The 225,694-nt window shown below is 62.0% G+C and carries 215 protein-coding genes, 1 tRNA gene, 1 other RNA gene and 3 pseudogenes (2 of these 220 only partly in view); 88 read left to right on the plus strand and 132 right to left on the minus strand.

Annotated elements, in window-relative coordinates; genetic code table 11:
• The 3 genes in view from ACOZJV_RS23775 to ACOZJV_RS23785 are tightly spaced (each overlapping or abutting the next) and all read left to right on the plus strand, a layout consistent with a single transcriptional unit that may run on beyond the window.
• Window positions 1-933, plus strand: the 3' portion of a protein-coding gene (locus ACOZJV_RS23775; protein WP_078471946.1) for a GNAT family N-acetyltransferase. It extends 195 nt beyond the left edge of the window; 933 of the gene's 1,128 nt are visible here — the last part of the coding sequence; the start codon falls outside the window, past its left edge; its stop codon occupies window positions 931-933.
• Window positions 930-2,702, plus strand: a complete 1,773-nt coding sequence (locus ACOZJV_RS23780) for a sensor histidine kinase (RefSeq protein WP_078471947.1) — start codon at window positions 930-932, stop codon at window positions 2,700-2,702. Before ACOZJV_RS23775 ends, ACOZJV_RS23780 begins: the two co-directional genes overlap by 4 nt.
• On the plus strand, window positions 2,692-4,089 hold the full coding sequence (locus ACOZJV_RS23785) for a sigma-54-dependent transcriptional regulator (protein ID WP_201127661.1): 1,398 nt from the start codon (window positions 2,692-2,694) through the stop codon (window positions 4,087-4,089). The genes ACOZJV_RS23780 and ACOZJV_RS23785 overlap by 11 nt, the downstream gene beginning before the upstream one ends.
• A 24-nt stretch (window positions 4,090-4,113) precedes the next feature.
• Here ACOZJV_RS23785 and ACOZJV_RS23790 read toward each other — a convergent pair whose 3' ends face one another.
• Window positions 4,114-5,127 (minus strand): alpha/beta fold hydrolase, encoded by a 1,014-nt coding sequence (locus ACOZJV_RS23790; protein ID WP_178102976.1) that lies wholly within the window; start codon window positions 5,125-5,127, stop codon window positions 4,114-4,116.
• Between the two features lie 220 nt (window positions 5,128-5,347).
• A complete protein-coding gene (metE, locus tag ACOZJV_RS23795; RefSeq protein ID WP_421548645.1) occupies window positions 5,348-7,660 on the minus strand; it encodes a 5-methyltetrahydropteroyltriglutamate--homocysteine S-methyltransferase in 2,313 nt (770 codons plus the stop codon).
• 107 nt (window positions 7,661-7,767) lie between these two features.
• Here metE and metR point away from each other — a divergent pair, with 107 nt between their 5' ends.
• Window positions 7,768-8,685, plus strand: a complete 918-nt coding sequence (metR, locus tag ACOZJV_RS23800; protein WP_078472054.1) for a transcriptional regulator MetR — start codon at window positions 7,768-7,770, stop codon at window positions 8,683-8,685.
• A 39-nt stretch (window positions 8,686-8,724) separates the two neighbouring features.
• Here the strand turns inward: metR and ACOZJV_RS23805 are convergent, their stop codons facing one another.
• The 4 genes from ACOZJV_RS23805 to ACOZJV_RS23820 form a co-directional block, all read right to left on the minus strand.
• A complete protein-coding gene (locus tag ACOZJV_RS23805) occupies window positions 8,725-9,231 on the minus strand; it encodes a GNAT family N-acetyltransferase (RefSeq protein ID WP_201132059.1) in 507 nt (168 codons plus the stop codon).
• 145 nt (window positions 9,232-9,376) lie between these two features.
• On the minus strand, window positions 9,377-9,811 hold the full coding sequence (locus ACOZJV_RS23810; RefSeq protein WP_201127664.1) for an NUDIX hydrolase: 435 nt from the start codon (window positions 9,809-9,811) through the stop codon (window positions 9,377-9,379).
• 57 nt (window positions 9,812-9,868) lie between these two features.
• The gene (locus ACOZJV_RS23815; protein ID WP_421548803.1) at window positions 9,869-11,233 is read right to left on the minus strand and encodes an HD domain-containing phosphohydrolase; all 1,365 of its coding nucleotides are present in this window, start codon (window positions 11,231-11,233) and stop codon (window positions 9,869-9,871) included.
• Window positions 11,234-11,407: 174 nt separating this feature from the next.
• Window positions 11,408-11,674 (minus strand): type B 50S ribosomal protein L31, encoded by a 267-nt coding sequence (locus ACOZJV_RS23820; RefSeq protein ID WP_201127672.1) that lies wholly within the window; start codon window positions 11,672-11,674, stop codon window positions 11,408-11,410.
• Window positions 11,675-11,987: 313 nt separating this feature from the next.
• Here ACOZJV_RS23820 and ACOZJV_RS23825 point away from each other — a divergent pair, with 313 nt between their 5' ends.
• From ACOZJV_RS23825 to ACOZJV_RS23835, 3 genes are all read left to right on the plus strand, one after another.
• The gene (locus tag ACOZJV_RS23825) at window positions 11,988-13,607 is read left to right on the plus strand and encodes an FMN-binding glutamate synthase family protein (protein ID WP_078471952.1); all 1,620 of its coding nucleotides are present in this window, start codon (window positions 11,988-11,990) and stop codon (window positions 13,605-13,607) included.
• A 57-nt stretch (window positions 13,608-13,664) separates the two neighbouring features.
• The gene (locus ACOZJV_RS23830; protein ID WP_078471953.1) at window positions 13,665-13,949 is read left to right on the plus strand and encodes a putative quinol monooxygenase; all 285 of its coding nucleotides are present in this window, start codon (window positions 13,665-13,667) and stop codon (window positions 13,947-13,949) included.
• Window positions 13,950-14,015: 66 nt separating this feature from the next.
• Window positions 14,016-14,312 carry a cupin domain-containing protein gene (locus ACOZJV_RS23835; protein ID WP_078471954.1) on the plus strand — a complete coding sequence of 99 codons (297 nt, stop codon included), beginning with the start codon at window positions 14,016-14,018 and terminating at the stop codon, window positions 14,310-14,312.
• Between the two features lie 16 nt (window positions 14,313-14,328).
• Here the strand turns inward: ACOZJV_RS23835 and iaaH are convergent, their stop codons facing one another.
• Entirely contained in the window at window positions 14,329-15,834 is a 1,506-nt protein-coding gene (iaaH, locus tag ACOZJV_RS23840) for an indoleacetamide hydrolase (RefSeq protein ID WP_421548646.1), read from the minus strand.
• Window positions 15,835-15,916: 82 nt separating this feature from the next.
• Complete coding sequence (locus ACOZJV_RS23845) at window positions 15,917-16,648, minus strand: response regulator transcription factor (RefSeq protein ID WP_421548647.1); 732 nt, start codon at window positions 16,646-16,648, stop codon at window positions 15,917-15,919.
• Between the two features lie 208 nt (window positions 16,649-16,856).
• Here ACOZJV_RS23845 and ACOZJV_RS23850 point away from each other — a divergent pair, with 208 nt between their 5' ends.
• Window positions 16,857-17,981 carry an OpgC family protein gene (locus ACOZJV_RS23850; RefSeq protein WP_421548648.1) on the plus strand — a complete coding sequence of 375 codons (1,125 nt, stop codon included), beginning with the start codon at window positions 16,857-16,859 and terminating at the stop codon, window positions 17,979-17,981.
• Window positions 17,982-18,082: 101 nt separating this feature from the next.
• On the opposite strand, the gene ACOZJV_RS23855 is transcribed toward ACOZJV_RS23850, so the two are convergent.
• Window positions 18,083-19,504 (minus strand): amino acid permease, encoded by a 1,422-nt coding sequence (locus tag ACOZJV_RS23855; protein WP_078471958.1) that lies wholly within the window; start codon window positions 19,502-19,504, stop codon window positions 18,083-18,085.
• Window positions 19,505-20,142: 638 nt separating this feature from the next.
• Between ACOZJV_RS23855 and ACOZJV_RS23860 the strand changes: the two genes are divergently transcribed.
• From ACOZJV_RS23860 to ACOZJV_RS23875, 4 genes are all read left to right on the plus strand, one after another.
• A complete protein-coding gene (locus ACOZJV_RS23860; protein ID WP_421548649.1) occupies window positions 20,143-20,601 on the plus strand; it encodes an REP-associated tyrosine transposase in 459 nt (152 codons plus the stop codon).
• 242 nt (window positions 20,602-20,843) lie between these two features.
• Window positions 20,844-23,951 carry a transglycosylase domain-containing protein gene (locus ACOZJV_RS23865; protein ID WP_421548650.1) on the plus strand — a complete coding sequence of 1,036 codons (3,108 nt, stop codon included), beginning with the start codon at window positions 20,844-20,846 and terminating at the stop codon, window positions 23,949-23,951.
• Between the two features lie 232 nt (window positions 23,952-24,183).
• Window positions 24,184-24,759 (plus strand): PadR family transcriptional regulator, encoded by a 576-nt coding sequence (locus ACOZJV_RS23870; protein ID WP_421548651.1) that lies wholly within the window; start codon window positions 24,184-24,186, stop codon window positions 24,757-24,759.
• Window positions 24,756-25,541: a siderophore-interacting protein gene (locus tag ACOZJV_RS23875; protein WP_421548652.1), complete on the plus strand. Its 786-nt coding sequence runs from the start codon at window positions 24,756-24,758 to the stop codon at window positions 25,539-25,541. Before ACOZJV_RS23870 ends, ACOZJV_RS23875 begins: the two co-directional genes overlap by 4 nt.
• Window positions 25,542-25,546: 5 nt before the next feature.
• On the opposite strand, the gene ACOZJV_RS23880 is transcribed toward ACOZJV_RS23875, so the two are convergent.
• Both ACOZJV_RS23880 and ACOZJV_RS23885 read right to left on the minus strand, forming a co-directional pair.
• Window positions 25,547-26,212 (minus strand): Pr6Pr family membrane protein, encoded by a 666-nt coding sequence (locus ACOZJV_RS23880; protein ID WP_078471962.1) that lies wholly within the window; start codon window positions 26,210-26,212, stop codon window positions 25,547-25,549.
• 10 nt (window positions 26,213-26,222) lie between these two features.
• Window positions 26,223-26,453 (minus strand): VF530 family DNA-binding protein, encoded by a 231-nt coding sequence (locus ACOZJV_RS23885; protein WP_020298531.1) that lies wholly within the window; start codon window positions 26,451-26,453, stop codon window positions 26,223-26,225.
• A 329-nt stretch (window positions 26,454-26,782) separates the two neighbouring features.
• Between ACOZJV_RS23885 and ACOZJV_RS23890 the strand changes: the two genes are divergently transcribed.
• Entirely contained in the window at window positions 26,783-28,822 is a 2,040-nt protein-coding gene (locus ACOZJV_RS23890) for a TonB-dependent receptor (RefSeq protein ID WP_421548653.1), read from the plus strand.
• A 114-nt stretch (window positions 28,823-28,936) separates the two neighbouring features.
• On the opposite strand, the gene ACOZJV_RS23895 is transcribed toward ACOZJV_RS23890, so the two are convergent.
• Window positions 28,937-30,337, minus strand: a complete 1,401-nt coding sequence (locus tag ACOZJV_RS23895; protein WP_078471964.1) for a PLP-dependent aminotransferase family protein — start codon at window positions 30,335-30,337, stop codon at window positions 28,937-28,939.
• A gap of 332 nt (window positions 30,338-30,669) precedes the next feature.
• Between ACOZJV_RS23895 and ACOZJV_RS23900 the strand changes: the two genes are divergently transcribed.
• The 6 genes from ACOZJV_RS23900 to ACOZJV_RS23925 all read left to right on the plus strand — a co-directional run bounded on the left by ACOZJV_RS23900 (window position 30,670) and on the right by ACOZJV_RS23925 (window position 38,156).
• Window positions 30,670-31,875 carry a benzoate/H(+) symporter BenE family transporter gene (locus tag ACOZJV_RS23900; protein WP_078471965.1) on the plus strand — a complete coding sequence of 402 codons (1,206 nt, stop codon included), beginning with the start codon at window positions 30,670-30,672 and terminating at the stop codon, window positions 31,873-31,875.
• Between the two features lie 243 nt (window positions 31,876-32,118).
• Window positions 32,119-33,492, plus strand: a complete 1,374-nt coding sequence (locus ACOZJV_RS23905) for a carbohydrate porin (RefSeq protein ID WP_421548654.1) — start codon at window positions 32,119-32,121, stop codon at window positions 33,490-33,492.
• Between the two features lie 129 nt (window positions 33,493-33,621).
• Window positions 33,622-36,042: a glucose/quinate/shikimate family membrane-bound PQQ-dependent dehydrogenase gene (locus ACOZJV_RS23910; RefSeq protein WP_421548655.1), complete on the plus strand. Its 2,421-nt coding sequence runs from the start codon at window positions 33,622-33,624 to the stop codon at window positions 36,040-36,042.
• Window positions 36,043-36,569: 527 nt separating this feature from the next.
• Window positions 36,570-36,884: a hypothetical protein gene (locus ACOZJV_RS23915; RefSeq protein WP_421548656.1), complete on the plus strand. Its 315-nt coding sequence runs from the start codon at window positions 36,570-36,572 to the stop codon at window positions 36,882-36,884.
• A 225-nt stretch (window positions 36,885-37,109) separates the two neighbouring features.
• Complete coding sequence (locus ACOZJV_RS23920) at window positions 37,110-37,403, plus strand: hypothetical protein (protein ID WP_078471969.1); 294 nt, start codon at window positions 37,110-37,112, stop codon at window positions 37,401-37,403.
• A gap of 105 nt (window positions 37,404-37,508) precedes the next feature.
• Window positions 37,509-38,156 carry a carboxypeptidase regulatory-like domain-containing protein gene (locus ACOZJV_RS23925; RefSeq protein ID WP_201127688.1) on the plus strand — a complete coding sequence of 216 codons (648 nt, stop codon included), beginning with the start codon at window positions 37,509-37,511 and terminating at the stop codon, window positions 38,154-38,156.
• On the opposite strand, the gene ACOZJV_RS23930 is transcribed toward ACOZJV_RS23925, so the two are convergent.
• A complete protein-coding gene (locus ACOZJV_RS23930) occupies window positions 38,134-39,792 on the minus strand; it encodes a hybrid sensor histidine kinase/response regulator (RefSeq protein WP_421548657.1) in 1,659 nt (552 codons plus the stop codon). The genes ACOZJV_RS23925 and ACOZJV_RS23930 overlap by 23 nt on opposite strands.
• Before the next feature lie 136 nt (window positions 39,793-39,928).
• Between ACOZJV_RS23930 and ACOZJV_RS23935 the strand changes: the two are divergent.
• The 7 genes and pseudogenes from ACOZJV_RS23935 to ACOZJV_RS23965 all read left to right on the plus strand — a co-directional run.
• A pseudogene (locus tag ACOZJV_RS23935) lies at window positions 39,929-40,534 on the plus strand (LuxR C-terminal-related transcriptional regulator); the annotation flags it as partial.
• 497 nt (window positions 40,535-41,031) lie between these two features.
• Entirely contained in the window at window positions 41,032-41,463 is a 432-nt protein-coding gene (locus tag ACOZJV_RS23940) for a HEAT repeat domain-containing protein (RefSeq protein WP_421548658.1), read from the plus strand.
• Window positions 41,460-41,858, plus strand: a complete 399-nt coding sequence (locus ACOZJV_RS23945) for a hypothetical protein (protein ID WP_421548659.1) — start codon at window positions 41,460-41,462, stop codon at window positions 41,856-41,858. The genes ACOZJV_RS23940 and ACOZJV_RS23945 overlap by 4 nt, the downstream gene beginning before the upstream one ends.
• 35 nt (window positions 41,859-41,893) lie before the next feature.
• Entirely contained in the window at window positions 41,894-42,205 is a 312-nt protein-coding gene (locus tag ACOZJV_RS23950) for a hypothetical protein (RefSeq protein ID WP_078471974.1), read from the plus strand.
• A gap of 14 nt (window positions 42,206-42,219) precedes the next feature.
• Window positions 42,220-42,972: a hypothetical protein gene (locus ACOZJV_RS23955; RefSeq protein WP_421548660.1), complete on the plus strand. Its 753-nt coding sequence runs from the start codon at window positions 42,220-42,222 to the stop codon at window positions 42,970-42,972.
• Complete coding sequence (locus ACOZJV_RS23960) at window positions 42,969-43,295, plus strand: hypothetical protein (protein ID WP_421548661.1); 327 nt, start codon at window positions 42,969-42,971, stop codon at window positions 43,293-43,295. The genes ACOZJV_RS23955 and ACOZJV_RS23960 overlap by 4 nt, the downstream gene beginning before the upstream one ends.
• A 17-nt stretch (window positions 43,296-43,312) precedes the next feature.
• Complete coding sequence (locus tag ACOZJV_RS23965; protein WP_201127698.1) at window positions 43,313-43,648, plus strand: hypothetical protein; 336 nt, start codon at window positions 43,313-43,315, stop codon at window positions 43,646-43,648.
• 10 nt (window positions 43,649-43,658) lie between these two features.
• Here ACOZJV_RS23965 and ACOZJV_RS23970 read toward each other — a convergent pair whose 3' ends face one another.
• The 5 genes from ACOZJV_RS23970 to ACOZJV_RS23990 form a co-directional block, all read right to left on the minus strand.
• The gene (locus ACOZJV_RS23970) at window positions 43,659-46,001 is read right to left on the minus strand and encodes a putative bifunctional diguanylate cyclase/phosphodiesterase (RefSeq protein ID WP_421548662.1); all 2,343 of its coding nucleotides are present in this window, start codon (window positions 45,999-46,001) and stop codon (window positions 43,659-43,661) included.
• A gap of 268 nt (window positions 46,002-46,269) precedes the next feature.
• Complete coding sequence (locus ACOZJV_RS23975) at window positions 46,270-46,689, minus strand: group I truncated hemoglobin (RefSeq protein ID WP_421548663.1); 420 nt, start codon at window positions 46,687-46,689, stop codon at window positions 46,270-46,272.
• On the minus strand, window positions 46,689-47,546 hold the full coding sequence (locus tag ACOZJV_RS23980; RefSeq protein WP_421548664.1) for a DUF3034 family protein: 858 nt from the start codon (window positions 47,544-47,546) through the stop codon (window positions 46,689-46,691). The genes ACOZJV_RS23975 and ACOZJV_RS23980 overlap by 1 nt, the downstream gene beginning before the upstream one ends.
• Window positions 47,547-47,557: 11 nt before the next feature.
• Window positions 47,558-49,915 (minus strand): putative bifunctional diguanylate cyclase/phosphodiesterase, encoded by a 2,358-nt coding sequence (locus tag ACOZJV_RS23985; protein WP_421548665.1) that lies wholly within the window; start codon window positions 49,913-49,915, stop codon window positions 47,558-47,560.
• Window positions 49,899-50,579 carry a methylamine utilization protein gene (locus ACOZJV_RS23990; protein ID WP_421548666.1) on the minus strand — a complete coding sequence of 227 codons (681 nt, stop codon included), beginning with the start codon at window positions 50,577-50,579 and terminating at the stop codon, window positions 49,899-49,901. The genes ACOZJV_RS23985 and ACOZJV_RS23990 overlap by 17 nt, the downstream gene beginning before the upstream one ends.
• Window positions 50,580-50,855: 276 nt before the next feature.
• On the opposite strand from ACOZJV_RS23990, the gene lon reads away from it, so the two are divergent.
• The 5 genes from lon (at window position 50,856) to cmoB (ending at window position 56,295) form a co-directional block, all read left to right on the plus strand.
• Window positions 50,856-53,276 (plus strand): endopeptidase La, encoded by a 2,421-nt coding sequence (gene lon, locus ACOZJV_RS23995; RefSeq protein WP_421548667.1) that lies wholly within the window; start codon window positions 50,856-50,858, stop codon window positions 53,274-53,276.
• A 167-nt stretch (window positions 53,277-53,443) separates the two neighbouring features.
• Window positions 53,444-53,836 (plus strand): protease inhibitor I42 family protein, encoded by a 393-nt coding sequence (locus tag ACOZJV_RS24000; protein WP_020298512.1) that lies wholly within the window; start codon window positions 53,444-53,446, stop codon window positions 53,834-53,836.
• A 1-nt stretch (window position 53,837) separates the two neighbouring features.
• Window positions 53,838-54,473 carry a lysoplasmalogenase gene (locus ACOZJV_RS24005; protein ID WP_078471983.1) on the plus strand — a complete coding sequence of 212 codons (636 nt, stop codon included), beginning with the start codon at window positions 53,838-53,840 and terminating at the stop codon, window positions 54,471-54,473.
• 86 nt (window positions 54,474-54,559) lie between these two features.
• A complete protein-coding gene (gene cmoA, locus ACOZJV_RS24010; protein WP_178102973.1) occupies window positions 54,560-55,342 on the plus strand; it encodes a carboxy-S-adenosyl-L-methionine synthase CmoA in 783 nt (260 codons plus the stop codon).
• The gene (gene cmoB, locus ACOZJV_RS24015) at window positions 55,339-56,295 is read left to right on the plus strand and encodes a tRNA 5-methoxyuridine(34)/uridine 5-oxyacetic acid(34) synthase CmoB (protein ID WP_078471985.1); all 957 of its coding nucleotides are present in this window, start codon (window positions 55,339-55,341) and stop codon (window positions 56,293-56,295) included. The genes cmoA and cmoB overlap by 4 nt, the downstream gene beginning before the upstream one ends.
• A gap of 141 nt (window positions 56,296-56,436) precedes the next feature.
• On the opposite strand, the gene tadA is transcribed toward cmoB, so the two are convergent.
• Together tadA and ACOZJV_RS24025 are read right to left on the minus strand one after the other, a co-directional pair.
• Complete coding sequence (gene tadA / locus ACOZJV_RS24020) at window positions 56,437-56,934, minus strand: tRNA adenosine(34) deaminase TadA (protein WP_421548668.1); 498 nt, start codon at window positions 56,932-56,934, stop codon at window positions 56,437-56,439.
• Window positions 56,934-58,310, minus strand: a complete 1,377-nt coding sequence (locus ACOZJV_RS24025) for a multicopper oxidase family protein (protein WP_421548669.1) — start codon at window positions 58,308-58,310, stop codon at window positions 56,934-56,936. Before ACOZJV_RS24025 ends, tadA begins: the two co-directional genes overlap by 1 nt.
• 272 nt (window positions 58,311-58,582) lie before the next feature.
• Here ACOZJV_RS24025 and ACOZJV_RS24030 point away from each other — a divergent pair, with 272 nt between their 5' ends.
• From ACOZJV_RS24030 to ACOZJV_RS24045, 4 genes are all read left to right on the plus strand, one after another.
• Window positions 58,583-59,608, plus strand: coding sequence for an AraC family transcriptional regulator (locus ACOZJV_RS24030; protein ID WP_421548670.1), 1,026 nt, complete (start codon window positions 58,583-58,585; stop codon window positions 59,606-59,608).
• 98 nt (window positions 59,609-59,706) lie between these two features.
• On the plus strand, window positions 59,707-60,813 hold the full coding sequence (locus ACOZJV_RS24035) for a polyamine ABC transporter substrate-binding protein (RefSeq protein ID WP_421548671.1): 1,107 nt from the start codon (window positions 59,707-59,709) through the stop codon (window positions 60,811-60,813).
• Between the two features lie 99 nt (window positions 60,814-60,912).
• A complete protein-coding gene (locus ACOZJV_RS24040; protein ID WP_421548672.1) occupies window positions 60,913-62,358 on the plus strand; it encodes an amidase in 1,446 nt (481 codons plus the stop codon).
• Between the two features lie 103 nt (window positions 62,359-62,461).
• Entirely contained in the window at window positions 62,462-62,818 is a 357-nt protein-coding gene (locus ACOZJV_RS24045; protein ID WP_078471990.1) for a hypothetical protein, read from the plus strand.
• A gap of 65 nt (window positions 62,819-62,883) precedes the next feature.
• Here ACOZJV_RS24045 and ACOZJV_RS24050 read toward each other — a convergent pair whose 3' ends face one another.
• The 5 genes from ACOZJV_RS24050 to treP form a co-directional block, all read right to left on the minus strand.
• Window positions 62,884-63,183, minus strand: coding sequence for a PTS transporter subunit EIIB (locus tag ACOZJV_RS24050; protein WP_078471991.1), 300 nt, complete (start codon window positions 63,181-63,183; stop codon window positions 62,884-62,886).
• 2 nt (window positions 63,184-63,185) lie between these two features.
• Entirely contained in the window at window positions 63,186-65,726 is a 2,541-nt protein-coding gene (ptsP, locus tag ACOZJV_RS24055) for a phosphoenolpyruvate--protein phosphotransferase (RefSeq protein WP_421548673.1), read from the minus strand.
• Between the two features lie 60 nt (window positions 65,727-65,786).
• Complete coding sequence (locus ACOZJV_RS24060) at window positions 65,787-67,010, minus strand: maltoporin (protein WP_078471993.1); 1,224 nt, start codon at window positions 67,008-67,010, stop codon at window positions 65,787-65,789.
• A gap of 110 nt (window positions 67,011-67,120) precedes the next feature.
• Window positions 67,121-68,770 carry an alpha,alpha-phosphotrehalase gene (gene treC / locus ACOZJV_RS24065; RefSeq protein WP_421548674.1) on the minus strand — a complete coding sequence of 550 codons (1,650 nt, stop codon included), beginning with the start codon at window positions 68,768-68,770 and terminating at the stop codon, window positions 67,121-67,123.
• 77 nt (window positions 68,771-68,847) lie between these two features.
• Entirely contained in the window at window positions 68,848-70,290 is a 1,443-nt protein-coding gene (gene treP, locus ACOZJV_RS24070; protein ID WP_078471995.1) for a PTS system trehalose-specific EIIBC component, read from the minus strand.
• Between the two features lie 353 nt (window positions 70,291-70,643).
• On the opposite strand from treP, the gene treR reads away from it, so the two are divergent.
• On the plus strand, window positions 70,644-71,348 hold the full coding sequence (gene treR, locus ACOZJV_RS24075) for a trehalose operon repressor (RefSeq protein WP_020298497.1): 705 nt from the start codon (window positions 70,644-70,646) through the stop codon (window positions 71,346-71,348).
• On the opposite strand, the gene ACOZJV_RS24080 is transcribed toward treR, so the two are convergent.
• The 7 genes from ACOZJV_RS24080 to ACOZJV_RS24110 form a co-directional block, all read right to left on the minus strand.
• Entirely contained in the window at window positions 71,345-71,866 is a 522-nt protein-coding gene (locus ACOZJV_RS24080; protein ID WP_421548675.1) for a helix-turn-helix transcriptional regulator, read from the minus strand. The two genes, treR and ACOZJV_RS24080, sit on opposite strands and share 4 nt — an antisense overlap.
• A gap of 2 nt (window positions 71,867-71,868) precedes the next feature.
• Window positions 71,869-72,150 carry a hypothetical protein gene (locus tag ACOZJV_RS24085; RefSeq protein WP_421548676.1) on the minus strand — a complete coding sequence of 94 codons (282 nt, stop codon included), beginning with the start codon at window positions 72,148-72,150 and terminating at the stop codon, window positions 71,869-71,871.
• A gap of 267 nt (window positions 72,151-72,417) precedes the next feature.
• Entirely contained in the window at window positions 72,418-73,305 is an 888-nt protein-coding gene (locus ACOZJV_RS24090) for a M24 family metallopeptidase (RefSeq protein ID WP_421548677.1), read from the minus strand.
• Window positions 73,306-73,451: 146 nt separating this feature from the next.
• Window positions 73,452-75,029, minus strand: a complete 1,578-nt coding sequence (gene guaA, locus ACOZJV_RS24095) for a glutamine-hydrolyzing GMP synthase (protein ID WP_078472012.1) — start codon at window positions 75,027-75,029, stop codon at window positions 73,452-73,454.
• A gap of 99 nt (window positions 75,030-75,128) precedes the next feature.
• Window positions 75,129-76,598, minus strand: a complete 1,470-nt coding sequence (gene guaB, locus ACOZJV_RS24100; RefSeq protein WP_078472013.1) for an IMP dehydrogenase — start codon at window positions 76,596-76,598, stop codon at window positions 75,129-75,131.
• A 209-nt stretch (window positions 76,599-76,807) separates the two neighbouring features.
• Complete coding sequence (locus ACOZJV_RS24105; RefSeq protein WP_201127721.1) at window positions 76,808-77,356, minus strand: sugar ABC transporter ATPase; 549 nt, start codon at window positions 77,354-77,356, stop codon at window positions 76,808-76,810.
• 147 nt (window positions 77,357-77,503) lie between these two features.
• A complete protein-coding gene (locus ACOZJV_RS24110; protein ID WP_078472014.1) occupies window positions 77,504-78,271 on the minus strand; it encodes a sulfite exporter TauE/SafE family protein in 768 nt (255 codons plus the stop codon).
• Between the two features lie 99 nt (window positions 78,272-78,370).
• On the opposite strand from ACOZJV_RS24110, the gene ACOZJV_RS24115 reads away from it, so the two are divergent.
• The 4 genes from ACOZJV_RS24115 (at window position 78,371) to leuA (ending at window position 83,594) form a co-directional block, all read left to right on the plus strand.
• A complete protein-coding gene (locus tag ACOZJV_RS24115) occupies window positions 78,371-79,267 on the plus strand; it encodes a LysR family transcriptional regulator (RefSeq protein ID WP_421548678.1) in 897 nt (298 codons plus the stop codon).
• Between the two features lie 75 nt (window positions 79,268-79,342).
• On the plus strand, window positions 79,343-80,722 hold the full coding sequence (xseA, locus tag ACOZJV_RS24120) for an exodeoxyribonuclease VII large subunit (protein ID WP_421548679.1): 1,380 nt from the start codon (window positions 79,343-79,345) through the stop codon (window positions 80,720-80,722).
• 3 nt (window positions 80,723-80,725) lie between these two features.
• Window positions 80,726-81,547, plus strand: a complete 822-nt coding sequence (locus ACOZJV_RS24125) for a peptidoglycan DD-metalloendopeptidase family protein (RefSeq protein WP_078472017.1) — start codon at window positions 80,726-80,728, stop codon at window positions 81,545-81,547.
• Window positions 81,548-81,914: 367 nt separating this feature from the next.
• A complete protein-coding gene (gene leuA, locus ACOZJV_RS24130) occupies window positions 81,915-83,594 on the plus strand; it encodes a 2-isopropylmalate synthase (protein ID WP_201127730.1) in 1,680 nt (559 codons plus the stop codon).
• A gap of 86 nt (window positions 83,595-83,680) precedes the next feature.
• Here leuA and ACOZJV_RS24135 read toward each other — a convergent pair whose 3' ends face one another.
• The 22 genes from ACOZJV_RS24135 to trmJ form a co-directional block, all read right to left on the minus strand.
• Window positions 83,681-84,094 (minus strand): hypothetical protein, encoded by a 414-nt coding sequence (locus tag ACOZJV_RS24135; protein WP_421548680.1) that lies wholly within the window; start codon window positions 84,092-84,094, stop codon window positions 83,681-83,683.
• 85 nt (window positions 84,095-84,179) lie between these two features.
• Entirely contained in the window at window positions 84,180-84,971 is a 792-nt protein-coding gene (locus ACOZJV_RS24140; protein ID WP_078472020.1) for an amidohydrolase, read from the minus strand.
• Window positions 84,959-86,107 carry a pyridoxal phosphate-dependent aminotransferase gene (locus tag ACOZJV_RS24145; protein ID WP_421548681.1) on the minus strand — a complete coding sequence of 383 codons (1,149 nt, stop codon included), beginning with the start codon at window positions 86,105-86,107 and terminating at the stop codon, window positions 84,959-84,961. Before ACOZJV_RS24145 ends, ACOZJV_RS24140 begins: the two co-directional genes overlap by 13 nt.
• A 170-nt stretch (window positions 86,108-86,277) precedes the next feature.
• Complete coding sequence (der, locus tag ACOZJV_RS24150) at window positions 86,278-87,747, minus strand: ribosome biogenesis GTPase Der (protein ID WP_020298482.1); 1,470 nt, start codon at window positions 87,745-87,747, stop codon at window positions 86,278-86,280.
• A gap of 145 nt (window positions 87,748-87,892) precedes the next feature.
• Window positions 87,893-89,044, minus strand: coding sequence for an outer membrane protein assembly factor BamB (gene bamB / locus ACOZJV_RS24155; protein ID WP_078472022.1), 1,152 nt, complete (start codon window positions 89,042-89,044; stop codon window positions 87,893-87,895).
• The gene (locus ACOZJV_RS24160; RefSeq protein ID WP_020298480.1) at window positions 89,037-89,678 is read right to left on the minus strand and encodes a tetratricopeptide repeat protein; all 642 of its coding nucleotides are present in this window, start codon (window positions 89,676-89,678) and stop codon (window positions 89,037-89,039) included. The genes bamB and ACOZJV_RS24160 overlap by 8 nt, the downstream gene beginning before the upstream one ends.
• Window positions 89,679-89,719: 41 nt before the next feature.
• Window positions 89,720-91,009: a histidine--tRNA ligase gene (gene hisS, locus ACOZJV_RS24165; protein ID WP_201127737.1), complete on the minus strand. Its 1,290-nt coding sequence runs from the start codon at window positions 91,007-91,009 to the stop codon at window positions 89,720-89,722.
• 24 nt (window positions 91,010-91,033) lie between these two features.
• On the minus strand, window positions 91,034-92,143 hold the full coding sequence (gene ispG / locus ACOZJV_RS24170) for a flavodoxin-dependent (E)-4-hydroxy-3-methylbut-2-enyl-diphosphate synthase (RefSeq protein ID WP_020298478.1): 1,110 nt from the start codon (window positions 92,141-92,143) through the stop codon (window positions 91,034-91,036).
• A 3-nt stretch (window positions 92,144-92,146) separates the two neighbouring features.
• Entirely contained in the window at window positions 92,147-93,154 is a 1,008-nt protein-coding gene (locus ACOZJV_RS24175; protein ID WP_201208224.1) for a RodZ domain-containing protein, read from the minus strand.
• The gene (gene pilW / locus ACOZJV_RS24180) at window positions 93,154-93,912 is read right to left on the minus strand and encodes a type IV pilus biogenesis/stability protein PilW (RefSeq protein WP_078472025.1); all 759 of its coding nucleotides are present in this window, start codon (window positions 93,910-93,912) and stop codon (window positions 93,154-93,156) included. The genes ACOZJV_RS24175 and pilW overlap by 1 nt, the downstream gene beginning before the upstream one ends.
• A 12-nt stretch (window positions 93,913-93,924) precedes the next feature.
• A complete protein-coding gene (gene rlmN, locus ACOZJV_RS24185) occupies window positions 93,925-95,073 on the minus strand; it encodes a 23S rRNA (adenine(2503)-C(2))-methyltransferase RlmN (protein ID WP_020298475.1) in 1,149 nt (382 codons plus the stop codon).
• 28 nt (window positions 95,074-95,101) lie between these two features.
• Window positions 95,102-95,527 carry a nucleoside-diphosphate kinase gene (gene ndk / locus ACOZJV_RS24190; protein WP_020298474.1) on the minus strand — a complete coding sequence of 142 codons (426 nt, stop codon included), beginning with the start codon at window positions 95,525-95,527 and terminating at the stop codon, window positions 95,102-95,104.
• A 92-nt stretch (window positions 95,528-95,619) separates the two neighbouring features.
• Entirely contained in the window at window positions 95,620-95,820 is a 201-nt protein-coding gene (gene iscX, locus ACOZJV_RS24195) for a Fe-S cluster assembly protein IscX (protein WP_020298473.1), read from the minus strand.
• Window positions 95,821-95,834: 14 nt separating this feature from the next.
• The gene (gene fdx, locus ACOZJV_RS24200) at window positions 95,835-96,176 is read right to left on the minus strand and encodes an ISC system 2Fe-2S type ferredoxin (RefSeq protein ID WP_020298472.1); all 342 of its coding nucleotides are present in this window, start codon (window positions 96,174-96,176) and stop codon (window positions 95,835-95,837) included.
• A 3-nt stretch (window positions 96,177-96,179) separates the two neighbouring features.
• On the minus strand, window positions 96,180-98,042 hold the full coding sequence (gene hscA / locus ACOZJV_RS24205) for a Fe-S protein assembly chaperone HscA (RefSeq protein ID WP_421548682.1): 1,863 nt from the start codon (window positions 98,040-98,042) through the stop codon (window positions 96,180-96,182).
• A gap of 51 nt (window positions 98,043-98,093) precedes the next feature.
• On the minus strand, window positions 98,094-98,615 hold the full coding sequence (hscB, locus tag ACOZJV_RS24210; protein WP_020298470.1) for a co-chaperone HscB: 522 nt from the start codon (window positions 98,613-98,615) through the stop codon (window positions 98,094-98,096).
• 8 nt (window positions 98,616-98,623) lie between these two features.
• Window positions 98,624-98,947, minus strand: a complete 324-nt coding sequence (gene iscA / locus ACOZJV_RS24215) for an iron-sulfur cluster assembly protein IscA (RefSeq protein ID WP_020298469.1) — start codon at window positions 98,945-98,947, stop codon at window positions 98,624-98,626.
• 49 nt (window positions 98,948-98,996) lie between these two features.
• Complete coding sequence (iscU, locus tag ACOZJV_RS24220) at window positions 98,997-99,383, minus strand: Fe-S cluster assembly scaffold IscU (RefSeq protein ID WP_007929523.1); 387 nt, start codon at window positions 99,381-99,383, stop codon at window positions 98,997-98,999.
• A 97-nt stretch (window positions 99,384-99,480) separates the two neighbouring features.
• A complete protein-coding gene (locus ACOZJV_RS24225) occupies window positions 99,481-100,695 on the minus strand; it encodes an IscS subfamily cysteine desulfurase (RefSeq protein ID WP_078472029.1) in 1,215 nt (404 codons plus the stop codon).
• A gap of 50 nt (window positions 100,696-100,745) precedes the next feature.
• Window positions 100,746-101,237: a Fe-S cluster assembly transcriptional regulator IscR gene (gene iscR, locus ACOZJV_RS24230; protein ID WP_007956690.1), complete on the minus strand. Its 492-nt coding sequence runs from the start codon at window positions 101,235-101,237 to the stop codon at window positions 100,746-100,748.
• A gap of 294 nt (window positions 101,238-101,531) precedes the next feature.
• Complete coding sequence (gene cysE / locus ACOZJV_RS24235; protein ID WP_078472030.1) at window positions 101,532-102,308, minus strand: serine O-acetyltransferase; 777 nt, start codon at window positions 102,306-102,308, stop codon at window positions 101,532-101,534.
• Entirely contained in the window at window positions 102,301-103,080 is a 780-nt protein-coding gene (gene trmJ, locus ACOZJV_RS24240) for a tRNA (cytosine(32)/uridine(32)-2'-O)-methyltransferase TrmJ (protein WP_020298466.1), read from the minus strand. Before trmJ ends, cysE begins: the two co-directional genes overlap by 8 nt.
• A 261-nt stretch (window positions 103,081-103,341) precedes the next feature.
• Between trmJ and suhB the strand changes: the two genes are divergently transcribed.
• Window positions 103,342-104,157 carry an inositol-phosphate phosphatase gene (gene suhB / locus ACOZJV_RS24245; protein WP_020298465.1) on the plus strand — a complete coding sequence of 272 codons (816 nt, stop codon included), beginning with the start codon at window positions 103,342-103,344 and terminating at the stop codon, window positions 104,155-104,157.
• A 105-nt stretch (window positions 104,158-104,262) separates the two neighbouring features.
• Here suhB and ACOZJV_RS24250 read toward each other — a convergent pair whose 3' ends face one another.
• From ACOZJV_RS24250 to queA, 6 genes are all read right to left on the minus strand, one after another.
• The gene (locus tag ACOZJV_RS24250) at window positions 104,263-104,817 is read right to left on the minus strand and encodes a glycine zipper 2TM domain-containing protein (protein WP_078472031.1); all 555 of its coding nucleotides are present in this window, start codon (window positions 104,815-104,817) and stop codon (window positions 104,263-104,265) included.
• Between the two features lie 120 nt (window positions 104,818-104,937).
• Window positions 104,938-105,852, minus strand: coding sequence for a protein translocase subunit SecF (gene secF / locus ACOZJV_RS24255; RefSeq protein ID WP_020298463.1), 915 nt, complete (start codon window positions 105,850-105,852; stop codon window positions 104,938-104,940).
• A gap of 9 nt (window positions 105,853-105,861) precedes the next feature.
• On the minus strand, window positions 105,862-107,730 hold the full coding sequence (gene secD, locus ACOZJV_RS24260; RefSeq protein ID WP_020298462.1) for a protein translocase subunit SecD: 1,869 nt from the start codon (window positions 107,728-107,730) through the stop codon (window positions 105,862-105,864).
• A 60-nt stretch (window positions 107,731-107,790) separates the two neighbouring features.
• Window positions 107,791-108,126, minus strand: coding sequence for a preprotein translocase subunit YajC (gene yajC, locus ACOZJV_RS24265; RefSeq protein WP_043229921.1), 336 nt, complete (start codon window positions 108,124-108,126; stop codon window positions 107,791-107,793).
• Window positions 108,127-108,169: 43 nt separating this feature from the next.
• Window positions 108,170-109,285 carry a tRNA guanosine(34) transglycosylase Tgt gene (gene tgt, locus ACOZJV_RS24270; RefSeq protein ID WP_020298460.1) on the minus strand — a complete coding sequence of 372 codons (1,116 nt, stop codon included), beginning with the start codon at window positions 109,283-109,285 and terminating at the stop codon, window positions 108,170-108,172.
• 14 nt (window positions 109,286-109,299) lie between these two features.
• Window positions 109,300-110,364 carry a tRNA preQ1(34) S-adenosylmethionine ribosyltransferase-isomerase QueA gene (gene queA / locus ACOZJV_RS24275; protein ID WP_421548683.1) on the minus strand — a complete coding sequence of 355 codons (1,065 nt, stop codon included), beginning with the start codon at window positions 110,362-110,364 and terminating at the stop codon, window positions 109,300-109,302.
• A 108-nt stretch (window positions 110,365-110,472) separates the two neighbouring features.
• On the opposite strand from queA, the gene ACOZJV_RS24280 reads away from it, so the two are divergent.
• From ACOZJV_RS24280 to ACOZJV_RS24290, 3 genes and pseudogenes are all read left to right on the plus strand, one after another.
• Window positions 110,473-110,557, plus strand: a tRNA-Leu gene (locus ACOZJV_RS24280).
• 164 nt (window positions 110,558-110,721) lie between these two features.
• Window positions 110,722-111,963: a tyrosine-type recombinase/integrase gene (locus tag ACOZJV_RS24285; RefSeq protein WP_258596503.1), complete on the plus strand. Its 1,242-nt coding sequence runs from the start codon at window positions 110,722-110,724 to the stop codon at window positions 111,961-111,963.
• Window positions 111,964-112,851: 888 nt separating this feature from the next.
• Window positions 112,852-113,292 (plus strand): annotated as a pseudogene (locus ACOZJV_RS24290) (DUF927 domain-containing protein); the annotation flags it as partial.
• A 653-nt stretch (window positions 113,293-113,945) separates the two neighbouring features.
• Here the strand turns inward: ACOZJV_RS24290 and ACOZJV_RS24295 are convergent.
• The 7 genes from ACOZJV_RS24295 to ACOZJV_RS24325 all read right to left on the minus strand — a co-directional run bounded on the left by ACOZJV_RS24295 (window position 113,946) and on the right by ACOZJV_RS24325 (window position 119,321).
• A complete protein-coding gene (locus ACOZJV_RS24295; RefSeq protein WP_095190026.1) occupies window positions 113,946-114,305 on the minus strand; it encodes a hypothetical protein in 360 nt (119 codons plus the stop codon).
• Window positions 114,302-114,523, minus strand: a complete 222-nt coding sequence (locus ACOZJV_RS24300; protein ID WP_258609456.1) for a hypothetical protein — start codon at window positions 114,521-114,523, stop codon at window positions 114,302-114,304. Before ACOZJV_RS24300 ends, ACOZJV_RS24295 begins: the two co-directional genes overlap by 4 nt.
• 102 nt (window positions 114,524-114,625) lie before the next feature.
• Window positions 114,626-115,252 carry a hypothetical protein gene (locus ACOZJV_RS24305; RefSeq protein WP_258596496.1) on the minus strand — a complete coding sequence of 209 codons (627 nt, stop codon included), beginning with the start codon at window positions 115,250-115,252 and terminating at the stop codon, window positions 114,626-114,628.
• Between the two features lie 185 nt (window positions 115,253-115,437).
• On the minus strand, window positions 115,438-115,845 hold the full coding sequence (locus tag ACOZJV_RS24310; RefSeq protein WP_258596494.1) for a hypothetical protein: 408 nt from the start codon (window positions 115,843-115,845) through the stop codon (window positions 115,438-115,440).
• A 196-nt stretch (window positions 115,846-116,041) separates the two neighbouring features.
• The gene (locus ACOZJV_RS24315; protein ID WP_258596492.1) at window positions 116,042-116,275 is read right to left on the minus strand and encodes a hypothetical protein; all 234 of its coding nucleotides are present in this window, start codon (window positions 116,273-116,275) and stop codon (window positions 116,042-116,044) included.
• Between the two features lie 840 nt (window positions 116,276-117,115).
• The gene (locus ACOZJV_RS24320) at window positions 117,116-117,790 is read right to left on the minus strand and encodes a site-specific integrase (protein WP_258596490.1); all 675 of its coding nucleotides are present in this window, start codon (window positions 117,788-117,790) and stop codon (window positions 117,116-117,118) included.
• A 796-nt stretch (window positions 117,791-118,586) separates the two neighbouring features.
• Window positions 118,587-119,321, minus strand: a complete 735-nt coding sequence (locus ACOZJV_RS24325) for a hypothetical protein (protein WP_268266202.1) — start codon at window positions 119,319-119,321, stop codon at window positions 118,587-118,589.
• 356 nt (window positions 119,322-119,677) lie between these two features.
• Here ACOZJV_RS24325 and ACOZJV_RS24330 point away from each other — a divergent pair, with 356 nt between their 5' ends.
• Both ACOZJV_RS24330 and ACOZJV_RS24335 read left to right on the plus strand, forming a co-directional pair.
• Window positions 119,678-120,007 (plus strand): hypothetical protein, encoded by a 330-nt coding sequence (locus ACOZJV_RS24330; protein WP_078472334.1) that lies wholly within the window; start codon window positions 119,678-119,680, stop codon window positions 120,005-120,007.
• A 26-nt stretch (window positions 120,008-120,033) separates the two neighbouring features.
• Entirely contained in the window at window positions 120,034-120,402 is a 369-nt protein-coding gene (locus ACOZJV_RS24335; protein WP_020298448.1) for a PH domain-containing protein, read from the plus strand.
• On the opposite strand, the gene ACOZJV_RS24340 is transcribed toward ACOZJV_RS24335, so the two are convergent.
• The 5 genes from ACOZJV_RS24340 to ACOZJV_RS24360 all read right to left on the minus strand — a co-directional run bounded on the left by ACOZJV_RS24340 (window position 120,380) and on the right by ACOZJV_RS24360 (window position 124,611).
• Window positions 120,380-121,660, minus strand: a complete 1,281-nt coding sequence (locus ACOZJV_RS24340) for an MFS transporter (RefSeq protein ID WP_421548684.1) — start codon at window positions 121,658-121,660, stop codon at window positions 120,380-120,382. The genes ACOZJV_RS24335 and ACOZJV_RS24340 overlap by 23 nt on opposite strands.
• Before the next feature lie 187 nt (window positions 121,661-121,847).
• Window positions 121,848-122,363, minus strand: a complete 516-nt coding sequence (locus tag ACOZJV_RS24345; RefSeq protein WP_078472336.1) for a hypothetical protein — start codon at window positions 122,361-122,363, stop codon at window positions 121,848-121,850.
• Between the two features lie 157 nt (window positions 122,364-122,520).
• On the minus strand, window positions 122,521-123,348 hold the full coding sequence (locus ACOZJV_RS24350) for a GNAT family N-acetyltransferase (RefSeq protein WP_421548685.1): 828 nt from the start codon (window positions 123,346-123,348) through the stop codon (window positions 122,521-122,523).
• Between the two features lie 213 nt (window positions 123,349-123,561).
• Window positions 123,562-124,167, minus strand: a complete 606-nt coding sequence (locus ACOZJV_RS24355; RefSeq protein ID WP_078472337.1) for an acyl-homoserine-lactone synthase — start codon at window positions 124,165-124,167, stop codon at window positions 123,562-123,564.
• Between the two features lie 87 nt (window positions 124,168-124,254).
• Window positions 124,255-124,611 (minus strand): DUF4902 domain-containing protein, encoded by a 357-nt coding sequence (locus ACOZJV_RS24360; RefSeq protein WP_421548686.1) that lies wholly within the window; start codon window positions 124,609-124,611, stop codon window positions 124,255-124,257.
• 144 nt (window positions 124,612-124,755) lie between these two features.
• Here ACOZJV_RS24360 and ACOZJV_RS24365 point away from each other — a divergent pair, with 144 nt between their 5' ends.
• From ACOZJV_RS24365 to ACOZJV_RS24375, 3 genes are all read left to right on the plus strand, one after another.
• Window positions 124,756-125,472, plus strand: a complete 717-nt coding sequence (locus ACOZJV_RS24365; RefSeq protein WP_153050270.1) for an autoinducer binding domain-containing protein — start codon at window positions 124,756-124,758, stop codon at window positions 125,470-125,472.
• A 407-nt stretch (window positions 125,473-125,879) separates the two neighbouring features.
• Window positions 125,880-126,773, plus strand: coding sequence for a polyphosphate kinase 2 (ppk2, locus tag ACOZJV_RS24370; protein WP_201132063.1), 894 nt, complete (start codon window positions 125,880-125,882; stop codon window positions 126,771-126,773).
• Window positions 126,774-126,898: 125 nt separating this feature from the next.
• Window positions 126,899-127,879: an NAD-dependent epimerase/dehydratase family protein gene (locus tag ACOZJV_RS24375; protein WP_421548687.1), complete on the plus strand. Its 981-nt coding sequence runs from the start codon at window positions 126,899-126,901 to the stop codon at window positions 127,877-127,879.
• Here the strand turns inward: ACOZJV_RS24375 and ACOZJV_RS24380 are convergent.
• The 3 genes from ACOZJV_RS24380 to ACOZJV_RS24390 all read right to left on the minus strand — a co-directional run bounded on the left by ACOZJV_RS24380 (window position 127,845) and on the right by ACOZJV_RS24390 (window position 129,894).
• A complete protein-coding gene (locus ACOZJV_RS24380; RefSeq protein ID WP_421548688.1) occupies window positions 127,845-128,240 on the minus strand; it encodes a MerR family transcriptional regulator in 396 nt (131 codons plus the stop codon). The genes ACOZJV_RS24375 and ACOZJV_RS24380 overlap by 35 nt on opposite strands.
• A 67-nt stretch (window positions 128,241-128,307) precedes the next feature.
• Entirely contained in the window at window positions 128,308-129,207 is a 900-nt protein-coding gene (locus ACOZJV_RS24385; RefSeq protein WP_078472342.1) for a DMT family transporter, read from the minus strand.
• A gap of 63 nt (window positions 129,208-129,270) precedes the next feature.
• On the minus strand, window positions 129,271-129,894 hold the full coding sequence (locus ACOZJV_RS24390; protein WP_421548689.1) for a glutathione S-transferase family protein: 624 nt from the start codon (window positions 129,892-129,894) through the stop codon (window positions 129,271-129,273).
• Window positions 129,895-129,975: 81 nt separating this feature from the next.
• Here ACOZJV_RS24390 and ACOZJV_RS24395 point away from each other — a divergent pair, with 81 nt between their 5' ends.
• Together ACOZJV_RS24395 and ACOZJV_RS24400 are read left to right on the plus strand one after the other, a co-directional pair.
• On the plus strand, window positions 129,976-130,824 hold the full coding sequence (locus ACOZJV_RS24395) for an AraC family transcriptional regulator (protein WP_421548690.1): 849 nt from the start codon (window positions 129,976-129,978) through the stop codon (window positions 130,822-130,824).
• Window positions 130,825-130,862: 38 nt separating this feature from the next.
• Window positions 130,863-131,594 carry a hypothetical protein gene (locus ACOZJV_RS24400; protein ID WP_078472345.1) on the plus strand — a complete coding sequence of 244 codons (732 nt, stop codon included), beginning with the start codon at window positions 130,863-130,865 and terminating at the stop codon, window positions 131,592-131,594.
• Between the two features lie 42 nt (window positions 131,595-131,636).
• Here ACOZJV_RS24400 and ACOZJV_RS24405 read toward each other — a convergent pair whose 3' ends face one another.
• Complete coding sequence (locus ACOZJV_RS24405; protein WP_242487575.1) at window positions 131,637-132,902, minus strand: sensor histidine kinase; 1,266 nt, start codon at window positions 132,900-132,902, stop codon at window positions 131,637-131,639.
• Between the two features lie 71 nt (window positions 132,903-132,973).
• Complete coding sequence (locus ACOZJV_RS24410) at window positions 132,974-133,684, minus strand: response regulator (protein WP_201127763.1); 711 nt, start codon at window positions 133,682-133,684, stop codon at window positions 132,974-132,976.
• A gap of 167 nt (window positions 133,685-133,851) precedes the next feature.
• Here ACOZJV_RS24410 and ACOZJV_RS24415 point away from each other — a divergent pair, with 167 nt between their 5' ends.
• Complete coding sequence (locus ACOZJV_RS24415) at window positions 133,852-134,640, plus strand: MlaA family lipoprotein (protein WP_421548691.1); 789 nt, start codon at window positions 133,852-133,854, stop codon at window positions 134,638-134,640.
• Window positions 134,630-134,902: a hypothetical protein gene (locus tag ACOZJV_RS24420; RefSeq protein ID WP_078472349.1), complete on the plus strand. Its 273-nt coding sequence runs from the start codon at window positions 134,630-134,632 to the stop codon at window positions 134,900-134,902. The genes ACOZJV_RS24415 and ACOZJV_RS24420 overlap by 11 nt, the downstream gene beginning before the upstream one ends.
• Window positions 134,903-135,174: 272 nt before the next feature.
• Here ACOZJV_RS24420 and ACOZJV_RS24425 read toward each other — a convergent pair whose 3' ends face one another.
• Window positions 135,175-136,335 (minus strand): MFS transporter, encoded by a 1,161-nt coding sequence (locus ACOZJV_RS24425; RefSeq protein ID WP_421548692.1) that lies wholly within the window; start codon window positions 136,333-136,335, stop codon window positions 135,175-135,177.
• Between the two features lie 98 nt (window positions 136,336-136,433).
• Between ACOZJV_RS24425 and ACOZJV_RS24430 the strand changes: the two genes are divergently transcribed.
• From ACOZJV_RS24430 to ACOZJV_RS24440, 3 genes are all read left to right on the plus strand, one after another.
• Window positions 136,434-137,354 carry a LysR substrate-binding domain-containing protein gene (locus ACOZJV_RS24430; RefSeq protein ID WP_421548693.1) on the plus strand — a complete coding sequence of 307 codons (921 nt, stop codon included), beginning with the start codon at window positions 136,434-136,436 and terminating at the stop codon, window positions 137,352-137,354.
• Window positions 137,355-137,480: 126 nt separating this feature from the next.
• Window positions 137,481-139,424 carry an alkaline phosphatase D family protein gene (locus ACOZJV_RS24435; RefSeq protein WP_421548694.1) on the plus strand — a complete coding sequence of 648 codons (1,944 nt, stop codon included), beginning with the start codon at window positions 137,481-137,483 and terminating at the stop codon, window positions 139,422-139,424.
• 51 nt (window positions 139,425-139,475) lie between these two features.
• Window positions 139,476-139,763, plus strand: a complete 288-nt coding sequence (locus ACOZJV_RS24440) for a hypothetical protein (RefSeq protein WP_078472353.1) — start codon at window positions 139,476-139,478, stop codon at window positions 139,761-139,763.
• A 70-nt stretch (window positions 139,764-139,833) separates the two neighbouring features.
• On the opposite strand, the gene ACOZJV_RS24445 is transcribed toward ACOZJV_RS24440, so the two are convergent.
• The 3 genes from ACOZJV_RS24445 to ACOZJV_RS24455 all read right to left on the minus strand — a co-directional run bounded on the left by ACOZJV_RS24445 (window position 139,834) and on the right by ACOZJV_RS24455 (window position 143,621).
• On the minus strand, window positions 139,834-140,700 hold the full coding sequence (locus ACOZJV_RS24445) for a hypothetical protein (RefSeq protein WP_421548695.1): 867 nt from the start codon (window positions 140,698-140,700) through the stop codon (window positions 139,834-139,836).
• A gap of 72 nt (window positions 140,701-140,772) precedes the next feature.
• Window positions 140,773-141,357, minus strand: coding sequence for a hypothetical protein (locus tag ACOZJV_RS24450; protein WP_421548696.1), 585 nt, complete (start codon window positions 141,355-141,357; stop codon window positions 140,773-140,775).
• Between the two features lie 203 nt (window positions 141,358-141,560).
• Window positions 141,561-143,621: a c-type cytochrome gene (locus tag ACOZJV_RS24455; RefSeq protein ID WP_421548697.1), complete on the minus strand. Its 2,061-nt coding sequence runs from the start codon at window positions 143,619-143,621 to the stop codon at window positions 141,561-141,563.
• Window positions 143,622-143,918: 297 nt separating this feature from the next.
• On the opposite strand from ACOZJV_RS24455, the gene ACOZJV_RS24460 reads away from it, so the two are divergent.
• The 5 genes from ACOZJV_RS24460 (at window position 143,919) to ACOZJV_RS24480 (ending at window position 147,672) form a co-directional block, all read left to right on the plus strand.
• On the plus strand, window positions 143,919-144,494 hold the full coding sequence (locus ACOZJV_RS24460) for a DUF1444 family protein (RefSeq protein WP_078472357.1): 576 nt from the start codon (window positions 143,919-143,921) through the stop codon (window positions 144,492-144,494).
• Window positions 144,475-144,978 (plus strand): hypothetical protein, encoded by a 504-nt coding sequence (locus ACOZJV_RS24465; RefSeq protein ID WP_421548698.1) that lies wholly within the window; start codon window positions 144,475-144,477, stop codon window positions 144,976-144,978. Before ACOZJV_RS24460 ends, ACOZJV_RS24465 begins: the two co-directional genes overlap by 20 nt.
• Before the next feature lie 56 nt (window positions 144,979-145,034).
• On the plus strand, window positions 145,035-145,790 hold the full coding sequence (locus ACOZJV_RS24470; protein ID WP_421548699.1) for a hypothetical protein: 756 nt from the start codon (window positions 145,035-145,037) through the stop codon (window positions 145,788-145,790).
• Between the two features lie 56 nt (window positions 145,791-145,846).
• Window positions 145,847-146,278 carry a hypothetical protein gene (locus tag ACOZJV_RS24475; RefSeq protein ID WP_421548700.1) on the plus strand — a complete coding sequence of 144 codons (432 nt, stop codon included), beginning with the start codon at window positions 145,847-145,849 and terminating at the stop codon, window positions 146,276-146,278.
• Window positions 146,279-147,093: 815 nt separating this feature from the next.
• Window positions 147,094-147,672, plus strand: coding sequence for a DedA family protein (locus ACOZJV_RS24480; RefSeq protein WP_421548701.1), 579 nt, complete (start codon window positions 147,094-147,096; stop codon window positions 147,670-147,672).
• 54 nt (window positions 147,673-147,726) lie between these two features.
• Here ACOZJV_RS24480 and ACOZJV_RS24485 read toward each other — a convergent pair whose 3' ends face one another.
• On the minus strand, window positions 147,727-148,755 hold the full coding sequence (locus ACOZJV_RS24485) for an amino acid ABC transporter substrate-binding protein (protein WP_421548702.1): 1,029 nt from the start codon (window positions 148,753-148,755) through the stop codon (window positions 147,727-147,729).
• A gap of 261 nt (window positions 148,756-149,016) precedes the next feature.
• Between ACOZJV_RS24485 and ACOZJV_RS24490 the strand changes: the two genes are divergently transcribed.
• Together ACOZJV_RS24490 and ACOZJV_RS24495 are read left to right on the plus strand one after the other, a co-directional pair.
• A complete protein-coding gene (locus tag ACOZJV_RS24490) occupies window positions 149,017-149,925 on the plus strand; it encodes a LysR substrate-binding domain-containing protein (protein WP_178102982.1) in 909 nt (302 codons plus the stop codon).
• 83 nt (window positions 149,926-150,008) lie between these two features.
• On the plus strand, window positions 150,009-151,259 hold the full coding sequence (locus ACOZJV_RS24495) for a 2-aminoadipate transaminase (protein ID WP_421548703.1): 1,251 nt from the start codon (window positions 150,009-150,011) through the stop codon (window positions 151,257-151,259).
• 1 nt (window position 151,260) lies between these two features.
• Here ACOZJV_RS24495 and ACOZJV_RS24500 read toward each other — a convergent pair whose 3' ends face one another.
• Window positions 151,261-151,710 (minus strand): DUF3592 domain-containing protein, encoded by a 450-nt coding sequence (locus ACOZJV_RS24500; RefSeq protein WP_078472363.1) that lies wholly within the window; start codon window positions 151,708-151,710, stop codon window positions 151,261-151,263.
• Between the two features lie 233 nt (window positions 151,711-151,943).
• On the opposite strand from ACOZJV_RS24500, the gene ACOZJV_RS24505 reads away from it, so the two are divergent.
• Both ACOZJV_RS24505 and ACOZJV_RS24510 read left to right on the plus strand, forming a co-directional pair.
• On the plus strand, window positions 151,944-152,339 hold the full coding sequence (locus tag ACOZJV_RS24505; protein WP_201127793.1) for a GNAT family N-acetyltransferase: 396 nt from the start codon (window positions 151,944-151,946) through the stop codon (window positions 152,337-152,339).
• 38 nt (window positions 152,340-152,377) lie between these two features.
• Window positions 152,378-153,007: an SMI1/KNR4 family protein gene (locus ACOZJV_RS24510; protein WP_421548704.1), complete on the plus strand. Its 630-nt coding sequence runs from the start codon at window positions 152,378-152,380 to the stop codon at window positions 153,005-153,007.
• A 7-nt stretch (window positions 153,008-153,014) separates the two neighbouring features.
• Here the strand turns inward: ACOZJV_RS24510 and ACOZJV_RS24515 are convergent, their stop codons facing one another.
• Window positions 153,015-153,380 (minus strand): hypothetical protein, encoded by a 366-nt coding sequence (locus ACOZJV_RS24515; protein WP_421548705.1) that lies wholly within the window; start codon window positions 153,378-153,380, stop codon window positions 153,015-153,017.
• Between the two features lie 64 nt (window positions 153,381-153,444).
• Here ACOZJV_RS24515 and ACOZJV_RS24520 point away from each other — a divergent pair, with 64 nt between their 5' ends.
• Window positions 153,445-153,852, plus strand: coding sequence for a GFA family protein (locus ACOZJV_RS24520; protein WP_078472367.1), 408 nt, complete (start codon window positions 153,445-153,447; stop codon window positions 153,850-153,852).
• Between the two features lie 14 nt (window positions 153,853-153,866).
• Here the strand turns inward: ACOZJV_RS24520 and msrA are convergent, their stop codons facing one another.
• The 3 genes from msrA to msrB are packed head-to-tail and all read right to left on the minus strand — an operon-like array spanning window position 153,867 to window position 156,969.
• The gene (gene msrA, locus ACOZJV_RS24525) at window positions 153,867-154,568 is read right to left on the minus strand and encodes a peptide-methionine (S)-S-oxide reductase MsrA (protein WP_421548706.1); all 702 of its coding nucleotides are present in this window, start codon (window positions 154,566-154,568) and stop codon (window positions 153,867-153,869) included.
• A gap of 33 nt (window positions 154,569-154,601) precedes the next feature.
• A complete protein-coding gene (locus tag ACOZJV_RS24530) occupies window positions 154,602-156,407 on the minus strand; it encodes a cytochrome c biogenesis protein DipZ (RefSeq protein ID WP_421548707.1) in 1,806 nt (601 codons plus the stop codon).
• Between the two features lie 43 nt (window positions 156,408-156,450).
• Window positions 156,451-156,969, minus strand: coding sequence for a peptide-methionine (R)-S-oxide reductase MsrB (gene msrB / locus ACOZJV_RS24535; RefSeq protein ID WP_421548708.1), 519 nt, complete (start codon window positions 156,967-156,969; stop codon window positions 156,451-156,453).
• A gap of 155 nt (window positions 156,970-157,124) precedes the next feature.
• Between msrB and ACOZJV_RS24540 the strand changes: the two genes are divergently transcribed.
• Both ACOZJV_RS24540 and ACOZJV_RS24545 read left to right on the plus strand, forming a co-directional pair.
• Complete coding sequence (locus tag ACOZJV_RS24540; RefSeq protein ID WP_078472371.1) at window positions 157,125-157,841, plus strand: response regulator transcription factor; 717 nt, start codon at window positions 157,125-157,127, stop codon at window positions 157,839-157,841.
• Entirely contained in the window at window positions 157,838-159,340 is a 1,503-nt protein-coding gene (locus tag ACOZJV_RS24545) for a sensor histidine kinase (RefSeq protein WP_078472372.1), read from the plus strand. Before ACOZJV_RS24540 ends, ACOZJV_RS24545 begins: the two co-directional genes overlap by 4 nt.
• 104 nt (window positions 159,341-159,444) lie before the next feature.
• On the opposite strand, the gene ACOZJV_RS24550 is transcribed toward ACOZJV_RS24545, so the two are convergent.
• Together ACOZJV_RS24550 and ACOZJV_RS24555 are read right to left on the minus strand one after the other, a co-directional pair.
• Window positions 159,445-160,269 (minus strand): hypothetical protein, encoded by an 825-nt coding sequence (locus tag ACOZJV_RS24550; protein WP_078472373.1) that lies wholly within the window; start codon window positions 160,267-160,269, stop codon window positions 159,445-159,447.
• Between the two features lie 2 nt (window positions 160,270-160,271).
• A complete protein-coding gene (locus ACOZJV_RS24555; RefSeq protein ID WP_201127804.1) occupies window positions 160,272-161,519 on the minus strand; it encodes an MFS transporter in 1,248 nt (415 codons plus the stop codon).
• Window positions 161,520-161,614: 95 nt separating this feature from the next.
• On the opposite strand from ACOZJV_RS24555, the gene ACOZJV_RS24560 reads away from it, so the two are divergent.
• A complete protein-coding gene (locus ACOZJV_RS24560; RefSeq protein ID WP_421548709.1) occupies window positions 161,615-162,541 on the plus strand; it encodes a LysR family transcriptional regulator in 927 nt (308 codons plus the stop codon).
• A gap of 156 nt (window positions 162,542-162,697) precedes the next feature.
• Window positions 162,698-163,399 (plus strand): hypothetical protein, encoded by a 702-nt coding sequence (locus tag ACOZJV_RS24565; RefSeq protein ID WP_020297513.1) that lies wholly within the window; start codon window positions 162,698-162,700, stop codon window positions 163,397-163,399.
• Between the two features lie 69 nt (window positions 163,400-163,468).
• Here ACOZJV_RS24565 and ACOZJV_RS24570 read toward each other — a convergent pair whose 3' ends face one another.
• The 11 genes from ACOZJV_RS24570 to hmpA all read right to left on the minus strand — a co-directional run bounded on the left by ACOZJV_RS24570 (window position 163,469) and on the right by hmpA (window position 174,153).
• Window positions 163,469-164,056, minus strand: a complete 588-nt coding sequence (locus tag ACOZJV_RS24570; RefSeq protein WP_078472376.1) for a hypothetical protein — start codon at window positions 164,054-164,056, stop codon at window positions 163,469-163,471.
• Between the two features lie 4 nt (window positions 164,057-164,060).
• Window positions 164,061-164,504, minus strand: a complete 444-nt coding sequence (locus tag ACOZJV_RS24575; protein WP_421548710.1) for a DUF3592 domain-containing protein — start codon at window positions 164,502-164,504, stop codon at window positions 164,061-164,063.
• Window positions 164,505-164,855: 351 nt separating this feature from the next.
• Window positions 164,856-165,554, minus strand: coding sequence for a 7-cyano-7-deazaguanine synthase QueC (gene queC / locus ACOZJV_RS24580; protein ID WP_078472378.1), 699 nt, complete (start codon window positions 165,552-165,554; stop codon window positions 164,856-164,858).
• A gap of 108 nt (window positions 165,555-165,662) precedes the next feature.
• Window positions 165,663-166,217: a cytochrome b gene (locus tag ACOZJV_RS24585; RefSeq protein ID WP_078472379.1), complete on the minus strand. Its 555-nt coding sequence runs from the start codon at window positions 166,215-166,217 to the stop codon at window positions 165,663-165,665.
• Window positions 166,218-166,376: 159 nt separating this feature from the next.
• Window positions 166,377-167,264: a heme o synthase gene (gene cyoE / locus ACOZJV_RS24590; protein ID WP_020297518.1), complete on the minus strand. Its 888-nt coding sequence runs from the start codon at window positions 167,262-167,264 to the stop codon at window positions 166,377-166,379.
• 10 nt (window positions 167,265-167,274) lie between these two features.
• Window positions 167,275-167,610, minus strand: coding sequence for a cytochrome o ubiquinol oxidase subunit IV (gene cyoD / locus ACOZJV_RS24595; RefSeq protein WP_020297519.1), 336 nt, complete (start codon window positions 167,608-167,610; stop codon window positions 167,275-167,277).
• Window positions 167,610-168,236: a cytochrome o ubiquinol oxidase subunit III gene (locus ACOZJV_RS24600; protein WP_020297520.1), complete on the minus strand. Its 627-nt coding sequence runs from the start codon at window positions 168,234-168,236 to the stop codon at window positions 167,610-167,612. The genes cyoD and ACOZJV_RS24600 overlap by 1 nt, the downstream gene beginning before the upstream one ends.
• Before the next feature lie 3 nt (window positions 168,237-168,239).
• A complete protein-coding gene (gene cyoB / locus ACOZJV_RS24605) occupies window positions 168,240-170,258 on the minus strand; it encodes a cytochrome o ubiquinol oxidase subunit I (RefSeq protein ID WP_078472380.1) in 2,019 nt (672 codons plus the stop codon).
• A 3-nt stretch (window positions 170,259-170,261) separates the two neighbouring features.
• Complete coding sequence (gene cyoA / locus ACOZJV_RS24610; RefSeq protein ID WP_020297522.1) at window positions 170,262-171,206, minus strand: ubiquinol oxidase subunit II; 945 nt, start codon at window positions 171,204-171,206, stop codon at window positions 170,262-170,264.
• Window positions 171,207-171,987: 781 nt separating this feature from the next.
• Window positions 171,988-172,497: a disulfide bond formation protein B gene (locus ACOZJV_RS24615; protein WP_201127807.1), complete on the minus strand. Its 510-nt coding sequence runs from the start codon at window positions 172,495-172,497 to the stop codon at window positions 171,988-171,990.
• A 474-nt stretch (window positions 172,498-172,971) separates the two neighbouring features.
• Window positions 172,972-174,153 (minus strand): NO-inducible flavohemoprotein, encoded by a 1,182-nt coding sequence (hmpA, locus tag ACOZJV_RS24620; protein WP_078472382.1) that lies wholly within the window; start codon window positions 174,151-174,153, stop codon window positions 172,972-172,974.
• A gap of 157 nt (window positions 174,154-174,310) precedes the next feature.
• Between hmpA and norR the strand changes: the two genes are divergently transcribed.
• From norR to ACOZJV_RS24645, 5 genes are all read left to right on the plus strand, one after another.
• The gene (norR, locus tag ACOZJV_RS24625; protein WP_421548711.1) at window positions 174,311-175,864 is read left to right on the plus strand and encodes a nitric oxide reductase transcriptional regulator NorR; all 1,554 of its coding nucleotides are present in this window, start codon (window positions 174,311-174,313) and stop codon (window positions 175,862-175,864) included.
• A 130-nt stretch (window positions 175,865-175,994) separates the two neighbouring features.
• Window positions 175,995-176,897, plus strand: coding sequence for a chemotaxis protein CheV (locus ACOZJV_RS24630; RefSeq protein ID WP_020297526.1), 903 nt, complete (start codon window positions 175,995-175,997; stop codon window positions 176,895-176,897).
• 3 nt (window positions 176,898-176,900) lie between these two features.
• Window positions 176,901-177,398, plus strand: a complete 498-nt coding sequence (locus tag ACOZJV_RS24635; protein WP_421548712.1) for a GNAT family N-acetyltransferase — start codon at window positions 176,901-176,903, stop codon at window positions 177,396-177,398.
• Window positions 177,399-177,500: 102 nt separating this feature from the next.
• Window positions 177,501-177,827 (plus strand): hypothetical protein, encoded by a 327-nt coding sequence (locus tag ACOZJV_RS24640; protein WP_078472385.1) that lies wholly within the window; start codon window positions 177,501-177,503, stop codon window positions 177,825-177,827.
• A 95-nt stretch (window positions 177,828-177,922) separates the two neighbouring features.
• On the plus strand, window positions 177,923-178,672 hold the full coding sequence (locus tag ACOZJV_RS24645) for a YkgJ family cysteine cluster protein (RefSeq protein ID WP_421548713.1): 750 nt from the start codon (window positions 177,923-177,925) through the stop codon (window positions 178,670-178,672).
• Between the two features lie 22 nt (window positions 178,673-178,694).
• Here the strand turns inward: ACOZJV_RS24645 and ACOZJV_RS24650 are convergent, their stop codons facing one another.
• From ACOZJV_RS24650 to ACOZJV_RS24660, 3 genes and pseudogenes are all read right to left on the minus strand, one after another.
• Window positions 178,695-179,765 (minus strand): methyl-accepting chemotaxis protein, encoded by a 1,071-nt coding sequence (locus ACOZJV_RS24650; protein WP_421548804.1) that lies wholly within the window; start codon window positions 179,763-179,765, stop codon window positions 178,695-178,697.
• A 231-nt stretch (window positions 179,766-179,996) separates the two neighbouring features.
• Window positions 179,997-180,278: pseudogene (locus tag ACOZJV_RS24655) on the minus strand (PAS domain-containing protein); the annotation flags it as partial.
• 155 nt (window positions 180,279-180,433) lie between these two features.
• Complete coding sequence (locus ACOZJV_RS24660) at window positions 180,434-180,679, minus strand: hypothetical protein (RefSeq protein ID WP_078472388.1); 246 nt, start codon at window positions 180,677-180,679, stop codon at window positions 180,434-180,436.
• A gap of 216 nt (window positions 180,680-180,895) precedes the next feature.
• On the opposite strand from ACOZJV_RS24660, the gene ACOZJV_RS24665 reads away from it, so the two are divergent.
• The 7 genes from ACOZJV_RS24665 to ACOZJV_RS24695 all read left to right on the plus strand — a co-directional run bounded on the left by ACOZJV_RS24665 (window position 180,896) and on the right by ACOZJV_RS24695 (window position 190,771).
• Window positions 180,896-182,059 (plus strand): efflux RND transporter periplasmic adaptor subunit, encoded by a 1,164-nt coding sequence (locus ACOZJV_RS24665; protein ID WP_078472389.1) that lies wholly within the window; start codon window positions 180,896-180,898, stop codon window positions 182,057-182,059.
• The gene (locus tag ACOZJV_RS24670; protein ID WP_201127810.1) at window positions 182,056-185,151 is read left to right on the plus strand and encodes a multidrug efflux RND transporter permease subunit; all 3,096 of its coding nucleotides are present in this window, start codon (window positions 182,056-182,058) and stop codon (window positions 185,149-185,151) included. The genes ACOZJV_RS24665 and ACOZJV_RS24670 overlap by 4 nt, the downstream gene beginning before the upstream one ends.
• Window positions 185,152-185,160: 9 nt before the next feature.
• Window positions 185,161-185,838 (plus strand): heavy metal response regulator transcription factor, encoded by a 678-nt coding sequence (locus tag ACOZJV_RS24675; protein WP_020297534.1) that lies wholly within the window; start codon window positions 185,161-185,163, stop codon window positions 185,836-185,838.
• Window positions 185,828-187,192 carry a heavy metal sensor histidine kinase gene (locus tag ACOZJV_RS24680; RefSeq protein ID WP_421548714.1) on the plus strand — a complete coding sequence of 455 codons (1,365 nt, stop codon included), beginning with the start codon at window positions 185,828-185,830 and terminating at the stop codon, window positions 187,190-187,192. Before ACOZJV_RS24675 ends, ACOZJV_RS24680 begins: the two co-directional genes overlap by 11 nt.
• A 164-nt stretch (window positions 187,193-187,356) precedes the next feature.
• Entirely contained in the window at window positions 187,357-187,581 is a 225-nt protein-coding gene (locus tag ACOZJV_RS24685; RefSeq protein WP_078472391.1) for a hypothetical protein, read from the plus strand.
• 193 nt (window positions 187,582-187,774) lie between these two features.
• Entirely contained in the window at window positions 187,775-189,094 is a 1,320-nt protein-coding gene (locus ACOZJV_RS24690; RefSeq protein ID WP_201127811.1) for an OprD family porin, read from the plus strand.
• A gap of 135 nt (window positions 189,095-189,229) precedes the next feature.
• The gene (locus ACOZJV_RS24695; RefSeq protein WP_421548715.1) at window positions 189,230-190,771 is read left to right on the plus strand and encodes a diguanylate cyclase; all 1,542 of its coding nucleotides are present in this window, start codon (window positions 189,230-189,232) and stop codon (window positions 190,769-190,771) included.
• Between the two features lie 60 nt (window positions 190,772-190,831).
• Here ACOZJV_RS24695 and lpxC read toward each other — a convergent pair whose 3' ends face one another.
• From lpxC to rsmI, 18 genes are all read right to left on the minus strand, one after another.
• Entirely contained in the window at window positions 190,832-191,743 is a 912-nt protein-coding gene (lpxC, locus tag ACOZJV_RS24700) for a UDP-3-O-acyl-N-acetylglucosamine deacetylase (RefSeq protein WP_020297539.1), read from the minus strand.
• Window positions 191,744-191,855: 112 nt separating this feature from the next.
• Window positions 191,856-193,046, minus strand: coding sequence for a cell division protein FtsZ (gene ftsZ, locus ACOZJV_RS24705; protein WP_020297540.1), 1,191 nt, complete (start codon window positions 193,044-193,046; stop codon window positions 191,856-191,858).
• Between the two features lie 90 nt (window positions 193,047-193,136).
• On the minus strand, window positions 193,137-194,396 hold the full coding sequence (gene ftsA / locus ACOZJV_RS24710) for a cell division protein FtsA (RefSeq protein WP_020297541.1): 1,260 nt from the start codon (window positions 194,394-194,396) through the stop codon (window positions 193,137-193,139).
• Between the two features lie 14 nt (window positions 194,397-194,410).
• Window positions 194,411-195,277: a cell division protein FtsQ/DivIB gene (locus tag ACOZJV_RS24715; RefSeq protein ID WP_043229552.1), complete on the minus strand. Its 867-nt coding sequence runs from the start codon at window positions 195,275-195,277 to the stop codon at window positions 194,411-194,413.
• A 4-nt stretch (window positions 195,278-195,281) separates the two neighbouring features.
• The gene (locus ACOZJV_RS24720) at window positions 195,282-196,250 is read right to left on the minus strand and encodes a D-alanine--D-alanine ligase (protein ID WP_201127813.1); all 969 of its coding nucleotides are present in this window, start codon (window positions 196,248-196,250) and stop codon (window positions 195,282-195,284) included.
• Window positions 196,247-197,704, minus strand: a complete 1,458-nt coding sequence (gene murC / locus ACOZJV_RS24725) for a UDP-N-acetylmuramate--L-alanine ligase (protein WP_020297544.1) — start codon at window positions 197,702-197,704, stop codon at window positions 196,247-196,249. Before murC ends, ACOZJV_RS24720 begins: the two co-directional genes overlap by 4 nt.
• Window positions 197,697-198,767, minus strand: a complete 1,071-nt coding sequence (gene murG / locus ACOZJV_RS24730; protein WP_421548716.1) for an undecaprenyldiphospho-muramoylpentapeptide beta-N-acetylglucosaminyltransferase — start codon at window positions 198,765-198,767, stop codon at window positions 197,697-197,699. Before murG ends, murC begins: the two co-directional genes overlap by 8 nt.
• Window positions 198,757-199,974, minus strand: a complete 1,218-nt coding sequence (gene ftsW / locus ACOZJV_RS24735; protein WP_078472396.1) for a putative lipid II flippase FtsW — start codon at window positions 199,972-199,974, stop codon at window positions 198,757-198,759. Before ftsW ends, murG begins: the two co-directional genes overlap by 11 nt.
• On the minus strand, window positions 199,971-201,317 hold the full coding sequence (gene murD, locus ACOZJV_RS24740; RefSeq protein ID WP_201127817.1) for a UDP-N-acetylmuramoyl-L-alanine--D-glutamate ligase: 1,347 nt from the start codon (window positions 201,315-201,317) through the stop codon (window positions 199,971-199,973). The genes ftsW and murD overlap by 4 nt, the downstream gene beginning before the upstream one ends.
• 5 nt (window positions 201,318-201,322) lie before the next feature.
• Window positions 201,323-202,405, minus strand: a complete 1,083-nt coding sequence (gene mraY / locus ACOZJV_RS24745) for a phospho-N-acetylmuramoyl-pentapeptide-transferase (RefSeq protein ID WP_020297548.1) — start codon at window positions 202,403-202,405, stop codon at window positions 201,323-201,325.
• Window positions 202,405-203,772, minus strand: a complete 1,368-nt coding sequence (locus ACOZJV_RS24750; protein WP_421548717.1) for a UDP-N-acetylmuramoyl-tripeptide--D-alanyl-D-alanine ligase — start codon at window positions 203,770-203,772, stop codon at window positions 202,405-202,407. The genes mraY and ACOZJV_RS24750 overlap by 1 nt, the downstream gene beginning before the upstream one ends.
• Window positions 203,765-205,228, minus strand: a complete 1,464-nt coding sequence (locus ACOZJV_RS24755; protein WP_421548718.1) for a UDP-N-acetylmuramoyl-L-alanyl-D-glutamate--2,6-diaminopimelate ligase — start codon at window positions 205,226-205,228, stop codon at window positions 203,765-203,767. Before ACOZJV_RS24755 ends, ACOZJV_RS24750 begins: the two co-directional genes overlap by 8 nt.
• Window positions 205,228-206,952: a peptidoglycan D,D-transpeptidase FtsI family protein gene (locus ACOZJV_RS24760; protein WP_020297551.1), complete on the minus strand. Its 1,725-nt coding sequence runs from the start codon at window positions 206,950-206,952 to the stop codon at window positions 205,228-205,230. Before ACOZJV_RS24760 ends, ACOZJV_RS24755 begins: the two co-directional genes overlap by 1 nt.
• The gene (ftsL, locus tag ACOZJV_RS24765; RefSeq protein WP_078472401.1) at window positions 206,952-207,245 is read right to left on the minus strand and encodes a cell division protein FtsL; all 294 of its coding nucleotides are present in this window, start codon (window positions 207,243-207,245) and stop codon (window positions 206,952-206,954) included. The genes ACOZJV_RS24760 and ftsL overlap by 1 nt, the downstream gene beginning before the upstream one ends.
• Window positions 207,242-208,189: a 16S rRNA (cytosine(1402)-N(4))-methyltransferase RsmH gene (gene rsmH / locus ACOZJV_RS24770; RefSeq protein WP_020297553.1), complete on the minus strand. Its 948-nt coding sequence runs from the start codon at window positions 208,187-208,189 to the stop codon at window positions 207,242-207,244. Before rsmH ends, ftsL begins: the two co-directional genes overlap by 4 nt.
• Window positions 208,186-208,641 carry a division/cell wall cluster transcriptional repressor MraZ gene (mraZ, locus tag ACOZJV_RS24775; protein WP_020297554.1) on the minus strand — a complete coding sequence of 152 codons (456 nt, stop codon included), beginning with the start codon at window positions 208,639-208,641 and terminating at the stop codon, window positions 208,186-208,188. The genes rsmH and mraZ overlap by 4 nt, the downstream gene beginning before the upstream one ends.
• 308 nt (window positions 208,642-208,949) lie before the next feature.
• Window positions 208,950-209,303: RNase P RNA component class A (gene rnpB / locus ACOZJV_RS24780), an RNA gene on the minus strand.
• Window positions 209,304-209,375: 72 nt separating this feature from the next.
• Entirely contained in the window at window positions 209,376-210,248 is an 873-nt protein-coding gene (rsmI, locus tag ACOZJV_RS24785) for a 16S rRNA (cytidine(1402)-2'-O)-methyltransferase (RefSeq protein WP_078472402.1), read from the minus strand.
• Window positions 210,249-210,467: 219 nt separating this feature from the next.
• On the opposite strand from rsmI, the gene ACOZJV_RS24790 reads away from it, so the two are divergent.
• The 4 genes from ACOZJV_RS24790 to ACOZJV_RS24805 all read left to right on the plus strand — a co-directional run bounded on the left by ACOZJV_RS24790 (window position 210,468) and on the right by ACOZJV_RS24805 (window position 213,926).
• Window positions 210,468-212,279 (plus strand): penicillin-binding protein activator, encoded by a 1,812-nt coding sequence (locus ACOZJV_RS24790; RefSeq protein WP_421548719.1) that lies wholly within the window; start codon window positions 210,468-210,470, stop codon window positions 212,277-212,279.
• Complete coding sequence (locus ACOZJV_RS24795; RefSeq protein WP_421548720.1) at window positions 212,279-212,650, plus strand: YraN family protein; 372 nt, start codon at window positions 212,279-212,281, stop codon at window positions 212,648-212,650. Before ACOZJV_RS24790 ends, ACOZJV_RS24795 begins: the two co-directional genes overlap by 1 nt.
• Window positions 212,651-212,754: 104 nt before the next feature.
• The gene (locus tag ACOZJV_RS24800; protein ID WP_020297558.1) at window positions 212,755-213,348 is read left to right on the plus strand and encodes a phosphoheptose isomerase; all 594 of its coding nucleotides are present in this window, start codon (window positions 212,755-212,757) and stop codon (window positions 213,346-213,348) included.
• Entirely contained in the window at window positions 213,345-213,926 is a 582-nt protein-coding gene (locus ACOZJV_RS24805) for a BON domain-containing protein (RefSeq protein ID WP_078472404.1), read from the plus strand. The genes ACOZJV_RS24800 and ACOZJV_RS24805 overlap by 4 nt, the downstream gene beginning before the upstream one ends.
• Window positions 213,927-213,988: 62 nt before the next feature.
• Here the strand turns inward: ACOZJV_RS24805 and ACOZJV_RS24810 are convergent, their stop codons facing one another.
• From ACOZJV_RS24810 to rplM, 7 genes are all read right to left on the minus strand, one after another.
• Window positions 213,989-214,408, minus strand: a complete 420-nt coding sequence (locus ACOZJV_RS24810; protein WP_020297560.1) for a ClpXP protease specificity-enhancing factor — start codon at window positions 214,406-214,408, stop codon at window positions 213,989-213,991.
• 16 nt (window positions 214,409-214,424) lie between these two features.
• Complete coding sequence (locus ACOZJV_RS24815) at window positions 214,425-215,042, minus strand: glutathione S-transferase N-terminal domain-containing protein (RefSeq protein WP_020297561.1); 618 nt, start codon at window positions 215,040-215,042, stop codon at window positions 214,425-214,427.
• 150 nt (window positions 215,043-215,192) lie between these two features.
• Window positions 215,193-215,972 (minus strand): cytochrome c1, encoded by a 780-nt coding sequence (locus ACOZJV_RS24820; protein WP_020297562.1) that lies wholly within the window; start codon window positions 215,970-215,972, stop codon window positions 215,193-215,195.
• Window positions 215,972-217,183: a cytochrome b gene (locus tag ACOZJV_RS24825; protein WP_020297563.1), complete on the minus strand. Its 1,212-nt coding sequence runs from the start codon at window positions 217,181-217,183 to the stop codon at window positions 215,972-215,974. Before ACOZJV_RS24825 ends, ACOZJV_RS24820 begins: the two co-directional genes overlap by 1 nt.
• Window positions 217,183-217,776 (minus strand): ubiquinol-cytochrome c reductase iron-sulfur subunit, encoded by a 594-nt coding sequence (gene petA / locus ACOZJV_RS24830; protein ID WP_020297564.1) that lies wholly within the window; start codon window positions 217,774-217,776, stop codon window positions 217,183-217,185. The genes ACOZJV_RS24825 and petA overlap by 1 nt, the downstream gene beginning before the upstream one ends.
• A 253-nt stretch (window positions 217,777-218,029) precedes the next feature.
• Complete coding sequence (gene rpsI, locus ACOZJV_RS24835; protein WP_003205364.1) at window positions 218,030-218,422, minus strand: 30S ribosomal protein S9; 393 nt, start codon at window positions 218,420-218,422, stop codon at window positions 218,030-218,032.
• A 14-nt stretch (window positions 218,423-218,436) separates the two neighbouring features.
• The gene (gene rplM / locus ACOZJV_RS24840; protein WP_020297565.1) at window positions 218,437-218,865 is read right to left on the minus strand and encodes a 50S ribosomal protein L13; all 429 of its coding nucleotides are present in this window, start codon (window positions 218,863-218,865) and stop codon (window positions 218,437-218,439) included.
• Window positions 218,866-219,112: 247 nt separating this feature from the next.
• Between rplM and ACOZJV_RS24845 the strand changes: the two genes are divergently transcribed.
• Entirely contained in the window at window positions 219,113-220,153 is a 1,041-nt protein-coding gene (locus ACOZJV_RS24845; RefSeq protein ID WP_421548721.1) for an NADP(H)-dependent aldo-keto reductase, read from the plus strand.
• A gap of 75 nt (window positions 220,154-220,228) precedes the next feature.
• On the opposite strand, the gene ACOZJV_RS24850 is transcribed toward ACOZJV_RS24845, so the two are convergent.
• Entirely contained in the window at window positions 220,229-221,365 is a 1,137-nt protein-coding gene (locus ACOZJV_RS24850; protein WP_078472406.1) for an acyl-CoA dehydrogenase family protein, read from the minus strand.
• A gap of 244 nt (window positions 221,366-221,609) precedes the next feature.
• Here ACOZJV_RS24850 and ACOZJV_RS24855 point away from each other — a divergent pair, with 244 nt between their 5' ends.
• Window positions 221,610-222,509 carry a GlxA family transcriptional regulator gene (locus ACOZJV_RS24855; RefSeq protein ID WP_177326784.1) on the plus strand — a complete coding sequence of 300 codons (900 nt, stop codon included), beginning with the start codon at window positions 221,610-221,612 and terminating at the stop codon, window positions 222,507-222,509.
• Window positions 222,510-222,558: 49 nt separating this feature from the next.
• Here the strand turns inward: ACOZJV_RS24855 and zapE are convergent, their stop codons facing one another.
• The 3 genes from zapE to ACOZJV_RS24870 form a co-directional block, all read right to left on the minus strand.
• Window positions 222,559-223,653: a cell division protein ZapE gene (gene zapE, locus ACOZJV_RS24860; RefSeq protein WP_020297569.1), complete on the minus strand. Its 1,095-nt coding sequence runs from the start codon at window positions 223,651-223,653 to the stop codon at window positions 222,559-222,561.
• Between the two features lie 88 nt (window positions 223,654-223,741).
• On the minus strand, window positions 223,742-225,097 hold the full coding sequence (locus ACOZJV_RS24865; protein ID WP_421548722.1) for a tryptophan--tRNA ligase: 1,356 nt from the start codon (window positions 225,095-225,097) through the stop codon (window positions 223,742-223,744).
• A gap of 24 nt (window positions 225,098-225,121) precedes the next feature.
• Window positions 225,122-225,694: the 3' portion of an alpha/beta hydrolase gene (locus ACOZJV_RS24870; RefSeq protein WP_421548805.1), read on the minus strand. Its footprint extends 57 nt past the window's final position; the window shows 573 of its 630 coding nt (coding positions 58-630); the start codon falls outside the window, past its right edge; the stop codon is at window positions 225,122-225,124.

Genomic DNA, 225,694 nt, shown 5'->3' on the forward strand with positions numbered 1-225,694 from the left:
GGGTATCGGCTCGACACCACGGTCCAGGGTATCGGCAAGCGCATCACCGAGCGCCTGCAGCGCTATTGGCCGGGGCTGTTGCAACTGCGCCTGTACGCCATCGGTTCGCCGGTGGCCGAACAGTGCAATGCCGGCACCGCCAGCCATGTGCCGGTCGAACGGCGCCAGGCCTTGCTGGAACACCTGCTGCTGATCGCCCAACGCGATGCCGACGCCCTCGGCATCGGCCTGCGGGCGGTCAAGGACGCCCCCAGCAGCGATCGGCAATGGGCCGACAGCTGCCAGGCAGCAGGTTTCCAGGCGATGCCCAGCCTGCCGAGCGCGCTGCTGCCGATTCCCTTTGGTTCCATCGACGCTTACCTGGGCACCCTGGGCAAATCCACCCGCAAGGACCTGCGGCGCAAACTGCGCGCGCCGGGCCCGCGGATTGAATGGCGGCGCTCGATCGACGACGTCATGCCCGACATCATGCGGCTGTATGAGGCGACGCTGGCGCGCAGCGACCTGCAATTCGAACGCCTGCCGGCGGACTACTTCACCGGCATCCTCGAACACCTGGGCGAGCGCGCGGCCTGCGTGCTGTACTGGATCGACGAACAACTGGTGGCGTTCAACCTGATCCTCATCGACCGGCATCGGTTGATCGACAAGTTTTTCGCCCACGACCTGGACCTCACCCGGGAGCACAACCTGTACATGCGTAGCTGGCTGGCCAATGTCGACTACTGTATCGAACACAAGATTGCGCTGTACGAGTGTGGCCAGGCCGGCTACGCCAGTAAACTGCGCCTGGGCTGTTCCTTTACCGGCAATACGCTGTTCTTCCGGCATCGAAACCCCTTGCTCAACACCCTGCTCAAACTGATAAAACTGTTTGTCCGCCCGGATCGATCCGACCCCGCCATGGCTGCTGCAATAAGCGAAAGTTCATGACCAAAAAAGAACGCCGTCCCCCGCGCCCGTTTGCCATATCTCGCTGGAGCCTGCAGCGCAAGCTGGTATTGGCCTTCTGGATGGTCAGCGTGATCCCGACCATGATCGCCGCCGAGCTGGCAGCGGCCACCCTGTCGGAAATCTTCGACAGCAACGTGCGTATCTGGCTGCAGGAGTCGACCAAGATCGTCGAGGACGAGATCACCGAAATCCTCCACGACAACGCCCGTATCGCCCAGCTGTTCCTGCGCTACACCCGCCCGCCCACCGATCGCAATGCGGCCAAGCACGACAAGCTGACCGCCGACATTGCCGACTCGATGGGTATCGACGTAGTGGCGCTGATCCGCAAAAGCGACCACAAAGTGGTGTTCAGTACCGCTGCCGACAACATCGTCGGGCAGATCAGCACCGCGTCCAATGCCGTGCTGCAGACGGTCCAGGTCGGCGGCGTGGCGACCGGCGTGGTGGTCTCGACCTTCCAGACCACCCTGGATGGCATCGACTACCAGCTGCTGATCGCCACCTACCTGGATGCCAGCTTCCTCACCAGCGTGGCCGAAGTGCACTCCCTCGACCTGCGCCTGTACCTGGCCAAGGCCGACGATTTTGCCGAGATCTTCGCCACCCAGCGCTTCGAGGATCACCCCAACCGGGTGCCGGAAAAAATCGAAGCGATCCTGCGCACCACGCGCCAGCCCAGCGAACAGTTCACCAGCCGCTACAGCGGCCTGTATCGGCCGATCTTCAATGACAGCGGCGACCTGGTGGGGGTGATTTTCAGCGGCCTGCTGCGCCACAGCAGCCTGGTGGGGCTGGTCAACCAGAGCAACCTGTTCATCCTGATTTTCCTTCTCAGCTCGGCAGCCTCCCTGGCCGTCGGCTGGCTGGTCTCGCAGCGCCTGACCCGGCCCTTGCGCGGCCTGTCCAAAGGCGTGCAAGCGGTGATTGCCGGCGACTACCGACAGCGGGTACCGGTCAGCGGCGGCGATGAACTGGCCGAGTTGAGCAGCACCTTCAACCACATGACCGAGCGCCTGGGCGAGTTGCAGCACCTGGAGTCGCAACTGCGTCGCCGTGATCGACTGCATGCCCTGGGCGAGGTTGCCATGGGCCTGGCCCATGAAATCCGCAACCCGCTGGGCATCATCAAGACCGCGACCCAGTTGCTGCACCGCCGTGCCGACTTGCCCGACGGCGATAAGCGCCACCTGGAATACGTGATCAGCGAAGTCAGCCGCATCAACGACCTGATCACCGACTTCCTCGATTTCGCCAAGCCCAGCGCGCCCATGCGCTCGACCCAGCCGGCACGGCCGCTGATGGAAGAACTGATCGGCTTCTGCGAACCGGAACTGGCCCTGCACAAGATCGATGCGCGGATCGACGACCAGGCCCCGGGCGCGACCCTGTACGCCGATGCACGCCAGCTCAAGCAGGCCTGCCTGAACCTGGTCCTCAATGCCATAGACGCCATGCCCGAAGGCGGACGCCTGACCCTGGGCATCGCCCAGGACGAGGACTACACCATCATCAGCGTCACCGACACCGGGCAAGGCATCGAGCCGGACATGCTTGAACGCATCTTCACGCCGTTCGTCACCACCAAGGCCTCGGGCACCGGCCTGGGCCTGGCGAAGGTGTTCTCGATCATGGAAAACCATGACGGGCACATCGAATGCAGCAGTGAAAAAGATGCCGGCGCCACGTTCAGCCTGTACATTCCGGCCAACGGTGAAGATGACGAAGAGGACGCTGATGACGCATAACCTGCTGGTGGTCGATGACGAGCCCAAACTCTGCGACCTGCTGTCGTCGGCCCTGAGCCAGAACGGCATCCAGGTGTTTACCGCCAGCAACGGCCTGCACGCGCTCAAGGTCCTGGAGCAGGAAGACATCGACCTGGTGATCAGCGACTGGCGCATGCCCGGCATGGATGGCCCGCAACTGCTGGCCGAGATCAAGCTGCGCTACCCGCAGTTGCCGGTGATCGTGATGACCGCCTACAGCACGGTGAAAAACGCCGTGCAGTCGATGCGCGACGGCGCCTACGACTACATTGCCAAACCCTTCGATATCGACGAGCTGGACATCACCGTCAGCAAGGCCCTGCAGTTTCGCGACATCCTCAAAGACAACCAGCGCATGCGCGCCGAGCTCGACGAGCACCAGCAGATCGACAGTCTGGTGGGCGACAGCCCGACCTTTCGCCGGGTGTTGCAAGCCGTGGATTCGGTGCGTGAAAGCAGCGCCACCATCCTCCTGACCGGCGAAAGCGGCACCGGCAAGGAAATGGTTGCCCGGGCCATCCACAAGCACGGCAACCGCGCCGGCCGGCCGTTTGTGGCGGTCAACTGCGCAGCGATTCCCGAAGGGCTGCTGGAAAGCGAGATGTTCGGCCATCGCAAGGGCGCCTTCACCGGCGCCGTGGCCGACCGGGTTGGGCGTTTCCAGCAGGCTGACAAGGGCACCCTGTTTCTCGATGAAGTTGGCGACATGCCCCTGGCGTTGCAGGCCAAGATATTGCGCGCCCTGCAAGAACGAGTGATCGAACCGGTGGGCGACCCCCGCGAGCGCAAGGTCGATGTGCGGGTGATCGCCGCGACCAACAAGAACCTGCTCGAAGCGGTGGCCAACAAGGAGTTTCGCGAGGACCTCTACTACCGCCTGAATGTCTTCCCCATCCCCCTGCCCGCCCTGCGTGAGCGGGTCGAAGACATCGCGCCCCTGGCCCGCCACTTCGCCCATACCCTGGGCGCCACCGCCGGCAAACGCATCAGCGGCTTCAGCCCGCAGGCCCTGCAGGCCATGGCCAACTACAGCTGGCCGGGGAATATCCGTGAACTGCAGAACTGCGTCGAACGCGCGACCATCGTCGCCAAGGGTGCAGTGATCGAAGAGAACGACCTGCCCGATTACCTGTTCACCCCGGCACCGGCCGACAGTGCCCCGGGGGTCGCACTGAGCGCAGGGGCCAGCGTGCCCAGCGACCTGGAAGCGGCCCTGGCCGAGGTGGAAAAAGCCTACATCCTCAGCGCCCTGCAACAGAGCAATGGCGTGCAAGCCGCCGCCGCGCAATTGATCGGCATCTCCGAGCGCAGCTTCTGGTATCGCCTGAAAAAGCTCGGGATCCAGGTCGATAAAATCATTCGCTGAGCCTCAGCCTGTGGCCGCCCCTGCTCACAGCAGGTTCGGTGCGGCCAGGGGTTCGATCTGCGCCCAGTGCGAGGTGTCTTCACGGTGGGCTTGCAGGTACGGCAGCACCGCCGCCAGCAACGGCGCCTTGAACGCCTCCTGGAAACGATGGGCCAGCCCCGGGATCAGCTTCAATTGGCTGCCCTGGATATGCGCGGCCAGGTGCACGCCGTGCATCACCGGTAGCAGCGGGTCGGCGGTGCCGTGCACCACCAGGGTCGGCACCCGCAATTGGTTGAGCAGGGTGACCCGACTCGGCTCGGCGAGGATCGCCATGATCTGACGCTTCACGCCTTCGGGGTTGAATGCACGGTCGTAGGACTCCGCAGCCTGGTGCAACAGCACCTGGCGATCGTCACTGACTTCGGGGCTGCCCAGGGCCGCCAGTAAATCGGCCTGCTGCTCCAGGGCCACCGCGCGGTTTGGCGCACCGCGTCGCGAGAGCAACTGCACCAGCGCCGCATTGGGCGCGGGCAGGCCTTCGGCGCCGGAGCTGGTCATGATCAAGGTCAGGCTTTCCACCCGCTGCGGCGCCATGGCCGCCAGGTGCTGGGCGATCATCCCGCCCATGCTCGCGCCCAGCACATGAAACTGCTCGATATGCAGGGCATTCATCAGGCCCAGGGCATCGTCGGCCATGTCCGTCAGGGTGTAAGGCGCCGCCACCGGCAGGCCGAGCTTGTAGCGCAGGACCTCGAAGGTCAGGTTGGCGCTGTCCGGCACCTGGCGCCAGGTGGACAGGCCCACGTCGCGGTTGTCATAGCGGATCACCCGAAACCCCTGCTGACACAAGGCGACCACCACCTCGTCGGGCCAGTGGATCAGTTGCCCGCCCAGGCCCATCACCAGCAATAACGCCGGGTCCGAGGCACGGCCGATACTCTGGTACGCCAGGCTGACCTGCTCCAGTTCGACCCGTTGGGTGGGGACATTGACGTCGCAACGCGAAGCGCCAAAAGACAACTGGCCGAGCGTCAGCCCGGCCAGCAACAGCATCATTGAAAAGAATCGTACCCGCATGAACAAACACCGAAACGCAGAACCCCAGTAGAGCGCGAGTCTGATGAAGTCTGTTCAAGCGCGCTGCCACAGTTGCGTGACAGTTTGATGAAGATTGCCCAGCGGTCGTCTTTCGACGACACCTTGTAGCCGCTGCCGATAGGCTCGGGCCGAGTTCGGACGCTGGCCCGTACCGGCGCCGGTGTTCCAACGGGTGTAATCAACCCAACTGGCTGCGCAGTTGCCGGGCGGCGGCGACCATGTTGATCAGGGCCGCTTCGGTCTCGGGCCAGGCGCGGGTTTTCAGGCCGCAGTCCGGGTTGACCCACAACCGTTCGGCAGGGATGCGTTTGACCGCCTTTCTCATCAGCTTGACCATTTCCGCGGTGTCCGGCACCCGTGGCGAGTGAATGTCATACACCCCTGGCCCGATGTCGTTGGGGTAGTCGAACGCCTTGAACGCCTCCAGCAGCTCCATGTCCGAGCGCGAGGTCTCGATGGTGATCACGTCGGCGTCCATGGCGGCAATCGACTGGATCACGTCGTTGAATTCGCTGTAGCACATATGGGTGTGGATCTGCGTCTGGTCCTGCACCCCGCTGGCACTGAGGCGGAACGCCTGCACCGCCCAGTCCAGGTACTCCTGCCACTGCGCCCGGCGCAGGGGCAGGCCTTCGCGGAACGCCGCTTCGTCGATCTGCACGATCTTGATCCCGGCGGCTTCCAGGTCCAGCACTTCATCCCGCAGGGCCAGGGCCAGTTGCTGCGCCTGCACCTTGCGCGACACATCTTCGCGGGGGAAAGACCACATCAGCATGGTCACGGGACCGGTGAGCATGCCTTTCATCACCTTGTCGGTCAGGCTCTGCGCGTATTGAATCCAGTCCACGGTCATGGCCTTGGGCCGACTCAGGTCACCGTAGATCACCGCCGGTTTCACACAGCGCGAACCGTAGCTCTGGACCCAGCCGAAGCGGGTGAACAGATACCCGTCCAGTTGCTCGGCAAAGTACTCGACCATGTCATTGCGCTCAGCCTCGCCGTGCACCAGCACATCCAGCCCCAGCCGCTCCTGGACCTCCACCGCGTGGCGGATCTCGCTGTGCATGGCATCGGTGTAGTCGTTGGCCGACAACTTGCCCTGCTTGTAGGACTGGCGCGCCAGGCGGATCGAGGCGGTCTGCGGGAAGGAGCCAATGGTGGTGGTCGGGAACAGCGGCAACTGCAAGCGTGCGCGCTGCACGTCGATGCGCCGGGCAAAGGGTGACTGGCGCTGGCTGTCGGCCTCGCGGATCGCGGCGATGCGGGCCTGGACCTGGGCCTTGTGGATACGCGGCGAACGCGCCCGGCTGGCCTGTACTTCACGACTTTGGGCCAAGGCAGACTGAACGCTGGCGGCCTGTGGATCGTTCAGCGCATCACGCAGCACGGCAATTTCGCCACACTTCTGCACGGCAAACGCCAGCCAGCTCTTCAACTCGGTATCGAGCTGGTCTTCACGCCCCAGATCCACCGGGCTGTGCAGCAACGAGCAGGAACTGCTGACCCAGAGGTTGTCGCCGAAACGTTCCTGGGCCACTTGCAGTTGCTCCAGGGCCTGCTCCAGCTCGCAGCGCCAGACGTTGCGCCCGTTGACCAGGCCCACCGACAGAATCTTGTAGGTCGGCAGGCGATCCAGTACCTGGCCCAATTGCTCCGGGGCCCGCACGGCGTCGATGTGCAGGCCGTCCACCGGCAGGCCGACGGCCAGGCCAAGGTTGTCTTCCAGGCCGCTGAAGTAGGTCGCCACCAGTTTTTTCAGCGGTGAGTATTGAAGGATGTGATAGGCGCGCTCGAAGGCACTTTTCCATTCCAGGGGCAGGTCCAGGGTCAGGATCGGCTCGTCGATCTGCACCCATTCCACGCCCTGGGCCTGAAGCCGCTTGAAGATTTCGCCGTACAGCGGCAGCAGGCGCTCCAGCAGCGTGAGTTTGTCGAACTCATTGCCCTTGGCCTTGCCCAGCCACAAGTAGGTCAGCGGGCCGATGATCACCGGTTTGACCTGGTGACCCAAGGCGTGGGCTTCGTCGACTTCGTCGAACAGCTGGTTCCAGCTCAGGCTGAACCCTTGGTCAGCGCTGAATTCCGGGACCAGGTAGTGGTAGTTGGTGTCGAACCACTTGGTCAGTTCCTGGGCGTATTGCGCCTGGCCATGCTCGCCGCCGCAGCAGCCGGTGGTGGCGCCGCGGGCCATGGCGAACAGGGTGTCGAGGGTCGGCAGGCCCTGGCCGTCCTGGGTGCTGGCAAAACGCTCGGGAATCACGCCGAAGCTCAGTGAATGGGTGAGCACCTGGTCGTACCAGGCGAAATCGCCCACCGGCAGCAAATCGATGCCTGCGGCTTTCTGCAACTGCCAGTGCCGGGCCCGCAACTCACGGCCGACGCTCAGCAAGGCGCTCTGTTCAAGGTCGCCCTTCCAATAGGATTCGAGGGCTTTTTTCAGTTCGCGGTCAGCGCCGATACGTGGAAAACCGAGGGTGTGGGCCAAGGCCATGAGGTGTTCCTCCCTGTAAAAGATGGCGCCATTGTCGACAGCCAGCCCAACATGAGACAAACTCAACCTTTTCGTGTTGATCACAAAATTTACTCATGGAGAACCTGGTGCTCGAAATCCGTCACCTGAAGACCCTGCACGCCCTGCGTGAATCCGACAGCCTGGTGGAAGCCGCCGAGCGCCTGCACCTGACCCAGTCGGCCTTGTCCCACCAGTTCAAGGAACTGGAAGAGCGCATGGGCATGCCATTGTTCGTGCGCAAGACCAAGCCGGTACGCTTCACCAGCGCCGGCCTGCGCCTGCTGCAACTGGCCGATGCCACCCTGCCCCTGCTGCGCGGCGCCGAGCGTGATATCGCGCGCCTGGCCGGCGGCACCGCCGGACGCCTGCACATGGCCATTGAGTGCCACAGCTGCTTCCAGTGGTTGATGCCGACCATCGACCAGTTCCGCGACGCCTGGCCGGAAGTCGAACTGGACCTGGCGTCGGGGTTTTCCTTTGCGCCCTTGCCAGCCCTGGCCCGGGGCGACCTGGACCTGGTGGTGACCTCCGACCCGCTGGAACTGGCGGGCATCACCTACGTGCCGCTGTTCACCTACGAAGCCATGCTCGCGGTAGCCAACCAGCACTCGCTGGCAAGCAAGGCCTACATCGTGCCCGAGGACCTGATCAACGAAACCCTGATCACCTACCCGGTCGAACGCGATCGTCTGGATATCTTCACCCGCTTCCTGGAGCCAGCGGACGTCGAGCCGGCGCAAGTGCGCACCTCGGAACTGACGGTGATGATGATGCAACTGGTGGCCAGTGGGCGCGGCGTGTGCGGCATGCCCCATTGGGCGCTGCATGAATACAGCTCGCGGGGTTACGTCAAGGCCAAGCGCCTTGGGGACAAGGGCTTGTTCGCCACGCTGTATGCGGCGATTCGCGCCGACATGCTGGATGCGCCCTACATGCGCGACTTCCTGCTGACGGCCAAGGACACCTCGTTCTCGACCCTGGACGGGGTCAGCGCCGTTCGCTGATCCGGGCATTTCCGGTGGCGCGGTGTGCGGCGGGTGCCGCTAAAGCTCGCGGGCTTCGCGGCACATATGGATTTTGTCGAAGTAGTCATCGCCGACCCGCACTGCCAGGGATTCGAGGCCTGACTGCATAAAACCGCAGCGACGATACAAAGCGATGGCCGCGTCGCTGCCGGCGGTCACGGTCAGCTGAATCAGGCGCACCTGCGGCTGCTCGCGCGCCTCGGCGAGAACCCCCTGCACCAGTTGGTAGCCCACCCCGCCTTGACGCCAGGCCTGGCTCACATACAGACCGAACAGGGTCGCCTTGTGCCGGGCGTGCGCCTCAAGCTCCAGGGCCAGGCCGACAATCCCCACCAGCACCTCGCCCTCGAACGCCCCCAGCAGCAGGTCCAACTCATCGTCCAGGCGCGCCGCCCACCAGGCCAGGGGGATCGCCGCACGGTCGCCGATGCTGGAGGCAAACGCCTGGGGATGGCGCGCGTAGGCTTCCAGGGACAACGCCCGATATTGCGCGGCGTGGCGCCCGTTCAGACGCTGGATAAGCACGTCGCTCACGGCGGGCTCAGGTTCCGCGACCCGGCGCGGGCAGCAGGCGCAAGACCGGGGCGGCCAGTAGCGTCAGCAATGAAGCGGCGGCGAAGATCAGGTCATCGTGGCGTGAAATCATGGCAATCCTCGGCGAGGGCCCAGGTCAGGCCGGGGGTGTCAGCGAGGCACGATAAAACGGTAGGATCAGATCCCTTGTCAATGGCGCCAGGTGCAGGTTGATATCACTGTGCGGGTCGACCCAGCACACCTCCTCGATTTCTGCAGCCGGGGCCACTTCGGCGTCGATCTCCAGCAAAAACACCTCGGCCTGCACCACGTAACCGGGCTCGTTGGCCGCGGGCGCCGAGAACTGGCCGAGAAAGCGCGCCTGGGCCGGATCCACCTGCAAGCCCAGTTCCTCCTCCAACTCCCGCGCCAGGGCGACGGCCGGTGATTCGCGGGCTTCGATCTTGCCCCCCGCCTGCATAAAGGCCTGGGTTCCGCGCTTGCGTACCAGCAGCGTGCGGCCATCCGGCCTGAGCAGGAGGCCGGCGGCGATGTGAATAATGGCGTTCTTGGAGTCGGTGCAGGCAGTCATGGGAGCGGGTCGGCCTTGAATGAAAGGCACAAGGATCCCACGCACGGCCCCTTCGCGTCACGGCGCCAGGGCTGGTTTTTCGCTGCCGGACTGCTCCTGGGCCACCCTGACAAATACGCTGTAGCGCGCGCCCTCCATGGTCTCGAAGGCAATCAGCTTGTCCACCAGGGGCAGGTTGAGCACCTTGCCGGCATTGAGCAGGAGCATGCCGTTGTCGGCGTTCAGGTTGCGCGCCAGCAGCATTCCGGCTTGCAGTTCCCGGGTGCCGAGAACCTTGACCGAGGGGTCGCCCAGGGTCACGTCCGTGAGGTAGACCGCGCACACCTGGACAAAGTCTTCGACCAACTGCGGGTCATAGAACTTGCCCGCGTACTTGCGGATAAACACCAGGGCCTCGTCGCTGTTCATCTGCCGCTCGAGGATCAGCCCGCGCTGCAATTCGATGAAATCCACCGCCAGCTTGAGCAAGCGCGAGCCAAAGGGGATGGCTTCGCCCTTGAGGTGATCGGGGAAGCCGCTGCCGTCCCAGTGCTCCTGATGGTGAAGAATCAGCCGGGCCGCATCCTGCATCGGCTCCAGGGTCATCAACAATGATTCGCTCTGCTTCGGATAGGTACGGTACAGCTCGCGGTCGTGGTGGTGCATCAGGTCCGCCGGGGACCTCATCATGCTGTCGCTCCAGCTCAACTTGCCGATGTTGTACAGCGCGGCAGCCATGGCCAGGTCCCGACTGCTGCCTTCGTCCAGGGCGTGCACCCTGCAGTAGGCGCGCACCAGCTCGATGATCTGGCGGTTGGTCTGCTTGGCCGGTGGCAGGCGCTGGTTGACCAGCAGCGAGAACAGCTCGGTGCCGGTGGCATAACTGTGCTTGAGCTCCTCATAGGCCAGGTCGAGCATGTCGGCGGTCTGCTGCAGCTCGGCGGTGCGGGCGGCGACGCGTTTTTCCAGCTGGCTATTGAGGGCCCTGAGTTCGCCGTTGCGGGTTTGCGCGAGGGTTTCCAGGCGCTGGCGCTCACGCTCGCTGTGCTGATGGGCCAGGGCCTGGCGCAGGGTCAGCAGCATCTCCTGGTCGTTCCAGGGTTTGCTCAGGTAGCGGTAGATCTGGCCTTCATTGATCGCCTTGACGATCAGCGCCAGGTCCGGATCGCCGGTCAGCAGAATGCGAATGGTCTGGGGATAGTCCTGATGAATGCGCGCCAGCAGGCTGGCACCGTCCATCTGCGCCAGGTGCGCGGCGCTCATGACCAGGTCGATCGGGTGCTGCGCCATCAGCTCCAGGGCCTGGGCGCTGCCATGGGCCAGGTAAAGGTGGTAGGGCTCTTCACTCAGCAGTTCAGCCAGGCTGGTGAGAACCGAATCTTGCTCGTCAACCAGCAGCACGCCGGACGCTGGTGTGGAAATGGCAACGCTGTGCTCACCCATGGCGACACCTCGGGTCAACATCGATGCACTGATCCTTATTGGAAGGGCAACAGCAATCCGTGTTGTTTGAGCTAAGCGTAGCCAGGTTTCGGCAAGCAATGATGGCTTTTTAATACCACTGATCCGCACGCCCGAGCGCACTGCTGCCACCGCAGTGCTCCCGGGGCAACTGGTTCAGGCGTTCTTGCCGCCCGAACCGAAGGACGCAAAACGCTTGTTGAAACCGGCGATACGGCCTTCGGACTGGGTCTTGCGCTGCTGGCCGGTGTACACCGGGTGCGAGGCGCTGGACACGTCCAGGGTCACATAGGGGTAGGTCTGGCCATCGCTGTGGGCCAGGGTGCGATCGGTGTCGACAGTGGAGCCGATCAAAAAGAACACATCGGCTGCGGTGTCGTGGAACAGCACGGTGCGGTAGGCGGGGTGGATTCCAGGTTTCATCTGTGGCCTCCGAGGGCTTGGCATGTGATTAATACGTTATACAGTAACATATAGCGCTCACCCAAACGAGAACCGATTGCAATAAGCGCCAAAGCAAATCGTCTATCCGACCACCGAAACCCGCAGGACAGACGCCAGCGGGTTGCCCCGAGACGGAGATCACTCGTAAGCTCCACCCTTCGCCAACACCGTGAAACACCCTGAGCGCCCCGACCGCGACAAGCTGGACACCCCGTTCCGGCCCCCGTTGTCTGCCTATTTCCACAGGCCCCGAGCCTGACTGGATTGATGAGTCCGAACCCAAGGAAACCGTATGAGCCTGTCACTCCTGAGCCGCTACGCCTTCTTTGCCGCCTGTGTGATCTTTACCCTCGCCAGCCTGCCCTTTCTTGAACACGACTGGCTGTGGCCGATCACCCTGGTCACTGGCCTGCTCAGCCTGCTGGGTATTTTCGACCTGATGCAAAGCCCCCATGCGGTGCGCCGCAACTACCCGATCCTGGGCAATATCCGTTACCTGGTGGAAGGCATCCGCCCGGAAATCCGCCAGTACCTGCTGGAGTCCGACAGCGACGCCCTGCCCTTCTCCCGGGCCCAGCGCTCCCTGGTCTATTCCCGGGCCAAGAATGAAAGCGCCGACAAACCCTTCGGCACCCTGATCGATGTGTACCAGTCGGGCTTCGAATTCATCGGCCACTCCATGCGCCCGGCGCCCCTGAGCGACCCCAGCAGCTTTCGCGTGATCGTCGGCGGCCCGCAGTGCACCCAGCCGTATTCGGCCTCGGTGTTCAACATCTCGGCCATGAGTTTCGGCTCCCTCAGCGCCAACGCGATCCGCGCCCTCAACCAGGGTGCCAAGCTCGGCAACTTCGCCCATGACACCGGCGAAGGCAGCATCAGCCCCTACCACCGGGAAAACGGCGGCGACCTGACCTGGGAACTGGGCAGCGGCTACTTCGGCTGCCGCACCGCCGACGGCCGTTTCGACCCGGACCGCTTCGCCGCGCAGGCCCAGAACCCGCAAGTGCGGATGATCGAAATCAAGATGAGCCAGGGGGCTAAACCCGGCCACGGCGGAATTCTGCCCAAGCACAAAGTCACCGAGGAGATCGCCGAGACCCGCGGCATCATGATGGGCGAGGACTGCATTTCGCCGTCACGTCACAGCGCCTTCTCGACGCCGATCGAGCTGATGCAGTTCATCCAGCAGCTGCGCGAACTCTCGGGCGGCAAGCCGGTGGGCTTCAAGTTCTGCCTGGGCCACCCCTGGGAATTCATGGGCATCGCCAAGGCCATGCTGGAAACCGGCATCCTCCCGGACTTTATCGTGGTCGACGGCAAGGAAGGCGGCACCGGCGCGGCACCCGTGGAGTTCACCGACCATATCGGCGTGCCGATGCGCGAAGGCCTGCTGTTTGTGCACAACACCCTGGTGGGCCTGAACCTGCGGGACAAGATCAAGCTCGGTGCCAGCGGCAAGATTGTCAGCGCCTTCGACATCGCCAGCGTGCTGGCCATCGGTGCCGACTGGGCCAACTCGGCGCGCGGCTTCATGTTCGCCATCGGCTGCATCCAGTCGCAGTCATGCCACACCAACAAATGCCCGACCGGTGTCGCCACCCAGGACACCCTGCGCCAGCGCGCCCTGGTGGTGCCGGACAAGGCCCAGCGGGTGTTCAACTTCCACCGCAACACCCTCAAGGCCCTGGCCGAGATGCTTGCTGCCGCCGGCCTCGACCACCCTTCGCAACTGGAAGCCAAGCACCTGGTGCGGCGCATGTCGGCCACCGAAATCAAACTGTTCTCGCAGTTGCATGTGTTCCTCAAGCCCGGCGAATTGCTCACCGGCGAGGTGGACGGCGCGTTCTACTCGCGCATGTGGCAGATGGCGCGGGCCGACAGTTTCGAACCCAATGAACAAGCCGCAGCTTGATTGACCGGATTACGTGTGCCCGCCCCGCAAGGGTCGGGCGCAGCGACAAGGATTGCCATGCTCAAAGTCATCGCTGAAGACTTCATCCTCCCCGAACACCTCGACACCGTACGCCCGTGGTACACCGAGCTGGTGGAAAAAACCCGCCAGGAACCGCTGTGCATTGCCTACGAGCTGTTTGTCGACCAGAAAGACCCCGGGCACTTTATCTTTATCGAGCTGTGGCCCGACCAGGCAGCACTGGATGCCCACTGCCGGACGGAGCACTTCACCCGGCTGGTGCCGCAGATCAATCAGTTCCAGGCCCGGGACTGCCGGGTGCTGCTGATGAACCCGTTCTGATACGCCCCCTTACGCTGACCGGACCACCGAAAGCACCGCCCCCCCTGCCCCTTTCGGAGTGACCCCATGCCGTTATTACCCTTTGACTCATTGGCCAGCCAACTGCCGGGCACCTGGCGCTCGCAAGTGCTTGGCCAGGTCGGCCCCGCACGCATCAAGGTGCTGCGCATGGACCCGCAGGCCTACATCGAAGAAACCCACGACTACAACGAAGGCCTGCTGGTCACCAGCGGCTGCCTGCAACTGACGGTGGCCGGCGAGCCGGTGACCGTGGAGGCTGGCCAGATGTACCTGGTGGAAGCCGGCGTGCCCCACGCGGTGCTGGCTGGCAGCCATGGCACCCTGGTGATCATTGACCTGTAGCGCGCAACCCTCGGCGCTACTCGGCAGGCAGCGGCCTGGGGCCCCAGATTGACTCCAGGGTCCGGCCGATCGCCAGCAGGCGCGCGTCGCTGCCCGGCAAGCCATCGATCTCCATGGCCACAGGCAAGCCGCTGTCCGCCCCCAACCCCACTGGCAGGCTCAGGCCGGGCATGTCGACCTGGCTGCCGGGGTCGGTGTTACGAATGATCCGGGCAAAATGCTGCGCGCTGCTGGCCTGTTCGTCAGCCTTGATCGCCACCTCGGGCACCGTGGGGAAGACCAGCGCATCCAGCTGGTGATCGGCGAAAACGCTGTGATAGAGCTCGCGCAAGGCCGGCAGGTGGCGAGTGATTGCCTCCTGATAGGCCTCGGCACCGGGCTGCAATTGCCCGTCCGGCCCCGGCACCCGCCCGGGCACGATCATCCGGGTAAAGATGGCCTGGACATCGGGGCTGGCGATGCCCTCGACCAAAGCCTCGAACGACACCCCGGTGGCCTGCTCGTGCAGATACGCGGTCAGCGCCTGGCGCGTCTCCATGATCACCACCGGCAGCGCGACCTTGGCATGCAATTGGGCCAGCCCGGGCATGGCCACCGGCACCAGCTGCACCCCGGCCAGGCGCAGTTTTTCCAGGGCTGCCCGGGCCTGGGCGGCGACTTCAGGGTCCAGGTCGGCCCAGTGGAAATCCGCCACCCCCAGCCTGATGTGTGACGCGGGCACAGGCGTTGCGGCCAGTGCCGGGGCGCCACTGAGGATGGCATCGAGCAGCACAATGTCGCCCAGGGAATTGGCCATGGGGCCAGGGGTGTCACGCCGCGGCGAGATCGGCGTGACGCCCTGGCCGCTGTAGCGACCCACGGTCGGGCGAAAGCCGACGCAGCCATTCAGGGCGCAGGGTTCGCGCGATGAGCCGCCGGTATCGGTGCCCATGGCGATCGGGATCAGGCGCGCGCCCAGCGCCGCCGCACTGCCTGAAGATGAGCCACCGGCAATCCGCGATGGATCGAATGCGTTGCGCACGCCCACCGTTGCCCCATGGAACGCCCGGTTGTAGCCACTCGCGCCAAATGACAGTTCGTGCATGTTGGTCTTGCCCAGCACAATCGCGCCGGCAGCCTGGAGCCTGTCGATCAGCGGCGCATTGTGGGCCGGAAAGAAACCGGCCAACGCTGGAGTGCCCGCGCTGTTGGCAAAGCCCTTGACCTGGATATTGTCCTTGATGGCGATGGGCACGCCGCCCAGGGGCAGGCAGCCCTGGCCCGCGGCCAAGCGCGCATCGGCGGCACGCGCCTGGGTCAGCGCGGCCTGCGGCGCCAATGAAATAAAAGCGTTGAGCTCGGGTCGCGCCTCGATACGGGCCAGCCAGAAAGCCACCACCGTCGCACTCGAGACCTGGCCCTCGCAGATCGCACGGGCCGTGTGTTCAGCGCTCAACGACAGCAGGTCCAGCGGCGCTTCGACAGCAGGCGTGGCACCGCTGGCCAACAGGCCAAGCGCCAATAGGCAGAGTCGGGTATTCATCAACGATCCTGGGCATCGGTCGAGCTCCACCATGGCGCTCGGAGCCCGCATTAATGCCTCGCCGGAGACCCGTCAGACATCCTCAGGATTGAGGAGGCGCGCCATGCCGTGCCCGCCACAGCGCCAGTTCGGTACGATTGCGGGCCCCGGTCTTGGCCATGGCGTTTTTCAGGTGGGTGCGCACGGTGGTGAAGCCGATATTCATCAAGCGGGCAATCTGCTTGTCGCTGCAGCCCTGGGCCACATGCCCCGCCACCCGCTGCTCGCGTGCCGTCAGCAGCGGCGCCGCAGCGGCTTCTAGCACCAGGGCTTGCTGCAAATAAGGGTTCAGCGCATCCAGCAGGCACACTTCGCGCTGGCCGAACGCCGGCTGACCAGCGCCGCGCCAGACCCGGAAATCCCCCAGGTCGCGCTCCTGATCGAACACGAACAGATTGATCCCATGGTGCATGCCACAGGGCTGGAGAAACTCACGGTAATGGGCCCCCTGCTCCAACTCCCGCCGGCTGATGACCTCATCGACCCGGGTCGCGCGCCGCCGAGCCCGCAATAACGGGGTGATCCTGTCGTGCAGGTGCACGCGTTGCTCGTAGTCGCGCAGGCGGCTGGCCTCGATATTGATCGCGGTGCCATGCAGCGACCGGTTCAGCCGGCTATCCCAGATATAGGAGGCGGCAAAATCGGCCCGCAGCAACTGCGCAAGGTCACCCAACACCTGCTCCCGTACGGATGGGCCTGTTCCCGCGCTGCGCAGGCGCCACACAATGCTCGCGAACAACTCGACTTCAGGACCGGTCATTTTTACGCTGTGCATCGCAGTACTCCCTGATCTGACATTGATGACCCTGCGCCGGGGTAAAGCTGCCCTGTGCCTCGGACTCGTCCGATTAGCCCCCGGGCGCTGCTCCGCCCTTTGCAATTGGCGAGCAATCACGCCACCCTGCGCGCCGCCGATAGGTGGCGCGCAACCTTTTGCGCCGCCCGCGACTCCTTATTAGACCTTCGCTCAAGAGCCCGACGCCATGCTTAACGGACGCGACCCGCGCATCGACTTCTTTCGTGGCCTGGCGCTGATCTTCATTTTCTGGGATCACGTGCCGCAGAACCCCCTGGCCCAATTTACCCTGCGCAATATCGGTTTCAGCGACGCGGCGGAAATCTTCGTATTCCTTGCCGGCTATGCGGCGGTACTGGCCTACGGCAAGGTCGTGCAGCGCGATGGCTACCTGGTGGCCTGCGTGAAAATCCTGCGCCGGGCCTGGGTCCTGTATGTGGTGCATATCTTCCTGCTGGCGCTGCTGATGGGCATCGTGTTCTTCGCCAACAGCCATGTGCAGACCCGCGACCTGGTGCAGGAAATGGGCTTGCAGTACTTCCTCACCCACCCGCAACAGGCGTTGATGGATGAGTTACTGCTGCGCTTCAAGCCCAGCCTGATGGACCCCTTGCCGCTGTATATCCTGCTGTTGCTGGGCCTGCCGCTGGTGCTGCCGATGCTGCTGCGCAGGGCGCAGTATGTGGTCGGGCTGTCAGTGGTGCTGTACCTGCTGGCGCCCTGGTTCCAGTGGAACCTGGCGGCCCAGGAAGGCGGCGTCTGGTTCTTCAACCCGATGGCCTGGCAGCTGCTGTTTATCCTGGGCGGCGCCGCGGCCATCCATGGGCAAAGGCCCGGGGTGGCTGAGCGGCGGCCACTGCGCCGGCAGCCGATGTTTGTCGGTGCTACGGCGTATCTGCTGCTCAGCGGATTGCTGGCCCTGTCCTGGAAATGGCCCGAAGTGCACGACGCGTTCATGCCCAGGATGCTCGGCGAATGGCTGTACCCGATCAGCAAGACCAACCTGTCGCCCTTGCGCTTGCTGCACTTCCTGGCCCTGGCCTATGTCACGGCCAGGTTGCTGCCGGATATCGGCTGGACGCGCCACTGGCCGGCGCAGCAGTGCGCGCGCATGGGGCGCTACTCGCTGGAGGTGTTCTGTTTTGGCGTATTGCTGGCGCCCCTGGCGGACATGCTCAACGCCCAGGCGGACGATGCCCTGGCCATGCAGCTGTTCAGTGCTGTGCTGGGGGTCGCGCTGATGGTAGCGCTGGCATCCTGGCTGGACTTCAACAAGCGCCTGAGCCAGCCGGCCCACGCGGCCATCGCTTAGCCTGCGCAGGACGTTGGCGCCCTGCCCGACGGCCCTTTATCGGGCGCCATAAAAAAGCCCCGGTCACTGGACCGGGGCTTTTTCATTCAGGGACGCGCGGGTTACAGCGTCGAGCCTGCCGAAACCTGGCGGGCTTCAGTCGGTTGCAGCTTGAACACATAGAACAGCACCGTCAGCAGCACCAGGAACGCCGGCCCTACGTACAGCGCGACGCGGGTTTCCGGGAAGTAGGCCATCAGCCCCACCACCAGAACCAGGAACGCCAGGGCCAGGTAGGAACTGACCGGGTACAGCCACATGCGGTATTTCAAGGCCGCACGCTCGGCAACGCTCAGGCCTTTGCGGAACTTGAGCTGGGCCAGGAGGATCATGACCCAGGTCCAGATCGCGCCGAAGGTGGCAATCGCGGTCACCCAAACGAACACCTTCTCAGGCGCCAGGTAGTTGAGCAGCACGCCTAGCAGCAAGGCACCGATCGACAGCAGCAGGGCACGCCGTGGCACACCGTTGCTTGAAGTCTTGGCGAAGCCGGCAGGGGCCTGGCCGTTCTGCGCCAGGCTGTAGAGCATGCGCCCGGTGCTGAAGATGCCGCCGTTGCAGGACGACAGCGCAGCGGTGATCACCACGAAGTTGATGATGCCGGCAGCGGTCTTGATCCCCAGGCGCTCGAAGGTCATCACGAACGGACTGCCCTGGGTGCCGATTTCGTTCCACGGGTAGATCGACAGGATCACGAACAGTGCGCCGACGTAGAACAGCAGGATGCGCCAGAACACCGAGCCGATGGCATTGGGAATGGTCTTCTGCGGGTTCTTCGCTTCACCGGCGGTCAGGCCGATCATCTCCACACCCAGGTAGGCAAACATCACCATCTGCAGCGACATCAGCACGCCGCTGATGCCATTGGGCATGAAGCCGCCGTGGGTCCACAGGTTGGAAATGCCCAGCGCCACGCCGTCGTTGCCGAAACCGAAGGCGATGATGCCGATGCCACCAATGACCATGGCAATGATGGTGACGATCTTGATCAGGGCAAACCAGAACTCGAACTCACCGAAGGCCTTGACCGCGATCAGGTTGATCGAACCCATGCTGATCAACGCCGCCAGGGCCCAGATCCAGCGCGGCACATCGGGGAACCAGATCCCCATGTACACCGCCACGGCGGTGATTTCCGCAACGCAGGTCACCAGCCACAGGAACCAGTAGTTCCAGCCGGTGAGAAAGCCTGCCAATGGGCCCAGGTAGTCTTGTGCATAACGGCTGAACGAACCTGCGACCGGGTTATGCACCGCCATCTCGCCGAGGGCGCGCATGATCACCAGAATCGCCAGGCCACCGATGATGTAAGACAGCATGATGGCCGGACCAGCCATTTCAATGGCCTTGGCCGAACCGAGGAACAGGCCGACGCCGATACAGGCGCCAAGCGCCATCAAGCGAATATGCCGTTCGCCGAGTTCGCGTTTTAGCGGGCCGCCCTGAGCGGTCTCGCCTTGGGGCAGGTGATTGCCAACTGGCATAGGGATACAACCTCATCTTGTTATTGGATATGAGCCACCGAGTCTGCGAAGCACAGGCGGATAACCTGTACGAGCTCTACCGGCCCGACCTTGTGGATCGAACCGTCTGGCCGGACAAACCGGCGAGATCAGCGGGGCGAGCAGTATAAAAAGCTCCCTACAGGGCTTTTCACTCTATAAGTAGCTAAATTCAGCGAGAAATCTCGGCAATAACCCTTTTCACGGAGGAGCATTACCTGGAGATCTGGCCGAGAGTCATTTTTAAACGGCGCCGAGTATTGCACAGCAATGGTGCAGCGTCATGCCCCTACCTAGGCCGTATTTACCGGCGCGAAGGCTCTATCACAGGCCTCAGGCCGACGCTTCGGGGCTTAGTGGGCTCTCAGATCGGAGAGGCATGCCCCATGCTCAGCCTTTGCGACTGCTGCGCAGTCGAGCGCGAGCAAGCTCCCTCGCCACAAACGGCCGTGTCGGGCCTGGCTAACTGCAAGCGCTCAGTTGCCCGTAGCCACGTTGCGATGAGGGAGCTTGTGCCTTCGCCACAAGGCTGAAATATCTATAAACGAGGCATGGCCCCCACTTCGAGGTCAAGCTGCTAGCGTCCAGGATTCATTTGTTCAGAACCTGGAGGCAATGGAATGCCGCACCGTCCACAGTCCCATCGATTGCGCCACGGCCGGCACTCTGAAAACGGCCGGGCCTATCTCATTACCACCGTGGTCTACCGTCGACGCCCCTTGTTTTCCGACTGGCGCTTGGGACGGCTGGTGGTCGCCGAGCTGAAACGGGCTCAGGATTGCGGTCAGGTCGAATCGCTGGCCTGGGTGCTGATGCCGGATCACCTGCATTGGCTGCTGCAACTCGAAAAAGCCACGCTGCCCCAAGTGGTCCAGGCAGTGAAATCCCGTAGTACCCGTCAAATCAATCGACGTCTCGGTTCCGATGGGCCCTTCTGGCAAAGCGGCTATCACGACCGGGCCGTCCGTGACGGCGAAGACTTGCAACACATCGCACGCTACATCGTCGCCAACCCCTTACGGGCCGGCCTGGTGAAAAAGGTCGGCGACTATCCACTCTGGGATGCCTGCTGGCTATAAACGCTCGTTTTTAATCCCCCTTGTGGCGAGGGAGCTTGCTCCCGCTCGACTGCGCAGCAGTCGCAAAACCTGAGTACGCGGTGTGGTTGATAGGCCTTTGGGGCCGCTGCGCGCCCCAGCGGGAGCAAGCTCCCTCGCCACAGGGGGGTAGAAAGATCGCTTTGACAATTTTTTCAGCGGCGCCAAGCACCGACTAAGCTTCATGCAAGTCCGATCAATCTGCGTGAATGGATCAATCGACTATGGGCGCTTTATGGCAGACCGATTCAAGTAAACCCCAGGTGCCCACTGATCGTGCGGATGAAGCGCCCCCTGCCCAAAAGCGCCGTCCGCGGCGCCATGCCTGGCGCCTGTTCTGGTTATTGCTGCTGTTGACCCTGATTGCCCTGGGGTTTGCCGCAGCCCGCGAGATTCGCACTTCGAAGCTGCAAGCCCGTGAGTTCAGTCGATTCGCCAAGGACCTCAGTTACTCGGTACAACCCGGGGCCAGCGATGCGGTGCTGTATCCCGGCGCCGGGCCCTTTGACAAACGCCTGGGTTACAGCGCCATGGGCGAGTTTCTGCCGCGCCTGCTCAAACGCGGTTACCTGATTGAGTCCCAGGCGCGGTTCTCCCCCGCCTTGATGGACTACAGCGAGCAGGGATTTTTCGTGCCCTATGCCGAGAAGATTCAGGCAGGACTGTCGATCACCGACTGCCGCGCCGCGCCGCTGTATCAATTCAACTACCCGCAACAGCTGTACTCCAGTTTTGCCGCGATCCCGCCGCTGGTGGTGCACAGCCTGCTGTTCATCGAAAACCGCGACCTGCTGGATGCCAGCCAGCCCTTGTCCAACCCTGCCGTGGACTGGCCGCGCTTCGGCAAGGCCGCCTGGTCCCAGTTGGCCAAGCTTCTGCACCTGCCGGGGCAGACCGCCGGCGGTAGCACCCTGGCCACCCAGCTGGAAAAATATCGCCATTCGCCGGACGGCCTCACGGTCTCGGGCGGTGAAAAGCTGCGGCAGATGATTTCCGCCAGCGTGCGCGCCTATCAGGACGGCCCGCAAACCCTCGAAGCCCGCCAGCGAGTCGTGCGCGACTACCTCAATAGCGTGCCGCTGTCGGCGGTGCCCGGGCACGGCGAAGTGCACGGCATGGCCGAGGGGTTACGGGTCTGGTACGGCGCCGACTTCACCCAGGTCAACGCGCAGCTGGCGAGTACCGCCAGCGACCCGCCAAGCCTCGCGCAACGTGGCTTGGCTCTGCGTCAGGTGCTGTCGCTGATGATTGCCCAGCGCCGGCCCTCGCATTACCTGGCCAAGGGCCGCAGCGAGCTGGCCGACCTGACCGACAGCCATATCCGCCTGCTGGCGCAGAGCGGCGTGATCGACCCGGCCCTGACCGCCGCGGCCCTGGCCAGCAAGGTCAGCTACCGCGACTGGCAACAACAACCAACCCTGCAACCGATCGAGACCAACAAGGGCATCAGCGCGGCCCGCAGCCGCCTGGCCAACCTGCTCAACCGACCGCTGTATGACCTGGATCGCCTTGACCTGTCGGCCACCAGCACCTTGCAAAGTGACCTGCAACGCCAGGCCACCGACTACCTCAAGCACCTGGCTGACCCGGCCTTTGCCGGGCAGATCGGCCTGCTCGGCGAGCGCCTGCTGACCCCCGCCAGCACCACCCAGGTGCGTTACAGCTTCACCTTGTTCGAACTCACCGCCGACGGCTCGCGGGTACGGGTGCAGACCGACAGCACCGACCAGCCCTTCGACATCAACGAAGGCAGCAAGCTGGAACTGGGTTCCACCGCCAAGCTGCGAGTGCTCACCACTTACTTGCAGATCATCTCCGAGCTGCACGACCGCTACGCCGATCAATCCGCCGCGGCCTTGAAGAAAACCGAAGTCTCCGACCAGGATCGGCTGAGCCGCTGGGCCGTCGACTACCTGATCCAGAACAGCGACCGCAGCCTGCCGAAAATGCTCGACGCGGCCCTCGACCGCACCTATTCCGCCAGCCCTGGGGAAGCCTTTTTCACCGGCGGCGGGCTGCATCACTTCCATAACTTTCGCAACGAAGACAACGGCCGCAGCCCCAGCCTGCGCGACGCCCTGCGGGAGTCGATCAACCTGCCGTTCATTCGCCTGATGCGTGACCTGGTGCGCTACAGCACCTATGGCGGTCCCGAAAACAGCGCGCAGTTGCTCAAGGACGACGGCGACCCGCGGCGCCAGGAATACCTGGCCAGGTTCGCCGACCGCGAGGGCACATCCTTCCTGCTGCGGTTCTGGAAGAAGTACCGCAACAAGGACACCCAGGCGCGCCTGGATACCTTCCTCGACAGCATGCACCCCACCGCCATCCGCCTGGCCGCGGTGCACCGCTACCTGCTGCCGGACGCCAGCCAGGACAGCTTCAACAGCTTCGTGCGGTCCCATCTCAAAGGCGTCAAGCAGCCGGAAAAACTCACCGATGAGCGCCTGGACAAGCTCTACGCCAGTTACGGCCCCGGTGCCTACGACCTTCCCGACCAGGGCTATATCGCCAAGGTCCACCCCCTGGACCTGTGGCTGCTGGGTTACCTGCTGAACAACCCCGACGCCAACTTCACCCAGATCGTCAAGGCCAGCGAGTTCGAGCGCCAGGAGGTGTACAGCTGGCTGTTCAAGAGCCGGCACAAGAGCGCCCGCGACAGCCGCATCCGTACCATGCTGGAGATCGAAGCCTTCCTCGATATCCACCAGCGCTGGCAACAGGTCGGCTACCCGTTCGACCACCTGGTGCCGTCCCTGGCCACGGCCATCGGCAGCTCCGGCGACCGCCCGGCCGCCCTTGCCGAACTGGTGGGCACCATCCTCAACGATGGCGTGCGCCTGCCGACCCTGCGCATCGACAGCCTGCACTTTGCCGCCGACACCCCTTATGAAACCCGGCTGCTCAATGACCCCGACAAGGGCAAGCGAGTGATGCCTTCAGAGGTCGCCACCGCGCTGCGCGGCGCCTTGTCCCAAGTGGTGGATGCCGGCACCGCGAAGCGGGTCTCGGGCAGTTTCAAACTAGCCGATGGCACGCCACTGGCCATGGGTGGCAAGACCGGCACCGGCGACAACCGCATCGAGGCCATTGGCGCCGGTGGGCGGGTGCTGAGCTCGAAGTCGATCAACCGCACCGCGACCTTTGTGTTCTACATCGGCGATCACCACTTCGGCACCCTCACCGCCTTCGTTCCGGGCGCCAGCGCCCAGTCCTTCAAATTCACCTCGGCGCTGCCGGTGCAAGTGCTCAAGGGCATGGCACCGATCCTGATGCCCTACCTGCAGCCCGGCAGCAACAGTCAGTGCCTGGGCAGCGTGGCTCAACGCTGAGTTCTCCCCCGACAGCGCTGTAACAGGCGGCGGCGCTCGTCTCACATCCGTGCCGCGATTCCGACTTTTCAAGCACGGTGCAAGGCACTTGCCCGTCTTTTCGAGGCCATTGGGTCTCAGTCCTCGCCAACTTGCTCTCCGACCAACGGCAGCTCTGTGCTGCACAGAAGGGCTTGCGTCTTTATTAAGATATATCTTAAGTTATGTCTAAACCCGAAGAGAGAAAGAGAAAATGAGAGAGCATCATCCCCACCACAGAGAACATGGCGACGGCCATGACGGCTTCGAAAAACGCCCCGGTCGCGAGCGCGGCGGGCGCGGACCCCGGGTGTTCGCCCCCGGTGACTTGAAACTGCTGCTGTTGGCGCTGATCGCCGAGCAGCCGTGCCACGGCTACGACCTGATCCGCCAGATCGAGGGCATGTTCGACGGCGCCTACAGCCCCAGCCCCGGTGTGATCTACCCGACCCTGACCTTTCTGGAAGAAAGCGAAATGATCCAGGGCGATGCCGAAGGCGGCAAAAAACGCTACAGCGTGACCGATGCCGGTCGCCTGTCACTGCACGATCAGGCGATTGCCCTGGAAGGCGTGCGCATGCGCATCGACGTCAGCAAGCGCTCGCTGCGCGGCCATGACCGCCCGCCGCAGATCCACGAAGCGGTGCATAACCTGCGCCACGCCCTGCAATTGCATCACGGGCGCTGGAGCCCTGAAGAAATCCTGCGGGTCAGCGACCTGCTGAACAATACCGCCAGGGCCATCGTCGATGGCCCGGCCAGTCAACCTGCTCAGGAGCAAGCTGAATGACCGTCGATACTTCGCAAACCATTCACCGGGTCAGCCATGAAATCAAACGCCGCCGCCTGCAAGTGCTGCGGGTCGTCGACCTGACCCCGCGTATGCGCCGCATCACCCTGGGTGGGCCGGAACTGGCGGGGTTCGTCAGCCTGGGCAGCGACGACCACGTGAAGTTGCTGTTCCCGCAGAACGCCGAGCAACAGGCCGCCCTGGAAAACCTGGTACTGGGCGCTGGCAAGGACAACGGGCCGATGCCCGCCATGCGCGACTACACCCCACGTCGTTACGACCTGGAGCGTGGCGAGTTGGATATCGATTTCGTGCTGCACGGCGACGGCCCTGCCTCGACCTGGGCCGAACAGGCCAGCCCCGGCCAATACCTGCACATCGGCGGGCCCCGTGGCTCGATGATCGTGCCGGACATCTTCGACAGCTACCTGCTGATCGGCGATGAGACCGCACTGCCTGCCATCGCCCGGCGCCTGGACGAACTGCCTGCAGGGCGCCAGGTGCTGGCGGTGATCGAAGTGGCCAACGCCGCCGAACGCCAGACCCTGGAGAGCGCGGCGCAGGTCGAGGTGATCTGGGTTGAACGTGACAGCGGCCAGCAGGACCTGATCAGCACCGTGCGCCAGTTGCAGATCCCGACCGGCAAGCTCTACGCCTGGATCGCCACCGAAAGCAAGGTGTCGCGCCAGATCCGCCGCGTGTTGCTCGACGAACATGCCCTGAATGAAGAGTTCGTCAAAGCGGCCGGCTACTGGCGCCTTGACGGCAGCGACGACGAGTAACCCGCCTAGCCCTTGGGCTCGCGCCGCCCCAGCCAACGATCAACGCCCAGCAGCACCAGGGAAATCAGGACAAAACCCAGGAGGATCCCCAGGGCGTTGATAAACACCTGGGGATAACCCAGCTTGTCCACGTTGATGAACGGATAAGGGTAAAGCCCCAGCAAATCGCCGCGCAGCAACAGGTAAGCGAAATACAGCAGCGGGTAGATCGTCCACAGCCCGACATGCCCCAGGCGCAAGCTGCCTTTGGGCACACACCCCAGCCAATACAGCAGAAACAGCAGCGGCATCACGTCGTGCAGCAACTCATCGGCCAGCCACTGCCAGCCCTGGGGATGCCATAAGTGGCGCAGCAACAGGCTGTAGGCCAACCCCACCAGAAGCATGCTCGCGGCTATCGCGGTGCCGACCCAGGGTCGCAGTAAAAACTGCTGGCCCCTGGAGATCCGCAGGTTCAGGGCGCAGGTCAGCACGCTGGCTGCCAGGGTATTGCTGAGCACGGTGAAAAAACTGAAAAAATTCACCAGCCCACCCAGCAGGCTGGCTTCGGCGTTCCAGCGCGACAGCAGGATCAGGTACAGCTGAATCGTCAGCCCCAGCCAGCCGAGCACGGCAGCGCCGGCCATCAGGCTGCGCCGGTAGCGCGAGAGGCAAAGCGCTGCGGCAAGCATTACGCGGTCCTTAAAGCGGGCGTTTGGTGCGCTGCAGCTTCACGTACAGCTGCTCGACTTTCTCCCGGGCCCACGGGGTTTTACGCAGGAACGTCAGGCTCGACTTGATACTCGGGTCGCTTTTGAAGCAACGGATATCGATGCGCTCGGCCAGCCCCGACCATTCGTAGTGCTGCACCAGCGCCTTGAGGATCTGTTCCAGGGTCACGCCATGCAGCGGGTCGGTAGTGGTGACGGTCATGCCAGGCCTTTGAGCGAAGGGAAAAGGAAGCCGCGCACCTTAGCCGAGGCCATGCGCCCGCGCCAGAGCGCTGACCTAACTGTAGCCGCTGCCGAAGGCTGCGCTGGCCAGCACCGATGCCGTGGGCGTAACAGTTGAACGCAGACTAGGCCTTACAGAAAGCGCGAGGGGGATTTTCCAGGCAGCAGTAAAAGTTCCTGGCTTTTCGAAATAAAAGAGATGTTATATTGTATCAAATCATAATAACTCACCCGCACTCAGGACACCCCCGTGTCCAGCCTGTTTTCTGTCTCGAAGCGCTCTGCGCAACGCTTGCCAAGGAATGACCGATGTCTCTCTCAGCCCCCCGCCCTTCTCGCTCTCTGCTGTGGCGCCTGTCGCCGTTGTCCGCCGCCTTGCTGATCGCCTCCCAAGCCCACGCCGTGGAATTGCCGCCGCAAGTGATCACCGCCAACCCGCTGGGCAGCGCGCAATTGGCTGCGCCAAGCACCGTCCTGGAAGGTGATCAACTGACCCTGGAACAAAAAGGCAGCCTCGGCGAAACCCTGAACAAACAACCCGGCGTGTCGTCGTCGTACTTCGGCCCCGGCGCCAGTCGCCCGATCATTCGCGGCCTGGACGGCGATCGCATTCGGGTCCTGCGCAATGGCGTCGGCGCCCTGGATGCCTCGTCGCTGTCTTATGACCACGCCGTGCCCCTGGACCCGGTCAACGTCGAACGCATCGAAATCGTCCGTGGCCCGGCGGCCCTGCTCTACGGCGGCAGCGCGATTGGTGGGGTGGTCAACAGCTTCGACAATCGAATCCCCACCGCCGCCATCGAGGGCATCCACGGCGCCGGTGAATTGCGCTATGGCGGCGCCGATACTACCCGCAGCAGCGCCGGCAAACTGGAAGCCGGCGACGGCACCTTCGCCCTGCACCTGGACGCCAACTCCCGGCAGTTCAATGACCTGAAAATCCCCGGCGACGCCCGCAGCCGCCATGCGCGCCCCAGCGAAGACGGCGCCGCCAAGAACGGCCGCCTGGGCAACAGCGACGGGCGCCAGGACGGCGGAGCCATCGGCGGTTCCTACACCTGGGACGACGGTTATGCCGGCCTGTCCTACAGCAACTACGACTCCAACTACGGCTCCCCGGCCGAAGAAGACGTACGCATCCGCATGAAGCAGGATCACTACGCCTTCGCCTCCGAGTTGCGCAACCTGCAAGGCCCGTTCAGCTCGGTGAAACTCGACGCCGGGTACACCGACTACGAACACCGCGAGATCGAAGGCGGCGAAACCGGCACCACCTTCAAGAACAAAGGCTATGAAACCCGGGTTGAAGCGCGGCACCTGCCCCTCGGCCCACTCAATGGCGTGATCGGGGCACAAGTCAGCCGCAGCGAATTTTCCGCCCTGGGTGAGGAAGCCTTCGTACCCCAGACCGATACCAACAGCGGCGCGCTGTTTATCCTCGAAGAGATGCAAGCCAGCGAACGCCTCAAGCTCAGCCTCGGCGGGCGCCTGGAGCACACCACGGTCGACCCGGACGGCAAAGGCAACGAGCGCTTCGCCAACGCCAACCGTTCCAGCAGCTTTACCGCCGGCAGCCTGTCATCCGGCGCGGTCTATACACTGACGCCAATCTGGTCCCTGGCCGCCACCCTGGGCTACACCGAGCGCGCCCCGACGTTCTACGAGCTGTACGCCAATGGCGCCCATGTGGCCACCGGTACCTATGAAGTCGGCGACGCCAAACTGTCCAAGGAAAAAGCCGTGTCCAGCGACCTGGCCCTGCGTTTTGACAACGGCACCCACAAGGGCAGCTTCGGGGTGTTCTACAGCCACTTCTCCAATTACATCGGCTTGCTCGGCAGCGGTCGCACCCTGAATGACGAGGGCGAGGAAGACGCCGACGGCATCCCGGAATACACCTATTCCGGCGTGCGGGCACGTTTCGTCGGGTTCGAAGCCCAGGATCGCTGGCAGCTTGGTGAAAGTGCCTACGGTAAGTTCGCCCTGGACCTGTCAGGCGACTACACCCGAGCCACTAACCTCGACAACGGCCAGGCCCTGCCACGGATCGCCCCCCTGCGTTTGAACAGCGGCCTGTTGTGGGAACTGGATCGCTGGCAAGCACGTCTGGATGTGGAGCACGCCGCCGGCCAGGGTCGCGTCCCGGACAACGAAAGCGGCACCGATGGCTACACCACCTTCGGCGCCAGCGCCGGGTATCGCTTCGATATCGGCAGCAGCCAGTGGCTGGCCTTTGTCAAAGGCGAGAACCTGACCAACCAGACCGTGCGCTACGCCAGTTCTATCCTGCGCGACATCGCGCCGGCGGCCGGGCGCAGCGTGGAAGTGGGCTTGCGGACCACCTTCTGAACCTGAGGCAGCAGGGCTCACTGGCGACGCCTGCCTGATGGATCGCGGTGGCTGCATAGGCGGCCACTGCATGCCGGACGCGAGCACGCTCCCCCGTCACAGGGGAGCGGTGGCTCAGTAGTAACGGCGGGGATCGGTCTCGATCAGGCTCGCCAACTGGGTCAAGGCAAAGCGCAATTCACCCTGGGTGGTGGGCGACATCAGCACCACCCGCACGCAGCGGGAGTTGCCCCCGCGCTCGGCCTCGAACTGGCTGCCACTCAATACCAGCACGCCATTGGCCCGGGCCAGGTGGGTGAACTCGTCCGCGCTCCAGGGCTCGGGCAGGGTCAGCCAGATGTGGTAGCAGTGAGGCTGGGTCTTGAGTTCAAACCCTGCAAACACCTCCCGGGCAATGGCCTGGCGCGCCGCCGCTTCAGTGCGCTGGGTCTGCACCAGCTTGCGGTCCAGACCTTCGCTGATCACATTGCTCGCCAGCTGCGCGGTCAACGGCGACGGCATCCACACGCTGCTGCGCACCATGGAGGTCAGGCGCGACAGCAGTTTCGGCGGGCTGTACAGGTAACCGACCCGCAGGGCCGGCATGATCGCCTTGGACAGGCTGGTCAGGTACACCGAACGTTCGGGGGCAAAGCTGGACAAGGGTTTGATCGACGGGTCGGTGGCCAGAAAGCCATAGATGTCATCGTCCAGGATGATGAAGTCGAACTCCTCGGCCAGTGCCGCGATCTGCGCCCGACGCTGCTCGGACATGATGGCCGCCGTGGGGTTCTGGCAGGTCGCGACGCACACCAGCATCGCCGGTTTTTCCCGCAGGCAGAGTTCACGCAGAGCCTCGGGGATGATCCCCTCCTCATCCATTGCCACCCCGCGCAGGCGGCGCTCCAGGCCATGGGCCAGGGAGATGATGCCCGGATAGCACAGGGCCTCGCAGAGCACCAGGTCTCCGGCGTTGGTCAGCGCGCTCATGGCTACCATCAAGCCGTGCTGGGCACCAGCGGTGATCACCACCTGCTGCCATTGGGCTTCGGGCAGCGCATGGCGCAACCACTGCGCACCGGCCTCGCGATGGGCCGGGTGGCCGCCGTCCGGCGCGTAATCCAGGGCCCGGCCGAAGTCGGTGCTTTGGGCCATGCCCACCAGGGCGCCGCGCAGCCAATACTCCAGGGTCTCGCTGTAAGGCTTGATGATCGACAGGTCGAGCAGTTCAGGCTGGCCCAGGGCCAGGGTCGGCGCCTCATGGCTGAGGGGCAGGGACAGGGGCAGAGCCAGGGCTGGCTGGGCCTGGACATAAGTGCCGCGCCCCACTTCCCCCTGCACCAGCCCACGCCGCTGGGCCTCGCTGTAGGCGCGGCTGATGGTGCCCGGCGTGACATTCAATGTGGCGGCCAGGTCGCGCAGGGTCGGCAACCGCTCGCCGTCGCTCAAAAGGCCGCTGTTGATATCACGCGCCAGGGCATCGGCGATCGACAGGTAGACCGGCTGGTTGAATTCGCTTAACTGGGGAACCCACATGGATGATTACGACCACTGGCAGCACTGGATAGCGGCGGAGGATATCACAGCGATACGCCAGGGCATCCAATCGACTCAATTTGTTTTAAATTTCTATAAACCTCAAAACAAAATCCGGTCACGCGACTTATAAATAAATTTCAATAAAACATTTAACCTTTTAAATACAGACACTTACTCAATAAATCACACATCACGAACCAAGCCTGCAATGAGAAACAATTGAATCGATTCAATTGTTTGAAATACACTCGCCACCGATCGAATCAATCGGCCGACGCCGCCCCCTTCGCATGCAATGCGCTGCCCACCCAGCGCCCAGTCGAGACGCCATGAGCACACTCAGAAAGGACGTATCACTCTCCGCGATCATTGCCGGCCTCATTGCCGTGATCATTTCCTATGCCGGCCCCTTGATCATCGTGTTCCAGGCCGCCAGCCAGGCCCATCTGCCCAGCGAGCAGGTGTCGTCCTGGATCTGGGCCATTTCCATCGGCAGCGGCATCACCGGGCTGCTGCTCAGCTGGCGCCTGAAGGTGCCGGTGATCACCGCCTGGTCGACCCCTGGCGCTGCGTTGCTGGTATCGATGCTGCCCACGGTGTCGCTGCCCGAGGCCATAGGCGCCTATATCGTCGCGTCCCTGATCATCGCCGTGGTTGGGTTCTCGGGGGCTTTCGACAAACTGATGAGCCGCCTGCCCAAGGCCATTGCCGCCGCGATGCTGGCGGGGATTCTGTTTCGCTTCGGCGCCGAATTGTTCACCTCGATCAAGCTGCAACCGGCCCTGGTCCTGTCGATGATCGCCGCGTACCTCTTGTGCAAGCGCCTGTCGCCGCGCTACGCGATTCTCTCGGTGCTGATCGTGGGCTGCGCGGTGGCCGCCGGCCTGGGCGAACTCAACAGCAGCTCGATCACCATTGCCGTGGCCCAGCCGATCTTCACCGCGCCGCAGTGGAGCTGGCACGCGATTATCAACATCGGCCTGCCCCTGGCACTGGTGACCCTCACCGGGCAATACGTGCCGGGCATGGCGGTGATGCGCACCGCCGGCTACACCACCCCGGCGCGCTCGATAATCTCGTTCACCGCCATCGGCTCGCTGCTGCTGGCGCCGTTCGGCTCCCACGGGATCAACCTCGCGGCCATCACCGCCGCCATCTGCACCGGCCGCGAAGCCCATGAAGATCGGGACAAACGCTACATCGCCGGGATCGCCTGCGGGGTGTTCTACATCCTGATGGGGATTTTCGGCGCGACCCTGGCCTCGGTGTTCTCGGCCCTGCCCAAGGAGTTGATCGCCTCCCTGGCCGGCCTGGCCTTGTTCGGTGCCATCAGCGCCGGGCTGACCGGGGCCATGGCCGATGAAAAACAACGGGAAGCGGCGTTGATCACGTTTCTGGTCACCGCCTCGGGCATGAGTTTCCTGGGCTTGGCGGCGGCGTTCTGGGGCCTGATTTTCGGCCTGGTGGCGCACTTTGTACTGAGCTATACCCGCGAGCGCAAAACCCTCGAGGCCGGCCAGGCCAGCCGTTCGTAACCCGCCGTGCCAGGCGCCAGGGCCAGCAGGCCCCGGCGTACTGTTACCGAATCCGAAATGATCCATGTCAAATAAAGCGCTTTCTCTCTTCAGGACGGCGCTTTATCCTTCCTGCCTCAAAGCTGAACCGTTTCATCTTCCTATTTAAAATCAGCAGCATGGGGCGTTCGATCCCGCGTGATCGACCCGGCATCGCCGCTGCTTTATCTGCCCATTCCTAAAAAAAGACCACGCCCGAATTCTATGCCTGACGTTCATCACTCCAAAGACAGCGCTGTCCGAACACCCCTGGCCGGCACCAAAGCCATCACCCTGCTCGGCGCCCTGGGCCTGGCCACCTGCGTCCAGGCAGCGCCGGCCTTCGACAGCGAATCACCGTGGATGCTGGGTGACTGGAACGGCAGCCGCAGCGACCTGTCCCGGCAAGGCTATGACTTCAAAATCGATTACGTCGGCGAAATGGGCTCCAACCTGCACGGCGGCTACGACCACAATCGCACCGCACGCTACAGCGATCAGTTCGCCTTCGGCAGCCACCTGGACCTGCAGAAGATCCTCGGCTGGGACGACGCCGAGTTCCAATTGACGGTGACCAAGCGCGACGGTGACAACATCAGCAACGACCGGATCAACGATCCCCGCGTCGGCGGCTTCACTTCGGCCCAGGAAGTCTGGGGCCGTGGCCAGACCTGGCGCCTGACGCAGATGTGGTACCAACAGAAATTCTTCGACCAGAAACTCGATATCAAGGCCGGCCGCTTCGGCGAGGGCGAAGACTTCAACAGCTTCCCCTGCGATTTCCAGAACCTGGCGTTCTGCGGCTCCCAGGTCGGCAACTGGGTCGGCGGCATCTGGTACAACTGGCCGGTCAGCCAGTGGGCGCTGCGGGTCAAATATCACCTGACGCCCGAGCTCTATGCCCAGGTCGGCGCCTATGAACAGAACCCGTCCAACCTGGATCGCGGCAACGGCTTCAAGCTCAGCGGCAGCGGCACCCAGGGCGCCGTCCTGCCGGTCGAACTGGTGTGGACGCCCACGCTTGATGGCCTGGCCGGGGAATACCGCGCCGGCTACTACTACAGCAGCGCCAAGGCCAGCGACGTTTATAAAGACAGCCACGGCCAGCCCGCCGCCCTGAGTGGCGAGGCCTATCGCAGCAGTTCGAGCAAACACGGCCTGTGGCTGGGCGCGCAGCAGCAACTGACGAGCCGCGCCAGTGACCACTCCCGGGGCCTGAGCGTGTTCGCCAACGCGACGATGCACGACAAGAAGACCAACGCCATCGACAACTACGTCCAGGCCGGCCTGGTCTACAAGGGCCTGTTCGATGCACGGGCGCGGGACGACATCGGCTTTGCCCTGGCGCGAGTCCACGTCAACCCGGCGTACCGCAAGAACGCCGAGGCCAGCAACCAGGCCCACGCCGTCTACGATTACGACAACCCCGGCTACCTGCCGCCCCAGGACACCGAATACAGCGCCGAACTCTACTACGGCGTGCACGTCACCAATTGGCTGACCGTGCGCCCCAACCTGCAGTACATCCGCCACCCCGGCGGCGTCAGCCAGGTCGACGATGCGCTGATCGGCGGGATCAAGATCCAGAGCTCGTTCTGAGGCCCGGCCAGCGGCGCACTGCGCTTAAAACTGCTTTTCCACGATTTTCACCTGAACCAAGCCCGCGCCTGATCGTCATCTACAGTGAACATGCGCGGGAAAACTCTTAACGTCACGGAGAACCACACTATGAGCACTGAGGGTGCTTCAAGTCCTAGCCGCCTGCTGCCGAGCCTGCTCGGTATCCTGCTGCTGCTAATGGGCCTGGCCATGCTGGCCGGGGGGATCAAGCTGAGCATGCTCGGCGGCTCGCTGTACTACCTGCTGGCCGGTATCGGCCTGATCATCACCGGCGGCCTGCTGCTGGCGGGACGTCGCGCCGCGCTGGGCCTGTACGGGCTGGTGCTGTTGGCCAGCAGCGTCTGGGCGCTGTGGGAAGTCGGCCTGGACTGGTGGCAACTGGTGCCGCGCCTGTCGTTGTTCTTTGTCCTCGGCGTGGTCCTGCTGTTGCCGTGGTTCCGCCGTCCGTTGCTGCGCCATGGCGCAGCTCCGCTGGGCACCGCGCTGTTGAGCGTGGCCGTGGTCGTGGCCGGTGGCGCTGCCCTGGGCAGCCAGTTCACCCAGCCGGATGAAATCGCCGGCGACCTGGGTCGCGACAGCACCGAAGTGGCCAATGCCGCGCCCGCCATCCCCGATGGCGACTGGCAGGCTTACGGTCGCACCGAATTCGGCGATCGCTACTCGCCACTGAAACAGATCACCCCGGGCAACGCCGGCAAGCTGCAGGAAGCCTGGCGCATCCGCACCGGCGACATGCCAACCGCCAAGGACCCGGTGGAAATCACCAACCAGAACACCCCGCTGAAGGTCAACGGCATGCTCTATGCCTGCACCGCCCACAGCAAGGTGCTGGCGCTGGACCCGGACACCGGCAAGGAAATCTGGCGTTTCGACCCGCAGATCCAGGGCCCCAACGGCGATGATTTCCGTGGCTGGGCGCACATGACCTGCCGCGGCGTGTCGTACTACGACGAAGCCAATTTCAATCAACCTGGCGCCATCAGCACCCCGGCCACCCTGTCCACAGCCGGCCAGGCGATTGCCACCAGTTGCCCGCGTCGTCTGTTCCTGCCGACCGCCGATGCGCGCCTGATCGCGCTGAACGCCGACACCGGCAAGGTCTGCGAAGACTTCGGCAACAAAGGCGTGGTCGACCTCAAGGCCGGTATCGGCCCGTTCACCCCGGGCGGCTACTACTCGACATCGCCGACCGCCATCACCCGTAACCTGGTGATCATTGGCGGCCACGTGACGGACAACGAGTCGACCAACGAGCCTTCTGGCGTGATTCGCGCCTTCGACGTGCATGACGGCCACCTGGTGTGGAACTGGGACGCCGGCAACCCCGACGAAACCACTCCGCTGCCTGACGGCAAGACCTACACCCGCAACTCGCCGAACATGTGGTCCCTGGCCAGCGTCGACGAGAAACTGGGCCTGATCTACCTGCCCCTGGGCAACCAGATGCCTGACCAGTGGGGCGGCGACCGCACCCCGGGCGCCGAGAAATTCAGCGCCGGCACCGTGGCCCTGGACATCGACACCGGCAAGCTGCGCTGGAACTACCAGTTCACCCACCATGACCTGTGGGACATGGACGTGGGCAGCCAGCCGACCCTGGTCGACATGAAAACCGCCGAAGGCGTCAAACCGGCGCTGATCCAGCCGACCAAGCAAGGCAGCCTGTATGTGCTGGACCGTCGCGATGGCACGCCAATTGTGCCGATCCGCGAAGTGCCGGCCCCGACTGGCGCTGTCGAGGGTGACCACACCGCACCGACCCAGGCCCGTTCGGACCTGAACCTGCTGCCACCGCCACTGGATGAAAAAGCCATGTGGGGGGCTACGCCGTTCGACCAGATGCTGTGCCGTATCCAGTTCAAGGAACTGCGCTACGAAGGTCAGTACACCCCGCCGTCGGTGCAGGGCAGCCTGATCTACCCGGGTAACGTCGGCGTGTTCAACTGGGGCAGCGTGTCGGTGGATCCGGTCCGCCAACTGCTGTTCACCAGCCCGAACTACATGGCGTTCGTCTCCAAGTTGGTGCCGCGGGCCGAAGTAGCTGCCGGCAGCAAGCGCGAAAGCGAAACCTCGGGCGTGCAACCCAACACGGGCGCACCGTACGCGGTGATCATGCATCCGTTCATGTCACCCTTCGGCGTACCGTGCCAGGCCCCGGCCTGGGGCTACGTGGCCGGGATTGACCTGACCACCGCCAAAGTGGTGTGGAAACACAAGAACGGCACCACCCGCGACAGCTCGCCGATCCCGATCGGCCTGCCAATGGGCGTGCCGAGCATGGGCGGTTCGATGGTGACAGCCGGCGGCGTCGGCTTCCTCAGCGGCACCCTGGACCAGTACATCCGCGCCTATGACGTGAAAAACGGCAAGGAACTGTGGAAATCGCGCCTGCCAGCGGGCGGCCAGGCCACGCCGATGAGTTACACCGGCAAGGATGGCAAGCAGTACGTGCTGGTAGTCGTGGGCGGCCACGGCTCCCTGGGTACCAAAATGGGCGACTACATCATTGCCTACAAACTGCCGGAATAAGCTTTACCGGCAGGCATGAAAAAGGCGGCTACCATCGGGTAGCCGCCTTTTTTTGTGCGCCGAGCGCCTCCCCATTTGACCGACCAACACCTGTAGCCGCTGCCGCCAGGCTGCGCTGGCCCGCGGGCGCCGTGGAGTGTCAGGTAGATCACGGTGTGTGTGAGGGCCAGCATCCGAACGCGGCCCGAGCCTGGCGGCAGCGGCTACAGGGGCCGGATGGAAAATTCCTACAAAACGCGTCCACTTCCATCACCTTGTCCCGGAGTGCCTCGGGCTCTATGGTCTGGTCTGTCACTGCCAATTCAGTGGCAGGGCGTAGGAACCCTTTTGATGACCCTTGGCGCGTACGCGTCCCGACTGATTGCGGCACCCTTGAGGTGTCCGTAAGATCAGCCGCGGCGGCCGTGCGCGGGCACGTTTCGACGTGGCCGAGTCCCTGGGTATTCGGTTCCTACCCCGCGTACGGCTGCCACCCAAGCCCGTAGGAAGGCCGCTGGCGGCTCAGACCCCTACCCGGAGCCAGTTCAATGAAAAAAATCGTTCCCGATCCACCCGTGCAACCCACCTCACACCGTCGCTACATGCCCCTCACCAGCAACGACTGCACCATCCCCGCCTTGCTGGCTGACACCGAGGCCCCGTTGGATGTGCTGCATGAAGCCGCCACCCATCGCATTCGCGCGGCCACCCAGTTGCTGGAGAGCATCGCCAGCATCGACGACCTGCATAACCACCCGGCCCTGCTCCAGGATTTCGCCCAACTCTGCGTCATTCCCCTGCGCGATGGCTGTGACCTGCTGGACGTGCTCGGCCGCCGCCTGCAGCACCAGTTGCTGACCTGAACCCCCGGCCCGGCTGCATCCAGCCGGGCCCATCAGGCGCTCTGCCTCCCCCCCGCAGGCGCCGTAATTGCAAAGCGACACTAGCCCATTTGTGCTAATCGACCTTCCCCTGCCTCGGCGCTAGAGTGCCGACCACTCGCCCCGTTCTCTTCAACACCGCCGTCCAGCGGTAAGGGGAGCGGCTGCGCCGTAGAAAACACAACAAAACAGCAAGGAAGAATCATCATGAAGCTCCACTCCAGCGTCCGCCCCCTCGTCCTGTTCAGCGCCCTGGCATTCGCCCTGGGCGGTTGCGCCATTGCCAAGCCGAGCAATGACGACCTCAAGAACCGCGCCCAGACCACCATCGGCAAGCCCGTCTCCACGGTCTCGAACGTGCGGAGCGACGCCTCCCAGACCTACTTCACCGCCAACACCAGCAACGGCGGATACGAGTGCGTATTGCCCAGCGGCGGCATGGTCGCCTTCGCCACCATGGGCGGCGCAGTCGCGCTCCCGGCCCAGTGCACCAAGCAGTGAACCGCTAGCCCCTGGCCAATCAGGTTCGCCGCGACGGGCTGCCCCGGTGTAGCAGCAGGGCAGCGTCGGGCGAGCACCGCCCCTTCTTGAAAAGGTCCTGAGTTGATGAAACCCCGTCTCTTCATGGTGACAGGCCTGGCCCTGCTCGCCTGTACCCTGACTGCCTGCGCGCCACGCCAAGGGCGAACCCTGGACGAATACCCGCCAGTCAAGACTCCCACCGTGCAGTACCCCGACGAGCCCTTCGACACCCAGGCCGCGCGCGCCGCCCTGCAACCCGGCACCGCAACGCTCACCGGCAAGTTCTGCATCGTCGGCAACGACGGCATCGAGGACAGTCGCGACGTCAAGATCTATCTCTACCCGGTCACCCCGCACTTGCAGGCCTGGCATAAGTTGCGCTCATCCCAGCCAGAAGGCGCGCCGGTGAGCATGCTTCCCGAGGCCGTGGCCGTACACCGGATAACCCGAACCAACGGCAACGGCATCTTCCAGTTCACGGGTCTGCAACCGGGCCGCTACTTCGTCCAGGGCCAGGACATGGTGTACGGCACCAGCCGCTGGAACGAGTACGTGGGCACCGGCCAGAGCAACACCAACTACGGGCCGGTGACCACCCACTACTACACCGAGCGCAGTTCGACCTCTTCGTCCTCGGGCATGCTGGATGAATTCGTCGAACTGGCCAGCGGCGAGAACAAGAAGCTGACCATGACCAACTATCCCCTGCTTATTCCGTGCCGGACCTGGTAACCGCCTCTGGCGCCGCAACCCTGTGGGCAGACGCCAGCGGCGTCTCGCGCAGGGCGCGCAAGGTCGCCCGCAGCTCCACCGGGTGTACCGGTTTGGACAGGATGGCGATGTTGCGATCATGCAGCGCGGCCTGGATTTTCTCGATGTCATGCCCGGTGATGATCAACGCCGGCACGGCCCAGCCCCGCTGCTCGCGGATGCTGTCGATGCACTCGATGCCCGAGGCACGGGTGCCCAGGTCATAGTCGGCGACGATGATGTCGCAGTCGGTCACCAGGTCTTCTGCCGCCGTTTCCGCCTGGACCACACAGCCCCAGCGCTCCAGCAATGCCGAGGTGGCCAGCAGCACGTTGCGGTCATCTTCGACCAGGCACACCCGCAGCCCGGTCAGCAAACCACTTCGCAACGCATCATCGCGGCTGCGCAGCCGCTGCGGCGCGGCGGCCTGCAAGCCGTGCAGGCTGACTGCGGTACCACGATCGAGGCGCGACTTCAGCGTCACCTCCAGCCCGACCAACTGCCCCAGGCGCTTGACGATGGACAGGCCCAGCCCCACCCCTTCGACGTCCTTGTCCCGCAGCTGCCGGACCCGGTAGAACTCGTCGAAAATCTTCGGTAAATGCTCCTCGGCGATCCCCCGGCCCTGGTCGTAGATGACGATGGCCACGCCGTCGCCGTGGCGGCGCACGCCGATCAACACCGGGCGCTCCGCCGCGTACTTGAAGCAATTGGACAGGACGTTCTGGACCATGGTGGCGAGCAGCCCCGGGTCGGCCCGGACCCACTGGGCACAGGGACGCAGGCGCAGCTCCACCCCGGCCCAGCGCGCGGCCTCGGCGTTCTGGCGCACCAGGTCACCGAGGAACTGCCCCAGGTGCACGGTTTCGTATTTGGGCAGGACCCGGCCGTTGTCCAGGGTGTAGAGGTCGAGAATCGAGCGGAACAACTGCGACACATTCAGCAGCGAGCGATCGATGTTATCCACCAGGCGCCGCTCATCGACCCCCAGGTTGGCTTCGCGCAGGCAGGCAGTGAACAGGCCGATGGAGTGAATCGGCTGGCGCAGGTCATGGCTGGCCTGGGCCAGGAAGCGGGACTTTTCCAGGTTGGCGGCAATCGCCTCTTCCGACGCCAGGCGGGTGCGTTTGAGCAGGATATGGGCGTACACCGGAATCACCGTACTGGTGATCATCAGCATCAGCACCATATAGGGCTGGGCCTGCCAGAACGGGGTCAGCAGGAACACCATAAACAGCGCGAACAGCGCCAGAACCGTGGCGATGGCCAGGTAACGCGAGCCGAAGCGCATGCCATTACCCAGGTTGACCCAGACCATCACCGCATAGATCGGCAGCGCCCCCTCCCCGCCCACCACCAGGCCGTAAGAGGTGCCGGTGTAGTCGTAGACCATGCCCAGGATGCGCCGTGCCGGGTAGTGCCCTGGCCAGCGGGCAATGGCCATGCGCAGGGCAATCGAGCCGAGCATGAACAAGAAGATGTAAATGATCACCGGCACATAGGTCTCGACGTTCTGCCCCGGTAGAAAACCGATCAGCCCGACATAAACCAGGGCACAACCGGCGACGATAATGCGCAAAGTGGCTTGATCGAGCTCGCTGTCTTTTTCAACTTTCATGCACTCACCTCCTTGTGTAATCCGCGCTGTCGTGGTCTTTTCCTGTCCCTGCCGAACTCGACAGGCGGACAGGTACAACGCCGGGACGCCAAGGTAGCATGCCCCCAGGATTGGGTGACTCAAGGAGCTTCAACACATGACATGCCGGATTATCGTAGCCGACGACCACCCGTTGTTTCGCGAAGGCATGCTGCGCACCATCCAGCGCCTGCTGCCCGAAGCGGTGCTCGAAGAGGCCGGCGACCTGGCCTCGGTACTGGCCCTGGCCAAAAGCGGCGCGGAGCTGGACTCACTGATTCTCGACCTGCGCTTTCCCGGGCTGAGGTCGGTGAGCATGATTGCCCAATTGCGCCAGCAACTGCCACGGACCTCGATCATCGTGGTGTCGATGGTCGATAACCAGGACCTGATCGGCGAAGTCATGGCCTGCGGCGCAGACGGTTTTATCGGCAAGAGCATCAGCCCCGAGGAAATCGGCCAGGCGATCCTGGCCATTCGCGAGGGCGAAGTGGTGGTCAAGTACGCCCCGTCAGGCCTGCTGCTGCCGCTGGAAGCCAGCGACGAGTTGAGCCAGTTGACCACCCGCCAGCAGGAAGTGCTGCGCCTGATCGCCCAGGGCCAGACCAACAAAGAGATCGCCCGCGAACTCGATATTTCGCCCTTCACCGTGCGCATTCACGTGTCCTCCCTGCTGCACACCCTGAAGGTGTCCTCGCGCGCGGCGGCAGCGGCAAAATTTGCCGAAGCCTGGCAAGGGGCCGACAGCTCCCCGGTAGAACCGACGCCCTTGAGTACCCGCCCGATCGAGCCCGCGCCAACGCCCAAGCCGCTCCCGACGCAAGCATTTGCCCAGCTGGAACACTGGCTGGGCGACTCACCCAGCGCCCCCTGGAATGAGTACATCACCGAGCAGGTGGCCAAAGGCGTGCTGCACGGCTTCTCGCCCGCGCAATGGCAGCAACTGGCCGATGTGCTGCCGGGCAAACCCGAGTATTGGCAACAACGCTGCGCCGTAAGCCTCGGGGAAAACCGCTCGGCGCCGGCCATCGCCCTGCTCAAGAGCCTGTTGCAGGACTCGCCCTACCTCGATGTGCAGGTCACGGCCATCCATGAACTGGACTGGTCAGAAGCCCCTATCGAAGCGTGCTACGCGCCGCTGATCGAAGCCGTCATTCAGAGGCTTGCCGATGAGCAGATTGAACCCGAATTGAACAACCTGCTGGCCAAGGCCGCTGCGCTGTGAGCCTGCCACAGAGCGACGCGTTGATCCTGAAGTTGCAGCACTGCATCGGTGACTCCGAGGCGTCCAACTGGACCGAATACAGCACCCAGCGGGTGGCCAAGACCGTGCTGTGCGACTTCACCGCGGTGCAATGGCAACGGCTCGAGCAGATGCTGCTGCAGCAGGCGCAGTACTGGCAACAGCGCTGCGCGGTGTGCCTGGGCGAAGACCGCTCGGCAGCGGCCATTGCCCTGCTCAAACGCCTGTTGCTGGAGTCGCCCTACCTTGATGTGCGAATCCTCGCGATCTACGAACTCGACTGGTGCGAACCCCCCATGGACAACCGCTACCGGGCGAGCATCGAGCAGGTCATCGCCAGCCTGCCCCCGGCCGAGGTCGAGCCCGAGCTGACCAGGCTGCTGGCCAAAACCGAGGCCGGCGTCCTATGAGCGCCGCCCACACCCAACAAGTGCCCTCCATCGACCAACTGACCCAGGCCCAGCACAGCACGCTGGACAACTGCCTGCTCGATCACCTGCTCTGTTCCTCAAGGCTGGAGGGCGCCACCTGCCTGCACCTGTTGCTCGACGACTTGCTGATCCCCACCAGCGGCGGCACCGAGATGTCCAGCCTGACCATCGACTGCGACGTCGACCCGGACAACATTGCCCCGCATCTGCTGGGCGTGCCTGGAATCACCTTCGAGTTCATGGACGAGCAGGTCACCCTGCCCACCGTGCACGCCATCCGCTACCTCTGCCACTGGTGCGAGACCCAGGTCGAGGAAGACCGGCAGAATATTCTGGCAAAGTGCCATGCACTCAAGAATCACTACCAGGCCTGAGCCGCCTGCCTCACCCTTTGCAAAGGAAGCCAACAGTGTTCGACCTGAGCCTGCTCACGGGAAATATCCGCTTCGACGACTTGTCGTCCCTGTCAGACCAGCCACTGGCCCGCCAACTCGACGCGCTGAAGGAGGACCTGCTGCAAGTCGAGTACGGCGAGCACTGGCTGCTGGACGTGGGCTGGTACCCCGAATTCGCTGAGCACGGCGCCTTTCGGGTAGCGGTGATCAAGGATCAGGACTGGCAGCAACCGCTGTCGAGCGAACAGGCCCACAGCCTTGGACAACTGCGCGACTGCCTGGCCCGTGCCCAGGGCATGCTGCACGCGCTGCACCACCGCCCATGATCGAGAACCGCAGCATGAAGCACCGCCCCCTCTACCCGCTGCAACCGTTGCGCATTAGCGGTGGGTGGCAGATCACCCTCAACACCTTCCATCAACTGCCCTTCATCCCGGAGACCCTCGAATGGTTCGATGCCTCGGTGCTGATCGGCGGCGTGCATCGCCAGGGCCAACGCTGCTTTGACTGCGCCTTCCTGCCCGAAGACGACCCCGGCGGCGAGTTCGTGCTCAGCTTGATGACCTACCCCCAGGACCGCTCGAACACGGCGCCAGGCCAGGAAGAGTTGCTCGAGGAATTCAAGACCCGCGACACCGCGCAGCTGATTGCACGACTCGAAGCCTTCATGCTGGACACCACCCAGCAGGCCGACCCTGACTCGGGCCACGGGGCAATCGCGCCCTTGCAGGCCATCCGCCTGCCAGGAGGCTGGGAGATCAGCCATCACCAACTGCCGCAGGTTGCCTTTGGCGCCGACACCCTGCCCGCCTTCAACCACCCGTTGCTGCTCGCCGGTGCCGGCCGCGAACACGGCTTTACCCTGGGTTTTGAGCCCGCCCCCCAAGGGCTCGGCGAATTTGTGCTGCGGGTTGAGCGCTTCAAGCGCAACCGCCAACGCCAGGCCTACAACCGCACCCCGGCGGGCGAACTCAGGACCCCGGACCCGCACCGGGCACTCGACGCCATCGAGCAGTTCGCCCAGGGCCTTGAATGGCAGCTGGCGGGGCCCGATGCCTGCCTCTTGCCCACCCACTCGGAGCCCGGCCCATGAAGCAGATTGTCGTTCCCTTGAGCCCGGCGGCGATGCACCGCCTGGACCTCGATCAGTGCCTGCCCGGTGATCTGGAGCAATGCTCGCTGAGCGCCGAACACTATCAACAGCTGTGGGACTCGGGCTTGATCGAGCGCCTCAATCGGCAGTTGGGTTGCCTGATCGACGAGCATGAAGACGCCAGCATCCAGGGCGCCGAGGCGCTGGCCACGGCCCAGGCGCTGATCGAGCAAACGCCTCTGGCGCCCGCGCTCAAGACCTCATTACTGCAACTCACAACCCGCGCCCGCGCCAAGGCCAGCGGTCTTTTTTTCTACTTTTAAATGCCCCCTGGATCGCCATGAGCCCAGCCAAACCCAAATCACCCAAAAACCCGCCCTCCCTGCGCGAAGCCAATCAACAGATCGTGCTGTCGGGGGCGGTAGCCCTGGATATCCTGCGCGAGCTGGAATTCATGCTGATTTCCCTGCGCAAGATGTCAGACCATGCGATTTTCAACCCCGAGTTCGATTTCGACACCGCCACCGGCAACTTCGTGATCGAGGGCAAGTTGCGCGACCGCCTGGCCAAGGTGCGCGCGCTGTTGTCCGAGCCCTTTGACGGCACCCTGGGAGACGACGATATGGGCGATATCGAACGTTATGTCGAGGACCTGGAATTCTGGAAACCGAGCTGAGCCCGCCGACTCAGACCGATAGCCGTGTTTTGCCCAGCCAGGCCTCGAACGCCCGGGCTTCCAGCGGCCGGCTGATCAGGTAGCCCTGGGCCGTATCACAGTGCCAATGCTTGAGCAGGCGCAGGCTGCCTTCGAGTTCGACGCCTTCGGCCACCACCTTGAGCCCCAGGTTGTGGCTCATCTCGATGGTCGAACGCACGATCACCGCGTCACCGCTGGTTTCATCCAGGTTGCGGATAAAGGACTGGTCGATCTTCAACTCCTGCACCGGCAGGCGCTGCAATTGGGCCAGGGACGAATAGCCGGTGCCGAAGTCGTCCACCGACAGGCTGATGCCGCAGCCGCGCAGGCGTTGCAGCACGTCAAGGGCCTGTTCCGGGTTGCGCATGATGGCGCTTTCGGTGATCTCGAACACCAGTTGCTCCGCCGACACCCGGTAACGCGCCAGCAACTCGTCGACCATCGACGCCAGGCCATTGCCCTCCAGGTCTTCTGCCGAGATGTTCAGCGACAACTGCACCGTCAATGCCCGGCGGTTCCACTCGGCCAACTGGCGAATGCCCTCCTCGATCACCCAATGGGTCAGGCTGCTCATGCTTCCGGTGCGCTCCGCCAAGGGGATGAACTCGGCGGGCGAGACCACCCCGAACGCCGGATGCCGCCATCGCAACAAAGCTTCGGCCTGGCTGACCTCTCCGCGACGGATATCGAGCTTGGGCTGATAGTGCAGGAACAACTCGCCTTCGGCGGCGGCGCGGCGCAGGTCGCGAATCAGGGCAATTTGGCGTTGATGCGCCAAGTCGCGGTCCTGCTGGTAGACCTGCAGGTAACCTGGCTGAGTCGCGGCGTCGTGGCGGGCGATGGCGGCGCGGCTGATCAGTTCTTCGGCGGACTCGCCGTCAGTGGGGTACACCGATACGCCGATGCACATCTGGCGCTGCACTTCATGGCCATGGATCAGTTGCGGCGGGTTGAGCAAGGCATGCAGACGGTCGGCCAGGGCCACGGCGCCATCGACCTGGGTGTTTTCCAGCAACAGCAGAAACTCGCTGGCGGTCACCCGCGCCGCGGTGTCGCCCTGGGACAGGGAGCCCAGCAGCAGCCGGCTGACCTCCAGCATGATCTGCTCCAGCCCTTCAGGGCCGAAGCTCTCGTTGATCGCCCGGTAGTTTTCGATCCCCAGGTACAACAGCACCACGCTGCGCCGGGCGGCAATCGCGCTGCCCAGGCGCTCCATGGCCAGGGCGCGGTTGGGCAAGCCGGTGAGCGAGTCATGCAGGGCGTTGTGCGCCAGTTGCGACTCGCGGGTGGCGATGGCGCTTTGCATGGCGTTGATGCCGTCGGCCAGCAAGCCGAACTCGTCGCTGCGCTTGAGCACCACCGGCGTCTGGTAGTTGCCGGCACCGATGCGTTGCGCCGCCTGGGCCAGCACTTCAAGCGGGCGGGCCACGCGGCGGGCCATCCACAGCGCCCCACCGAGGGAGACCAGCAGCGCCGCCAGGGCGATCCAGAAAAACTCCCGATCCAGCGGCGCGAACGCATGCAGCGCCTGCTCCAGCGGGCTCTGCAACAACACCAGGACCCGCGGATCCTGAGGGTTGCCGGTGTTGGCCAATTGCAGCGCCTGATTGAGAAAACGCTTGCCCTGGATCTCGCTCAACTGCGGCCGCAACTCCCAGAGGGAATCGCGCAGGGCCGCCGTGATCGCACTCCAGAACAGCTCCGGCTGGGTGGTGAACAGCTCGCCGGCGCGCTCGTTGTCCAGGGTCAGGAATGACACTTCGAGGTTGCTCATGGAGCGCAATTCGCTGGCGAACAGGTCGTCCATGCGAAACCCCATCACCACCCGGGCAATGCGCAGCGGGGTCAGCACCTGGCTCTGCACCAGCAGGTAGGGTTGGCCCTTGAGGGCAACGATCAGCATGCTTTTGTTTTCACGTCGGGCCTGACGCAAGGCGCCATCGTAGGGAAAAGCCAGGCCCGGCTCGACCGCCGCCAGGGTGCTGGCCGTCACTTGGCCATCGCTGGCCAGCACGAACAGTTCACTGGAACGAATGCCCGTACCGTGGCGGCGCAACGCTTCGAGAATGCCCTGGGGCTCGCCGCTGGCAACGGCCTGGCGAAACGCCGAATCCACCACCAGCCAGTCCACGCCGTACTGCAAGCGGCGTCCGCGCAACTCCAGCAAGCGCTCGAACACCTGGGTGCCGGTGGTCATCTGCACCTCGGCCTGGTTTTCCACGGCGCGGGTGGTGGCGGTTTTCATCGCGAAATACACCGCGCCGATCACCAACAACAGCAATAACGCCAGGGTCCCGGCAATCCGTGCCTGGAAGGTGTGGCGCCACCTCATGACCCGGTGCTCGCCAACGCCGTCTCCAGCAAGGGCCGCGGGATCCGCCACGAGCTTTGCCTTGAGCTGAAAAATCCTTTCTTCATACCCATTCCTCTACCAAGCCGAATACGCGCGTCAATTAAATGCCATTTTCCTAACAAGCACGTGAAGTGCTCAGATTAGTCTGAGGCAAGCAGAAGAGCACGCAATAAAACAAGGGATTAGACAGCCATTTTATTGGCGATGCCAAATTCCCGGCACTCGCCCATCCGGCGCAATCAGCCGATCAACGCTCGATCACCTCGCCGCGCATCGGTGCCAAACGTGCCAGCAGGCGGTTTTGCGCCGGCACTGGCACGCCCTGGGCTTCCATGGCGGCGATCAGGTCTTCGACCAGGGCGTTGAAGTCGCTGCGGCTGACGTTCTGGCCTTTATGACTTTCGGCCATGCTGTCGCCGGTGTAGGTGCACGGACCACCGGCCTCGACGCAGAACTGCTCGATCAGCTTGTTGCGCAGGCGCTGGATATCGATCTTGCGAAAGCGCTCGACGATCCGTGGGTCGCGGGCAATGTTGAGCAGCGTGCCTTCGACGATCCGGGTGATGCCCGGGCGCTCGCCCAGGGCCCGGTACAGGCTGTCGTCACGCGCCGGCTGTTGCGCGCAGGCGCCGAGAAGCACGGCCAGGAACAGCACGGACAGGCGCATCAGAAACTCCCTTGCAGCGACAGGTAGGGGCCGTTCTGGTGATCCAGCCCGGCGATCTCGCCCAAGCGCGCATAGGCCAGGACCAGGGACAGGTGCTTGTTGGGGAAGTAACCGAGAAACAGGTCGGCCCAGTCACTCTCGCCGGCAAACGACAGGTTGTCGGGCTTTTGCCGGTACTCCAGGCCCAGCGCCCAGCGCGGGTTGAACAGCACCGCCAGCGAGCCCTCCTTGAGCAGGCTGCGGCTGTCGCGCCGGTCGCCGCCAAAGCCCAGCAGCCCGGTTTCATTGGCCCGGCTGTAGCGCACGCCGCCGTTGAGCAGCAGGTTGTAGCCAAACGCCGCGCCCAACAGCAGGCGGCTGGCACTCAGGTAGCCCTCGGTGTCGCGGTCGCGCTGCGCACCCACCAGGCTCGGGATCAGGAAGTTGCGCTGATGTTTGTACTGCACCCCCAGGGAGACCTGGGGCCACTGATCGTAGATCAGGTCGCCGAACAGCCGCAGCTTGAGCCCGAGGATGTCCTGTCCCAGGTTGTCTTCGGGCAGGTTGAGCGTGTGCACCAGGCTGCCCAGGTCCAAACGCTGGCGGGCGAATGACAGCTCCACCCGGTTGTCGTAGGCCAGCGCCAGGCCCGCCACGTCGAGGCGGTAGTCCGGCAGGTTGACCGTGGTCGCGAAGGCGCTCGCGCCCCATTCGCCCTGCTCGCCATAACCGCCGAGCACGGCCCAGGGCGTGATGCCGCCGCCGGCGGCGCCTTCGATGCTGCTGGCCCCGCCGGTGGCCAGTAAACGGCCGTTATCGGCCAGGGCCAGCGACGGCAGCAGGACGCCGAGGCCGGCCAGCAAAACAATCCAACGCATAGGCATGACGATTAATGCACCCATTCAGTCCGCGCAGTCAGGGGTAAGGCCACCCAGGCTTCGAACGCCTCAGCCGTGAGCGGGCGGCTGATCAGGTAGCCCTGGGCGGTGTCGCAGTGCCAGCGCTCAAGCAGGCGCAGGCTGTGTTCGTACTCCACGCCTTCGGCCACCACCTTGAGCCCCAGGTTGTGGCTCATCTCGATGGTGGAGCGGACGATCACCGCGTCTTCGCTGGTTTCGTCGAGGTCGCGGACAAAGGACTGGTCAATCTTCAGCTCCTGCACCGGCAAGCGCTTGAGGTGCGCCAGCGACGAATAACCGGTGCCGAAATCATCCACCGACAGGCTGATGCCGCACTCGCGCAAACGGTGCAGGACCTTCAGCGCTCGCTCGGGCTCAAGCATCACCGCGCTTTCGGTGATTTCGAAGATCAACTGCTCGGCCGGCACCCGGCAGGTTTGCAGCAAGGCCTTGACCCGCTCCACCAGGTCAGCGCCGAGCAGGTCCTGGGCCGAGATATTCAGCGACAGCTGCATGTGCAGGCCACGGCTGTTCCACTCGGCCAACTGGCGCATGCCTTCGCCGATCACCCAGTTGGTCAGGCTCTGGATACTGCCGGTGCGCTCGGCCAGCACGATGAATTCCGCCGGCGACACCATGCCCAATTGCGGATGCTGCCAGCGCAGCAAGGCCTCGGCCTGGCGTACCCGGCCCTGGCGCAGGTCGAGCTTGGGCTGGTAATGCAGCAGCAGCTCCCCGTTGCCGGCCGCGTGGCGCAGGTCGCGGATCAGGCTGACCTGGCGGCGGTGGGCCAGGTCCCGCCCATGTTCGTAGACTTGCAGGCGCCCGGGCATTTGCGCGGCGTCCTTCATGGCGATGGCCGCGCGGTCGAGCAGTTGCTCCGCTGACTGGCCGTCGGCCGGGAACGCGGCGATCCCCAGGCGGCAGTCCAGGGCCACGTCCTGGCCGCCGATGCGGCGCGGCTTGAGCAACGCTTGCTGCAACTGGTCGGCCAGGGCCACGGCCTCGTCGCTGCCGAGGTTCTCCAGCAGCAGCAAAAACTCGCCGGCGATCAGGTGCGCCACGCTGTCACCGGGACGCACGGCCTGCTGCAGGTGCTGGCCGACGTGCTGCAAGGTCAGGTCCACCAGCACCGGGCCACCGGCTTCGTTGATACTGCGCAGGTTGTCGACCCCCAGGTAGATCAGCGCCATCGGCCGCTCGGCGGCGATCGCACTGCCCAGGCGTTCCATGGCCAGTGCGCGGTTGGGCAGGCCGGTAAGCACATCATGCAAGGCGTTGTGCGCCAACTGCTGCTGGCGCTCGGCAATTCCGCTTTGCATCGAATTGAACGCGGTGGCCAGCAACCCCAGCTCATCGCTGCGCCGCAGCACCAGTGGCGTCTGGTAATCACCCTGGCCGATGCGCTCGGCCGCCTGGGCCAGGGCCCGTACCGGCTGCGACACACTGCGGGCCAGGAGCAACGCCCCGATCAGGGAGCCGACCAGGGCCACCAGGGCAATCAGCAGAATGCGCTCGTCCAGCGGCAGGAACACCTGCATCGCTGCGTCCAGCGGGCTTTGCAGCAAGGCGATGACCTGGTGGTCGTTTTCATCGCTGCCGCTGGCCAGGACCAGGGTCTGGCTGAAAAACCGCTGGTCCTGATGCTCGGCCAGCTGTATGCCGCGCCGCTGCACACTCTCGAGCATCAGGCTGACGATGCTCTCTTCCATCGCCGCTGGCTGAGTGGTGACCAGGGCCCCCGGCTGTTGCCGGTCGACCGTCAGGAACGAGACCTCGAGGTTGGTCAGCGACCGCAGTTCCGCGGCGAACTGCTCGTCCATGCTGAAGCCCATGACCACCCGCGCAATCGGCAGCGGCGCCAGTACCGGGGCCTCCACCAGCAAGTGCGGCTTGCCCTGGATCGGCACGATAAGCATGGTTTGCCGCGCCCGACGCGCGTCACGCAGAGCCTGGTCGAAGCGGAAGACGGAGCCGTCCGGGGCGTCGCTCAAGGTGCTGGCCAGGACCCGGCCCTGCATGTCCAGGAGCACCATGTCGCTGGCGCCGATGCGCTTGCCGTGGTTGATCAGCACCGAATGGATGGTCGGCGAGTCGCCGCTGGCCACGGCGTCACGAAAACCGAAATCGGCCGCCAACAGCTGCACGCCGTCACCCAGGCGCCGGCCGCGCACGTCAAGCAGGCGCTCGAAAACCCGCGAACCCACCGCCAGCTGTTCGTAGGCCTGGGTCTGCACCGCGCTGCCGGTGGCGGCCTTGACGCTGAAGTACACCGCGCCGATTACCACCGACAGCAGCAGGATCAGTACGCAGGCGATCCGCGCCTGAAAGCTACTGCGCAGTTTCACGGGCCGCTCGCTCAAACGCATCGCCGAAGGCGCTCGGTGCCGGGGCACCTGGCAAGCCTTCGGGCAAGGGTTCCAGGGTCATGGCAAAGGCCTTGTGCAAGCCCCCGGCCGGGATCTGCACCTGGCCGCCATCCTGTGGCTGCATCCCGTTGGCCTGGGGGTGCCAGAGGGTCAGCCGGTAGGACCCGACAGGCAACGCGTCCAGGTTCAGCGCACCCTGGGCATCGGTGACGCCGAAGCGCGGGTCGTCGGTAACGTAGACGTAGCCGAGCATCCAGTCGTGGATATTGCAGCCCAGGACCACCACCCCCGGCTTGTCGAACAGCACCGCGTCGGAGGGCGTGCCTTCGTACAGGCGCAACTCGAACTTCTTGGCCGGGGAAAAGGAGTAGACCTGATGGCGAATATTGTCGCTGTTGGGGAATTTCACCGGGGTGCCGGTGTGAATCGCCAACACATGGGGCGCGAACTGTTTGTCACGCTGGTCCATGTCGGCCTTGAGGGTGCCGGCGGGCTGGCCCAGGGGGCCCTGCAAGGTCACTACGGCGTCGCGCACCGGCTGCCCGGAGGGTTCGAGCACCTGCACCTGCAAGCTCGCGGCAGAGGCTGCAGCACTGAGCAGCCACAGGCCGACAACAGAAAGAATCGAGTGAGTCCTGGCCATGCAAATCCCGGTATTTAGATGAAAGCAGATGGCCGGCCTTGGCATGGGTGATGACAGCAGAGGCGACGCCGAGCAGCATGATGCCGCAAATAAGGCATTTTGCCACTACAGCAGTAAAAGAGCTGCACAACCGTCCGCCCAACAAAAAATGATACAAACGGTCAGCTCCCGTACAGCTTTTCGGCCGCATAAAGAAAAGCTGAAGCGGGGCCGTGCCATTGAAACCACTCGCCGCCTGCCCCATCTAACTCCCATACCCAATTGCGCAGGTGCCCCATGACCGACCAGCAAGAATTCCCTGAAGACCTCAGCGACTACGCCGACCCGGAAAACGCTGAGCACCCGGCCTCGTCAGGCACCGGCCTGGCATTGCCCGGGCAGAACCTGCCGGACAAGGTCTACATCATCCCGATCCACAATCGGCCGTTCTTCCCGGCGCAAGTGCTGCCGGTGATCGTCAATGAAGAGCCCTGGGCCGAGACCCTGGAACTGGTCAGCAAGTCCGATCATCACTCCCTGGCCCTGTTCTTCATGGATACCCCGCCCGAAGACCCGCGGCATTTCGATACCTCCGCGCTGCCGCTGTACGGCACCCTGGTCAAGGTGCACCACGCCAGCCGCGAGAACGGCAAGCTGCAATTCGTTGCCCAGGGCCTGACTCGGGTGCGCATCCGCACCTGGCTCAAACACCATCGCCCGCCGTACCTGGTGGAAGTCGAATACCCCCATCAGCCGAGTGAGCCGACCGACGAGGTCAAGGCCTACGGCATGGCCCTGATCAATGCGATCAAGGAACTGCTGCCGCTCAACCCGCTGTACAGCGAAGAGTTGAAGAACTACCTCAACCGCTTCAGCCCCAACGATCCGTCGCCGCTGACCGACTTCGCCGCCGCGCTGACCTCGGCCACCGGCAACGAGTTGCAGGAAGTGCTGGATTGCGTGCCAATGCTCAAGCGCATGGAAAAAGTCCTGCCGATGCTGCGCAAGGAAGTCGAAGTTGCGCGCCTGCAAAAAGAAATCTCCGCCGAGGTCAATCGCAAGATCGGCGAGCACCAGCGCGAGTTCTTCCTCAAGGAACAGCTCAAGGTCATCCAGCAGGAGCTGGGGCTGACCAAGGACGATCGCAGCGCCGACGTCGAGCAGTTCGAGCAGCGCCTCAAGGGCAAGGTCCTGCCGCCCCAGGCGCAAAAACGCATCGAAGAAGAACTGAACAAACTGTCGATCCTGGAAACCGGTTCGCCGGAATACGCGGTCACCCGCAATTACCTGGAGTGGGCCACCGCCGTGCCCTGGGGCGTGTACGGCCAGGACAAGCTCGACCTCAAGCACGCGCGCAAGGTGCTGGACCAGCACCATGCCGGGCTGGACGACATCAAGAGCCGGATTCTCGAATTCCTCGCCGTGGGCGCCTATAAGGGCGAAATCAGCGGCTCCATCGTCCTGCTGGTGGGACCGCCGGGCGTGGGCAAGACCAGCGTCGGCAAGTCCATCGCCGAGTCCCTGGGCCGACCGTTCTACCGCTTCAGTGTCGGCGGCATGCGCGACGAGGCTGAGATCAAGGGCCATCGCCGGACCTACATCGGCGCCCTGCCGGGCAAGCTGGTGCAGGCGCTCAAGGACGTCGAGGTGATGAACCCGGTGATCATGCTCGACGAGATCGACAAGATGGGCCAGAGCTACCAGGGCGACCCGGCCTCGGCCTTGCTCGAAACCCTGGACCCGGAACAGAACGTCGAATTCCTCGATCACTACCTGGACCTGCGCCTGGACCTGTCCAAAGTGCTGTTCGTGTGCACCGCCAACACCCTGGATTCAATCCCCGGCCCGTTGCTCGACCGCATGGAAGTGATTCGCCTGTCGGGCTACATCACCGAAGAAAAAATCGCCATCGCCAAGCGTCACCTGTGGCCCAAGCAGCTGGAGAAAGCCGGGGTGGCCAAGACCAGCCTGAGCATCAGCGACAACGCCTTGCGCGCGGTGATCGACGGTTATGCCCGCGAGGCCGGGGTGCGCCAGCTGGAAAAACAACTGGGCAAACTGGTGCGCAAGGCAGTGGTCAAGCTGCTGGATGATCCGAATGCGGTGATCAAGCTCGGCCCGAAAGACCTGGAGGCCTCCCTCGGCATGCCGGTGTTCCGCAACGAGCAGGTGCTCAGCGGCACCGGGGTCATCACCGGCCTGGCCTGGACCAGCATGGGCGGCGCGACATTGCCGATCGAGGCCACGCGCATCCATACCCTGAACCGGGGCTTCAAACTCACCGGGCAGTTGGGGGATGTGATGAAGGAGTCTGCGGAAATTGCCTACAGCTACATCAGCTCGCACCTCAAGCAGTTTGGCGGCGACGGCAAGTTCTTCGACGAAGCCTTTGTCCACCTGCATGTGCCCGAGGGGGCCACGCCCAAGGACGGCCCGAGCGCCGGGGTGACCATGGCCAGTGCGCTGCTGTCCCTGGCGCGCAACCAGCCGCCGAAAAAAGGCGTGGCCATGACCGGTGAACTGACCCTGACCGGGCACGTGCTGCCGATTGGCGGGGTGCGCGAAAAAGTCATCGCCGCGCGCCGGCAGAAGATCTTCGAACTGATCCTGCCGGAGCCCAACCGTGGCAACTTCGAAGAGCTCCCGGACTACCTCAAGGAAGGCATCACCGTGCACTTCGCGAAGAAGTTCGCCGACGTGGCCAAGGTGCTGTTCTAACCCCTGAGCGCCAGTGCCTGCGGCTGCCAGCTGTGATGCCACAGCCCGGCAGACGCAGGCGTGTCGGCCAAGAGGGCATTGTGGCCAACCTTCAGCCCCTGGCCACACCGCTTGCGGTCTTCAGTTATGCTCGCCGCTCGTCATGAATGATCGGAGCTTTCTGAGCCATGTTCCCTCCTCGTCTGCTTGCCCTTCTCAGCGTCGCCCTGCTGGCCGCCTGCGCCAGCCAACCCAAGCAAAACATCACGGTCGAAAACCAGAGCGAATGCCCGCTGCAACTGAGCACTGGCCAGAACCTGATTCTGACCCTGCCCAGCAACCCCACCACCGGCTATCGCTGGGCGATCCAGGACTCGGCCGGCGGCGTGTTGCGCAAGGTCAGCCCCGAGGTCTACAGCAACCCTGAAGACAGCGGGCTGGTGGGCAATGCCGGGCAATCCACCTGGCGCTTCCAGGCGTTTGCCAGCGGCACCGGCCGTTTGTTGCTGACCTACCAGCAGCCCTGGGCCCCGGAAGTGGCGCCGGTCAAAGCCTTCGATTGCGCGATAAAGGTCAACTGACATGGGCTGGCTGATCCTGGCGCTGATGGGCGCAGTCACCTTTATCTACGGCATCAGCGTGCATGCCGCCCTGCTCTGCCTGCTGGTCAAGCCGCTGCCGGTGCTGGCCCTGCTCGGCTGGCTGCACGACGCCCCACCCGGCGACTACCGGCGCTGGATCATCATCGGCCTGCTGTTCTCGGTGCTCGGCGATGTGTTGCTGGCCTGGCCCGGCGACCTGTTTGTGTTCGGCCTCGGCGCCTTCCTGGTGGCACACCTGGCCTACCTCAAGGCTTACCTCAGCGACTGTCGGCGTCCGGCCCTGCTGCCGTTGCTGGTGGCGATCGTCATTGGCGGCGCGCTGCTGGCGATCCTGATTGCCCATGGCCTGGGGCCGTTGCTGATCCCGGTGATTGTCTATGGGCTGACCATCAGCGCCATGCTCTGGCGCGCCCTGGCCCGCTTCGGCACCGCGGTGCCCAGGCGCTCGGCGCTGCTGGCCGGGGTGGGCGCCCTGACCTTCGCCTTCTCCGACAGCCTGATCGGTATCAGCCGCTTTGTGGTGGCGTTCGAGGCCGCGCCGTACCTGATCATCATCAGTTACTGGCTGGGCCAGTGGGGCATTGCCGCGTCGGCGTTCAGCCAGAAGCCGCGCTGAACGGCCACGCAGACGGCGCACCTTGTGTCGCCCGCAGGCACCTGAGGCCCTTTCGGGCCTTATCGCAGCCTGCGGCAGCGGCTACAATGCCGCCCCCTCTTTCACCATCCGCCGCTGGAACCGCCGTGAGCCAAGACCCCGATCGCCTTTTCGCCCAGCCCCTGGCCCAGGTGCCCGACTTCGCCTTTAACGAGGATGTGGTGCGGGTGTTCCCGGACATGATCAAGCGCTCGGTCCCGGGTTATCCGACCATTGTCGAAAACCTCGGCGTGCTCGCCGCGCAATTCGCCCAGCCCAATAGCGTGCTCTACGACCTGGGCTCGTCCCTGGGTGCGGTGACCCAGGCCCTGCGCCGCCATGTGCGGACCGACGGTTGCAAAGTGATCGCGGTGGATAACTCGGCGGCCATGGTCGAGCGTTGCCGGGAATACCTCAACGGCCAGGACTCGATGTTCCAGGAGTTGCTGCCGGTGCAGGTGATCGAGGGTGACATCCTGGCCCTGGAGTTCCAGCCGGCCTCGGTGGTGGCGCTCAATTTCACCCTGCAGTTCATTGCCCCGGAGCAGCGCACGGCCCTGCTCGGGCGCATCCGGCAGTCGCTGTTGCCGGGCGGTGCGCTGATCCTCTCGGAGAAGCTGCGCTTCAACGATGAGCAGGAGCACGCGCTGCTCACCGATCTGCATATCGCCTTCAAGCGCGCCAACGGCTACAGCGAGCTGGAAATCGCCCAGAAGCGCAGCGCCATCGAAAACGTCATGAAGCCCGACAGCCTCGAAGAACACCGCGAGCGCCTGTTGGCGGCCGGTTTCTCGAAAGTCGTGCCGTGGTTCCAGTGTCTTAACTTTGCCTCGTTGATTGCCTTGCCATGATCGATCTGTCCCCCCTCGCCCGCCGCCTGGCCGGTACGCCCCTGGCCGACTGGGCCAATACCTTGCAAGCGCAACTCGACAAGAAGATGGAAAAGGGCCACGGCGACCTGGAGCGCTGGCAGAGCGCCCTGGATGCGCTGCCGAAGATCCAGCCCAGTGAAGTCGACCTGCTCAATGGCCTGACCCTGGACACCGAGTGCGATGACGCCACCCGGGCACAGATGCGTAGCGCGTTGATGGGCCTGTCGCCGTGGCGCAAGGGGCCGTTCGATCTGTTCGGGGTGCACGTGGACACCGAATGGCGCTCGGACTGGAAATGGTCGCGGGTCGCCCCGCACCTGGACCTGGCGGGCAAGCGCATCCTCGATGTCGGGTGCGGCAATGGCTATTACATGTGGCGCATGCTCGGCGCCGGTGCCCACAGCGTGATCGGGGTCGATCCGAACTGGCTGTTCTTCTGCCAGTTCCAGGCAGTGCAGCGCTACCTGTCGCAGCCTGCGGTGTGGCACCTGCCGTTCCCGTTCGAAGACCTGCCGCCGAACCTGGAAGGCTTCGACACGGTATTTTCCATGGGTGTGTTCTACCACCGTCGCTCACCCATCGAGCATTTACTGGCGCTCAAGGATTGCCTGGTGAAAGGCGGCGAGCTGGTGCTGGAAACCCTGGTGGTGGCCGGCGACCAGCAGCAGGTGCTGGTGCCCGAAGACCGCTATGCGCAGATGCGCAACGTATGGTTCCTGCCCTCGGTGCCAGCCCTGGAATTGTGGCTGCGCCGGGCAGGTTTCAGCGAGGTGCGCTGCGTGGATGTAAGCGTGACCAGCATCGAGGAACAGCGCGGCACCGAGTGGATGAAGTACCAGTCCCTGAGCGACTTCCTCGACCCCAACGACCACAGCAAAACCATCGAAGGCCTGCCGGCACCAATGCGTGCCGTGATCGTCGCCAAAAAATAATTCACCTTGTGCCGAGGGCGCTTGCTCTCGCTGGAGGGCGCAGCCCTCCCGGTTTCGGCAAGCGCGGTCCGACTGAAGTCATGTGAAGGCTGGTTTGGGGCTGCTGCGCAGCCCGGCGGGAGCAAGCTCCCTCGCCACAGGTCACAGGGCCGGTTTGGCCCGGCGCGCCTTGAAGAATTCGCTCAGCACGGTGCCGCACTCTTCGGCCAGGACCCCGCCTTCGAACAGCACCCGGTGGTTGAGAAAACCCTGGCTGAAGAACTGTCCCTGGCTTTGCACGATGCCGGCCTTGGGCTCCAGCGCGCCGTAGACCACCCGGGCAATGCGCGAGTGCACGATCAGGCCGGCGCACATGCTGCACGGCTCCAGGGTCACGTAGAGGGTGCTGCCCGGCAGCCGATAGTTGTCCAGTGCCTGGGCCGACGCGCGGATCGCGACCATCTCGGCATGGGCGCTGGGGTCGCTGCCGCTGATGGGGCAATTGAAGCCCCGCCCGATGATCTCACCGTCCAGCACCAGTACCGCCCCCACCGGGACTTCGCCCAGGGCCGCGCCCTGTGCGGCCAGGACCAGGGCTTCACGCATGAAGTCCTGATCGCGGCTGCGGTCGATGATCCGGGCCGGACGAATCTGTCGCATCAGACGACCTCGATGGCGGCCATCAGGCCGGTTTCCATGTGGTCGATCACATGGCAGTGGAACATCCACACCCCCGGGTTATCCGCCACCAGGGCCACCCGGGCGCGCTCGTTCTTGCCCAGCAGGTAGGTGTCGGTGAAATACGGGATCACTGTGTGCCGGTTTGAGGCGATGACTTTGAAGCTCATGCCGTGCAGGTGGATGGGGTGCTGATACTGGGTCATGTTCTTCAATTCGAAAATGTAGCTTTTGCCCTTTTTCAGCGTAGCAATCGGGCGGTCGGCGCAGGTCTTGTCGGTGATGTCCCAGGCCTTGCCGTTGATCTGCCACAGGCTGGGCGGCTTGCCATTGTCCACGTTCACCGAAACCGAGCCAACCCACTCGAAGTTGAAGTTGAGCTTTTCCGCGTTCTCCAGGTCGGGCTCGGCAATCGGGTTGGCCGGCAAGGTCGGCGGCCAAGAGGTCGGGGCGTCGTTGTTGACCACCGAACGGAAGGTGCCCAGGCGCACCGGGCCATTGCGCAGCGACAGCTCTTCACCCGCCGGCGGTGCCTTGATCGCCAGGCAGATGCGCATGCCCGGGCCCAGCCAGTATTCCTTGCCCAGGGGTCGCGGTTCGATAGGGTTGCCATCTAGGGCATAGATCTGCGCCTCGACCCCGGGAATGTTGATCCGGTAGGTCAGGGTGTTGTCGAGGTTGAGCAGGCGTACCCGGGTGATCTGCCCGGCCGGCAGCTCGACCACCGCCTGGGACACACCGTTGATGGTCGACAGGCGCCCGGCCGTGCCGCCTCGGGCCGCCTCGCGGGGAATGCTGAAGGGCACGAAGGCCCCGACTTCATCGACATGCCAGCTTTTCAGGCTCAGGGTGCGCTCGTACTGGAACCCGGTGGGCTCGCGCTCCTCGATGATCAGCGGGCCGACCAGGCCACGCCCCAGCTCCTCGCTGCTGTTCACATGGGGGTGATACCAGTAGCTGCCGGCATCCGGCACGCGGAACTTGTAGTCGAAGAACTCCCCCGGCAGCACCGGCAGTTGCGAGACGTAGGGCACGCCGTCCATCTCCAGCGGCAGACGGATACCGTGCCAGTGAATGGTGGTGGCCACGGGCAGGTGATTGATGAAGCGCACCCGCAGCCATTCGCCCTGGCGCACCCGCAGCTCGGTGCCCGGCGCCGAAGGGCCGAACGCCCAGGCCTCGGTCTTGTGCCCCGGCACCAACTCGACATCCAGGGGCGCGGCGATCAACTGGTAATCGTGGCCGGCCTCGGCATCGGCCATTTTCCCCAGCCAATAGCGCGACGCCCCTCCTGCTCCCACGCCAACCACTACAAGACCGGTCAGACCACCGAGTATTTGTCGACGGGTAAAGGACATGGACTCAACTACCTCACGTATCTACGGCAGGCCTGAGCCCGCAAAAGGCGAATACGATACACCCGCAGTTGAGAAACAGTAAGGGCAGCGCGGCGACAGGACGCAGGGGCACAACACCGGCGAAGCGCTGTGCCAAGGTGACAATAAACACCGGATTAAACGATTCAGTCCGAACAAATACGCCCTTGGCATCCACTGATTGGCCCTGATCAATTGAACCTGACGCGTCGAGCCCCTAAAGTCATGCTCCCTTACCCGTTCAGAGGTCAGTCATGGCGGCATTGCGCCTGACCACATTGCATACGACTCAGGCCGTGCTCGACGCATTTCGCGGCACCGAGGTGCCCCCTGAGGTGCTGCTCGAAGGCAGCGGTATCCAGTTGTCGGACGTCGAGCTGCCCAATAGCCTGATCAACATCGGCCAGGAACTGCGGGTATTCGCCAACGCCCTGGCGTTTCGCCAGGACCTGGGGCTGGCCCTGGGGCGCTGCCTGCATATTTCGGCCTACGGCATGTTCGGCCTGACCCTGCTGACCAGCGCCAACCTGCGCGAGGGCCTGACCCTGGCGCTGCGCTATCCGCTGCTGCTGGGAACGTTCTTCCGCCTGGGCCTGGAGATCCGCGACGGGCTGGCCTGGCTGACCGCCGATCAGTACAGCGAATCGCCGGAGCTTGAGGTGTTCAACACCGACTTCTGCATGTCCTCGTTCCGGGTCACCTGCCAGGACCTGCTGGGGTGCACTCTGCCTCTGCGCGAGGCGCAGTTCGTGCACCCGCAACCGGATTACCTGGACGCCTACGAACAGGCCTTCAATTGCCCGGTGCACTTCAACGCCGGGCGCAACGCCATCGGTTTCGACCTGGAATGGCTGGACCGACGCCTGCCCCTGGCCGATCTGGTGACCCACGGCGGCATGCTCGAACGCTGCATCGAGCTCAACGAGGAACTCAGCGCTCGCCCCGCATGGATCGACCAGGTGCGGCGCATCCTCAGCGAACAGCTGCATGCCGTGCCGGACTTCGACAGCCTGGCGCGGCAGGTGCATTGCTCCCCCAGCACCCTGCGCCGGCGCCTGCGCGCCCAGGACAGCAGCTACCAGAAGCTGCTCGACGAACTGCGCTACAAGCAGGCCAAGCAATTGCTGGCCCAGCAGAACCTGTCGGTATGCCGCATAGCGGAGGCGCTGGGATTCAAGGAAACCGCCAGCTTCCGTCATGCCTTCCAGCGCTGGAGCGGCGTCGCCCCGGGCCGTTTCAGGCAGTTGGCCGGCCAGTCCGGGCCGTTAAATGACGCTTAAGAACCGTTATTGACCGTTAGCAACATTCTCTCCGATTGCATTCCGACCAAGAATGGACGCGCGGATCTCTCCGCTCATCCAAGACATGGAGTCGTCGAATGAAATCCCTGCACACCCTGTTTGCCAGCGCGGCACTGGGCCTTGCACTGACCGCCTCGCAGAGCGCCAGCGCCGCCCCCGAGCGCACCGTGAATATTTTCAACTGGTCGGAATACATCGCGCCCAACACCATCAAGGATTTCGAAGCCAGCACCGGGATCAAGGTCAAGTACGACATTTTCGAAAGCAACGAAGTGTTGGAAGCCAAGTTGCTGACCGGCAACAGCGGTTATGACGTGGTGGTGCCGTCCAGCAGTTTTGTCAGCAAACAGATCACCGCCGGCGCCTTCCAGCCCCTGGACCGCAGCCTGCTGCCGAACTGGAAGCACCTGGACCCGACCGTGATGAAGCTGCTGGAGCAGAGCGACCCCGGCAACCGCTACGTGATCCCCTACATGTGGGGCACCAACCTGATCGGCTACAACCGCGACAAGGTCACCCAATTGCTCGGCGAGGATGCGCCGGTCAATAGCTGGGACCTGGTGTTCAAAGAAGAAAACCTGAAGAAACTCAGCCAGTGCGGTGTGACCTTCATGGACTCGCCGACCGAAATGCTGCCCCTGGCCCTGCACTACCTCGGTCTGGACCCGAACAGCCAGAACCCCGAAGACTACCGCAAGGCCGAAGCCCTGCTGCTCAAGCTGCGGCCTTATATCCGCTACTTCCACAGCGCCAAGTGGATGGGCGACATCGCCAACGGCAACATCTGCGTCGCGGTCGGCTACTCCGGCGGTTTCCTGCAGGCGGCCAACCGCGCCAACGAAGCCAAGAACGGCGTGCACATCGAGATGCGCATTCCTAAGGAAGGCACCCTGATCTGGTTCGACACCGTGGCCATCCCTGCCGGCGCCAAGCATGTCGACACCGCCCATGCGTTCCTCAACTACCTGCTGGAACCCCAGGTCACTGCTTCCATCAGCAACTTCGTCGGCTACCCGAACGGCAACAAGGACTCCTTGCCTTGGGTCGATCAGTCGCTGCGCGACAACCCTGACCTGTACCCATCCAGCGAAGCCATGACCCTGCTGTTCCCGCTCAAGCCGTTGCCGGCCAAGGTCGAGCGTGTGCGCACGCGCACCTGGGTCAAGGTCACCAGCGGACGCTGAAGTGCCCATCCGCCTCGTACCCACGGGTACCGGGCGGCTCTATAACTATTGCGGTGCCCCGCGCCTGGCGTGCGGGCTCCCATGATTGAAGTCGTGCCCATGCCATTGCCTGTGTTGCCCCAACCTGCCCTGCACCTGTTGTCGATCGAGGCCCTGCTCGATGGCTTTGCCACGCTGCGCTTCACCCCTGTCGACCTGTTGCAGGCCCTGTTGGCGCGCATGGACCGTCTCGATCCCCTGCTCAATGCGGTCTGCGAGCGCCAGGACCAGAACGCGATGCGGGCAGCCCAGGCCTCGACCGCGCGCTGGGCGGCGGGCACCCCACAGGGCCGGCTCGATGGCATTGCCCTGCTGATCAAGGACAACACCGACATTGCCGGCTGGTATACGCGTAACGGATCCCGGGCCCTGGCTGATGCGGCACCCGCGACCCGCGACGCCAGCCTGGTGGAAAAGCTGCGCAGGGCCGGGGCGATTTTCATCGGCAAGACCACCTTGCCCGAGCTGGGCAGTACGCCCCTGACCGACAGCCCGCTGACCGGCATCACCCGTAACCCATGGAACCTTGAACTGCATGCCGGTGGCAGCAGTGGCGGCAGTACCGCCGGGGTCGCGGCGGGCTTCGCTCCGGCGGCGACCGGTAACGATGCGGCCGGCTCGATCCGCACGCCAGCGAGTTTCTGCGGGGTGGTCGGGTTCAAGCCCAGCCATGGACTGATTTCCGGCTATCCGAGTATCGACCCGGGGGGCATGGCGGCCGAAGGCCCGATCGCCCGCCATGTGCGCGATATCGCCTTGCTGCTGGAGTTGATGAGCGAACACGAACCGCGGGAGCCCTTCGCCTGGCCCCATGCCACTCCGGTTTTTTTACCGAACATCGAAGACGGCGTAAGCGGCCTGCGTATCGCCTTCAGCCTCGACCTGGGCTACGCGGCCCATGTCGACCCGCACATTGCCCGCGCCTGCCAGGCAGCCGCGACGCTGCTGGAGCAGGCTGGAGCGACCCTGGTCCAGGCGTCGCCGGATATCGGCAACCCGGCGCCGCGTTATCTGGACGCCTGGCCGGTCGAGGTTGCCCGGGCCATGGCCAGCGAGCTGCCCATCGAGCACCAGCACCTGGCCGGTGACTTTCTCCTGGACTGCCAGGCCCGAGCGCGCCGCACCGATGCCCTGACCTACGCCTGCGCGGTGGAAGAGCGCAATTCGGTCGCCAAGGGCTTGCACGACTTTCTCAGCGATTACGACCTGTTGCTGACACCGACCACCATGGTCGAGCCGTTCGCCATCGAGCACAGCATGCCGCCGGACTGGCCGGCCGAGGTCTCGATGATGTGGCAGCCGACCACGTTCCCGTTCAATTTCAGCCGGCAACCGGCCCTGAGCATTCCGTGCGGGTTGACGCCCGACGGCCTGCCCATCGGCTTGCAGATCATTGCCCGCTTCGGTCGCGACGACCTGGTGCTGCGCGCCGCCCGCGAGCTGGAGAAACGCACGTCATTGACCGTATTTGATACACCTGCAGGGCTGCCCGCAGCCACGCAGTGATCCAGGGGAGCAGCGGAAATCGGCCAGAGGTTGGTCGTGGTTCCGGGGCTCAAGCAGAGCGATTTTCGCGATAGCGAAACAGCAGAATGCGAGGAATAAGACAATGGAACATGGAATTTCCGGTTGCTGGTACCAACACACCCATTTTGAACATGACATCTACGTCATGATCCTGAAGGAGCCCGGCTCGCCGGACTTCGGGTGCGCCGACAGCAGCGAGACCTTCAGCTACATCGGACGGATTTCCGGGCAAGGCCAGCACACCTGCTTCTCGGTGCACTTTGCCTGCCCACCCTATGGGCACGACTACTCGACGAGCCAGGCCGCCCTGGACGCCGGGCTGGCCCATGGCCGAGCGGTGATCGATGTCTGGAGAAGCCCCCGCAGCACGCCGATGGAGCGCCCTCGCAAAAGCACTCCGCGCCGCTACAGCAGCCAGATCGACCAACGCTGTGAATAAACCCTGGCGGGCCTGGCCCCGGGCGAGCGAAACGCCCGCCTGTGGCCAAGGGCCCGGCCGGTGTTTCACCCGGCCCGCAGCCCCAGCAGCAAATGCACCACGCCACCGGCCAGGGGCATGATCCCCGGCACCCCGGCCGCCACCAGCGCCACGGGGTCCAGTTGGCTCGGGTCGCGCAGTTCCACGCGCACCCGGGTCAGGGCCAAGGGTTGTTGCGACTTGAGGTTGTCACTGCCGCCCAGGGCCGCCAGCACCGCCGGATTCAACCCGCTATCGCCCTGGGCTGGAAGCGCAACGCCCGCCGTCTCCGGAATCAGATCCGGCGTCAGGGCCTTCCAGAACGCTCGCTGCAATTTCTCGAACATATTCAGTTCTCCACAACCAATGAGGTAACCGCCGCGAGCGCCTGATGCCGATGCAAGGCCTCACGCACCTGCTCGGCGCTTTCCAGGTTCAGCACCTGCTCGGCAAGGGCCTGGCAATCCTGCAGCAGCGCCTCGCGAACCGTCGCCTTGATCGCCGGAATCAACGGCACGCTGACCGACAGCTCATCCACCCCCAGCCCCAGCAGCAGCGGCACCGCCAGGGTTTCCGACGCCAGGGCACCGCACACCCCAACCCATTTGCCGTGGGCATGGGCGGCCTGCACGGTGCTGGCGATCAGGCGCAATACCGCCGGGTGAAAGCTGTCGGCCTGGCTCGCCAGGCGTGGGTGGTCGCGATCCATGGCCAGGGTGTACTGGGTCAGGTCGTTGGTGCCGATGGAGAAGAAATCCACCTCGGGGGCAAACCGATCCGCGAGCAACGCCGCGGCCGGCACTTCGATCATGATTCCCAGCTTGGGCAGCGCCTGCAGCCCCAGCGCCCGGGCCTCTTCTTCAAGCATGTGCCGCGCCAGGCGCAGCTCCGACAGCTGGGTCACCATCGGCAGCATGATGTGCAGCCGCGCCAGGCCGGCACTGGCGAGTATTGCGCGCAATTGCTCGCGCAGCAGTTGCGGACGCTCCAGGCACAGGCGGATCCCGCGCATGCCGAGAAACGGGTTGGCTTCGCTGTCCATCGGCACGTAAGCCAGGGGTTTGTCGCCACCGACATCCAGGGTCCGCACCACCAGGTTGCGTTGCGGCCCCAGTGCATTGGCGATGGCGCTGTAGGTGGCTGCCTGCTCCTCATGACTGGGAGCGACGCTGCGCTGCTGGTACAGAAACTCCGAACGCAGCAGACCCACGCCTTCCCCACCCAGGCTGACGGCCTGCTCGGTTTCGGCCAGCGAGGCGACGTTGGCCGTCACCTCGATGTGGTGCCCGTCGCGAGTCACCGCGGCCAGGGTTGCCTGCTGCACATCCTGCTGATGGCGCTGCTGTTGCTGCTGACGTCGCGCCTGCAAGCGCTCGATCGCCGCCAGCTCGGGGTCCAGGTGCAGCTCACCCTGGTCGGCATCCAGCAACACCCGCGTACCGGCGGGCACGGCCAATACCTGTTCCGGCAGGCCACAGATTGCCGGCAAGCCCAGGGCCCGAGCGAGGATCGCCACATGGCTGGTGGCGCCGCCGCCCACGGTGGCAAACCCCAGCACTTTGCGGGTATCGAGCCCGGCGGTCTGGGAAGGCGTCAGTTGTTCGGCAATCAGGATCGCCTGCTCCGGCAGGACCCAGTCGCGGTCCTCCACCCCGAGAATCAGCTTCAGTACCCGCTGCCCGACATCGGCCAGGTCCAGCGCACGCTCGGCCAGCAGGCTGCTACCCAAACGAGTGAACAGCTCGGCGGTGGCGCGGGTCGCGCTGTTCCAGGCAAAGGCCGCGCTCTTGCCGGTCTCGATCAGCGCCTGGGCCTGTTCCAACAGGCTGGGGTCTTCCAATAGTTCTTGATGGGCCTTGAAGATTTCCGCCTGGACCTGGCCGCTGGCGTTTTCCCCCAGGCTCTGCAGGGCCTGGGTCGCCTCGCCCAGGGCACGCTGCAACGTTGCCTGCTCGCGGCGCGGGTCAGTGGCCGTCTCGATAATGTCGAGGTGCTGTTCAGCCACCTGCACCACCTGGCCAAACGCAGAACCTGCGGACGCACACACCCCACGCAGCAAGGTCTGCGACAGCGGCGCGAGCGGTGTGCTGGCCGGGGCAGCGAACACCGTGCTGACCGCCTCGCCGCAGCCGGCCAGCAGCAGTTCGGACAGCACCGCGATCGCCGCTTCGGCATCCGCCCCCACTGCGCTGACCTGCACCTTGTCGTCGTAGGCGGTCTGCAAGGCCATGATCGCCACCAGGGATTTGCCGTTGGCGCTGCTCTGCTGTTTATGCAAATAAATGCTCGCGCCAAAGGCCTTGGCCGCCTGGGCGAACACCGCCGCCGGCCGCGCGTGCAAGCCGTTGGGGTTGGGCAGGCTGACGGGCCTGGAAAACACCGCAGTGCCCGACTCAGTCTGCTCTGCCACATCTGCGCCTTGCTCGCCGGCATCAAGGCGCAACAACGGCTGGCCAGCCTCCACGGCAATCAGGCCCGGGGTCAGCAGGCTGAACGGCTCACCGCTTACCACCAGCATCAGGGTCAACAGGCTACGGGCGTTGAGGGCGAGGTAATCGGCATCGAACTCGATCAGCGGCTGGCCGGCCTCGACCCGCTGGCCTTCCTCCACCCGCCGGGTAAAGCCCTGGCCGGCCAGGTTCACCGTGTCCAGGCCAATGTGCATCAGCACCTGGACCCCGTGCTCGCTGGTAATGCTCAGCGCATGGCCGCTGTGCTGCAGGTTGCTGATAACCCCGGCCAGCGGCGCGCAGAGGGTCTGCGAGGTCGGATCGATGCACACCCCGTCACCGATCACACGGCTGGAAAAGACCGGGTCCGGCACCTGGTCCAGGGGCATCAGCACCCCGGACAGCGGTGCCAGCAGTTGCAATTGTTGGGTTGTGGCCATGACTTCACCTGCTGTTTGTTCGTATGGATGCCGATGGAGCGCGAGCCCCGCAGGCCTCGCTTATTTCCACCAATACTCGACCTGCAGACCGACGTTCGCCCCATGCCGCGCGGTGCCAAAGGCCCCGGTGTCGGAGAGGGCCGAGCCCGCCGCCAATTCATTGGCCGCGCGCTTGGCCGCCTCGTTCCAACTGGCATAGGTGTAGTAAAGGCGCACTTCCGGGCGCGCCCAGAAATCCGGGCCCTTGGGCGACCAGGTCGGGGCGAAGGTGAACTTGCTCAGCTTACGCGTCCCGCCGGGGGCCTCCACCTGATCGTGGCCCAGTTCGGTGACCAGTTTGAATTGCTCGGTAATGGCGTACGCCGGGCGGACTCCCAGGGAAATCCAGTTCTGGTCATTGCCGTCAGGGCGAATGTCTTTCTGGTAGACCGCTTCGACCTGGCCGCCAAAACGCGGGGTCACCTGCCAGTCGAAAAACTCCACCAGCCGGTAGCTCTTGTTGTTGTCGTCCAGGTGCACGTCGCCGGTGTAGCCGAGCCCGGTGCCCGGGCCTTCGCCGTACTGCAGGGCCAGCTTGTTCTTGCCGCCGAGAAAGTTCTTCTGCACGTGCTGGGCCGTGATCGCCCAGCCGCGGTGGGCATCGCGACGGTCGGGCTTGTCGATGTAGCTCAGGCCGAACTCGAGCTCGCCGCCGGGGTTGGTATCAAACCCGGAAACGTTGAAGTCGTGCCGATTGATGGCGTCCTTCTGGTACAGGTTGTCCTTGCGCGAAAAGGCGTAGCTGTATTTCAGATCGCCAATCAGCACATCCTCGATACCGCCGCCGGTGGCGCTCTGGTTCCAGTAGTAGAAGTCGGAAATATGGATATCGTTACGTTTGTAGTAACGCCGCCCGGCCCACAGCGAACCGCCGTTGAGGCTGGGCATGTTCGACCACTGGGCGTACATCTGCGGCATGCGCGCCGCACCGTTTTCGCCCTGGAAGGTCAGGTTGCGATCGTAGCGGTTGTACAGCGAAGCCATGCCATCGACGCTGAGCACCGAACCGTCGTCGAGGGTGTACAGATCCTGGCGCAGCTCCAGCTCCGCGTACTGCTCGCACTCGTTACCCAACCGGTATTTGGACTGGGCACCGGGCAACTGGAAGCAGGACTGCGAACTGCTGTTGACCGATGTCCCTACGCCGCTGCGCATGTACCCGGCAAACTCCAGGGCCTGGGCCGAGAACGGCAAGGCCAGGCACACGCAGGACGCAGCAAGGCCGCGATTTATTGTTGTTTTCATAAGCCACCCCATTATTTTTATTGTGTTTGGTTTGCCCCGGCAGGCGCTCGCTGGCAACAGCAAGCCCACGGCGTGCCAGGCACACCGGGTTCACTGGCCGGGGGATGTTGCTAGCGATCGATCAGGTGCAGGACGAACGATTCATAAGGTCGCAACGACAACTGCCGCGTGCGTGGCGGGCAATCGTCGTAGTTGCTGATCAGCAGCCGTTGCTGCGCCGCGTCGCCGATGGCCTGTTCCGGCAACTCGACATCGCAGTGGGTGCCGTAGAAGTTGTTCACCACCAGCAACCGCTCGCCCTCCCCCTCACGCAGGTAGGCCCAGACCCGAGGGTGCTCGGGTAGCAACTGGCAGTATTGGCCGTGCTGAATCAACGGTTCGCTGCGACGCAAGGCAATCAGCCCACGGTAGTGACGCAACACCGAGGCCGGGTCTTCGAGTTGGCCCTCGACGTTGATCTGCGCAGCATTGGCCGGAACGCCGATCCAGGGCTCGGCGCTGGTGAATCCGGCATTGGCCTGGCTGTTCCACTGCATCGGTGTGCGCCCGTTATCCCTCGACTTCTGCATGATCGCCGCCATGCTCGATGCCTCGGACTCACCGGCTTCGCGCTTGAGGCGATAGATATTGAGGGTCTCGACGTCTCGGTACTGGTCGATGCTGTCAAAGCCCGGATTGGTCATGCCCAGCTCTTCACCCTGGTACACGAACGGCGTGCCCTGGAGAAAGTGCAGCGCGGTGGCGAGCATTTTCGCCGACACCACGCGATGCTCGCCGTCATCGCCAAACCGCGAGACCACCCGTGGCTGGTCGTGGTTGCACCAGAACAACGCGTTCCAGCCGCCGCCGGCCTGCATCCCGGTTTGCCAGTCAGAAAGGATGCGCTTGAGTTCAAGGAAGTCGAAATCGGCACGCACCCACTTCTGCAAATTCGGGTAGTCCACCTTCAAGTGGTGGAAGTTGAAGGTCATCGACAATTCCTGCGAATCCGGACGCGAGTAGCGGATGCAGTGGTCAAGGCTGGTGGAAGACATCTCACCGACGTTGATCAAGCGATGCCCGGCAAAGACTTCGCGGTGCATCTCTTGCAGATAGCTGTGCACGTTTGGGCCGTCGGTGTAAAAGCGCCGACCGTCACTGCTGTCTTCGGGGAAGTTGGCCGGTTTGGAAATCAGGTTGATCACGTCCAGGCGGAACCCACCGACCCCCTTGTCGCGCCAGAAGCGCATCATCTTGAACACTTCGGCCCGCACCCTGGGGTTGTCCCAATTCAGGTCGGCCTGGGTGTGGTCGAACAGGTGCAGGTAGTACTGCCCGGTTTGCGCCTCGTATTCCCAGGCCGAGCCGCCGAACTTGGACTCCCAGTTGTTCGGCTGGTCGCGCCAGATGTAGAAGTCGCGATAAGGGTTGTCCAGGCTGCTGCGGGCCTGCTGGAACCAGGCATGCTCGATGGAGGTGTGGTTGACCACGATGTCCAGCATCAGCTTGATGCCGCGCTTGTCGGCCTCGCTGATCAGCAACTCGCAATCAGCCATGGTGCCGTAGCTCGGGTCGATGGCGTAGTAATCGCTGATGTCATAGCCGTTATCACGCTGCGGCGAGCGCAGGAACGGGGTCAGCCACAGGCAGTCGACACCCAGCCAATGCAGGTAGTCGAGCTTGTCGACCACCCCCAACAGATCACCGGTGGCCTGGCCTGAGTGGCTGTAAAAACTCTTCGGGTAGATCTGGTAGATCACCGAACGCTGCCAGTCTTGCATGGCGGTTTCCTCAAGAAATCGAATTCAATAAAACCTGTGCTGCCGCTTGCGTTCCGTGCCCCGGCACGCGGCGGCCATCAAGCAACGCGATACCCCGGGCGAATGATCTTCAGGCTCAAGGCGCAGGTCAGCGCGAAGGGCACGACCAGGGCGACGACCATGCCGATCACGAACATCGGGATGTACTGCGGGATGATCGAGATGAAACCCGGCAGGCCGCCGACCCCGATCGCCGAGGCCTGGACCTTGTTCAGCGAAAGGAAAATGCTGCCCAGCGCCGAGCCGATCAGCGCGGCATAAAACGGAAACTTGTAGCGCAGGTTGACGCCGAACATCGCCGGTTCAGTGATGCCGAAGTAAGCGGAAATTGCCGAAGTCGACGCCATGCTGCGATCCCGTGCATTGCGGCTCATGGTGAACACCGCGAGCGCCGCGCTGCCCTGGGCCAGGTTGGACATGACGATCATCGGCCAGATAAAGGTGCCGCCCTGGGTGGAGATCAATTGCAGGTCCACCGCCAGGAACATGTGGTGCATGCCGGTAATCACCAGCGGTGCGTAGAGCAGACCGAAAATCGCCCCGCCGACCATTGGCGCCAGGTCGAACAAGGTGACCACGCCTTCGGTGATGAGAATCCCCAGGTGACGGGTCACCGGGCCGATGATCGCCAGCGCCAGCACCCCGGTGACCACGATGGTGGTGATCGGTACCACCAGCAACGTGATGGCATTCGGCACCCGAGCCCGCAGCCATTTCTCGATCACGCTCATGACGTAGGCCGCCAGCAGGATCGGCAGGATCTGCCCCTGGTAGCCCACCTTCTCGATCTGGAACAAACCGAGGATGTCGAAGTACGGCAGGCTCTGGCCGTCCAGCCCGGCCACGGCCTTGCCGTAGTTCCAGGCATTGAGCAGGTCCGGATGCACCAGCATCAGGCCCAGGACGATGCCGAGGATTTCGCTGCCGCCAAAACGCTTGGCCGCCGACCAGCCCACCAGCGCCGGCAGGAACACAAAGGAGGTGTTGGCCATCAGGTTGATCAGGCTCCACACGCCATCGAGCGTCGGGTAAGCCTCCAGCAGGGTCTGGCCCTCGATGAACATGCCCTTGGCGCCGATCAGGTTGTTCACCCCCATCAGCAGGCCCGCGATGATCAGGGCCGGCAGGATCGGCATGAACACATCGGAGAACACCCGCACCAGGCGCTGCATGGGGTTGATCTTGTCGGCGCTCCGTTGCTTCACATCGGCAATGGTGGCCGCGGCCAAACCCGTCAGTTGACGCAAGGCGGCGTAGACCTTTTCCACCTCGCCGGGGCCGATCACCACCTGGAACAGGCCACCGGTGAAAAACGATCCCTTGACCAGGTCGATCTGGTTCAACGTTGCGCTGTCTACCCGGCTCGGGTCCTTGAGGGCCAGGCGCAGGCGAGTGACGCAATGCGCGGCCTGCTCAATATTTTCTGCGCCACCGAGGCTGTGCAGCATCTCGCTGGCGATTTTCGAATAGTTGTGGCTCATGCTTGTTCGTCCGCTCTGGTTTTTTGTTATTGGCAGCACGCCGAAGCGAAAAGTACTCGTCTGTACGAGTTAAAGCAACAACTCGTACAGACGAGTTTGATTTTGTCTATTCTGAAACCGTCCCGCCCTGTTCCGCGCAGCTATCGGGTCGAGGGCCGATACCAGGCGTTCCAGGCGGTTTTCAGCACGCGTGGGCCCTGAGACAAGCCTGCCGCTGCTGGCGCGCCGCAGCCTGCGCCAGAGGCTCCTGGAAGCGCCTGCATGCAAGCAGCTGCACGGCCCGGCGGATGGACAAACCGGGAGCCTGCCCTTAAGGTTCCTGCCTTGAGCACAGCCCGGCATAGAGCCATCCCATGAGCAAATACAACCAGATCTACACCGATCTGCTTGCCAGTATCACCACCGAACGCCTGCAACGCGGCGCCCGCCTGCCTTCCGAAACCGAGTTGATGGACAGCTACCAGGCCAGTCGCGGCACCGTCCGCAAAGCCATCGAACAGCTCCAGGAACGCGGCTTCGCGCAAAAGATCCACGGTAAAGGCACCTTCGTGCTCTCGCCCAACCCGATCGAGTTCCAGCTGGGCGGCATCGTCAGCTTTCAGGAAACCTACCCGCGCCTGGGCAACGATGTCAGCACCGAAGTCGTGGAGTTCAGCCAGTTCCCTCTCGAAGGCGCGCTGGCCGAACACCTGCAAGCCGAGCCAGGCAGCCTGATCACTCGGATCAAACGGGTACGGCGCATCGACGGGAAACGGGTCATTCTCGACATCAACCACTTTGTCGCCGAACTGATTCCCGGGCTCGACCGGCAGATTGCCGAGCACTCGATCTACGCCTATATCGAGCAGACCCTGCAATTGCAGATCAGCTACGCCCAACGCACCATCGAGGCCACTCCCCGCAGCAAGGACGACCAGCAGCACCTCGACCTCGATGGCCAGAGCCATGTGATCGTGGTCAGCAACCAGACCTTCCTGCAGGATGGCCGCCAGTTCGAGTACACCGAATCACGGCATACCCTGGACAAGTTCTACTTCTCGGATGTCGCCCGCCGTTAGCCGATCAAGACCAGCAACTCGGTCTTCAGCGGCCCGATGCGCTGAGACTCCTTGTGGGTATTCACGTGTTGCGCCACCCGCGCCACTTCGATCATCGGCTGCTTGAGCACGTAGCCGCCCTTGGCTTGCAGCCAGCTCAAGACCTCCGCCAGATGCCAGAACGAAGCGCTGCCCTCATGCACCGCCAGCGGAAAGGTGGCGGCATGGGTGAGCATCAACTTGCGCATGTTCTGCCGGGAAACCCCGACCAGGTCGGCGATATCGCTCAAGCCGACATAATCCGGGCTCGCCTCCACCAGCCGCGCGCCGGGGATCAGGCGCTTGATATCACCCAACGCGCTGAACAACGCCGCTTGCGCACTCTCGGCCTCGCGGCAGAACTCCAGGGCCAGGCGCCCTGCAAGCCCGCTGCCCATCAGCACATCATCACAACCTGCAGCCCCCAGGCGCTCGATCAAGGCATCGACCTCGCAATCGTCGGCGGGCAACAGGTAAGTCAGGGTGAACAGGTATTCCATAATCATGACTCCCGGCCATGGGATACGGGCTTGGCGCCACGCATCTGGTTGAGGGTGCAGTTGTCGACCACCCGGCATAACGCCCGGGCGTGATTACCCGGGTTCTTCGGCGTGCACCAGATGCTGCTGATGCAAAACGCGCCGCAACGACAGAGCTCGCTGTTGTAGGGGCAATAAAGCTTGCCCCAGGCATGGCTGCCCCCCACCTCCACACGCCAGCCCTGCCACTCGGCGTAACGCAACGCCATCTCGATGTCTTTCTTGGGATGAATTGCACGAGCCATCCGTGGCCTCCAGTATCGCCAGCAATGAATGGTTGTCAACTGACAACCACAAAAAGATCAAACCTACCCGCTCGACGGACAATCCGCCGCCAGGCGCAAACAGCAGGGGTGAGGCTCAAAGGGTACACAGCAGCCCAGAGGCAGGCGGGGGCAATGTCTTTCCTGGTATTGCACGAACCCTGGAAAACCGCGTATTTCCAATACCTGGAAACACAAATGGCGATCCACCCCAGGTGAGATCGCCATGTGTACGTCAACTGAACGCGATCAGTCGACGAATCGGCTCAGGCGCTCCGCCCCGTCTTCGGTGACCCGAATCATGGCGCTCAACACCACACCATCGCCTCGGTCCTGAGCGAGCACGCTCCAGCCATCGGCCCTGATCCGGATAGCGCGGCTCCCGGCCTTGGCCAGCACCTGGACGTTCAATACCTGCCCGGCCACCATCGGTGCACTATTCCCGGCCGCGCGATAACCCAGGACCTGAGGCTCCTGGATCCGCTGCCGGCCCATGCCGTAGCCGCAGTACTCAGCCACCGCACTGAAGCCCTGGGCATCCAGCACATCCTGGATGGCGGCGCCGATATCACCCACCGGCGCCCCTGCTCGCACCTGCCTCAGCCCCTGCTCCAGCGCCTGCTTGGCACAGGCCAGCAAGCGCAGTTGCTCAGCGCTGGCGTCAGGCGTGGCAAAGGTCCAGGACTGCGCGCCATACCCCTTGCGCGATGAAACCATGACCTCGACCTTGACCAGCGCACTGGCCGGCAACAGTTTTTCCGAAGGGGGGACGCTGATCAGTTCAGCGTTGACCGACACCGGAACTGCCGCCGGGTAACCCTTGTAGCCCACCAGCGCAGGCAACAGGTCGCGGCTGTCCAGTTGCTGCAGCACATGCTCCTGGATCTCCAGGCGCGATACGCCCTCGCCAATCAGCGGCTTGAGCGACCGCAGAATCTCCGTCACCTCGGCCGCGAGCCGCCGCTCCTCGGCCACAATCTGCTCCTCCGGCAAGGCGCCGATCAGCTCAAAGGCCTGCCGATTATCAGCTGCAAAACGATCAAAGCGTGTCAGGGGTGGCGCCACCACTGCGCCGGGCGACTCCGGAGCTGTCCCCGCCAGGCCCAGGGTGTGCAGTACCTTGCTGAACAGACTCATCGCAACATCCCTATCCGCAGGCTGCCTCGGTGGACAGCCCGTATGGTTAAAAAAAAGGCCCCTGATCTTGCGATCAGGAGCCTTCCTTGCGAACTAGCAAACGCTCATCCGCTTCACGACGCTCTCACTTGGGTGAGACGACGGGATCATTCCCACTCAATGGTCGCCGGCGGCTTGCTCGACACGTCATACGTCACGCGGGAGATGCCTTCGATTTCATTGATGATGCGGCCGCTGACGGTTTCCAGCAGCTCGTAAGGCAGGTGTGCCCAACGCGCGGTCATGAAGTCGATGGTTTCCACGGCACGCAGGGCCACGACCCAGGCGTAGCGACGGCCATCGCCAACAACGCCTACGGATTTCACCGGCTGGAACACCACGAACGCCTGGCTGACTTTGTGGTACCAGTCGGCCTTGCGCAGTTCTTCGATGAAGATGTGGTCGGCGCGACGCAGCAGGTCGGCGTATTCCTTCTTCACTTCGCCGAGGATGCGCACACCCAGGCCCGGACCCGGGAACGGGTGACGGTAGACCATGTCATACGGCAGGCCGAGCTCCAGGCCCAGACGACGGACTTCGTCCTTGAACAGTTCGCGCAGCGGTTCTACCAGCTTGAGGTTCATCTCTTCCGGCAGGCCACCCACGTTGTGGTGGGACTTGATCACGTGGGCCTTGCCGCTTTTGGCGCCAGCCGATTCGATCACGTCCGGGTAGATGGTGCCCTGGGCCAGGTACTTGATGTTGTCCAGTTTGTTGGACTGGGCATCGAATACGTCGATGAAGGTGCGGCCGATGATCTTGCGCTTCTTCTCCGGGTCGCTTTCGCCAGCCAGATTGTTCAGGAACTGCTCTTCAGCGTTGGCGCGGATCACTTTGACGCCCATGTTCTCGGCGAACATGGCCATCACTTGCTCGCCTTCGTGCAGGCGCAGCAAGCCGTTGTCGACGAAGACGCAGGTCAGCTGGTCGCCGATGGCCTTGTGCAGCAGCGCGGCAACCACCGAGGAGTCCACACCGCCGGACAGGCCGAGCAGGACGTTGTCGGTCCCGACCTGGGCGCGAACCTGGGCGATGGCGTCTTCAGCGATTTTCGACGGGGTCCACAGCGCTTCGCAGCCACAGATGTCGAGGATGAAGCGCGAGAGGATGCGACCGCCCTGCTTGGTGTGGGTCACTTCCGGGTGGAACTGCACGCCGTAGTAGCCGCGAGCATCGTTGAACATGCCGGCGATCGGGCAGCTCGGGGTGCTGGCGAGGATGTGGAAATCCTCCGGCATCTTGGTGACCTTGTCACCGTGGCTCATCCACACGTCGAGGCCGAACAGGCCATCGGCGTCAACGTGGTCTTCGATGCCGTCGAGCAGGCGGCTCTTGCCGACCACATCAACCCGGGCGTAACCGAACTCACGCAACTCGGAACCTTCAACCTTGCCGCCCAACTGCTCGGCCATGGTCTGCATGCCGTAGCAAATACCGAAGACCGGGACGCCCAGGTCGAACACGGCTTGCGGGCAGCGAGGGCTGTTGGCTTCGTGCACGGACTCGGGACCGCCGGCGAGGATCACGCCTTTTGGAGCGAATTCGCGAATGGCATCCTCGTCCATGTCGAACGGATGCAGTTCGCAGTACACGCCGATCTCACGCACGCGGCGGGCAATCAGTTGGGTGTATTGCGAACCGAAGTCGAGGATCAGGATGCGGTGAGCGTGAATATCGAGGGCCATGATTCAGTCTCGTCTAAGTCAATCAGTAACAGTCGTGATTCAGAAACAACTCGGGGCTGAATAAAACAGCCCCGGTTGCTTAACGATTTGCTTGAAGCCTCAACCTACGCGGTAGTTTGGCGCTTCCTTGGTGATCTGCACGTCGTGCACGTGGGATTCGGCCATGCCGGCGCCGGTGATCCGCACGAATTCAGGCTTGGTGCGCATCTCTTCGATGTCGGCGCTGCCGGTGTAACCCATCGAGGAACGCAGGCCGCCCATCAGTTGATGGATGATCGCGCTCAGGGTGCCCTTGTACGGAACACGGCCTTCGATGCCTTCCGGAACCAGCTTCTCGGCACCCGCGGAGGAGTCCTGGAAGTAACGGTCGGAAGAACCTTGCGCCTGAGACATAGCACCCAGCGAACCCATGCCGCGGTAAGCCTTGTAGGAGCGACCCTGGAACAGTTCGATTTCGCCTGGTGCCTCTTCGGTACCGGCAAACATCGAGCCCATCATCACGCAGGAAGCGCCAGCAACGATGGCCTTGGACAGGTCACCGGAGAAGCGGATGCCACCGTCGGCGATCAACGGCACGCCGGTGCCTTCAAGAGCCGATGCCACATTGGCAATGGCGCTGATTTGCGGCACGCCGACACCGGCAACGATACGGGTGGTGCAGATCGAGCCTGGGCCGATGCCGACCTTGACTGCGTCGGCGCCCGCTTCAACCAGGGCCTTGGCCGCAGCGCCGGTGGCAATGTTGCCGCCGATCACTTGCACTTCAGGGAAATTCTCTTTGACCCAGCGCACGCGGTCGATCACACCCTTGGAATGACCGTGGGCGGTGTCGACCACCACCACGTCAACGCCGGCAGCCACCAGGGCCGAGACGCGCTCGCCGGTGTCCTTGCCGGTGCCGACCGCAGCGCCTACACGCAGACGACCTTGGTCGTCCTTGCTGGCCAGCGGGTAAGCCTTGGCTTTTTCGATGTCGTTGACGGTCATCATGCCTTTCAGGACAAATTTTTCGTCGACGATCAGCACGCGCTCGATGCGGTGCTTGTGTAACAACTCACGGACGTCGTTCTTGTCGGCGCCTTCGTTGACCGTGACCAGGCGCTCTTTAGGCGTCATCACTTCACGGACAGTGGCTTCCAGACGGTTCTCGAAACGCACGTCACGGGACGTGACGATGCCGACCAGGTCGCCATCGTGCAGTACCGGAACGCCGGAGATGTTGTGCATGCGGGTCAGTTCGAACAGCTCGCGAACAGTGGCTTCGGCCTCGATGGTGATCGGGTCCTTGACCACACCGGCCTCGTAACGCTTGACCTTGCGCACTTCGGCAGCTTGCTGCTCGATGGTCATGTTCTTGTGGATGATACCGATGCCGCCTTCCTGAGCCATGGCGATTGCCAGACGGGCTTCAGTGACGGTGTCCATGGCGGCGGAGACCAGTGGAATATTCAGCTCGATGCCACGGGTAAGACGGGTCTTTAGACTGACTTCGTTGGGAAGTACCTCGGAATAACCGGGGACTAGAAGAATGTCGTCAAAGGTGAGGGCTTCTTGGCTGATACGCAGCATCGCGGGGGCTCCCGGGCGGGAAATTGGAAGCGCGCCATTATACTCAGACAGCCCCGCCGGCTCAATGTAAAACTATGCCTAATATCGACGGGGTGATGGGTGGGGCAATTGTCGCGCTGCTACGTCTATATCAAGCGCAACGTCGTCCCCTCCCTCACCCCCTCCTCTAGCCCCGTTGCGCAGTTTGTCGGCGCTCGGTCAGCCCGGTATTACAACTCGACCTTCACCCAGCTCACCGGCACGTCCAGCCAATCGGCGAACTCATCGATAAAGTCCTGCTTGAACCCGGCCTCGGCCCAGTTGTTGAAGATAAAGCCCAGGTTGGAAAACCCGCATTCCTGAAGAAACAGGAAACCGTTGATGTCGTCTTCATGGCCGCACAGGGGGCAAGTGAAGTTATCGGTGCGCCCGGGCATCCAGTCCTCCAGGCTCTCGAACAGCGCCTCGCCGACTTCCTGGCGGCACTCGGCGCAACCGGCTTCTTCGAGAAAGCCTTTGGCCGGGGTATAGATGCAACGCGCGGTGATGATCTCCAGGCCGTTGATCGGCTCGCCAAACGGCAGCGCTTCCGGGTGCAGCGCCACCGCCCGCGCACCCGGGGCAATGGCATGGGCCATGCGATTGCCGGTACGGCCGCAGGTGCTCAGGGTCTCTTCGATAATGTTCTTGCGCACCAGCCAGCGCACGATCGCCCGCGCGCGCGGTTCGTGCACCGGCAAGGTGGAGATTTTCGGGACGATGATGCTTTGCGAATTCATGGGGTGAGGCCTGGAACGTCTGAAAGGAAAGAGCTGCGTCGTCAGCGTGGGCATCATCAGCGGCGAACCGGCACCCGCATCGAAGCGGGTGGCGGTGGGCCAATGACAAGCCTGCGGGCCGGCAGCTTAATCCCTGGACCCCACAGGTCAAGTGCTCAGGTAGCGACCGATAAGGGCCAGCCCGCTGGCCAGCACCAGCCAGGTCACCAGTCGGACAAAGGCCTCCCGTGAAAGCTTCATGGTGACCCGCCGGCCGATCCACAGCCCCAGGGCCATCGCCGGCAACAGACACAGGGCCAACACCAACAAGGGTAGCTCGGCATAGACCCCGGCGAGCATAAACAGGCTCAAGCGGACCACGGTGCTGCAACTGATCAGCGCACTCTGGGTCGCCCGCGCCGGATCCTTGGGCAGGCGGCTGTTGAGGTAAATGGCGTAGAGGAACCCACCGCTGCCAAACAGCGCACCGAACAAGCCGCCGACGATCCCCATGGGGACCGCCCAACCGGCTGCCAGGCGAGTTGGCCGGGCCTTGATCCACAAGCTGTAAACCGCGTAGGCGCTGATAAACAGCCCCATCATCAACAGCAACAGGTCGGACTTGAGGTTGAGCAGGAAGATCACCCCCAGGGTGCACCCCACCGCCATGCAGGGTAATAAACGCAGCAATTCAGGCTTGGCCACGTCTTTGCGCGACGGCAACAGGTTGCCGAAGGCCGCGACGAAATCCAGCAGCACCAGCAGCGGTACGATCTTCGACAGCGGCATGAACAGAATCAGGATCGGCCCCGCCACCAGCGCCGTGCCAAAGCCGGCAATGCCGAACACTATATAAGCCAGGACAATACCGACTCCGATCAACAACCAAGCCCAAGGGCTGAACGACCACTGACTCAACAACTCAAGCGCACTCATCAATTGACCCCTTATCCAGTTGCAGATGACTTTAGCCAGCGGCGAGCCTTGCGACTAATATCGTCCTGGACACTTACTCATCTCAAAAAGGCATGACTCGTGATTTCGACCCGCCAGTTGCGTTATTTCGTGGAAATCGCCGAATGCGGCAGCTTCAGCGCGGCGGCCGAGCGCCTGTTCGTGGCCCAGTCGGCGTTGAGCCGGCAGATCAAGGAACTGGAAAGCCACCTGCAAACCCCGCTGTTCGAACGCACCTCGCGCCTGCCCCGGCTGACGGCTGCGGGCGAAGCGTTTTTCCCCCGGGCACGCACGCTACTGACCGAACTGCACAAGGCCAGCGAACACGCGACCCAGGTCGGCCACGGGCAACTGGGCACCCTGCGCCTGAGCCACTCCAGCACCGTACCCATGAGCGGGCGCCTGCTGGGCGCCATCAGCACCTACCTGGAACACTGCCCCGGGGCCAACATGGACATCGTCAAGCTGTCGTCGGAGGCGCAGCTGGAGGAGCTGGCGCAAGGTCGCCTGGATATCGGCCTGCTGCGTCTGCCCGTACTGCGCCAGCGCGAAGGGGTGCAGATCATCCCGCTGTTCAACGAGCCACTGTTGCTCGCCGTGCCGCCGCAGCATCCCCTGGCGCTGGATCCTCCGCCCCGGGGCATCGACCTGGCGGATCTCAAGCAGCAAGCCTTTATCTCCATCCCCCACCCGCAACGGGGCGGCCTGAGTTACCTGTCGGCGGAACTCTGCATGCGCCAGGGCTTTTTCCCCAAGGCGGCGCGGGTGGTGTCGCGCAAGACCACCCAGTTGCAGCTGATCCAGGCCGGCTTCGGGATTGCCCTGCTGCCGCAATCGATGCGCGATATCGCCCCGGCGAACATTCATTTCCTGCCCCTGGCCGACCCGGATTGCCAAAGCACTGTCGCCCTTGCCTGCCGCCAACAACCGACGCCCCTGGTGGGGCAATTTATCGAGACCTTTCGCAGCGCCCTCTAGCCGCTGGCACAAGCCACTCAGGGTTTTGCCGATTTGCGTTGTTCCCTGGCGAGGCTCGCCTTTAAACTGCGCCCCATGATTAAAGATCCCTTTACAAGACTCGGCCTGGACCGCGAGGTCCTGACCGTCAGCCAGCTCAACGGCCGCGCGCGGGTGTTGCTCGAAGATGTGTTCAGCAATATCTGGGTCGAGGGCGAAATCTCCAACCTCGCCCGCCCGGCCTCCGGCCACGTCTACTTCACCCTCAAGGACAGTGGCGCCCAGGTACGTTGCGCGCTGTTCCGGCAGAACGCCGCTCGCGTGCGCCAGGCCTTGAAGGATGGCCTGGCGGTCAAGGTACGGGGCAAGGTTTCGCTGTTCGAAGGGCGTGGCGACTATCAGTTGATCCTCGATACCGTGGAGCCGGCCGGTGATGGCGCCCTGCGCCTGGCCTTCGATGCGCTCAAGGAAAAACTCAGCGCCGAAGGTCTGTTCAGCGCCGAGCGCAAACGGCCACTGCCGGCCCATCCGCAGCGCATCGGCATTATCAGTTCGCCCACCGGCGCGGTGATTCGCGACATCATCAGCGTGTTTCGCCGCCGCGCACCGCAGGTTGCCCTGACGCTGATCCCTACCGCCGTGCAAGGCCGCGAAGCCACCGCGCAGATCGTCCGCGCCCTGCAAATGGCCGATGCCCGGGGTTTCGACGCGCTGATCCTGGCCCGCGGCGGCGGCTCGCTGGAAGACCTCTGGTGTTTCAACGAAGAAGCCGTGGCCCGTGCGGTCGATGCCTGCGTGACGCCGATTGTCAGCGCCGTCGGCCATGAAACCGATGTCTCGATCAGCGATTTTGTCGCCGACGTGCGGGCTCCTACTCCGTCAGCCGCCGCCGAATTGCTGGCCCCGGACTCCAGCGACCTGGTACGCCGCGTCGAAAGCCTGCACCGCCGGCTGGTGATGCGCATGCGCGACCGCCTGGCCCGGGACCGCCTGCGCCTGGAGGGCATGGCTCGACGCCTGCGCCACCCCGGCGAACGCCTGCGTCAGCAGGCACAACGCCTGGACGACCTGGACATGCGCATGCGCCGGGCCTTCGAACGCAGCCTCAATACCCGCCGCGAACGCCTGATCCGCCTCGAAACCCGCCTCGCCGGCCAGCACCCCGGCCGCCAGCTGGCCATGCTGCGCCAGCGCCTGGAAAGCCTGGCCGAACGCTTGCCAAGGGCCATGCGCGAGGGGCTCAAATCCAGGCGCCTGCAGTTGCAGAGCCAGGTCCAGACCCTGCAGGTGGTCAGTCCCCTGGCCACACTGGGTCGGGGCTACAGCATTTTGCTGGACGAGCGCGGCCAGGCGATTCGCAGCGCCGAACAGACCCGGCCCGGGCAACGTCTTAAAGCCAAGCTGGGCGAAGGCGAGCTGCACGTTCGCGTCGAAGATAACCACCTGACGCCCGTTACCCTTTCTCTACTGGACTGATCCATGCCGCGCTTTCTGAGCTTCGCGCTACTGCTGTGCCTGACCCTCAACGCCCATGCCGACAGTTACATCACCCGCCTGCTGAACAAGCCGGTGCCTGGCGGTGTGGCCGTGGTCGACCTGGGCAGTGCCGCCCAGGCGCCCAAAGCCAGCTACGGAGGCAAACCGGTGCTGGTGGTCAAGGAACAGGACAACTGGCTGGCCATTGTCGGCGTGCCCCTGACCGTCAAACCAGGCACCCAGCAGATCACCGCGGGCGGGCGCAACCTGAGCTTCGTGGTCGGCAGCAAGAAATACCCGGAACAACACATCACCCTGAAGAACCAGCGCCAGGTCAACCCCAATCCGGCCGACCTCAAGCGCATCGACGGTGAACTGGCCGAGCAGATCCGCGCCTACCGCACCTTCAGTCCGAATACCCCGAGCAACCTGCTGCTGGACAAACCGGTCAACGGCCCGCTGTCGAGCAAGTTCGGGGTCCGCCGCTTCTTCAATGGCGAAGAGCGCAATCCTCACGCCGGGTTGGACTTTGCGGTTCCTGCGGGGACGCCGATCAAGACGCCGGCGGGCGGCAAGGTGATTCTGATCGGCAACTACTTCTTCAACGGCAATACGGTGTTCGTCGACCACGGCCAGGGTTTTATCAGCATGTTTTGCCACATGTCGAAAATCGACGTGAAGGTCGGCCAGCAACTGGCCCGTGGCGGCGTGGTGGGCAAGGTCGGTTCGACAGGTCGCGCGACCGGGCCGCACATGCACTGGAACGTCAGCTTGAACGATGCCCGGGTCGACCCGGCGATCTTTATCGGCGCCTTCCAGCCCTGATCGCCCCGGGGCCGGCTTGCCCAGTTGAATCGCTGGCAGGCTGGCCCGCATAAATTGCGCCACGGGAAACACTCACGCAATTAAAACCATTAATAATGGGCAATACCGAAACAAAATCTCGCTATCTTTCGAGTTTCGAGTATTCCTCTCAATTTTTTGCGGTCGCTTGCCATCTTTCACCCCAGTGGTTAGGGTTGGCCTCATGAAAACCTCTCACACCCTCATCCAGCGTCGTCAACATCGAAGCCTCTGCCTCGTCAGCGCACGACTGCCAGGCTGAATCGCGGTGCCTCGTCCCCCCTGCTTCAAAAACCATTGACCCACCGGCAGGCCGCCTCTTTTCGGCCCGGACAATAAGGATTTCCCCATGAGCATGCTCAAAGACCCGTCCTCGAAGTACCGCGCGTTCCCGACCATCAACTTGCCGGATCGCACCTGGCCGTCGAAGACCATCACCAGCGCGCCGATCTGGTGCAGCTCCGACTTGCGTGATGGCAACCAGTCGCTGATCGAGCCGATGGATGCAGTCAAGAAGCTGCGCTTCTGGAAAACCCTGGTCGCCGTGGGCGTGAAAGAAATCGAAGCCTCGTTCCCAGCCGCCTCCCAGACTGACTTCGACTTCGTGCGCACCCTGATCGAAGACGGGCACATCCCGGACGACACCACCATCCAGGTGCTGACCCAAGGCCGTGAAGACTTGATCGAACGCACCTTCGAGTCCTTGCGCGGGGCGAAGAAAGCCATCGTTCACCTGTACAACGCGACCTCCCCTTCTTTCCGCCGCATCGTCTTCAACCAGGACAAGGACGGGATCAAGGCCATTGCGGTCAACGCCGCCAAGCTGTTCGTCAAATACGCAGCCTTGCAGCCCGAAACCCAATGGCAGTTCGAGTACTCGCCAGAAACCTTCAGCGCCACCGAACTGGAATTCGCCAAGGAAGTCTGCGATGCGGTGATTGAAGTCTGGAACCCGACGCCGACCCACAAGGTGATCCTCAACCTGCCGGCCACCGTCGAATGCGCGACCCCGAACATCTATGCCGACCAGATCGAATGGTTCGGCCGCCATATCAACCGTCGTGACAGCGTGCTGATCAGCCTGCACACCCACAACGACCGTGGCACTGGCGTAGCTGCTACCGAATTGGGCCTGATGGCCGGGGCCGACCGTGTTGAAGGCTGCCTGTTCGGCAATGGCGAACGCACCGGCAACGTCGACCTGGTGACCGTGGCCCTGAACCTCTACACCCAGGGCGTCGACCCTGAGTTGGACTTCTCGGACATCGACGGCGTGCGCAAGGTGGTGGAAGAGTGCAACCAGATTCCGGTGCACCCACGTCATCCGTACGTCGGCGACCTGGTGCATACCGCGTTCTCCGGTTCGCACCAGGATGCCATCCGCAAAGGCTTCGCCCAGCAGAAGTCGGACGCCCTGTGGGAAGTGCCGTACTTGCCGATCGACCCGGCCGATATCGGCCGCAGCTATGAGGCGGTGATTCGCGTCAACAGCCAGTCGGGCAAGGGCGGTATCGCTTACCTGCTGGAGCAGGAATACGGCATCAACTTGCCACGCCGCATGCAGATCGAGTTCAGCCAGGTGGTACAGCGTGAAACCGACCGCCTCGGCCTGGAGATGACCGCGCAGCAGATCCACGCCCTGCTCCACAGCGAGTATCTGCAAGCCAACACCCCGTATGCGCTGGTCAGCCATCGCCTGCAGGAAGAGAACGGCCACAGCGCCGTTGAAGTCGAAGTGTCGAGCAAGGGCCAGGGCGAGACCAACCTGCACTGGCGCGGCAAAGGCAACGGTGCCCTGGAGGCACTGGTGGCCGGCTTGCCAATCCCGGTGGAGATCATGGACTACAACGAACATGCCATCGGCGCAGGCACCAACGCCAAGGCAGCAGCCTACATCGAGCTGCGGGTCGACGGTGAACGTGCGGTGCATGGCGTGGGTATCGATGAAAACATCACCACTGCCAGCTTCAAGGCTCTGTTCAGCGCCCTGAACCGCTCCCTGAGCCAGCAGGAAGCCAAAGCCGCATAAACCCCGGCTGCAACGCAAAAGGCCCCGAGGTGAACGCCTCGGGGCCTTTTTATTGGGCTTGATGACTCACAGCGAGGGCTCGGCCCTCAAGCATGCACATCAACGCTGAACATGGCCTGCAACAGTGCCGCCTGCAAGGTTTGCAGGGTGCTGCTGGTGACTGCGATCTGCGCCTGGATGGTCATCACGCGCTGGGCTTTCTGCTGTTCAGTGCCCTGACTGCGTTGCGCGCTGGCCAGTTCCTGTTGCTGCTGCGCCAACATCTTCTGCGTTTGCTCGATCTGCTTTTTCAGCTCTTCGACCGGGTCACCACCGCCCTTCACCGAATCGATACTGGCGCCGGCAGAGTCGACACGCAGCTCTTTGCTGCCCTCATCCGCCTCGTCCTCGACCGGCGCAAGTACAGTACTGTTGGCGGTGCTCGGATCAGCACCGTTGATCAGTACCTTGGGCGCTGAGACCGGGAAAGGGTTAACCGCTGTGACACCGATACTGGTCATGAATTGAATCTCCCTGGTTGAACCTGCTATCGACCTTCAGCGCCGAATCTTGATAGGCCGCCCATGCAAAAAGCGGCCGTTGCTCTCAGGTGAACACAAAGGTATCGGCGTCCAGGTTGGCCGGGAACCGGGTGCGATAGGCCGCCAGCTCTGCCGCATCCAGGCATACCTGGAATACGCCATCGGCGTCGCCGGCGCTGAGCAGCGTCTCGCCCTGGAAGTCCAGCACCTGGCTGTCACCGGTATAGGCAAAGCCTTTACCGTCGGTGCCCACACGGTTCACAGCCGCCACATAGCACAGGTTTTCAATGGCCCGCGCCGGCAACAGGCGATTCCAGTGCTGGCGCCGCGCACCCGGCCAATTGGCGGTGTACAGCAGCAGGTCGGTGTCGTGGGCATCGCGGCTCCACACCGGGAAGCGCAGGTCGTAGCAAATCAGTGGACGCACTCGCCACCCCTTGAGCTCGAACTGCACCTGACGCTCGCCAGGGGTGTAGTGGTTGTGCTCGCCGGCCATGCGAAACAGGTGGCGCTTGTCGTAGTGCCAGACCTCACCATCGGGCCGCGCCCACAGCAGGCGGTTGCGATGGCTGCCGTCGGCAGCCTGGACAATCACGCTACCGGTGATCACCGCATCGAGTTTCGCGGCCTGGGCGCGCAACCATTTACTGGTGGGGCCATTCTCGGCCTCGGCCAGGGTCTCGGACTCCATGGAAAATCCGGTGGTGAACATCTCGGGCAGGATAATCAGGTCCGCGCCGCGGGCCTGTTCAAGTAACCGCTCGAAGTGCTCGAAGTTGGCCTGGCGATCATGCCAGGCCAGGGTGGTCTGGATCAGTGCCACATTCAGATTGGGTAACGCACTCAAATCACGCATAGCTTCTCTGCCGCTTGACGCAGCGTCTCCTCGCGCTTGGCAAAACACAGGCGTACCAGACGCTGTTCCTGCGGCGGGCTCTGGTAGAACACCGACACCGGAATGGTCGCCACGCCGTGTTCACGGGTCATCCAGATCGCCATCTCGACATCACTCAGGTCCGGACGAATCTGTGAATAGTCCACCAATTGGAAATAAGTACCGGCCACCCGAGTAAAACTGAACCGCGAAGGGGCCAGCAGATCGCAGAACAGATCACGCTTGGCCTGGTAGAACGCTGGCAGTTCTTCAACATGTTCCGGGTGCTCGGCCATGTAGTCGGCCAAAGCGTACTGCAAAGGGGTCACGCCGCAGAAGCTGACATATTGATGCACCTTGCGCAGCTCGGCGCTCAGCGCCGGGGGAGCCACCACATAACCGGTTTTCCAGCCGGTAACGTGATAAGTCTTGCCGAACGAGCTGACCACGAATGCCCGCTGATACAACTCCTCATGGGCCAGCACACTGACATGGGGTACACCGTCGAACACCAGGTGCTCGTATACCTCATCGCTGACCAAGTAAATGTCGCGATCGCGAATCAGGGCCGCCAACTTATCCAGCTCGGCCCGTGAGATCAGCGCGCCGCTGGGGTTGTGCGGGCTGTTGAGAATGATCATGCGGGTGCGTGGGCTCAGCGCGTCACCGAGCTTCTGCCAATCGATGGCAAAGTCCTTCACGCCCAGTTGCACATGCACGCAACGGCCACCGGCCAGCTCGACCGAAGGTTCGTAGCTGTCGTAGCACGGGTCGAAGACGATCACCTCGTCACCGCGCTGGATCACCGCCTGAATGGCGCAGAAGATCGCCTGGGTCGCGCCAGGCGTGATGGTCACTTCAGTGTCGGGATCAACCTGCACGCCATAGCTGCGGGCGATCTTGGCCGCCACTTGCTGGCGTAGCGCCGGCAGCCCGGTCATGGGCGCGTATTGGTTATGACCGCTGGCGATATGCCGGCCAACGGCGTCGCGCAATGCCTGCGGCCCGTCGAAATCCGGAAAACCTTGAGACAGATTGAGCGCGCCGGTTTCGGCAGCGAGCTGGGACATTTGGGTGAAGATGGTGGTGCCGACGTTCGGCAACTTACTGGTGATCATGGGGATTCCCTGCTGAACACCCGGCTCTACGGCGGCGCGGGAGAGCCCGAGGATAGCCCAAACGCCGGCCATTAAAAAAGGGTCCATATAGGACCCTTTTTGACAGCAGCTGCGCGCTTCAAGTTTTAAGCGACACGCTTTGAAACTGACAGTGTGTCACTCGCCGCTGCTTACTTCTTATCGCGGCGTTTCTTGTCGGCTTTTTTGTGGTGAGTCATCAAACGACGCTTCTTGTTCACCTGACGGTCAGTCAGCGTGTTCTTGTTGCCTTCGTATGGGTTCTCGCCACCCTTGAACTCGATACGGATCGGCGTACCAACCAGCTTCAGGACACGGCGGTAGGTGTTTTCCAGGTAACGCACATACGACTTGGGCACCTTCTCGATCTGGTTACCGTGGATCACGATAATCGGCGGGTTGGCACCACCCAAGTGGGCGTAACGCAGCTTGATGCGGCGGTTGTTGACCATCGGCGGTGCATGCTCGCCTACCGCGTCTTCCAGGATCTGGGTCAGACGGTTGGTCGGCCAGCGGGTCACTGCGGACTTGAACGAGTTCTGGACCGACGCGTAGAGGTTACCCACGCCGGTGCCGTGCAGCGCCGAGATAAAGTGGATATCGGCGAACTCGACGAAGAACAGCCGACGTTGCAGCTCGATCTTCACAAAATCGCGCTCGCTCGGCGTCATGCCGTCCCACTTGTTGATCGCGATCACCAGTGCCCGACCGGCCTCCAGGGCAAAGCCCAGCAGGTTGAGGTCGTGGTCCACCACGCCTTCGCGGGCGTCCATCACAAAGATCACCACGTTGGCGTCTTTGATCGCTTGCAGGGTTTTCACCACCGAGAATTTTTCAACTTCCTCGTGGATCTTGCCGCGCTTGCGCACACCGGCGGTGTCGATCAGCGTGTACTTTTCCTCGTTACGTTCGAACGGGATGTAGATGCTGTCGCGGGTGGTGCCGGGCTGGTCGTAGACGATGACCCGGTCTTCACCGAGCATGCGGTTGACCAGGGTCGACTTGCCGACGTTCGGCCGGCCGATGATGGCGATCTTGATCCCGTCCTTTTCGCTCGGGCCAGGAATGCGCTTGGCTTCCTCGCCTTCGGCAACGATCTCTTCCTCGCCTTCTTCCGGCTCTTCTTCATCTCTCGGGAAATCGCTCAGGGCGATCTCCAGCATCTGGGTGATGCCACGGCCATGAGCACCGGCGATTGGAATCGCGTGGCCCATGCCCAACGGGGCGAATTCGGCGCGGGCCATTTCCGGGTCGATGTTGTCGACCTTGTTGGCGACCACGTAGGAGCGCTTGTTACGCTTGCGCAAGTGCTCGGCGATCATCTGGTCAGCCGCGGTGAAACCGGCTTTGGCGTCTACCAGGAACAGAACGACGTCGGCTTCTTCAATGGCCAGCAGCGACTGCTCGGCCATCTTTTCATCCATGCCATGCTCGTCACCGGAAATACCACCGGTGTCGACCAGAATGTAGGAGCGCCCTTGCCACTTGGCCTCACCGTATTGGCGATCACGGGTCAGACCGGACAAGTCGCCGACGATGGCGTCGCGAGTCCGAGTCAGGCGGTTGAACAAGGTGGACTTGCCGACGTTCGGTCGACCCACCAGGGCGATTACGGGAACCATGCGGCTCTCCACTGCGTTATTTCAGAAAATACAAAAGCCGCTGCGAGGCAGCGGCTGGTGCTCGGGGCAGCACGTTCAAGTGCTACGAGCCTTGCCAAGGCAAGGCCGCCTGGAGACATTGCTGCCCCCAAGCATAGTCAAACCATTACTTGATGGTCAGGGCTTCCAGTTTGCCGCTGTTGCCATACACATAAATCATGTCACCCACCACCAGCGGACGCGCACGCAGGCCGTCGCTGTCGATGCGCTGACGGCCGACGAAACGACCGTCAACCTGGCTCAGCAGATGCAGGTAACCTTCCAGGTCACCGACCGCCACGTAGCTGGAGAACACTTCCGGAGCCGACAGTTGGCGGCGAGCCAGAGAGTCATTGCTCCACAGGGCAGTGGTGGAGCGCTCGTCAACACCTTCAACGGTGCCCGACGACAGGCTCACGTACACGCTGCCAAAACCCTGGGCGACGCCGGCATAGCTGGAAGCATCACGCTGCCAGAGCGGACGACCGCTTTCCAGGTCCAGGGCTGCAACGCGACCCTGGTAGCTGGCGACATACAGGGTGCCGCCCGACAGCAGCAAGCCACCGTCAATGTCGACGACCCGATCCAGCTCGGAACGGCCCTGAGGAATAGCCACACGCTGCTCCCACACCGGCACGCCGTTGCGGATATCCAGGGCGACCACTTTACCGGTGGACAGGCCGGCCACTGCCAGGCGGTTGGTCACCACCGGAGCACTGGTACCGCGCAGGGTCAGTACTGCAGGAGTGCTGTCATAGAGCCAGAGTTGGTTGCCGGTGCTGGCGTCGAGGCCAATCACACGGTCGTCCTGGGTTTGCACCACCACCACATCGCCATTGCTGGCAGGTGGGGCGAGGACTTCACTGGTCACGCGAGCGCGCCATTTTTCTTCGCCGCTGGACGCATCCAGGGCAACCACTTCGCCCTTCAGAGTGCCGATCATGACCAGGCCGTAACCCACGCCAACGGCGCCGGAAACAGGCAGTTCAAGGTCTTTCTTCCATTTGACGTCACCGTTCATGCGATCCAGGGACATCACCACGCCGGTAACGTCCGCGGCATAGATGGTGTCGCCGTCGATGGCCGGAACCAGCATGTTGTAGGTTTCGCCCTGGCCGTCACCGACCGAACGGCTCCACTGCTTCTGCAGGACCACTTCTTCTTTGAAGTCGACCAGCTCAGCCGGTGGCAGTTCTTTTTTGCTGTTGCTGCTGCAACCCGCGGCCAAAATGGCCAGAGCCAGCAATGCTGCATGTTTCCAACGAATCACGTCACGCATCCCCTTTGGCCAGGTCGTCCAGCTTGATTTGTAGGCCACCGACCGCCGCTTCATCAGACAGCGCAGCCTTGGCTTTTTGGTAAGCCGCGTGGGCTTCGTCGATCCGGCCCAGTTGGACCAGCAGGTCGCCCTTGAGCTCTTCACGAGTGGCCAGGAACGACTTGTCAGCATCGCCGTCGAGCAGCTTCAGTGCTTCATCGGCTTTGTTCTGTGCGGCCAGTACCTGCGCCAGGCGCTGGCGTGCAACTTCACCCAGGGTCGGATTCACAGGCTTGTCGGCAATCGCCTTGAGCTCGCTGGCAGCATCGTCCAGCTTGCCGGTATCGACCGCGACCTTGGCCACGAACAGGCTGCCGTATTGCGCGTAGGCGGTGCCGCCGAACTCGCTGTTGAGCTTGCCGGCCAGGTCCGCAACGCGCGCCGCATCAGGCTTGCCGTCAGGGGTCAGCGTGGTTTCAAGCAATTGCTGATAGAGCATCGAGGCGCCTTGCGACTGATTGCTCTGATACTTGTGCCAGGCCTGCCAGCCGAACACGATGACCAGCGCCAACAGGCCGCCAGTGACCAGGGGTTTGCCGTTGCGCTGCCACCAGTCTTTGAATTCCGTCAGCTGTTCATCTTCGGTACTCGACACCCCAATACTCCTTAATCGCTAAATTCGGCTGTTTGACAGCTTCAACCCTGCACGACGCAGGTGGCCAGGTGTGCAGCGAGCGCATCCCAGGCAATGCTTTGTTGTTCGCCCTGGCCACGCAGGGGTTTGAAACCTACCACTTGCTGGGCCAGTTCGTCGTCACCGAGGATCAGTGCGTACAGCGCACCGCTCTTGTCGGCCTTCTTGAATTGACTCTTGAAACTACCGGCGCCGGCGTTGATCTGCAGGCGCAGGTTTGGCAGTTGATCGCGAACCCGCTCGCTCAAGGCCAGGGCGGCCAGTTCGGCAGCCTCGCCAAAGGCGCAGAGGTAGACATCGACCTGACGGGAAATCTCGTCCGGGATCTGCTCCAGGGTTTCCAGCAGCAGCACCAGGCGCTCGATGCCCATGGCAAAACCTACGCCCGGGGTCGGCTTGCCGCCCATCTGCTCCACCAGACCGTCGTAACGACCGCCCGCGCAGACAGTGCCCTGGGCGCCGAGCTTGTCGGTGACCCATTCGAAAACCGTCTTGCTGTAGTAATCCAGGCCACGGACCAACTTGGGGTTGATCACATACGGAATGCCGGCAGCGTCCAGGCGCGCCTTGAGGCCTTCGAAATGCACCCGCGACTCTTCGTCGAGGTAGTCGGCCAGTTTCGGCGCATCCACCAATACCGCCTGAGTTTCCGGATGCTTGGTATCGAGCACCCGCAGCGGGTTGGTTTTCAGGCGGCGCTGGCTGTCTTCATCCAGCAACTCGAGGCGGGCCGAGAGGAATTCCACCAGCGCGTCGCGATAACGGGCACGAGCCTCGGCGGTGCCCAGGCTGTTGAGTTCGAGCTTGACCGCGTCACGAATACCCAGCTCGCCCCACAGGCGCCAGGTCAGCACGATCAGTTCGGCGTCGATGTCCGGACCGTCGAGGTTGAACACTTCGCAACCGATCTGGTGAAACTGGCGATAACGGCCTTTCTGCGGGCGTTCGTGGCGGAACATCGGACCGATGTACCACAACTTCTGCACCTGGCCACCGCCGGTAATGCCGTGTTCGAGGACCGCGCGCACGCACGCGGCGGTGCCTTCCGGACGCAGGGTCAGGGAGTCGCCGTTACGGTCTTCGAAGGTGTACATCTCTTTTTCGACAATGTCGGTCACTTCGCCGATGGAGCGCTTGAACAGATCGGTGAACTCGACGATCGGCATGCGGATCTGCTTGTAACCGTAGTTATCCAGCAGGCGCGCCACAGTGCTCTCGAAATAGCGCCACAGGGGCGTCTGCTCGGGCAGGATGTCATTCATGCCACGAATGGCTTGCAGAGACTTGCTCACTAAAAATCCTTAAATTCTGTTGAATCAGCCGCGCGCGATCACCGCAGCGTCAGCTTCGACCTTTTCGGCCGCTTTCTGGCGGATCAGCTTTTCCAGCTCATCCACCAGATTCTCATTCGTCAATTTCTGCGACGGCTTGCCGTCGATGTAAATCAGGTTCGGTGTACCGCCAGTCAGGCCGATATGGGCCTCCTTGGCTTCACCTGGACCGTTGACCACACAGCCGATGACCGCAACATCCAGCGGCACCAACAGGTCTTCAAGGCGCCCTTCCAGCTCGTTCATGGTCTTGACCACATCGAAGTTCTGCCGCGAGCAGCTCGGGCAGGCGATGAAGTTGATACCACGGGAACGCAGATGCAGGGATTTGAGAATGTCGTAGCCGACTTTCACTTCCTCGACCGGGTCAGCCGCCAGCGAGATGCGAATAGTATCGCCAATCCCGTCGGCCAGCAGCATACCGAGGCCCACGGCGGATTTCACCGTGCCTGAGCGCAAACCACCGGCTTCGGTAATGCCCAAGTGCAGCGGCTGGACGATTTCCTTGGCCAGCAGGCGGTAGGCTTCGACAGCCATGAACACATCGGAGGCCTTTACGCTGACCTTGAAATCCTGGAAATTCAGGCGTTCAAGGTGCTCGACGTGACGCAGGGCCGACTCAACCAGGGCTGCCGGGGTCGGTTCGCCGTATTTCTTCTGCAGATCCTTTTCCAGGGAGCCGGCGTTGACGCCGATGCGGATCGGGATCCCGCGGTCACGGGCGGCATCAACCACAGCACGCACACGGTCTTCACGACCGATGTTGCCCGGGTTGATCCGCAGGCAATCGACGCCCAGCTCAGCCACGCGCAGGGCGATCCGGTAGTCGAAGTGGATGTCGGCCACCAGCGGTACCTTGACCAGCTGCTTGATGCGACCGAATGCTTCGGCAGCGTCCATGTCCGGGACCGATACCCGCACGATATCCACGCCTGCGGCTTCCAGGCGGTTGATCTGGGCCACGGTAGCGGCCACGTCATTGGTATCGCTGTTGGTCATGCTCTGCACCGCGATCGGGGCATCGCCCCCCACAGGCACCGAGCCAACCCAGATTTTGCGGGACTCGCGACGTTTGATTGGAGATTCGCCGTGCATGACTTATTGACCTAACTTCAGGCGAGCGGTCTCGCCACTGGTGAACGGAGCCACATCGACCGCTTGTCCGTTGTAGCTGATTTGCGCGCCACGGGCGTAGCCCAGGCGTACGGCAAATGGCGGCTTGCCCGTCACGTCGGCGGTTTCGCCTTTACGCTTGAGGCCACTGAGCAGCACCTTGCCATTGCCATCAATGACCTGGGCCCAGCAATCAGCAATGAATTGAATCTGGACCTGACCCGAACCTGCCACCGGGGCTGCTGCGGGTGCCGATACGGCCGGGGCGGCAACCGTTGGGGCAGGCGTTACCGGCGCAGTCGGCGCGGCTGCTGCCGGGGCGCTGACCACCGGAGCGGGCGCGGTATGGGCCGGCGCTGCAACGGTTGGAGCAGAAGCAGCGGGGGCAGCGGGGCTGGCCGGGGCTTCAGCCGGGGTCTGAGCCTGTGGCAGGGCGAGGTTGGTAGCCCCCCCTTCAGCCTGACCTTCGACCACGGCCTGGTCTTCCGGCTCGTCGATCGGGTGAATCTGTGTGGTGCCATCGGCGCCTTCGACTTCGACGTGCTCCTGGCCGAACGACGTCAGGTCCTTGCTGCGCAGCGAGGTCTGATCCTGCCACCAGATAAAGCCACCGCCGACCACAGCCACCAGCAGCAACAGGCTGACGATGCGCAAAATGGTGTGGGAAACCCGGACCGGTTCTTCAATACGACCCAAGGCATGCACGCTGCTGCCTTGAGAGTCGGAGCCGGTGTAAAGGTCGAACTGCTGGACCAGGTTGGTCTGCTCCATCCCCAGCAACTTGGCGTAGGCACGGATATAACCACGGGAAAAGGTATGTCCCGGCAGCTTGTCGAAAGCACCGGTTTCCAGATTATTCAGCGAGCTCACGGTGAGATTGAGCTTCAGGGCCACTTCTGCCTGCGACCAACCATTGCTTTCGCGGGCCTGACGCAGGGTCTCACCGGGGTTTACGCGAGTCACTGCTAGAACTTCGGGATGCGCCGCTTTCATCATTGCTCCGACAGGTATTGCTGATATTCCGGCGTACCGGGATAGAGTCGTTTTAATTGCAGACCATAACTGGCGGCCTTGTCGCGATCTTCAAACACATCCGCCAGCCGAACGCCGAGCAATAGACTACGTGCATTTTGCTCGCTCAGCAGGCTAAAACGGTCGTAATAGTCGCGTGCGGGGACATAATGCCTGTCTTCGAAGGACAACTCAGCCATTTCCAGCAAGGCGTGCGGTTGTTGACGATTCAGACGCAGGGCTTTTTCCAGTTGCTGCTGGGCCAACTCACGCTGCCCCAATTTCTTTGCGGTCATGCCAAGGTTCTCGAACACGCGAGAACGCTCGGGGTACAGGGTATCAGCAGCAGCCTGTTCAAAGCGCTGATAAGCCTCTTTGTAACGTTTTTCTTCGAAGAGAAAGCTGCCGTAGTTATTGAGGATCCGAGCATCGGCAGGGCGCGAGGCCAAGGCCTTGCGAAAATGCTCGTCGGCCAGCTCCGGCTCCATCTCGGCCTGGAACACCAGCCCCAGGGCGGCATTGGCATCGGCGTCCGACTCATCCAGCTCCAGGGCTTTCTTGAGCGGCACCTTGGCACGTTCGGTCATGCCCTGTTGCAGATACCCCAAACCCAGTTGCACATAGGCCTGACGCGCTTCGTCGCGGCCCTTACTGGTGTTCAGCGGGTTGAAATCACCCGACAGAACGCAGCCAGCCGAGAGGCTGACAACCAGCAACAGCAGCGCAACGCGAAAGGTCATGGAGAGCCTCTCTCAAGTACGATTCGCGGCGCTTTGCGGCATATCGGCATCAGCGCTCAACTCGCGCACCGCAATATAGCGTTCGCTGCGACGGGTGCGGTCCAGCACCTGCCCGACCAGTTGGCCACAGGCGGCATCGATATCCTCACCACGGGTGGTGCGCACGGTGACGTTGAAACCGGCGTGATGCAGCTGGTCCTGGAAACGACGGATGGCATTGTTGCTCGGCCGCTCGTAACCGGAGTGCGGGAACGGGTTGAACGGGATCAGGTTGATCTTGCACGGAATGTTCTTGAGCAACTCGATCATTTCAACCGCATGCTCGACCTTGTCGTTGATGTCCTTGAGCAAGGTGTACTCGATGGTCAGCACGCGCTTTTCGCCCAGGGACGACATGTAGCGCTGGCAGGACTCGAGCAGCATCTTCAGCGGGTACTTCTTGTTGATCGGCACCAGCTGGTTGCGCAACGCATCGTTGGGAGCGTGCAGGGACAACGCCAGCGAGACGTCGATGTGCTTGGACAGCTCATCGATCATCGGCACCACGCCGGAGGTCGACAGGGTCACTCGGCGCTTGGAGATGCCGTAACCCAGGTCGTCCATCATCAGGTGCATGGCCGCGACGACGTTGTCGAAGTTCAGCAGCGGCTCGCCCATGCCCATCATCACCACGTTGGTGATGGCACGGTCGGCGGTCGCCGGGATGCTGCCGAACGATTTATTGGCAATCCACACCTGGCCGATGACTTCGGCGGCGGTGAGGTTGCTGTTGAAACCTTGCTTGCCGGTGGAGCAGAAACTGCAATCCAGGGCACAGCCTGCCTGGGACGAAACGCAAAGAGTGCCGCGTTTGCCCTGGGGAATGTACACGGTCTCGACGCAGCTGCCGGACGCCACGCGCACCACCCATTTACGGGTGCCATCGCTGGAGATGTCCTCGCTGACGACTTCAGGACCGCGAACCTCAGCAATCACCTTGAGCTTGTCGCGCAAGGCTTTGCTGACGTTCGTCATGGCGTCGAAATCATCGACGCCAAGGTGGTGAATCCATTTCATTACCTGACCGGCACGGAAACGCTTCTCCCCGATTGAGTCGAAGAATTTTTCCATTTCCTGTTGAGTCAGACCCAACAGGTTGGTTTTTACAGTCGATGTAGTCATGGATTCACCTTCACTCTTAAGCCAATGCTTAGCGAGTGGTTACTTCAGTAGCAGCGAAAAAGTAAGCGATTTCGCGAGCAGCAGCGGCTTCGGAGTCCGAACCGTGAACGGCGTTGGCGTCGATGGACTCGGCGAAGTCAGCACGGATAGTGCCGGCAGCAGCTTCTTTAGGGTTGGTAGCGCCCATCAGCTCACGGTTCAGAGCGATAGCGTTTTCGCCTTCCAGAACCTGAACGACAACCGGACCGGAAGTCATGAAGGCAACCAGCTCGCCGAAGAAACCACGAGCGCTGTGCTCAGCGTAGAAGCCTTCGGCTTCAGCTTTGGACAGTTGCTTCATTTTCGAAGCTACAACGCGCAGGCCGGCTTCTTCGAAACGGGAAACGATCTTGCCGATGACGTTTTTTGCAACAGCGTCAGGCTTGATGATGGAGAAAGTACGTTGAACAGCCATGGTGTAACTCCAGAAACGGTAATTTGCGAAAAATTAAACCCGCGAATTATACGCGGGTTTATAGGGATTGCCTAACTGCGTACAGCGCGGATTCAGTCCGCTTCTTCAATCCAGGCAGCCTGAATTGCTTCAAGAACTTTCTCGCCACCGCGAGCCGGATCGTCGCTGAACTCCGGCAGTGCCAGAACCCACTTGTGCAGATCGACAAAGTTTACATAGCGCGGATCCACTTCCGGCCGGGATTCGGCCAGCTGAATCGCGATTTCCAGCACATCAACCCATTTCAGACTCATGACTATTCCTTGAATCAGTGCGGCGCTTCGGCGGCATGGTTGAGCGAGTATTTCGGGATTTCGACGGTCAGGTCTTCTTCACCGACGATCGCCTGGCAGGACAGGCGCGACTGAGGCTCAAGCCCCCAGGCCTTGTCCAGCATGTCTTCTTCCAGTTCGTCCGCTTCATTCAGCGAATCGAACCCTTCACGAATCACGCAGTGGCAGGTGGTGCAGGCACAGACACCGCCGCAGGCGCTTTCGATCTCGATATGGTTATCGTGGGCCACTTCGAGAATCGAGGTACCGGGCGCAACCTCTACAACCAGACCTTCCGGGCACAGCACGGCATGTGGCAGAAAAATGATCTGCGGCATCAGTTATTCCTCGATTTCATTCAAGTTGCGCCCCGCCAGCGCCGCTTTCACCGTCGAATCCAGGCGTCGGGCAGCAAAAGCATCGGTCACTTGCGACAGACGCTTGGTCTGCTGCTCGATGGCGTAACCATCGGTACCCTTCATCAGTTCGGCCAGTTCCTGCATCTGCAACTCGATGACCATGCGCTCTTCGGCATCCAGCAGGCGCTCGCCATCAGCCTCCAGGGCGCCTTGCACCGCCTCGATCAGGCGCTGGGCATCAACCTGCTGCTCGCGCAGGACACGGGCGACCTTGTCGTCGCCGGCATATTGGAACGAATCCTTGAGCATCTTGGCGATTTCACCATCGGTCAGGCCGTAGGACGGCTTGACCTGGATGCTCGCTTCAACGCCCGACCCCAGCTCACGGGCCGCCACACTGAGCAGGCCATCGGCATCGACCTGGAAGGTCACGCGGATTTTCGCCGCACCCGCCACCATCGGCGGAATACCGCGCAATTCGAAGCGCGCCAGGGAGCGGCAATCGCTGATCAGCTCGCGCTCACCCTGCAGCACGTGAATCATCATGGCCGACTGCCCATCCTTGTAGGTGGTGAAGTCCTGGGCACGGGCGACGGGGATGGTGGTGTTGCGAGGAATCACCTTCTCCATCAGCCCACCCATGGTTTCCAGCCCCAGGGACAGCGGAATCACGTCCAGCAACAGCAGTTCGCCGCCGTCGCGCTTATTGCCGGCCAAGGTGTCGGCCTGGATCGCAGCCCCGATGGCCACCACTTGATCCGGGTCGATTTCGGTCAACGGCTCACGCCCGAACATCTCGCCGACGGCCTGGCGCACGCGTGGCACACGGGTCGAACCGCCGACCATGACCACTGCCTGCACATCGTCGAGCTCAACATTGGAATCACGCACCGCACGGCGGCACGCCTTGAGGCTACGCGCAACCATGGGTTCGATCAGAGCGTCGAACTGTTCACGAGTCAGCGCCGCGCGCCATTCGCCATAGACCACGTCCACCGAATCGGCGTGGGTCAGGGCTTCCTTGGCGGCGCAGGCGGTTTGCAGCAAACGACGCTGCGCGCCAGGATCGAGATCGGCCGACAAACCGGCACTGTCGATGATCCAGCCGGCAATCGCGTGATCGAAGTCATCGCCGCCCAGGGCGGTGTCGCCACCGGTGGCCAGCACTTCGAACACACCGCCGGTCAGGCGCAGAATAGAAATATCAAAGGTGCCGCCGCCCAGGTCGTAGATCGCCACCACGCCTTCGGCGTGCTGATCCAGGCCATAGGCCACCGCCGCTGCGGTCGGCTCGTTGAGCAAACGCAGCACATTCAGACCCGCCAGTTTGGCCGCGTCCTTGGTGGCCTGACGCTGTGCGTCGTCAAAGTAGGCCGGAACGGTGATCACCGCCCCTACCAACTCGCCACCCAGGGTCGACTCGGCGCGCTGACGCAGCACCTTGAGGATCTCGGCGGAGACTTCGACCGGGCTTTTCGGGCCCTGCACCGTGTCGATGAACGGCATGTGCGACTCGCCATCGACAAAGCGATACGGCAACTGCTCGCCCAATTGCTTGACGTCGGACAGACCACGACCCATCAAGCGCTTGACCGACAGCACGGTATTCAAGGGATCGCCAGACGCCGCCAGCCGGGCAGACTCGCCGACCTCGACACGATCAGCGTGGTAGCGCACGGCGGAAGGCAGGATGACCCGCCCATCAGCGTCCGCCAGCGGTTCGGAAAGACCACTGCGCAATGCAGCGACCAGCGAATTGGTGGTGCCCAAGTCGATCCCCACAGCCAGACGACGCTGGTGCGGTTGAGGACTTTGGCCGGGTTCGGCGATCTGCAGTAGGGCCATGGTAATCAGGTCTTATCTGTCTATCAGGCGTGCAACATGGGCAGCACTGGGTTAATCGTCGAGGCGCTCTTCTAACTGGCGCACTTCATACGTGAGCTTGTCGAGGAACTGCATGCGCCGCATCAGGCGTTCGGCCTGTTCGCGTTGCGCTGCATCATCCCAACAAGCTGCGAAGCTTTCGTTCAACTCATCCTGCGCGACTTTCAGACGCCGTTTGAACACCGCAACACCCGCCAGGTCGGCGCTGTCCTGCAGGTCTTCGAGTTCTTCGCGCCACTGCATCTGCTGCAGAAGAAACTCCGGATCATGCACCGTGACCTCCAGCGGCAACTCGCGACCGCCCATGGCGAGCAGGTAGCGCGCACGCTTGGGAGGGCTTTTGAGCGTCTGGTAGGCCTCGTTGAGGCTCGCGGATTGCTCGAGCGCCAGCCGCTGCTCACGCTCGGAAGCGTCAGCGAAACGGTCGGGGTGGACGCCGCGCGCCAACTCACGGTAGCGCGTAGCCAACTGCTCGAGGTCCAGGCGAAAGCTGGGCTGCAGTTCAAATAAAGCGAAATGACAAGGAGTACCCACAAGAAGCCTCAGATGTTGAAGCTTTCGCCGCAGCCACATTCACCGCGTACGTTGGGGTTGTTGAACTTGAAGCCTTCGTTCAACCCTTCCTTGACGAAATCCAGTTCGGTGCCGTCCAGATAGGTCAGGCTTTTCGGGTCGATGATCACTTTCTCGCCGTGACTTTCGAACACCTGATCGTCTTCACCCACCTCGTCGACGAACTCCAGCACGTAGGCAAGGCCGGAACAGCCCGTGGTGCGAACACCCAGACGAATCCCATCACCCTTGCCGCGCCCGTTGAGGGAGCGTCGCACGTGTTGAGCAGCCGCTTCTGTCATGCTGATAGCCATCGTGACTCCTTACTTGTCGCTCAATCTGTGAAAGCTGAATCCGAATGAATCAGATCAGGCCTTTCTTCTGCTTGTAGTCGCGAACAGCGGCCTTGATGGCGTCTTCCGCGAGTACCGAGCAGTGGATTTTCACTGGCGGCAGGGCCAGTTCTTCGGCCAGCTGAGTGTTCTTGATGGTTTCAGCCTCGTCCAGGGTCTTGCCCTTCATCCACTCGGTGGCCAGGGAACTGGAGGCGATGGCCGAACCGCAGCCGTAAGTCTTGAACTTGGCATCTTCGATGATGCCTTGCTCGTTGACCTTGATCTGCAGGCGCATCACGTCGCCGCACGCTGGAGCGCCGACCATGCCAGTGCCGACATCAGGGTCTTCCGCGTTCATCTTGCCGACGTTGCGCGGGTTTTCGTAATGGTCGATGACCTTTTCGCTGTAAGCCATGATTCTTAATCCTCACTCATCAGAGAGTCGCTCTTGGGGCCCTGCAAATCGCCGTAATCGATACGTTCGGCAGAACCCGCTGGCGGCGACTTATATATCAGTGTGCCGCCCACTCGATTTTCGAGATGTCGACGCCGTCTTTGAACATGTCCCACAGCGGCGACAGAGCGCGCAGCTTGGTGACGGCCTCGCAGACTTTCTGCGCGGCGTAATCGATTTCTTCTTCGGTGGTGAAGCGACCGAAGGTGAAGCGGATCGAGCTATGGGCCAGTTCGTCGTTGCGGCCCAGGGCGCGCAGTACGTACGAAGGCTCAAGCGAAGCCGAGGTGCAGGCCGAACCGGAGGATACTGCCAGGTCCTTGAGGGCCATGATCAGCGACTCGCCTTCAACGTAGTTGAAGCTCAGGTTCAGGTTGTGCGGTACACGGGCGGTCATGCTGCCGTTGATGTACAGCTCTTCCAGATGCTCGACCTGCTTGTAGAAGCGATCGCTCAGGGCCTTGATGCGCAGGTTCTCGGCAGCCATGTCCTCCTTGGCCACACGGAACGCTTCGCCCATGCCGACGATCTGGTGGGTCGCCAGGGTGCCGGAGCGCATGCCGCGCTCATGACCGCCACCGTGCATGGTGGCTTCCAGACGCACGCGCGGTTTGCGGCTGACGTACAGCGCGCCAATGCCTTTCGGACCGTAGGTCTTGTGGGCCGAGAACGACATCAGGTCGACTTTCAGCTTCTGCAGGTCGATATCGACCTTGCCAGTGGACTGGGCGCCGTCGACGTGGAACAGAACGCCCTTGGAGCGAGTCAGTTCGCCGATCGCGGCGATGTCGTTGACGGTACCGATCTCGTTGTTCACGTGCATGATCGACACGAGGATGGTGTCGTCGCGCAGTGCGGCTTCAACCATGGCCGGAGTGATCAGGCCATCTTCGCCCGGCTCGATGTAGGTAACTTCAAAACCTTCACGCTCCAGTTGGCGCATGGTGTCAAGGACAGCCTTGTGCTCGATCTTGGAGGTGATCAGGTGCTTGCCCTTGCTGCCGTAGAAGTGCGCGACACCCTTGATTGCCAGGTTGTCGGATTCGGTGGCACCGGAAGTCCAGACGATCTCACGCGGATCGGCATTCACCAGGTCAGCCACTTGGCGACGGGCGTTTTCGACCGATTCTTCGGCCTTCCAGCCAAACACATGGGAACGGGACGCCGGGTTACCGAAGTTTCCGTCGACCAGCAGGCATTCACTCATCTTTTGCGCGACACGCGGGTCAACCGGGGTGGTCGCTGAGTAATCAAGGTAAATCGGCAATTTCATGGACTCTCTCCTAAATCAGGCTGGCTGGCGTTCCGCTGGCTCTTTGGCTGTCATTCGACGGCGGACGCTTCGATCTTATCCAGGCGTGGCGCCTTGCCATTACAGCGGCGCTGATCCTGACGCTGGGCTACTTCTTGCACCTCACGGCGAGTCACAAGGTCAGCCAAGCTGATACCGCTCAGAAATTCGTGAATCTGCAGGCTCAGATCACACCACAAGTGGTGAGTCAGGCAGGTGTCGCCGGAATGGCAGTCACCCTGGCCCTGGCATTTGGTGGCATCGACCGATTCGTTCACCGCATCGATCACCTGAGCTACCTGGATTCCCTGCATGTCGCGCGACAGCTGATAGCCGCCACCCGGGCCACGCACACTGGACACCAGATTGCTGCGGCGCAGCTTGGCGAAGAGCTGTTCGAGATAGGACAGGGAGATGCCTTGGCGCTCAGAGATATCGGCCAGGGACACCGGGCCATGTTGCGCGTGCAACGCCAGGTCGAGCATGGCAGTTACCGCGTATCGGCCTTTAGTAGTGAGTCGCATGGACAATTACCACAGAGTGTTTCGGGATGAGGGCGAGTATGCAATACCCGAGTAATCGAGTCAACTATAAGACCAACTACTTTAGTCGGGTTTACCCGCAAAAGAGCGCGCGAATCATAGCAAAGTCTGCGGCGTAATGGCACATCCCGGCGCTGGCGGCCGACCTGCGGGAGATCAATGCACCATCAAAACGACATCATCCGCCCCGCCCAATCTAGCTCGCCGGCGATCCAGAGGCCGGTAATCCGAGGCCGATCGCCATCAACGCACACGCATCGACTTGCGGCAGCAGCCTTAGCCGACCTGACTGTCGCCCTTGTCCTTGACCCCGGCAAAGTCCTCTTCGCGCAGTGCCGGCAGATCCTGGGCGCAATAGTTGCTGCCCAAGTCTTTCAATGCGCCGCACATGCCTTCAAGGCGACCATCGACCGCCTGCAGGTGATCCAGCAGTTGGCCAATGGCGCGAGCCACCGGGTCCGGCATGTCTTCGCTGACACCGTAGGCATCAAAGCCCAGCTTCTCGGCCATGGCCTTGCGCTTGGCTTCCTGCTCATCATCGGACTTGATAATGATGCGCCCAGGAATCCCCACCACCGTCGCGCCCGCGGGCACGGCCTTGGTCACCACCGCATTGGAACCGACCTTGGCCCCGGCACCAACAGTGAATGGGCCCAGGACCTTGGCGCCTGCCCCTACTACCACACCATCTTCCAGGGTCGGGTGGCGCTTGCCTTTATTCCAGCTGGTGCCACCCAGGGTAACGCCCTGGTACAGGGTCACGTCATCGCCGATCTCGGCGGTTTCACCGATGACGATGCCCATGCCGTGGTCAATAAAGAACCGACGACCAACCTTGGCCCCCGGGTGAATCTCGATCCCGGTCAACCAGCGGCCGAAGTTCGACACCAGCCGCGCCAGCCACTTCCACCCCATGCCCCACAGAGCGCCTGACAGGCGATGGATCCAGATGGCGTGCATGCCCGGGTAGCAGGTGAGCACCTCAAAGGCATTGCGCGCCGCCGGATCACGGTGAAAAACACTCTGGATATCTTCACGCAAACGCTCAAACATCTTCATTCTTCCGCTTGATGAGCTCGCCACGGGCCGCTTTCTGGGTCTCCGTGAGGATGCCTCGCAAAATATTCATTTCCGCCCGGCTGACCGAGCTGCGACCGTACAACCGACGCAGGCGCGCCATCAAGTGCCGCGGTTTTTCCGGATCGAGGAAGTCGATGGCCACCAGCGTCTGCTGCAGATGCTCGTAGAACCGCTCCAACTCATCCATGGTCGCCAACTCATCGCTGCGCGGCGACGCCACTTCATCCTTCTCGACCTTGCTCGGCCGGCCCTCGGCCGCCAGCCAGGACATGCGCACCTCATAGGTCAACACCTGCACCGCCGTCGCCAGGTTCAGCGAACTGAACTCAGGGTCCGACGGGATATGCACATGGAAGTGACATCGCTGCAGCTCGTCATTGGTCAGGCCAGAGTCTTCACGGCCGAACACCAGGGCGATCTGCGCGCCCTGCCCCGCCTCTTCCACTACCTTCAACCCGGATTCACGAGGGTCGAGCAAGGGCCAGGGAATACGCCGATCACGGGCACTGGTACCAAATACCAGGGTACAGCCCGCCAACGCCTCTTCCAGGGTGGCGACGACCTGCGCATTTTCCAGGATGTCCGTGGCGCCAGAGGCACGGGCATCAGCCTCGTGGGACGGGAAAATCCGCGGCTCAACCAGCACCAGCCGCGACAGGCCCATGTTCTTCATGGCACGCGCAGCCCCACCGATATTCCCGGGATGACTGGTATTGACCAGGACGACACGAATGTTCTGCAGCAAGGGAGGCGCTCTCGGACACGGAAAGGGGAGCAAATCTTACAGAACAGCCAGCAGTCACGCCTCAAAAATAACCGGGAGCCCCGGATACACTCAGCGACGCGCACCTTTAGCGCCTTGTGCAAACGACCACTGGTCAAAAAGTGCGCACATTTACTGAGTCAGTGCCCCGCTCAAAATGAGGAAAGCGAATGTCGACCTTCATCTGCAAAAGTTTTCTGCTAGAATGCTCGGCTTTCTTTAACAACCTTAGGTGACACATCCATGCAGCCAATGCTGAATATCGCGCTGCGCGCCGCCCGCAGCGCCAGTGAATTGATTTTCCGCTCCATCGAGCGCCTGGATACCATCAAGGTCGACGAAAAAGACGCCAAAGACTACGTATCCGAAGTTGATCGCGCTGCCGAGCAGAAGATCATCGATGCGTTGCGCAAAGCCTACCCAACCCACGGCATCCTCGGTGAAGAAACCGGCCTGCACGCGGGCAGCGGTGAAGGCGAAGAATACCTGTGGATCATCGACCCACTGGACGGCACCACTAACTTCCTGCGCGGCATTCCTCACTTTGCCGTCAGCATTGCCTGCAAATACCGTGGTCGCCTGGAACACGCCGTTGTTCTGGACCCGGTTCGCCAGGAAGAATTCACCGCCAGCCGCGGTCGTGGCGCCCAACTGAACGGTCGTCGCCTGCGCGTCAGCGGCCGCACCAGCCTGGACGGCGCCCTGCTGGGTACTGGCTTCCCGTTCCGTGACGACCAGATGGACAACCTCGACAACTACCTGGGCATGTTCCGCGCCCTGGTTGGCCAGACCGCCGGCATCCGCCGCGCCGGTGCCGCCAGCCTGGACCTGGCTTACGTGGCCGCCGGCCGTTTCGATGCTTTCTGGGAGTCGGGCCTGTCCGAGTGGGACATGGCTGCAGGCGCCCTGCTGATTCAGGAAGCAGGCGGCCTGGTGAGCGACTTCACCGGCGGTCACGACTTCCTGGAAAAAGGCCACGTGGTTGCCGGCAACACCAAGTGCTTCAAAGCGGTCCTGACCGCCATCCAGCCGCACCTGCCGGCTTCGCTGAAGCGCTAAGCGCCAGCGACAAAAAAGCACCCTACGGGGTGCTTTTTTTATGCCTGAAAATACTCAGCCGATAAAAAAGCCGCCCCTGAGGACGGCTCTTTTATCGGCCCGAGCTTACTGCCCCGGCTGTTCCTGATTCTGACTCAGGATCAGCTTGCCTTCTTTATTGACCGGAATCTGGTTACCCGGATCACGATCCATACGCACCTGGCCTTGCTTGCCATCCAGTTCGTACTTCACGTCATAACCCACGACCTTGTCGCTGATGTCATTGACGGTGTTACAGCGAGTCTGAGTGGTGGTGTAGGTATCACGCTCCTGCATGCCTTCCTGCACCTTGTTACCGGCATAACCACCACCCACTGCACCCGCCACGGTGGCGATCTTTTTGCCGTTGCCGCCGCCGATCATACTGCCCAGCAAACCACCGCCAACCGCACCGGCCACCGTACCAAGGATCTGATGCTCATCCTTGACCGGGCGCTGACGGGTTACCGCGACGTCCTTGCAGACCTCGCGTGGAGTCTTGATCTGTTGTTTAACCGGCTGAACTGCCAGCACTTGCGCATACTCAGGGCCGCTTTTAACCAGGCTGTAGGTGGCAACAGCACCCCCGGCAGTCACACCGACAGCACCCAATACCGCACCAACCAGTAACGACTTGTTCACGTGAACCTCCTGACCATCACAAGCGGGACAAGCCCGCGCTTCTCCCAGCCTTGGAGTAATAAAAAAGGCGCGAGTTCAATACTCGCGCCTTTTTAGGTGACCGCTGGAAGATGATGACCGTTATGGGCGGTCGTCCACTTCCTTCTCGGTATTGGCAGGAGGAATCAGATCCTCGCTGCTCAGGTTCAGCCAGATCAGCACCACGTTGGCGATGTAGATCGACGAGTAGGTACCCGCCAACACACCGACAAACAGTGCGATGGAGAAGCCCCACAGGTTGTCGCCACCGAAGAACAGCAGCGCAGCAATTGCCAGCAAGGTGGAGATCGAGGTTGCCATGGTGCGCAACAGGGTCTGGGTGGTCGAGATGTTGATGTTCTCGATCAGACTGGCCTTGCGCAGCACGCGGAAGTTCTCACGCACCCGGTCGAAAACCACGATGGTGTCGTTGAGCGAGTAACCGATGATCGCCAGTACCGCCGCCAACACCGTGAGGTCGAAGGTGATCTGGAAGAACGACAGGATACCCACGGTCACGATCACGTCGTGGACCAGCGAGACAATGGCACCGACCGCGAACTTCCACTGAAAGCGGAACGCCAGGTAGATCAGGATGCCGCCCAGCGCCATCAGCATGCCGAGGCCGCCCTGGTCGCGCAGCTCTTCACCCACCTGCGGGCCAACGAACTCGACGCGCTTGACCTGTGCCGGGTTGTCACCGCCAACCTTCTGCAAGGCGGCTGCGACCTGATGGCCCAGTTGCGGGTCTTCACCCGGCATCCGCACCAGCAGGTCGGTGGTTGCACCGAAGCTCTGCACGATGGCGTCGTGATAACCCGATTCGCTCAGTTGCGCGCGAACCTTCATCACATCCGCCGGACGCTCGTAGGTCAGCTCGATGAGCGTACCGCCGGTGAAGTCCAGACCGTAGTTCAGGCCCTTATGGAACCAGCTGAACAACGCCAGAACGGTAAGGAGCAATGTGACGCCGAACGCAACGTTGCGCACGCCCATGAAGTTGATAGTACGTAACATGGCAGCCCCTTAAATCCACAACTTCTTGAAGTCACGACCGCCGAAGATCAGGTTGACCATCGCACGGGTCAGCCAGATGGCCGTGAACATCGAGGTAAAGATCCCGAGGGACATGGTCACCGCAAACCCTTTGACCGGGCCGGTGCCCATGGCAAACAGGATGCCACCGACCAGCAATGTGGTCAGGTTGGAGTCGAGAATCGCAGTGAATGCCCGGCCGAAGCCTTCGTTAATAGCCCGCTGCACGGTCATGCCGGCGGCGATCTCTTCACGTATCCGCGAGAAGATCAGCACGTTGGCGTCCACCGCCATACCCATGGTCAACACGATACCGGCGATGCCTGGCAGGGTCAGTGTTGCCCCCAGCAGCGACATCAGGGCCAGCAGCAGTACCATGTTCAGCGCCAGCGCCACGGTGGCGATGACGCCGAAGAAGCGGTAGATGGCGATGATGAACAGCGACACGAACAACATGCCCCACAGCGAGGCATCGATACCCTTGGTGATGTTGTCAGCACCCAGGCTCGGACCGATTGTGCGCTCTTCGGCAAAGTACATCGGCGCCGCCAGACCACCGGCACGCAGCAGCAGCGCCAGCTCGGAAGACTCGCCCTGGCCGTTCAGGCCGGTGATACGGAACTGACTGCCCAGCGGCGACTGGATGGTCGCCAGGCTGATGATCTTCTTCTCTTCCTTGAAGGTCTGGACCGGTACGTCTTTCTCGACGCCATCAACCACTTGCTTGGTGTAAGTGGTGGTCGGCTTCTGCTCGATGAAGATCACCGCCATGCTGCGGCCGACGTTGCTGCGAGTCGAACGACTCATCAGCTCGCCACCGTGACCGTCAAGCTTGATGTTCACCTGTGGACGACCGTGCTCATCGAAGCCCGCCTGGGCGTCGGTCACCTGGTCACCGGTGATGATCAGGCCACGCTCGATCAACGCTGGAGGACGATTGCCTTCACGGAATTCGAACGACTCGGAAGTCGCCTTGGAAGCACCCGGCTCTGCAGCCAGGCGGAACTCGAGGTTGGCGGTCTTGCCCAGGATCCGCTTGGCTTCAGCGGTGTCCTGCACGCCCGGCAGCTCAACCACGATGCGGTTGGCGCCCTGACGCTGTACCAGCGGCTCGGCCACACCCAGCTCGTTGACGCGGTTACGGACCGTGGTCAAGTTCTGCTTGATGGAGTATTCACGGATTTCCGCCAGCTTGGCCGGGGTCATCGCCAGACGCAGTACCGCCTGACCATTGAGGTCGGCCGGAACAATGTCGAAATCGTTGAAGTTCTTGCGGATCAGTGCACGGGCCTGTTCACGGGTCGCGTCGTCGCTGAAGCCCAGTTGAATGGCACCGTTGAGTTGCGGCAGGCTGCGATAGCGCAGGCGCTCTTTGCGCAACAGACTCTTGACGTCGCCTTCGTAGACTTTCAGGCGTGCATCGAGGGCTTTATCCATGTCCACTTCCAGCAGGAAGTGCACACCACCGGACAAGTCCAGACCCAGCTTCATCGGGTGCGCGCCGAGGTTGCGCAACCATTGCGGGGTGGTTTGTGCCAGGTTCAGTGCAACGACGTAGTCGTCACCCAGGGCCTTGCGTACGACGTCCTTGGCTGGCAACTGATCTTCTTTATTGATCAGACGCAGCAAGCCGCCCTTGCCATTGGCCGCGATAGTGGCTGCCTTGACGTTGATCCCGGCGTCGGTGAGCGCTTTGCTCGCACGATCCAGATCAGCCTGAGTGACCTGCAACGCGGTGCTCGCACCGCTGACCTGAATGGCCGGATCATCAGGGTATAGATTGGGAGCGGAATAAATAAAACCGATCGCCAGCACCGCCAGGATCAGTACGTATTTCCACAGAGGGTATTTGTTCAGCATCACGCCGCCCGCTTATAACGCGGGGCGCCTTGCGCGCCCCGTCGATTGGTAAAAGATGAATCAGATCGCTTTCAGCGTGCCTTTTGGCAGCGTGGCGGCGATAGCGCCCTTCTGGAACTTCATTTCGATGGTGTCGGACACTTCCAGAACCACGAAGTCGTCGGTCACTTTGGTGATCTTGCCGGCGATGCCGCCGGTGGTCACAACTTCGTCACCTTTTTGCAGGCTGCCCAGCAGGTTCTTCTGCTCTTTGGCGCGCTTGGCCTGTGGACGCCAGATCATCAGATAGAAGATGACCAGGAAGCCGACCAGGAAAATCCACTCAAAGCCGCCGCCCATAGGGCCTGCAGCAGGTGCAGCAGCGTCAGCCATGGCGTTAGAGATAAAAAAGCTCATTTAGCACTCCAGTTGCAAATATTGAATCTTGGGGTCAGAAAACTCAGTCCAAAGGCGGAACAGGGAGCCCGCGTTTGGCGTAGAAGGCATCGACAAAGGCGGCCAATGTACCCTGTTGAATAGCCTCGCGCAAACCAGCCATAAGTACCTGGTAATGCCGCAAATTGTGGATGGTATTCAACATGCTACCCAGCATTTCGCCGCACTTGTCCAGATGATGCAGATAAGCGCGGGAGAAGTTCTGGCAGGTGTAGCAATCGCAGGTCGGATCGAGCGGCGAATCATCATGGCGATGGAACGCGTTACGGATCTTCAGCACGCCAGTATCAATAAACAGATGCCCATTGCGGGCATTGCGGGTTGGCATCACGCAATCGAACATGTCCACACCGCGGCGCACACCCTCTACGAGATCCTCCGGTTTGCCAACGCCCATAAGGTAACGAGGTTTGTCTGCTGGCATCTGGCCCGGCAGGTAGTCCAGCACCTTGATCATCTCGTGCTTGGGCTCGCCCACCGACAGGCCGCCAATGGCCAGGCCGTCGAAGCCGATCTTGTCCAGCCCCTCCAGGGAACGCATGCGCAGGTCCTGGTGCATACCGCCCTGGACGATGCCGAACAGCGCGGCGGTGTTGTCGCCGTGGGCATTCTTGGAGCGCTGGGCCCAGCGCAACGACAGCTCCATGGAGATTCGCGCGACGTCTTCGTCAGCCGGGTACGGGGTGCATTCGTCGAAGATCATCACGATGTCCGAACCCAGGTCGCGCTGCACTTGCATCGACTCTTCCGGCCCCATGAACACCTTGGCGCCGTCCACCGGCGAGGCGAAGGTCACGCCCTCTTCCTTGATCTTGCGCATGGCGCCCAGGCTGAACACCTGGAAACCGCCGGAGTCGGTGAGAATCGGGCCTTTCCACTGCATGAAGTCATGCAGGTCGCCGTGCTTCTTGATCACTTCGGTGCCGGGACGCAGCCACAGGTGGAAGGTGTTGCCCAGAATGATCTCGGCACCGGTGGCGACGATATCCCGCGGCAGCATGCCCTTGACCGTGCCGTAGGTACCCACCGGCATGAACGCCGGGGTTTCCACCGTACCGCGGGGGAAGGTCAGGCGACCACGACGAGCCTTGCCATCGGTGGCCAGCAGCTCGAAAGACATACGACTTGTGCGACTCATTCTGTTTCCTCTGGGGCCGAATCCTTGGGAGCGGTTGGCGCAGGGTTACGGGTGATGAACATCGCATCACCGTAGCTGAAAAAGCGGTACCCATGCTCGACGGCGGCCTTATAGGCGGCCATGGCCTCGGGATAACCGGCGAACGCCGAAACCAGCATCAACAGCGTGGACTCGGGCAAATGAAAGTTGGTGACCAGGGCGTCGACCACATGAAACGGCCGGCCCGGGTAGATAAAGATGTCGGTGTCGCCACTGAACGGCTTGAGCACACCATCGCGCGCGGCACTTTCCAGGGAACGCACGCTGGTCGTGCCCACCGCCACCACCCGACCACCACGCGCACGGCAGGCCGCGACCGCATCCACCACGTCCTGGCCGACTTCCAGCCATTCGTTATGCATATGGTGGTCTTCGATACGCTCCACGCGCACCGGCTGGAACGTCCCGGCACCGACGTGCAGGGTGACGAATGCAGTCTCGACGCCCTTGGCCGCAATCGCTTCCAGCAAAGGCTGGTCGAAATGCAGCCCGGCAGTCGGCGCCGCCACCGCGCCCAGGCGCTCGGCGTACACCGTCTGATAGCGCTCGCGGTCCGCGCCTTCATCCGGACGGTCTATATAAGGAGGCAACGGCATATGGCCGACGCGATCGAGCAAGGGCAGCACTTCTTCGGCAAACCCCAGCTCGAACAGCGTGTCATGCCGGGCCAACATCTGTGCCTGGCCGCCGCCCTCGATGAGGATCGTCGAACCCGGCTTGGGCGACTTGCTGGAGCGCACATGGGCCAGCACGCGATGACTGTCGAGCACCCGCTCCACCAGAATTTCCAGCTTGCCGCCGGAAGCTTTCTGGCCAAACAGCCGTGCCGGAATCACCCGGGTATTGTTGAACACCATCAAGTCGCCCGGGCGCAAATGCTCAAGCAAATCAGTGAATTGACGGTGGGCCAGGGCACCCGTAGGCCCATCAAGGGTCAACAGGCGACTACCGCGACGCTCGGCCAGGGGATGGCGGGCGATCAGCGAATCGGGAAGCTCGAAGGTAAAGTCAGCAACGCGCATGATGGGGTTCGTCTAGCAGGGCCGGAAAGTTTAGCGGAAATAGCCAAAATTGACCATGAAAGCTGATTGACCAACGGTAATCACCTCTCTATACTTCGCCGCCATTGAGCCCTGATGGCGGAATTGGTAGACGCGGCGGATTCAAAATCCGTTTTCGAAAGGAGTGGGAGTTCGAGTCTCCCTCGGGGCACCAAACAGCAGTATCTGAGAGTCTCTAACAGCCTCTCAGACCCAAAGAAACCGGCCACTTGGCCGGTTTTTTTGTGCCTATCTATCTACCCCTGTCTCCCCCTATCCGTTGTATCCCTGTATCCCTGCTTGTATCCTGAGAAAAATACCGAACTTTGGGATACAAGGATGAAGCGCGCAGACATCAAGCGCCGCCCTCTCGCTGACACGACACTTGCGGGATTGGAGCCGGAATCAAAGGAGTACCGCGAGCTGGACGGCAGCGGCCTCTACTTCAGGGTTAAACCTGATGGCGGTAAGTCCTGGCAGCTTCGCTATAAACGTCCGACGGGCAACTGGGCCTGGATGGGACTTGGAGGCTATCCGGAGGTAAGTGGTGCGTTGGCACGAGACAAAGCTGCCGAACTGCGCAAGGTAGTGAGTAGCGGCGCCGATCCTCTCGAACAGAAGCGATCCGCCAAAGCAGCCATTGATGCAGCCAAGACACGCACCTTCAGAGCTGCTGCTGATGCCTGGCTCAAGGCAAAAGAAGAGAAGGGTCTTGCCCCTTCCACCCTCAATAAAATCCGTACCTATCTCGACAAAGACATTCTCCCTGCCTTGGGAGACAAACCTCTCGATGAGATCACTCGCACCGATTGCGCCGAACTCCAAGCCTCTATCGAAGCCCGAGACGCACACAACGTAGCGGAAAAATGCCGCACCTGGATCAATCAGATTTTCGGGAGAGCCATCGGTTTAGGCCTTACGGAAAACGACCCGGGAAGCCGTCTTAGGGATATCGCAGCACAGGCCCCTAAGACTCAACAACACCCGCATTTACTAGAACCAGAGTTAGGTTACTTTCTTACTGCACTGAAGAACACCCCAAGTAGGCTGACGGCCCGAACCGCTGCTTGGCTTTGCATCTGGACTGCCTCACGACCAGGCATGGTTCGCCTAGCCGAATGGAAAGAGTTCGACCTCGACAAAGCAACTTGGACGACACCAGCCGCAAAGATGAAGATGCGCAGAGACTTTGTGTGCCCACTACCACATCAAGCAGTTTCAGCCTTAAAAGAACTTCATTGCCTGACTGGCCGTAGTCGTTGGCTGTTTCCCGGAGTCGGCGCCAAAAACCCAACCATCAGTGAAAATACGATAAACAAAGTCTTCGCCACCATTGGATACAAAGGCCGGCTTGTAGGCCACGGTACTCGACATACTGCAAGCACATTACTTCGAGAGCATGGCTGGCCCAAAGAACATGTTGAAGCCCAACTAGCCCATAAAGAGGAAGGAATTTCAGGGGTGTACAACAAGGCTCAATATCTTGAGCACCGCATAACAATGATGCAGTGGTACGCCGACTACCTAGACGCCCTAGAGCGAGGGAACGTTGTCCAGGGTCAGTTCGACAAAGCCCAATGAAGGTGACTACCCTACCCCCACTCAAAAACCGTGTTACGCGTGTTACTCGTGTAACGACAACACTCAACCACTTGAAATCATTGGTATTTTTTTACGTCACACGTTCTACCCTATGTCCGTACACCTCGTGTAACGCGGCCTCGGCGTGTAACGGCCATTGGACCACCCCCTCCCTGCTGGCCCGGTCCCCAGATTGCGCACCACGCTGGATTGATGCTCCGCTATCGGGGCGTGGGGCAGCCTAATGGACGACTTGAACATTGAAGCTTTGGGACTCGAAATAGCGGGTGTGGACGTGCACTCCCTAATGCGAGATCTAGACGAGATTGAACTCGCTGTCAGTGAGTTAACGCTTTACGGTCAGTTCTATGAGCACTTCAAAGAAGGCTTTGGGCTCATCCAGCATGCCGTGCACTTTTGGCTTGAGGACGGCGCATACAACCAATGCGCGGAGTCGACCATACAGACCATGTTTCGCCAGCGAGACGTCATTGAGGAGCACTTCAGCTTTTCTGAAGCAACCTCATTGCCACTCATCATCAGGCAATTCGTTGGTACAGATCACCCCGCCAGCGACTCACAGCTAACCGCGACCTACGCACTTGTCCAGGCAGTGCAGGCTGTTGAAGTCCTCGCAAACTGGCTGTTCGACCTGGAATTAGGCGCCTATGACATTGAAGTCGACCTAGTCGAATTGTTGCGGAAAACGGACCCAAAAGAATACACAAAGCTGGTGGAGAAGGTTCGAGACAGAACTAGCGGCTTAGAAGTTAGAAGCCGGGAAGACTTCGCACTTTTCAAAGCAGAGGCCGAAAAGGGGTTAATGCTGGCATCTCTGTACAGGCAAATCGACGACTTCGAGGCTTCAAGCCCTGACTCCGACTTACACACCTGCACTTCTACGAGGCCGGTGCCCAGCTCCCGCCGATCAGCGAGGCGGGCTCCCTGGAGCAATGGCAGCAGCAGATCGGCGCCCTGTGCGTTGGCAATCACCGCTTATCGTTTGTCGTTAGCGTGGCCTTTGCGGGCCCTCTGCTGAACTTGCTGGGCCATGAGTCGGGCGGCTTCCACTTCTACGGCGACAGTTCTGGCGGCAAAACCACCCACTTGCAGGTCGCCGCCTCGGTCTATGGCGGGCCGCGCCTGGTGCGTTCGTGGCGCTCTACGGACAACGCCCTGGAGTCCATCGCCGCCGCGCACTCAGACGGGCTTCTGGTGCTGGATGAAATCGGCATGTGCGATGCCCGCATCATTGGCGAGACGGTCTACATGCTCGGCAACGGCACTGGTAAAGCCCGGGCCAATGATCGGGGCCAACCCCGTCATCAGGAAGGTTTCCAGGCCCAAGGGAGCGATTTCAACGTCATGCATGGGGATTTACCTATGCGCCGGCCCAGGGCGTCGTAGTGGTAACGAGCCTCGCTGCTCAAGGTTGTACCCTGCCAGGTTTGCGCGCGGATCAGACGGTTTTCGCTGTCGTAGTGAAAGCGTTGCATGCCTCCGGCCGCACTGCTTTTCTCGCTGAGGTTGCCCCAGGTGTCGTAGCTGAAGCGCAAGTCCTTGAAGGCCACGAGGCGATTGCCGACGCAAAAAGCCAGTGAGATCGACCAGCTACTGCCGCATCATTGAATGCCGGGCTGACCTGTGCAAGACGTATTCCCCGTACGCTTACACTCCGGCAGCACGCGACCCGAGTCGCAATGGGTCGACAGGCAGTAACCACTATGGTCGGCAGCAATGTGCTGGGCTATGTCCAAAGTGCTGCGCCGTTGAAAGCGAGCACACACCGGACTCCAACTCCTTCGGATAACGCCGTAAAGGTCAGCCAGCCACTAATGACTGAGTGCACATGCACGATGCCATCTTTGTGCGACCACTACGATATACCAAATGAAATTATCGGCCTTTCATGTGTGCCACCAATATTATTGAATCCCAAACTGAAGTTGGGGGTCAGCATACTGGTGATATATTTTATCCTCCTAACTTGGGAAGCGCCCTTGCGTGTAAGTCCTCCAAAGATTTTCAATAAAACCAATGTCAACTCCATTCTGGAATGCCTGCGCAATCAGGCCCAGATCGTCCGATACATATGCTGCGAGATCAGAGTTTTTAGTTATTTGATAAACCTTCTTGAACGCAGCCTCTCTTATTTCCTTAATTGATACATCTTCAGGCGGGCACGACGAAATTATTTTTTCATAGCTAGTGCTCCATGCAGTATCAAACTCTATGGAATCCCTTGAGTCTAATTCAGCATCCCAATCGGTGTTTTTCCGAAAGACAAGCTCAAGAAAAACACCATCATTTATCTTAGATAAAATCTCACTTGTAGTTGTCATCTTAATCCTGCCTCCTTTAACCAGTTCTCTATTAGGTCTACAGCTTTAACTGGTGTGACGTTTTCACCCAAAACATGAGTACCATTCGGAGAGCGCACATCGACTTTTATGTCATTCAGATCTTTGTAAGCATTCCGATACGCAGCAAAAAGCTCATCATCTGTGCCCTTGAAAGCACCTTGTCGAGGACCAATAATGGGCCGCTCCGCGTCGTGCATTCGCCAGTGATCATGTTCCGCATTAGCCCCTCGAGGGAATAAGGTAGGTCTAGTTTTATCTGATCTGCTAACCTCGAAAGGTCTACCCACAGTTTTCCTCGATCAATCGTCGTACCGCGCGTCAGCCTCACGGGCAAGGGCCATTTGGTGGTCATGGCATGGCCTGCAGATCTCGTACTTGCGGCAACACCCTTCCTCGGGGTCGCGATAGTTGACCCGCTTTTCAACCTGCTGCTTACAGAACTGGCAGATCCCAGGATTATTCACACGAGTATAAAAATGCTCGCTGTGGCCCTCTTCGTCGAACTGAGGGAGTGGGTAACGATCACCTGAGTCGTCGGTGATGTACTCCCCGGTTTCATCCGTCACGATGCGGTGAAATTGCTCACGCGGATGCCCTTTCGGAGTACACCACAGGACACCAGGTCGTTCAGCGAATGGATCAATGTTCGGCGCCTTGTCTACCAGCTCGTCAATGCTGATGGTGTTGGCCTTGGCCCAACGAAAGACAGGCACCCACTCACTGGTTTCGTAGCGGTACGTCCAGAGAGCATCCGGCCAATATGGCAAGCTGAGCAGCGCTTGCTCACTGCAATGCGAAGTCTGGATGTAATGCTCCATGCCGTTCTCGATGAATCCGAGGCTGGCCGAGTCACGCAGATCCAACAGCTCAATAATCTGGCGAGTGGTGTAGTCGCGCTCACTGCGGGGCTCGATACGCTTGTTCATGCCTGCCGTTCTCCATGTTCCTGGGCGCGAGCACCGCGCCACTCTTTACGCCTCGACCCAGCGCGTGGCTGGGCTTGTGGTTTTCCGTTGTTCGTGGAGCTGGTGGTGGACGGGGTGACTTGTCGCCCTGGATGGCAGCAGCCAGCAAGCCCATGGGAGCGGTAGCCGATTGTCCTTTGAACGAATCAGCGGTCCCTACCAACGTCTCCTCGCTGTCTGTCAGGATCAACTACAGGGGCTAGTTCTTTGGCTTTAGCGACGAGAAGCTTGATGTCCTCCTCGGTGTTACCTTCAACCTCTATATCCCCAACCTTCAAACGCAGCTTGCGTCCATTTTTTCTGCCTACCCATGCAACAACCGCAGCTGTAAGAAAAGGCACGATGGCTTGAGTCATCGGAATTATGAATTCACCCGTGAGGCCGCCTGTAGCCCCTACGCTGTCAAATACAGCAAGGCGAGGACTTATAGCAGTCCCCGAAGCGTTTACTGCATCCCTAAACTCACGCAGTTCGCCTTGGTAATCCGCTCCGAAGCTGGCCGCATCATCTTGGGAACGCACTAAACTAATGGAAACTTTCAGAGCTTCATTCATACCCGACTCCTTTCTTATCGTGCCAAGGGAGCGAAAGCGACCCTCTACTACTGACCTTGCCCCACGTTTGACGGCGGGGCTTGGGGGTTCCTGGGCGACCTTTCCCATCGAAACGCCTTCAAAGCCGTTCCAGAAGGCCAGCGCAAGACCGCTTGCGCTGTGGGGATCTGTTCCCCATCCGTTACTTTAACAACTGTCAAACATGCGGGTGTTCACGACCACAGGCATCAATAAGCTGCTGCTTAAAATCTCTGTACTCTTCAAGGCTGATGATTTCCGCATCGGCCAATGTGGAGATGATCCCGAAGGCCACACCGTAGTAGTACCCATCATAAGGCACTCCATCTAACTGGCGCTCAAAACACCCATTTATCAGGCTGTTGATGCGTGGTAACTGCATATTACGAATTGCATTTTTCATCTCATTCATTTTGAAGATTTTTCCTACCCAACTAAGCCGTTCTCATGAACATGGCAGTAACCGCCTAGCAGAGCTACCCATCTGCTGGGTGAATCGATAGCATTCCCCCCTGTAATAATATTTCGGCAGGGATTGCCTTCTACTGTGGCATCTGCACAGTAGACGCAATAAGAAGAACGATACCAACTGAGGTACTGACTTTTTGTCACACCGTAATATTTAGCGGTGTACTCCACCGGATCACGGGAGTAAGCAACAACGTCTTCGGCGGGCAGCGGGATGGATTTACTTCCATATGGACCTGCATGAGTCGCCTGAAAAGTCACTCCTTTCTCAGCCAGGTCCCCAATAAATAACTCGTTACTCAAAGTAATTTCCTCGTCAATTAACTACTTCAAGAAGGAACGCGTATGAGACTCTCGGCCAGTACGACGCTCAAAATCCTTCCGTTTGGCCACGGCCAACAGGTAGCACTGTGTGCATGCCGCATCAGGCGCTGCAGCCTTGATCGCAGCAGTGGAGCGTAGTACGTAGCATCCACATACGCATTTACAAACCCATCGAGCTTTTCTGTCGGCAGAAATCCCGATTACAACCAGCCGTCCCAGCCGAATGGATGTGAAGTCTTTGAACGAGGGATTCAATAACTGAGCCTTAGTCGGCGCCGTTATCGGTAACGGTAGATCGGAGTCCTGGTCAGTCTCATTCGCCCTGAACTCAAACGACTCACCGCCTGAAATCACCCGAGCGGCAGTAGCATCAACTGGTATTTCGTTCCCTAATTTCAACTCTGATTCCTCGCGTTTTGCTATCCATGGCATTCAAACGTAAAAAGAGTCGTCGATATCACTATGCCAGCGCAAGTTCAAATGCACGCCGAACTGCCTGCATATCCACCGTTAGGTAAGGCTTGCTGTGATCCAAGCATGCATGCCCTAGCATGGTCTGCACTATCTCGACATCGCCGGTGGCGGCCAAGATTTTTGCAGCAAGCGAGCGCCTGCCACTATGCGAGGAGCCCTGTTTGATACCCGCTTGTCGGTATAACCTGCTGATAGTTTGCTGCAATGAATCACAGGCTTGGTACACCTCCGGCCCGCTGTCCAGCTGGCGATGTTTGAATGCCAGTTCAAAGGCTTGCCCTTTGTGTGTCATGACCAGCTTTGAGCCTGGCCGGAATCCTCGATACTCATCTATGCCTGAAAGCCCCCAGCGGCGCCGAGCGCGCACGCCAAACCACGCATCAAGCGCGGCAAGGCATCGAGCATGAGTCAGATACACGTTTCGCGGCCGACAGCCTTTGGTGATGTCTGCGCGCAAGTAGACCTCGGGCTTGATAGCACCGCTGGCATACAGCACGTCGCCAATCTCCAGCAAAGCCAACTCGGTGACACGAATGCCGGTGGTATGCGTGAGCCACAACAACATCACATCACGCTCCGGCATGCGGCCAGTGACAGAGGCTACGCGGATCAGGTGTTTGAATTGTCCAGGACGAAGGGATGCAGCACGGTGAGGATTCATAGGGGTGGGCTCTCTGTCAGGATTAGACGGGAATCAGGATCAATCCAAAGAGAGTTGGCAGCAGGCCTCCAGCAAAGCCTACCACCAGTGATTTCGCAATGTTCACGGAAAACTCGGGCTAAAGACGTTACACAGTTCGCTATCGTTACACCGCACACTCTGCGCGATACAAAACGGTGTGACCTTGTTTTTTCACAACAAAATCAATAACTTGCTTATAAACGTCACACCTGAAACACCAGTTACACGTCTTTTAAGATGTCCACCCCGCCCCCCATCGGCAATGAGCACCATCAGCGAAGAGATTCCAGCAGGAGCCGGGGGACCCTGAGCAAATGAGACACATACGGGGTCGGAAACCCGCGGGACTGTGTTAGCGACAGGGTGCCCAGCTTAGTGAACTGGTGAACCGGGTGAACACACAGTTCACCAGTGCAAATGCACAAGGTCTTGAGAGGTTGCCGGGGACCCTGAGCAAATCTGAAAGACACGGTGCAGATAACCCGCCGCACCTGGTTAGCGGCTGGGTTTTCTACGTTGGTTGACAGGTTGACGTGGTTGACACACTCACTCAGGTTGACGGTATCCAAACGTTCGGGATCTACAACACCAATGCTCACCTTTACCGATCAGGTAACGATGACCTTTTCCCCCCTGAACATCCTTTCAATTTCAACGTTGAAATTTCAGTAAGCGGTGAAAACTTTCGCTGACACGATCACGCGGGTTTCCGACCCCGTATCCCTGACATTCCTCCAGGGTCCCCGGCAACATTCTGAGCCTCTACTCTGATCGCTCACAGCTTCAGAAAACTGCAAGTCTCCAACGTTGCTTTTGCTGTCTCATCTAAAAAGCGATCAAGCACGGCACCTCGTTGTCGGACGCGCTCAACCCACTCCCTCGCCAATTTACGGTAGGCATTGTTGTGTTCCCTCTCCCAACCTTTATCCGTAATACTTCCAGTCAGAAACACACGATCAATTGAACTATCCTCAAAGCGCGCATGGTGATGAATCGAATTCCGCTCTCTTAACTCTGCATCGAAAACCTTATCGAAGGTTTTTATGAAAAGCCCTATTTCCAGAGCATGATGTGGAGCCACCGCAGTTATCGCCTTGAAGTATTTCTTAAAGCGCTCTTTGAGCTCATAGAAACGGCCAAAATACATTTCACAAATATTTGTAACGTGAGCACTGCGAGAAATTGGTAATCCCCTGAAAGGGTATCTACGAAAATAGAACTCACAGTCTTTTAGAGAGTTTATGGTTTGCTCAAGGCCTAGGTACTGGAAAACAACCGCATGCTGCCTTTCAACATCATCTGAAAAAACAAACTCTTCCTTAAAAATACCGTTTTCTGGCAATGGAAGATCTTCAGCAAGTAGAGTGCGTTTAATCCTTTCGTGCTTCCACTCCCTCCAACCCGGGTAGCTCTCCAGACACTTAATCCACACCACCACCGCATTAGACATCTGGCGGCAATTCGTTAGCTCAATACCTTCACTGTGCTTACCCAATTCTGAGCTCTGCATGACATATCCATGGAGGTTAGTGACAGACCTACAATAACGGATATAGGCAGGCTATTCGCAACCGCATAATTTTCAAAAACGATTCATGAGCCATGCGCAAATGGTGCGTCATGGGATAGAGGGAAATGACTTGTGCTTCGAGTGAGCACACAGCTTGATGGTCCCAACAGACGCCAGCTTGTATCCCTACCTGTATCCCTAATCGTATAACCTCGCTACAAGGCACGGTTTATATGGAACACTCGAGTCTCCCTCGGGCACCAAATTAAAAAAGACCTTGTTGATCAAGGTCTTTTTTTTCGCCTGCAGAAAAGTGATGATCGCCGCCCGATCACCACAGCAGAGGACCCCGCTCCATGGAATCGACGCTGGAAACCGTTGCGCTGTTTGCCCTCAAGCTGGCCCATGAGACGGATGATGCAAGCCCGGTCTTGCGTGATGACCCGATCATGGCCGCGTATGAGCGGGAAGCCTTTGGCTTGCTGGTGCGCAATGGCGATATCGCGGCCATCCAACTCAAGCTGGGGCAATGCGTGGCTGTGGCGCTTACCGCGTTGGGCGGTGCGCAGAGTGTCATGGGCCGGGAATTGCAAAAGCTGGCGACCGAGGTCGACCAGGCGCAGACCCTGGAGACGCTGCACGCTCCCCTGCTTGCACTCAGGGATTACCTGAAAGACATTCAGTAACGGATTTCCACCACAAGGACTGGACCATGATCGACTTCAATAACAAAGGCTTCTTCAAGCTCAAGCAAAACGATGAATACGCCGAACGCGTGACCTCCCTGTTGCTGGAGGACGAGCAAGTCATCGATTCCTACAAGTCCATGCGCGACGGGGTGGTCTTCACCACCAAGCGGATCATTGCCGTGAACGTGCAAGGGATCACCGGCAGCAAAAAGGACTTTACCTCCCTGCCCTACAAAAACATCGTCGCCTACTCCGTGGAAACCTCGGGCACCTTTGATCTGGATTCGGAGCTGGAAATCTACTTTTCAGCCCTGGGGAAAGTGAAGTTCGAGTTCACCGGCAGGACCTCGATGGTTGAGATTTCCAAGCTTATTTCCAGGCACGTGCTCTGACCTGACCGCGCAGCATCAGCCCTGCGCCCATCAGCAACAGGCAAGCGGCGCCAAAGATGTAGGCGCCGTAGATGTCGATGAACAACCGTTGCTGGCTGGCCACGGCCTGCGCCAGGTTGAGGGTCTGGGACGCCATCAATGTGCCCAGCAAGGAGGCGATGGCCAGGACCGGGGTCAGCGTGGCCGAAACCCGGCCCATGAAACCTTCCGGCACTGCCTCCTGCAACATCGGCCCCTGAACGATGGCGAACACCGAAAAGCTCAGGCCGCAGACCGCCATGATCAGCCATGCCAGATAAAACGGCGGGCTGAGGGCGTAGCCCAGATAACCCAGCCCCAGGCAGAACAGCGAGGCGCTGAAAGCCTGGCGGATGCTCCATGAGCGCAGCAGCGGTCGCACCAGCAGCGCGGCAATCAGGCCTCCGATGGGGAATGCGGCGAGGATCAGGCCGTACTCCGAGGCGCTCAAGCCCAGGGTCTTGAAGGCGTACAGCGACAACACCACGTTGTTCACCCCCAGGGAAACCCCGTACAGCGCCATGCCGATCAGCAGGGTTCTGATAGCAGAGTGACCCCAGGCAAACCTCAGGCCCGCCGCGACCCCACCCCAGAATGAAGGACGCTCGGTTTGCGCCGCCAACCGCCGACCCAAGTCTCGGGTCAGGACGATGCACAGCGCGGAGCCGGCAAAGGCCAGCACATTGATCAACAGTGCCCAGAGTGGCCCGACCAGCACAAACAACGCCGGCCCCAGGGATGCGCAGATGACGGAGATGCCGGTCAGGGAAAACATCGCCTTGGCCGACGCCTCGACCCGGCGCTCGGCCGGGAGCACCGCTTGCATCACGGCCTGGCGCGAGGGGTTGAAGAACTGCGCGGCCACGCTGTTCACAAACAGCAACAGCAGCACTCCAAAGAGCACTTGCCCCTGGTCGAGTTGAAACAGCCAATAGGCACTTATAAAGAGTAGAAAGTGGATGACCCTGGCCACGTCCGCCGAGATCATCACGTACAGCGGAACCAGGCGGTCCACCCACGCCCCCGCCAGGGGCGCCACCAGCACCCGGGGGATCGCCGACGCTGCCACGGCCATGCCGACGGCGCTGGGCAGAAAGGCGCTGTCGCGATACAGGTCGGTCACCAGCCAGACGATGACCGTGCTTTCAAACACGAACTCGCCGAACGAAGACAGCGCCTGGCCCAACCACAGCAGGGAAAAGTTTCTGCTGATGAAAAAATCTGCGAAGCGCTGTTTCACAACCAGGACACCTTAGGCTCATCCGTGCATTCAGGTGCAGCCAGCGCGGGCTGATCCATGAAAAGAAGGGCCCGGCGAGTTGCCGGCCCCCTTTGTGCAGCAACACCCTGAGGGGAAAGTTGATCGAAAGCAATGCATTGACGCCAGTGACAGCAGCGGCCGGCCTTCGATCCGACCGCCCCCCCTCTTACATCTTCATCTTGTAAGGCTTGGACTTGGCCACCACCTGGAACTGCCGAGTCTTTTCGTCCCACACCACAACACCGTCGGACTGCACCATGTCGGTCCCGGCGTAGCCCAGGCTCGACATGAAGATCATATTGCTGGTGGGCCGGTACGCCTTGCCGCCGCTGACCTGGGGCAGGTCGCTGCCTTCGCTCGGGAACTGCATGGGTGACTTGTAGATCTTGCCGTCATTGACGTCGACAAAGGCCGTGCTCTGGCAGCCGGTGCCGCAACTGAACGAGGTCACGACAAAATGCCCGGCGAAGTCCGCCTGGCGGCCCACCGCCCATTGCACGGCGTCCTTGGACTTGAGGTCCTTGGCGTAGGCCGGGTTCGACTTCCAGTCGACCTTGGCCAGCGGCTTGCTGGCTACGGCGGAGGCGGGATACGCCTCGAACGTGAAGCGCTCATCAGCACCCGCAGTCGCTGCACTGACCATGGCACCCGCCAGCAGCCAACCGCACAGAATCCTTTTCATTGTGTATCCCCGTAGCACGTTGAGAAACGCAGGAGCCGCTTCATTTCAGAAGCCACGATAATACCAAAATGATATTGATCAACGTCAGCATCGCAAGGCAGGTGCCGCGGGGAACAGCAGGGCGCGGCCTGGGCCACCAGATAGGATTGGGATCGGCTCAATGGCCGAAGTACAGCTTGACCTGCTCGCCGACCACGTTGAACCCAATGGCGCGAAGCCGTTTGTACAGTGGCCCGGAGGAACTGGTGAAGGTCAGGGGGATCTTGCCCCGGGCATGGACGGCGGTGCACAGATCACCCAGCAGGCGGTCCGCCACGCCACGGGCACGATGCCGCGACTCGACGTAAATAAAGCCCAGTTGCTCATGAAGCTCGTCACTGGTGATCAATGCCGCGCAACCACCCACTTTCCCGTCGACCTCGATCACGAACAGGCAGCCCCGCGCCAGCAGGCGGGTCACGCTGTGGTGCGCCTGCTCTCGGCTGCACACCAGGGCCAGCTGCGCATTGCACTCCATCTGGATCTGGTAGTCGATCAGTACTTCAACATCGTTCAAGCGGGCCAGACGGGTTTTCAGCGTGTCGTCCTGCTCGACCCGGCACGGTTTGAGTTGCTTGAGCAGCACTTCGTTGCGCTGGCCGAGAAAGGGCTTCCAGGTCTCCGGCCACGCCCGGGTCAGCGCCTTGGTCGCCGCTTTCGGCCCCAGGGCCATATGCGGGCTCTGGGCCAGGATGCTGACCGTATCGAGCAATTCCGGGGAGACCTCGCCGGCCGGCAGAATCAGCGGCATGGCAAACGGCGGCAAGGCCGGCAGCAATGCAATCGCACCGACCACCTCGCCGTTACGGCGCTGGACATGCACGTTCAAGCCATCGGGACGATTGCGCAGCACGCCCGAAAAGAACAGCAGGCCATCGCCGTCCGCCGCGGTGCTGATGAAACCGAGCAGTTCCTGATAACGATGCTCTGCGAGGTACTCGATCATCACGGTGTTAATCACTCTGCATGATTGAATGGGCAACCGGGCCAGCGTGGGTCGCCGACTCCTGCGGGGCACGCCCGGGGTGCCGGACGGCAACTTCTCCACAGCCCCATAAATCCCCATCAAGTGGGTGCTGGCTAATAACAAATACGGCGCAGCCCCATAACCACTGCGGCTCGTTAGTCCATTAACGGGCTGGCGAGCCGGGTGGTTAAATCAGTTGGAAAACGCTCTGGGCGGACATTCGATATCCAGGGCCGAACGGGTCTGGTGATCAATTTCAATCCAGAAGGCAATCACGGGTTTGTCATCAATTAGTTGCGGCGCGGCAATACGGTGAACATTGACCCCCATGCGCTTCAACAAACGCTCATTGCCCACGGCCGATACAGCGATCAAACGTTCGGCGCCCAGGCTTAATGCCGTCACCAATACTTTGCGCACCAGGGCGACAGTATTGGCCCAGGCCTGGGTGGCGCTGGTAGTGCCTGTTTTTGAAGGGGTAATGGCGAAACGGGAGAGCTCCCAAGTCCGCGGATGGTTAGGGAGACTGGCGCCTCCCATCAGATGGACAAAGTGTTCCGATAACAAGTAAGGCTTGGTAGTGGGCAATAAGCGCGCACAACCACGAACACTGTTATCGGGATCCAGGACAATAGCGTAAACAGTATCGGGGCGATCAAACTCATCTTGTTCAAAACCTTCAGGACAACTAAGTGGCCACCCCATTTTCTTCACAAAGATTTCGTAACGATACTCCGCGAGTCCATTCATCACACTTTGATTTATTTCACTACTCATTCCCGCAATCAAACGCAACATAACCCCCTCCAATTGGCCAACCCACCAATTAGAGATACAACCCCCCTATTTTCATAGCTGCCCATTCGGGCAGGTCAGGGCCTCAAATCAAGGACACTGCCGCTCCCAGGCCAGGCACGACAGCCAGCTGATCATCAGGTTGTGGGAGATGTTGCTGCCCATGTCATAGCCATTGGCACAGCGCAGCATCAGGTTGCTGCGCAGCCCTTCGGGCCCGAGCAAGGGACGCCGGCGACCGGCCAGGCGAAACCAGGTCCAGCCGATACTGATGCCGGGGGCGGCGTGGCTTTTCCACTCGCAGTAACCGGCCGCGGTTGCGTTGACCCCCAGGCCCTGGAGTTCATCGCGCAGTTCGTCATCCTCCCAGGACATATGATGAACAAAGCGTGTCTCCATGAACTCTTTAACTGAAACTCTGATAAAGCCATCCACCATTAATGTCATAAGTCCCTCTGGCATTGTTTATCGCATGTTTAATAAGAACAATAGAAAACCCTATAAGCATAAAGTACAATTACGCCCTACACCTTATGCCGCGGCATTACAGCATATTGCCGGATCCACGGATGTGTGACAGGAAAAACAACCATGCTTTTGGCTGATTGGCGCGAAGAGTTTCTAGCAGTGTGTACAGAGTCGACATCCGAACTGGCATTGTTTTCCAGCTTGCAAAGTATCGCGGAGGATCTGGGTTTTAAGTCGTGCTCTTATGGTATTCGACTGCCTCTTCCCATCAGCGCCCCTTCGTTCCATTTGCGCTCCTCCTACCCCAAGGCCTGGGAGGAGAGCTACATCAGCAATAACTACTTCTTTCTCGACCCGACGGTGCGCCATGCGCTGAGCACTCACCTGCCCCTGGCCTGGGCGGCGCAGGACAGTGTCCAGGACGGGCCCTTCTGGGAGGAAGCACGGATGCACGGCCTGTCCCACGGCTGGTGCCAAAGCACGTCCGGGCGCTTTGGTGATATTGGCCAACTGTCCATGGTGCGCAGTCACGGCATCATTTCGGCCAAGGAACTGGCCCATCAGGAACATAAGCTGATGTGGCTCACCAGCCTGGTGCATTCGACCATGCGCAACTTCCTGCTGCCGGAGCGCTTGCCCGAATCCCAGGCTGGGCTGACTGATCGCGAGAAGGAGGTCTTGCGGTGGACAGCGTCCGGCAAGACCTATTCCGAGATCGGCGACATTTTGACCATCGACGCCCGCACCGTGAAGTTTCACATCGTCAACACCCTGAAAAAGCTCAACGCAGCCAATAAAGCCGAAGCCGCCGTCAAGGCCACCATCCTCGGCATGCTCTGACCGCCCCTTCCCCCAGGCCCACCGGCCAGCTTGCGGCAGAGGGGCACGATCAGCCGATCGTGCCGCTCGAAGCGCTGCGCAGCACATTCCCACACGCCCTCCAGATAAATCCCTCGCCCGTTACAGATTCTTCCCCGGCAAACCTTGATCAGGGTCAAAAACCAGCGCCATCACGCTCCTAAACTGTGACCAAGACATCAGAACTAGAAAATAGGTCCTCCATGAGCGAAGAATCCACCGTACGCCCCTTGCCCGCGCCTTCTGCCAAAGCTGCCAAGCCGGCCATCACCGCCAGCACCAGTACGCCACGCAAACCGGCCACTGCCCGCCCACGCCGGCCGCGCACCACCAAGGCGGCACCAGTCAAAGTCGCCGAAGCCCAGATCAGCGCCATCAGCCAGAAGCCGATTGCCCTGCAAGTCGCCAGTGCGCCCCGTGGCTCCAATGAAGACAGCGTGTCGGCGGCACTGCCCGCCACCTACCCGTACCGCAGCCGGATGCGCCGCGCCGAGTATGAAAAAGCCAAGCACGAGTTGCAGATCGAACTGCTCAAGGTGCAAAGCTGGGTCAAGGAAACCGGGCAGCGGGTGGTCGTGCTGTTCGAAGGCCGTGACGCTGCGGGCAAGGGCGGCACCATCAAGCGCTTTATGGAGCACCTGAACCCACGGGGCGCACGGATCGTGGCCCTGGAAAAACCGTCCGACCAGGAAAAGGGCCAGTGGTACTTCCAGCGTTATATCCAGCACCTGCCCACCGCCGGGGAAATGGTGTTCTTCGACCGCTCCTGGTACAACCGCGCCGGCGTCGAGCGGGTCATGGAGTTCTGCTCGCCCCTGCAGTACCTGGAGTTCATGCGTCAGACCCCGGACTTGGAACGCATGCTGTGCAACAGCGGCATCCTGCTGTTCAAGTACTGGTTCTCGGTTAACCGCGAAGAACAACTGCGGCGCTTTATCTCCCGGCGTGACGACCCGCTCAAGCACTGGAAGCTGTCGCCGATCGACATCAAGTCCCTGGACAAGTGGGATGAATACACCGGCGCCAAGCAGGCGATGTTCTTCCACACCGACACCGCCGATGCGCCGTGGACGGTGATCAAGTCGGACGACAAGAAACGCGCGCGTATCAACTGCATTCGTCACTTCCTGCACTCCCTCGACTACCCGGGCAAAGACCTGCGCGTGGCTCATCATCCCGACCCGCTGCTGGTGGACCGAGCCTCGCGGGTCCTGGAAGAAGACGAGCGCGGCTCGAACAAAACCGCAGGCACCGCCGTCGAACACCTGGCGATGCCGGCCTGAGCCTGATGCGCCACCAACCGGTGGCGCACCGGGAGCTGTTCACCCGCCCTTGACTCTGTCCCTAGGGACAAGCCGCACCCTGCCTTATCTGTTTCAGCTTCCGCCGTGGCGGATAAGGCCAATAAATGAACACCCTCGCAATGGTCACCGGTGCCAACGGGCACCTGGGCAACACCCTGGTCCGGGCCCTGCTCGCCCGGGGACAAACAGTGCGCGCCGGGGTTCGCGACCCGGATCGCAGCCCGGCCCTGGGCGGGCTCGACTGCCAGCGGGTATACGCCGAACTGCAAGACCCGGACTCCCTGCGCCAGGCCCTGCAAGGGGTTGATGTGCTGTATCAGGTGGCGGCGGTGTTCAAGCACTGGGCCAAAGACCCACAGGCGGAAATCGTCGAAGTCAACGTGCAAGGCACGCGCAACATCCTGCGTGCTGCCGCCGAGGCCGGGGTCAAGCGGGTGGTCTATGTCAGCTCGGTGGCGGCGGTCGGGCACAACGGCCAGCCCCTGGACGAAGGCACCTGGAACAGCGACCAGCGCAACCCCTATTACCGCTCGAAGATCCTCGCCGAACGCGCTGCCTGGGAATGTGCCCAGGCCCATGACCTGTCGCTGGTCACGGTGCTGCCCTCGGCCATCATCGGCCCCCATGCCACACGGCTCACCGACACCATGGGTTTTCTCGCCGCCGTACTGGTACGCAAACTGGTGCTCGACCCCCACTTCCACTTCAACTTTGTCGATGTGCGCGATGTCGCCGATGGGCTGATCCGCGCCGCAGAGTATGGCCGCCCCGGCGAGCGCTACATCCTGGCCAACCGGCACGCGTCCTCCCTGGCTGAGGTGATCGAGGCCCTCAATAGCCTGAGCCCAGGTTGGCGCCTGCCGCGCCGGGCGCCCAAAGCCTTGCTGCTGCTGATCGCCTGGCTGCAGGAACAGCGCGCTCGGTACAGCCAGCAACCGGCCGAACTGCTGCGCAGCCAGGTGCAGATGTTTTACGGGGTGCGCCAGGAATACTGCATCGACAAGGCCAGCACCGAGCTGGGCTACCGGCCGCGCTCACCCCACGACGCCCTCAGGCAGGCATTTGCGCATTTAATGGCGCGCTGAAATCGGCCGCTGGCGCGAACTGCTGGTTGATCTGCCGTTGCAGCTCGCTCAGGCGCTGCTCCTGAAGTTGCAAGGCGAGGATCTGCGCCTGCAACTCCAGGCGCTTGGCCTCGATGCCCTGGTTGGCCAGCCCCAGGGGAAATGGCGCCTGATGCTGCTTGGCCGCCAGCAACTGGCTCATTTCCCCGAGCTTGAACCCCACGGACTGGGCACTGCGGATCATCCGCACCAGGGTCAGGTGATGGGCCGTGTACAGCCGGTAACTGCCACGGCGCTGCGGGGCCAGCAGGCCCATCTGCTCATACAGGCGTATCGCCTTGGGGGTGCACCCCGCCAACTTCGCCAGCTCACCTATATACATCGCCGTCTCCACATTGCCCGACGCGCAGCTTACGGGCACTGCCCGGGGCGTGTCTTGCCTGGCGCATTCACACCGGTTCGTTCAGCGCCGGCGCCTTGTGCGGCGGTTTGATCGAGCCGATGTACACCGCCACCACCGTCAGCAAGGCGCCACTGATTTGCAGCGCCGAGCTGGCCTTGCCGAGAAAGGCCACATCGATGAAGTAGGTGATCACCGGCTCCAGCAACAGAATCAAGCCGGCCAGCCCGAGGCTGATGGCGCCGATGGAGCGGTTGACCAGCAACCAGCCGACAAACTGCACCAGCACCCCATAAATGATCAGCATCAGCAGCGTCTGCCGATCAGCGATTACCAGGCTTTCGCCCATGGCCAGGGCATACGCCAGCAGCACCAGGGCTGACCACAGGCTGAGGTTGAGCATCTGCGCAATTTTGTCGCCGCCACCGTCCGGCAAGCCGGTGTTGACCTTGAGGAAATACACGCACACCGCATAGGCCAGGCCCGACAACACGCCGTAGACCACGCCCTGGATACCGACGCTGCTGCCCATTTCCGGCAGCAGCAACATATACAGGCCGACAAACGCCAGGCTGATGGACAGCACAAAGTACAGCGAGGGTTTTTCCTTGAGCAGTGAAAACCCGAGCAGGGTCATGAAGAACACCTGGCAGTTGGTCAGGATCGAACCGATGCCCGGGCCGACGATGTAGATGCTCTGGTGCCAGAGAATCAGGTCCACCGCCAGAAACACCCCGGCCAGCGCCGTGTACAACCGGGCCTTGCGGCTGGGTAGACGCACCGGGACCTTGCGCAGCTTGAGCAACAGGTAAAACAGCACGGACGCGAACAACATCCGATAGAAGCCGGCGCCGCCCGCCCCGATATGGGCGAAGGCCACGGCCAGGGCAGAAAGGCTGAGCATCAAGCCCCCCACCGTCAACTCAAGTACAGCCCTGTTGGTCGACATACGCGACTCCATGAAGGGTTAGGCAAAATGCTTCAGACCCGCAGCCGGCTGGCTGCGCGGCGCTCAACGCTCGTCTGCGGCCAGGCGCAGCCATTGCTGCACGGGGGCGCTGGCCAGTACGGCGTCGACATAGTCCTGCAAGGCATGCGGCACCTCGATGCCATAGCGCCGCAAACGCAAGACTACCGGTGCGTAGAAGGCGTCGACAATACCAAACCCGCCGCACAGGAACGGACCGCCACTCAGGCTGCGCAGTTGTTTCCAGAGGGCAAAGATACGCTGCAGATCGGCCTGGGTTTCGGCCGCAAGCACGGGCGGCGGCTCCCCGGTATTGACCCCGAACGACAACTGGGTACGCAGCGCGACAAACCCCGCGTGCATCTCGGCGCAGGCCGCACGGGCCAACGCGCGCAGGGTTTTATCGGCGGGCCACAGCCCGGCGTCGGGGCAGGTTTCGGCCAGGTACTCGGCAATCGCCAGGCTGTCGTTGATCGCCAACTCGCCCTGGAACAGCACCGGCACCTTGGCCGACGGCGAATACTCGAGAATCGCCTGGCGCGTATCCGCCTGGTCCAGGCGGACCTTGATCACCTCAAAGGACACACCGGCGCTGACCAGCACCAGCCAGGCACGCAGCGACCAGGAGGACTTGCGGTAATCGCCTATCAACAATTGCGTGGGGTTCATTGGATCTAGCTCGCATTACGGGATGGGTGCTAAATTTATCCGCCGTTTTATCCACCGTATTGCACAAAACTGGACAGGCTCATGGACCACCGCCCCACGCGCAAAGAGCCTGCAACCCCGGCTGGCGACTTCTCCCAGTTCTGGCGCATTGCCGAAGGCGACTGCGAGCTGCTTTCAGCGCGCTACAGCCAGCAGACCTTCGGCCGCCATTCCCACGAGCGCTACGCCATCGGCGTGATCAGCAGCGGCGTGGAAAAACTCTTCTACCGCGGCGCCCATCACCTGGGCGGCGCCGGCAGCGTGGTCACCATCAGCCCCGGCGAGATCCACGACGGCGTGCCCGGCAGTGCCGACGGCTGGATGTACCGCATGCTCTACATCGACCCGGCCTGGCTCAATCGGGTGATCTTCCAGGGACGCTTTGCAGCGGAGCACATCCACCTGTTCCGCGAGGTGATGCGCCAGGATCCGACCTTTGCCCAATGGTTCTTGCAGCAGCACCAGGTTCTGGAACGGGCAAACCCCACCCTTGAGCGCGAGACCATCCTCCTGGAGCTGGTGGCACAGCTGTTCCAGCGCTGCGGCGTGGCCGTGAACCTGGTCGATGGCGCCGAGCGCGATGCGGTCCGACGCATCCGGAAAAAACTTGACGCGGATTTCGATAAAAACATCCCCCTCGAGGAACTCGCGCAACTGGTCGACCTCGAACCGCTGTACATGATCCGCGTGTTCAAGAACCAGCTCGGTATTTCGCCCCACAGCTACCAGATCCAGAACCGCGTGGCCCAGGTGCAGAAGCTGCTGCGCAGCGGCGCCAGCCTGGCGCAAGCGTCCCTGAGTTGCGGTTTCTTCGATCAAAGCCATATGGCCCGTGCCTTCAAGAAAGTGGTCGGGGTGACCCCCGGCAGCTTTCGCAACAGCCGCGCCTGAATTGCCCCCAGGGCCAACGCCCCCAGAAAGGACTCCCCATGAGCAGTACCCCGGACTTCAAGCAACTGCCGACCGGCGCCGTCGCCTTCCCCGAACCGAGTGCCGTGTTCGTCGCCGACCAACAAGGCCTGGCCCGCCACCTGCACCCGCTGTTAAGCATCGACGCGAGCATGGTCAACCCCGAGTGGTCCGGCCAGCTGCACCTGCTCAGCCCCCTGGAGCCCTACGAGGGCCTGGTGGGCGAGCTGACCGAGGATTGGGAACTGCACAGCGAGCTGCTGAAAACCAACTGGATCGGCTTCAAGCTGGAAGAAGGCCGCTACCGCCTGTGCGGCGATCCACGCTACTTCTTCCTCGATGAAGGCAACACCCAATTGCACGAAGGGCGACCGGACCTGCAGGAGGAGCTGCTGGAACACTACGCCGAACAGCAGGCGGCCTTTGAAGCCAACCGCCAGTTCTATCGCGAACACGGTCACCTGGCCCGCACCGACTGGGGCAGCGACCCGGTGGAGTTTATCGATACCCTGGGCGGCGAGCTCGACGGCCGCGCCAACTGGGTGGAAACCGTGGAATTCCCCATGGACGTGGTCGAAGTCGACGATGACAGCGGTGATTCCAGCGTCTGGCCCCTGAGCCCTGCTGGACGCCGCTTCCACCATGTCCTCAGCGTCCCCGGCTGGCATTACCGCAGCGCCGGTGCGGACCGCATCGTCATGTTCTACGAACCCGTCGACGGCCTGGTCCTGTTCACCTTCGACTGGTCCTGACCTGTCGCCGCTGCCGAACACGCCCCGCGCCTTCGGCAGCGGCTACACCGGTAACGTCACCCGTGCTTCCAGGCCGCCGCCTTCGCGGTTGTGCAGGGTCAACTGGCCGCCGTGCTCGCGCACGATCGCCCGCGCCGACGACAGCCCCAACCCCACGCCGCCGGTGCTTTTATTGCGCGACTGTTCCAGGCGAAAGAACGGCTCAAACACCTGCTCCAGGCAATCCGCGGCAATCCCCGGCCCCCGGTCCAGCACGCGGAGGGTCAACTGCTGCGCCCCCTGTTCCAACACAATCTCCGGCTCGCCGCCGTACTTGATCGCGTTGTCCAACAGATTGCTCATCACCCGCCGCAGCCCCAGGGGCCGGCCGCTGTACACCAGGCGTGGCGGACCGCTGAAAGCGATATCAATGGCCTGGTCGCGGTAATCGTCGATCAGGGTTTGCACCAGTTCCGCCAGATCCAGCGGGGTCGCCTGCTCCAGGCGTGCGTCGTCGCGAAAGAACTCCAGGGCCGAATTGATCATGGCCTGCATCTCGTCCACATCACGAAACAGCCGCTGCTGTTGTTCCGGGTCTTCGATAAATTCCCCGCGCAAGCGCATGCGCGTCAGCGGCGTCCGCAAATCATGGGAGATGGCCGCGAGCATCTGCGTGCGGTCTTTGATGAAGTGCTGCAATTGCGCCTGCATGGCATTGAACGCCAGGATTGCCTGGCGAATTTCATGGGGCCCCACCGGTTCGATCGGCGGCGCGCGAAAATCCACGCCAAACCGTCGCGCACCCTGGGCGAACTGTTGCAGCGGCCTGGCCAGGCGGCGGGTGGCCAACAGCGCCACCAGGCCAGCGGACATCAGCACCAACAGCATCACGATCAGGTTGCGCGGCCCCTCCTCCAGCCCCCAACTGCGCGAAGCCGAGGAGAACATCAGCCAGGAGCCATCGCTCAATTGCAGCAGCAACGCATAGCGTCCGCCAGGGCCGGGCCAGTCACTGGGTTGGTAGGCCTCAATACGCGCCTCCGGCGCCTTGAGCAAACGACGCAGGCCTTCGGAATCCTGGTGGTACTCCGGGTCGTCGACCACTGGCACCTCGATCCCTTGGCGCGTGGCGTACCAGGCCACCGTCACGCCCCCATCGCTGACCGCCTGGGTCAGGTGTGAACGATTGGCCGGCTCCGAGGCGTCGAGCAGATTGACGATGGAGGCAATCCTGTCCACCAGGCCGGACTCGCTCAACGGCGGATACGCCCAGACCCCGGCCAGTTGCACGAACAGCGCGTTGAACGCCAGGGCTGTGAGCATGGCCATGATGATGGTCAGGGCGATCCAGCGCTCCACGGTGTCCCGCAGGCGGTAACCCAACGCCGCCTTGAACCCCTTCACTGGCGGGTCACGCTGGGGGTGAACAGGTAGCCACCGTTGCGCACCGTGCGAATCATCGCCGGACGCTTGGTGTCGAACTCCAGCTTGCGGCGCAGGCGGCTGACCTGCACATCGATGCTGCGATCAAAGGCGTCGTGAGCGTGCCCGCGCGCCAGGTCCAGCAACTGCTCGCGGCTGAGGATGCGTTGCGGGTGCTCGACAAACACCAGCAGCAGGTCGAACTCGCCGGCCGAGAGCGGGATCATCACCTGATCCGGCGAACGCAGTTCGCGTCGGGTGACGTCCAACTGCCACTCGGCAAACTGGATCAAGGGCCGTGGCACCTCGCCGAGCAGCGGTCGGTTCTCGCCGGCACGGCGCAGCACGGCACGTACCCGGGCCAGCAGTTCGCGGGCGTCGAAGGGCTTGCTCAGGTAATCGTCGGCGCCCATCTCCAGGCCCACCACCCGGTCGCTCAATTCCCCCATGGCAGTGAGCATGATCACCGGCGTCGCGTGCAGCAGCCGCAGGCGTTGGCACAGGGTCAGGCCGTTGTCGCCAGGCAGCATCAGGTCGAGGATGATCAGGTCCGGCACCTGCTGCGCCAGCGCCGCCCACAGCGAGGCGCCATCGGTGGCGACCGCCACCTGATAGCCGTGCTGGACAAAAAACTTCTTCAGCAGCGCGAGGACCTCAAGGTCGTCGTCCACGATCAACAGACTGCTCACCAGCGGGCATCACTTCAGGTCGGAAAGAGCCGCTATCTAAAACCATTCGGCCCGCTCCGTCATATATTTCAACCCGGTAACAAACCGTCAGCGGCGCAACAAAGCAGACATCTTTGCGCAAGGTGCGGCTGCCAGGATCGGCGCACTTTCCTGGAGACTGCGCGCTCATGCCCTCACTGACTCACTCCCTGGCCCCGGCCCGTCACGCCGCCCTGCTGTTGACCCTGGCTTACCTCACCGGCTGTAGCAGCCATCCGCCAGCCGGCAGCGATCCCTGTGTCCAGAGCGCCACCTCGGTGTACGACCCGGCCGAGCCGCTCAACCGTGGCATCTTCGCCTTCAACCGCACGCTGGATAAATACGCCCTGGCCCCCGTTGCCCGGGGCTACCGGCAGTTGCCGGATGTGATGCAACAGGGTGTGCATAACTTTGCCAGCAACTTCGGCGAGCCCAAGGTCCTGATCAACGACCTGCTGCAGGGCAACCCGCAGCGCTCGATCAACACCCTGGGGCGCTTTGCGGTCAACAGCACCGTGGGCGTGCTGGGCCTGATCAACGTCTCCGACCCGATCGGCATCCCGCGCCACACTGCCGACTTCGGCCAGACCTTCGGCGTGTGGGGCATCGGCAACGGCCCCATCGTCGAACTGCCGCTGCTGGGCAACGGCAACAGCCGCGACTCGGCGGGCAAACTCCTCAGCTTCTTCGTCGACCCCTTTGGCGATCACAGCGACACCGTGCAAACCCTGGGCACCGTGGCCACGGTCGGCGGCATCGTCGACGAACGCGCCGCCCTGCTGCCGTTGACCGACAGCCTGGAAAAACTGCCGGACTACTACAGCGCCCTGCGCAACGTGGTCGCGGAACACCGCACCGCCTTTATCGAAGAAGGCAAGCAAGGGGCCACCGAGCCCGCCCAGCACCGCTGCCCCGGAGCCAACGCCGATGACTTCTGAACGCCCCTGCCTGATGCTCCTGCAACGGGTGGCCAAACACGCCGACGCCACCCTGCACTGCCGCGAAATCAGCCTGCAACTGGCGGCCGACTCGCAGCACCTGATCCTCACCCGCTACAACGAACGCTACAGCCCCGAAGGCATGGAATGGGTCGAACGCCGCCACCGCGTCAGCATCACCGACCTGATGCGCTGGGTGATCGAACACGGCCAGGCGCTGGAACTGGAACACAGCAACGAACCGCGCCGGGTGTCGGCCTAAGAGGGGCTCGGGCTTCACCACTGGGCGAAGGTGACCCCACCGGGGATTTTGCTGGAGGTGGTCATAGGGCACCTCCGAAGATTTTCGGCAGGCCAGGGAAGGAAGTCAGCGGCAAAAACCCATGCGTTCCTGTGTATAGAGCCAGCATGGATTTGTGGCGCCTATGCGCCCAGTGTTTGCGGGTTCACGGGCCCGGCCGCTGAATTAACAGCGGAACATCAAACCTAGTGCGGGCTTCACACGGCTAAATCGAGGCTTTGACGCTAGATATTTCACGCCTCTTCAGCCGACGACGCCTTTGTCCCCCGTCGAACTTCCCGACACACCACCGCACTCACCGCCAGACACCCCGCCGCCACTGAATACACCCACACCGACGGCGCCACCGGCAATAACACCCCGGCCAACAATGGCCCGATCCCGGCGCCGATATCGCGCCACACGGCGTTGGCGGCCAGGGCGCGTACCCGCCCGGGGCCGGGGTGGCATTCGGCAACGACGGTGACCACCAGCGGCAGTTGCAGGGCGCGCAGGATCAGGACCAGGGCGCCGCCGACGATCAGCCAGTGCCAGCCGAAGCCGATCAGGGCGATGGAGGTGAGCAGGGAGAAGACGATAAGCATGCGGGTGGCGCCCCAGCGTTGTGCGGCGAGGCCGCCGAGGGGGCTGAGGAGCATTTCCGAAACGTAGCGCAGGGCCAGGAGTACGCCGGCGACCACCACGGCGTCGCCAGCCATCAGGTGTTCGGCTTGCAGGGAGAGGCCGATGATAAACAGGCCATCGAGCACCAGGCCTTCGATAAAGGACCAGACGGCGACGCTGTCGGGACGTTGAAAGCGCCGCGGCGAGCTGGCCAGGGGGTGGGGTTTGGCCGGCAGGCCGAAAGACAGCCACAGGCCGAGCAGCGAGGTGGCGGCCATGACCAGGAAGATCAGGCGCGGGCCGTACTCCACCGTCAGCAGCGCACCCAGGGGCAGGGCCAGCATCGGCCCGGTGGCGATCAGCGCTCGGGAGCGGCCGGTGCGGCGGGCTGCGCCGCTGGGTTCGGCGGTGGCCATGACTTGGGTCGACAGGTTGAGCGCGGCATAGGACAAGCCCCAGCCCAGGCGCAACACCAATAGCCACCAGAACCCGGACAAACTGGCGTAGCCCAGGGCACAGAGCGCGGCGGTGCCGGCGGCCAGCAGGCAGATCGGGCGGTCGCCGTGGCGCGCATAGAAGCGCATCACGTAGCTGTAGCCAAAGATCCTGATCAAGCGGTTGGCTGCCAACAGCAGCCCGGCTTCGGCCAGGCTGACGCCAAAGGCTTCGTGCTGCATCGGCAGCAGCAGGTACAAAAGGGTGTCGCCGGGCAGGCAGAGGCCGAGGATCGACGCGGCGCGGGCTGAATCTCGATCAGTGCTGCGGGTGCTGCTGGGGATGGCATCGGGCATGGGCTGGGCAACCGGGCAAAGGCGGCCTTCAGGGTGGCGGCAAGCACCCGCGCTGACAAACGCTTTAATTGCGCCCTATATGTGACTAAATTAGACCCATGATTGCCGACCTCCCCCCGTTGAATGCCGTTCGCGCCTTTGCCGCCGCCGCTCGCCACGAGAGCTTCAGCCGCGCGGCCGAGGAGCTGCACGTGAGCCACAGCGCGGTCAGCCGCCATATCAAGTTGCTCGAAGAGCACCTGGGGGTGCTGCTGTTCGAGCGCCGGGTGCGGCAGTCGATACTGACTCCCGCCGGGCAGGCGTTTTATGAGCAGGTCAGCGTGGCCCTGACTCAGATCGCCAGCGCCGCCGCGTCTTTGCGCCAGGGTGCGGCACTGCGCAAGGTGACGCTCAATGTGCGGCCATCCTTTGCCGTGCGCTGGCTGATCCCGCGCTTGCCGAACTTTATGGCGCAACAACCGCAGATCCAGCCCGAAGTGGTGACCAGCACCCAACACCCCGACCCGGCGCGGGAAACCTTTGACCTGGTGATTCGGCGCGGACGGGCCGGCTGGTCGGCGGCGCTGCAACCGCAGCGGCTGCTGGAGGACGAAATGCTGCTGGTGGCTGCCCCCGCACTGCTGCACAACACCCCGCTGGCCAGCGCCCGCGACCTGGGCCGACACACCCTGCTGACCAGCCGCACCCGTGCCACCGACTGGAGCAAATGGACCGCCCACTGCGGCCTTGCGCCCCTGGGCAGCCCGCCTACTCTGCAGTTCGACCATATGCATTTTGTCCTGCAGGCCTGCGTCGATGGCCTGGGCCTGGCCCTGTGCCCGGCCTCGCTGTTGGGCAAGGACCTGGCCAGCGGCCGCCTGGTGTGCCCGTTGCCGACCTTGCACCAGCCGCTGCCGCGCTATTACTACGCGCTGTCGCCGGAAGCCGGGGCTGATGCCGAGCTGTTTATCCAATGGATGCGCGCGCAGATCGAGCAGGACGCACTGGATAACGTGGCCCAGGTGCCGGTAGCGCCTTGATGCCGCGACCCGGCTGACAGCAATCAGCGACCTGCCCGGCACCACGCACAGCTTGATCTGACAATTCTTCGACATCCTCTACGGTAAGATTCACGCCTGTGTTTGCCCTGTGAGCCCCGATCGTCCATGCCCCTGACTGCACCTGTTACCACCGCCCTGCCCCCTGTGCTGGCCGGCCCGCTGCTGCGGCGCCTGCAACCCACGCGCCTGGTGCTGTGGCTGGTAGGGTCGCGGGCGCTGCCACTGTCGCTGCGCTTGCAGGTCGCCGCGGGCGAGCCGGCGCAGAACATCGCCCTGGACGCCCGGCAGTGCCAGGTGATCGCCGTCGGCCAACAGGCGTTCATCCACCTGATCGACGTCACCCTGGAGGCAGCCCTGCCCCAGGACGTCGCCATCGGCTACGACCTGCTGCTCGACCACGGCGATGGCTCCAGCTCCGGCATCGCCGACTGGGCGCCGCACCTGCTGTACGGCCAGGCGCGCGGCCCGGAGTTTGTGCTGCACAGCCGCCTCGGGCAGTTGCTCCACGGCTCGTGCCGCAAGCCACACCACCCGGCCAATGACGGTTTGCTCTGCGTCGACCGCCTGCTGGCCGAGGCCCCGGCGCCCGAGCAGCGCCCAGCCCTGCTGATGATGAGTGGCGACCAGGTGTACGCCGACGATGTGGCCGGGCCGATGCTGCGGGCGATCCATGCCCTGATTGCACGCCTCGGGCTGTTCGACGAACACCTGGAAGGCGCAGTGGTGGATGACAGTGCCGCGCTCTACGGCCACCGCGCCAGCTACTACCACCGCGCCGAATTGCTGCCGGCGCTGAAAAGCAACGAGACCCTGCGCGAACGCTTTTTTGGCGGGGTGAAAAAGCCGATTTTCACCAGCAGCAGCGCCGACAACCACCTGGTGACCTTCGCCGAAGTGCTGGCGATGTACCTGCTGGTGTGGTCGCCGCTGCCCTGGACCCTGATCGCCCCGTCACCACCGCAGTTGCTGCCCGCAGAGCAGGCCCGCTACCGACGCGAGCAGCAGCATATCGACGGTTTCGTGGCCGGCCTGGGCGGCGTGGCGCGGGTCATGGCGCACCTGCCGTGCCTGATGATTTTCGACGACCACGACATCACCGATGACTGGAACCTCAGCGCGCAATGGGAAGAAACCGCCTACGGCCACCCGTTTTCCAGACGCATCATCGGCAACGCACTGCTGGCCTACATGTTGTGCCAGGGCTGGGGCAACAACCCGGACGCGTTTCCCGCGCTGCTCGAACAGACCCGGGCCCTGAGCAGCACCCCACAGCAAGGGCACCTGAACGCCGCCGCCCAGGATCAACTGATCGATGAGCTGCTGCGCTTCCAGCACTGGCATTACGTGCTGCCGACCACCCCGGCGCTGGTGGTGCTGGACACCCGCACCCGGCGCTGGCGCAGCGAGTTCAACCTCGGCCAACCCTCGGGCCTGCTGGATTGGGAGGCCTTGAGCGAGCTGCAACAAGAGCTGCTGGACCACCCTTCGGCGATCATCGTCTCGCCGGCGCCGATCTTTGGCGTGAAGTTGATCGAGACCGTGCAAAAGGTCTTCAGCTGGTGCGGCTACCCGCTGCTGGTGGATGCGGAAAACTGGATGGCTCATCGCGGCTCGGCCCAGGTGATCCTGAATATCTTCCGCCACTCGCGGACCCCGGGCAGCTACGTGGTGCTGTCGGGGGACGTGCATTATTCATTCGTGTACGAGGTGCTGATCCGTCACCGCAAGAGCGGACCGAGGATCTGGCAGATCACCAGCAGCGGCATCAAGAACGAATTCCCCCCGGCCCTGCTGGAATGGTTCGACCGCCTCAACCGCTGGCTGTATTCGCCGCGCTCGCCACTGAACTGGTTTACCAAGCGCCGACTGATGCGGGTCATCCCGCACATCCCCGAACGTGCCGAAGCCGGTGAGCGGCTGTGGAACTCAGCGGGAATCGGCCAGGTTTTTTTCAATGAACAGGGACAACCGCAGCAGATTTACCAGCACAATGCCGACGGCTCGGCGCCGACGCGGATGGTCGCGCCGGATGAGCCATCCAGCCGCTGAGCCGGCCCGGTAAAACACCTTCGCCCCTGCCCCTTGCGAGCCCCGCTGCTGATGAAAATCCTCTTCACCACCCTGGCCCTGCTGTTGCTCGGGGTACTGTTCACCGGCACCTACCAGACCATGGAGGACGGCTACGCCGAAACCCGGTTCTTCATCAAGAAGTCGCCGACCCTGCGTATCCGCTTCGAGAATATTTTTGCCTACGAGGCAGACGACAAGTCCCTGGTCGAACTCGACCACGAGCAACGCCAGCAGGTGATCGATTACTGCCGGTATCGCCTGGGCATCGTCACTCAGTTGCAGAGCCAGGAGCAGCTGGAGCGGTGCAAGGCGCGATAAGGCTCAATCACGCCTCGACTCTTCAGTCGCAACGCCGGACATCCGCTGCGGCGCGGATGTCGGGGTGAAATCAGCCGGCGCGGTGCACTGGCTTTATCGCAGTCAAAAACTCATTGACCACTTTCAGAACCCACTCTTTGGCCTTTTGAGTATTGGCCAACTGCGCTTTGTCTGCGTCCTCGACAAAGCCTGGGATATGTTCGGGAGCAAGTTTGACGATAAAAGCGGCGGCATCATCGGCGGCAGATCTCTTATTGAACTCGTGCTCCAAACGCGCCATGGAAGCCGCGAATATTGAACTTTTCATCAGTTGCTGACTGCGCTCCGTCAGTTCAGCGATGTTGTTTGACTGATTGATGATCAGGAATATATCGAAGGCATCTCGCAAGCGCTTTCCAAAACCAACCGAGCGTCCCTTGGACGAAAGGAAGCCGGCTTCGGTGGCGAAAGGCACCTTCAGAAAGGTTTCCGTTCCATCCATGGCCAGCCCCGATACCACCTGATACCTGGCTTCTTTTTCAGTGAAGATCACATCCGTGCCCGGGGTCGCGATGGACTCATAACGCCCCCACTGCATAATCAGGTCGGCTGAATCATCCGCATATTTCCTGTGCAGAAAATCCACATGAAAAATCATCGGTTCATTGTTGACCACCAGCTTTCTGTACACCTGGAACGCGTTCTTTGGCGCCCGCATATACCCCGAGTCCTTAACCATTGAGTCCAGAGCCCGAATAACATGCTCTTTGCTCAGCGCCGCATTCAGAATGATGTCGACGTCATACGTGCCCGTATGACGAATGGGCTTGGCGTTGAACAGGTAAGGGATCCAGCCGCCAATCACCGCATAGTCGATGGTTTCACGATTGAGCAACCCGGCCACTTCCAACAGCATGGCCTGCGCTGCTTCCTGTTCGCTTGCAAAGCTATACGTCATGTTCAATCCATCCTTATTGAATAGGGCTTATTGCTGCAGGGGCTGGCACCAGGCGCGGATCTGCTCACTGCATCAAGGCCGGGCATCGGCGCTGCAATAGTCGGCTTTTTCCAGCTTCACTTCGTCCGGCAGGGCATTGCCCTGGCCGTCGATCTTGCGCAGCAGCGCCAGGCATTGCTGCTGGGTGTCATGGATAAACACCAGTTGGTAGTTGACCCCGGCTTCGGGGGTGAAGCGCACCGACTGCGCGCAGCTGTAGATCAAGTCGCTGTTTTTGGGGCGCTCATTGTTGCTGAACATCAGGGCGAACGGCCGGTTGGCGGGTATTTTCAGCTCGTTGGCGCCGAAGTCGTCGCTGCGCCGCAGGCGGTCGGCCTCGGCGCTCATGGGCATGCCCAGGGAGCGGAAGTTGGGGTTGGGGCGATTGCCGTGGGGACGGACCATCAACCCCGAGTCGGGCTTGCGCCAGTCGATGCAGTCGCTGCTGGGCACGCCGCGAACAATGCCTTTGGCGATGATGCGGATTTGCGCAGTGGGCCCGCTGCCTTCCGGCAAGCGATAGCTGACGGTGGTGGCCTTGAGTGTCGACAGGCGGGTACAGCCACCCAGGCCCAGGCCCAACGCCAGACAGAGCAACAACAGGGATGTGGGTTTCATCGTTCGTCCTTGAGCATGGCGGACGGCTGCCAAGGGGTGGCAGCCATTGAAAAAGATCGGCAATCCTACCTCAGGGCCACAGGCCGCTGAGGAGTTTTTACCGGGGCACCGATTGCCGGCGCCTGCTCTTTCTTTCGCCAAAGGCGCGGACGGCGTTGCCTGTCAGGCAGACGCCGGCACGGGGTGACACGCGGTGAGCGCAATCAGTAACGCGCATCCACCGGCTTTTTATCCTTGGGCCAATCCTTGACCTTGTCCGGGAAGTCGGGACGCGGCTGGTGGGAGAAGTATTCGGCCACGTCCAGCGCTTCCTGGTCGCTCAGGCCGCCCTGGCCCAGGGGGAATTTTTCATGGAAGCCGATGGGCATGTTGCGTTTGACAAAGGCCGCGGCGGTGTTGGTGCGAGCCATGCCGGCACCGATATTGAACGACTGCTCGCCCCACAGCGGCGGGAAGATCAGGCTGCCGTCGGCGCGTTTCAGGCCTTCACCGTCGGCGCCATGGCACACCGCGCACTGCTTGGCGTAGACCTGCTGGCCGCGTTCCGGGTTGGGGGTCAGCGACGGGTCGATCTTGCCGACACCGCGCCCGGCCACTTTGTCTTCGGGCTTGGTGTTGTTTTTCATCCAGTCGAAGTAGGCCACCATCGCCTGCATGTCCGTGCCCTGCACCGGCAGCGGCTTGCCGTTCATCGAGCGACGGAAGCAACCGTTGATGCGCTCTTCCAGGGTGATGGTCTTGCCGGCCCGCGGCGCATAGCCAGGGAAGAACGCCGAAACTCCGACAAAGGGCGAGCCGTCGGCCACGGTGCCGGCGTTGAGGTGGCAGCTGGTGCAGTTCAGGGAGTTGCCGACGTTGTCCGGCAACAGCGCCTTGGTTTCCAGATGCAGGCGCATGCCACGCACCACTTGCTCGGCGTTGGGTGCGGCCAGCAGATTGGCCAGGCGCGGGGTTTCGAACAAGGTGCTTTCAACCGTCGGGCTGAGCTGGGCACGCATGGCCTTGACCTGCGCGGGGCTGATGGCCGAGCCGGTGTTGCCCCAACTGCTGCGGACAAAACTGAGGATCTCGGCAATCTCTTCATCCGCCAGCTGGGCAAAGCCCGGCATGGTGTAGACCCGTGGGTGGGCCGCGGTTTGCGCGGTCTGCCAGCCGGTCAGGGTGATGTGCAGCAGCGAGGTCGGGTTGGCCGAGGCGATGCTCGGGTTACCCGCCAGCGCCGGGAACATCTGCGGCACGCCGCCACCGTCCTGGCGATGGCAGTCGGAGCAGAACTGCGCATAACCCAGGCCGCCACGCGAACTGAACAGGTTGCTCGGTGGCGCGGCCGGGGTCAGTGGCTGGGACGGCATCGGCAGGTCGTCTTTGCCAGCCGGCAGGGACTTGAGGTAGGCGGCGATCGCCGTCAGGTCTGCATCGGAAATATGCTGGGTGCTGTGGTTGATCACATCGGCCATGTTGCCGGCCACGGTGGCGAAGCGGTTCTGCCCGGTTTTCAACAGTTGCACCGTGTCTTCCACGGTCCACAGGTTCCGCAGGCTGAGGGCGCGCCACTCTTCCACGGTCTCGCCGGCCAGGTAATGCTCGCCGCCGGACTCGTTGTCGCTCATGGCCTTCTCCTGGAAGGCGATGCCGCGCGGCGTGTGGCAGGAGCCGCAGTGGCCCAGGCCCTGGACCAGATAGGCGCCACGGTTGAGCTGGGCGTCTTTTTTCGGGTCAGCTTCGAACTCTTTGTTGTCGACAAACACCAGGTTCCAGAACCACAGGCCCCAGCGCTGGTTGAAGGGGAAGCCCATGTCGGCTTCGAGGTTGGCTTGCGCCACCGGCGCCACGCCGTCCATCAGGTAGGCGAAGAGCGCACGCATGTCCTCTTCGGTCATCTTGGCGTAGGACGGATATGGCATCGCCGGGTACAAATGGCTGCCGTTGGGGGTCACGCCTTCGCGCATGGCGCGGTCGAACTGCTCGAAGCTGTAGCGGCCGATGCCGGTGTCCGGGTCGGGGGTGATATTGCTCGAGTAGATGGTGCCCATGGGGGTTTTCAGTTCCAGGCCACCGGCCATGATCGCCCCGCCCTTGGCGGTGTGGCAGGCGATGCAGTCGCCCAGTTGCGCCACATACAGGCCGCGCTCGACCAGGGTTGGTTCAGCAGGGGGGGTGGTCTGGACAGTAGCAGGTGCCGGTATCGGCTCATTGCCTTGGACGGAGTGAACGCAGAGCAACGCCGCGCCAAGAATGGCCAAGCGTGACAGAGAGAAAGCCATCAGGTTATTCCTTTAAGAACTGCCTGGAGTGGTCTCCTCGGCAGTTATCGGCATCTATTTTTATGGGTATCACCGGGCACGTGTCCACACGGACCGGGGCGCACAACCTCACGGAGTTGCGCATAAAAGTGTTTTACAGGCATTTCTCTGATGGCAGTTTGATATGGATCAGCTGCCGTGCACCTGGGGTGAAAAAGCGCCGTTCGTGGCTCCAGCGCAGCACTTGCATTCCGCAACGGCGGCGCCCGCGTTACCCTGGCGCTCGCCGTCCGATCATCGTCGTGAACAGGGAACCGTATGCCGACCAGTGCTGAAGCGTTTTGCCAACGGGCGATTGCCTACCTCAAGGTCCAGGCGCCCGCCTCGGACGTGATCGAACTGACGCTGTCTCCCGCCGACAGCCCAATCCTCCAGCCTTTTGCCCAGGACCTGCTGGTGGCGTACCTGGTGGATGAAGGCGAGTCATTTGCCTATGTGCAGCAACGGCACCTGGATCAGGCCGGCATCAGCCCGCAGGCACTGCACCTGATCGGCCTGCGCAACCTCGCGGCCCTGGCCGAGGAACGGGCTGACGTCCGGGCCCACGGCGAGCTGTTTGCGGTGCTGCTGGACGGCCATTTTGAGGCCAGCCTGCTCCTGCTGGATGAATTCTGGTCGCAGTGGTACGCCCAACTGCTGCCCAACGGCGCCATCGCCGCCCTGCCGGCGCGGGATGTGCTGGCCTTTACCGACGCCGCCAACACCACCGGCATCGCGCAACTGCATCAACTGTGCGAACGCCTGCAGGGCGACATCAGCCACCCCCTGACCTCGACCCTGTATCGCCGAAACCACTTCACCTGGGAGGCGCTGCATGAAACCGCCGATCTGTGACCTGTGCCACAACGACTTTCGCTGCGAGTACGGTCATCGCGGCACAGGCGGCGGCGCGGTGTCATTCGCCGACTTCCGCGCGTTGCCCGAGGGCGCCGCGGGCCAGGCGCACGGCTTGGAGTGGTTTTGCGACGAGCACCTGTCCAGCGCCCAGGCCCTGGCCCATCTGCCCCATGCAGTAGCCATGGAGCAATTACGAGCCGAGCATGGCCCCTTCCCCGAGTACCCGCCGTTGCCCGCCCTGAACCCTGCGCTGTGGGTCATCGATGTCGGGCCCCAGCCAGCGAAAGTGTTCAGCCTGCTGCGCCAGGCGACGCGGCTCAGCCCGCAGGAAGCCAAACAGCGATTGGCCGAAGGCGTGTTCCAGGTGCTGGACGCCTGGCCGGCAGCGCTCGAGGTCTGGCAGCAGGCATTGGTCGAAGCGGGGGCAACGGTCGAGATTCGTTACCCGTCGTCGCGTAATATCCAGCTGTTTTGCCGTTGAGTTGGGCACGCTGAGCCCGCGCGAAATCACCTCAACCTTCAGGAACAGGATGCGCCTTGGACATTGCCCGGTTGTTGAAAAAGCGCCAGTTGAACGTGCAGGAGCAAAACGCCCTCGCCGCCCATGCCTTGACGACGTGCGCCTTGCACTGGCGCCAACAGGGCCTGCCGCCGGCGCTGCGTGAGGCCGGCGCCGCCCGGGGCGTCGACTGGGCGCGCAGCATCCTGCTCAGTCTGGAACTGGACTTCCCCGGCATGCCCGGCCTGTGCGGCGAGCTGATCGACCAGAACGGGCGCTTTATCGAGTTCGAACTGGAAAGCCAGCCGCCGCATGAGCAATTGCTGAGCGTGGAACAGTGGCAGGACATCACCCAGCAGCAGGACTTCGCCCGCCATGTCAAAGGCATCGGCATGGGCCGAGGCGCCATTGCCCGGGAGGTCTGGCGAACGCTGGTTCCAGGTGCCCTGCGCAACCGTTACAAGGCGGCCTTTGTCCTGGCGCTGGGCAGCACAAAATCCCTGGGCGACAGTGGTTGGGAGTTTGCCCCACCGCTGCCCATCGATCCCCGTGTGGCGCAGCACTTGGTGCGGCGCCTGCACTTGCAGGCCAAGGAGAATTACCTTGGGATCGAGGAATTCGAGGGCGAGGACATGCAAGCCTCGGTGATCCATGACGAGGCGTTCGGCATCGCCGAGATTGCCTTCAAGACCTACAGCGAGGCCGCCCTGAAAGCCGTGACCCACGCCTGGCACAGCGAGCCTACGGGCAGTACCGAACTGTTTGTGCCGTCCCGGGAAGCCGAGGCGGATTGAAACAGGTGGTCAACGCCTGACGGCCCCCAACTCACTGAAGGTTTTGCACACACGCCATGTATGTCCTGCAAGCACTGATCGCCCCACCTGTGGTCTTCACTGACGCCTTGTTCAACGCCTGCCCAAGCATCGAGTTGCCCCAGGGGCTGGCGTTGCTGCCGCTGAGCCACGCGCTGCTGGAACGCTTCGGGCTGCCAGTGCTGCCCATGACCGATGGCGAATACCTGCCAGAAGCCTTTATCCAGCAACTCGCCGTGGCCGCTCGCCCCGCGCCGCTGGTCTATGTGGAAGCCGAACACTTCGCGGGAGGTGGGTCTCAGGCTTGTCTATTGTTCAGTGACGGAGGGCTGCGTGAGAGCCGGGTGGCGCCCGACGCACTCAATGCTGCCCTGGGGTTTCTCGGGGTCTGCGCAGGCGAAAAAGACGTCGATGGCTTTGCTGCACTGGGTTTGGGGCGCCATCGACATACGGAGGAGTGGCTGCCCTGAAGGCTCCCCTCAAGGGTTGGAGCCACTCGCTCAAGGGTCAACACCGTACCTGTCGCGAGGAAGCTTGCTCCCGCCTGGCCGGAGCTGACACACCTGTGCGCTGCGGCTGCCGATACCGGGACTGCTGCGCAGTCCAGCGGGAGCAAGCTCCCTCGCCACAGGGGGACGGTTGTTCGATCTATTGGGCAGCACTTTATAACGGCTCATGGGCCTGCTTGGCCGGTTGATCCCTGTCATTCAGAAAGCCATTGCTTGGTCTATGGTCATCAAAGCCGTTCAAGGGGCAGCGCCACTGGTTCAAGGACCCACACCGGACCTGTGGCGAGGGAGCTTGCTCCCGCTTGGCCTGAGCTGACACACCTGTGCACTGCGGCTGCCGATACCGGGACTGCTGCGCAGTCCAGCGGGAGCAAGCTCCCTCGCCACTGGGGGCCGGTTGTTCGATCTATTGGGCAGCACTTTATAACGGCTCATGGGCCTGCTCGGCCGGTTGATCCCTGTCATTCAGAAAGCCATTGCTTGGTCTATGGTCATCAAAGCAACGCCGTTCAAGGGGTAGCGCCACTGGTTCAAGGCCCCACAACGGACCTGTGGCGAGGGAGCTTGCTCCCGCCTGGCCGGAGCTGACACACCTGTGCGCTGCGGCTGCCAATACCTGGACTGCTGCGCAGTCCAGCGGGAGTAAGCTCCCTCGCCACTGGGGCGGGTTGTTCGCCCTGGCAGTTGGCGACCCAGGCCAAAAACCCGGGAACTTCCCCCACCGCCAGCCACTCACTTTTCTGACCATCGCTGATTGACCACAAGGCCTGCCCCTCATGTTTGAACACCTCGACCTCAACGCCCTCCTCGCCACATACGGTTACTGGGTGGTGTTTATCGGTTGCCTGCTGGAGGGCGAAACGGTGTTGATTCTGGGCGGCATGGCGGCGCACCAGCAGGTGCTGAAACTGTGGCCGGTGATTGCCTGGGCCAGTGTCGGCGGGATGCTGGGGGACCAGATGCTGTTCTGGAGCGGGCGTTACTTCGGCGCGCGGCTGTTGCCCAAGCTCAAGCGGCACCAGGCGGCGATCGAGCGGGTCCAGGGCTTGATCGAGCGCTACCCCTCGACCTCGGTGTTTGCGGTGCGATTCCTCTACGGTATGCGTCTGGTCGGGCCGATGGTGATCGGCGCCAGCCGGCTGTCACCGTGGCGCTTCACCCTGTTGAACATGCTCGGCGCTGCGGTCTGGGCCACGCTGTTCGTCACGGCCGGGTACTGGGCCGGTGAGGCGCTGGAACACTTTCTGGGCAATCTCAAACCCTATCGTTTGCCCATCTTTATCGGGGTGGTGCTGCTGTTTGTCGCCGCGGCGCTGATTCGCCACCGGCGGGCCAAGGCTCGGCAAGCGGCCTGAGCCTGGCACCACGGCGCACCCGACCGCCTGGGCGGACGGGCACACACCCGGACCTCAGCGCACCGGCGGTGCGTACTGAATCCCGCCGTTGTTCCACAGCGCATTGAGCCCGCGCTTGATTTTCAGGCGGCTGCCCTGCCCCACGTTGCGCTCGAAGACTTCGCTGTAGTTACCCACCTGTTTGACGATCTGCACCACCCAGTCGCGGGGCAGTTTCAGGTCCTTGCCGTACTCGCCATCAGCCCCCAGCAAGCGGGCGATGTCCGGGTTCTGGGTGGACTTGGCCTGGGCTTCGACGTTGGCCGAGGTGATGCCCATTTCCTCGGCGTTGAGCATGGCGAACAGGGTCCACTTGACGATGCTGAACCACTCGGCGTCGCCGCGCCGGACCAGGGGGCCGAGGGGTTCCTTGGAGATGATTTCCGGGAGCACGATAAAGTCGTCCGGGGTGGCCATTTTCAGGCGCTGGGCATAGAGCCCGGACTGGTCGGTGGTCAGCACGTCGCAGCGCCCGGCCTCCAGGCCCTTGGCGCTTTCATCGGCGGTGTCGAAAGTGATGGGGGTGAATTTCAGGCCGTTGGCGCGAAAGTAATCGGCCACGTTGAGCTCGGTGGTGGTTCCGGCCTGCAGGCACACGGTGGCGCCATCCAGCTCCTTGGCGCTGGTGACCCCCAACTTGTTGTTGATCAGGAAACCGATGCCGTCGTAGTAGGTCACGCCAGTGAATACCAGGCCCATGCCGGCATCCCGCGAGCTGCTCCAGGTGGTGTTGCGCGAAAGAACGTCGATCTCACCGGCCTGCAACGCGGTGAAACGCTCTTTGGCCGTGAGCTGGCTGAACTTCACTTTCGAGGCATCGCCAAACACGGCGGCAGCCACGGCGTGGCACACGTCGACGTCGAGACCGACCATCTTGCCCTGGGCATCCGGCACGCCGAACCCCGGCAGGCCGTCACTGACGCCGCACTGGATAAAACCTTTCTTGTGGATGCCGTCGAGGGTCGCCCCCGCCTGGGCGGTGGCCGTGGCACCGAGCAAGGCGGCAGCGGCGAACAATGCGAGGGTGGATTTAACTGGGTTCATGCAACATCTCCATTTTTCTTCTTGTTCGGCACGTAAGTCCTGAGCCGGGTAGGTTCACCGGCCGCAACGGCGCTGTGGCTCGTCGCGTGCCCGCAAGCGCGCAAGGGTGGTGCGGTGCTCATCCTTCAAACCGGATAAGGCTTGAAATCTTCGAGGCCGGCCAGTATTAGTCGGTTGCCGCCGGTTGAACAAACGATGTTTCGGCAACAGCCCGTTCCGCCCAGGAATGAACTCCCGCCCCCCGCACCAGGACAGCCTGTGATTTCCAAACGCCTGACCCCCTCCATGACAGCCCTGCAATGCTTCGAAGCCGCCGCCCGCCACCTGAGTTTCACCCGCGCCGCCGAGGAGCTGCACCTGACTCAGAGCGCGGTGAGCAAGCAGGTGGCGCAACTCGAGGAGATGCTCTGCCAGAACCTGTTCGAGCGGGTACGCCAGCGTCTGTTCCTGACCCCGGCCGGTTCGCTGTACCTGGCCGAGGTGCACAAGATCCTGACCCAGGTCGACATTTCCAGCCGCTACATCCAGACCTATGGCGGCGAAACCGAAGTGCTGCGGATCGCCACCCAGCCGACCTTCGGCGACCGCTGGCTGGTGCCCAGGCTCAAGCATTTCGCCCAGCGCCACCCGCGCATTCACCTGGAGATCCGCAACGAGCTGGAGCCCTTCGATGTGTTGCAGGCCAAGGCCGATATCGCCTTTTTCTACGGCCAAGGGTCGTGGCCGGGGGCGACCTGCATCGAACTGTTTCGCGAAGCCGTGGTGCCGGTGTGCGCCCCGGACTTTGTCGCCGAGCACAGTTCGCCATCGGCGCAGCACACCCTGCTGCAATGCACCTCACGCCCCGAGGCCTGGCACCAATGGTTCCTGGCCCAGGGCCTGCATTCGCAGAACAGCTATCACGGGCCGCGCTTCGACACTTTTTACATGTGCATCCGCGCGGCCCAATGCGGTTATGGCGTGGCGCTGATCCCGCGGTACCTGGTGGCCGACGAACTGGCCCAGGGCACCCTGGTGATTCCCTGGGACTACCCCTTGCCCAGCAGCGGCGCGCACTTTGTCGCCCACGCCGAACACACCGCGCAGATCCCCAAGGTCAAGGCCTTCCTCGACTGGATAGTCGAAGACGTGGCGCGGGATGCGGCCACACATTCGGAAATTTCATACTGACCCGGCGACTTTATTTCGTTTGCGACAAGCACCGGCTGTTGGCTTAGATAGCGCCACGTTCCAGGCAACCAGAGCCCCTCAGCATGAGCAGCGAGACCATCAGCCGTTCGATTTCCATCGTCCATCCGATCCTTCTCAGCCACGGCAAAAATGCCGAGGTCTGGGATGGCGACGGCAAGCGCTACATCGATTTTGTCGGCGGCATTGGCGTGCTCAATCTCGGGCACTGCAACCCGCGGGTGGTGGCGGCGATCCGGGAGCAGGCGGGCAAACTCACCCATTACGCGTTCAACGCCGCCCCCCACGGTCCCTACATCGACTTTATGCAGCGCCTGGCAGACTTTATCCCCGTGGGTTACCCGGTCAGCGGCATGCTCACCAACAGCGGTGCGGAAGCGGCGGAGAACGCCCTGAAAATCGTGCGCGGCGCCACTGGGCGCACGGCGATGATCGCTTTCGACGGCGGCTTCCACGGCCGCACCCTGGCCACCCTCAACCTCAACGGCAAGGTCGCGCCCTACAAGCAGAAGGTTGGGGTGCTGCCGGGCCCGGTGTATCACCTGCCCTTCCCCAGCAAGGACAATGGCGTCAGCTGCGCCGAGGCCCTCAAGGCCATGGAGCGGCTGTTCAGCGTGGAAATCGATGTGGCCGACGTCGCCTGTTTCATCGTCGAGCCGGTCCAGGGCGAAGGCGGCTTCCTGGCCCTGGATGCGGAGTTCGCCCGGGCCTTGCGACGCTTCTGCGACCAGCATGGGATTGTGTTGATCGTCGATGAAATCCAGTCCGGATTCGGCCGCACCGGGCAGCGTTTCGCCTTCTCGCGCCTGGGCATCGAGCCGGACCTGATCCTGCTCGGCAAAAGCATTGGTGGTGGCGTGCCCCTGGGGGCGGTGGTCGGGCGCCGCGAGCTGCTGGACAACCTGCCCAAGGGCGGCTTGGGCGGCACCTACTCCGGCAACCCACTGGCCTGCGCGGCGGCCCTGGCCACTCTGGACGAGATGAGCGATGAACACCTGCAACTATGGGGTGAGCGCCAGGAGCAGGCGATTGTCGAGCGCTACCAGCGCTGGCAGGCGCAGAAAATTTCGCCTTACCTGGGACGCCTGACCGGGGTCGGCGCCATGCGCGGTATCGAGTTGGTCACCCCTGAGGGCGCACCGGCGCCCGAGCAACTGAGCGCGCTGCTGGCCAGCGCCCGCGAAGCCGGCCTGCTGTTGATGCCCAGCGGCAAGGCGCGGCACATCATTCGCTTGCTGGCGCCCTTGACCATCGAGCCCGAAGTGCTCGAAGAAGGGTTGGATATCCTTGAGGCCTGCCTCGCCGGCCTGGCGTAGGTCAGAGGCCCTTGAGCAGGCTGCCCCGGGTGACGCGCCGGGGCTTGCGCCTGATCAGCCCCGGCACGCCGCAGATCACAAACAGCAGGCCCAGGCCGCCGATCACAACCGGCGTGGCCCACAGGGCCCAGGGGTCATCGATGATCGCGCTATTGGCCGGACGCTCGGGGGAATACAGGACCCGCACCGGCTGGCCGATCTGGTAACCGAAGATAAAACCGCCCTGGGGGTAGGAAATTTTCTCGCCAGCGATGCTGGTGAAGTCGATCTGCGGGTGCGCGCCGCCCGCGTTCAGTTCGCTGACCAGGCCCTGGGCCACTTTCGCCTCGGAGACAAAGTCATAACGGTCGCTGGCGACCTTGCCGGCGATCAACAGCAGGCCGGCGCCGATCAGGGTGATCAACAGGCTGGAGAACATCCCGCCGGAGCGCGAGTGAGGGGCGTAAGCCATAAGCGGTCTCGATACTCATCCGTTGAAGAGGCGGCCACCATAGCAGAACCCTACGGGGTGAAAAACCGCCCGGGCCACCCGCCACGAGCGGGTGCCATGCAGCAATTGGGCTGCGGGCCTGGCCGGAAGTTCCACCGTCTTCAGCCGCCGATAAAGCCGCAGTTCACAGAACAGGCCTCCCCCGCTAAGGTGGGCCGCTGACGTTAGGCAAGGCCGTGGCCAGGAGTAAACACATGCAAATCCACCCGATCCTCCCTGAGGAAATCGAAACCGTACGGCTGTTTCTCGGGGCCAATGGCTGGGGCCACCGCATCGGGTCGCCCTCGCACTTTGCGCAATTGATCGCCCACTCCCAGCACACTGCCGTGGCGTTCAAGGATGGACAGGTGGTCGGTTTTGCCCGTGGCATCAGCGACGGTCTGTCCAATGGTTACCTGTCGATGGTGGTGGTCGCCAGCGAACACCGGGGCCAAGGCATCGGCCGTGGGCTGGTGCAGCAGATCATGGGCGACGACCCGCAGATCACCTGGGTATTGCGCGCCGGCCGTCCCGGTGCCGAGGCGTTCTTCGAAAAACTGGGGTTTGCCCGCTCGAACATCGCCATGGAACGCCCGCGACATCCTGCATAATCCCTGCCCCACTCACCGCCACCGTGCAAGGAAGCCCCATGTCCGACCTCGATAACACCTCCGACACCTGGCCACCTGCCGATTGCCCGGCCTTGGCATGGCCGGCGCTGCCCGATCCGCAGGCGCACCTGGCCTGGTATCAGGCCGTGATCAAGGCTTACGCCGCCCTGTGGGAGGGCCATGTCTCGGCCCCCACCCTGACACCGGTCGCTGAAGGCGCCATCCAGGCGCTGGAGCAGCAACTGGGCTGCGCCCTGCCCGCGCCCCTGCGTCAGTACCACCTGCAACTGGGGGCGCTGTCCCTGGCCGAAACCCTGTGCAGCGTGCAGCACGGCCCGGTGTGCATCCAGCCGCTGCTGGCGGCCTATCCCGGCATCACCGATATCTATGAAGACAACCTGGACCTGCCGCTGGTCGAGGCCCTGGTCGCGTTTGGGGATTACCTGGGCAACGGCAATATGTTCTGTTTCCACCGCCAGGACGGGGCGGTCTACTACTTTGACCATGACACCGAGCCGGCCCTGACGCGGTTTTTCGATTCAACCCAGGACTACCTCGACGCCCTGATGCTGCGCTGCCTGGCTGAGGTCCACGACGACGATGACGCCGGCGAAGCGCTGCTCGGTGCCCGCTATGGCGAGAGCCTGGTGCGCAAGTGGCTCTACTGATCAAGGCTCAATCGGTGGCCTTGTCCACCGCCAGGCCGATCAGCACCAGGGGCAACAGGGCAATCACGAACACCGTGGTCCAGGCGCCGATGTAGGCATCGTCGAACTTGTCGCCCAGGCTGCGTTTCGCCTTGGGCGCCTCGGCGCGTTCCAGCTTGGCGTCCAGACCACAGGTGTAACTCCCGGCCGGCTCACCGCCCGGGGCCTGGCAGGCATCACTGCTCAGGCTGGCATAGCGATCGCCGACATTGCGCGCCCGCCCAGGGACGAAGCAATGATCGAAAGGCTGGTGGCGATACAGAGCGTGCGGTTCATGACTCGTTCCTTGAGTGCGGGGTGACCTGGAGCCGGGCTCGGGGAGAGTAAGGTACACCGGGTGGCAAACGCCATATGATGTGCGCCGTCACTGTTATCAGCCCTGCGAGCCTATGAACCCAATGTCCGAGCTTCCCTGCTACGACGGCAGCTGCCTGTGCGGCGCCGTGCGCTATCGCCTGCACCAGGCGATCAAGGCGGTCAGCCACTGCCACTGTGGCCAGTGCCGCAAATCCCACGGCGCCGCCTTTGCCTCCTACGGCAGCGTGCGGCGCGCGGCCCTTGAATGGCTCGGCGGCCAGGACCAGCTGCGCGCCTATCGCTCATCACCGACGGTGCTTCGCGAATTCTGCGGGGTGTGCGGTTCAAGCCTGTTCTGGTCGAACAGCGCCGGCGACTTCCCGGACTGGGTCTCGGTGGCCCTGGGGACCCTCGACAGCGAGTTAGTAGCGGCGCGCCAACAGCATATCCACGTCGACTCCAAAGCCTGCTGGCTGGACATCACCGACACCTGGCCGCAAATACCCTAGCGGCCAGCGACGGGTCAGGAACCGCCTTTGACCAGCGCTGGCTGCTCCTGGTAGCGCTGCGGGTACAGCTGTTTCAGGTGGGCAACCTTGGGCAGGTCGTTGACCACGATATAGGGGTACGCCGGATGCTCAGTGAGGAAGTCCTGATGGTAATCCTCGGCTGGGTAGAAGCCTTTGTCGTGCTCCAGCCGGGTGACGATGGGCTTGCCGAACACATGGGCCGCGTCGAGCTGGGCGATATAGGCCTGGGCCACCCGTTGTTGCTCAGGGCTTTGCACAAACAGCGCCGATCGGTATTGCGTGCCGCTGTCCGGGCCCTGGCGGTCGAGTTCGGTGGGGTCGTGAGCCACTGAAAAGTAAATCTGCAACAGGCTGCCGTAGCTGACCTGGGTCGGGTCGAAGGTCACCTGCACCGATTCGGCATGCCCGGTATCACCGTCGCTGACCCGTTCGTACCGGGCGGTATCGGCCGCGCCCCCGGCATAACCGGAAACCGCGCGGTGCACCCCTTTCACATGCTGGAATACCCCCTGCACGCCCCAGAAACAGCCCCCGGCAAAGACTGCGGTTTCGCTGTGGGCCTGGGAGATTTCATCCAGGGCCGGGGCCGCGATGACCACCGGTTCTTCACTGCGGCCAAAGGAAAAAGCCCAACACTGGCCGACCACCCCGGCCATGGCCAGGCCCAGTAACAAGCGTTTGAAAGACGTGTGCATGGCGCATGACTCCTGACAGAAAGGTACGGCGGCTCAACCGAAAGTGAAGGCGTAGGCCGAGACACCCGGGTCGAGAAATTCAATGCTGAAAGTGCGATCGCCCACCGCACCCGGCTGGCGCAGCAGTTGGTACAAACGCTGTTCGGTGACGCTGCCGCTGCCATCCGGGGCGACGTCGACACCGTGGGCCGCGCCCGGGGCCTGGCCATCGATCGTCACCTTGAAGCGCACCGGCTTGCCGTCGGCGCCCGGGCCGAGCACCAGGTGCAGGTCACGGGCATGGAAGCGATAGACAATCCCCGCCCCGGCAGCCGAAGCCACCGCGCGTTCGGCGCCCACTTGCCACTGGCCGTTCAGGCCCCAGTCGTTCAGGGTCAGGCTGGCGGGGGCCTGGTAGGCCGCCACCGTGTCGGGAGCCAGGCTCGCCTCGGGCACAAAATGCTCGGAGCGTTGATAGCCGACGTAGGTTTCCGGCGAAGCCACCGTGCTCATGTCGGGTGCCTGCTGCACGCCCCGGGCATCGGCCTGGATCAGGCCGCCGTTGACGTTGCCGTTGCCGGCTTCACGCAACAGCTGCTGGATCACCCGTTCCGATTCGGCATAGTCGCCCTCGCCGAAGTGGTGATAGCGGATCCGCCCCTGGGCGTCGGCAAAGTAGTGGGCCGGCCAGTATTCATTGTTGAACGCGCGCCAGATCCGGTAATCGTTGTCGATCGCCACCGGGTAGGTGATGCCGAGATTTTTCATGGCTTTGGTGACGTTGCCGACATCGCGTTCGAAGGCGAACTCCGGCGCGTGCACGCCAATCACCACCAGCCCCTGGTCGCGGTATTTCTCGGCCCAGGCTTTGACATACGGCAGGGTCCGCAGGCAGTTGATGCAGGAGTAGGTCCAGAAATCCACCAGCACCACTTTGCCCTTCAAGGCTTGCGCATCCAGGGGCGGCGAGTTCAGCCATTGCACCGCACCGTCGAGCGCCGGCAACTGGCCCTCGATGGGCAGCGCGGGGTCCTTGGCGGTCGCTTTCATCGCGCCACCGGCGGCCATCATGCTGCCGCCGCCAGCGTCCCGGGGTGGCAGGTTTTGCGCCATCATCGCCCCGCCGCCGTTCGCCGATTTGCCCGCCAGGCGCCCAACCAGTGCCTGCTCCAGGCTGCCGGTGGAGGCCGTGGAGACTTGCGCCAGAATCCCAGTGTCCAGGCCCAGGGCGATGGCCACAACCCCGACCAGCATCGCGGCGCCCAGGCCGCGGCGCAGCCATTCACCGGCGCCGATCGTGCGCTTCATCGCGGCGTAGACCTTGCCGCCCAGCAACAGGGCCACGGCCAACGAGGTGGCGGCACCGGCCGCATAGGCCAGCAGTAACAGGCTGGTGCCCAGGTTCGCCCCCTGCAGGGCCGCGCCGGTCAGCAGCAAGCCGAGAATCGGCCCCGCACACGGCGCCCAGAGCAGGCCTGTGGCAACACCAATCAGCAACGACGCCCCAGGCCGTGGCCGGGCATCGTTGCCCGCGGCTTGCGACAGCCGGCTGCCGGCTGCCACCAGGGGCCGGGTCAGGCGTTCGGCCAGGTGCGGCAGCAGCAGCGTCAGCCCGAACAGCGCAACGCACAGCAATGCGAGCCAACGCCCGTACTGATTGACGTGTACCACCCAACTCCCGCCCACCGCCGCCAGGGTGGCGACCAGGGCGAATGTCAGGGCCATCCCCACCAGCAGCGGCAGGCCACTGCGCACAAACGGCTGCCCGGTGCGGGCGAAGACAAAGGGCAATACCGGCAGAATGCACGGGCTGACGATGGTCAGCACACCGCCGAGATAAGCGAGAAGTAGCAGCCACATGGCGACGACCTTTTTTCAGTGAGTAGAAGAATGTGTCCAGGGTTCACGCCGCGTGCGGCGCGAAATTCATTGCCACGCCGTTCATGCAGTAACGCAGGCCCGTGGGCCGCGGGCCGTCGTCGAAGACGTGCCCCAGGTGCCCGCCGCAGCGTCGGCAATGCACTTCGTTGCGCTGCATGCCGAAGCTTCGGTCGCTGCGGGTCGCCACGGCCTGCTCCAGGGGCGCCCAGAAGCTCGGCCAGCCGGTGCGGCTGTCGAACTTGGTGCGGGAAGAGAACAGCTCCAGGGCGCAGCCGGCACACCTGAAGGTGCCGTCACGGTGTTCGTCATTCAGCGGGCTGCTGTAGGCGCGCTCGGTGCCCTCCTCGCGCAGCACCTGGTACTGCCCGGCGCTGAGCAGGGTGCGCCATTCGCTGTCGCTGTGGCTGACCTCGAACACCTCATCCGCCCGGGCCTCGCTGATCAGCACCGGGCTGCCGACCAACCGGGGCAGAACCCCAATGGCCAGGGCCGCTGCACCGAGGCTGCCACCTACCCGCAGAAACTGTCGCCGTGAAAACATGAGCCTCTCCCGAAAAATCACCGTGGTTCGCGTTCAACACAGCCTAGGCTTGAGGTGGTCGCCAAATCCTCACGCACAGTTAAACAATTCGTGATAACTCGAGGCGCGCAAACCCCGCACAATAAGCGCCTTACGCAGCGAGGCCCGGAGTACCGATGGAACAGCCCAAACGCGTCCTGGTGGTCGAGGACGACACCCACATCGCCGACCTGATCGTCTTGCACCTGCGTGACGAGCAGTTCGAGGTGGTGCACAGCGCCGACGGCAATCAGGGCCTGCGCCTGCTGGAACAAGGCGGCTGGGATGCGTTGATCCTCGACCTGATGCTGCCCGGGGTCGACGGCCTGGAAATCTGCCGCCGCGCCCGCGCCATGACCCGCTACACCCCGATCATCATCACCAGCGCCCGCGCCAGCGAAATGCACCGCATCCTCGGCCTGGAACTGGGGGCCGACGACTACCTGGCCAAGCCGTTTTCCATGCTCGAGCTGGTGGCGCGGGTCAAGGCCCTGCTGCGCCGGGTCGATGCCATGGCGCGCAACCTGAAGATGGACGCCGGCAGCCTGGCCCTGGACGGCTTGGCCATCGACCCGCTGACCCGCGACGTGGCGCTCGACGGCCGGCGCCTGGACCTGACGCCGCGCGAGTTCGACCTGCTGTACTTTTTCGCGCGCCAGCCGGGCAAGGTGTTCTCGCGCATGGACCTGCTCAACGCAGTGTGGGGCTACAGCCATGATGGCTACGAGCACACGGTCAATACCCATATCAACCGGCTGCGGGCGAAGATCGAAAGCGACCCGGCGCAACCGACGCGCATCCTCACGGTGTGGGGGCGCGGCTATAAATTCGCCGCGAGCCAGGAGCCCGCATGAAACTGACCCTGACCCAGCGCCTGTCCCTGGTCTTCGCCCTGCTGTTGCTGGTGTGCTGCGGCACCTCGGCATGGCTCCAGGTGCGCGCCAACCAGATGCATGAGCTGGAGGTGGTGCAGGGCCTGTCCCGCGACCTGGCCCAGCACATCGCCCGCGACACACAGTTGATGGATGCCAACGGCCTGATGCCCAGTGCCCTGCGCGAGCTGTTCAGCCAGTTGATGCTGGTCAACCCCAGTGTCGAGGTGTACCTGCTCGACCCCACGGGACGGATCGTCGGCAATGCCGCCCCCGAGGGCCGCCTGCGCCGGGAACAGGTGGACCTGGCACCGGTACAGCGCCTGCTGGAGGGCGCGGCGCTGCCGATTCTGGGCGATGACCCGCGCAGCCTCGATGGGCGCAAGGTGTTCAGCGCTGCCCCGCTGAAGGTCAACGGCCAGCCGGCCGGCTACCTGTACGTGGTGCTGCTGAGCGAAGAGCACGACCGCTTCGCCGAACGCGGCGCCACCAGCGCGGCCTTGAACATCGCGTTATGGTCGATCGGCCTGGTGGCCCTGCTGTGCCTGATCGCCGGGCTGGCGGCCTTTGCCCTGATCACCCGACCGTTGCGCAAGCTGACTGACACCGTCAGCCAGTTCGACATCGATGGCGCCCCCAGCGCCCCGGCCACGGACACGACCCCACCGCTGCCCGCCGAGGGCCACGATGAAATCGCCGTGCTCGACGCCACCTTCCGCCACATGCAGAGCCGCCTCAGCGAGCAGTGGCGTTCCCTCACCCGCCAGGACCAGGAGCGGCGCGAGCTGGTGGCCAATATTTCCCATGACCTGCGCACGCCCCTGGCGTCGCTGCACGGCTACCTCGAAACCCTGCAACTGAAGGACGCCAGCCTGGCCCCCGAAGAACGCCGGCGCTACCTGGGCATCGCCCTCGACCAGAGCCGCAAGGTCGGTGGCCTGGCGCAGTCGCTGCTGGAGCTGGTGCGACTGGAGCACGGCTTTGTGCAGCCGGTGCTCGAACGCTTCCCCCTGACCGACCTGGTACAGGACATCTTCCAGAAGTTCGAACTCAGCGCCGAGGCGCGCCATGTGCAGCTCAAGGCCAGCTTCGCGCCCAACGTCGGCGCGGTCTGCGCCGACCTCGGCCTGATCGAGCGGGTGCTGACCAACCTCTTCGACAACGCCCTGCGCCATACGCCGGAAGGCGGCGAGATCGAGATCGGCCTGGTGCCCCAGGGGCCGATGGTGGAGGTGACCCTCAGCGACAGCGGCCCGGGCATCGCCGCCGACCTGCGCGAAGGGCTGTTTCTGCGCCCCTTTACCATCGGTGGGGCACGTCGCGATGGCGGCCTGGGCCTGCGCATCGTGCACCGCATCCTGCAATTGCACGGCCTGGAAATCCGCCTGATCGACCTGCCCGGGCGTGGCGCCAGCTTTCGCTTCAGCTTGCCGGTGGACCTCGCCACGGCGCAGCACAAGGCCACGCGGGCGCAAGGCTGAACCCGGCAACCACGAGGGCTTTTCGGCGGGCAAAAAAAGCCGGCAGTCCCCCCAGCGAGGACTCCCGGCAAAAGCGCCTGACATCAGTCGGCGGTGTTACCCCATCATTGCAAGACTTGAGCGCAGTCCCACATCACGCTGGATTTGCGGCGCAGGTACTCGGCGAAGATTTCCTTCGCGGCTTCCGGGTCGATCTGAATCTGCATGGCGTCGACAAACTCGTTCACCGCCGCCACCGCATGGGCGAAGTGATTGCTCTCGGTGCCGCCGGTGTGCACCGTGACCCAGGCCACGGTGGCACGGGCCCTTTCCGCCGGCACGCCCATGTCGCGAACGAACCACTGCTTGTACAGCGGGTGGATGAATTCCACTTCGCCATGGGTGTAGACCTCATGGATCAGCGTGGTCAGCAGCCCTTGCAGCAGGTCGCGATCGCGCAGGCGGCGGGCGTCGGTCCAGTCCTTGAACGACTGCGCCGACGGCAGGCAGTTTTCCTTGAGCAGCCACTGGTCGTCGCCACAGATCGGCGTGGCCATGTTGTAGAACAGGTCCGAGTGCAAGGTGTTGCCCAGGGCGCCCAGGTCCTCGTCGGTGATGCGTTGCAGGCTGCCGCAGGCCCGATAGAGCATTTCGGCGGCTTCGGAGCCCTGTTCCGAGCGCGCCAGCAAGGTGATGCGATTGGCCAGGCCGGAGACGCTGGTGGCCGAGTTGTTGGTCTTCGACCAACTGGCGAAAAAGGTCCTCAGCGCGGCCGGTGACTGATGGCGCGAGGTGAGTTTTTCAAAGGCATTTTCGATATCCACGAGTGCACTTTCTTCACTCCAGAACGCCTCGAACAGGGCATGTTTCAAGACACTGGCTGGCATATCGTTCAAGACCGGTTCAACGATCTTCAACAACTGACTTTGTTGGGTCAGTACGTTACTCATGGTCACCTCACATATTCCTTATTGGATGATGAATCGGGTTGGGGAATGGGCCCGGTCGAGCCACGTCCATTGGCATCGCGAGCGACCGGTGTTGCGGTTGTTCCGGGCTTCCAGCCACTGACCGCGATCATCAGCGACAGCAACTGGAAGCCGATGATCAGCGCCACGCAGCCGGGCCAGCCGAAGCGGCTCCAGATCATGGCCGGGACGACGGCGCCGAAGCTGCCGCCCAGGTAGTAACAGGTCAGGTACAGCCCCACCGCGCCGGCCTTGTTGTGGCGGGCGGTGGCGGTGGTAAAGGAGTTGGCGGCAGCCTGTGCCAGGAAGACCCCGGTGGAGCTCAAGGCCAGGCCGAGCACGATCAGCCACAACGACGGCAGCAGGGTCAGGGCCGAACCGCAGACACCCAGCAGAGCCGCGCCCACCAGCAGCTCAGATTGCGGTCGCGATTTGCTCAGGCGCCCGGCGATCGGGATCACCACCAGGGCCAGCAGGAACACCGCATAGATTGCGCCCAGGGCCGCGGTGCCCAGCTCAAACGGCGCCTGGCTGAGGTAGAGCCCGGCGTAGGTAAAGGTCGCCACTTGCGAAAACAGCACACAAAAGCCCACCCCATAGGCGGCCAGCAGCGGCTTGCTGTACAGCTCGCGTACCGCCAGCAGGCGACTGGGCGCGACCTTGGTCAGCGGGCGCGGATTGGGCGGCAGCAGCACGCCGATCGCCAAGCCGATCAGCAGGCTCGCGGCGGCCAGCAGCTCGAAGGCTTCCCGCCAGCCGGCGTATTCGGTGACCACCCCAGTGACAAAACGCCCGGCAAAGCCGCCGAGCACGGTGCCCGCCACATACAGACTGGTCACTTCGGTGACGCTGCCGCCACTCCAGCGATCGCCGATATAGGCCACGCTGGTGGCGAACACCACCGGAATCAGCATGCCTTCGGCAAAGCGCCAGACCAGCAGCTCGGTAAAGCTGCCGGCATAGGCCGCGAGTACGGCAGGCAGGGCCAGGAGCAAGGAGGCGCCGACAATCACCGAGCGCTGCTCGAAACGACCGGTAAAGCGACTGACAAAGGGGGCGGTGATGGCCACGCCGAGGGTGGTGACGGTGATGCTCCAGCCGGCCTCGCGGACACTCACCTGAAAACCCTGGGCAAATTCCTGGAGGATGCTTTGGGTGGCGTACAGGTTGAGGAAGGCCGCACAGCCACACAGAAACAGGGCGATGCGTGCACAATGCAGGCGCGAATTCATGAAACCGCTCGTTTTATGACGAAGGGCCTTTATAGAATGCGCGACAGGTTGCAAACCAATACCGATTTCGGACCGATCAATACCTAAGGATCAGGATGCTCGACCTACGCAGGTTGCGTTACTTTTTGACGGTCGCCGAAGAGCTGCACTTCGGCCGCGCGGCCCTGCGCCTGCACCTCGCCCAACCGCCCCTGACCCGGCAGATTTCCGCCCTGGAGACCGAGCTGGGCTTTCGCCTGTTCGACCGCACCAGCCGCACCGTGACCCTCACCGCCCAGGGCCGTTACTTCCTGCCCTATGCCCGTGCGGTGCTGGAGCAGGTCGACCTGGCCGAAGTCATCGCCCGCAAGCTGAGCGTGGGCTCGGCCGGGCAACTGTCCCTGGGCTACGCCAGTTCGGTCGCCCTGTCGGATATCTTCAGCCAGGCAATCCAGGCCTTCGCCCAGCGCTTTCCCGCGGTACAACTGACCTTGGTGGAAGGCGCCTCGGGCAGCCAGTGGTCGCAGATTGTCGACGGCCGCATCGATATCGGCCTGAGCCGCCTGACCCCACCCCATGGACAGACCCAGGTGCAGGCCCTGTCCCTGGGTGACGAGCCGCTGGTGGCCGCACTCAGCAGCGATGACCCGTTGGCCAGCCTGGAGCAGGTGAGCCTGGCGCAACTCAGCGCGCAGCCGTTGATTCTGTTTCCCGCCGACTACGGCTCCGGGCTCAACGAGGCCATCGAGCAGCTGTACCAGCGCAATGGCTTGGCGCTGACACCGGGCCCGGCCGGGCGCCAGATCACTTCGATCATCGCCCTGGTGGCGGCCGGCCAGGGCGTGGCCCTGGTGCCCGAATGCACCCGGACCCTGGCCAAGAAAGGCGTGGTCTACCGCCCGCTGACCGACCCCGACGCCACCGCGCAACTGCTGATGCTGACTCGCAAGCAAGGCCGCAGCCAGTTGGTCGAGGCGTTTATGGCGGTCATCGATGAACTCCTGGGCCCATCTAAGGGTTTTGGGGCCGACGGGGGTCGATGATGGCCCATTAAATTCGGGATCGGATCCATCATCCTTTGCCCCAAGGGGCCTGTTCAGCCGTGACAACACCGCCCGGGTCCAATAGATTAGGCGACCTGAAAATGCCCGCGGGCTTTTCACGCCTCAAACCTGGTTAAACGAAGTAGTGGATTTTCAATGCCTGACTCCAACACCGAAGAATCCGTGATCGCCTTGTCCAGCAAGGTTGAATACGAAAACGCGATCAATCTTTCCCAGCATGTGGCCCAGGCCAAGACCATCAGCGAGATGGTCCTCGACGCCTTTCACAGCTCGAAAGAGAGTGATCAGATTCGTGAGCTGCGCACCGCGATTCGCCAGGCCCACGACCGTTTTGACGACGACAAGGCCTACGAGCTGATGGGCGAGCTCAAGCAGCTCAAGGACGCCGAGGCCGCCGACGCCAGCGCCCTGGAAGACCTCAGCGCACGCTTCCCGATCAGCCGCATCCTGTCCAGCTACAAGGACGACCCGAGCTTCCAGGAACTGGTCTACAGCCTGGCCCTCAAGGTGCTGAACCAGACCCACCAGGCCATCAGCAACCCGAGCGGCGGCAAGGGCAAGGCCGCACGGGCCAAGAAAGAAATGGAAGTGTTCGCCATCAGCAAGGACGGCATCAGCGTCACCCTGCCGATGCGCCCGCGCTCCAAGGCCAACGTCGACCGTGAAGCCTTTGAGTTCCTGGGTTTCAGCTTTGTCGGTGAAGGCGATGAAGCCGAGCTGGAAAGCGAGACCTTCCTCGACAAGGACGGCAACGAACAGCCGGCCACCCGTAAAGGCATCGTGACCGCGATCCAGCAGCAGACCGCCTTTGAAGGCTACAGCGCACAGCAGCAGTAACCGCGCCCGCTGTAATAGAAAAGCCCCTTCACGGGGCTTTTTTGTGGGCGATCGATGGGCCGTTCAGAGTCAGAACAGGTAACCGAGAAAAATCCCCGCCCCCGCCCCCGCTTGCACACCGGCATTCATCCCGACCATGACCACCGCGCCCTTGGCCGATTGCAGCAGCTGGCGGTTGACCAACTGCGCGGCGATCAATGACGTCGCCGGGTTGCTGCTGAGGGCCAGGTACAGGGCCAGCAGCTTGGGGTCGAGGCCGAACAACAGCGCGGTGGCCGAACCGCCGACCACCAGGCCCGCCGCCACTTCGGTGTAGACGCAGGGGCCGGTGATGTCATCGCTGGTCAGGTCCCGGGTCTTCAGCGCATCGCTGACAAAGACCTTGCCGGTGCTGGGGAACGCTTCTGCCGCGCCCGCCGCGGCCACACCCGTGCCCTTGATCTTGATGTTGATCTTGCCGATACGCGGCAGCCGTGCACCGATGCCAACCCCCACGCCCACGCCGCCGTAGCGGAAGCTGACGTCCTGGCCCTGGGGCGAGCGCAAGATGATCGAGCCGCCACTGCCGGCGACCAGGGCCACCGTCAGGCCGCCTCCGCTCGCGGTCGAGTACTGCCACTGGCTTTCATTGACCGGTATCGGGATGGAGATGCTCATGGGTTCAAAGTCCTTTCAGAGAGCGTGCAGGGTCTTGGCCCTTGCGCTTGAAAATGCCCGTCAGGCCGGCACCGAGGAAAATCAGCCCGAGGCCGCCCAGCACCCCAGGCGTGGCCCAGAGCGCCATGGGGTCATCGACCACGGCGCTGTTGGCCGGGCGCTCGGCCAGGTAATGCACCTTGACCGGCTGGCCGGCCTGGTAACCGAAGATAAAGCCGCCCTGCGGGTAGGAAATAGCTTCGCCCTGGGCCGTGCTGAATGCGATCTCGGGGTGCGAGCCGCCAGCGTTCAAACCGCTGACCACGCCGTCGGCGGTCAAGGCGTTGTCGAGGAATTCCAGGCGATTGCTGAGTATGTAGCTGGCGATCACCAGCAACACGATACCGATCAGGCTGATGAGCAGGCTGCGCAGAATGTGCAGCCAATGGGACTGAGGGGGGTGAGCCATGGGCGGCCTCGTTCTTCTTCCGTGAAATAAGGGAGGCCACGTTAACAGCAACGTCACCGAGGAAAAAATCCCTGCCGCGACGCTGTGAGCCACTGCTCAGAAATACGTCAGGAGCCGGCCTGGCACGGGCAACACTGGCGAAGGTGAAAAAGCCGCGCGCAGAGCAGGAAAAACTTTGTCTGCAATCGGCGCCGGAAGTTCCGGAGGCGGGGCACAACAGGCGCAACGCTTCTGGGCGCCAAGCCCTCTCCCCCGGTAATCCCCCCGCAGCCTGATCATCTCAAGCCAGTGGATCAACACTCACCTGGCGGGGCGCTGCCTAAGTCCATTGGCTCGCCCTCGATCAACCCTTCACTGCAGATTGAGTTTGCCTTTCAGGGCCTCCATGACCGCGGCCTTGTTGCCCAGGTACTCATTCAAGCCCTTTGCACGAAGGTTGCAGGCATCGCAATCGCCACAACCACTGCCGAGCACGCCGTTGTAGCACGTCAGCGTCTGCTGGCGAATCAGCTCCAGTTGATGGTGGTAGTCGGCCAGGGCCCAGGTCTGCGCCTTGTTCAGCCACATCAGCGGTGTCTCAAGGCGCAGTTTGTAGTCCATGCCCAACTCGAGGGCCTTGTTCAGCGCCTTTACAAACTCATCCCGGCAATCCGGGTAGCCGGAGAAGTCGGTCTCGCAGACCCCGGTAATCACGCATTCGGCCTGGACCTGATAGGCATAAATCGAGGCCAGGGTTAAAAACAGGATATTTCTTCCCGGCACGAAGGTGCTGGGCAAGCTTTCGCCCGAACTGTTCACGGTCGGAACCGGAATATTGTCCCGGGTGAGGCTGCTGATCGCCAATTCGTTGAGCAGCGAAGCGTCCAGCACTTTGTGGACGGTGGCCCCCAGCTGTTTTGACAGTTGCTGCGCGGCGTCGATTTCTGCGCGGTGACGCTGGCCGTAATCAAAGGTAATGCAGTGCACTTCATCGTAGAGCGGCAATGCGTGGATCAAACAGGTGGTTGAGTCCTGCCCGCCACTGAATACAACAACGGCTTTTTTCTTCATCATTCTGCTTCCTGCATAAGTGGAATCACGTCGGTAGTTTAAACGGCGCACTCTATAAAAAGCCCCGTGCTTCTTTCGAAGACGGGGCTTTTTTCCGGGGCTTGCGGATCAGCCCCTGGCGGCGCCGCCGGCCATGCGCCGCAGGATAGCCCTGTCACCTTTGACGCAGTGCAGGATCAGCGCCGCCACATGACCAACGATCAGCAGCAACAGGGTCCAGCCCAACAGGCTGTGGAAGTTGTTGCCCAGCTCGGTCATCCACTGGATTTTCGGCCCCTCGAAACCACTCATCACCGGCACGCCAAACGCGGAAAAAGCGCGACCCGAGCCGTACTGGCGCAACAGCCCGAGAAACGGAATGGCGAACATGGCCGCATACAGCAAGCCATGCCCCACAGTCGCGGCGAGGTTGACGCTGGGCGGGCGACGATGGCGATTCAACAGGCTCCAGAGCAGCCGCACCAGCAGCAGGCCCATCAGCAGCAGGCCCACTTGCTTGTGGGTCGGCCAGAGAAAGGTGTCCAGGGCCGAATCGGCCAGCAGGTAGTGGGCACCGGTGGTGCAGTAGATCCAGGCAAAGGCCACTGCCATGGCCCAGTGCAGTCCGCGACTGACAGCGCCATAACGCGCGCTCGAGTCGAGCATTTCGATACGGTTTTCCATTACATCCACTCAGGCTTCATCAACAAACGGGCAATTTTACCCAGCCAGGGAGTGGGACAGGTCCGAAAACCTTTAAAGGATATGTAACGGGACATCTGCTGCATGAAAAAAGCCCCGCACTTCCTTCGAAGGCGGGGCTTTTTTTACAACGTCTGCAGCTTAGGGCGCGTACGTCAGCAGCAACGCAGCGGGCGCTTTGAAGTCCAGGGACATCATCACGCTCAAGGCGGTAATGGTGAAGATCGAGAACACGAACAGCTTGCGTGCCCAGACCGTGTCATCCACCGCCTTGTAGCCGGTCCAGGCCATGTACAACCAGTACATGCCCATGGCCGCGGCCACCGCCAGGTAGCTCATGCCGGCATAACCACTGAATGTGAGCATCAGGGTCGCCACCAGGAACGCCAGGATGTAGAGCAGGATGTGCCGCTTGGCCACCAGGATCCCGCGCTTCACCGGCAACACCGGAATCGATGCCGCCAGGTAATCGTTGAAGCGGAAGATCGCGATGGCGTACGAGTGCGGCATCTGCCACAGGCTGAACATCACCAGCAGGGTCAAGGCGGCCATGTCGAAGCTGTTGCTGACGGCGACGTAACCGATCACCGGCGGCATGGCTCCCGACAGACTGCCCACCAGCGTGCCGTGAACCGAGCGACGCTTGAGGTACAGGCTGTACAAGCCGACATAGATGACAAAACCGATGACGGCAAACAACGCTGCCAGCGGATTGGCCACTTTGTACAACAACACCACGCCCGCCACACCCAGGACAGTCGCATAGACCAGCGCCAGCTTCAGGGAGATCAAGCCCTGGACCAGCGCGCGGTTCTTGGTGCGTTCCATCTTCAGGTCGATGTCACGGTCGATGCAGTTGTTGAACACGCAACCGGACGCTACCACCAGAGAAGTGCCGATCATGGCCGCCAGGAAGATGGCCAGATCGACATGCCCTTTCGAGGCCAGGAAGAACCCGCCTGCCACAGAAAGCACGTTACCGAAAATGATCCCCGGTTTGGTGATTTGGATAAAGTGCTTGAGCGACATCGGGTCTACCTCACTTCGCCATCATGACGGTGTGGATGCTGAACATGATCCACAAGGACAGACCCACCAGCAGCACGATCACCAGTGCGGCGAAGATAAACGCGACAACGTTGTTGCGCTGGGCTTGCGAACGGTCCAGGTGCAGGAAGTACACCAGGTGCACCAGCACCTGGATCACGGCGAACGCCAGGATGATCCACAGGGTCATGGCTTTTGGCAGCGATGGGTACATCACCAGGCCAAACGGAATGACAGTCAGGATCACCGACAGGATGAAGCCGATGGCGTACGACTTGACGCTGCCATGGCTGGCATCGTGGTTGTCATGGGCATTTGCATTAGCCATTACAGAGTCCCCATCAGGTAAACAACGGTGAACACACAGATCCAGACCACGTCCAGGAAGTGCCAGAACAGGCTCAGGCAGCTCAGACGGGTCTTGTTGGTCGCCGTCAGGCCATGCTTGTGGACCTGGTACATCATGATCGCCATCCAGATCAGGCCGCTGGTCACGTGCAGACCGTGGGTGCCGACCAGGGTGAAGAACCCGGACAGGAAGCCGGAACGGCTAGGGCCGTAGCCTTCGGAGATCAGCAGGTGGAACTCGTTGATCTCCATGCCGATGAAGCCCAGGCCGAACAGGAAGGTCATGGCCAACCAGCCCAGGACCTGCTTCTTGTTGCCCCGGAAGAACGCCAGCATGGCGAAGCCGTAGGTGATCGAACTGAACAGCAGCAGAGCGGTTTCGCCCAGTACGTATGGCAGTTCGAAGATGTCGTGGCCCGACGGGCCACCCGCTACGTTGTTTACCAGTACCGCGTACACCGCAAAGATCGACGCAAACAGAATGCAGTCGGTCATCAGGTAGAGCCAGAAACCGAATACGGTCATCTCGCCCGAGTCGTGGTGATGGTCATCGTGCCCATGTTCATCGACATGGGCGTGTCCAGCATTGGTCACTAAGTTCGACATGGTTTAAGCCTGTTCCAACGAGGTTTCAACACGGTTGGCCGGGATCTTCTTCTCGGCTACCAGGCGAGCGTGCTGCTCGGCTTCGATGCGTTCGATCACATCGACCGGCACCATGTAGCCTTGATCATCACGGGCAGCGTGGATCGCGAAATAGATCACGGTGCCGGCCAGGCTTGCGATCGCCAGCCACCAGATGTGCCAAATCATCGCGAAACCGAACACCGTCAACAGCGCCCCCATGACCACACCGGTAGCGGTGTTGTTAGGCATGTGGATCGGCTGGTAGCGGCTTGCCTGCTCGTAGGCGGTACCGTTTTCCTTGGCCTCGGTGAACGGGTCGATACCGTCAGCCTTGGGCAGTACTGCGAAGTTGTAGAACGGAGGTGGCGACGAGGTCGACCATTCCAGGGTGTGAGCATTCCATGGGTCGCCGGAGACGCACATGTTCTCTTTGCGATCACGGATGCTGACGTAGAGCTGGATCAGCTGGCAGGCGATACCGATCGCGATCATCACCGCACCGACCATGGCGACGTACAGGTACGGCACCCACTCAGGGTTGGTGGTGGCGTTCAGACGACGGGTCATGCCCATGAAGCCCAGTGCATAGAGCGGCATGAAGGCGACGAAGAAGCCCGAGATCCAGAACCAGAATGCTGCCTTGCCCCAACCTTCGTGCAGCTTGAAGCCGAACGCTTTAGGGAAGTAGAAGCTGAAACCGGCGATGTAACCGAATACAGCACCACCGATGATCACGTTGTGGAAGTGAGCGATCACGAACAGGCTGTTGTGCAGTACGAAGTCAGCACCCGGGATGGCCAGCAGTACGCCGGTCATGCCGCCGATGGCGAAGGTCACCATGAAGCCCAGGGTCCACAGAACCTGGCTGGTGATGCGCAGACGGCCGTGGTAGATGGTGAACAGCCAGTTGAATAGCTTCACCCCCGTCGGGATCGAAATCAGCATGGTCGCCAGGCCGAAGAAGGCGTTGACGCTGGCCCCCGAACCCATGGTGAAGAAGTGGTGCAGCCAGACCATGAAGCCCAGGATCGAGATCGCGCCGCTGGCGTAGATCATCGAGTGGTGGCCGAACAGGCGCTTGCCGGAGAACGTCGAGATCACTTCCGAGAACACGCCGAATGCCGGCAGGATCAGGATGTAAACCTCAGGGTGGCCCCAGGCCCAGAACAGGTTGACGTACATCATTGGATTGCCACCAAGTTCATTGGTGAAAATGTGGAAATCCATATAACGGTCAAGGGTCAGCAGTGCCAGGGTAGCGGTCAGAATCGGGAACGAAGCCACGATCAACACGTTGGCCCAGGTGCAGGTCCAGGTGAAGATCGGCATGTCCATCATCTTCATGCCAGGGGTACGCATTTTCAGCACGGTGGCCAGGAAGTTGACCCCGGTTAGCGTCGTACCCAATCCGGATAGCTGTAGCGCCCAGATGTAGTAGTCCACACCCACGCCAGGGCTATACGCCAGGCCCGACAGTGGCGGATAGGCAACCCAACCGGTCTTGGCGAATTCGCCGACGCCCAGGGACAGGTTGATCAGCACAACACCGGAAACCAGCAGCCAGAAGCTCAGGGAGTTGAGGAACGGGTAGGCAACGTCACGGGCGCCGATCTGCAGCGGCACGACAAGGTTCATCAGGCCGGTGAAGAATGGCATCGCCATGAAGATGATCATGATCACACCGTGGGCGGTGAAGATCTGGTCATAGTGCTCAGGTGGCAGGTAGCCAGGCGAACCCTCGGTGGCCATGGCCAGCTGGGTCCGCATCATGATGGCGTCGGCAAAGCCGCGCAGCAGCATGACCATGGCGACGATGATGTACATCACGCCGATTTTCTTGTGGTCGACCGAGGTCAGCCACTCGGTCCACAGGTAGGTCCACTTCTTGAAGTAGGTGATTGCCGCGAAAAGCGCCAGACCACCGAGCGCGATCATGGCAATGGTCACCATGACAATCGGCTCGTGGAACGGTATCGCGTCCAGACTTAATTTACCAAACATCGTTTACTCCTCTGCCCCGGCAGCTGAATGCGAACTCGCGTCCATCCCTTGCGTACTGGCCACTTCCTTCTCTTTCTTCTCGTGCTTGACCGGCGCGCCTGGTTTCATGCCCTCATACTTGTCGATGATGAGCTGGAACAGGTTCGGGGTGTACGAGGAGTAGAGTTCAACAGGGTTGTTCTGGCTCGGCTTGGAAAGGGCTTCGTATTCAGCTTGTTCAAGCTGTTTAGGTGCCTTTTTGACTTCACTTACCCAGGCGTCGAATTCTTCCTGGGAAGTCGCGATCGCTTTGAATTTCATGCCGGTGAAACCAGCACCGCTGTAGTTGGCGGAGATACCGTCCATTTCAGCGTTCTGGTTGGCAATCAGGTGCAACTTGGTCTGCATGCCGGCCATCGCGTAGATCTGGCCACCCAGACCCGGGATGAAGAACGAGTTCATCACGGTGTCGGAAGTCACGCGGAAATTGACCGGGGTGTGTGCCGGGAACACGATCTTGTTGACGGTGGCGATCCCTTGCTCGGGATAGATGAACAGCCACTTCCAATCCATCGCAACCACTTCGATGGTGATCGGCTTGACGTCAGATTCCAGCGGACGATAAGGGTCCAGGGCGTGGGTCGACTTGTAGGTCACATAACCCAGGGCAATGATGATGAGCACCGGAACCAGCCAGACCGCGATTTCGATCTTGGTGGAGTGCGACCACTTCGGCGCGTAGACGGCGTCCTTGTTGGAGGCGCGGTATTTCCAGGCGAAGGCGAAGGTCATGATGATGACCGGCACAACCACCAGCAGCATCAGAATGGTTGCAGTGATGATCAGGTTTCGTTCATCCAGACCAACCTGACCCTTGGGATCGAGCAAGGTCCATTTGCAGCCTCCCAGCATCAACATGCCGAGTAGCGGCAATAAGCCTAGGAATCTGGGGTACCTTTTTTTACTCATCTCACGACCTCTAAAGCAGCTTGCGCAATGCAGTTGGGTTTTGATCGCCAACACTTCACCCTGCCAAGGGTTGGCATTTTTTCTTCAATTGAATAAGGGCCTGCCCATCGCGTTAGACGCTGAACGACAAATCCTGGGCCAGCAGTGAGTTCTTATTCGATTTCGTGGTCAAAGGCCTTGTTACAGACCAATTCCATTTGGTGCGGAAGTTTGGAAGGTGCCGACACCTGGCGTCGCATGGAGCAATCAAACCGCCCCTCGACCGCACTCGTGTGCTCAGGGATGAGCAGCGCCGGAAATTCAGTGCGGGCGATTGTAGATATGTCAGGAGGCATAAACCATGTCTCATCTCGAAATAATTAATATCGACCGGTGCAACAATCGAAGCCGATTATTGCGAAAGCCCGCAATCATATCGATTTTCATTCTCAACAAAAAGCCTCAAAACAGACTCCCCGCAATCCCCGGGTCCAACCTCGCCGCCCCCCGCTACCCGGCGCTATCCCTTATGGAATGAGGGTCGGACGCAGTGCATCGATAGCAGGCTATGGTTGTCGTCACGGGTCCTGCCAATACGAATTGACAGATATTTCCCGCTCCCTGGACCGCAGTTCATGCTTCCCACCCCAAGGCTGAAACGCTCCTCGCCGCACAAGACTGTGACAACATGTCGCACTTTTGCCGCACCGCGGATTGCCTCAAGTCACAGCCCCTGCATCCTTTGCCAGAACCCATGAAAAAGCCCCGGCCCCCAAGCAGGGACCAGGGCTCTTTTACCGCGTCAGCTACGTGCTTTGCGATTGCGCGTGACACCTAGCGGCACCAGCACCACCGTCAGTACAAAAGCCACCAGCGCCCACTGCGCCAGGGACAGGCCCAATATCGGCGGGTACGGGGTGGAACAGAAACCGTCGACCTGAAAACCCAGGGGAAAGATCGCCGCCAGCGGCAGGCTGTCGACGATCGGCTGCAGCACGTCGATGCCGCAGCTGACCGCAGGGTAGAACTGGGTGTAGACGTGGTGCCCGGCGACCGCGACGCCGGCCAGGGCGCAGATCACCACCAGCACTTCAAACAGGGTGATGCTGCGCCGGGTGCGCATGGCCGCGCCAATAAAGGCGAACAAGGCGATCAGCAGCAACGCATAACGCTGCAGGATACACAGCGGGCAAGGCGCCTCGCCCAGTACCACCTGCATGTACAGCGCGCCGCCGATCAGCGCCAGGCAGATAACCCCCAGCAACACCAGAAAGCGTCGTTCACGCCCCAGGCGCAATATGTCGTCACTCATCCCCAATTCCTTTCCTGTGTGTGGCTCGGCGGGCGTCAGCCGGTGTAGCAGCCGGGTCGAACCGAGTCGTATGTGATTGTCCATTGGCCGCAGTCCGGCCGCTGTGGAGCTGACAGGCACCGGTGGCCCGGAAGTCTACACGCTGATCATGACCTTTGAATGCATTGAAGCGTTCGCACCAAGGCCTGCGCCCCGGGAACGATCACTCGCTCGCCGGGGTTGTCGCAACGTGTCCACAGGTGCAAAAAACCAGGTTTCAGGCCAGCAGCTTAGCCGTCAGATCGCCCCAGCCAATGGCCGGGGACCAACAACAGCAATACTGCCCTGAAAGTGATGACGCGCGAGACCCATGATCAGCCTCGGCTAATTGACGCTCAATAGGTTAAGTACGAATTAACCCTTGAACAAAATTCAACGCCCAGAGGCGAGGTGCAGCAGCGCCAATGGTGCTGCCACGGCCCCGCCCCGGGGGTGTCATTCCAGCGCTGCGGCCGGGCCGAAGAACTCGTAGCGGCTCTGTTGCTCAGGCACGCCCAGGGCCTTGAGGTGGCGCTTGATCGCGGCCATGAAGCCCTTGGGCCCAAGGAAATAGGCATCCAGGTCGCGCTGCTGCGGCAACCACTGGCCCAACTGCTCCTGGCTCAACAGCCCCAGTTTGTCCGCCGCCGGGCTGACTCCGTCGTCTTCGGCATAGCAATAGAAGCGCTTGAGCTGCGGATGACGCGCGGCCAACTCATCGACCCACTCGCGAAAGGCATGCACCCCGCCATTGCGCGCGCAGTGGATAAAGTGCACCGGGCGTTCGGTGGCCAGCGCCGCTTCCAGCATCGGCAGGGTCGGGGTGATCCCCACGCCGCCACTGATCAGCACCAGGGGTTTGGCGCTGGCGGCCAGGGTGAATTCACCCGATGGCGGAAACAGCTGGATGCGGGCGCCGACCTGGAACTGGTCATGCAGGTAGTTCGAGGCCCGGCCGCCGGCTTCTCGCTTGACGCTGATCCGGTAGTGCCCGGCGTCGGACAGGGCCGACAGCGAGTAGTTGCGACGAATCTCTTCGCCCTCCAGGAACAGCTGCACACCAATGTATTGCCCCGGCTCGGCGGCCAGAATCGCCCCGCCGTCCGCCGGCTCGAAGTAGAACGAGGTGATTTCCGCGCTCTCCTCCACGCGCCTGGCCAGGATGAAGTCCCGCGCCCCGCGCCAGCCACCCGGAGCGGCGGCTTTCTGGTCGTAGATTGCCGCCTCGGCCCCGATCAGGATGTCCGCCAACTGGGTATAGGCCGCGCCCCAGGCAGCGAGCACCTCTGGCGTGGCGATGTCACTGCCGAGCACTTCGTGAATGGCGCGCAACAGGCAGCTGCCGACAATCGGGTAGTGCTCCGGCAGAATCTGCAGGGCCACATGCTTGTTAATGATTTTGGCCACCAGGTCGCCCAACTGATCCAGTTGATCGATGTGGCGGGCATACATCAGCACGCCGTTGGCCAGGGCCCGGGGCTGGTCGCCGCTGGCCTGGTGCGCCTGGTTGAACAAGGCGCGAACTTGCGGGTATTCGGCGAGCATCATCCGGTAAAAGTGAGTGATCAAGGCTTCGCCACCGCTTTCCAGCAGGGGCACGGTGGCTTTGATAAGGGTACGATCTTGCACGCTGAGCATAAGGGCAACTCCTGAGCTTTTTTAATGACTAGCTGGTTACCCTATGCAGATCAGTTTTCATGCCAATAATAAAAGTCTTAAAAATCAATAAATTAAAGTAATTATAGTCATATCGACACGCAACGCTTTATAGTCATTAAGACCACATGGAGTCACTATGACTGCAAAATCCCTGCTCACTGCCCTGCTGCCCCTGGTGGCCGACCTGTCTCGCGAATTGCCCGAGGGCGAGCGCTATCGGCGCCTGCTCGAAGCCATGCGCGCCCTGCTGCCTTGCGACGCGGCCGCGCTGTTGCGCCTGGACGGCGATTGGCTGGTGCCCCTGGCGGTGGATGGCCTGAGCACCGACACCCTGGGCCGGCGCTTCAAAGTCAGCGAACACCCGCGCTTCGCTGCCCTGCTCAGCAGCCCGGGGCCGACCCGATTTGCCAGCGACAGCGAGCTGCCGGACCCTTACGACGGCCTGGTCGAAGGCCTAGACGAACACCTGGAAGTGCACGACTGCATGGGCTGCCCGCTGTTTATCGACGAGCGCCCGTGGGGTCTGCTGACCCTGGACGCCCTCGACCCGCAACGCTTCCAGCCGGTCGAACTGGACGCCCTGCAAGCCTTCGCCAGCCTCGCTGCGGCCACGGTGAACGCCGCCGAACGCATCGAACGCCTGGCCCTGCGCCTGGAAGATGAACATCAGCGCGCGGAAGTCTATCGCCAGGCCAGCGGCCAGAACCGCGAGATGATCGGCCAGAGCAAGGCCCACAAGCGCCTGCTGGAAGAAATCAACCTGGTGGGCGGCAGTGACCTCACGGTGCTGATTACCGGCGAAACCGGCGTCGGCAAGGAACTGGTGGCCCAGGCGATCCACGCCGCCTCGCCCCGGGCCGACAAACCGATCATCAGCCTCAATTGCGCCGCCCTGCCCGAGACCCTGGTGGAAAGCGAGCTGTTTGGCCACGTGCGCGGCGCCTTCACCGGCGCCACCCAGGATCGGCGCGGCAAGTTTGAGCTGGCCAATGGCGGCACGTTGTTTCTCGATGAGGTCGGCGAGCTGTCGCTGACCGTCCAGGCCAAGCTGCTGCGGGTGCTGCAGAGCGGACAATTGCAACGCCTGGGCTCGGACCGGGAACATCAGGTAGACGTGCGCCTGATCGCCGCCACCAACCGCGACCTCGCCGAAGAAGTGCACAGCGGCCGCTACCGCGCCGACTTCTACCATCGCCTGAGCGTGTACCCGTTACAGGTCCCGGCCTTGCGCGATCGCGGGCGGGATGTATTGCTGCTCAGCGGCTACTTCCTGGAGCAGAACCGCTCGCGCATGGGCCTCGGCAGCTTGCGCCTGACCAGCGCGGCCCAGGCCGCGCTGTTGGCTTACCAATGGCCGGGCAACGTGCGCGAACTGGAGCACCTGATCGGTCGCAGCGCCCTGAAAGCCCTGGGCAGTCGGGGTGAGCGACCGAAGATTCTCAGCCTGGACGCCGTCGACCTCGACCTGCCCGACGTCTCCACCCCATCGGCATCGCCGCTGCCGACAGGCACCCTGGCGGCCGGGCCGGGCGCCACCGGCGACCTGCGCCTGGCGACCGAAAACTACCAGCGCCAGCTGATCACCGAGTGCCTTGAGCGTCACCGGCACAACTGGGCGAGCGCCGCTCGTGAGCTAGGCTTGGACAGGGCCAACCTGGGGCGCATGGCCAAGCGCCTGGGGTTGAAATAACCGGGTCTCGGCTACGGCGGTCGGTAAAGCCGTAATCGGGTTAAAGCCAGCCCTGAACGCGTCGATAACCCGTTACCGATAGCTGTTCGTGGCTCTAACCGCGACACCACCTTTTCTACAGAAGGTTTTTATGTCTTCCAACAAAGCCCGCGCAGACTCACTTTCGCTCCTGCTGTTTACCTTGCGCAGCGGCAAGCTGATGGCAATCAACCTGCTTAAAGTCAGTGAAATCATCCCCTGCCCGCCGCTGACCAAGCTGCCGGAGTCGCACCCCCACGTCAAAGGCATCGCCACCTTGCGCGGCGCTTCGTTGTCGGTGATCGACCTGAGCCGGGCCATCGGCGAGCGGCCGCTGGAAGACCCGGACGGCGGCTGCCTGATCGTCACCGACGTCAGCCGCTCGAAACAGGGCCTGCACGTGCAGGCGGTGAGCAAGATCGTGCACTGCCTGACCACTGATATCCGTCCGCCCCCTTATGGCTCGGGCGGTATCAAGTCCTACATCACCGGGGTGACCCAGGTCGACGGGACCCTGGTCCAGGTGCTGGATATCGAAAAGGTGATCCACGGCATCGCCCCGGCGCAGATCGAAATGGCCCCGACCGAGCTGAGCATGGAAGACGCCGAAGTGCTGGGTAACGCACGAATTCTGGTGGTCGACGACAGCCAGGTGGCCCTGCAGCAATCGGTGCACACCTTGCGCAACCTCGGCCTGCAATGTCACACCGCGCGCAGCGCCAAGGAAGCCATCGACTGCCTGCTGGACCTGCAAGGCACGGCGCAGCAGATCAACCTGATCGTCTCCGACATCGAGATGTCGGAGATGGACGGCTACGCCTTCACCCGCACCCTGCGCGAAACCCCGGACTTCTCCCACCTCTACGTGCTGCTGCACACCTCGCTGGACAGCGCGATGAACAGCGAAAAAGCCCGACTGGCCGGGGCCAATGCGGTATTGACCAAGTTTTCCTCGCCGGAGCTGACCCGCTGCCTGATCGAAGCGGCGAAGACGGTCGCCGCCCAGGGCGCCTGAGCCTTGGCGAGCGGACATTGCCTGTTGTTGCGGCGTGACCTGGGCACGCCGCTGCCCGCCGCGAGCTGGCCGGCCACCATTCGCCTCGGCCCGTATCAGGCGTCCCTGGCGGCCGGGGTGTATCAACTGATGCAAGAGGGGTACGCCGACGGCGGCGATCTGCCCGAGCTCGACACCTGGCGCAGGCACTTTGAAACCGATGCCGAATATGACCCGGCGCTGTGCTTCATCGCCCACGACGCCGAAGGCCTGGTCGGCGTGGCCCAGTGCTGGACCAGCGCCTACATCAAGGACCTGGTGGTGCACCCCCGCGCCCGGGGTCAGGGCATTGGCCGGGCCTTGCTGTTGCATGCATTCGAGGTGTTCCGCCAGCGCCGCGAGGGTTTCGTCGACCTCAAGGTGCGCGAAGACAACCTGCTGGCCCGCGAGCTGTATGCCAGCGTCGGCATGACCCTGGTCCGCCGCGAACCGCTGCCCACTGCGCTACCCGCCCTGCCCTAGTCGCTGGCCGGCGCCGGGCAGGGGCCATCACTTGGCCGCGATTTTCATCGGCGCCGCCTCAGGCATACTCCGGGGAACCGCCAACCCAGGGAGCCCCCCGGCATGAAAACCATCACCTTGAGCGCTATCCTCCTGACCGCCCTCGCCGCCCAGGCCCACGCCTCCAGCAGCGAGGCCTGGGCCGCCCTGGACAAGGCCGTGGTCGCCAGCTGCACCCAGGCCAGCGGGCTGAAAAAACCGAAAGCGGTCGGCACTGCCGCGCAATTCGATGACCGGGTGGGCTATGTTGCCTTACTCCTTCAAGGCCAGTACCCGCAACCGCACATGAAGGGCCAAACCGGCACCGAGCTGTGCCTGTACGACAAGCAGCACAAAACTGCCTACGTCACCGAGTGGGACTCGATCCGCCCCGCCCTGCCGCGTAAATGAATGGCGCATAACTTGCTTCATGACTGGCTTTACGGTGTCCACCGCGCCCTTCCTGGCGGGCACCCGGGCCGATCAACCATGGCTTTTTTCGCACAATGAATACATCGTTTTCCTGCGTCGGCTGCGGCAAGTGCTGCACCGACCATCACGTGCCCCTGACCCTCGCCGAAGCCCGCCAATGGGCGGCTGACGGCGGTCAGGTGATTGTTCTGGTGGAGGGGTTTCTCGGCAACGGCCTGGGCCTTCCCGCCCCGCAACGCGAGCATGCGCAACGGCGTTCCTGCGTGGTCCGCAGCGGCACTGCCGAAGCCTATGTGGCCATCACCTTCGCCGCCTACAACGTCGGCCCGTGCCGGAATCTTGACGAAGACCAGCTGTGCCGCATCTACCAGCGCCGGCCGCTGGTGTGCCGTATTTACCCGATGGAGATCAACCCCCATATCCCGCTGCTGCCCCAAGCCAAGGAATGCCCGCCTGAATCCTGGGAACAAGGGCCGGCGCTGATCGTCGGTGGCGAACTGGTGGACCAGGAGCTGATTGAGCTGATCCGCCGCTCACGCCAGGCCGACCGTGACGATATCCGCAGCAAGGAAGCGATTTGCGCGCTGTTGGGAATTCGCACCACCGCGCTCAAGGGCGATGGTTTCACCGCCTACCTGCCGGAAATGGCGGCCCTGGCCCAAGCGATCGACCAGGTCCAGGCCCGGCCCCTGGCGGCGGCCGGCACAGCGTGGCTATTCCATGTCTCGGGCGACGACATCGCCGGCCAGGTGCAGGCCGCCGGGGCGCAGGTGGCGACCGAGGCGCCGCTCAACTACGCGTTTATTTCCCTGCGGGCGGCGTAACCGCCCACCCGGCAGACACCGGCTAGCCGCGCTTGTGCCAGAACTCATGGGCCAGCTGTTGCAGGTCCCCGGCCAGCGCCGCCACATCCCCGGAGTTGATATGGCTCTGCTGGCCGGCGCTGACGGTGGCATCACAGGCATTGCGGATGCCGCTGATATTACGGTTGATGTCTTCGCTGACCGCGCTCTGCTCTTCCACCGCCGCCGCGATCTGCAGGCTCATCTCGGTAATCTGATTGACCCGCTGGCTGATGCCGTCCAGGGCCACGGCGGCGCGCTGGGTCTGATCGACACTGTTCTGCGCATGCTCGCTGCTCTGCAACATCACCTGCACCGCATCCCGGGCACCGTTTTGCAGGGTGCTGATCATGCGCTGGATTTCATTGGTCGAATCCTGGGTGCGCTGGGCAAGGCCGCGCACCTCATCGGCCACCACGGCAAAACCGCGCCCCTGTTCACCGGCCCGGGCCGCTTCGATGGCCGCATTCAGGGCCAGCAGGTTGGTTTGCTCGGCGATGCTGCGGATCACGTCCAGCACCCCGGATATGTCGCTGCTGTGGTTTTCCAACTGGTGAATCACCTCGGTGGCCCGCACCAGTTCGCTGGCCAGGAGCAGTACCGCGCTGCGGCTTTCGCCCACCAGATGATGGCCGGCACGGGTTTCGCCCTCTGCCTGATCCGCGGCCTGGGACGCCTGCTGGGCATGATTGGCGACCTCGGCGACGCTGGCGGCCATCTGATGGATCGCCGCCGCCACCTGGTCGGTTTCCGCCTGTTGTTCCAGGGTGCTGCTGTGGCTGCTGTGCAAATGCTCCACCAACTCGGCCGCATGCCCGGCCAGCCGCTGGGACGCATCGCCGATCCGCCCGACCACTGCACCGACCTGGGCTTCCAGCATGTGCAGGGCGAACCCGATCTGGCCAAAGGCATCACTGCGACCGGTGTAGATGCCTTGGCTCAAGGGGTTATCGGCAATCTGCCGGGCACGGGCGCTCAGTTGATCCAGGGGTTTGAGCAGCAGGCAGATACCCAGGGCACTCAGGCCGCAGCCCGTCGCCACGGCCAGGCCGTGAGACCATACGGAAGGCGGCATAAGAACGGTCGAGGCAAGGAAGCTGGCCATGGATGCGCCACTGACCAGGGCCCAGAGCTTGAGCTTGACCCCCAGCGCCGGCAGCCGTCGCCATAACGGTGAACGCGGGCTGCGCAGTTGGGCATAGGCCGCTTCGGCGGCATCGATTTGCCGAACCGTGGGCTTGGTGCGCACCGACTGATATTCAACCGCCTGACCGTCGCGGGTCACCGGGGTGACGTAGGCGCTGACCCAATAGTGATCGCCGTTCTTGCAGCGGTTCTTCACCAGGCCCATCCATGAACGACCGGCCTTGAGGGTTTGCCACATATGGGCGAACGCCGCAGACGGCATGTCCGGGTGACGCATCAGGTTATGGGGCGAGCCCAACAATTCGTCTCGATCGTAGCCGCTGATTTCGATGAAATCAGGGTTGGCGTAAGTGATGGCGCTCGTCAGATCGGTGGTCGACAGGATGTTCACATCAGGGGCGAAGTCCACATTTCGCCCGGTAACTGGAAGGTTGATCTTCATGGAGAGCGCGCTCGGATTGTTGGGATAGAGTCGGCAGGGCTGCTGACTCTAAGCGCACTGATCCCACAAATACTGATCCAGCTCACGTTTGTATCATTTAGCCATCATTGCCGCTAAGAAGCGCAAATATGACCAACTCGGCAGGCATCGCGCGATCAGCGCTTGCCCATCGAGCGACGGGTGCCGGGAGGCGCTGCACCGGGAGTCTTGGTGTGGCCATTGGTAGCGCCGCCCTTGTACCAGGGCTGATTGGCATTTTTGGCCTGGGCAAACTCGGAAGGCTTGAACGGAAACTTGAACGCGGCGATCGCCGGTTTGTCTTCGGTGTCAACGGTGGTTGGCTCGACAACCTGGTCGTCGCTCACAGCGTCGGACACAGGCGGTTGTGTAGGGGAATTCATGGAAGCTCCGGAGAGGTGAAATGGCCGGGGACAGGCCACAGACGGCGGCAGTATACCTGTGCGTCTCAGATCTTTAACCTGACAAGACACGAATGGTCAGCCATTACTGACAGCGCTGTCAGTTAGCCGTCACCTTGCTGACTGGGTTGGCCGGCTATAAGTGAGGCACTGATACTGGCCCCTCCTCCCGATCCCATTGCCCCGGCGCTCTATCCCATGCGGAAACCCAAAAGAACAGTCGTGATCCTAGGCGTCGTTGTCGTACTGGTTGCCGGTGGGCTGTGGCTGCTGAACAAGCCGGCCGCCCACAAACTGGCGGCCCCCACCGCGATCCCGGTGCGGGTCGTCGAAGTGGTGCAAAAGGACGTACCGCGTCACACCAGCGGTATCGGCTCGGTGCTGTCGCTGCACAGCGTGGTGATCCGGCCCCAGGTCGACGGCATCCTGACCAGGCTCCTGGTCAAGGAAGGGCAACTGGTCAAGGCCGGCGACCTGCTGGCGACCATCGACGACCGCTCGATCCGCGCCAGCCTCGACCAGGCCCGGGCGCAACTGGCGGAAAACCAGGCGCAGTTGCAGGTGGCCCAGATCAATCTCAAGCGCTACAAATTGCTGACGGTGGATGACGGGATTTCGAAACAGACCTATGACCAGCAGCAAGCCCTGGTCAACCAGCTCAAAGCCACTGCCCAGGGCAATCAGGCCGCCATCGACGCCGCCCAGGTCCAGCTTTCCTACACCCAGATACGCTCCCCGGTCACCGGCCGCGTGGGTATTCGCACCGTGGATGAAGGTAACTTCCTCCGCATGAGCGATACCCAGGGTCTGTTCTCAGTGACCCAAATCGACCCGATTGCCGTGGAGTTTTCGCTGCCACAGCAAATGCTGCCGACCCTGCAGGGCCTGATCAAGGCCCAGGACCCGGCGGCGGTCAAAGTCTTTATCGGCGCCGACAGCACCAGCGGCGACCTGCTGGGCGAAGGCCACCTGACCCTGATCGACAACCAGATCAACGCCAACACCGGCACCCTGCGGGCCAAGGCCGAGTTCGCCAATGACCAGCAGAAGCTTTGGCCCGGGCAACTGGTGACGATCCAGATCCAGACCGCCCTCGACAAAAATGCCCTGACCGTACCGCCCACGGTGGTGCAGCGCGGCCTCGACCAGCACTTCGTGTACCGGGTACAGGGCGACAAGGTGGAAGTGGTGCCGGTGCAGATGCTCTATCAGGACAGTGGCCTGAACATCATCCAGGGCGTGCAGGCCGGGGATGTGCTGGTCAGCGACGGCCAATCCCGGCTCAAGCCGGGCTCCCAGGTGCAGGTGCTCGGCGATCCGCCCCAGGTGGTGCAAGCCGCTGACGCGGAGCTCAAGCCATGAAGGGCCACGGTTCGGTCTCAGCCTGGTGCGTCGACCATCCGGTCGCCACCGTCCTGCTGACCTTCGCCCTGGTGCTGGTGGGCTTGATCGCCTTTCCGCGCCTGCCCATCGCGCCGCTGCCGGAAGCCGAGTTCCCGACCATCCAGGTCTCGGCCACCCTGCCCGGCGCCAGCCCCGACACCATGGCCTCGTCGGTGGCCACGCCCCTGGAAGTGCAGTTCAGCGCCATCCCCGGCATGACCCAGATGACCTCGAGCAGCGCCTTGGGCTCATCCCTGCTGACCTTGCAGTTCACCCTGAATAAAAGCATCGACACCGCGGCCCAGGAAGTTCAGGCGGCGATCAACACCGCTGCCGGCAAACTGCCCAAGGACATGCCGACCCTGCCGACCTGGAAGAAGGTCAACCCCGCCGACAGCCCGGTGCTGATCCTCAGCATCAGCTCGACCCAGATGCCCGGCACCGAACTCAGCGATTACGCGGAAACCCTGCTGGCACGTCAGATCAGCCAGATCGACGGTGTCGGGCAAATCAACATCACCGGGCAGCAACGGCCGGCGATCCGGGTCCAGGCTTCAGCCGACAAGCTGGCAGCCATTGGCCTGACCCTGGCCGATATCCGCCTGGCGATCCAGCAAACCAGCCTCAACCTGGCCAAGGGTGCGTTGTACGGCGAATCGAGTATTTCCACGCTGTCGACCAACGACCAGTTGTTCCACCCCGAGGAGTACAGCCAGCTCATTGTTTCCTACAAGGATGGCGCGCCGGTGCACCTCAAGGATGTGGCGCGGGTGGTCAGTGGCCCCGAGGACGCCTATATCCAGGCCTGGTCCGGCGACCAACCGGGGGTCAACCTGGTGATTTCGCGCCAGCCGGGTGCCAATATCGTCGAGACCGTGGACCGGATTCAGGCCGCCCTGCCGGGTCTTGAAGCCATGCTTCCGGCGTCGGTCCAGGTCAAGGTGCTGATCGACCGCACCCAGACCATTCGCGCCTCCCTGCACGAAGTGGAGATCACCCTGCTGATCGCGGTGCTGCTGGTGGTCGCGGTGATGGCGCTGTTCCTGCGCCAATGGTCGGCGACCCTGATTGTCTCGGCCGTGCTGGGGGTGTCGCTGATCGCCAGTTTTGCCCTGATGTACCTGCTGGGGTTCAGCCTGAACAACCTGACCCTGGTGGCGATCGTGGTGGCCGTGGGCTTTGTGGTGGACGACGCCATCGTGGTGGTGGAGAACATCCACCGCCACCTGGAAGCCGGCGACGGCATGCGCGAGGCAGCGATCAAGGGCGCCGGCGAGATCGGCTTTACTGTGGTTTCCATCAGCTTCTCGCTGGTGGCGGCGTTTATTCCGCTGCTGTTCATGGGGGGCGTGGTCGGGCGCCTGTTCAAGGAATTCGCCCTGACGGCCACCAGCACCATCATGATTTCGGTGGTGGTGTCCCTGACCCTGGCCCCCACTCTCGCGGCCCTGTTCATGCGTGCCCCGGTGCATGAGGCACATGCCAAGCCGGGGTTCGGCGAACGCCTGCTGGCCCTTTATGAACGCGGCCTGCGCCGGGCCCTGGCCCACCAGAAGCTGATGCTGGGGATTTTCGCCCTGACCCTGGCCATGGCCGTGGTCGGCTACATCTTCATTCCCAAGGGCTTCTTCCCGGTGCAGGACACCGGTTTCGTCCTCGGCACCACCGAAGCCGCTGCGGATATCTCCTACCCCGACATGGTGAAAAAACATCAGGCACTGGCCGAGATAGTGGCGGCTGACCCGGCAGTAGCGGCCTTCTCTCATTCGGTCGGGGTCTCGGGCAGCAACCAGACCATCGCCAACGGCCGGTTCTGGATCGCCCTGAAAAAACGCAGCGAGCGCGACGTGTCCGCCAGCGCCTTTATCGACAGGATCCGTCCGCAGTTGATGAAAATCCCCGGGGTCGTGCTCTACCTGCGCGCCGGCCAGGACATCAACCTCAGCTCCGGCCCGAGCCGCGCCCAGTACCAATACGTACTCAAGAGCAACGACGGCCCGACATTGAGCACCTGGACCCAGCGCCTGACGGAAAAACTGCGCAGCAACCCGGCCTTCCGCGATATTTCCAACGACCTGCAGCTGGGCGGCAGCATTACCCATATCAATATCGACCGGGTCGCCGCCGCCCGCTTCGGCCTGACCGCCAGCGATGTCGACGAGGCCCTGTACGATGCCTTCGGCCAACGGCAGATCAACGAGTTCCAGACCGAGATCAACCAGTACAACGTGATCCTCGAACTCGACACCCGCCAGCGCGGCAAAGCCGAGAGCCTCAACTACTTCTACCTGCGCTCGCCCCTGAGCGGGGAGATGGTGCCGCTCTCGGCCCTGGCACGCTTCGATGCGCCGACCATCGGCCCGCTGTCGATCGCCCATGACGGCATGTTCCCGGCCGCCAACCTGTCGTTCAACCTGGCCCCTGGCGTGGCCCTGGGCGATGCGGTGATCCTGCTCAACCAGGCCAAGACCGAAATCGGCATGCCGGCAGCCATCAGCGGCAACTTCCAGGGCGCGGCCCAGGCCTTCCAGAGTTCCCTGGCCAGCCAGCCCTGGTTGATCCTGGCGGCGCTGGTCGCGGTGTACATCATTCTCGGGGTGCTCTACGAGAGCTTCGTGCACCCGCTGACCATCATCTCGACCCTGCCCTCTGCCGGCCTGGGGGCGCTGATGATGCTCTGGCTGCTGGGCCAGGACTTTTCGATCATGGCCCTGATCGGGCTGGTGCTGCTGATCGGCATCGTCAAGAAAAACGGCATCCTGATGATCGACTTCGCCCTGGACGCCCAACGCCGTGGCGGCCTGCCCCCTGAAGAGGCGATCTATCAGGCCTGTATCACCCGCTTCCGGCCGATCATCATGACGACCCTGGCCGCCCTGCTCGGCGCCCTGCCGCTGATGCTCGGCTACGGCACCGGCGCCGAGCTGCGCCAGCCACTGGGGATTGCCGTGGTCGGCGGGCTGCTGGTGAGCCAGGCGCTGACCCTGTTCACCACTCCGGTCATATACTTGTGGCTCGAGCGGCTCTTCCATCGGCCCAAACCAGCCCCGGTGCTGGCGACCACTACCTGAGGCGGGGTCATGCGCGTTCTGATTATCGAAGATGAAGAAAAAACCGCGGATTACCTGCACCGCGGCCTGACGGAACAGGGTTACACCGTGGACCTGGCACGCGATGGCGTCGAAGGCCTGCACCTGGCCCTGGAAAGCGATTACGCGGTGATCGTGCTCGACGTGATGCTGCCGGGCCTCGACGGCTTCGGCGTATTGCGCGCCCTGCGCGCGCGCAAGCAGACCCCGGTGATCATGCTCACCGCCCGCGAGCGGGTCGAAGACCGGATCAAGGGCCTGCGCGACGGCGCCGACGATTACCTCGGCAAGCCGTTTTCCTTCCTCGAACTGGTGGCCCGCCTGCAGGCGCTGACCCGTCGCAGCGGCGGCCATGAGCCGGTGCAGGTCAGCATCGCCGACCTGTGGATCGACCTGATCAGCCGCAAGGCCAGCCGCGCCGGAACCCGCCTCGACCTGACCGCCAAGGAGTTCTCGCTGCTCAGCGTACTGGCCCGGCGCCAGGGCGAGATCCTGTCGAAAACCGCGATTGCGGAAATGGTCTGGGACATCAATTTCGACAGCGATGCCAACGTGGTCGAAGTCGCGATCAAGCGCCTGCGGGCCAAGCTCGACGGGCCTTTCGAGGAGAAACTGCTGCACACCATCCGCGGCATGGGTTACGTGCTGGAGAGCCGCGGTGTCCAGTAACAGCATCGCTCTGCGCCTGAGCGGCATGTTCACCTTGGTGGCGTTACTGGTGTTCGTGCTGATCGGCGGCGCGCTGTACCAGCAGGTGGACAAGGGCTTGGGCCTGTTGCCCGAGGCCGAACTGGATGCGCGCTACAGCGTGCTGGAGTCGGCGCTGACGCGCTATCGCACCCCCGAGCACTGGGCCAAGATCAACGCCAAGCTCAAGCTGCTCAGCGAAGAAGACAAGCGCATTCGATTCTGGGTGGTCAGCGGTGACGCCCACTACGAGTACGGCGACCCGGATGCACAGGTCCGCGAACTGGCCCTGGGGCCCCTGGGCATGCGCGACCTGAATCTGGCCGAGCACCCATACCCGCTGAAAGTGCTGGTCAGCCAGTTACCGGCCAAGGACCAGCGTCCGCCCCTGCGCTTTCTGATCGCCATCGACACCGAGACCTTTTACCAAACCCAGCACCAACTGCTGATGGCCCTGATCAGCCTGGCCATTGTCGGCGTGTTGCTGGCGTCGGCATTGGGTTACTGGGTGGCGCGGATCGGCCTCAAGCCCTTGATCAAACTGTCCCAGGAGGCCCAGCGCCTGGCCCCGCCACGGCTGACCGGACGCTTGCAACTGTCACCACTGCCGCCGGAGTTGAGCCAGTTCGTCAACTCCTTCAACTCGACCCTGGAACGGGTCGAGCAAGCCTATTCAAGGCTTGAGTCGTTCAATGCCGACGTGGCCCACGAACTGCGCTCGCCCCTGACCAACCTGATCGGCCAGACCCAGGTGGCCCTGACCCGGGGACGTTCGGCAGAGCATTATTTCGAGGTCCTGCAATCGAACCTGGAAGAGCTCGAGCGGTTGCGCTCGATCATCAACGACATGCTGTTCCTGGCCAGCGCCGACCAGGGCAGCAAGGCCACCAAACTCACCGCCACCTCCCTGGCCAGCGAAGTGGCAACCACCCTCGACTACCTGGATTTCATCCTCGAAGACGCCCAGGTCAAGGTCGAAGTCAGCGGCGACGCCCTGGTCTCGATCGAAATCGCCCACCTGCGTCGCGCCTTGATCAACCTGCTGAGCAACGCCGTACAGCACACCGCCCCCGGCCAGATGATCCAGGTGCGGATCGAGGTTCAGGAACACCAGGTGGCAATCGCCGTCAGCAACCCTGGCCAGGGCATTGCCAACGAACACCTGCCGCGCCTGTTCGAGCGGTTCTATCGGGTCGACGCCTCGCGCAGCAACAGCGGCGCCAACCATGGCCTGGGGCTGGCCATCGTCAAAGCCATCGCCCTGATGCATGGCGGCGATGTGTTCGTGCGCAGTAACGCGGGCATCAATACCTTTGGCATTTACCTGCCGGTCTAAGCCCCCCGCCCCAGGGGCCGACGCCGCTGCCTTTACAGAAAAACCACAGCCACTGTTGTTTTTTCAGTAACAGTCCTTATCCTGTTCAGCTCTTTTTCCGAGCGCCTCAGCCCTATATTTTTGTCGCACCGAATTTGACTTGCTCTGCAAGAAGGTCTTCAGAAATGTCCAACGTCATGGGTATTGCCAGCGCATTTGTTTTGTCTTCCCTGTTCGTCGCCCCACTGGCGATGGCCGAAGAGTCCCAGGCATTCGCCGCGCGCAACGCGGCACGTGCAGAGGCCTTCCAGGAAGCGCAAGTGGCCCTGGCCGCCCAGCAGAAAAACGCCGAACAAGCCCAGAAAGTAACGGCCGAGCACAGCCAGGCCGACTCGCAGAAAGACAGCTGATCCGCATTACCGACTCGTTTCCCTCGACAATTTCTCCGCTTGTAACCCCGGAGTGAGTTGTCTTAAAGCCGCTGCCTTCAGCGGCTTTTTTTTGCCATCAGAATGCGCCCATGGAGGGCGTATTCCACAGAACAAGCAGCACCGAATCCACAATAAAAAATGACCGTTATCCACCTCAAGGAGCTCCATCCCGATGCAGACACCCTTCATTTTCACCCCGCTATTCATTGCATTGGCTGCAACGATCTGCAGCCAGGCCCAAGCCGCCGAAGCGCCGCCGGCCGAAGGCTTTATCGAGGGCTCAAGCCTCAAGCTCAACGCTCGCAACTACTACATGAACCGCAATCGGCATCAGCAAAACGATGACAACATCGAATGGGGCCAAGGTTTCCTGGGGATTTTCGAATCCGGCTATACCCAGGGCACCGTCGGTTTCGGCATCGATGCCAATGCCATGCTCGGGTTGAAACTCGACGGCGGTGGCGGCACGGACGGCTCGAGCATCCTGCCCATCAGCGATGGCAACGGCAAAGCGCCGGGGTCGTTCTCGACGGCGGGTGCGACCTTGAAAATGCGCGCCTTCGACACCGAACTCAAAGCCGGTGACCTGTTCCTGAATAACCCGGTGATCGCCGGCGGCCAGAGCCGGATGCTGCCGCAGACCTTTCGTGGCGTGAGCCTGAGCAATCACAGTTTCGACGGTTGGCTGATCGAAGGGGGCCAGGCCAGCTTTACCAAGCCCTACAACCAGAGCGGACACAAACGCATCGGCACGTCCTATGGTTCGCTGCGCGATGGTGATGAATCCTTGCACCTGAACTGGATCGGCACCGCCTGGAGCGGCGTTCCAGGCCTGACCAGCAGCCTCTACGCCTCCGAGCTCAAGGACATCTGGAACCAGTACTACTACGACCTGGACTACACCTACGCGGTGAATGAGCTGGTCAGCCTCAACCCGGGCCTGCACGTCTACCACACCCAGGACACCGGCCAGGCGCTGCTGGGCTCCATCGACAACAACACCTACAGCCTGCACTTCACCGTCGGCGTGGGTAACCACAGCGTTACGGCGGCCTACCAGCGGGTCAACGGCAACACGCCGTTCGACTACATCAGCCAGGGCGACAGCATCTACCTGGACAACTCGCAGCAGTATTCGGACTTCAACGGCCCCAACGAACGTTCGTGGAAGCTCAAGTACGCCTATGACTTTGTCGGCCTGGGCCTGCCGGGCCTGACGTCGGCGGTGTCCTATTCCCGGGGTGAGCTGGACCTGACCAAGGCTGATCCCGAGAGCCGCGGCTATGCCAGCTGGTACAGCGCCGATGGCAAGCACGCCAAACACTGGGAACGCGATATCGACCTCAAGTACGTGGTGCAAAGCGGCTCGGCCAAGGACCTGGCGCTGCGCCTGCAATGGGCGACCAACCGCGGCGGCAATGGGTATGGCGAGCTGGATAACGACACCGATGAGTACCGGGTGATCGTCGACTACCCGCTAAATATCTTCTGAACACCTAAAAAACCGGAGGCCAGCGTCATTGCTGGCCTTTTTTTTGCGTGTGGCTGGGCAAACGCCAAGGCAATGACGGCTCTCTGTCACTCTGCTAGCGGCCTCCTTCCCCGTCCGCCAGCAGAAGCCAGAAACATGCGTGCACACAGTGCGACTCCTTCACGCCCGCCCCCCAGCCAATCCGAGTGGATGCTGCTGGCCGGCAGTTCCCTGACGGTCATCGCCATCCTGTGCATCGTGACCTACCTGCTGATCCGCGAACACGGCAGCGCCAAGTTGGTCGCGGTGCGCTCGGCCACGAACATCGTGCAATTGATCGATGCCGACGTGGAGCACAACGTCGAGCTCTACGACATCTCCCTGCGTGGCCTGATCGAAGCCACCCGCCTCAAGGACCTGGCCGGGATTCCGGCCGACGTGCGCCACCGGGTATTGTTCGATCGCGCCACCACCATGCCGCACAAGGGCGACATCCTGCTGCTGGACAACAAAGGCGACGTGGTGGCCGACTCAGCCTCGGTCGTACCGCGCACAGACAATTTCGCCGACCGCGAATACTTTCAAGTGCATGTCGACAACCCAGACCCGCAGATGATGATCAGCCGCCCGTTCCGCAGCCGCAGTGCCGAACAGGATTGGCGCATCAGTTTCAGCCGTCGCTTGTCGTCCGAGCAGGGGGAGTTTCTCGGGGTGGCCGAGGCGGCCATGCGCCTGGATTACTTCAATGCGCTGTTCAAGACCCTGAGTGTCGGCCGTAATGGCTCGGTGAACCTGATCAGCAGCGACGGTTTTCTGTTGGCTCAGCAACCGCCCCTGGGCGACGACCTGATCGGCCGCGACTTCAGCAATCGACCGAACTTCATGCGCATTCTCAAGGAAGGCAACGGCAGCTTCAGCAGTGTTTCCAGCGTCGACCACAAGGCCCGGCTGTACACCTTCTCCCAGGTCGGCCAGTTGCCGCTGATCGTGATTGTTGCCCTCTCCACCGACGAAGTGTTCGCCGCCTGGCGCCGTACTGCCCTGGTGGTCAGCCTGGCCACCGGTATTTTGTGTATCGGCTTGCTGTGGCTGACCTGGCTGCTGCGCCGCGAACTGCGCCTGCGCCAGCGCGCCGAACGAGAGCTGGAGCAACTGGCCGCCACTGACGGGCTGACCGGGCTGGCCAACCGCCGCGCCATGGACCAGACCCTGGCTCGCGAGTACTCAAGGGCCCAGCGTTCAGGCAACAACCTGTCGCTGCTGATGATTGATGTCGACCACTTCAAGGCCTTCAATGACCGCCACGGCCACCAGTTGGGCGATATCGCCCTGCGTGCGGTGGCCGATGTGATCGGCGGCGGCGTGCGCCGTCCTGCAGATCTGGCGGCACGCTATGGCGGCGAAGAGTTCGCGGTGATCCTGCCGGAAACCACCATGGCCGGCGCCTGCGCCCTGGCCGAGCAGATCCGCGCCGGCATCGAACAGTTGGCGCCGGTGGGCCAGAACGCCACGCCGCTGACGGTGAGTATCGGGGTCGGCACCTGGTCGGCGGGCCAGGACATCAGCCCGGAAAACCTGCTGCGCAACGCCGACAAAGCCCTGTACCAGGCCAAATTCCATGGCCGTAACCGGGTGGTGGCCGACCTGGCCGCGAGCAGCCCGACGTCTGCGGCTGCCAGACTCTCGATGCCTGACTGACGGCCATAAAAAAAGGCCACCCGAGGGTGGCCTTTAAAACAAAAGGAAAGAGAGTGTTACTTACACGGCCGCAACCGGACGCATGTAAGAGATCGGTGCAGTGCTGGCATCTTCGAAGGTCACGACTTCCCACGCATCTTTCTGTGCAATGAGTTTGCGCAGAAGCTGGTTGTTCAGTGCATGGCCCGACTTGAAGCCTTTGAACTCACCTATCAGGCTATTGCCCAGCAGGTAGAGGTCACCAATTGCGTCGAGGATCTTGTGCTTCACGAATTCGTCTTCATAGCGAAGGCCGTCTTCGTTCAGTACACCATCCGCGTCGACCACGATGGCGTTTTCCACGCTGCCGCCGAGTGCGAGGTTGTGCTTGCGCAGGTACTCGATATCACTCATGAAACCAAAGGTACGGGCGCGGCTGACTTCTTTTACAAACGAAGTGCTGGAAAAATCCACGCTTGCACTTTGGGTGCGGTCACGGAAAACCGGGTGATCGAAATCGATCTCGAAGCTCACCTTGAAACCGTCGAAAGGAACGAAAGTGGCGCGCTTGTCGCCGTCTTCCACTGTCACTTCGCGCAGGATACGAATGAACTTCTTGGCTGCGTCCTGTTCTTCCAGGCCGGCAGATTGAATCAGGAATACGAAGGGTCCAGCGCTACCATCCATGATTGGGACTTCGGACGCGGAGAGCTCGACGTAGGCGTTATCGATGCCCAGGCCGGCCATGGCCGAGAGCAAGTGCTCCACCGTGTCCACTTTGGTGTCACCGTTGACCAGCGTGGTCGACATAGTGGTTTCACCAACGTTTTCCGCGCGAGCAGGAATCTGCACCACAGGGTCCAGGTCGGCACGACAAAACACAATGCCGGTGTCTACAGGCGCAGGCTTGAGGGTCAGGTATACCTTCTCCCCGGAATGCAGGCCTACACCTGTGGCACGGATAATATTCTTCAGGGTGCGTTGTTTAATCATGGCTTGGGCCGCTTCAGCGCAAATTGCGAACTGGTATCAACAAAGGCTGGCGATAATAGCAGACCAGACCTTTGCTGAACACCAATCACCCTAATACCCCTGATACATTCCATCAATCGGCCTGGCGACGCAGGAATGCCGGGATGTCCAGATAGTCCAGATCATCTTGCGGATTCAGCTTCGCCGCGGTAGCAGCGCTCGACTGAGCTTGATTGCGCATCACGGTTGGACGATCCAGGTCGCGGTAGTTCACCGACGGCAGCTCCTGACGCGAAGGCGCTGGTTGAGCCTGCGAAGCCATGGAGGTTTGCACGGTGTTGTCGATCACCTTCATCGGCTTCTCGATTTTCGCGCCCAGACCTGTGGCAACCACAGTCACGTGCAGCTCGTCGCGCATGTCCGGATCGATAACAGTACCGACCTTGACCATGGCGTGCTCGGAAGCGAAGGCTTCGATGATGCTACCCACGTCGGAGTACTCACCCAGGGACAGGTCAGGACCGGCGGTGATGTTCACCAGGATGCCGCGTGCACCTTGCAGGTTCACGTCTTCGAGCAACGGGTTGCGGATCGCCGCTTCGGTGGCTTCACGTGCACGGTTCGGACCGCTGGCGCAGCCAGTGCCCATCATCGCCATGCCCATTTCGCTCATCACGGTACGCACGTCGGCAAAGTCGACGTTGATCATGCCCGGACGTTTGATGATGTCGGAGATACCGCGAACGGCACCGGCCAGTACATCGTCAGCCTTGGCAAAAGCCGACAGCAGGCTGGCGTCCTTACCGAGGATGGTCAGCAGCTTCTCGTTGGGGATGGTGATCAGCGAGTCGACGCTTTCCGACAGCAGGCGGATGCCTTCATCGGCGATCTGCATGCGCTTGCGACCTTCGAACGGGAACGGACGAGTCACGACAGCGACCGTCAGGATCCCCATTTCCTTGGCCACTTCGGCAATGATCGGCGCAGCACCGGTACCGGTACCGCCGCCCATGCCAGTGGTGATGAACACCATGTTGGTGCCCGCCAGAACCTCGGCAATGCGCTCGCGGTCTTCCAGAGCGGCCTGACGACCGACTTCCGGATTTGCGCCAGCACCCAGGCCCTTGGTCACGCCGGTGCCCAATTGCAGGATGGTCCGCGCGCCGATGCTTTTCAGCGCCTGGGCATCAGTGTTGGCGCAGATGAACTCGACGCCTTCAATGTTGCTCTTGACCATGTGATTGACCGCGTTGCCGCCGCCACCGCCAACACCAATAACCTTGATTACCGGGCTTTGCGGGATGTTGTCTACGAGTTCGAACATTTTCCCTCTCCTTTCATTTCTCTAGTTTTTTCGCCTACTGCCTACTGCTTTGTTGCGTGCCGCTTGAAACGTGTCGCTTGAAACCACTGCTTAGAAATTGCCTTGTACCCAGCTCTTGATGCGATCGAGCAAGGCGGCCTTGGGTTCTTCATTGCTGTAGCTGTCGCGGCTGCCGATGCCGGAGAACGAAATCCCGTCGGACTGTTTCTGCAGCCCGTACAGCAGCAAGCCGACGCCGGTGGAATAGATCGGGTTGCGCACCACGTCGGACAGGCCCTTGACGGTATGCGGCACGCCCAGGCGGACCGGCATGTGGAAAATCTCTTCGGCCAGCTCGACCGCGCCTTCCATCTTCGAGGTACCGCCGGTCAGCACGATGCCGGCCGGGATCAGGTCCTCGTAGCCGCTGCGACGCAGTTCAGCCTGGATCAGGGTGAACAGCTCGTCGTAGCGCGGTTCGACCACTTCGGCCAGGGCCTGGCGCGACAGCTCGCGCGGCGGACGGTCGCCGACACTTGGAACCTTGATGGTTTCACCGGCACCGGCCAGCTTGGCCAGGGCGCAGGCGTAGCGGATCTTGATTTCTTCGGCGTACTGGGTCGGGGTACGCAGCGCCATGGCGATGTCGTTGGTCACCTGATCGCCGGCAATCGGGATCACTGCGGTATGCCGGATCGCGCCTTCAGTGAAGATCGCGATGTCGGTGGTACCGCCACCGATGTCCACCAGGCACACGCCCAACTCTTTCTCGTCATCGGTCAGCACCGAGTAGGCCGAGGCCAATTGCTCGAGAATGATGTCGTCGATTTCCAGGCCGCAGCGACGCACGCACTTTTCGATGTTCTGTGCCGCATTGACCGCGCAGGTCACCACGTGCACCTTGGCTTCCAGGCGAACGCCGGACATGCCCAGGGGCTCACGTACGCCTTCCTGGTTATCGATCACGTAATCCTGCGGCAGGGTGTGCAAAACCCGCTGGTCAGCCGGAATCGCCACGGCCTGGGCCGCATCGAGAACCCGCTCGAGGTCGGCCGAGCTGACTTCACGATCACGAATCGCCACGATGCCGTGGGAGTTCAGGCTGCGAATGTGATTGCCGGCCACACCGACAAACGCCGAGTGAATGCGGCATCCAGCCATCAGTTGCGCTTCTTCGACGGCGCGCTGGATGGACTGCACGGTGGACTCGATATTCACCACCACGCCCTTCTTCAGGCCGCGGGACGGATGGGTACCGATACCGACGATTTCCAGCGTGCCATCGGCCCCGACCTCACCCACCAGCGCCACCACTTTGGAGGTGCCGATATCGAGACCGACGATCATTTTGCCGCTTTGCACATTTGCCATGGTCCTGCCTCTTCTTAATTCTTCGCGACGGCGGGTTGGGCCGTCGTGGGCGCTACAGGTTCCCGCCAGCCGACGGCCAGGCCGTTGGCGTAGCGCAGATCGATGCGCGCAATGTTCGTAATCTGTTCTTTCAGCGTTTTTTCATAAATGGCAATAAAGCGGCGCATCTTCTCCACCAGATGATCGCGGCCCAGCAACAACTCGATACCCGGGCCCGCACTGCCGGCCCCGGTCGTCAGGAACCAGCTGCCGCGCTCACGCAGCTCCAGACGAGCGATCGAGAAGCCCATCGGTCGCAGCATCTGACTCAACACCTGATACTGCTGCATCACTTGCTGCTGGGCCCGCTGCGGGCCGAACAACTGCGGCAAGTGTTCGTAGTTGGCCAATTCACGCGGCGTAAACGCCTGGCCCTGGTTGTTCAACAACGCCTCGTCGCCCCAACGGGCCACGGGCAGTTGCTCCTCCAGGCGGATAACCACCTGGTCCGGCCAGACGCGACGTACCTCGGCATGTGCGATCCATGGCATCTGCTCCAGCTCGGTACGCATGCTGGCCAGGTCAATGGTGAAGAAGCTCGCCGCCACGTAAGGCGCGATCCGCTGCTGCACCGCTTGCTGGCTGATGTAACTCAGGTCGCCCTGGACCGCGACCTTGGTGATCGGCCGGTCCGCATAAGGCAACAGGCGCTGCGCGCCTTCGTAAGTGCCAAAACCCAACGCCACCAGCAGCACCGGCCAGAACAGGGCCTTGAGGAAGCCGAAGTTGGCTTTGGGCAGGCGCACCGACATCGGCTCTTTAGCCACCATTCGGCTGGCACCCCGCGGCACCGGCTTGCGGCCGGGTGCGGGTGGCTGATGACGTAGCGATGCGCCTTGCATGGACTTAACCTCGCGCCTCTTCGTGACTGGCAACGCTCGCCGCCAGGATCGCCAATACCAATTGCTGGAAATCCAGGCCGGCCGCCCGAGCCGCCATCGGCACCAGGCTGTGATCGGTCATGCCAGGAGCCGTGTTGACCTCCAGGAACCAGAACTGCCCGTCGGCGTCCTGCATCACATCGGCACGCCCCCAACCGGCGATACCCAGCGCCTCGCAGGCTTTCGCCGTGAGGTCCATGAGCTCTTGTTCCTTGGCGCTATCGAGACCGCATGGGATCCGGTACTGGGTATCGGAAGCCACGTACTTGGCGTCGTAGTCGTAAAAAGTGTGGGGCGTGCCCAGGGCGATGGGAGGCAACACCTGGTCACGCAGCGTCGCGATGGTGAACTCCGGACCTTGAATCCATTGCTCAACCAAGACTTGCGAATCGTAGGTACTGGCCGCTTTCCATGCGTCGATCAACTCTGACGCGGAAGTCACCTTGGCCATACCGATACTGGAACCTTCATGAGCCGGTTTGACGATCAAAGGCAGGCCCAGTTCCGCCACCGCAGAAATACAGTCGGCTTCGCTGCTCAGCACGCTGTGGCGCGGAGTCGGAATACCCAGGCTGTGCCACACCTGCTTGGTGCGCAGTTTGTCCATGGCCAGAGCCGACGCGAGGATGCCGCTGCCGGTGTAAGGAATGCCCAGGCACTCCAGCAGGCCCTGCATGCTGCCGTCTTCACCACCACGGCCGTGAAGAATGATAAAGGCGCGATCGATCTTTTCGTTCAGCAGGCGCTGCAGGAAGTCATCACCGACGTCGATGCCGAACGCATCGACACCGGCGCTTTGCAGGGCCTGGAGCACGGCATTGCCGGACTTCAGCGAGACTTCGCGCTCGGCGCTCTTGCCACCGAACAGCACGGCGACGCGGCCGAAGGCTTGCGGCTCGATGGTCGAGAACAGGTTGGCGTAGGCGGCGGTCATTTCGACTTCCCCTGTACAGCAGCCACAGCACCGGCAAACAGCGGGCTGCTCAATAGTTTCGGCGCGAGGCCGCCGATATCACCGGCGCCCTGGCACAACAGAATGTCGCCGGCACGCAGCAACGGCTTGACCAGCGGCGCCAGGTCGACGCCACGCTCGATGTAGATCGGGTCCAATTGCCCACGCTGACGAATGCTGTGGCACAGCTGACGGCTGTCGGCCCCCGGGATCGGCTCTTCGCCGGCCGGATAGACTTCCATCAGCAGCAGTACGTTGGCGTCCGCCAGGACCTGCACAAAGTCGTCGTACAGATCACGGGTCCGGCTGTAGCGGTGCGGCTGGTAAACCATCACCAGACGACGCTCAGGCCAGCCACCACGCACGGCCTTGATCACGGCGGCCACTTCAGTCGGGTGGTGACCGTAGTCGTCCACCAGCATCACGTTGCCGCCTTCTACCGGCAGCTCACCATAGACCTGGAAGCGACGACCCACGCCCTGGAAGCCCGAAAGGCCCTGGACAATGGCTTCATCGCTGACGCCTTCGTCGCTGGCGATGCAGATGGTCGCCAGGGAATTGAGCACGTTGTGGTTGCCGGGCATGTTCACCGACACATCCAGTGGCGCCCGGTCGGGACGCAGCACGGTGAAGAAGGTCTGCATGCCTTGCTGGCGAACATTGATCGCCCGCACGTCGGCGTCTTCGCTGAAGCCGTAGGTAACGGTCGGACGCTTGACCAACGGCAGGATCTCGCGAACCACCGGATCATCCAGGCAGACCACGGCCAAACCGTAGAACGGCAGGTTGTGCAGGAACTCGACGAAGGTTTTCTTCAGCTTGTTGAAGTCGCCGTCGTACGTTGCCATGTGATCGGCATCGATGTTGGTGACCACGGCCACCAGCGGTTGCAGGTGCAGGAAGCTGGCGTCGCTTTCATCGGCCTCGGCGATCAGGTAACGGCTGGTCCCCAGTTGTGCATTGGTGCCTGCTGCATTCAGCCGGCCACCGATGACGAACGTTGGGTCCAGGCCGCCAGCGGCAAACACCGATGCGATCAGGCTGGTGGTGGTGGTCTTGCCATGAGTACCGGCCACGGCGATGCCGTGGCGATAACGCATCAGCTCGGCGAGCATTTCGGCCCGTGGCACCACCGGGATCCGACGTTCCAGGGCGGTGGCGACTTCCGGGTTGGAGGTGTTCACGGCACTGGACACTACCAGCACATCGGCACTGGCGGCGTTCTCGGCACGGTGGCCGATAAAGATCTGCGCACCGAAAGACTCCAGGCGCTCAGTGACCGGCGACGCCTTGAGGTCGGAGCCGGAGACTTGATAGCCCAGGTTCAGCAGCACTTCGGCGATCCCGCACATGCCCACGCCGCCGATACCGACGAAGTGAATACGACGGATGCGGCGCATTTCCGGCTGATGCATGGCTTTCTGGTTCTCAACCATGGGCCACCTCCAGGCAGATATCGACCACATTGCGGGTAGCATCGGGTTTGGCCAGGCGACGCGCGGCGTCGGCCATGTTGTTCAGTCGTTCCGGTTGCATCAAGACCTCTGTCAGGCGTGCGGCTAGATCCGCAGCACCAGTCGTTCTTTGCGGCATCAGGAAAGCAGCGCCTTCACGAGCCAAATAATCGGCATTGCGAGTCTGGTGATCGTCGATCGCGTGGGGCAAGGGCACCAGCATCGAGGGCAGACCGGCGGCAGCCAGTTCACTGACGGTCAGCGCACCTGCGCGACAGACCACCAGGTCGGCCCAGCCATAGGCTTGGGCCATGTCTTTGATAAAGGGCTGCACTTGCGCCTCGACGCCAGCGACGCGATAGCGCTCTGCAGTCACTTCATCATGGTTTTTGCCGGCCTGATGAAACACCTCCGGACGCAGCTCGGCCGCGACCAGCGCCAGGGCTTCTGGCAGCAATTTATTCAACGGCTCCGCCCCCAGGCTTCCGCCCAGAATCAGCAACCGCGCCTTGCGTCCGGCCAGGTCCTGGCGCGGGGTATCGAGGAACAGCTCGCGGCGTACCGGATTGCCGGTGGTGCGCCGGCTGTCGGAGGCAGCAAAGGTGTTCGGGAAAGCTTCGCAGACTCGGGCAGCCAACGGCACCAGCAGCCGATTGGCGGTACCGGCGACGGCGTTCTGTTCGTGAACAATTACCGGCACGCCGGACAGTTTTGCCGCGACGCCGCCAGGGCCAGTCACATAACCACCAAAACCCAATACACAGACCGGCTTCAGTTGAGCAATGATTTTGCGGGCCTGGAACACAGCCTTGATCAGCACGAACGGGGCCTTGAGCAGGGACAACTTGCCCTTGCCTCGCAGACCGGTGACGTTGATCAAGTGCAACGGCAAACCGGCGCCGGGTACCAGTTCGTTTTCGATGCCACGCGGGGTCCCGAGCCAATGCACGGTGTAGCCACGGGCTTCGAACTCGCGGGCACAGGCCAGGGCCGGGAACACGTGGCCGCCGGTGCCGCCGGCCATGATCAGCACATTAGCGCCCATGGCTTGGCTCCTCGGCGAAGTCGCTCTCGCTGAACTCCATCTCCTCGCTGCCCAGGTGGGTTCGACTCTCCCACTCGATGCGCAGCAGCAAGCCCAGGCAGGCGCAGCAGATCACCAACGAACTGCCGCCATAACTGAGGAACGGCAGCGTCAGGCCCTTGGTCGGCAGCAGGCCGACGTTTACCCCGATATTGATCAGGAACTGACCAATCCACAGGAAAGCCAGGCCATACGCCACATAAGCGGCGAAAAATTGCTTGGCCTTCTCCGCCCACAAACCGATGTACATGGCGCGCACGCAAACGAATACAAACAGCCCGACGGTAGCCAGCGAACCGACCACGCCCAGCTCTTCGGCGAGTACCGAGAACACAAAGTCGGTGTGGGCTTCAGGCAGGTAGAACTGCTTCTGCACACTGTTGCCCAGCCCGACACCCAGCCACTCACCACGACCGAAGGCGATCAGCGCCTGGGTCAACTGGTAACCGGAACCAAACTGGTCGGCCCAGGGGTCGGTGAAGGTAATCAGACGGGCCATCCGGTAGGGTTGGGCCTGGACCAGAATGGTCACCGCCGCCACTGCCAGCACCACCATCAAGGTGAAACGGAACAGGCCCACGCCGCCGAGAAAGAGCATGGCCGCGGCCGCCCCCATCATGACCACGGTGGCACCGAAGTCGGGCTCCATCAGCAACAGGCCGGCCATGGGCAGGAGGACGATGAACGGCTTGAAGAAGCCCATCCAGCTTTCGCGCACTTCCTTCTGCCGCCGCACCAGATAACCGGCGAGGTAGATCACCACAAATACCTTGGCGATTTCCGAAGGCTGCACGTTGAAGAAGCTGAAGCCGATCCAGCGCATCGAGCCGTTGACCTCACGGCCAATACCCGGCAACAGCACCATCACCAGCAAACCAAAGGCACCAATCAGCATCAGCCAGCCCAGGCGCTGCCAGGTGGCGATCGGAATCATCATGGTCACGATGCACGCGCCCAGACCGATCACCAGGTAAATCAGGTGGCGAATCATGTGATACAGCGGGTTGCCCGATTGCACTGCGGCTACTTCAGACGAGGCCGAGGTGATCATCACCAGGCCCAGGCCGAGCAAGGCCAGGCAGCCGGCGAGCATCGGGAAGTCGAGGTCGATACCGCGCCCGGTAATGATCGGCGACGGATAAGGCTTGATGATGTTCCCGAGGTTCATGCCAAGCCCTCCACAGCCTGGGCAAACAGCTGCCCACGCTCTTCGTAGTTCTTGAACATGTCGAAACTGGCGCACGCCGGCGACAGCAGCACCGCATCTCCAGGCTCGGCCAATGCGCGGCTGCGCTCGACCGCCTCGAGCAACGACTGCACCCGAACCAACGGCACCGCGTCGCCTATCGCTGCGGCAATCAATTCACTGTCACGGCCCATCAACACCACGGCCCGGCAGTTGGCGGCGACCGGATTGCGCAGGTCCTTGAAGTCGGCCCCCTTGCCATCGCCACCGGCAATCAGCACCAGCTTGCCGCTGATGTCCGAGCCCAGGCCTTCGATGGCCGCCAGGGCGGCACCGACGTTGGTGGCTTTGGAATCGTTGTAGTAGGCCACGCCGTCCAGGTCTCGTACCCACTGGCAGCGGTGCTCAAGACCGGCAAAGGTCCGCAGGCTGGCGAGCATGGCATCGAAGGGCAGGCCAACCGCGTGCCCGAGGGCCAGGGCTGCCAGGGCGTTGGACTGGTTGTGTGCGCCACGGATTTTCAGCTCGCTCACCGGCATCAGGTTCTGCAAGCCGAAGGCTAGGTACTTCTCGCCCTGCTCTTCACGCAGGCCGAACGCCTTGAAATCGGGCACGCCCAGACCGAAGGTCCAGCATGGCAAACCTTCGCCGATCAATGGCCGGGTCAGCGCATCCTGGCGGTTGAACACCACTTGCCGCGCGCCACGGAAGATCCGGTGCTTGGCCAGGTGATAGGCCGGCAGGCCGCTGTAGCGGTCCATGTGGTCTTCGCTGATGTTGAGCACGGTGGCCACTTCGGCGTTGAGCTGGTCGGTGGTTTCCAGCTGGAAGCTGGAGAGTTCCATGACGTACAGCTCGACGTCGTCGCTGAGCAGGTCCAGCGCCGGAGTGCCGAGGTTGCCGCCCACGGCTACGCGTTTGCCCGCAGCAGCAGCCATTTCGCCGACCAGGGTGGTCACGGTGCTCTTGGCATTGGAACCGCTGATGGCGACGATCGGCGCCTTCGCGTTACGCGCGAACAGCTCGATATCACCGGACAGCTTCACACCGCGGGCAGCCGCCGCTTGCAGCGCCGGGGTCGCCAAGGCCAGGCCGGGGCTCACGTAGAGCTCATCGGCGCGGCACAGGAACTCCACATCCAGCTCGCCACAACGCACTTCCACCTGCGGGTAGTCACGGCGCAGCGTGGCCAGCTCCGGTGGATTTTCCCGCGTATCGGCCACGGCAAACGCCACGCCCCGGCTCGCCAGGAAGCGAACCAGGGACATGCCGCTCTTGCCGAGGCCGACAACGATGCGGAAGTGGTCAGAAGCGATCAGAGACACTCGTTCTACCTCAGCTTCAGGGTGGCAAGGCCGATCAACACGAGAATCACGGTGATGATCCAGAAACGGACGATCACACGCGGCTCGGGCCAGCCCTTGAGTTCAAAGTGGTGGTGAATCGGCGCCATGCGGAATACGCGGCGACCGGTCAGTTTGAAAGAAGCAACCTGGATCACCACCGACAGGGTTTCCATCACGAACACGCCGCCCATGATGAACAGGACGATTTCCTGGCGGACGATCACGGCGATGGTGCCCAGGGCCGCGCCCAGCGCCAGTGCGCCGACGTCGCCCATGAAGACTTGTGCGGGGTAGGTGTTGAACCAGAGGAAGCCCAGGCCCGCACCGATCAACGCACCGCAGAACACAATCAACTCACCGGCGCCCGGCACGTAGGGAATCAGCAGGTATTCGGCGAATTTCACGTTACCCGACAGGTAGCAGAAAATGCCCAACGCGCCGCCGACCATGACGGTCGGCATGATTGCCAGGCCATCGAGGCCATCGGTCAGGTTGACCGCGTTGCTCGAACCGACGATCACGAAATAGGTCAGGACCACAAAACCGGCGCCCAGCGGGATGCTGATGTCTTTGAGCATCGGCAGGATCAGCGTGGTTTCCACCGCACTCGGCGCCGTGACATACAGGAAAATCGCCGCGCCCAGGCCGAACACCGATTGCCAGAAATACTTCCAGCGGCTTGGCAGCCCCTTGGAATTCTTCTCGATCACCTTGCGGTAGTCGTCGACCCAGCCCACCGCGCCGAACAGCAGGGTCACGATCAGCACCACCCATACATAGCGGTTATGCAGGTCGGCCCACAGCAGGGTGCTGATACCGATGGCCGACAGGATCAGCGCGCCACCCATGGTCGGGGTGCCGGACTTGGACAAATGCGACTGCGGGCCGTCATTGCGCACCGACTGGCCGATCTGCAGGCTTTGCAGGGTCCGGATCATCCATGGCCCCAGGAACAGCGACAACGACAGCGCGGTCAGCACACCCAGGATCCCGCGCAGGGTCAGGTACTGAAAGACCGCGAAGCCTTTGTGGAACTGTTGCAGATACTCAGCCAGCAGCAGCAGCATTAATGTTTCTCCGTACTTGAACCGCACAAAGCCGCGACGATGTTTTCCATCACCGCGCTGCGCGATCCCTTGATCAAAATGGTGGTATTTGGGTCTTGCTCGACGTTCAGTGCCGCAATCAGATCGGCCTGGCTGGCGAAGTGGCGAGCGTGCTCACCGAAGGCGGAGACGGCATGCGCCATCAGCGGCCCGACCGCGTAGAGGGCCGACACTTTGCCGGCAGCGTATGCCCCTACATCGCGGTGCCCCTGCTCCGCCCACTCGCCCAACTCGCCGATGTCTCCGAGCACCAGGACGGTGCGGCCGGAAAAGCCGGCGAGTATATCAACGGCGGCGCACATCGAGGTGGGGTTTGCGTTGTAAGTGTCATCAATGACCCGCATACCGTTTTTCGCCAATTGCGCGACGGTACGGCCCTTGACCGGCTGCACCGCATTCAAGCCGGTGGCGATGCCAAACAGGGAAATATCCAGGGCATGCGCGGCGGCGGCGGCGGCCAGGGCATTGGCCACGTTGTGTGTGCCCAACAGATTCAATTGCACCCGCTCCTGCCCCTTGGGACTGTGCAGGGTAAAGGCCGGGCAACCGCGGGCATCCAGGGCTACATCACTGGCGTGCAGGTCGGCGGCGCTATTGTTCAGGGCAAAGCTCAGCACCTGGTGACTACCGGCGCGGGCCTTCCAGATCGGGAATGCCTTGTCGTCGAGGTTGAGCACGGCGATGCCGGAAACATCGAGCCCTTGCAGAATCTCGCCCTTGGCTTCAACGATTTTTTCCGGGCCGCCGAATTCACCAACGTGGGCCGTCCCGGCGTTGTTGATTACGGCCACCTGAGGCTGGGTCATGGCCACGGTGTAGGCAATCTCGCCAATCCGCGAGGCACCCAGCTCGATCACTGCCACCGTGTGTTCCGGGGCCAGTTCCAGCAGGGTCAGCGGAGCGCCGAGGTCGTTATTCAAGTTGCCACGGGTCGCCAGCACGGGCCCGCGGGTACGCAGGATACTGGCCAGCATTTCCTTGACCGTGGTCTTGCCGCTGGAGCCGGTAATGGCCACCACCGGTTTATCGAAGGCCGCACGGTTGAGTGCCCCCAACTGCCCCAGTGCGAGGCGGGTATCGCTGACCAGCAACTGCGGCAAGGTGCTTTCAGGCACTTCGCGTTCGACCAGGGCGCCGACTGCACCTTTGCTCGCAACATCGTTCAGGTAGTCATGGCCGTCGAACCGCGGACCGGTCAAGGCAATAAAGAGCTGCCCCGGCTTGATCGCCCGGCTGTCGATACTGACGCCATCAAAACTGCAATCCGCAGCAACCAGGCGCGCATTGAGTGCGGAGCTCAACTCACTGAGTTTCAGAGCCTTAAGCATGGGCCACCTCCCATGCAGTCAACGCCCTGTCAGCCTCGACCAGATCGGAGAAGTCATGGCGCTCGCCCTTGATTTCCTGATAGTCCTCATGGCCCTTGCCGGCCAGGACCACCACGTCGTCCGCCGAAGCACTGGCGATCAACTTGGCAATGGCCTGTCCACGTCCCGCGACGAAATCGACCTTATCCACCGCACTGAAGCCGGCCCGGATATCGTCGAAGATCAGCGCCGGGTCTTCGGTACGCGGATTGTCGTCGGTCACCAGTACACCATCGGCCAGGCGCTCGACCACTTGCGCCATCAGCGGACGCTTGCCGCGATCGCGATCGCCGCCGCAACCGAACAGGCACAGCAGACGTCCCTTGGCGTGCGGGCGCAGGGCCAGCAGGACTTTTTCCAGGGCATCCGGGGTATGGGCGTAATCGACCACGACCAGCGGTTGGGTGCCGCCACCCAGGCGCTGCATACGTCCGATCGGACCTTCAAGCTTGGGCAGCACGCGCAGGATTTCGTCCAACGCATAATCCAGGCCGAGCAAGGCACCGACCGCAGCCAGTACGTTGCTCAAGTTGAAGCGCCCAAGCAGGGTGCTGCGCAAATGGTGCTCGCCTTGCGGGGTGACCAGGGTTGCGCGTACGCCGTCGTCGTCGAACTGCGCGTCTCGGCAGTACAGGTACGCCGAGCTGTCTTCAAGGCTGTAGGTGATCAATCGCGAGTCGTGTTTTTCAATCGCCAGTTGCCGACCGAACTCATCGTCGAGGTTGATCACCCGGCAACGCAGGTCGGACCAGCCGAAGAGCTTGGCCTTGGCCTCGCCATACGCCTGCATGGTGCCGTGATAATCCAGATGATCGCGGGACAGGTTGGTCAACACCGCCACGTCAAACGCCAGCGCGGTAACCCGCCCCTGGTCCAGGCCATGGGAAGAAACCTCCATGGCTACCGCCTTGGCACCGGCCTTTTTCAGGTCGGCCAACGTCGCCTGCACGGCAATAGGGTTGGGCGTGGTGTGCATGCCGCTTTGCAGCGCACCATAAAAGCCGCTGCCCAGGGTACCGACAATCCCGCAGTGCTGACCCAGCAGGTCCAGAGCCTGAGCCACCAACTGGGTAACGCTGGTCTTGCCGTTGGTCCCGGTGACCCCAATCAGGTTCAGGTGGCGGCTCGGATCGCCGTAAAAGCGCCCGGCAATATCCGACAACTGCGCCGCCAGGCCCTTGACCGGAATCAGCGGCACATCGGTGATCGGCAACACGGTGGCGCCTTCCACTTCATAGGCCACGGCAGCTGCACCACGCTTTAACGCGTCGGCAATGTGCTCGCGCCCGTCGAATTTCCCGCCCGGCACGGCGAGGAACAGGTCCCCGGCACGTACGTTGCGGCTGTCCAGCGACAACTCACGGATCAACAGGTCGCGACCGGCGTGGGCAAAAATCTTGTTCAGGCTAAGAGACATCAGCCGCGCCCTCCTTTGGCAGGTGCTGCATCGGCTTGCTGTGTAGGGGGCAAGTTGTCCGGGGTGATGTTCATCAGGCGCAGGGTGCCGGACATCACTTTGCTGAACACCGGCGCCGAGACCAGGCCACCGAAGTAGCCGGCCTTGCTCGGTTCATCAATCACCACCACGATCGCGTAGCGCGGGTCGCTCATCGGACCAAAGCCGGCAAACAGCGAGCGGTAGGAGTTTTCGGCATAGCCCTTGGTGCCAACCGATGTCTTACGTGCCGTACCACTCTTGCCCGCGACGTGATAAGCCGGGACCTGGGCACGGAACACGCCGCGCGGGGCCTCGATCACTTGCTGCAACATGCCTTGCATGGTTTTGGCGACATTTTCCGGAATCACCTGGGTGGTGTCCGGTGCCTTGTCAGTTTTGATCAGGGTCAGCGGTGCGATTCGACCGTTGTTGGCCAGCGCCGAGAACGCGTGAACCAGTTGGATCGCGGTCACCGACAAGCCGTAGCCGTAAGACAGCGTGGCCGTCTCGGCCTTGCGCCACTCGCGGTAGTTCGGCAGGTTGCCGACACGCTCACCCGGGAAGCCGAGGCCGGTGTCCTGGCCGAGACCGATCTTCTGCGCCAGGCGGAAAATGGTTTCGCCGCCGATATCGAAGGCGACCTTACTCATGCCCACGTTACTGGAATTGATCAGAATCCCGGTCAGATCGAGCACCGGGCCTTCAGTCTTGGAAACGTCGCGAATGGTGTATTTGCCCAACTGCAACGTACCGGGGTACACCTCGACGGTATCGCTGGGCTTCCAGCGACCGGTCTCCAGGGCCGCACTCATGGAGATCGCCTTCATGGTCGAGCCGGGCTCGAATACGTCGATCATGGCGCGGTTGCGCATCATCGCCGGCTGCAGGTTGCGACGGTTGTTCGGGTTGTACGTCGGCTGGTTGACCATGGCCAGGATCTCGCCGGTCTTGACGTCCATGATCACCAGGCTGCCAGCCTTGGCGCCGTTCTCGACGATGGCATTGCGCAGTTCGCGGTTGGCCAGGTATTGCAGGCGCAGATCAATCGACAACGCCAAGGGCTTGCCGGCCTTGGCGTTTTTGGTGACCTGGACATCCTTGATCAGCCTGCCACGCCGATCCTTGATGACCTGTCGTTTGCCGGCGACCCCGGCCAGCCATTCGTCATAGGCGAGTTCGACACCTTCACGACCGCGATCGTCGATGTCGGTAAACCCGACCATATGCGCAGTGACTTCACCGGCCGGATAAAACCGGCGGAACTCTTCGATGCCGTAGACCCCCGGCACTTTAAGGTCCAGCACGACTTGGCCCTGCTCAGGCGTCAAGCCACGCACCAGGTAAATGAACTCTTTATTGGCCTGTGCTTCGAGGCGCTCGGCCAGGGCTTTTGGATCCTGGCCCAGGGCTGCAGCCAATGCCGGCCACTTGTCCTTGGCCGCCTGCATTTCCTTGGCGTTGGCCCAGAGGGTGGTGACTGGCGTACTGACAGCCAGAGGCTCACCGTTGCGGTCGGTGATCAAACCACGGTGGGCGGGAATCGGAATATGCCGGACGCTGCGCGCATCGCCCTGGCCCTTAAGGAAATCACGGTCGACCACCTGCAGGTCGACAATGCGCCAGGCGATTGCCGACACCATCACCGCCAGCAGCCCCAGGACCACTCGGAAACGCCATGGGTAGAGCGCGCCCTCGAGTTTCATCATGGCGCCACCATCCGCACTTCAGCAGCACCGGGGATGTGCATCTTCAACTGTTCGGTGGCCAGCACTTCAATGCGGCTATGGGCCGTCCAGGTACTTTGCTCGAGAATCAACCGGCCCCATTCAGCCTGGGCCTTGTCGCGCACGCTCAGTTCACCGTACAGCGAGTTGAGCAACTGACGGTTCCAATGCGCGCTGTAAGAGACAGCGATAGCGGAGACCAGCACCCCGATAAATAGCAGGAGCATGAAAAAGCTCCCGCCCGGGAGCGGTTTAGCGAAGAGCTTGCTCAACGGAGCTTCTCCGCCACGCGCATGACCGCACTGCGGGCACGCGGATTGGCTTTGAGTTCAGCCTCGGAAGCGAATTGCGCCTTGCCATGGACCTTGATCTTGGGCACGAAGGCTTCGAAACGCACCGGCAGGTTACGCGGCAGGTTATCGGTTTCACCCTTCACCAGGCGGCGCATGAACAATTTGACGATACGGTCTTCCAGCGAGTGGAAACTGATCACTACCAGGCGACCGCCCACTTCAAGAGACTCCAGCGCCGCCTCGAGGCCGGCTTCCAGGTCGCCCAGTTCGTTATTGACGTGAATGCGCAAACCCTGGAAAGCGCGGGTGGCCGGGTTCTTGCCCTTTTCCCACGCCGGGTTGGCGACTTTCAAGACTTCGGCCAGGTCGGCAGTGCGCTCGAATGGCTGGATTTCACGACGTTCGACCACGGCGCGCGCCATACGACCGGAAAAGCGTTCTTCGCCGTATTCCTTGAATACGCGGGCGATTTCTTCAACCGGCGCCGTGGCGATGAACTGCGCAGCGCTGACGCCACGAGTCGGGTCCATGCGCATGTCCAACGGGCCATCATTGAGGAAACTGAAGCCGCGCTCAGGGTCGTCCAACTGCGGCGAAGACACGCCAAGATCCAGCAGCACGCCGCTGACCTTGCCTGCCAGGCCGCGCTCGGCGACTTCCGAACCCAGCTCGGCAAAGCTGCGCTGCACAACGACAAAGCGGCCGTCTTCGGCCGCTAGCGCTTGCCCGGTGGCAATCGCTTGGGGATCCTTATCGAACCCGAGGAGCCGACCATCCGGCCCGAGCTTGCTGAGAATCAGCCGGCTATGTCCGCCACGTCCGAACGTGCCGTCCAGATAGCAGCCATCAGGACGTACGGCGAGGGCCTCGACGGCTTCGTCAAGCAGTACGGTGATGTGGTTAAAGCCGCTATCAATAGTCACAGGATCAAATCACGCAGTTCATCAGGCATAGAGCCCGGTTGTTGAATAGCAGCCAGGTCCGCTGCAGAAACAGCATTCCAGGCATCCTCGTCCCACAATTGGAACTTGTTCAGCTGGCCAACCAACATCGCGCGCTTATCCAACTTGGCATACTCACGCAGACGAGGCGGCACCAGGAAACGACCGCTGCCATCGAGTTCAAGGTCAACGGCATTACCAATCAGCAAACGTTGCAAACGACGGTTTTCTTCGCGAAGCGAAGGCAGTGCGCGCAGTTTGGTTTCAATCAGCTCCCACTCGTCGAGTGGGTAAACACATAAACAGGGATCAACGGCGTCGATCGTGACGATTAACTGCCCGGAACTTCGCGATTCAAGCTCGTCACGATACCGGCTCGGCATGGCGAGACGGCCTTTTGCATCGAGACTGATAGCGTTAGCTCCGCGAAACACGTCAGCGTTTCTCCAAATTTTAGCGTTTTACGCCCAAAAAACCCACTTCATGCCACTTTCCGCCACTTGCGCACACTATAGGAATGCGCCCACCACACCGTCAAGGCGCGGAGCGACGGAAAAGCCTTATAGAACGGAGATTTAGGAGACTAAAAGAAGGGGCAACGAGAATTTGGATGAGGTTTTGACCCATTAACTTGAAGCAGCTCAATGCGCTGCACTCAGAAGTTAAAGTGATTTGTTAAGAGTAAGATTTTTTCGGTATTACAAAAGCGCTTCTGCCAGTGATTCCAGCAGGGAGGGAAAAGGTGGAGAGTCGATCTGTAAGCCGGGTTCTGTCGAGGACAGTCATTCCTCTACGATGGCCATCACTGGACATCTTTAGCAACCTACCCGGTTCCAGCGCGGGCCACGCCTTGGAACCCTATTTGGTCTTGCTCCGAGTGGGGTTTACCTAGCCACGAACTGTTGCCAGACGTGCGGTGCGCTCTTACCGCACCTTTTCACCCTTACCGGCACCGAAGTGCTTAGGCGGTTATTTTCTGTGGCACTTTCCGTAGGCTCACGCCCCCCAGGCATTACCTGGCACTCCGCCCTATGGAGCCCGGACTTTCCTCCCCCCCCTAATTTTCATAGAGGGCAGCGACTGTCCAATCGACTCTCCGCCGCGCAGGTTAACGGCAGAGAAGCCGAAGAACAAGCGCTAAAAGCCTTTTGCCACTCTGCACCGGTGTTTATTCGCCCTTCTGTTTATCAAGGGCAATTTGGTACAGCACATTCTTGCGCTCGCCGGTGATTTCCGCGGCCAGCGCGGCGGCTCGCTTGAGTGGCATCTCCTTGAGCAGCAGGTCGAGAACTCGCATGGCCTCTGCACTGATAGCCTCGGCACTTTCAGGTACCGTCCAACCCGCCACCAGCACAACGCACTCCCCGCGCTGCTGATTACTGTCAGCCTCGACAAAACCACGCAGCTCGGCCAGCGGCAACCCCTTGAGGGTTTCGAAGGTCTTGGTCAGTTCCCGCGCCAGCAATGCAGGCCGCTCGGCACCGAAGACCAGCTCCATATCCTGCAGGCATTCAAGAATCCGATGGGGCGCTTCATAAAAGATCAGAGTTCTTGGCTCTTCCTTTAACAGCTCCAACCGGGCGCGACGCCCCACGGCCTTGGCCGGCAGAAAACCCTCGAAGATAAACCTGTCGGAGGGCAGCCCGGCCGCGGAGAGCGCAGCAATCAGAGCACAGGCTCCCGGAACTGGCACCACGTTGATCCCCGCTGCTCGCGCCTGGCGTACCAGGTGATACCCCGGGTCGGAGATGAGCGGCGTGCCAGCATCGGAAATGAGCGCCACGTTATCGCCCGCCAGCAAACGGGTGATAAAGCGACTGCCCTCGTCACGCTCATTGTGTTCATGACACGCCGCCAACGGCGTGGAAATACCGAAGTGCTGCAGCAGTCGCAGCGAGTGCCGGGTGTCTTCGGCCGCAATCAGAGCAACCTCGCGCAGCAGCTTCAGCGCCCGGGCACTGATGTCGTCCAGGTTGCCGATGGGCGTCGCCACCACATAAAGCGAGCCAGCAGCGGAATTCAAAGGACCTGGAGCAGTCAAAGCGCACACCTCTTGTTCGGCAAAAGCGCCATTGTAGCGCGTAGATGCCTGTGTAATGCGCCTGACAATCCCGGCATTACCCAGTCCTTTTGCGTCGTTTCTGGAGCACTGCAACATTTGCACGACCTAAATAGCCGGTTTATCGCCAGTAACATCGCGCCCCGGCCAGCGCTTGGGTACAATTCCAGGCTAATTTGATCGAGTATCGGGAACACTTACATGATCGCTTGCTTGCGGCTGTTTACTGCCCTCTGCCTGGCTACCCTTCTGGTGGCTTGCGCCAGCTCGCCCTCGTCCAGCCTTGGCGAACTTCCACGGACTCCGGACGCCAGCATCGAGCAACTGCTCGAACAGGCCGCCAACAGCAAATCACCCGACAAGGCCGCCCTTCTGCGCCTGAGTGCTGCCGACCTGGCCTATCGCCAGGGCAACGCCGGCCGTTCGGCACAGATTCTTCAGCAAGTGCCTATCGAACAACTCAAACCGGGACAGCAGGTCTTTGCCAGCACCCTTGCAGCAGAACTCGCGATGACCCGCAACCAGCCCAAGGCCGCCCTGGCAGCCCTGAGCCACCCAAGCCTGCAACGCCTCGGCGAATTGCCAGTCGATCAGCAGGTACGCACCGGCACCGTACATGCTCGCGCATTCGAAGCTGACGGCCAGACACTCGCCGCCGCCCGCGAGCGTGTCGTGATTGCGCCCCTGCTCACCGGAGAGGCGGCCAGCAAAAACCATGAAGCCATCTGGGCACTGATCGCCGCCCTGCCAACCGACCAGTTGCAATCCGCCGGCAACGACGACCTCGCCGGGTGGATGAGCCTGGCCCTGGCCGTAAAATCCGCCGGCACCCTGGAGCAACAGCAAGCCGCCATCGATACCTGGCGCGCGCAGAACCCGAAACACCCCGCCGCAATTCAATTGCCGCAACCCCTGATCAAGCTCAAGGAACTGGCCAGCCAACCGCTGTCGAAGATTGCCCTGCTACTGCCGCTGGATGGCCCCTGGGCCGCCTCTGCCAAGGCGCTGCGCGAAGGCTTCATGGCTGCCCACTACCAGGCTCAACAAGCTGGGCAAAATCCGCCAAGCATCGAGTTCTATGACAGCTCGCGCCAGACCTCGCTGGATGACTTCTACCGCAAAGCCCAGGCGGCAGGCGTGCAACTGGTGATCGGCCCGCTGGACAAACAGCAAGTCAAGCAACTGGCTGCTCGCCCGCAATTGCCCATCACCACCCTGGCCCTGAACTACAACGATGGCGATCAGGCCCCGGCTCAGATGTTCCAGTTTGGCCTGGCCCCCGAAGATGAAGCACGCGAAGCTTCGCGCCGCGCCCGTGCTGACGGCCTGCATCGTGCCGCCATCATGATTTCGAAAGGCGATCGCGGCGAGCGCATGCTCAAAGCCTTCCGCCAGGACTGGGAAGCCAACGGCGGCACAGTGGTCGGCGTCGAACGCGTCGACAAACCTGTCGCCCTGGCCCAGCAGATCGCTGACCTGTTTCACCTGCGCCAAAGTGAAGGCCGCGCCAAGAGCCTGCAAAATACCGTAGGCACTCAGGTGGCAGCACAGCCGTCGCGGCGCCAGGACATCGAGTTTATCTTCCTCGATGCCACCCCACTGCAGGCCCAACAGATCAAACCTACGCTGAACTTCCAATACGCAGGCGATGTGCCAGTGTATGCCACCTCGCAGGTTTTCAGCGCCAGCGGCGATCAGGATCAGTACAACGACATGAACGGCGTGCTGTTCTGTGAAACTCCGTGGCTGCTGGACGCCAACGATCCGCTGCGCAAACAAGTGACCGCACAATGGCCACAAGCAGGCGGCAGCCTGGGACGCCTGTTCGCCCTGGGCGTAGACGCCTATCGCCTGGCACCTCGCCTGGGTCAACTCAAGGCACTGCCAGACAGCAGAATCGAAGGTTACAGCGGCAGCCTGAGCATGAGCCCCAACCAGCGAGTCGAACGCCAGCTTCCCTGGGCACAATTTGTAAAAGGCCAGGTTACCCGCCTGCCCGATACTCCACGCTAATGCTCCAACGATCACGCCAGCAAAGCGGACGAGATGCAGAGAGCCATGCGCTCAGGCATCTCCAGCAACAAGGGCTGCGCCTGCTGGCGCAGAACTGGTTGTGCAAACGCGGCGAGCTTGATCTGGTCATGCTTGACGGCGATACAGTAGTATTCGTCGAAGTCCGCTACAGACAACACACGCAATGGGGTGGCGCACTCGGCAGTATCGATGCGCGCAAGCGGCAAAAACTGATACTCGCCGCGCAGTTCTTTCTGCAGAGCGAGCCTCGCTGGTCCAACCACCCCTGCCGTTTTGATGTGGTCGCCATAGACAGCGCCCCAGGCGCCGAACCCGAATTGAACTGGCTACGCAATGCCTTTGACTGCTGACCCAAGCTCTCGGGCACAGCCCATTTTCACCCAACACTTTTGCTCTTTGCTTTGCGAGCTGCACATTCACGTGCCGGAAAGCCGCGCCACTTAAGGTCACACAGATGGACATGCAATCCCGAATTCGCCAGCTTTTTCAGGCCAGTATCGACACCAAGCAACAGGCGATGGACGTACTTGCACCGCACATCGAGCAAGCCAGCCAAGTGATGGTCAATGCCCTGCTCAACGAAGGCAAAATGCTTTCCTGCGGCAACGGCGGTTCTGCCGGCGATGCACAGCATTTCTCTTCGGAGCTGCTCAACCGTTTCGAACGCGAGCGCCCGAGCCTGCCGGCCATAGCACTGACGACCGACAGCTCGACGATCACCTCGATCGCCAACGACTACAGCTACAACGAAATCTTCTCCAAACAGATCCGCGCCTTGGGCCAGCCCGGTGACGTATTGCTGGCGATTTCCACCAGCGGAAACTCGGCGAACATAATTCAGGCAATCCAGGCCGCACATGATCGCGAAATGATTGTCGTAGCAATGACCGGACGTGACGGCGGCGGCATGGCCTCGCTGCTGCTGCCCGAAGACGTTGAAATCCGCGTCCCGGCCAATGTCACCGCACGTATCCAGGAAGTCCACCTGCTGGCGATCCACTGCCTCTGCGACTTGATCGACAGCCAACTGTTCGGGAGTGAAGAATGACCGTTAATCGCCTTAGCCTACTGGCTTTGACCTTGTGCCTCGGTATCAGCGGGTGCAGCTCGGTAATCACCGCGAGCCGTGACACCCCCATCGAGGACGACCGTGGCACCCGCACCTTCGGCAGCAAGATCGACGACTCGCTGATCAAGACCAAGGTTGAAGTCAACGTCGCCCAAGCCGCCCCAGACCTGAAAAACGGCGCATCGCGCATTGGCGTGACCAGCTTCAACGGCGTGGTGCTGCTGGTTGGGCAGACCCCGCGCGAAGACCTCAAGGCACTGGCCGAACAGGCCGCCAGCAGCGTACAGCGCGTGAAGAAAGTGCATAACGAGCTGCAGGTCATGCAACCCATCACCCTGCTGGCCATCAGCAACGATGCGCTGCTGACCACCAAGATCAAGGCGCAGATGATGACCGACAGCAATGTCCCGGACTCGCGCATCAAGATCATCACCGAGAACGGCATCGTCTACCTGATGGGCCTGCTGACCCAACAGGAAGCCTCGCGCGCCAGCGATGTCGTGCAGGGCGTTTCCGGGGTTCAGAAAGTGGTGAAAGTGTTCGAGTACATCGACTGACGCATAAGCGACAGGCACAAAAAAGGCGATCCATCTGGATCGCCTTTTTTATTACCGCTGTATTACTTCACCACTTTCAAGCTGGGCCGACCGCTGGGGCGCGGCGGCTCGCTGTCTGGTGGCGGCATATCATCGTCCGCTTCGATCTCGTCGTCGCCATCCTCATCCAGAGGCGACTCCAGGTCGAACACCATACCCTGGCCATTCTCCCGAGCGTAAATGCCTAGGATGGCTGCTATAGGCACGTACAGGGTGTGCGGCACGCCACCGAAGCGTCCTTCAAAGCTCACCGCGTCGTTATCCATGTGCAGATGACGCACGGCACTCGGCGAAATGTTCAGGACAATCTGTCCATCACTGGCAAAACCTTGTGGCACCTGCACCGCTGGGTAATCGGAATTGACCAGCATGTGCGGGGTGCAATCGTTATCCACAATCCACTCGTAGAGCGCGCGGACCAGATAAGGTCGACTGGAGTTCATAGCGGCTCCTTAAGCCTTAGCGCATGTCGCGTTCGACACCAGACAGACTCGCCTGGAAAGCCTCACGCGCAAACTGGCGCTCCATATAATCAAGCAGCGGCTTGGCTGGCCGCGGCAATTCAATACCCAGGATCGGCAGCCTCCAGAGTATTGGTAATAGGCAGCAATCCACCAGGCTTTGTTCCTCACTGAGGAAAAACGGCTTGTCCGCGAACAGCGGAGAAACCCCGGTCAGGCTCTCGCGCAGCTCTTTACGAGCCTGCACGCGAGCCGCTTCCTTGCTGCGTGAATCCAGAATCAGATCCACCAAACCACACCAATCGCGCTGAATGCGATGAATCAGCAGACGACTATTGGCACGAGCCACCGGATAAACCGGCAGCAAAGGCGGATGCGGGTAACGCTCATCCAAATATTCCATCACGACGGTCGATTCCCACAACGCCAGGTCACGATCGACCAGGGTGGGCAAGCTCCCGTAAGGGTTCACTTCGATCAGCTTCGGCGGCTGACGGCCCGCCTCCACACTAATGATCTCGGCGCTGACACCCTTCTCTGCGAGCACAATGCGTACTCGGTGGGAATAGTGGTCGGCGGGGTCGGAGTAACAGGCCAACCGATTGGTCACGCCCATGGCGATCCTCCTCGCTTGTTGAAATTATCGGGAGCAGAAAAACGAGCGCGCCCAGAGGGCGTCTCCCGTAACTCCTGGATGACCCAGACCGTTACACCTTCAGAGACGCCCTTGGGCGCGCACGATTAACAGCAGTTGCTTACAGCTTTATCAATGAACGTCCTTCCAGTATTCGCGCTTGAGCAAGTAGGCGAATACGAAGAAGAAGGCCAGGTACAACAACACATAAGTGCCGATACGCTGATGCTGCAGTTTTACCGGGTTGGCCGAGTAAGCCAGGAAGGTTACTAGGTTTTTGACCTTCTCGTCGAACTGCTCTTCTGTCAGCGCACCTGTTTTCGGCACGATGGTCAGTTGATCACAGGCTTCGTGAGTCAGCGGGGTCCCGGTCAGCGGGTCATATTGCTTCTTGCCGTCTTCGACAATCTGCACCTGTTTGCAGCCGACGACCTGGCGACCTTGCAGGCCAACCAGCACGTTAGGCATGCCGACGTTCGGGAACACCTTGTTGTTCACACCCCAAGGACGCGCCGGATCTTCGTAGAACGATTTCAGGTAGCCATAGAGCCAGTCGGTACCGCGAACACGAGCCACTAGGGTCAGGTCCGGCGGCGCCGCACCAAACCATGCCTTGGCATCGGAAGGCTGCATGCCGATGCTCATGTGGTCACCGATTTTGGCACCGGTGAACACCAGGTTGCTCAGCATCAGATCATGGGGGATACCCAGGTCATCCGCGACGCGCTCATAGCGTTGGAACTTGGCGCTGTGGCAGCCCATGCAGTAGTTGGCGAACGTACGTGCGCCGTCTTGCATGGCCGCTTTGTCCGAGACGTCGATATCGACTTTTTCCAGCTCAGGACCATGCTCGGCCGCGAAGGACAACATAGGCAAAGCAGCAAGAATCAGTACAGCAAATAGCTTTTTCATCAGCCAGTCACCCTTTCCGGAACCGGTTTGGTCTTCTCGAGCCTGGTGTAGAACGGCATCAGAATGAAGTAGGCGAAGTACAGGAACGTACATACCTGCGACAGCAGCGTACGACCCGGAGTCGGCGCCAGAACACCCAGGACACCCAGGATCACGAACGAGATGCAGAACACCCACAGCCAGATCTTGCTCAGCATGCCCTTGTAGCGCATGGATTTGACCGGACTGCGGTCAAGCCAAGGCAGGACGAAGAGAACAGCGATCGCAGCGCCCATGGCGATGACACCCAGGAGCTTGTCCGGCACCGCACGCAGAATCGCGTAGAACGGCGTGAAGTACCAAACCGGGGCAATGTGCTCAGGGGTCTTGAAGGCGTTAGCCACTTCGAAGTTCGGCTTCTCGAGGAAATAGCCGCCCATTTCCGGGAAGAAGAACACGATGGTGCAGAAGATGAACAGGAACACCACCACGCCGACGATATCTTTCACGGTGTAGTACGGGTGGAAGGCAATGCCGTCCAGCGGTACGCCGTTTTCGTCCTTGTGCTTCTTGATATCCACACCATCCGGGTTGTTCGAGCCGACTTCATGCAACGCCAGCACGTGCAGCACCACCAGGCCGAGAATCACGATCGGCAAGGCCACCACGTGCAACGCGAAGAAGCGGTTCAGGGTAATACCGGAAATCAGGTAGTCACCACGGATCCACTGGGTCAGGTCGTTACCGATGACCGGGATCGCGCCGAACAGCGAGATGATCACCTGGGCGCCCCAGTAGGACATCTGGCCCCAAGGCAGCAGGTAGCCCATGAAGGCCTCTGCCATCAGCGCCAGGTAGATCAGCATGCCGAACAGCCATACCAGCTCCCGCGGCTTCTGGTACGAGCCGTAGAGCAACCCACGGAACATGTGCAGGTAGACCACGATGAAAAACGCCGAGGCGCCGGTGGAGTGCAGCAGGCGCAGGATCGAGCCGTACTCCACGTCACGCATGATGTATTCAACGGAAGCGAACGCCTCCTCCGCCGAAGGGGTGTAGCTCATGGTCAACCACACACCGGTGACGATCTGGTTGACCAGAACCAACAGTGCGAGGGAGCCAAAGAAGTAGAAGAAGTTGAAGTTCTTCGGAGCGTAATACTTGCTGAGATGGTCTTCCCACATTTTGGTCGCGGGAAAGCGTGCATCAACCCAATCCATGAACTTGCTCATCACGCTTTCTCCGTGTCGACGCCGATGACAATGATGTCGTCCGACTCATAGGAATGCGGGGGAACTGGCAGGTTCAAAGGCGCAGGTTGCGACTTGTAGACGCGGCCAGCCAGATCGTAGTGGGAACCGTGGCATGGGCAGAAATAGCCACCCACCCAGTCCTTGCCCAGATCCGCAGGTGCCACCTCTGGACGGAAGGTTGGCGAACAGCCCAGGTGAGTGCAGATACCGATCAGCAGCAGAATCTCTGGCTTGATCGAGCGCACCTCCGGGTCGACGTAGGTTGGCTGTTCCGAATTCTTGGAGTCCGGGTCAGACAGCTGACCCTCGATCTTTTTCAGATTTCCCAGGATTTCCTGCGTACGGCGGACAATGAACACCGGCTGACCGCGCCACTCAGCAATCATCTGCTGACCTGGATCGATTTTGCTGACATTCACTTTCACCGGTGCACCTGCGGCTTTCGCCTTGGCACTGGGAAACCATGACCCCACGAACGGGACCGCAGCCCCCACCGCTCCTGCAGCACCCACCACGGATGTGGCTGCTACAAGGAAGCGACGCCGGCCTGTATTCACGCCGTCATTGCTCATTCAGTCCTCTCCCATCAGCTTTGTGGCCTGTTAAATCAGGCATCTACTAAGTAAAAATCTGAACTTATAAAAATTTTGCCGAATGGTAATGAAAAGCCCCTACTCTGACAAGGTAATTACTAGGCGGACCTAGCGCCAAGCCTTGTAGTATAGGGCCTCTACGGATGTGGCAAGTTGTCACACCAAAAATCTGCGCCCATAAAAAACGCCCAGCTCCGCGAGGAGACTGGGCGTTTTTGAACGCGAGAGCGAATTAACGCTTCGAGTACTGCGGACGCTTACGCGCTTTACGCAGACCAACTTTCTTACGTTCAACTTCACGGGCGTCGCGAGTTACGAAGCCAGCTTTGCGCAGTGCACCGCGCAGAGTTTCGTCGTAGTCCATCAGAGCGCGAGTGATGCCGTGGCGGATTGCGCCAGCTTGACCACTTACACCGCCACCGATAACGGTGACGTAGATGTCGAACTTTTCAACGGTCTCGGTCAATTCCAGCGGCTGACGAACTACCATGCGGGCAGTTTCGCGACCGAAGAAGTTGTCCAGGGAGCGGTTGTTGATCGAGATGTTACCAGTGCCCGGACGCAGGAAAACGCGTGCGGTTGCGGTTTTGCGACGGCCAGTGCCGTAATTTTGAGTCGCCGACATAATGAACTATTCCGTTAAAACTTCAGTTCTTGGGGCTGCTGAGCAGTATGAGGGTGAGCAGCGCCCGCATAGACTTTCAGCTTACGGTACATGTCGCGACCCAGCGGGTTCTTAGGCAGCATGCCTTTGACCGCAGTCTCGATCACGCGCTCAGGGGCTTTAGCGATCAGCTTATCGAAGCTGATGGACTTGATGCCGCCCGGGAAACCGGAGTGGGAGTAGTACATTTTATCGGTGGTTTTAGCACCTGTTACACGGATCTGCTCAGCATTGATAACGACGATGTAGTCGCCGGTGTCAACGTGAGGAGTGTACTCAGGCTTGTGCTTGCCACGCAGACGGCTCGCGATCTCGGTGGCCAGACGACCCAGGGTCTGACCAGCAGCGTCGACGACAAACCAGTCGCGCTTTACTGTTTCCGGTTTAGCAGTAAAAGTTTTCATTCTTTATAGCCTCAGGGGCCGCCCTGTAAATTAGACGGCGGATCTTACTGAATAGTGCGTACTTTGACAAGTCAAAGGCAGCCGGATACAGACGCTATCGGGGGCTCGGGTCAGCGCGTCCGTTCAACGGCAAGATTCTTCGGCAGGCGGCGCATCACTTCCACTGCAGAAAGAGGTGCGCAATTATGCAGATTGCGAAAAAAAATTCAACCTGCTTTTATGATTGTTTTCCCCAAAGGAGTACCCGATGGATTATCGACAGCTGGGCCGAACCGATCTGAATGTGAGCGCGATCTGTCTGGGAACCATGACCTGGGGCGAGCAGAACAGCGAAACCGAGGCCTTTGCCCAGATCGAACGCGCAAAGAGCGCCGGCATCAATTTCATCGACACCGCCGAGATGTACCCGGTACCGCCCAAGGCCGAAACCTACGCCACCACCGAGCGTTACATCGGCAACTGGTTCAAGACCCGCGGCGATCGCGCCGACTGGATCCTGGCCAGCAAGATCGCCGGGCCGGGCAACACCATCGACTACATTCGCGACAAGCAACTCAAGCACAACCGCAAACACATCGTCGAAGCGGTGGACGCCAGCCTCAAGCGCCTGCAGACCGACTGGATCGACCTGTATCAATTGCACTGGCCGGAGCGCAGCACCAACTTTTTCGGCCAGCTCGGCTACAAGCACCAGGCCGATGAAGACTTCACCCCGCTGGAGGAAACCCTCGAAGCCCTGGATGAACAGGTCAAGGCCGGCAAGATCCGCCATATCGGCCTGTCCAACGAAACCCCATGGGGCACCATGAAATTTCTGGCCCTGGCCGAAAGCCGCGGCTGGCCGCGCGCAGTGTCGATCCAGAACCCGTACAACCTGCTCAACCGCAGCTTTGAAGTAGGCCTTGCGGAAATTGCCATTCGCGAACAGTGCGGCCTGTTGGCCTATTCGCCGCTGGCGTTCGGTTTCCTGTCGGGCAAGTACGAGAATGGCGCACGCCCTGCCAAAGGCCGCCTGAGCCTCTACAGCCGCTTCAGTCGCTACTTCAACGCCCAATCGGAAGCTGCCTGCAGCCGCTATGTGGCCCTGGCCCGCGAACACGGCCTGGACCCGGCGCAAATGGCCCTGGCCTTTGTCACGCAGCAGCCATTCGTGACCAGCAACATCATTGGCGCGACCACCCTTGAGCAACTCGACAGCAACATCGCCAGCTTTCAGCTGAAGCTGTCGGACGAGGTCCTGGCCGGGATCGAGGCGATCCACAAGGATCACCCAAACCCCGCCCCTTGAGCCTCACCTGCCTGCGACGGGGAGCGTCCGGCAGCCTGCCGGACCGCGCCAGCCCAATCGCGGGCAGGCCGCCCCTTAAAGGGAACGGGCGATGATCTCTTTCATGATCTCGTTGGTCCCGGCATAAATCCTCTGCACCCGGGCATCGGCCCAAGCCCGGGCCACCGGGTACTCCCACATGAACCCGTAGCCGCCGTGCAACTGCACGCACTCGTCGAGCACCTTGCACTGCAGGTCGGTCCCCCAGTACTTGGCCATGGCCGCCGTGGGCACATCCAGCTTGCCTTGCAGGTGCAACTCCAGGCAGCGATCGACAAACACCCGGCCAATCTGAATTTCGGTCGCCATCTCCGCCAGCTTGAAGCGAGTGTTCTGGAAGTCGGCGATTGCCTTGCCGAAAGCCTTGCGTTCGCGGGTGTAGTCCAGGGTCCACTGCAGCGCCGCCTCGGCCGAGGCCAGGCCGCCGATGGCCACCGTCAGGCGCTCCTGGGGCAATTCCTGCATCAGGTAGGCAAACCCCATCCCGGCCTGGCCCAGCAGGTTTTCCTTGGGTACACGAACATCCTGGAAGAACAGCTCCGAGGTGTCCTGGGCTTTCATCCCGACCTTCTCCAGACGTTTGCCCTTGGAGAAACCCGGCGTGCTGGCCTCCACCAGGAACAGGCTGGTGCCCTTGGCGCCAGCCTTGGGATCGGTCTTGGCCACCACAATCACCAGATCGGCGAGAAAACCGTTGGTGATAAAGGTCTTCGAGCCATTGATGACATATTCATCGCCCTCCAGCACAGCCGTGGTCTTCACCCCCTGCAAGTCGGAACCCGCACCTGGCTCAGTCATGGCAATCGCCGTGACCATCTCGCCCGAGACCAGCTTTGGCAGGTATTTGTGCTTCAGTGCCTCACTGCCGTAATGCAGGATGTAGGGCGCGACAATATCCGAGTGCAGGGAAAAACCGATGCCCGTCAGCCCCAGGCGCCCTACCTCTTCGATAACCACGGCGCTGTACAGAAAGTCGGCATCCAGGCCGCCGTACACCTCGGGAATGTGCGAGCACAACATCCCCGCCTCACCCGCCTTGTTCCACAGCTGGCGATCGATATAGCCCTGCTTTTCCCACTCGCCGTGAAACGGCACGGCTTCCTTTTCCAGGAAGGTGCGCACGCTGTCGCGAAAGAGTTCGTGGTCGGAATTGAACAAGGTTCTGGGGATCATGCAGCCACCTGTGATTATTGTTGATTGGATAAGGCTCAAAGAGCCTAAGCCGCGACCTCACGACAGGACACTGGACACATCCGACAAAAAATAAGACGATCCAGCCGTCTGGTGACCACTTTCCCCTATAAGAACAATTGAATTTATGTCTAACCAAACCTCTACGCCCTTGCGGCGCGTCAGCATCCTGGCTATCGACCGGGTTTTCGCCTCTACCCTCATGCAAGCCAAAGACTTCTTCCACTTGGCCAGCCTGCGCTATGGCAAACAGCTTGGCCAAGGCCTGACCCCGGCGTTCGAGACCCGCCTGGTCAGCCCCGATGGCAAGCCGGTATGCAGCTTCAGCGATGTGATCATGCCGGTGGACGGCGGCCTGGAAGATACCGATGTGATCATCCTCCCGGCCTTCTGGGATGATTTCGAATCCCTGTGCCAACGCTACCCACAAATCCTGCCCTGGCTGCGCCAGCAGCATGCCCGCGGCGCCGTACTCTGCGGCGAAGCCACCGGAGTGTTCTGGCTGGCCGAAGCCGGCCTGCTCGATGGCAAGGAGGCCACCACCTACTGGCGCTTCTTCAATGCCTTCAGCGAACGCTTCCCCAAGGTCCAGCTCAATCAGGACAAGCACCTGACCGACGCCGACAACTTGTACTGCGCCGGCGGCACCACCTCAGCCTGCGACTTGTACATCTACCTGATCGAGCGCTTCTGCGGCGCTAACGTGGCCCAGGCCGTGGCGCGCGACATTCTGTATGAGGTGCAGCGCAACTATGCCCCGGGGCGCATCGGCTTCGGCGGCCAGAAACTGCATCAGGACGTGATCATCCTGCAGATCCAGCACTGGCTCGAGGAACACTTCGCCGACAAATTCCGATTCGAAGACGTGGCACGGGAACACGGCATGAGCATCCGCAACTTCATGCGCCGCTTCCAGACCGCCACCGGCGACAAGCCCCTGCATTACCTGCAACGGCTGCGCATCGAAACCGCCAAGGGCTTGCTCTCTGGCACCCGCAAAAGCATCAAGACCATCAGTTACGAGGTGGGCTACGACGATGCGAGCTTCTTTGCCCGCCTGTTCCGCCAGCACACCGAACTGTCGCCCAACCAGTACCGACAGCAGTTCCAGCAACAAGCCGCATAAATGAAAAAGGGCCTGCAATGTGCAGGCCCTTCTTGTATGCGGCAGCAACCTACGGTTTGTGCGCCCGCGAGAGGAACTCGTGGGATTGCATCTCCAGCAGCCGGCTAAGGGTGCGCTGGAACTCGAAGTTCAGGCGACCGCCGGTGTACAGGTCCTTGAGCTCGACCTCGGCCGAGATGATCAGCTTGACGTTGCGGTCGTAGAATTCGTCGACCATGTTGATAAAGCGCCGGGCAATATCGTCAGTGGTCACACTCATCTGCTCGACGCCGCTGAGCAGCACCGCGTGGAAAATCTTGCCCAGCTCGATGTAATCGTTCTGGCTACGCGGGCCGTCGCACAACTCGCGGAAATCAAACCAGGCCACGTCATCACAGGTGCGCAAGGCACGGATTTCGCGGTTCTCGATTATCAGCACGTCGTTTTCCACCGCCTGGGTGCATTCCGGCGTGAGGGCGCGGAAGCTCTTGCGCAGGCTTTCCTGAGCCACTTCGTCCAGCGGGAAGTGGAACAGCTCGGCTTGTTCGAGGTGCCGCAGGCGATAGTCGACGCCACTGTCGACGTTGACGATCTCGGTGTTCTGCTTGATCAAGGCGATGGCTGGCAGGAAGCGCGCACGCTGCAGGCCGTCCTTGTACAAACCGTCGGGCACGATGTTCGAGGTTGCAACCAGGGTCACGCCGTTGCGGAACAGCTCTTCCATCAGGGTGCCGAGGATCATGGCATCGGTGATGTCGGAGACGAAGAATTCATCGAAGCAGATCACCCGCGACTCATCGGAAAAACGCTTGGCGATGATGGTCAGCGGGTTCTTTTCGCCGCCCAGGGTCTTCATCTCTTCGTGCACACGCTTCATGAAACGGTGAAAGTGCGTGCGGGTTTTTTCCTTGAACGGCAAGGCTTCGAAAAAGGTGTCGACCAGATAGGTCTTGCCGCGACCGACGCCACCCCAGAAATACAGACCTTTGACCGGCGTCTGATCCTTCTTGCCAAACAGTTTGCCCAACAGCCCCGGCTTGTTTTGCGAAGCCGCGACCAGATCGTCGTACAGGCGCTGCAAATGGCGTACGGCAGTTTCCTGCGCCGCGTCGTGGAAGAAGTCAGGGCGTTTCAGATCAGCTTGATATCGTTCTAGGGGCGTCATAATTCGTTAGCAAGGCAACAAAAACGGGCCGTCACTGTAGCGACGGCCCTGGGGAATGGCAATCAGCCCTTGGTCGGGAAGATTCCGATTAGTCCTGCGCGGGGGTCAGAGCAATCCGCAGTTCCGCGATGGCCGCATCACGCGCGCCCACATCGGCAAAAGCCGGGCTGTCAGCTACATGTTCGCCGCCCAGCCACAGGCTGAAGCTCAGCGCATCGCTGCGCACATCCAGTGCCTGGCCCGACTGCAACTGCTTGGTCGCAGCGCCTGCGGCCTTGCCGTCGGCAAAGTTGCGCGACAGCAGCAACTGCTCACCGTCCGCCGCCAGCAGGCGGAAGCGGAAGCTACCGTCGTCTTCACGGAAGCTGACAAATCTTGCGGCCTTGGCGGCTTTTTTCTTACCGGTTGCTGCGACTTGTACCTGGTTTACAAAGGAACGCAGGCCGACGGCTTCACGCAACTCGTTCAGGAACGGCGTGGCCACGGCGCGGGCTTTCCTGGCGCCGATTTGCAGGATGTCTTCCAGGTCCGACGGGCGCTCGATCAACTGGTGATAGCGCTCGCGAGCCTCACCCAGCTCGCCGTCCAGCAATTGGAACAGACGGTTCTTGGCTTCACCCCAACCCAGGCCCTGCAGCAGTTCGCCACGGAATTCGTCCGCCTGCGCGGGCGTGGCGAAGGCCTGGAACAACGTGAACAGGTGCGAGTTGTCCGGATCCTTGGCTTCGCCCGGGGCGCGGGAGTCGGTGACGATGCGCGAGATGGCGTCCTTCATGTCCTTGGCGCTGGTGAACAACGGGATGGTGTTGTCATAGCTCTTGGACATCTTGCGACCGTCGAGGCCGGGCAAGGTGGCGACACTTTCTTCAATCAGCGCCTCGGGCATGGTGAAGAATTCTTTGCCCTGTCCGAACAGATGGTTGAAGCGCTGGCCGATGTCGCGGGCCATTTCCACGTGCTGAATCTGATCGCGACCCACCGGCACTTTGTGCGCATTGAACATCAGGATGTCCGCCGCCATCAGCACTGGGTAGCTGTAGAGGCCCATGGTGATACCGGCATCCGGGTCTTCACCGGACTCGACATTCTTGTCCACCGACGCCTTGTAGGCATGCGCACGGTTGAGCAGGCCCTTGGCCGCAACGCAGGTCAGCAGCCAGGTCAGCTCGGGGATTTCCGGGATGTCCGACTGGCGATAAAAAGTCACGCGCTCCACATCCAGGCCACCGGCCAGCCAGGTCGCGGCGATTTCCAGGCGCGAGCGCTGGATGCGCAGCGGGTCATCGCACTTGATCAGGGCGTGGTAGTCGGCCAGGAAGTAGAACGAATCGGCATTGCTGTCGCGGCTGGCAAGGATCGCCGGACGGATGGCACCTGCGTAGTTGCCCAGGTGCGGCGTGCCGGTGGTGGTGATGCCGGTAAGGATGCGCGTACGAGTAGTCATGGGTAATCGCTTATCAGACAGCTATCAATTCGAGAGACGCGGCAGCACCAGATCTTTCAGATCGGTGAGCTTGCCATGAAAAAAGTGTCCGCATTCTGCCACTTTCAGCAGCTCATGGGGGCGCTTGAGCGCGGCGGACCAGTCATAGACGGTTTGCGGGTCGATGACTTCGTCGGTTTCCGGCTGGATAAGGGTCAGTGGGCAGGCTTGGGGCAACTGGTCGGCATCGCTCAGGCGCATAACCGCAGCGGCCACCATGAACAGGTGCTTGAGCTGCTCACCACCGGCTTCCAGGCGGCCGCCAAGGCTGGCCGCGACAAAACCGCCGAAGGAGAAGCCGAGCAGCGTCATCGGCAGCTCGGGGTGCTTGGCCCGCAACCACCGGGCTGCGGCCTGGGCGTCGTCAACTTCACCAGTGCCCATGTCATGGGTGCCTGCGCTTGCACCCACTCCCCGATAGTTGAAACGCAAGGTAATCAACCCGGCATCGCGTGCGGTGCGCTGTAACGTCGACACCACCTTATTGAGCATGGTGCCGCCCTGTACCGGGTTGGGGTGACAGATCAGCGCCACGCCACGGGCATCGGGCACATCCAG

This window comes from Pseudomonas sp. QD4, assembly GCF_049199125.1.
Lineage (GTDB): Bacteria > Pseudomonadota > Gammaproteobacteria > Pseudomonadales > Pseudomonadaceae > Aquipseudomonas.

Excerpts from the sequence above, each read along its gene's own strand:
- ACOZJV_RS23780 (WP_078471947.1), top strand. The coding sequence starts at position 930 with ATGACCAAAAAAGAACGCCGTCCCCCGCGCCCGTTTGCCATATCTCGC.
- ACOZJV_RS23785 (WP_201127661.1), top strand. The coding sequence starts at position 2,692 with ATGACGCATAACCTGCTGGTGGTCGATGACGAGCCCAAACTCTGCGAC.
- ACOZJV_RS23790 (WP_178102976.1), bottom strand. The coding sequence starts at position 5,127 with ATGATGCTGTTGCTGGCCGGGCTGACGCTCGGCCAGTTGTCTTTTGGC.
- metE (WP_421548645.1), bottom strand. The coding sequence starts at position 7,660 with ATGGCCTTGGCCCACACCCTCGGTTTTCCACGTATCGGCGCTGACCGC.
- ACOZJV_RS23810 (WP_201127664.1), bottom strand. The coding sequence starts at position 9,811 with ATGACTGCCTGCACCGACTCCAAGAACGCCATTATTCACATCGCCGCC.
- ACOZJV_RS23815 (WP_421548803.1), bottom strand. The coding sequence starts at position 11,233 with ATGGGTGAGCACAGCGTTGCCATTTCCACACCAGCGTCCGGCGTGCTG.
- ACOZJV_RS23820 (WP_201127672.1), bottom strand. The coding sequence starts at position 11,674 with ATGAAACCTGGAATCCACCCCGCCTACCGCACCGTGCTGTTCCACGAC.
- ACOZJV_RS23825 (WP_078471952.1), top strand. The coding sequence starts at position 11,988 with ATGAGCCTGTCACTCCTGAGCCGCTACGCCTTCTTTGCCGCCTGTGTG.
- ACOZJV_RS23830 (WP_078471953.1), top strand. The coding sequence starts at position 13,665 with ATGCTCAAAGTCATCGCTGAAGACTTCATCCTCCCCGAACACCTCGAC.
- ACOZJV_RS23835 (WP_078471954.1), top strand. The coding sequence starts at position 14,016 with ATGCCGTTATTACCCTTTGACTCATTGGCCAGCCAACTGCCGGGCACC.
- iaaH (WP_421548646.1), bottom strand. The coding sequence starts at position 15,834 with ATGAATACCCGACTCTGCCTATTGGCGCTTGGCCTGTTGGCCAGCGGT.
- ACOZJV_RS23845 (WP_421548647.1), bottom strand. The coding sequence starts at position 16,648 with ATGCACAGCGTAAAAATGACCGGTCCTGAAGTCGAGTTGTTCGCGAGC.
- ACOZJV_RS23850 (WP_421548648.1), top strand. The coding sequence starts at position 16,857 with ATGCTTAACGGACGCGACCCGCGCATCGACTTCTTTCGTGGCCTGGCG.
- ACOZJV_RS23855 (WP_078471958.1), bottom strand. The coding sequence starts at position 19,504 with ATGCCAGTTGGCAATCACCTGCCCCAAGGCGAGACCGCTCAGGGCGGC.
- ACOZJV_RS23860 (WP_421548649.1), top strand. The coding sequence starts at position 20,143 with ATGCCGCACCGTCCACAGTCCCATCGATTGCGCCACGGCCGGCACTCT.
- ACOZJV_RS23865 (WP_421548650.1), top strand. The coding sequence starts at position 20,844 with ATGGGCGCTTTATGGCAGACCGATTCAAGTAAACCCCAGGTGCCCACT.
- ACOZJV_RS23870 (WP_421548651.1), top strand. The coding sequence starts at position 24,184 with ATGAGAGAGCATCATCCCCACCACAGAGAACATGGCGACGGCCATGAC.
- ACOZJV_RS23875 (WP_421548652.1), top strand. The coding sequence starts at position 24,756 with ATGACCGTCGATACTTCGCAAACCATTCACCGGGTCAGCCATGAAATC.
- ACOZJV_RS23880 (WP_078471962.1), bottom strand. The coding sequence starts at position 26,212 with ATGCTTGCCGCAGCGCTTTGCCTCTCGCGCTACCGGCGCAGCCTGATG.
- ACOZJV_RS23885 (WP_020298531.1), bottom strand. The coding sequence starts at position 26,453 with ATGACCGTCACCACTACCGACCCGCTGCATGGCGTGACCCTGGAACAG.
- ACOZJV_RS23890 (WP_421548653.1), top strand. The coding sequence starts at position 26,783 with ATGTCTCTCTCAGCCCCCCGCCCTTCTCGCTCTCTGCTGTGGCGCCTG.
- ACOZJV_RS23895 (WP_078471964.1), bottom strand. The coding sequence starts at position 30,337 with ATGTGGGTTCCCCAGTTAAGCGAATTCAACCAGCCGGTCTACCTGTCG.
- ACOZJV_RS23900 (WP_078471965.1), top strand. The coding sequence starts at position 30,670 with ATGAGCACACTCAGAAAGGACGTATCACTCTCCGCGATCATTGCCGGC.
- ACOZJV_RS23905 (WP_421548654.1), top strand. The coding sequence starts at position 32,119 with ATGCCTGACGTTCATCACTCCAAAGACAGCGCTGTCCGAACACCCCTG.
- ACOZJV_RS23910 (WP_421548655.1), top strand. The coding sequence starts at position 33,622 with ATGAGCACTGAGGGTGCTTCAAGTCCTAGCCGCCTGCTGCCGAGCCTG.
- ACOZJV_RS23915 (WP_421548656.1), top strand. The coding sequence starts at position 36,570 with ATGAAAAAAATCGTTCCCGATCCACCCGTGCAACCCACCTCACACCGT.
- ACOZJV_RS23920 (WP_078471969.1), top strand. The coding sequence starts at position 37,110 with ATGAAGCTCCACTCCAGCGTCCGCCCCCTCGTCCTGTTCAGCGCCCTG.
- ACOZJV_RS23925 (WP_201127688.1), top strand. The coding sequence starts at position 37,509 with ATGAAACCCCGTCTCTTCATGGTGACAGGCCTGGCCCTGCTCGCCTGT.
- ACOZJV_RS23930 (WP_421548657.1), bottom strand. The coding sequence starts at position 39,792 with ATGAAAGTTGAAAAAGACAGCGAGCTCGATCAAGCCACTTTGCGCATT.
- ACOZJV_RS23945 (WP_421548659.1), top strand. The coding sequence starts at position 41,460 with ATGAGCGCCGCCCACACCCAACAAGTGCCCTCCATCGACCAACTGACC.
- ACOZJV_RS23955 (WP_421548660.1), top strand. The coding sequence starts at position 42,220 with ATGAAGCACCGCCCCCTCTACCCGCTGCAACCGTTGCGCATTAGCGGT.
- ACOZJV_RS23960 (WP_421548661.1), top strand. The coding sequence starts at position 42,969 with ATGAAGCAGATTGTCGTTCCCTTGAGCCCGGCGGCGATGCACCGCCTG.
- ACOZJV_RS23965 (WP_201127698.1), top strand. The coding sequence starts at position 43,313 with ATGAGCCCAGCCAAACCCAAATCACCCAAAAACCCGCCCTCCCTGCGC.
- ACOZJV_RS23970 (WP_421548662.1), bottom strand. The coding sequence starts at position 46,001 with ATGAGGTGGCGCCACACCTTCCAGGCACGGATTGCCGGGACCCTGGCG.
- ACOZJV_RS23975 (WP_421548663.1), bottom strand. The coding sequence starts at position 46,689 with ATGCGCCTGTCCGTGCTGTTCCTGGCCGTGCTTCTCGGCGCCTGCGCG.
- ACOZJV_RS23980 (WP_421548664.1), bottom strand. The coding sequence starts at position 47,546 with ATGCGTTGGATTGTTTTGCTGGCCGGCCTCGGCGTCCTGCTGCCGTCG.
- ACOZJV_RS23990 (WP_421548666.1), bottom strand. The coding sequence starts at position 50,579 with ATGGCCAGGACTCACTCGATTCTTTCTGTTGTCGGCCTGTGGCTGCTC.
- lon (WP_421548667.1), top strand. The coding sequence starts at position 50,856 with ATGACCGACCAGCAAGAATTCCCTGAAGACCTCAGCGACTACGCCGAC.
- ACOZJV_RS24000 (WP_020298512.1), top strand. The coding sequence starts at position 53,444 with ATGTTCCCTCCTCGTCTGCTTGCCCTTCTCAGCGTCGCCCTGCTGGCC.
- ACOZJV_RS24005 (WP_078471983.1), top strand. The coding sequence starts at position 53,838 with ATGGGCTGGCTGATCCTGGCGCTGATGGGCGCAGTCACCTTTATCTAC.
- cmoA (WP_178102973.1), top strand. The coding sequence starts at position 54,560 with ATGCCGCCCCCTCTTTCACCATCCGCCGCTGGAACCGCCGTGAGCCAA.
- cmoB (WP_078471985.1), top strand. The coding sequence starts at position 55,339 with ATGATCGATCTGTCCCCCCTCGCCCGCCGCCTGGCCGGTACGCCCCTG.
- tadA (WP_421548668.1), bottom strand. The coding sequence starts at position 56,934 with ATGCGACAGATTCGTCCGGCCCGGATCATCGACCGCAGCCGCGATCAG.
- ACOZJV_RS24025 (WP_421548669.1), bottom strand. The coding sequence starts at position 58,310 with ATGTCCTTTACCCGTCGACAAATACTCGGTGGTCTGACCGGTCTTGTA.
- ACOZJV_RS24030 (WP_421548670.1), top strand. The coding sequence starts at position 58,583 with ATGGCGGCATTGCGCCTGACCACATTGCATACGACTCAGGCCGTGCTC.
- ACOZJV_RS24035 (WP_421548671.1), top strand. The coding sequence starts at position 59,707 with ATGAAATCCCTGCACACCCTGTTTGCCAGCGCGGCACTGGGCCTTGCA.
- ACOZJV_RS24040 (WP_421548672.1), top strand. The coding sequence starts at position 60,913 with ATGCCATTGCCTGTGTTGCCCCAACCTGCCCTGCACCTGTTGTCGATC.
- ACOZJV_RS24045 (WP_078471990.1), top strand. The coding sequence starts at position 62,462 with ATGGAACATGGAATTTCCGGTTGCTGGTACCAACACACCCATTTTGAA.
- ACOZJV_RS24050 (WP_078471991.1), bottom strand. The coding sequence starts at position 63,183 with ATGTTCGAGAAATTGCAGCGAGCGTTCTGGAAGGCCCTGACGCCGGAT.
- ptsP (WP_421548673.1), bottom strand. The coding sequence starts at position 65,726 with ATGGCCACAACCCAACAATTGCAACTGCTGGCACCGCTGTCCGGGGTG.
- ACOZJV_RS24060 (WP_078471993.1), bottom strand. The coding sequence starts at position 67,010 with ATGAAAACAACAATAAATCGCGGCCTTGCTGCGTCCTGCGTGTGCCTG.
- treC (WP_421548674.1), bottom strand. The coding sequence starts at position 68,770 with ATGCAAGACTGGCAGCGTTCGGTGATCTACCAGATCTACCCGAAGAGT.
- treP (WP_078471995.1), bottom strand. The coding sequence starts at position 70,290 with ATGAGCCACAACTATTCGAAAATCGCCAGCGAGATGCTGCACAGCCTC.
- treR (WP_020298497.1), top strand. The coding sequence starts at position 70,644 with ATGAGCAAATACAACCAGATCTACACCGATCTGCTTGCCAGTATCACC.
- ACOZJV_RS24080 (WP_421548675.1), bottom strand. The coding sequence starts at position 71,866 with ATGGAATACCTGTTCACCCTGACTTACCTGTTGCCCGCCGACGATTGC.
- ACOZJV_RS24085 (WP_421548676.1), bottom strand. The coding sequence starts at position 72,150 with ATGGCTCGTGCAATTCATCCCAAGAAAGACATCGAGATGGCGTTGCGT.
- ACOZJV_RS24090 (WP_421548677.1), bottom strand. The coding sequence starts at position 73,305 with ATGAGTCTGTTCAGCAAGGTACTGCACACCCTGGGCCTGGCGGGGACA.
- guaA (WP_078472012.1), bottom strand. The coding sequence starts at position 75,029 with ATGGCCCTCGATATTCACGCTCACCGCATCCTGATCCTCGACTTCGGT.
- guaB (WP_078472013.1), bottom strand. The coding sequence starts at position 76,598 with ATGCTGCGTATCAGCCAAGAAGCCCTCACCTTTGACGACATTCTTCTA.
- ACOZJV_RS24105 (WP_201127721.1), bottom strand. The coding sequence starts at position 77,356 with ATGAATTCGCAAAGCATCATCGTCCCGAAAATCTCCACCTTGCCGGTG.
- ACOZJV_RS24110 (WP_078472014.1), bottom strand. The coding sequence starts at position 78,271 with ATGAGTGCGCTTGAGTTGTTGAGTCAGTGGTCGTTCAGCCCTTGGGCT.
- xseA (WP_421548679.1), top strand. The coding sequence starts at position 79,343 with ATGATTAAAGATCCCTTTACAAGACTCGGCCTGGACCGCGAGGTCCTG.
- ACOZJV_RS24125 (WP_078472017.1), top strand. The coding sequence starts at position 80,726 with ATGCCGCGCTTTCTGAGCTTCGCGCTACTGCTGTGCCTGACCCTCAAC.
- leuA (WP_201127730.1), top strand. The coding sequence starts at position 81,915 with ATGAGCATGCTCAAAGACCCGTCCTCGAAGTACCGCGCGTTCCCGACC.
- ACOZJV_RS24135 (WP_421548680.1), bottom strand. The coding sequence starts at position 84,094 with ATGACCAGTATCGGTGTCACAGCGGTTAACCCTTTCCCGGTCTCAGCG.
- ACOZJV_RS24140 (WP_078472020.1), bottom strand. The coding sequence starts at position 84,971 with ATGCGTGATTTGAGTGCGTTACCCAATCTGAATGTGGCACTGATCCAG.
- ACOZJV_RS24145 (WP_421548681.1), bottom strand. The coding sequence starts at position 86,107 with ATGATCACCAGTAAGTTGCCGAACGTCGGCACCACCATCTTCACCCAA.
- der (WP_020298482.1), bottom strand. The coding sequence starts at position 87,747 with ATGGTTCCCGTAATCGCCCTGGTGGGTCGACCGAACGTCGGCAAGTCC.
- bamB (WP_078472022.1), bottom strand. The coding sequence starts at position 89,044 with ATGCGTGACGTGATTCGTTGGAAACATGCAGCATTGCTGGCTCTGGCC.
- ispG (WP_020298478.1), bottom strand. The coding sequence starts at position 92,143 with ATGCACGGCGAATCTCCAATCAAACGTCGCGAGTCCCGCAAAATCTGG.
- ACOZJV_RS24175 (WP_201208224.1), bottom strand. The coding sequence starts at position 93,154 with ATGAAAGCGGCGCATCCCGAAGTTCTAGCAGTGACTCGCGTAAACCCC.
- pilW (WP_078472025.1), bottom strand. The coding sequence starts at position 93,912 with ATGACCTTTCGCGTTGCGCTGCTGTTGCTGGTTGTCAGCCTCTCGGCT.
- rlmN (WP_020298475.1), bottom strand. The coding sequence starts at position 95,073 with ATGACTACATCGACTGTAAAAACCAACCTGTTGGGTCTGACTCAACAG.
- ndk (WP_020298474.1), bottom strand. The coding sequence starts at position 95,527 with ATGGCTGTTCAACGTACTTTCTCCATCATCAAGCCTGACGCTGTTGCA.
- iscX (WP_020298473.1), bottom strand. The coding sequence starts at position 95,820 with ATGAGTCTGAAATGGGTTGATGTGCTGGAAATCGCGATTCAGCTGGCC.
- fdx (WP_020298472.1), bottom strand. The coding sequence starts at position 96,176 with ATGCCGCAGATCATTTTTCTGCCACATGCCGTGCTGTGCCCGGAAGGT.
- hscA (WP_421548682.1), bottom strand. The coding sequence starts at position 98,042 with ATGGCCCTACTGCAGATCGCCGAACCCGGCCAAAGTCCTCAACCGCAC.
- iscA (WP_020298469.1), bottom strand. The coding sequence starts at position 98,947 with ATGGCTATCAGCATGACAGAAGCGGCTGCTCAACACGTGCGACGCTCC.
- iscU (WP_007929523.1), bottom strand. The coding sequence starts at position 99,383 with ATGGCTTACAGCGAAAAGGTCATCGACCATTACGAAAACCCGCGCAAC.
- ACOZJV_RS24225 (WP_078472029.1), bottom strand. The coding sequence starts at position 100,695 with ATGAAATTGCCGATTTACCTTGATTACTCAGCGACCACCCCGGTTGAC.
- iscR (WP_007956690.1), bottom strand. The coding sequence starts at position 101,237 with ATGCGACTCACTACTAAAGGCCGATACGCGGTAACTGCCATGCTCGAC.
- cysE (WP_078472030.1), bottom strand. The coding sequence starts at position 102,308 with ATGTTTGAGCGTTTGCGTGAAGATATCCAGAGTGTTTTTCACCGTGAT.
- suhB (WP_020298465.1), top strand. The coding sequence starts at position 103,342 with ATGCAGCCAATGCTGAATATCGCGCTGCGCGCCGCCCGCAGCGCCAGT.
- secF (WP_020298463.1), bottom strand. The coding sequence starts at position 105,852 with ATGTTACGTACTATCAACTTCATGGGCGTGCGCAACGTTGCGTTCGGC.
- secD (WP_020298462.1), bottom strand. The coding sequence starts at position 107,730 with ATGCTGAACAAATACCCTCTGTGGAAATACGTACTGATCCTGGCGGTG.
- yajC (WP_043229921.1), bottom strand. The coding sequence starts at position 108,126 with ATGAGCTTTTTTATCTCTAACGCCATGGCTGACGCTGCTGCACCTGCT.
- tgt (WP_020298460.1), bottom strand. The coding sequence starts at position 109,285 with ATGTCTTTCGAGCTGCTGGCCACCGATGGCAAGGCTCGTCGTGGTCGC.
- queA (WP_421548683.1), bottom strand. The coding sequence starts at position 110,364 with ATGCGCGTTGCTGACTTTACCTTCGAGCTTCCCGATTCGCTGATCGCC.
- ACOZJV_RS24285 (WP_258596503.1), top strand. The coding sequence starts at position 110,722 with ATGAAGCGCGCAGACATCAAGCGCCGCCCTCTCGCTGACACGACACTT.
- ACOZJV_RS24295 (WP_095190026.1), bottom strand. The coding sequence starts at position 114,305 with ATGACAACTACAAGTGAGATTTTATCTAAGATAAATGATGGTGTTTTT.
- ACOZJV_RS24300 (WP_258609456.1), bottom strand. The coding sequence starts at position 114,523 with ATGCACGACGCGGAGCGGCCCATTATTGGTCCTCGACAAGGTGCTTTC.
- ACOZJV_RS24305 (WP_258596496.1), bottom strand. The coding sequence starts at position 115,252 with ATGAACAAGCGTATCGAGCCCCGCAGTGAGCGCGACTACACCACTCGC.
- ACOZJV_RS24310 (WP_258596494.1), bottom strand. The coding sequence starts at position 115,845 with ATGAATGAAGCTCTGAAAGTTTCCATTAGTTTAGTGCGTTCCCAAGAT.
- ACOZJV_RS24315 (WP_258596492.1), bottom strand. The coding sequence starts at position 116,275 with ATGAATGAGATGAAAAATGCAATTCGTAATATGCAGTTACCACGCATC.
- ACOZJV_RS24320 (WP_258596490.1), bottom strand. The coding sequence starts at position 117,790 with ATGAATCCTCACCGTGCTGCATCCCTTCGTCCTGGACAATTCAAACAC.
- ACOZJV_RS24325 (WP_268266202.1), bottom strand. The coding sequence starts at position 119,321 with ATGCAGAGCTCAGAATTGGGTAAGCACAGTGAAGGTATTGAGCTAACG.
- ACOZJV_RS24330 (WP_078472334.1), top strand. The coding sequence starts at position 119,678 with ATGGAATCGACGCTGGAAACCGTTGCGCTGTTTGCCCTCAAGCTGGCC.
- ACOZJV_RS24335 (WP_020298448.1), top strand. The coding sequence starts at position 120,034 with ATGATCGACTTCAATAACAAAGGCTTCTTCAAGCTCAAGCAAAACGAT.
- ACOZJV_RS24345 (WP_078472336.1), bottom strand. The coding sequence starts at position 122,363 with ATGAAAAGGATTCTGTGCGGTTGGCTGCTGGCGGGTGCCATGGTCAGT.
- ACOZJV_RS24350 (WP_421548685.1), bottom strand. The coding sequence starts at position 123,348 with ATGATCGAGTACCTCGCAGAGCATCGTTATCAGGAACTGCTCGGTTTC.
- ACOZJV_RS24355 (WP_078472337.1), bottom strand. The coding sequence starts at position 124,167 with ATGTTGCGTTTGATTGCGGGAATGAGTAGTGAAATAAATCAAAGTGTG.
- ACOZJV_RS24360 (WP_421548686.1), bottom strand. The coding sequence starts at position 124,611 with ATGACATTAATGGTGGATGGCTTTATCAGAGTTTCAGTTAAAGAGTTC.
- ACOZJV_RS24365 (WP_153050270.1), top strand. The coding sequence starts at position 124,756 with ATGCTTTTGGCTGATTGGCGCGAAGAGTTTCTAGCAGTGTGTACAGAG.
- ACOZJV_RS24375 (WP_421548687.1), top strand. The coding sequence starts at position 126,899 with ATGAACACCCTCGCAATGGTCACCGGTGCCAACGGGCACCTGGGCAAC.
- ACOZJV_RS24380 (WP_421548688.1), bottom strand. The coding sequence starts at position 128,240 with ATGTATATAGGTGAGCTGGCGAAGTTGGCGGGGTGCACCCCCAAGGCG.
- ACOZJV_RS24385 (WP_078472342.1), bottom strand. The coding sequence starts at position 129,207 with ATGTCGACCAACAGGGCTGTACTTGAGTTGACGGTGGGGGGCTTGATG.
- ACOZJV_RS24390 (WP_421548689.1), bottom strand. The coding sequence starts at position 129,894 with ATGAACCCCACGCAATTGTTGATAGGCGATTACCGCAAGTCCTCCTGG.
- ACOZJV_RS24395 (WP_421548690.1), top strand. The coding sequence starts at position 129,976 with ATGGACCACCGCCCCACGCGCAAAGAGCCTGCAACCCCGGCTGGCGAC.
- ACOZJV_RS24400 (WP_078472345.1), top strand. The coding sequence starts at position 130,863 with ATGAGCAGTACCCCGGACTTCAAGCAACTGCCGACCGGCGCCGTCGCC.
- ACOZJV_RS24405 (WP_242487575.1), bottom strand. The coding sequence starts at position 132,902 with ATGGCCATGCTCACAGCCCTGGCGTTCAACGCGCTGTTCGTGCAACTG.
- ACOZJV_RS24415 (WP_421548691.1), top strand. The coding sequence starts at position 133,852 with ATGCCCTCACTGACTCACTCCCTGGCCCCGGCCCGTCACGCCGCCCTG.
- ACOZJV_RS24420 (WP_078472349.1), top strand. The coding sequence starts at position 134,630 with ATGACTTCTGAACGCCCCTGCCTGATGCTCCTGCAACGGGTGGCCAAA.
- ACOZJV_RS24425 (WP_421548692.1), bottom strand. The coding sequence starts at position 136,335 with ATGCCCGATGCCATCCCCAGCAGCACCCGCAGCACTGATCGAGATTCA.
- ACOZJV_RS24430 (WP_421548693.1), top strand. The coding sequence starts at position 136,434 with ATGATTGCCGACCTCCCCCCGTTGAATGCCGTTCGCGCCTTTGCCGCC.
- ACOZJV_RS24435 (WP_421548694.1), top strand. The coding sequence starts at position 137,481 with ATGCCCCTGACTGCACCTGTTACCACCGCCCTGCCCCCTGTGCTGGCC.
- ACOZJV_RS24440 (WP_078472353.1), top strand. The coding sequence starts at position 139,476 with ATGAAAATCCTCTTCACCACCCTGGCCCTGCTGTTGCTCGGGGTACTG.
- ACOZJV_RS24445 (WP_421548695.1), bottom strand. The coding sequence starts at position 140,700 with ATGACGTATAGCTTTGCAAGCGAACAGGAAGCAGCGCAGGCCATGCTG.
- ACOZJV_RS24450 (WP_421548696.1), bottom strand. The coding sequence starts at position 141,357 with ATGAAACCCACATCCCTGTTGTTGCTCTGTCTGGCGTTGGGCCTGGGC.
- ACOZJV_RS24455 (WP_421548697.1), bottom strand. The coding sequence starts at position 143,621 with ATGGCTTTCTCTCTGTCACGCTTGGCCATTCTTGGCGCGGCGTTGCTC.
- ACOZJV_RS24460 (WP_078472357.1), top strand. The coding sequence starts at position 143,919 with ATGCCGACCAGTGCTGAAGCGTTTTGCCAACGGGCGATTGCCTACCTC.
- ACOZJV_RS24465 (WP_421548698.1), top strand. The coding sequence starts at position 144,475 with ATGAAACCGCCGATCTGTGACCTGTGCCACAACGACTTTCGCTGCGAG.
- ACOZJV_RS24475 (WP_421548700.1), top strand. The coding sequence starts at position 145,847 with ATGTATGTCCTGCAAGCACTGATCGCCCCACCTGTGGTCTTCACTGAC.
- ACOZJV_RS24480 (WP_421548701.1), top strand. The coding sequence starts at position 147,094 with ATGTTTGAACACCTCGACCTCAACGCCCTCCTCGCCACATACGGTTAC.
- ACOZJV_RS24485 (WP_421548702.1), bottom strand. The coding sequence starts at position 148,755 with ATGAACCCAGTTAAATCCACCCTCGCATTGTTCGCCGCTGCCGCCTTG.
- ACOZJV_RS24495 (WP_421548703.1), top strand. The coding sequence starts at position 150,009 with ATGAGCAGCGAGACCATCAGCCGTTCGATTTCCATCGTCCATCCGATC.
- ACOZJV_RS24500 (WP_078472363.1), bottom strand. The coding sequence starts at position 151,710 with ATGGCTTACGCCCCTCACTCGCGCTCCGGCGGGATGTTCTCCAGCCTG.
- ACOZJV_RS24505 (WP_201127793.1), top strand. The coding sequence starts at position 151,944 with ATGCAAATCCACCCGATCCTCCCTGAGGAAATCGAAACCGTACGGCTG.
- ACOZJV_RS24510 (WP_421548704.1), top strand. The coding sequence starts at position 152,378 with ATGTCCGACCTCGATAACACCTCCGACACCTGGCCACCTGCCGATTGC.
- ACOZJV_RS24520 (WP_078472367.1), top strand. The coding sequence starts at position 153,445 with ATGTCCGAGCTTCCCTGCTACGACGGCAGCTGCCTGTGCGGCGCCGTG.
- msrA (WP_421548706.1), bottom strand. The coding sequence starts at position 154,568 with ATGCACACGTCTTTCAAACGCTTGTTACTGGGCCTGGCCATGGCCGGG.
- ACOZJV_RS24530 (WP_421548707.1), bottom strand. The coding sequence starts at position 156,407 with ATGTGGCTGCTACTTCTCGCTTATCTCGGCGGTGTGCTGACCATCGTC.
- msrB (WP_421548708.1), bottom strand. The coding sequence starts at position 156,969 with ATGTTTTCACGGCGACAGTTTCTGCGGGTAGGTGGCAGCCTCGGTGCA.
- ACOZJV_RS24540 (WP_078472371.1), top strand. The coding sequence starts at position 157,125 with ATGGAACAGCCCAAACGCGTCCTGGTGGTCGAGGACGACACCCACATC.
- ACOZJV_RS24545 (WP_078472372.1), top strand. The coding sequence starts at position 157,838 with ATGAAACTGACCCTGACCCAGCGCCTGTCCCTGGTCTTCGCCCTGCTG.
- ACOZJV_RS24550 (WP_078472373.1), bottom strand. The coding sequence starts at position 160,269 with ATGAGTAACGTACTGACCCAACAAAGTCAGTTGTTGAAGATCGTTGAA.
- ACOZJV_RS24555 (WP_201127804.1), bottom strand. The coding sequence starts at position 161,519 with ATGAATTCGCGCCTGCATTGTGCACGCATCGCCCTGTTTCTGTGTGGC.
- ACOZJV_RS24560 (WP_421548709.1), top strand. The coding sequence starts at position 161,615 with ATGCTCGACCTACGCAGGTTGCGTTACTTTTTGACGGTCGCCGAAGAG.
- ACOZJV_RS24565 (WP_020297513.1), top strand. The coding sequence starts at position 162,698 with ATGCCTGACTCCAACACCGAAGAATCCGTGATCGCCTTGTCCAGCAAG.
- ACOZJV_RS24570 (WP_078472376.1), bottom strand. The coding sequence starts at position 164,056 with ATGAGCATCTCCATCCCGATACCGGTCAATGAAAGCCAGTGGCAGTAC.
- ACOZJV_RS24575 (WP_421548710.1), bottom strand. The coding sequence starts at position 164,504 with ATGGCTCACCCCCCTCAGTCCCATTGGCTGCACATTCTGCGCAGCCTG.
- queC (WP_078472378.1), bottom strand. The coding sequence starts at position 165,554 with ATGAAGAAAAAAGCCGTTGTTGTATTCAGTGGCGGGCAGGACTCAACC.
- ACOZJV_RS24585 (WP_078472379.1), bottom strand. The coding sequence starts at position 166,217 with ATGGAAAACCGTATCGAAATGCTCGACTCGAGCGCGCGTTATGGCGCT.
- cyoE (WP_020297518.1), bottom strand. The coding sequence starts at position 167,264 with ATGTCGCTCAAGCACTTTATCCAAATCACCAAACCGGGGATCATTTTC.
- cyoD (WP_020297519.1), bottom strand. The coding sequence starts at position 167,610 with ATGGCTAATGCAAATGCCCATGACAACCACGATGCCAGCCATGGCAGC.
- ACOZJV_RS24600 (WP_020297520.1), bottom strand. The coding sequence starts at position 168,236 with ATGTCGAACTTAGTGACCAATGCTGGACACGCCCATGTCGATGAACAT.
- cyoB (WP_078472380.1), bottom strand. The coding sequence starts at position 170,258 with ATGTTTGGTAAATTAAGTCTGGACGCGATACCGTTCCACGAGCCGATT.
- cyoA (WP_020297522.1), bottom strand. The coding sequence starts at position 171,206 with ATGAGTAAAAAAAGGTACCCCAGATTCCTAGGCTTATTGCCGCTACTC.
- ACOZJV_RS24615 (WP_201127807.1), bottom strand. The coding sequence starts at position 172,497 with ATGAGTGACGACATATTGCGCCTGGGGCGTGAACGACGCTTTCTGGTG.
- hmpA (WP_078472382.1), bottom strand. The coding sequence starts at position 174,153 with ATGCTCAGCGTGCAAGATCGTACCCTTATCAAAGCCACCGTGCCCCTG.
- norR (WP_421548711.1), top strand. The coding sequence starts at position 174,311 with ATGACTGCAAAATCCCTGCTCACTGCCCTGCTGCCCCTGGTGGCCGAC.
- ACOZJV_RS24630 (WP_020297526.1), top strand. The coding sequence starts at position 175,995 with ATGTCTTCCAACAAAGCCCGCGCAGACTCACTTTCGCTCCTGCTGTTT.
- ACOZJV_RS24640 (WP_078472385.1), top strand. The coding sequence starts at position 177,501 with ATGAAAACCATCACCTTGAGCGCTATCCTCCTGACCGCCCTCGCCGCC.
- ACOZJV_RS24645 (WP_421548713.1), top strand. The coding sequence starts at position 177,923 with ATGAATACATCGTTTTCCTGCGTCGGCTGCGGCAAGTGCTGCACCGAC.
- ACOZJV_RS24650 (WP_421548804.1), bottom strand. The coding sequence starts at position 179,765 with ATGCCGCCTTCCGTATGGTCTCACGGCCTGGCCGTGGCGACGGGCTGC.
- ACOZJV_RS24660 (WP_078472388.1), bottom strand. The coding sequence starts at position 180,679 with ATGAATTCCCCTACACAACCGCCTGTGTCCGACGCTGTGAGCGACGAC.
- ACOZJV_RS24665 (WP_078472389.1), top strand. The coding sequence starts at position 180,896 with ATGCGGAAACCCAAAAGAACAGTCGTGATCCTAGGCGTCGTTGTCGTA.
- ACOZJV_RS24670 (WP_201127810.1), top strand. The coding sequence starts at position 182,056 with ATGAAGGGCCACGGTTCGGTCTCAGCCTGGTGCGTCGACCATCCGGTC.
- ACOZJV_RS24675 (WP_020297534.1), top strand. The coding sequence starts at position 185,161 with ATGCGCGTTCTGATTATCGAAGATGAAGAAAAAACCGCGGATTACCTG.
- ACOZJV_RS24685 (WP_078472391.1), top strand. The coding sequence starts at position 187,357 with ATGTCCAACGTCATGGGTATTGCCAGCGCATTTGTTTTGTCTTCCCTG.
- ACOZJV_RS24690 (WP_201127811.1), top strand. The coding sequence starts at position 187,775 with ATGCAGACACCCTTCATTTTCACCCCGCTATTCATTGCATTGGCTGCA.
- ACOZJV_RS24695 (WP_421548715.1), top strand. The coding sequence starts at position 189,230 with ATGCGTGCACACAGTGCGACTCCTTCACGCCCGCCCCCCAGCCAATCC.
- lpxC (WP_020297539.1), bottom strand. The coding sequence starts at position 191,743 with ATGATTAAACAACGCACCCTGAAGAATATTATCCGTGCCACAGGTGTA.
- ftsZ (WP_020297540.1), bottom strand. The coding sequence starts at position 193,046 with ATGTTCGAACTCGTAGACAACATCCCGCAAAGCCCGGTAATCAAGGTT.
- ftsA (WP_020297541.1), bottom strand. The coding sequence starts at position 194,396 with ATGGCAAATGTGCAAAGCGGCAAAATGATCGTCGGTCTCGATATCGGC.
- ACOZJV_RS24715 (WP_043229552.1), bottom strand. The coding sequence starts at position 195,277 with ATGCAAGGCGCATCGCTACGTCATCAGCCACCCGCACCCGGCCGCAAG.
- ACOZJV_RS24720 (WP_201127813.1), bottom strand. The coding sequence starts at position 196,250 with ATGACCGCCGCCTACGCCAACCTGTTCTCGACCATCGAGCCGCAAGCC.
- murC (WP_020297544.1), bottom strand. The coding sequence starts at position 197,704 with ATGGTTGAGAACCAGAAAGCCATGCATCAGCCGGAAATGCGCCGCATC.
- murG (WP_421548716.1), bottom strand. The coding sequence starts at position 198,767 with ATGGGCGCTAATGTGCTGATCATGGCCGGCGGCACCGGCGGCCACGTG.
- ftsW (WP_078472396.1), bottom strand. The coding sequence starts at position 199,974 with ATGAACCTCGGGAACATCATCAAGCCTTATCCGTCGCCGATCATTACC.
- mraY (WP_020297548.1), bottom strand. The coding sequence starts at position 202,405 with ATGCTGCTGCTGCTGGCTGAGTATCTGCAACAGTTCCACAAAGGCTTC.
- ACOZJV_RS24750 (WP_421548717.1), bottom strand. The coding sequence starts at position 203,772 with ATGCTTAAGGCTCTGAAACTCAGTGAGTTGAGCTCCGCACTCAATGCG.
- ACOZJV_RS24755 (WP_421548718.1), bottom strand. The coding sequence starts at position 205,228 with ATGTCTCTTAGCCTGAACAAGATTTTTGCCCACGCCGGTCGCGACCTG.
- ACOZJV_RS24760 (WP_020297551.1), bottom strand. The coding sequence starts at position 206,952 with ATGAAACTCGAGGGCGCGCTCTACCCATGGCGTTTCCGAGTGGTCCTG.
- ACOZJV_RS24790 (WP_421548719.1), top strand. The coding sequence starts at position 210,468 with ATGATCGCTTGCTTGCGGCTGTTTACTGCCCTCTGCCTGGCTACCCTT.
- ACOZJV_RS24795 (WP_421548720.1), top strand. The coding sequence starts at position 212,279 with ATGCTCCAACGATCACGCCAGCAAAGCGGACGAGATGCAGAGAGCCAT.
- ACOZJV_RS24800 (WP_020297558.1), top strand. The coding sequence starts at position 212,755 with ATGGACATGCAATCCCGAATTCGCCAGCTTTTTCAGGCCAGTATCGAC.
- ACOZJV_RS24805 (WP_078472404.1), top strand. The coding sequence starts at position 213,345 with ATGACCGTTAATCGCCTTAGCCTACTGGCTTTGACCTTGTGCCTCGGT.
- ACOZJV_RS24810 (WP_020297560.1), bottom strand. The coding sequence starts at position 214,408 with ATGAACTCCAGTCGACCTTATCTGGTCCGCGCGCTCTACGAGTGGATT.
- ACOZJV_RS24815 (WP_020297561.1), bottom strand. The coding sequence starts at position 215,042 with ATGGGCGTGACCAATCGGTTGGCCTGTTACTCCGACCCCGCCGACCAC.
- ACOZJV_RS24820 (WP_020297562.1), bottom strand. The coding sequence starts at position 215,972 with ATGAAAAAGCTATTTGCTGTACTGATTCTTGCTGCTTTGCCTATGTTG.
- ACOZJV_RS24825 (WP_020297563.1), bottom strand. The coding sequence starts at position 217,183 with ATGAGCAAGTTCATGGATTGGGTTGATGCACGCTTTCCCGCGACCAAA.
- petA (WP_020297564.1), bottom strand. The coding sequence starts at position 217,776 with ATGAGCAATGACGGCGTGAATACAGGCCGGCGTCGCTTCCTTGTAGCA.
- rpsI (WP_003205364.1), bottom strand. The coding sequence starts at position 218,422 with ATGTCGGCGACTCAAAATTACGGCACTGGCCGTCGCAAAACCGCAACC.
- rplM (WP_020297565.1), bottom strand. The coding sequence starts at position 218,865 with ATGAAAACTTTTACTGCTAAACCGGAAACAGTAAAGCGCGACTGGTTT.
- ACOZJV_RS24845 (WP_421548721.1), top strand. The coding sequence starts at position 219,113 with ATGGATTATCGACAGCTGGGCCGAACCGATCTGAATGTGAGCGCGATC.
- ACOZJV_RS24850 (WP_078472406.1), bottom strand. The coding sequence starts at position 221,365 with ATGATCCCCAGAACCTTGTTCAATTCCGACCACGAACTCTTTCGCGAC.
- zapE (WP_020297569.1), bottom strand. The coding sequence starts at position 223,653 with ATGACGCCCCTAGAACGATATCAAGCTGATCTGAAACGCCCTGACTTC.
- ACOZJV_RS24865 (WP_421548722.1), bottom strand. The coding sequence starts at position 225,097 with ATGACTACTCGTACGCGCATCCTTACCGGCATCACCACCACCGGCACG.